The following is a 230,686-nucleotide window of genomic DNA, read 5'->3' as shown; positions in this document are numbered from 1 at the left end:
GATGATTGACCAGTTGATCCACCTCAACCGCCGCCCGGTCTGCACGCAGACGCCAGGCGTCGAGCAGGTCCTCGTTGAGATCGAGTTTGCCCTGGACTTCCTCAATGCTCGAACTGATGGCACCCAGCAAACCACCCTGCACCAGCGGTTCGGGGTGCGCCAGTGGTGTCGCGGCGGTGACCGCCGCCGGCACACCCGGCAGTGCGGCAGCCTCCAGTTCGTTGCTGCCCAGTATCAGCAGCGCCCCCAGTAGTATCGCGGTCTTGAACTTAAACAAACGCGGTGCTCCTGCAATTGGGTCTGTATGGAACTGATCGGAAAAGTGTAGGCAAGTTCGGTTTTGGGGTGAAATCAAGGGCCACCCCTCACCCCAGCCCTCTCCCCACAGGGGAGAGGGGGGAAAGGGAGCAGATCTCCATGGCTTTCCGGACCTAAGTTCGACTCGATTTTTCAGGTCGATGTAACTCGAAAGAACAGCTCCGTCAGTCCCCTCGCCCCTTGGGGAGAGGGTTAGGGTGAGGGGGTAGCTTTTGATCTTTGCGCGCGAGGCAAATATCAAATGCCTATCCCTCTATTTTTCCGCATAACCCAAACCCGGACACTGCGCTCCATCAATCAATCCACCGGAGTTGCAGCCATGCCCATTGCCTTGCTCGCGCTGACCCTCAGCGCCTTCGCCATCGGGACGACCGAGTTCGTCATCGTTGGCCTGTTACCTACCATCGGCGCCGACCTTGGCGTCAGCCTGCCGTCCGCCGGCCTGCTGGTCAGCCTCTACGCATTGGGCGTCGCCATTGGCGCCCCGGTGCTGACCGCCCTCACCGGCAAAGTCCCGCGCAAAATGCTGCTGTTGTCGTTGATGGTGTTGTTCACCCTCGGCAACCTGCTGGCCTGGAAAGCGCCGAGTTACGAATCGCTGATCATTGCACGGATCGTCACCGGCCTGGCCCATGGGGTGTTTTTCTCGATTGGCTCGACCATCGCCACCAGCCTCGTGCCGAAGGAAAAAGCCGCCAGCGCGATCGCCATCATGTTCACCGGCCTGACCGTCGCGCTGGTCACCGGCGTGCCACTGGGAACCTTTATCGGTCAACATTTCGGCTGGCGTGAAACCTTCCTCGCGGTGTCTGCACTGGGTGTGATCGCGTTCATCGGCAGCCTGCTTTACGTGCCGAAAAACATTGCCCACAGCAAACCGGCTTCACTGTTGCAGCAATTGCAGGTACTCAAGCAACCACGTCTGCTGCTGGTGTACGCCATGACAGCGGTCGGTTACGGCGGCTCGTTCATTGCCTTTACCTTCCTGGCACCGATTCTCCAGGACATATCCGGCTTCAGCGCCAGCACCGTCAGCCTGGTGCTGCTGGTCTACGGCATCTCGGTGGCCGTCGGTAACATCTGGGGCGGCAAACTGGCGGACAAACGCGGCCCAATCAGCGCCCTGAAAATCATCTTCGCCCTGCTCGCTGCCGTGTTGTTCGTACTGACCTTCACCGCCGGCAATCCATGGCTGGCCCTGGCCACCGTGCTGGTCTGGGGCGCGGTTGCGTTCGGCAATGTGCCGGGCCTGCAGGTTTACGTGGTGCGTCAGGCCGAACATCACACCCCGCATGCGGTGGACGTGGCGTCGGGCCTGAACATCGCCGCGTTCAACCTCGGCATCGCCGGTGGCGCTTGGGGCGGTGGCTTGATCGTTGCTCACATGGGCCTGATCCACACCGCGTGGATTGGCGGCCTGGTGGTGTTGATCGCGTTGGCACTGACCGTGTGGAGCGGTCGTCTTGATCGATTGGGTCCGGTGTATGCCGAACCTGCTGAAGGCTCGACCCGCATCGTCGCCGGGCATTGATAGATCAAAAGATCGCAGCCTTCGGCAGCTCCTACAGGTGTTCACATGCCCCTGTAGGAGCTGCCGCAGGCTGCGATCTTTGCTTTACCGTCCGTAGTCCCGTCGAAACTTTCTCGCCCGCCCCGCAGTCATCAAAAGACAGGGGCAGTCCGAAGACCATTAGACGGGAGGCGATATGGCGGCGATTCACATCGGTATTTCAGGCTGGCGCTACACGCCCTGGCGGGGGGATTTTTACCCGAAGGGGCTGATCCACAAGCGCGAATTGCAATTCGCCTCACGGGCGGTCAACAGCATTGAAATCAATGGATCGTTTTACGCCCTGCAACGGCCTGAACGCTACGCCCAGTGGTACACGGAAACCCCGACGGGCTTCGTCTTCAGCGTCAAAGCCCCACGTTTCATTACTCATATCAGGCGACTCCGGGACGTCCATAAACCCTTGGCGAATTTCTTTGCGTCCGGGGTGCTGGAACTCAAAGAAAAACTCGGCCCGATTCTCTGGCAATTTCCGCCCAACTTCAAATTCGATGCCGAGTTGTTCGAGACCTTTCTGGAGCAGTTGCCGCACAACACCGAAGAGGCCGCCGCCCTCGCCCGCCAGCATGATTCGCACGTGAACGGTCACGCCAGCATGAAGGCCTACGGAAAAAAGCCTTTGCGCCATGCCGTAGAAATCAGAAACGAGAGCTTCATCGACCCCGCCTTCATCCGACTGCTCAAACGCCACAATGCTGCGCTGGTGATCGCCGACACCGCCGGTAAATGGCCGTACCGCGAAGACCTCACCAGCGACTTCGTTTACCTGCGCCTGCACGGTGCCGAAGAGCTCTATGCCAGCGGTTACACCCCCGAGGCGCTGAAACGCTGGGGTGACCGGATAGAGGCCTGGTACCACGGCCAGCAACCGCCCGACCCGCAGCTGATCGCACCCCGGCAAAAGCCCAAGGCGCGCAAGTCCCGTGAGGTGTTTTGCTACTTCGACAACGACATCAAAGTCCGCGCGCCCTTCGATGCCCGCAGCTTGCTGGAGCGCTTTCATCTGGATAAAGACCTCGCCACCCGTCCCGGTGAACGGGCCGCCGAAGGAGTGCTGTCATGAGCATTTCCGAACCGGTCGGCACCACCGACGAACAGCAACCCATCATCACCTCCGTGCGCCGCTTCACCGTGCTGACGGTCAACACGCACAAGGGTTTCACCGCGCTCAACCGGCGTTTCATCCTGCCCGAATTGCGCGAAGCGGTGCGCAGCGTGTCCGCCGACGTGGTGTTTTTGCAGGAAGTCCACGGCACCCACGAGCATCATCCCCAGCGCTACAGCAATTGGCCGGTAATGCCGCAATACGAATTCCTCGCCGACACGCTGTGGCCGCAGTTCGCCTATGGACGCAATGCGGTCTATCCTGCTGGCGATCACGGCAATGCGCTGCTGTCTAAATTCCAGATCATTCGCCACGACAACCTCGACGTTTCCATCAGCGGTCACGAGAACCGCGGCATTCTGCATTGCGTGCTGCGCCTGCCCGGTGAGGGTCAGGAAGTGCATGCCATTTGCGTGCACCTGGGCCTTCGCGAAACCCACCGGACCGAACAACTCAAGTTGCTGGCCCGACGCCTCGAAGAACTGCCGAGCGATGCCCCGGTGATCGTTGCCGGTGACTTCAACGACTGGCGCCAGCGTGCCGACGCGCTGCTCACACCCTGTGGTTTGCGGGAGGTTTTCGCCGAACTCCACGGCAAACCGGCGCGCAGTTTTCCAGCGCGATTGCCAGCGTTGCGTCTTGACCGCATCTACGTGCGCAACCTCAAGGCCAATTATCCGCAAGTGCTGGCCGCGCGGCCCTGGTCACACCTTTCCGACCATGCACCGCTATCGGTGGAGATCGAGCTATGAGCAGCCCATCGATGGATAAAACCAACGTGGAGCACTTATCCACAACCCCGCCGATCCGTGAACCGGGCGTGGTTGACGTCGTATATGGCTGGCAAGGCAACAACCGCGTAGACCTGCTGGAAAACGGCGAAGCGTTTTTCCCTCGGGTGTTCGAGGCTATTCGTCTGGCCAAGACTGAAGTCCTGCTGGAAACCTTCATCCTGTTTGAGGACAAGGTGGGCAATGAGCTGCAGCAGATCCTGATCGAAGCCGCTCAACGCGGCGTGAGGATTACCGTCAGCCTCGATGGCTTTGGCTGTGGCGAGCTGAGCCCCGAGTTCCTCGGCGCCCTGAGCGTGGCCGGCGTGCGCATCCAGATTTTCGACCCTGCGCCCAAACATCTGGGCATCCGCACCAACTGGTTCCGCCGACTGCACCGCAAGATCGTGGTGGTCGACGGCACGATTGCGTTCATCGGCGGCATCAACTTTTCCGCCGACCATTTGGCTGACTTCGGCCCTGAGGCCAAACAGGATTACTCCGTTGAAGTGCAAGGTCCGGCGGTGGCCGACATTCATCACTTCGCCCTGCTGCAAAGCGGTCGCCCGGCTCGCGCCAAATACTGGTGGCAACGGCGCAGACAACGGCGCTCGGAACTGGCGTTCAGCGATCATGACGGCCAGGTTCGCCTGGTGTACCGCGACAACGGCGAGCATCCGACCGACATCGAAGAGGTTTACCGATTGGTGCTGCGCAGCGCCCAGCGCCGAGTCGTGATCGCCAATGCCTACTTCTTTCCGGGCTATCGCCTGCTGCGCGAGATCCGCAACGCCGCGCGCCGTGGCGTTGATGTGCGGCTGATCCTGCAAGGTCAGCCCGATATGCTGGTGGCCAAACTCGCCGCGCGCATGACCTATGACTACCTGCTCAAATCCGGCGTGCAGATTTACGAGTATTGCGACCGTCCGCTGCACGGCAAAGTCGCGCTGGTGGATGAGGATTGGAGCACAGTCGGTTCGAGCAACCTCGACCCGTTGAGCCTGTCCATGAACCTGGAAGCCAATGTGTTAATCCGCGATCGCGCCTTCAACCGCGACCTGTTCGAGCGCCTCGAAGACCTGAGTAACAACCATTGCAAGGCGATGTCCGCCGACAAAGCCCCGCGCGGACGGGTCTGGCACATGACCGTCGGCTTTCTGGTGTTTCACTTTCTGCGCCACTTCCCGGCCTGGGCCGGTTGGCTGCCGGCGCATCAACCGCGCCTGAAACCCTTCACCCATCCAGCCGGGAGCGACCACCATGAGCCGCGCTGACGCACATCCGGCGGTCCACGCCGACAGCCCGAGCAAATCTCGCTGGCGCCGCTGGAAACGGCCGCTGACGATGCTGTTCTTCCTGGCGCTGATCGTGCTGCTCACGATGCTCGCCCAGCGCATCGAATGGAACGAAGTGTTCGACACCCTGGCCGATTTCAAGGTGCGCACGCTGATCATCGCGTCCGGCCTGACCTTGCTGAGTTTTCTGGTCTATGCCTGTTTCGATCTGATCGGTCGTACCTACATTCGCCAGGACCTGACGTGGAAGCAGATCTTGCCAGTGGGGATTATCAGCTATGCCTTCAACCTCAACCTGAGTGCCTGGGTCGGTGGCATTGCCATGCGTTATCGCCTGTATTCGCGACTCGGGGTGAGCAAGGGCAACATCGCGAAAATTCTCGGGTTGAGCCTGGCGACCAACTGGTTCGGTTACATGGTGATTGCCGGTGCGGTGTTCAGCAGCGGGCTGGTGCGAATGCCGCCAGGCTGGAAGCTCAGTAGCGGCGCATTGCAAGCGGTGGGCGTGTTGCTGCTGCTGGTGAGCGCGGGGTATCTGGCGGCGTGTCAGTTTTCCAAGCGTCGGGAATGGGCGATACGCGGGGTAGAAATCAACCTGCCATCCCTGCGCATGGCGGTGCTGCAACTGGCCCTCGGGGCGCTGAATTGGTCGCTGATGGCGGCGGTGATTTTCACCCTGCTGCCGAGCAAGCTGGATTATCCGCTGGTGCTTGGGGTGTTGTTGATCAGCGCGATTGCCGGGGTCATCACGCACATTCCCGCCGGGCTCGGCGTATTGGAAGCGGTGTTCGTCGCGCTGCTGCAACATGAAGCGTCCCGAGGGAGCCTGGTCGGCGGATTGCTGGCTTATCGGGCGATCTATTTCATCCTGCCGCTACTGATTACCCTGGTGATGTACTTGATCGTGGAAGCCAAGGCCAAGTCATTGCGGATCGAGAAGACACCGAGGCATTAACAGTCCGTATTTTTACGATGACTGAATAATGCTCAACCGCTCGCCCACCACCATTTCGGTGATCCAGCCCACCAGGATCGAGGTGTACGCCTGTTGCGCAACAGGTTCGCTCAAGGCGTGGTCGGCTCCGTCGATAATCCGGTGGGTCAACGAGTGAGTCTGCTGACAGGCCGCGCGGTAACTCATGATGGTTGAGTGAGGCACATAGTCGTCAGTCTCTGATTCGACCAGCAGCACATCCCCGGTAAATTGCGAACAGGCATGCAGCGCACGATTGCTGTCGGCGCGGACTAACGTGCGGCGGTAATCACGTAAATCGAGCTTATCCAGGTCACGTTTGGGCGTGTGCCATTGATCATCGCGATACAGCGCCGGCACCCGCAGCGCCAGCCAACGCACCGGACGCAATGAGGTCAGGATCGAGGCCAGATAACCGCCATAACTGGTGCCGACCACGGCAATCGCCGATGTATCGAGCGCCGGGTGTGCGAGCAAGCGGTCATACGCCGCCAGCAAGTCGCGCAGGTTGTCTTCGCGCGTCACTCGACTCAGCGCAATACCTTTCCCGCCGGTGTGCCCGCGCAAGTCGAACGTCAGGCACACGCAACCCAAACCGGCGATGCCTTTGGCCCGCTCCAGGTCCCGCTCCTGACTGCCGCCCCAACCGTGCACAAAGAGCACGCCGGGGACTTTTGATTTGGGGCTGAGAAAAGTCCCGATCATCTGTTCATCGTCGATGTCGATTTGAATGGTTTCGCTTCTAGCCGTCATAGGATTTAACCGTTACGTACTTGAGAAGAAAGTCACTGTTTTGCGCCGGTCCGCGATACACCTCGATGGCGTCCGTCGGCAGCGGCTGGTCGATGTAGGTCTCGACCGAAGTCACGCGAATCGCGCGCATCCCGGGGTGTTTGACGAAGCTCTGCAAGGCGGCGACTTCGGCACTGCTGGCACCGCCCATCCGCCAGGACTGCTCGAGCACGCCACTGCGCTGTTTGCCGTTACTGTCCACACCTTGGGCGATGTCGTAGTTTCGCCGCGAGGCGTAGAAACCGGGATAAGCCTCATCCGCGGCACGGTCGAACACTTGCGCCTGCCGGATCGCCAGTTGAACATCGTCCGTCAGTTCCAATTCGAGCAAATCGTCGTAACTGCCCTGCACCACTAGTAGGTTAGACCCTCCATAAACCTGCTCGCCCTGACCGTCTTTGGTCAAGTATTGATCACCGCAATAACTCAGCACCTTGTCGCCGATAAAGCTCTGACCGACGCTGTGGGTGATCACTTGGTCCAGGTCCTGTTCCAGCACCACGCCTTCGGTGAACAGCGTTTTGGCATCGGGTCTGGCGAGGATGGCATCGAACTGGTCGAGGCTTTTGATCACTTCCTGACCGCGTCCGGCGCAGGCATGAATAGGCTTGATGCGGATCGGGCCGCTGTAGAGCAGATGCTCTGCCGCAGGACGCGCATCCTCCAGGGAAAACACGCTGAGGCCATCGAGCACAACGTTGCGCACACGTTCGGAAAACAAGGGTGCCCAGCCGTCCGGTGCGAAGGCGTGTCTGTTCAGCAACCCGTGACTGATGGCTTTGGTGCAGATGAAATCATGGTCGACGTAACCGCCCCACAAATCCTCCGGCCCTTTGACGCCTAATTGCCGCGCGGCAGCGACGCCAACAAGCGTCTGGGTCGGCAACAGATAAAGGTCTCGACCGTTGTGCAGTTCGGGGTCGTAACTGCCGCCGTATTTCAGCCCCAGAATCTGCGCCAGCCAACGCGCCAGCGCACGATTGGTTTCCACTTCGTGCAACGGAGCCTCGGGGCGCACGGAGTGAGCGACCACCAGTTTCTTGCGATTTGCTGGGGTCATGCGTCCCCCTTCAATTTGCGCTTGATGAATGTAGTTGAAGGGGTGCAGAGATCAGGCCAAGGGGGGCCGAAGAAAAACGTTTGTCAAATCAGCCAGTTGCGAAAAACATGATGGCACCGTGCCTGTTTTATTCTGCACGACAGGGGTTTCAACTCCGGCATTTTGCACGACTTGCGCTCAACCCTGACTCATTCCCACTCCGAACCGTGTCCGGTAATCACTTGGCGCCAACCCGGTGATCTTCTTGAATGTCGCTCGAAACGCACTCGGGTCCTGATAACCCACCGTCCAGGCAATGTGATCGATGGTGCCATTGGTGAACTCGAGCATTTCCCGAGCCTTGCCGACCCGCAGGTGCTGACAATACTCGGTGGGTTTGAGCCCGGTTGCCGCGCGAAATCGACGCAGGAAAGTGCGCTCTTCCAGCCCTGCCCGCTCGGCCATCATCGTCAGCGACACATCGGTCGCTCCGGTGCTTTGCAGCCAATGCTGGACCTTGAGAATCGAAGCATCGCCATGGCTGAGAATGGGCGAAAAATTGCTGCCGCATTCACTCGCGCTGTCGCTGTGTTCCACCACCAGAAACCGCGCGGTGCTGGTGGCGATGCTCGGCCCCAACAGACGGTTGACCAGACGCAAGCCCAGTTCGGACCAGGCCATCAGCCCGGCGGTGGTGATCAGATCGCCGTCGTCAACAATGGGTGTGTCGGCCTTGAGCTTGATCGCCGGATAACGCTCGGCGAAAGCGTTGGCCGAGGTCCAGTGGGTGGTGGCGCTACGACCGTCGAGCAGGCCGCTTTCGGCCAATAAAATCGATCCCACGCAAACCCCGCCGAGTGTCGCGCCATTCGCGTGTTGCTGGCGCATCCAGCGGATCAGCCCCTGCGGTGCCTGGCCTGGGGAAAAACCGGCGATCGATGGCGGGATCAACACCGCCACCAACGCGCCGTCAGGAGCGGGATGACTGTCGTAGACCCGCTCGGGCATCTGATCGCCATCGGTCTGCCAATGGCTGACCCGCAGCAATGGCAATTGCGCGGACTGATGCTCGCTGGCAATCCGGTTCGCCACCCCGAACAAGTCCGTCAACCCATGCACCGCCGCCATCTGCGCGCCGGGATAGATCAATACGCCCAGCTCGGCGATTGCCCTTTCTGCGTCCATTGTCAGTTTTCCCCCTTCTATTGTCGGTGCGGCCAATGCTCGGACGGCCTGCTAAACCCAATACTTCATTCCACACCCAACAAGCACTTCGAGGAAACAGTCATGGTCAAGCAAGCACTCATCGTAGTCGATATCCAAAACGACTACTTCCCCCTAGGCAAATGGCCGCTGGTCGGTGCCGACGCCGCCGCGGACAACGCCGTACGGTTGATCAAAGCCTTCCGCGATGCGGGTGATTCGGTGGTGCACATCCGCCACGAATTCACCTCCGACGAAGCGCCCTTCTTCACTCCGGGCTCCGAGGGCGCGAAGCTGCACCCCAAAGTCTTGAACCGTGCCGACGAGCCGGTCGTGCTTAAACACTTCGTCAACTCGTTCCGTGAAACCGAACTACAGTCAATCCTCGACGAACAAGGCATCAAGGAATTGGTTGTCGTCGGCAGCATGAGCCACATGTGCGTCGACGGCATTACCCGCGCCGCCGCGGATCTTGGCTACACCGTCACAGTGATCCACGACGCCTGTGCCTCCCGTGACCTGGAGTTCAACGGCCTCACCGTACCGGCAGCCCACGTGCATGCCGCCTTCATGTCAGCCCTGGGTTTTGCCTATGCCAGCGTTGTGTCCACTAACGACTTCCTGGCGGCTAGCCAATAAAACGCCTTACCCAACGCAAGCTCACTGGAGATGATCGACAGGGTGAAACCCGGAAAAAGCAAAAGGCCCGTAGCGTTGTAGCGCTACGGGCCTTTTTTATGCCGTTCGGGAAAGCAGAAGCTTAGAACGGAATATCGTCATCAAAGCTGTCGAAATCCGGAGCCGGCTGCGGAGCGGCCTGCTGTGGAGCTGGAGCCTGGCGCGACTGCTGCGGTGCCGACTGCTGAGGACGCGGAGCCTGTTGGCGTGGAGCCGGGGCGGACTGCTGGTAGTTATTGCCCCCGCCTTGCTGGTCGCCCTGCTGTGGACGGCCGCCCAGCAGCTGCATGGTGCCTTGCATGTCGACCACGATTTCGGTGGTGTAACGCTTGATACCGTCTTTTTCCCACTCGCGGGTCTGCAGCTTGCCTTCGATGTAAACCTGCGAACCTTTACGCAGGTACTCGCCGGCGATCTCGGCAACCTTGCCGAACATCGACACACGGTGCCATTCGGTCTTCTCGACCTTCTGACCGGTTTGCTTGTCTGTCCACTGTTCGCTGGTCGCCAGACTCAGGTTGGTCACGGCGTTACCGTTAGGCAAGTAGCGAACTTCGGGATCCTGGCCGCAAGTGCCGACCAATATGACTTTGTTAACCCCACGGGCCATAACGTTCTCCTAGGCTACGCACGCTGCCCCGGCCGGGTTGTTCACCAGGCGTTCAAGGGTGGTGCGATCCAATAGTTCTGTGTCCAATTTGATGTAAATCGCCGCTTCATCTGCGACGATCACTGCATCTGTTACCCCTATGACGGCCTTCAGGCGCTCGACCAGACCCGCTTCGCGGATCGCCTCGGGCGACAACGGCAAGCGCAGGCTCGTGACATAAGGTGGTTCGCGCATGGTAACAGCAAAGGCCAGCCAGAGGGCAGCCAGGCCGGCGCATCCGAGGAATACAACCGACAAACCGCCATGCTGGAAAAGCCAACCGCCGAGGATCCCGCCCAGCGCCGAACCGAGGAACTGGCTGGTGGAATAAACCCCCATCGCCGTGCCCTTGCCGCCTGCCGGTGAAACCTTGCTGATCAGCGATGGCAACGAAGCTTCCAGCAGATTGAACGCGGTAAAGAACACCACCGTCCCGATCACCAGAGCCCGCAGGCTATCGCCGAACTGCCAGAAGAATAGCTCAGTGAGCATCAGCGTCAGCACCGCGCCCAATAAAACTCGTTTCATTTTGCGTTTCTTCTCGCCGTAGATAATGAACGGGATCATGGCGAAGAAGGAGATCAACAGCGCTGTGAGGTAGACCCACCAGTGCTGCTCTTTAGGCAGCCCGGCTTTTTCGACCAGCGCCAAAGGCAACGCAACGAAGCTCGACATCAACATTGCGTGCAACACAAAAATGCCCAGGTCCAGACGCAGCAGGTCCGGGTGCTTGAGCGTCGGTATCAGCGCCTGGCGCGCAACACCTGACTCACGGTGCTGCAAGGGCCCGGTAGAGCGCGGCACCATGAACATTACGATCACGATGCCGAACAGCGCCATGCCGCCCGTAGCGAGGAACAACCCGGACAGGCCGAAGGCGCGGGTCAGCAACGGTCCTACAACCATCGCGACAGCGAACGACAGACCGATCGTCATGCCGATCATGGCCATGGCTTTGGTCCGATGCTGTTCGCGGGTCAGGTCTGACAGCAACGCCATCACGGCCGCCGAAATCGCCCCGGCGCCTTGCAGGATTCGTCCGGCGATCACGCCCCAGATCGAGTCGGCATTAGCCGCCAGCACGCTACCGAGGGCGAAGACGATCAGCCCCAGGTAAATCACCGGACGACGACCGATGCGGTCGGAAATGAAGCCGAAAGGAATTTGAAAGATCGCCTGGGTCAGGCCGTAAGCGCCAATCGCCAGCCCGATGAGGGCCGGGGTCGCTCCTGCCAGATCCATCCCATAGGTCGCCAGTACCGGCAACACCATGAACATGCCAAGCATACGGAAGGCGAACACCAGGGCCAGACCGCTTGCTGCGCGGGTCTCACTGCCACTCATGCGTTCGCTGTGGGGATCGTGCATGGAAAAACCTCATGTGAACCGGCGGCGATTCTACCAGTCCCATCGATTGACGGGGTATATCGCGACGCTTTGACGCGCTCTGCTGACAGAGTCTTCATGTAAGGCTGCAACCCGCTCATTTGATAGTGTGCATCCATCCAGTATTTGGCCGTATACTCCTACGTTTTCGACGCCCGCCGAGCGAGGCCACTTTGGACAAGATCCTGATTCGTGGGGCCCGAACCCACAACCTGAAGAACATCGACCTGACCCTGCCACGGGACAAACTGATCGTCATCACCGGCCTGTCCGGATCCGGCAAATCGTCCCTGGCGTTCGACACGCTGTATGCCGAAGGCCAGCGCCGTTACGTCGAATCGCTGTCGGCCTACGCCCGGCAGTTCCTGTCGATGATGGAAAAACCTGACGTCGACACCATCGAAGGTTTGTCGCCAGCCATTTCCATCGAACAGAAGTCGACCTCACACAACCCGCGTTCGACGGTCGGCACCATCACTGAAATCTACGATTACCTGCGTCTGCTTTACGCTCGCGTGGGTATTCCGCGCTGCCCGGATCACGACATTCCGCTGGAAGCCCAGACCGTCAGCCAGATGGTCGACCTGGTCCTGGCTCAACCGGAGGGTAGCAAGCTTATGCTGCTAGCGCCGGTGATCCGCGAGCGTAAAGGCGAGCACCTCTCGGTCTTCGAAGAACTCCGTGCCCAGGGTTTTGTGCGGGCCCGAGTCAACGGGAGGCTCTGCGAGCTGGACGAATTGCCGAAGCTGGATAAACAAAAGAAGCATTCGATCGATGTCGTGGTCGACCGCTTCAAGGTCCGCGCCGACCTGCAACAGCGCCTGGCCGAGTCGTTCGAGACCGCCTTGAAGCTGGCGGACGGCATTGCCCTGGTAGCGCCGATGGACGACGAGCCCGGCGAAGAGATCATCTTCTCCGCGCGTTTCGCCTGCCCGATTTGCGGCCACGCCATCAGCGAGCTGGAACCCAAGCTGTTCTCTTTCAACAACCCGGCCGGCGCTTGCCCGACCTGCGATGGCCTGGGCGTTAAGCAATTCTTCGACATCAAGCGATTGGTGAATGGCGAACTGACGCTGGCGGAAGGCGCGATTCGCGGTTGGGACCGGCGCAACGTCTATTATTTCCAGATGCTCGGGTCGCTGGCCTCACACTACAAATTCAGCCTGGAAGAACCGTTCAACGAACTGCCGGCCGATCAGCAGAAGTACATCCTGCACGGCAGCGGCTCGCAGAACGTCGACTTCAAATACCTGAACGACCGTGGTGACATCGTCAAACGCTCGCACCCGTTCGAAGGCATCGTGCCGAACCTGGAACGTCGCTACCGCGAAACCGAGTCAGCCTCGGTGCGCGAAGAGCTGGCCAAGTTCCTCAGCACCCAGCATTGCCCGGATTGTCGTGGCACGCGCCTGCGCCGAGAGGCGCGGCATGTGTGGGTTGGCGAGAAGACGCTGCCGGCGGTGACCAATCTGCCGATTGGGGACGCCTGCGAGTATTTCGGGCTTCTGAAACTCACCGGCCGCCGCGGCGAAATTGCCGACAAGATTCTCAAGGAAATCCGTGAGCGCCTGCAATTCCTGGTCAACGTTGGCCTCGATTATCTGTCGCTCGATCGCAGTGCGGACACGTTGTCTGGCGGTGAGGCTCAGCGTATTCGTCTAGCCAGTCAGATTGGCGCGGGCCTGGTAGGGGTTCTGTACATCCTCGACGAGCCGTCCATTGGTCTGCATCAGCGGGACAACGATCGGCTGCTTGGCACGCTCAAGCACCTGCGTGACATTGGCAACACGGTGATCGTGGTCGAGCACGACGAAGATGCGATTCGTCTGGCCGACTACGTGGTGGATATCGGACCCGGCGCGGGTGTACACGGCGGGCATATCGTTGCCGAAGGTACGCCGGCCGAGGTCATGGCTCATCCCGATTCGCTGACCGGCAAATATCTGTCGGGGCGGGTGAAGATTGCCGTTCCGGCCAAACGCACGCCCCGTAACAAGAAGTTGTCGCTGTCCCTCAAGGGCGCTCGCGGCAACAACTTGCGCGATGTCGATCTGGACATTCCAATTGGTCTGCTGACCTGCGTGACCGGCGTATCCGGCTCGGGCAAATCGACGCTGATTAACAACACGCTGTTTCCTTTGAGCGCCACGGCACTCAACGGTGCAACGACGCTCGAAGCGGCCGCTCACGACAGCATCAAAGGTCTGGAGCATCTGGATAAGGTTGTCGACATCGATCAGAGCCCGATCGGTCGCACGCCACGCTCCAACCCGGCGACCTACACAGGGCTGTTCACACCGATTCGCGAACTGTTCGCCGGTGTGCCGGAGTCGCGCTCCCGCGGTTATGGTCCTGGACGCTTCTCCTTCAACGTAAAGGGCGGACGTTGCGAAGCATGTCAGGGCGATGGCCTCATCAAGGTGGAAATGCACTTCCTGCCGGACATCTATGTCCCGTGCGACGTCTGCAAGAGCAAGCGCTACAACCGCGAGACTCTGGAGATCAAGTACAAGGGCAAGAGCATCCACGAAACCCTCGAGATGACGATCGAGGAGGCGCGAGTGTTCTTCGACGCGGTTCCGGCCCTGGCGCGCAAGCTTCAGACGTTGATGGATGTCGGCCTTTCGTACATCAAGCTCGGGCAGTCAGCGACCACGCTGTCGGGTGGTGAAGCCCAGCGGGTGAAGCTGTCCCGCGAACTGTCCAAACGCGATACCGGCAAGACGCTGTATATCCTCGATGAGCCAACAACCGGCCTGCACTTCGCGGACATTCAGCAACTGCTCGACGTGTTGCATCGCCTGCGCGACCACGGCAACACCGTGGTGGTGATCGAGCACAACCTGGACGTTATCAAGACGGCCGACTGGTTGGTGGACTTGGGGCCGGAAGGCGGTTCCAAGGGCGGCCAGATCATAGCTGTCGGTACGCCGGAAGAAGTGTCAGAGATGAAGCAGTCCCACACGGGCTTCTACCTCAAGCCGCTGCTGGCTCGCGACAAAGCCTGAATCAGGCCCACGAAAAAGCCCCTGTCACTTCATCGGTGACAGGGGCTTTTTTGTAGACGGCGGAATCAGAACTGCGATTGCAGGTAATTCTCCAAACCGATCAACTTGATCAGACCCAGCTGCTTCTCGAGCCAGTAGGTGTGATCTTCTTCGGTGTCGTGCAGCTGAATACGCAGCATCTCGCGACTGACGTAGTCTTTGTGAAGCTCGCAGAGCTTGATGCCCTTGCAGAGTGCGGCGCGGACTTTGTATTCCAGACGCAGGTCAGCGGCGAGCATGTCAGGCACTGTGGTGCCAACATCCACGTCGTCCGGACGCATGCGCGGAGTGCCCTCGAGCATGAGAATCCGGCGCATCAGGGCGTCAGCGTGCTGCGCCTCTTCTTCCATTTCGTGGTTAATACGTTCGTAGAGCTCGGTGAAACCCCAGTCCTCGTACATCCGCGAATGGATGAAATATTGATCACGCGCCGCCAGTTCGCCGGTCAGCAACGTGTTGAGGTAATCGATTACGTCTGGGTGGCCTTGCATCGCCCTACATCTCCCTGCTTGAAAGTCTGTAGTTTGAACCAAGCAGACTGTTTGGTCACTCTGCTTGCGCGATAAAAGCGAAGATATTCTGAGAAAAGTGGTTTAAATAACGCAAAAACCGCCCAAACGAGGGCGGTTCTGCTTCTCGTTTAGACTTCGTTAAGCTGTACGCCCAACGCCGTTGCGATTGCTTCTCCATACACCGGGTCGGCCCTGAAGAAATGCTGTAATTGACGATCAATCACGTCGCTGGAAACCCCGGCCATGGCGCCGGCAATGTTGTGCACCAGCAGGGCTTTCTGCTCATCACTCATCAGACGGAACAGCGCACCGGCGTGGCTGTAATAGTCGGTATCTTCGCGATGATCGTAACGATCAGCCGCGCCGCTCAGGGCCAACGCTGGCTCTGCATAGCGAGGCGCTTGTTTCGGCGACTCAACGTAGCTGTTCGGCTCGTAGTTGGGTGCCGCACCGCCATTGCTGCCAAATGCCATCGAACCATCGCGCTGATAGCTGTTCACCGGGCTGCGAGGCGCGTTCACCGGCAGTTGCTGATGGTTGGTGCCAATGCGGTAGCGGTGGGCATCGGCATAAGCGAACACGCGACCTTGGAGCATCCGATCCGGCGACAAACCGACACCCGGGACCATGTTGCTCGGACCGAACGCCGCTTGCTCGACCTCAGCAAAGTAATTCTGCGGGTTGCGGTTAAGCTCCAACTCGCCCACTTCGATCAGCGGAAACTCTTTCTGCGACCAGGTCTTGGTCACGTCAAAAGGGTTCTCGTAGTGCGCCGCGGCCTGTGCCTCGGTCATGATCTGGATGCACACGCGCCATTTCGGGAAATCACCACGCTCGATCGCGCCGAACAGATCACGCTGTGCATAATCCGGATCGGTACCGGCCAGGCGTGCCGCTTCTGCCGGTGCCAGATTTTTGATCCCTTGCCTGGTCTTGTAGTGCCACTTCACCCAATGACGCTCGCCATTGGCGCTGATCAGGCTGTATGTGTGGCTGCCGAAGCCGTGCATGTGACGGTAGCCATCAGGAATGCCGCGATCCGAGAACAGAATGGTGACCTGGTGCAGCGCCTCAGGCGAATGCGACCAAAAGTCCCACATCATTTGCGCGCTTTTCAGGTTGCTTTGCGGCAGACGTTTTTGGGTGTGAATAAAGTCCGGGAATTTCAAAGGATCGCGGATGAAGAATACCGGCGTGTTGTTGCCGACGATGTCCCAATTACCTTCTTCGGTGTAGAACTTCAGGGCAAAACCGCGAGGATCACGCTCGGTATCAGCCGAACCGCGCTCACCGCCTACGGTGGAAAACCGCAGGAAGGTCGGGGTTTGCTTGCCGACGGACTCGAACAGCTTGGCGCTGGTGTACTCAGTGATGTCACGTGTCACGGTGAACGTACCGTAAGCACCCGAGCCTTTGGCGTGTACACGACGCTCAGGGATGTTTTCACGGTTGAAGTGGGCAAGCTTCTCGATCAGGTGAAAGTCGTCAAGCAGCAGCGGGCCACGAGGGCCGGCGGAGCGGGAATTCTGGTTGTCGGCGACAGGAGCGCCACTGGCGGTGGTAAGTGTTTTATTTTGGCTCATGCGATCTCTTCCTCTGTCAGTCTTTCCAACTGCCGGCTAATCGGCTGAGAGGGAGTATTGATCATCAACATGACACCATCAAATTCATTAAATTGTGATAATCGATAGAAAATTACTAATGATGCAAATTTGCACCGCCGACTCGGTACTTTTCGAGCGCGCACAAAAAACCGGGCACTAGGCCCGGTTCTTCGTTTCAGACTGACGTCTTACTCAGCGGATACAGCTTCACCACCGGTAGCACGATCAACCAACTCGACGTACGCCATAGGCGCGTTGTCGCCAGTGCGGAAACCGCACTTGAGGATGCGCAGGTAGCCACCCTCACGGGTAGCGTAACGCTTGCCCAGGTCGTTGAAGAGCTTACCAACGATAGCTTTCGAACGAGTACGGTCGAAAGCCAGACGGCGGTTAGCCAGGCTGTCTGTCTTGGCCAAAGTGATCAGCGGCTCAGCAACGCGACGCAGTTCTTTAGCTTTCGGCAGTGTAGTTTTGATCAGCTCGTGCTCGAACAGCGACACTGCCATGTTTTGAAACATGGCCTTGCGGTGCGAGCTAGTGCGGCTCAGGTGACGACCACTTTTACGATGACGCATGGTTCATTCCTTACCAAACACGACGTTCGGTGATTACGACGATCAGGCAGTCGCCTTGTCGTCCTTCTTAAGACTTGCAGGCGGCCAGTTGTCGAGGCGCATGCCGAGGGACAGACCGCGGGAGGCCAGAACGTCCTTGATTTCAGTCAAGGATTTCTTGCCAAGGTTCGGAGTCTTCAACAGCTCTACTTCGGTACGCTGAATCAGGTCACCGATGTAGTAGATGTTTTCCGCCTTAAGGCAGTTAGCCGAACGTACAGTCAGTTCCAGATCGTCAACCGGGCGAAGCAGGATCGGATCGATCTCGTCTTCCTGCTCGACAACCACTGGCTCACTGTCACCTTTGAGATCGACGAACGCAGCCAACTGCTGTTGCAGAATGGTTGCAGCGCGGCGGATAGCCTCTTCAGGATCCAGGGTACCGTTGGTTTCCAGATCAATAACCAGCTTGTCCAGGTTAGTACGCTGCTCGACACGGGCGTTTTCCACCACGTATGCGATACGGCGAACCGGGCTGAACGAAGAGTCAAGCTGCAAGCGACCGATGCTGCGGCTTTCGTCTTCATCGCTCTGACGCGAGTCTGCCGGTTCATAACCACGACCACGAGCTACGGTGAGCTTCATGTTCAGGGCGCCGTTAGACGCCAGGTTAGCGATTACGTGATCGGGGTTAACGATCTCGACATCATGATCCAGCTGAATATCGGCAGCGGTAACCACCCCCGAACCCTTCTTCGACAAGGTCAGCGTAACTTCGTCACGACCGTGCAGCTTGATAGCCAGACCTTTAAGGTTCAACAGGATTTCAATTACGTCTTCCTGTACGCCTTCGATGGCGCTGTACTCATGGAGTACACCGTCAATCTCGGCCTCGACTACTGCACAGCCGGGCATTGAGGACAACAGGATGCGGCGCAGCGCGTTGCCCAGGGTGTGGCCGAAACCACGCTCGAGAGGCTCGAGAGTGATCTTGGCGCGGGTTGGACTGACAACCTGCACATCAATATGGCGGGGTGTCAGGAACTCATTTACCGAAATCTGCATGGATGCACCTATTTTCTAGCCCTTACTTGGAGTAGAGCTCGACAATCAGGCTTTCGTTGATGTCGGCGGACAGATCACTGCGAGCTGGAACGTTCTTGAAAACGCCCGACTTCTTCTCAGTGTCTACTTCTACCCATTCTACGCGGCCACGTTGGGCACACAGATCGAGAGCTTGGACAATGCGAAGTTGGTTCTTTGCTTTCTCGCGAATCGCGACCACGTCACCAGCACGAACCTGGTACGACGGCACGTTTACGGTCTGACCGTTAACGCTTACGGATTTGTGCGATACCAGCTGACGGGATTCGGCACGAGTAGAGCCAAAACCCATACGGTATACGACGTTGTCCAGACGGCATTCGAGCAGTTGCAACAGGTTTTCGCCAGTTGCGCCTTTCTTGCCAGCAGCTTCTTTGTAGTAGCCGCTGAATTGACGCTCGAGAACGCCGTAGATACGACGGACCTTCTGCTTTTCACGCAGTTGGGTGCCGTAATCGGACTGGCGACCGCGGCGTTGGCCGTGGATACCAGGTGCTGCTTCAATGTTGCACTTCGATTCGATCGCGCGCACGCCGCTCTTCAGAAAGAGATCGGTGCCTTCGCGACGAGCGAGTTTGCATTTTGGACCAATGTAACGAGCCATTCTTTACAATCTCCTGGATTACACGCGGCGCTTCTTCGGCGGACGGCACCCGTTGTGCGGGATTGGCGTCACGTCGGTGATGCTGGCGATCTTGTAGCCACAGCCGTTCAAAGCGCGGACTGCAGATTCACGACCTGGGCCTGGACCTTTGACGTTAACGTCGAGGTTTTTCAGACCGTATTCCAGCGCAGCTTGACCAGCACGTTCAGCAGCTACTTGAGCAGCAAACGGGGTGGACTTGCGGGAACCGCGGAAACCCGAACCACCGGAGGTAGCCCAAGAAAGCGCATTACCTTGACGGTCGGTGATGGTCACGATTGTGTTGTTAAAAGAAGCATGGATGTGGGCGATGCCATCAACCACTGTCTTTTTAACTTTTTTACGAGGACGAGCAGCAGGTTTTGCCATGATTAATTTCCTGTCGATTCGCTGGGGCGATTACTTGCGGATCGGCTTACGCGGACCTTTACGGGTACGCGCGTTAGTCTTGGTACGCTGACCGCGTACTGGAAGACCACGACGATGACGCAGACCGCGATAGCAACCGAGGTCCATCAAACGCTTGATTTTCATGTTGATTTCGCGACGCAGGTCACCTTCAGTGGTGAACTTCGCCACTTCGCCACGCAGCTGTTCAATCTGCTCGTCGCTCAGATCCTTGATCTTTGCGGCTGGGTTTACCCCAGTCACTGCACAAATTTTCTGCGCAGTAGTGCGACCAACACCATAGATGTAGGTCAGCGAGATAACAGTATGCTTGTTATCTGGAATGTTAACGCCTGCAATACGGGCCATTCAGTGGGACTCCAATTGACAGCTACCTACGCCCCGGAAGCCAAGAAATAGGGCGCGAGATAATATCGCTGTAATAACAAATAATCAACCCGGCAGCGCACTAGCTGCCGGGCTTGAAGCACAATCACACTCAGCCTTGGCGCTGTTTGTGACGCGGTTCCGCGCTGCAAATTACTCGAACAACACCTTCGCGGCGAATAATCTTGCAGTTACGGCACAGCTTTTTCACCGATGCACGAACTTTCATCACCAACTCCTCGAACCTTATGGGTACTCAGCGCAACATGCCGCTGCCGTAACCCTTCAGGTTGGCTTTCTTCATCAGGGATTCGTACTGGTGCGAAACGAGGTGCGATTGTACTTGGGACATGAAGTCCATCACAACCACGACGACGATCAGCAACGAGGTCCCGCCAAGGTAGAACGGTACGTTTGCCGCAACCACCAGGAACTGGGGCAACAGGCACACGGCCGTCATGTAAAGAGCACCGAACATGGTCAAGCGAGTCAGAACGCCATCAATGTAGCGCGCAGACTGCTCACCTGGACGGATGCCCGGAATAAAGGCACCGGACTTCTTCAGGTTTTCCGCTACGTCTTTCGGATTGAACATCAACGCCGTATAGAAGAAGCAGAAGAAAATAATCCCTGCACTAAACAGCAGAATATTCAACGGCTGACCAGGAGCGATCGACTGCGAGATGTCCTGCAACCAGCCCATACCTTCAGACTGGCCGAACCAGGCACCCAACGAAGCCGGGAACAGCAAAATGCTGCTCGCGAAAATGGCCGGAATAACGCCGGCCATGTTCACCTTCAGCGGCAAGTGGCTAGTCTGCGCAGCGAAGACCTTGCGGCCCTGCTGACGCTTGGCGTAGTGAACAGCAATACGACGCTGACCACGCTCAATGAACACCACGAAACCGATAATCGCTACTGCCAGCAAACCGATGGCAACCAGGGCGAAGATGTTGATATCACCCTGACGCGCAGACTCGAAAGACTGCCCGATCGCTCTCGGAAGACCGGCGACGATACCCGAAAAAATCAACATCGAGATACCGTTGCCAACACCACGCTCAGTAATCTGCTCACCCAGCCACATCATGAACATCGCACCAGCCACAAAAGTGGATACCGCGACGAAATGGAAGCCAAAGTCACCAGTGAACGCAACGCCCTGCCCTGCCAGACCAATGGACATGCCAATTGCCTGAACGAGAGCGAGAACGACAGTGCCGTAGCGGGTGTACTGGCTGATCTTGCGACGGCCAGCTTCACCTTCCTTCTTCAACTGTTCCAGCTGCGGGCTCACGGCGGTCATCAGCTGCATGATGATCGATGCCGAAATGTACGGCATGATCCCCAGTGCAAAGATGCTCATCCGTTCCAGCGCGCCGCCGGAAAACATGTTGAACAAGCTAAGAATGGTCCCCTCATTCTGTCGAAACAGGTCCGCGAGTCGGTCCGGGTTAATACCTGGAACCGGGATGTGTGCGCCTATTCGGTAGACGATAATCGCCAGGAACAGAAAACGCAGACGAGCCCAGAGTTCAGACATACCGCCTTTGCCGAGCGCAGAGAGAGCACCTTGCTTAGCCATTTATTCCTCGAACTTGCCGCCAGCTGCTTCGATAGCCGCACGCGCACCTTTGGTGGCGCCGATTCCCTTTCCGATGGTAACAGCGCGAGTAACTTCGCCGGACAGCATGATTTTCACACGCTGTACGTTGACGTTAATAACGTTGGCATCTTTCAGGGACTGCACGGTGACGATGTCGCCTTCCACTTTGGCCAGCTCGGACAGACGCACTTCTGCGCGGTCCATGGCTTTCAGGGAAACGAAACCGAATTTCGGCAGGCGACGATGCAGCGGCTGTTGACCGCCTTCAAAGCCTGGAGCAATGGTGCCACCGGAGCGGGAGGACTGACCTTTGTGGCCACGGCCACCGGTCTTGCCCAAACCACTACCGATACCACGGCCCGGACGATGCTTTTCGCGACGGGAACCCGGCGCTGGACTCAGATCATTGAGTTTCATCGATTAACCCTCGACACGCAGCATGTAGTAAGCCTTGTTGATCATCCCGCGATTCTCGGGAGTATCAAGTACTTCTACAGTGTGACCGATGCGACGCAGACCCAGACCCTTAACGCACAGTTTGTGGTTAGGGATGCGGCCGGTCATGCTTTTGATCAGCGTAACTTTAACGGTAGCCATGATCAGAAGATCTCCTTGACGCTTTTGCCACGCTTGGCGGCAATGGATTCAGGAGACTGCATAGCTTTCAAACCTTTGAAAGTGGCGTGAACCACGTTTACCGGGTTAGTCGAGCCATAGCACTTGGCCAGAACGTTCTGAACACCAGCAACTTCGAGGACAGCACGCATAGCGCCGCCAGCGATGATACCGGTACCTTCAGAAGCAGGCTGCATGTACACCTTCGAAGCGCCATGGGCGGACTTCATTGCGTACTGCAGAGTGGTGCCGTTCAGGTCAACTTGGATCATGTTGCGGCGAGCAGCTTCCATTGCCTTCTGGATCGCAGCAGGCACTTCACGCGACTTGCCACGGCCGAAGCCAACGCGCCCTTTACCATCACCAACCACGGTCAACGCGGTGAAAGTGAAGATACGGCCGCCTTTAACGGTTTTGGCTACGCGGTTAACTTGAACCAGCTTCTCAATGTAGCCTTCGTCGCGCTTTTGGTCGTTATTTGACATAACTTAGAACTCCAGCCCAGCTTCACGAGCAGCATCAGCCAGCGCCTTGACGCGACCGTGGTACTTGAAGCCAGAGCGGTCGAAAGCCACCTGCGAGACGCCAGCGGCTTTTGCACGCGTAGCGACCAGCTGGCCAACCTTAGTGGCCGCGTCGATGTTGCCAGTGGCGCCATCACGCAGTTCTTTATCCAAAGTCGAGGCACTTGCCAGGACTTTGTTGCCGTCGGCCGAAATGACCTGGGCGTAGATGTGCTGCGACGAGCGGAACACGCAGAGACGCACGACTTCGAGTTCGTGCATTTTCAGGCGTGCTTTGCGAGCGCGACGCAGTCGAGTAACTTTTTTGTCGGTCATTTGCTATGCCCTACTTCTTCTTGGCTTCTTTACGACGGACGACTTCGTCCGCGTAGCGCACACCTTTGCCTTTGTACGGCTCTGGTGGACGGAAGTCGCGGATCTCGGCGGCCACTTGACCTACCAGCTGCTTATCGATGCCCTTGATCAGGATATCGGTCTGGCTAGGAGTCTCAGCGGTGATGCCTTCCGGCAGTTCATAATCCACTGGGTGCGAGAAGCCAAGAGCCAGGTTCAGCACTGTGCCTTTTGCTTGCGCTTTGTAACCAACACCGACCAGCTGGAGCTTGCGCTCGAAGCCTTGGCTTACGCCTTGGACCATGTTGTTTACCAACGCACGAGTGGTACCAGCCATTGCGCGAGTTTGTTGATCGCCATTGCGAGCAGCGAAACGCAGCTCACCAGCTTCTTCAACAATCTCAACGGACGAATGGATGTTCAGTTCGAGAGTGCCCTTGGCACCCTTCACCGAAAGCTGTTGGCCTGCGAATTTTACTTCGACACCGGCTGGCAGCTTAACGGGGTTCTTAGCGACGCGTGACATGCTTATCCCCCCTTAGAACACAGTGCAAAGAACTTCGCCGCCGACACCGGCAGCGCGCGCAGCACGATCCGTCATCACACCTTTGTTGGTGGAGACGATAGACACACCGAGACCGCCACGAACTTTTGGCAGATCATCGACGGACTTGTACTGACGCAGGCCTGGACGGCTAACGCGCTTCACTTCCTCGATGACCGGACGGCCTTCGAAGTACTTCAGCTCGATGGACAGCAGTGGTTTGATTTCGCTGCTGATCTGATAACCCGCAATGTAACCTTCGTCCTTCAGGACTTTGGCAACAGCTACCTTCAACGTAGAAGATGGCATGCTTACGACGGACTTTTCAGCCATCTGGGCATTACGGATTCGAGTTAGCATGTCCGCTAACGGGTCCTGCATACTCATGGGCTAGACGCTCCTAATACAAAAAAATTAGCCTTGCGGCTACTACTTGTCGCCGAGTGCATCCGTGCGAAAAAAGCACGGGCTCAGGCGAGCCGGGTATTCTAGACACACCCCACAAATGAATCAAGCCCCAATAGGGGCTTGATTCAAGTTCAAGGTCACCAGTGGTCAGGATCTTGCGATTCGGACCACCGAGACTTTGATAGTGCTTACCAGCTGGCTTTAACCAGACCAGGTACGTCACCACGCATTGCAGCTTCACGCAATTTGTTACGGCCGAGGCCGAACTTGCGGTAAACGCCGTGTGGACGACCGGTCAGGCGGCAGCGGTTACGCATGCGCGAAGCGCTTGCGTCACGTGGCTGCTTCTGCAGAGCTACTGTAGCTTCCCAACGCGCTTCTGGACTTGCGTTCAGATCAACGATGATAGCTTTCAGTGCTGCACGCTTTTTGGCGTACTTGGCAACCGTGAGCTGACGCTTCAGCTCGCGGTTTTTCATGCTCATCTTGGCCATTTTCCTACTCCAATCAGTTGCGGAACGGGAATTTGAAAGCACGCAGCAGCGCGCGACCTTCATCATCGTTCTTGGCAGTGGTGGTCAGGGTAATGTCCAGACCGCGGAGAGCATCGATCTTGTCGTAGTCGATTTCCGGGAAGATGATCTGCTCTTTAACGCCCATGCTGTAGTTACCACGACCATCGAAGGACTTGGCATTCAGGCCGCGGAAGTCGCGGACCCGAGGCAGGGAGATCGACAGCAGACGATCCAGGAATTCGTACATACGCTCACGGCGCAGGGTCACTTTGACGCCGATCGGCCAACCTTCACGGACTTTAAAGCCAGCGATGGATTTCCGAGCGTAGGTCACAACGACTTTTTGGCCGGTGATCTTTTCCAGGTCAGCAACAGCGTGCTCGATGACTTTTTTGTCACCGATCGCTTCGCCCAGACCCATGTTCAGGGTGATTTTGGTAACGCGCGGAACTTCCATCACGTTCGAAAGCTTAAGTTCTTCCTTAAGCTTCGGTGCGATTTCCTTCCGGTAAATCTCTTTTAGTCGTGCCATGGTCTTCTACCTAGCAGTGTTCAAGCATCAACCGCTTTTTGGGTCGACTTGAAGACACGAATTTTCTTACCGTCTTCTACTTTGAAACCAACGCGATCAGCCTTGTTGGTTTCGCCGTTGAAAATGGCAACGTTGGAAGCGTGCAGTGGCGCTTCTTTCTCGACGATACCGCCTTGTACGCCCGACGCAGGGTTTGGCTTGGTATGACGCTTAACCAGGTTCAGACCACCAACGACCAGACGGTCGTCAGCGAGAACCTTAAGCACCTTACCGCGCTTACCTTTGTCTTTGCCGGCGATCACGATGATCTCGTCGTCACGACGAATCTTTTGCATGTCGGATCTCCTTACAGCACTTCTGGGGCGAGCGAGACGATCTTCATGAACTTCTCAGTACGAAGTTCACGGGTCACTGGCCCAAAGATACGGGTGCCGATCGGCTCTTGCTTGTTGTTCAGAAGAACAGCAGCGTTGCCATCAAAGCGGATAATGGAGCCATCAGCACGGCGAACGCCGTGGCGAGTGCGGACTACAACAGCAGTCATCACTTGGCCTTTTTTCACTTTACCGCGAGGAATTGCTTCCTTCACGGTAACTTTGATGATGTCACCGATACCAGCGTAACGACGATGGGAGCCACCCAGCACCTTGATGCACATAACGCGGCGAGCGCCGCTGTTATCGGCCACATCGAGCATGGATTGAGTCTGAATCATATAATTTCTCCGACCCCTAGTCCTTAGACTTCCACAGCGCGTTCGAGAACATCAACCAGCGCCCAAGACTTGGTCTTGGCCAAAGGACGAGTTTCACGAATAGTGACTTTGTCGCCGATGTGGCACTGATTGGTTTCGTCGTGCGCGTGCAGCTTAGTCGAACGCTTAACGTATTTACCGTAGATCGGGTGCTTAACGCGACGCTCGATCAGAACGGTGATGGTTTTGTCCATCTTGTCGCTGACAACACGGCCAGTCAGCGTACGGACAGTTTTTTCGGCTTCAGCCATGATTACTTACCTGCCTGCTGGTTAAGCACAGTCTTCACGCGAGCGATGTCACGTTTAACTTGCGAGAGCAGATGAGACTGCCCCAACTGGCCAGTTGCTTTCTGCATACGCAGATTGAACTGGTCGCGCAGCAGGCCGAGCAGTTGCTCGTTCAGCTGCTGTGCGGATTTTTCACGAAGTTCATTCGCTTTCATCACATCACCGTCCGTTTAACAAAGGAGGTGGCGAGTGGCAGCTTTGCAGCAGCCAGGGCGAAAGCCTCACGCGCCAGCTCTTCAGAAACACCCTCGATTTCATACAGGACTTTGCCTGGCTGAATCTGGGCAACCCAGTATTCGACGTTACCCTTACCTTTACCCATCCGAACTTCGAGTGGCTTTTTGGTTACAGGCTTGTCCGGGAATACACGGATCCAGATCTTGCCGCCACGTTTAACGTGACGGGTCAGTGCACGACGCGCTGACTCGATCTGACGAGCGGTGAGACGACCACGAGCAACAGACTTCAGCGCGAACTCGCCGAAGCTGACTTTGCTACCGCGCAATGCCAGGCCACGGTTGTGACCAGTCATTTGCTTGCGGAACTTCGTACGCTTTGGTTGCAACATTTGGCGTACCCCTTACTTAGCAGCTTTTTTACGAGGCGCTGGTGCTTGTGGTTTCAGCTCTTCTTGGCGACCACCAATTACTTCGCCTTTGAAGATCCAAACCTTTACACCGATCACACCATAAGTGGTGTGAGCTTCGTAGTTGGCATAGTCGATGTCGGCACGCAGGGTGTGCAGTGGCACACGACCTTCGCGATACCATTCAGTACGTGCGATTTCAGCACCGCCGAGACGACCGCTCACTTGGATTTTGATGCCTTTGGCACCAATGCGCATGGCGTTCTGAACAGCGCGCTTCATAGCGCGACGGAACATTACACGACGCTCCAGCTGCTGAGCTACGCTCTGCGCAACCAGCATACCGTCGAGTTCCGGCTTACGGATCTCTTCGATATTGATGTGCACAGGCACACCCATTTGCTTGGTCAGGTCCTGACGCAGTTTCTCAACATCTTCACCTTTCTTCCCGATAACGATACCTGGACGAGCGGTGTGGATGGTGATACGTGCAGTCTGAGCCGGACGATGGATATCGATACGGCTTACGGACGCGCTTTTTAGTTTGTCTTGGAGATACTCACGCACCTTCAGATCAGCGAACAAATAGTCCGCATAAGTCCGACCGTCTGCGTACCAGACGGAGGTGTGCTCCTTGACGATTCCCAGGCGAATGCCAATGGGATGTACTTTCTGACCCATCTCTTCGACTCCGTTACTTGTCAGCAACCTTGACAGTGATATGGCAAGACCGCTTGACGATGCGATCAGCACGGCCTTTGGCACGTGGCATGATTCGCTTCAGCGAACGCCCTTCGTTGACGAAAACGGTGCTGACTTTAAGGTCATCAACGTCTGCGCCTTCGTTATGCTCGGCGTTGGCTACGGCCGACTCCAGCACTTTCTTCATGATCTCGGCGGCTTTCTTACTGCTGAAAGCCAACAGGTTGAGCGCTTCGCCCACCTTCTTCCCGCGGATCTGGTCGGCGACCAAGCGGGCTTTCTGGGCGGAGATTCGAGCGCCCGACAACTTAGCGGCTACTTCCATCGTTCCTTACCCCTTAACGCTTGGCTTTCTTGTCTGCCACGTGCCCACGATATGTGCGGGTACCGGCAAACTCGCCCAGTTTGTGGCCGACCATGTCTTCGTTCACGAGAACTGGAACATGTTGACGACCGTTATGCACTGCAATGGTCAAACCGACCATTTGTGGCAGGATCATGGAACGGCGCGACCAGGTTTTAACTGGTTTGCGATCGTTCTTTTCCGCCGCCACTTCGATCTTCTTCAGTAGGTGAAGATCAATAAAAGGACCTTTTTTCAGAGAACGTGGCACTGTCGTATCCCTCTATTTACTTGCGACGACGGACGATCATTTTGTCGGTACGCTTATTACCACGAGTCTTCGCGCCCTTAGTCGGGAAGCCCCATGGCGATACCGGATGACGACCACCAGAGGTACGACCTTCACCACCACCATGTGGGTGGTCAACCGGGTTCATGGCAACACCACGAACGGTTGGGCGAACGCCACGCCAGCGTTTGGCACCAGCTTTACCCAGCGAACGCAGGCTGTGCTCGGAGTTCGAGACTTCACCCAGGGTCGCGCGGCATTCAGCCAGCACTTTACGCATCTCACCAGAACGCAGACGCAGGGTCACGTAGACACCTTCACGAGCGATCAGCTGAGCCGAAGCACCAGCGGAACGAGCGATTTGCGCGCCTTTACCTGGCTTCAATTCGATGCCGTGTACGGTGCTACCAACTGGAATGTTACGCAGTTGCAGAGCGTTGCCCGGCTTGATCGGCGCCAGAGCACCTGCGATCAGCTGGTCGCCAGCACTCACGCCTTTAGGGGCGATGATGTAGCGACGCTCGCCATCTGCGTACAGCAGCAGAGCGATGTGAGCAGTACGGTTTGGATCGTATTCAATACGCTCGACAGTGGCAGAGATGCCATCTTTGTCGTTGCGACGGAAATCGACCAGACGATAATGCTGCTTATGGCCACCACCGATGTGACGAGTGGTAATACGACCATTGTTGTTACGACCACCAGTCTTCGATTTTTTCTCGAGCAGCGGTGCGTGAGGAGCGCCTTTATGCAGCTCCTGGTTGACCACCTTGACCACAAAACGGCGGCCAGGGGAAGTCGGTTTGCATTTAACGATTGCCATGATGCACCCCTTCCTTACTCAGCACTGCTGCTGAAATCGAGATCTTGGCCTGGCTGAAGGGAGATAACTGCCTTCTTCCAGTCATTACGCTTGCCCAGACCGCGAGCAGTGCGCTTGCTCTTACCCAGAACATTCAGGGTAGTGACACGCTCTACTTTCACGCTGAACAGGCTTTCGACGGCCTTCTTGATTTCCAGCTTGGTTGCGTCAGTTGCAACCTTGAAAACGAACTGGCCTTTCTTGTCAGCCAGAACCGTAGCCTTCTCGGAAACGTGCGGGCCAAGCAGAACTTTAAATACGCGTTCCTGGTTCATCCCAGCAGCTCCTCGAATTTCTTCACGGCCGACACGGTGATCAACACCTTGTCGTATGCGATCAGACTAACTGGATCGGAACCTTGCACGTCACGTACATCAACGTGTGGCAGGTTGCGAGCAGCCAGGTACAGGTTCTGATCAACCACTTCAGACACGATCAAGACGTCAGTCAGGCCCATGCCGGTCAGTTTGTTCAGCAGATCTTTGGTCTTCGGTGCATCAACAGCGAAGTCCTGAACCACAACCAGACGATCAGTACGCACCAGCTCAGCAAGGATGGAACGCATTGCTGCGCGATACATCTTCTTGTTCAGCTTCTGGGTGTGATCCTGAGGACGAGCTGCGAAAGTGGTACCGCCGCCACGCCAGATTGGGCTACGGATAGTACCGGCACGAGCACGGCCAGTACCTTTCTGACGCCATGGGCGCTTACCGCCACCACGAACGTCGGAACGGGTCTTTTGCTGCTTGCTACCTTGACGGCCGCCGGCCATGTAGGCCACGACTGCTTGGTGAACCAGCGTCTCGTTGAATTCGCCGCCAAATGTCAGTTCGGAAACTTCGATCGCTTGAGCGTCATTTACATTTAATTGCATGTCAGCTTCCCCTTAACCGCGAGCCTTGGCTGCTGGACGTACAACCAAGTTGCCGCCAGTAGCGCCAGGAACAGCGCCCTTGACCAACAACAGATTGCGTTCAGCGTCCACGCGCACTACTTCGAGGGACTGCACGGTCACGCGCTCAGCGCCCATATGACCGGACATTTTTTTGCCCTTGAATACACGACCAGGAGTCTGGCACTGGCCGATAGAGCCTGGAACGCGGTGGGACACGGAGTTACCGTGGGTATTATCTTGCCCGCGGAAGTTCCAACGCTTGATCGTACCCTGGAAGCCTTTACCCTTGGACTGACCGGTTACATCAACCAGTTGACCAGCGGCGAAGATTTCAGCGTTGATCAGATCGCCGGCCTGGTACTCGCCTTCTTCAAGACGGAATTCCATTACGGTACGACCAGCGGCAACGTTCGCTTTAGCGAAGTGGCCAGCTTGAGCAGCTGTAACACGCGAAGCACGACGCTCGCCTACAGTGACTTGCACTGCACGATAGCCATCGGTTTCTTCAGTTTTGAACTGGGTGACGCGATTCGGCTCGATCTCAATGACCGTGACCGGAATGGAGACACCTTCTTCGGTGAAAATACGGGTCATACCGCATTTACGACCGACTACACCAATAGTCATGTTGTAAACCTCATGAGTGTACGGGGCTTTCACCCGCTATGGCCGCCCATTTCAGAGCGTTACACGACTAAGACCGAGTCTTAGCCGAGGCTGATCTGCACTTCCACACCGGCCGCAAGATCAAGCTTCATAAGCGCATCAACGGTTTTATCCGTTGGCTGGACGATGTCCAGAACGCGTTTATGAGTACGGATCTCGTACTGGTCACGCGCGTCTTTGTTGACGTGCGGGGAGACCAGAACGGTGAACCGCTCTTTACGGGTAGGCAGTGGAATTGGACCACGCACTTGAGCACCAGTACGTTTCGCGGTTTCCACGATTTCCTGGGTGGATTGGTCGATCAGGCGATGGTCAAAAGCCTTCAACCTGATACGGATTTGCTGATTTTGCATTGGATTTCAGACTCCGGCTGCTATTCCCACCGAGCGCAATACGCCCGTTAAAAGGAGGCGCAATTCTATAGACGGGCCAACTGAGTGTCAACCCAATAAAAAAGCCCCCGCAAGCGGGGGCTTTTTCATCAATCAACGCTTAGGCGATGATTTTGGCTACGACGCCAGCGCCGACGGTACGACCGCCTTCACGAATAGCGAAACGCAGACCATCTTCCATTGCGATGGTTTTGATCAGGGTGACAACCATTTTGATGTTGTCGCCTGGCATTACCATTTCAACGCCTTCCGGCAGTTCGCAGTTACCGGTCACGTCAGTGGTCCGGAAGTAGAACTGTGGACGGTAGCCTTTGAAGAACGGAGTGTGACGACCGCCTTCTTCTTTGCTCAGCACGTACACTTCAGCTTCGAAGGTAGTGTGCGGCTTGACCGAACCTGGCTTGACCAGAACCTGGCCACGCTCAACGTCGTCACGCTTGGTGCCGCGCAGCAGCACGCCGCAGTTCTCGCCAGCACGACCTTCGTCGAGCAGCTTACGGAACATTTCAACACCGGTGCAGGTGGTGACGGTAGTGTCACGCAGACCAACGATTTCCAGTGGATCCTGAACCTTGACGATACCGCGCTCGATACGACCAGTCACAACAGTACCGCGACCAGAGATCGAGAATACGTCTTCGATTGGCATCAGGAACGGCTTGTCGATAACACGAACTGGATCTGGGATGTAGCTGTCCAGAGTCTCAACCAGTTTACGAACGGCAGTGGTGCCCATTTCGTTGTCGTCTTGGCCGTTCAGAGCCATCAGAGCCGAACCGATGATGATCGGAGTGTCGTCACCTGGGAAGTCGTAAGTGCTCAGCAGATCGCGCACTTCCATCTCAACCAGTTCCAGCAGCTCAGCGTCGTCAACCATGTCAGCCTTGTTCAGGAAGACAACGATGTACGGAACGCCAACCTGACGGGACAGCAGGATGTGCTCACGGGTTTGTGGCATCGGACCATCAGCGGCCGAGCAAACCAGGATAGCGCCGTCCATCTGAGCAGCACCGGTGATCATGTTCTTCACATAGTCAGCGTGACCTGGGCAGTCAACGTGAGCGTAGTGACGGATCAGCGAGTTGTATTCAACGTGCGCGGTGTTGATGGTGATACCACGAGCCTTTTCTTCCGGAGCGCTGTCGATTTTGTCGAAAGCAACAACGGCGGAACCGAAAACTTCGGAGCAGACGCGAGTCAGAGCAGCGGTCAGCGTGGTTTTACCGTGGTCGACGTGACCGATGGTGCCAACGTTGACGTGCGGGAGGGTACGGTCAAATTTTTCTTTAGCCACGACAATTAACTCCTTGCCTAAAGGGCTGAATCAGCCTTGTTTTTTGGTGACAGCTTCGACGATGTGCGCCGGAGCCGTATCATATTTTTTGAATTCCATAGAGTAGCTTGCGCGACCCTGAGACATGGAACGGACGTCGGTCGCATAACCGAACATCTCACCCAGCGGAACTTCGGCACGAATTACTTTGCCGGAGACCGTGTCTTCCATACCCAAGATCATGCCGCGACGACGATTCAAGTCGCCCATCACGTCACCCATATAGTCTTCAGGCGTAACAACTTCTACCGCCATGATCGGCTCAAGCAACACACCGCCACCTTTGGTAGCCAGTTGCTTGGTAGCCATGGAAGCAGCCACCTTAAACGCCATCTCGTTGGAGTCGACGTCGTGGTAAGAACCATCAAAAACGGTCGCCTTCAGGCCGATCAGCGGATAGCCGGCCACAACGCCGTTCTTCATCTGCTCTTCGATACCCTTCTGGATAGCCGGGATGTATTCCTTAGGAACCACACCACCAACCACTTCGTTCACGAATTGCAGACCTTCCTGACCTTCGTCAGCAGGAGCAAAACGAATCCAGCAGTGACCGAACTGGCCACGACCGCCGGACTGGCGAACGAACTTGCCTTCGATTTCGCAATTCTTCGTGATCTTCTCACGATAGGAAACCTGAGGCTTACCGATGTTGGCTTCGACGTTGAACTCACGGCGCATCCGGTCAACCAGGATGTCCAGGTGCAACTCGCCCATGCCGGAGATGATCGTTTGACCAGTCTCTTCATCAGTCTTGACGCGGAAAGACGGGTCTTCCTGAGCAAGTTTGCCCAGAGCGATACCCATTTTTTCCTGGTCATCCTTGGTCTTAGGCTCTACGGCAACCGAAATAACCGGCTCCGGGAAGTCCATGCGAACCAGGATGATTGGCTTGTCAGCGGAGCACAGAGTGTCACCAGTGGTGACGTCCTTCATGCCGATCAAGGCCGCGATGTCACCAGCGCGCACTTCCTTGATTTCTTCACGGGTGTTTGCGTGCATTTGCACCATACGACCCACGCGCTCTTTCTTGCCTTTAACCGAGTTGATAACGCCGTCGCCGGAGCTCAACACGCCCGAGTAAACACGAGCAAAGGTCAAAGTACCCACGAATGGGTCGGTAGCGATCTTGAACGCCAGAGCCGAGAACGGCTCGCTGTCGTCTGCGTGACGCTCCATTTCGATAGTCTCGTCATCCGGGTCGGAACCCTTGATGGCAGGAATGTCGACTGGTGCCGGCAGGTAGTCGATAACGGCGTCGAGAACCAGGGGAACGCCCTTGTTCTTGAAAGAAGAACCGCAAACAGCCAGAACGATTTCGCCAGCGATAGTACGCTGACGCAGAGCGCCCTTGATTTCCGCGATGGTGAGTTCTTCACCTTCGAGGTACTTGTTCATCAGCTCTTCGCTGGCTTCGGCCGCAGCCTCTACCATGTTGCTGCGCCATTCTTCGGCCAGTTCCTGCAGTTCTGCAGGGATAGCTTCGCGACGTGGAGCCATGCCTTTGTCAGCATCGTCCCAGTAGACCGCTTCCATGTTGATCAGATCGATCTGACCCTGGAAGTTGTCTTCAGCACCGATAGCCAATTGGATCGGCACCGGGGTGTGACCCAGACGCTTTTTGATCTGATCGACTACACGCAGGAAGTTTGCACCTGCACGGTCCATCTTGTTTACGTAAACAAGACGTGGAACGCCGTATTTGTTGGCTTGACGCCATACGGTTTCCGACTGCGGCTCAACACCCGAAGTACCACAGAACACAACAACCGCGCCATCGAGTACGCGCAGGGAGCGCTCTACTTCAATGGTGAAGTCAACGTGGCCCGGGGTATCGATGATGTTGAAACGATACTTGTCGAACTGCTTGACAGAACCCGACCAGAAAGCCGTGGTTGCAGCGGAGGTGATAGTGATACCACGCTCCTGCTCCTGCACCATCCAGTCCATGGTCGCGGCGCCGTCATGCACCTCGCCCATTTTGTGGTTTACGCCAGTGTAAAAAAGGACGCGCTCGGTGGTGGTGGTTTTACCAGCATCCACGTGGGCAACGATACCGATGTTACGGTAGCGGTTAATCGGAGTAGTACGAGCCATAAAGCCCTCGCAAAATTAGTGACGCTAAAATTAGAAGCGGTAGTGCGAGAAAGCCTTGTTGGCTTCAGCCATACGGTGCACGTCTTCACGCTTCTTAACTGCAGCACCTTTACCTTCAGCAGCGTCCAACAGTTCGCCAGCCAAACGCAGAGCCATAGACTTCTCGCCGCGCTTACGGGCGAAGTCTACCAACCAGCGCATTGCCAGAGCGTTACGACGGGACGGACGAACTTCGACCGGAACCTGGTAAGTAGCACCGCCTACACGGCGCGACTTTACTTCGACCAGCGGAGCGATGGCGTCGAGAGCTTTCTCGAAGATTTCCAGGGGATCGCTGTTCTTGCGTTCTTTAACCTTGTCCAGCGCGCCATAAACGATACGCTCGGCAACGGCTTTCTTGCCGCTTTCCATTACGTGGTTCATGAACTTGGCCAGGATTTGGCTTCCGTATTTTGGATCGTCAAGCACTTCGCGCTTGGCTGCTACGCGTCTTCTTGGCATGGATAAGCCCTCAAACGGTCTTCAGGTTCGCTCGGAATCGGTGCCCTTACGGGACGCCTCCGACCTTACTCTTATCGACTCAGAAAAATAGAAAATCAGTTTTTACAAAAAGCCGCTACTACTTAGGCTTCTTGGTACCGTACTTCGAACGACCCTGGTTACGACCTTTAACGCCGGAAGTATCCAAAGAACCGCGTACGGTGTGGTAACGAACACCTGGCAAGTCTTTTACACGACCGCCGCGGATCAGTACCACGCTGTGCTCTTGCAGGTTGTGGCCTTCACCGCCGATGTACGAGGAAACCTCGAAACCGTTGGTCAGACGCACACGGCATACTTTACGCAGTGCCGAGTTAGGTTTTTTCGGCGTGGTGGTATACACACGGGTGCATACGCCACGACGTTGCGGGCAGTTCTGCAGCGCAGGCACGTCGGATTTCTCGACGATACGCTTACGCGGCTGACGTACCAGCTGGTTGATAGTTGCCATCTACTAGCTCCACTGTTGTCTTGCGACGCTATTGTCTTGCAAGAAAAGCAAAATGGCAGGAACGAATTCCCGCCAAATTTAGGGGTACAAGAGTCTAAAGAGGATCTTGTCCCCAGTCAAGGCAAGGCCCCGACCTCCCCGCTCATCCAACCTCGACAAATTGTCTCGATTCGATGAACGGAACGGCCGGGGCCTTACGCTCATTTATTGCAGAACTCAGTTACCGCTAGAGTTCAGCGCTTCGGTCAGTGCAGCTTCCACTTCACTGGCGCTTACGCGCAACGGTTTGTCTGCATCACGGCGGCGCTTGCGCTCGCTGTGATAAGCCAGACCGGTACCCGCCGGGATCAGACGACCCACGACCACGTTTTCTTTCAGGCCGCGCAGGTAATCGCGCTTGCCGGTTACCGCCGCTTCGGTCAGTACGCGAGTGGTTTCCTGGAAGGAAGCCGCCGAGATGAACGATTCGGTGGACAGCGACGCCTTGGTGATACCCAACAGCACGCGAGTGAACTTGGAAACGAATTTCTCGTCGCCAGCCAGACGCTCGTTCTCTACCAGAACGTGAGTCAATTCCATCTGGTCGCCCTTGATGAAACTGGAATCGCCGGATTCAGCGATTTCAACTTTACGCAGCATCTGGCGCAGGATGGTCTCGATGTGCTTGTCGTTGATCTTCACGCCTTGCAGACGATAAACGTCCTGGATCTCGTTCACGATGTACTTGGCCAGCGCACTCACACCCAGCAGACGCAGGATGTCGTGTGGATCGCTCGGGCCGTCGGAGATAACTTCGCCGCGGTTTACCTGTTCGCCTTCGAAGACGTTCAGGTGACGCCACTTCGGAATCAGCTCTTCGTACGGATCGCTACCGTCGTTCGGAGTAATGACCAGACGGCGTTTGCCCTTGGTCTCTTTACCGAACGCGATGGTGCCGCTGACTTCAGCCAAAATCGAGGCTTCTTTCGGACGACGAGCTTCGAACAAGTCGGCAACACGCGGCAGACCACCGGTGATGTCACGGGTTTTCGAAGTCTCTTGCGGAATACGAGCGATAACATCACCGATCGCGATTTTCGCACCATCCGCCACGCCGACCAGGGCGTTGGCAGGCAGGAAGTACTGAGCAATTACGTCGGTACCCGGCAGCAAGAGATCCTTGCCGTTGTCATCAACCATCTTCACAGCAGGACGGATATCTTTACCGGCAGCTGGACGGTCTTTGGCGTCGAGTACTTCAATGTTGGTCATACCGGTCAATTCGTCAGTCTGACGCTTGATCGTGATGCCTTCTTCCATGCCCACGTAGGTCACGGTACCTTTCATTTCGGTAACGATTGGGTGAGTGTGCGGATCCCACTTGGCCACGATTGCGCCAGCGTCGACCTTGTCACCCTCTTTAACCGAAATCACAGCACCGTACGGCAGCTTGTAACGCTCGCGCTCACGACCGAAGTCATCAGCGATTGCCAGCTCACCGGAACGGGACACAGCAACCAGGCAACCATCCACTCGCTCAACGTGTTTCAGGTTGTGCAGACGAACGGTACCGCCATTCTTCACCTGAACGCTGTCCGCAGCGGAGGTCCGGCTTGCCGCACCACCGATGTGGAACGTACGCATGGTCAACTGGGTACCCGGCTCACCGATGGACTGGGCAGCGATAACGCCGACCGCTTCACCGATGTTCACCTGGTGACCACGAGCCAAGTCACGGCCGTAGCACTTGGCGCAAATGCCGTAGCGGGTTTCGCAACTGATCGGCGAACGCACGATCACTTCGTCGATGCTGTTCAGCTCGATGAACTCAACCCACTTCTCGTCTACCAGCGTGCCGGCAGGAACGATGATTTCTTCCGTACCTGGCTTGAACACGTCACGGGCAATAACACGACCCAATACGCGCTCACCCAGCGGCTCAACAACGTCACCGCCTTCAATGTGCGGAGTCATTACCAGGCCATGTTCGGTGCCGCAATCGATCTCGGTTACTACCAGATCCTGCGCCACGTCTACCAGACGACGAGTCAGGTAACCGGAGTTCGCAGTTTTCAACGCGGTATCCGCCAAACCTTTACGAGCACCGTGAGTGGAGATGAAGTACTGAAGTACGCTCAAACCTTCACGGAAGTTCGCAGTAATCGGCGTTTCGATGATGGAACCGTCCGGCTTGGCCATCAGGCCACGCATACCGGCGAGCTGACGGATCTGCGCAGCAGAACCCCGTGCGCCCGAGTCGGCCATCATGTACATCGAGTTGAAGGATTCCTGGTCGACTTCGACGCCATGACGGTCGATGACTTTCTCTTTCGAGAGGTTGGCCATCATCGCCTTGGAAACTTCGTCGTTCGCCTTGGACCAAAGGTCGATCACTTTGTTGTACTTCTCGCCCTGGGTTACCAGGCCGGAGGCGTACTGACTTTCGATCTCTTTCACTTCGTCGGTAGCAGCACCGATGATGCGGGCTTTTTCGTCTGGGATAACGAAGTCGTTAACACCGATGGAAACGCCGGAAATGGTCGAATAGGCAAAACCGGTGTACATCAACTGGTCAGCGAAGATCACGGTCTCTTTCAAACCAACCACGCGGTAGCATTGGTTGATCAGCTTGGAGATCGCCTTTTTCTTCATCGGCTGGTTGACGACGTCGTACGACAGGCCAGGTGGAACAACCTGGAACAACAGCGCACGGCCGACGGTGGTGTCGACGATACGGGTGTTCTTGACGCTGCCACCATCACGATCGTTGACGGTTTCGTTGATCCGCACTTTGACTTTAGCGTGCAGTGCGGCTTCGCCGGCACGGAACACACGGTCAACTTCTTGCAGATCCGCGAACACACGACCTTCGCCCTTGGCGTTGATCGCTTCACGAGTCATGTAGTACAGACCCAATACAACGTCCTGCGACGGAACGATGATTGGCTCACCGTTGGCTGGCGACAGAATGTTGTTGGTCGACATCATCAACGCACGCGCTTCCAACTGGGCTTCCAGTGTCAGCGGTACGTGCACGGCCATTTGGTCGCCGTCGAAGTCGGCGTTGTACGCAGCACAGACCAGAGGGTGCAGCTGGATAGCCTTACCTTCGATCAGTACCGGTTCAAACGCCTGGATACCCAGACGGTGAAGGGTCGGTGCACGGTTGAGGAGAACCGGGTGTTCGCGAATGACTTCAGCGAGAACGTCCCAAACTTCCGGCAGCTCGCGCTCGACCATCTTCTTGGCAGCTTTGATGGTGGTAGCAAGACCACGCATTTCCAGCTTGCCGAAAATGAACGGCTTGAACAGCTCGAGAGCCATTTTCTTCGGCAGACCGCACTGGTGCAGACGCAGGGTTGGACCTACGGTAATTACCGAACGACCGGAGTAGTCAACACGCTTACCGAGCAAGTTCTGACGGAAACGACCTTGTTTACCCTTGATCATGTCAGCCAGGGATTTCAGAGGACGCTTGTTGGAACCTGTGATAGCGCGGCCACGACGACCGTTGTCGAGCAGTGCGTCAACGGCTTCCTGCAACATACGCTTTTCGTTGCGCACGATGATGTCCGGAGCGGACAGATCGAGCAGACGCTTCAAGCGGTTGTTGCGGTTGATCACTCGACGATACAGATCGTTGAGGTCGGAAGTCGCGAAGCGACCGCCATCCAGCGGGACCAGTGGACGCAGATCTGGCGGCAGAACCGGCAGAACGGTCAGCACCATCCATTCTGGAAGGTTGCCGGAACCCTGGAAGGCTTCCATCAACTTCAGACGCTTGGACAGCTTCTTGATTTTGGTTTCGGAGTTGGTTTGCGGAATTTCTTCACGCAGACGGCCAATCTCGTGTTCCAGATCGATAGCGTGCAGCAGTTCGCGGACAGCTTCGGCACCCATGCGGGCATCGAAATCGTCGCCGAACTCTTCCAGCGCTTCGAAGTACTGCTCGTCGTTGAGCAGCTGACCTTTTTCAAGGGTGGTCATGCCCGGATCGATAACGACATAGCTCTCGAAGTAGAGAACGCGTTCGATATCACGCAGGGTCATGTCCATCAGCAAGCCGATACGGGACGGCAGCGATTTCAGGAACCAGATGTGGGCAACCGGCGAGGCCAGCTCGATGTGCGCCATGCGCTCACGACGAACTTTTGCCAGCGCGACTTCAACGCCGCACTTCTCGCAAATCACGCCACGGTGCTTCAAGCGCTTGTACTTACCGCACAGGCACTCGTAATCCTTAACCGGGCCAAAGATCTTGGCGCAGAACAGGCCGTCACGCTCAGGTTTGAACGTACGGTAGTTAATGGTTTCCGGCTTTTTAACTTCACCGAACGACCACGAACGGATCATCTCAGGCGATGCCAATCCAATACGGATGGCGTCGAACTCTTCGACTTGACCCTGGTTTTTCAGCAAATTCAGTAGGTCTTTCAAGGCCTTTCCTCCTGGCGGAGCAGAGAGCGGGCAATCCTGCCCCGCTCTCGATTCGCGTCACGTGTTATTCGGTTTCCAGATCGATATCGATGCCGAGGGAACGAATTTCCTTGATCAACACGTTGAAGGACTCGGGCATGCCCGGCTCCATACGGTGATCGCCGTCCACGATGTTTTTGTACATCTTGGTCCGGCCGTTCACATCGTCCGACTTCACTGTGAGCATTTCTTGCAGAGTGTAAGCAGCACCGTATGCTTCCAGTGCCCAGACCTCCATCTCCCCGAAACGCTGACCACCGAACTGCGCCTTACCACCCAGCGGCTGCTGGGTAACCAGGCTGTACGAACCGGTAGAACGAGCGTGCATCTTGTCGTCTACCAAGTGGTTCAGCTTCAGCATGTACATGTAGCCAACAGTAACCGGGCGCTCGAACTTGTTGCCGGTACGGCCGTCAGTCAGCTGCATCTGGCCGCTTTCTGGCAGGTCTGCCAGTTTCAGCATGGCCTTGATTTCGCTTTCCTTGGCACCGTCGAACACTGGAGTGGCCATTGGAACGCCGCCACGCAGGTTCTTCGCCAGATCCAGGATTTCCTGGTCGGAGAAGCTATCCAGATCTTCGTTACGACCGCCGATCTGGTTGTAGATCTCGTCGAGGAATTTACGAAGCTCAGCGACTTTGCGCTGCTCTTCGATCATCCGGTTGATCTTCTCGCCCAAGCCTTTAGCCGCGAGGCCCAGGTGGGTTTCAAGGATCTGACCAACGTTCATACGCGAAGGTACGCCCAACGGGTTGAGGACGACGTCGACCGGGGTGCCATTGGCATCGTGCGGCATGTCTTCAACCGGCATGATCACGGAGACCACACCTTTGTTACCGTGACGACCGGCCATCTTGTCGCCCGGCTGGATGCGGCGACGGATTGCCAGGTAAACCTTGACGATTTTCAGCACGCCTGGAGCCAGGTCATCGCCCTGCTGCAGTTTGCGCTTCTTGTCTTCGAACTTGTCGTCCAGCAGACGGCGGCGATCAACGATATAGGCCTGAGCCTTCTCGAGCTGCTCGTTCAGAGCATCTTCAGCCATGCGCAGTTTGAACCACTGACCATGCTCAAGACCGTCGAGAACTTCGTCGGTGATTTCCTGACCTTTCTTCAGACCGGCGCCGCCTTCGGCTTTGTGGCCGACCAGAGCGGAACGCAGACGTTCGAAAGTAGCGCCTTCAACGATACGGAACTCTTCGTTCAGGTCCTTGCGGATCTCGTCGAGCTGAGTCTTCTCGATCGACAGTGCACGAGCATCACGCTCAACGCCGTCGCGGGTGAAGACCTGTACGTCGATGACGGTCCCCTTGGTGCCGGTAGGCACGCGCAGGGAGGTGTCTTTAACGTCGCTGGCTTTTTCACCGAAGATGGCACGCAGCAGTTTTTCTTCCGGAGTCAGCTGGGTCTCGCCTTTCGGAGTGACCTTACCTACCAGAATGTCGCCTGCGCCAACTTCAGCACCTACGTAAACGATACCGGCTTCGTCCAGCTTGTTCAGTGCAGCTTCACCCACGTTCGGGATGTCTGCAGTGATTTCTTCTGGCCCAAGCTTGGTGTCACGTGCCACACAGGTCAGTTCCTGAATGTGGATCGTGGTAAAGCGGTCTTCTTGAACAACTCGTTCCGACAGGCAGATGGAGTCTTCGAAGTTGTAACCGTTCCAGGCCATGAACGCGATGCGCATGTTCTGACCCAGCGCCAGTTCACCCATGTCGGTGGACGGGCCGTCAGCCATGATGTCGCTACGCTGAACCCGATCACCTTTACGCACCAGCGGACGCTGGTTGATGCAGGTGTTCTGGTTGGAGCGGGTGTATTTGGTCAGGTTGTAGATGTCGACACCAGCTTCACCGGTTTCAACTTCATCATCAGCAACACGAACCACGATACGGCTGGCATCAACGGAGTCGATCACGCCGCCACGACGAGCCACGACGCAAACGCCGGAGTCACGGGCTACGTTACGCTCCATGCCGGTACCGACCAGCGGCTTGTCAGCACGCAGGGTTGGTACAGCTTGACGCTGCATGTTCGAACCCATCAACGCACGGTTGGCGTCGTCGTGCTCGAGGAACGGGATCAGCGACGCTGCAACCGAAACTACCTGCTTCGGAGAAACGTCCATCAAGGTGACGTCTTCCGGCGCCTTGACGGTGAACTCGTTCAAGTGACGAACAGCTACCAGCTCGTCGATCAGCATCTTCTTGTCGTTCATCGTGGCCGAAGCCTGAGCGATCACGTGATCAGCTTCTTCGATGGCGGACAGGAACACGATCTCGTCGGTGACCAAAGCGTCTTTCACCACACGGTACGGGCTCTCGAGGAAGCCGTACTGGTTGGTGCGCGCATAAGCAGCCAGGGAGTTGATCAGACCGATGTTCGGACCTTCCGGCGTTTCAATCGGGCATACACGACCGTAGTGAGTCGGGTGTACGTCACGCACTTCAAAGCCAGCACGCTCACGAGTCAAACCGCCAGGGCCGAGTGCAGACACACGACGCTTGTGGGTGATCTCGGACAGCGGGTTGTTCTGGTCCATGAACTGGGAAAGCTGGCTGGAACCGAAGAACTCTTTCACCGCCGCAGCCACTGGCTTGGCGTTGATCAGGTCTTGCGGCATCAGGCCTTCGCTTTCAGCCATCGACAAACGCTCTTTGACCGCACGCTCAACACGTACCAGGCCGACGCGGAACTGGTTCTCGGCCATTTCGCCGACGCAGCGAACACGACGGTTACCCAGGTGGTCGATGTCATCGACGATGCCTTTACCGTTACGGATGTCGACCAGAGTCTTCAGAACCGCAACGATGTCTTCTTTGCACAACACGCCCGAACCTTCGATCTCGGTGCGACCGATACGACGGTTGAACTTCATCCGGCCGACCGCAGACAGGTCATAGCGCTCAGGGCTGAAGAACAGGTTGTTGAACAGAGTCTCGGCAGCGTCTTTGGTTGGCGGCTCGCCTGGACGCATCATGCGATAGATCTCGACCAGCGCTTCCAATTGGTTGCTGGTGGAATCGATCTTTAGCGTGTCGGAGACGAACGGACCGCAGTCGATATCGTTGGTGTACAGAGTTTCGATGCGAACAACCTGGGACTTGGCGATTTTCGCCAGGATCTCGGTGTTCAGCTCGGTGTTGCACTCTGCCAGGATTTCGCCGGTTGCCGGATGCACGATGACCTTGGCGGTAGTGCGACCCAAGACGTAGTCCAGAGGCACTTGCAGCTCTTTGATCCCGGCCTTTTCCAGCTGGTTGATGTGACGAGCAGTGATACGACGACCTTGCTCGACAATAACCTTGCCTTTGTCATCCAGGATATCCAGGACAGCAATTTCACCACGCAGGCGCTGAGGCACCAGTTCCAAGCTGAGGTTTTCACCCTGCACGTGGAAAACGTTGGTGGTGTAGAACGCGTCGAGCACTTCTTCAGTGGTATAGCCGAGCGCGCGCAGCAGTACCGATGCAGGCAGCTTGCGACGACGGTCGATACGCACGAATACGCAGTCTTTCGGGTCGAACTCGAAGTCCAGCCACGAACCGCGGTAAGGAATGATGCGCGCGGAGTACAACAGTTTGCCGGAGCTGTGCGTCTTGCCACGGTCGTGGTCAAAGAACACGCCCGGGGAACGGTGCAGCTGGGAAACGATTACACGCTCGGTACCGTTGATTACGAAGGTACCGTTCTCAGTCATCAGGGGGATTTCACCCATGTAGACTTCTTGCTCTTTGATGTCCTTGATCGCTTTGTTCGACGATTCTTTGTCGAAAATGATCAGGCGCACTTTTACCCGCAAAGGTACGGCGTAAGTTACACCGCGCAATACGCATTCTTTGACATCAAATGCCGGTTCGCCCAGGCGATAACCGACGTACTCCAGCGCAGCATTGCCGGAGTAGCTGATGATCGGGAAAACGGATTTGAAGGCCGCATGCAGGCCCACGTCGCGGAACTGATCTTTAGTCGCTCCCGCTTGCAAGAATTCACGATACGAATCCAGCTGGATGGCCAGGAGGTACGGCACATCCATGACGTCCGGCAACTTGCTAAAGTCCTTGCGGATACGTTTTTTCTCAGTATATGAGTAAGCCATCAGCGTTCCCCAGCTTGGTCACCTGCTTGTTTGGCCCCTCCCGACGGGAGCAGCCAGAAAATCGTGCAAACCCCATGGTTTGCGCCACCGCATTGGGTGGTTACAGCTCGTTATCAACACCGACCCAGTCGGCTGCCAATAACGGAAAAAGGCCGGTGGCAAGAGCCACCAGCCATCAGCCTTTCGCTTAACGCTCGGGCTGGAGACGCAAAGTCGATGCTTACTTCAGCTCGACTTTAGCGCCTGCTTCTTCCAGAGTGGCTTTGGCTTTGTCAGCTGCGTCTTTCGAAACAGCTTCCAGAACCATGCCAGGAGCGCCGTCAACTACAGCCTTGGCTTCTTTCAAGCCCAGACCGGTCAGTTCACGTACTGCCTTGATCACGTTAACTTTCTTCTCGCCAGCTTCCAGCAGCATGACGTTGAATTCAGTTTGTTCTTCAACAACGGCAGCGACAGCAGCTGGACCAGCGGAAGCAGCGGCAGCGGAAACGCCGAACTTCTCTTCCATGGCCTTGATCAGCTCAACGATTTCCAGAACGGATTTTTCGCCGATTGCTTCGATGATTTGGTCGTTAGTCAGAGACATGACTATAAATTCCTGTATTGGGGTGACAGCCTACGCGGCCATCGAAATAAACAATAAACGCTGAAAGGAGTCGCTCAGCCTTAGGCTGCGGCAGCTTCTTTCTGGTCGCGAAGAGCCGCCAGAGTACGAGCCAATTTGCTGGTTGCGCCTTGAATCACGCTCATCAGCTGGGAAATTGCTTCGTCACGGGTCGGCAGGCTTGCCAGTACGTCGATCTGATTAGCTGCGAGGAACTTGCCCTCGAACGCAGCTGCCTTGATCTCGAACTTATCCTGACCTTTTGCGAACTCTTTGAAGATACGGGCAGCAGCGCCCGGATGTTCTTTGGAGAATGCAATCAAGGTCGGGCCGGTGAACACGTCGTTGAGCACGTCATATTGAGTGCCAGCAACGGCGCGCTTGAGCAGGGTGTTACGTACAACACGTACGTATACGCCAGCTTCACGAGCCTCTTTACGGAGTCCGGTCATAGCGCCTACTGTTACGCCACGGGCATCAGCCACGACAGCGGACAGAGCAACTTGGGCAGCCTTGTTGACTTCAGCGACGATGGCCTTCTTGTCTTCAAGTTTAATTGCCACGGGAAAAACTCCTGCTTGTTACCGTTTCATCCAACCGAGGCCAGATGTCGTTTTGGTGTCTGATTCGGTAAGGAACCGGGAGCACCATCTGCGTAGGCTTGAGGTTTAAGACTTGCGTCGCCTACGGTCTTGGATAGCCCCCGCCAGGCAGGGACCCCAATCTTTCAATTGGCGCAATCGCTTGCGCCAACCTGTGTCTTACGCGTCGAGCGAGCCTTGGTCGATGACCAGACCTGGACCCATGGTGGTGCTCAGGGTAACGCGCTTGACGTAAATACCTTTCGAGGAAGCTGGCTTGATACGCTTCAGATCAGCGATCAGGGCTTCAACGTTTTCCTTCAGCTTGACGGCGTCGAAACCGACCTTGCCAACGGAGGTGTGGATGATGCCGTTTTTGTCGGTGCGATAACGAACCTGACCAGCCTTGGCGTTTTTAACCGCGGTAGCTACGTCTGGGGTTACGGTGCCGACTTTAGGGTTAGGCATCAGGCCGCGTGGACCCAGGATCTGACCCAACTGACCCACAACGCGCATGGCATCCGGGGATGCGATAACTACGTCATAGTTCAGGTCGCCGCCTTTCATTTCGGCAGCCAGATCATCCATACCTACACGGTCAGCGCCGGCAGCCAAAGCGGCCTCAGCAGCTGGACCCTGGGTGAACACAGCAACGCGAACAGTCTTGCCAGTGCCGTGTGGCAGCACAGTAGCGCTACGAACGACCTGGTCGGATTTACGCGGGTCAACACCCAGGTTTACAGCAACGTCGAACGACTCGCTGAACTTGACAGTCGACAGCTCAGCCAGCAGAGCAGCAGCGTCTACAAAGTTGTAGGACTTGCCTGCTTCGATTTTGCCGGCGATAGCCTTTTGACGCTTGGTCAACTTAGCCATTACACACCCTCCACGTTAAGGCCCATGCTACGAGCAGAACCGGCGATAGTACGCACGGCTGCGTCCATATCAGCTGCAGTCAGATCCGCGTTTTTGGTTTTCGCGATTTCTTCCAGCTGAGCACGGGTCACAGTGCCAACCTTAACGGTGTTCGGACGAGCGGAACCGCTAGTCAGACCAGCAGCCTTCTTCAGCAGAACCGAAGCAGGGGTGGACTTGGTTTCGAAAGTGAAGCTACGGTCGCTATAGACAGTGATGATCACTGGAGTCGGCAGACCTGGTTCAATACCCTGAGTACGGGCGTTGAAAGCCTTGCAGAATTCCATGATGTTCACGCCGTGCTGACCCAGTGCAGGACCAACAGGTGGGCTTGGGTTAGCCTGAGCGGCTTTCACTTGCAGCTTGATGTAAGCGGTAATCTTCTTGGCCATGAGGCACTCCAATTACGGGTTCGAACGCCTCGAAAGGCTCCCCGGTTACTTGCGCGTTTATCCCAGTGACGACAAAACCCCACAGCCTAGGGCTGCGGGGTTGGGATGCTTGCTCAGCTAGACCTTTTCGACCTGGCTGAACTCTAACTCTACCGGAGTAGAGCGACCGAAAATGAGCACCGCCACTTGGATCCGGCTCTTTTCGTAGTTAACCTCTTCGACCGTGCCAGTAAAATCGGCAAACGGTCCGTCGTTGACACGTACCGACTCACCCGGCTCGAACAACGTCTTCGGCTTCGGTTTGTCGCTACCATCAGCAACGCGACGCAGAATCGCTTCTGCCTCTTTATCTGTGATTGGCGCAGGCTTATCAGCGGTACCGCCAATGAAACCCATCACCCGAGGAGTATCCTTGACCAAGTGCCAAGTACCCTCATTCATATCCATCTGAACCAGCACATAACCTGGGAAGAACTTGCGCTCGCTTTTGCGTTTCTGGCCATTACGCATTTCAACCACTTCTTCAGTGGGAACCAGAATTTCGCCGAAGCCATCTTCCATGCCAGCCAGCTTTACGCGCTCTACTAACGAGCGCATGACATGCTTCTCGTAACCGGAGTAAGCATGCACAACGTACCAACGCTTAGCCACGGGACACCCTTAGCCGACAATCAAGGAAACAAGCCAGCCGAGCAGGGAATCAAGCCCCCACAACAGCAACGCCATAACCAGAACAACAGCCACAACAATCAACGTGGTCTGCGTGGTTTCTTGGCGAGTTGGCCATACGACTTTACGAATCTCGGTGCGAGCTTCCTTAACCAGTACAAAGAAAGACTTGCCCTTGACTGTCTGCAGGCCTACAAAGGCAGCTACAGCAGCAATGACAAGCAAAGCAAGTACGCGGTACAGGATCGGCGAAGCAGAGTAATACTGATTGCCAACAACGCCAACAACCACCAAAGCGACTACTACTAGCCACTTGAGCAGATCGAAGCGAGAGCCTTGAGCTTCAGCTTTAGGAGTCATCTATGAAGATCCTGTGAAAAGAAAGCCAGACACACCAAGTGAATCTGGCAGGTCAGGAGGGAATCGAACCCCCAACCTACGGTTTTGGAGACCGTCGCTCTGCCAATTGAGCTACTGACCTAAAACAAAATCAGGCCGACCATTATGCCGACCCGAAAAAGACATTACAACAACTTACTCGATAACCTTAGCCACAACACCAGCGCCGACGGTACGACCGCCTTCACGGATGGCGAAACGCAGACCATCTTCCATTGCGATGGTTTTGATCAGAGTGACGGTCATTTGGACGTTATCACCCGGCATCACCATTTCAACACCTTCTGGCAGCTCGCAGTTACCAGTCACATCAGTAGTACGGAAGTAGAACTGTGGACGGTAGCCTTTGAAGAATGGCGTATGACGACCACCTTCTTCCTTGCTCAGAACGTAAACCTCAGCAGTGAACTTGGTATGCGGCTTGACGGTGCCTGGCTTGACCAAAACCTGGCCACGCTCGACATCGTCACGCTTGGTACCACGCAGCAAAACGCCGCAGTTCTCGCCAGCACGACCTTCGTCGAGCAGCTTGCGGAACATTTCAACACCTGTGCAGGTAGTTTTGACAGTGTCACGAAGACCAACAATCTCAACTTCTTCCTGAATGCGGACAATGCCACGCTCAACACGACCAGTCACAACAGTACCGCGACCGGAGATCGAGAACACGTCCTCGATCGGCATCAGGAACGGCTTATCAATAGCGCGCTCAGGCTGCGGAATGTAGCTATCCAGAGTCTCGACCAACTTCTTGACGGCAGTGGTACCCATCTCGTTATCGTCTTGACCGTTCAGCGCCATCAGCGCCGAACCGATGATGATCGGAGTGTCATCACCTGGGAAATCGTAAGTGCTCAGCAAATCGCGCACTTCCATCTCAACCAACTCCAGCAACTCAGCGTCATCAACCATGTCAGCCTTGTTCAGGAAGACAACGATGTACGGAACGCCAACCTGACGGGACAGCAAGATGTGCTCACGGGTTTGCGGCATCGGACCATCAGCGGCCGAGCAAACCAGAATCGCACCATCCATCTGCGCAGCACCGGTGATCATGTTTTTTACGTAATCGGCGTGACCAGGACAGTCAACGTGTGCGTAGTGACGCACGGCCGAATCGTACTCAACGTGAGCGGTGTTGATGGTAATGCCACGAGCTTTTTCTTCAGGGGCGCTATCGATCTTGTCGAAGTCGACCTTTGCCGAACCGAAAACCTCGGAGCAGACACGGGTCAAGGCAGCAGTCAGAGTGGTTTTACCGTGATCGACGTGACCAATGGTACCAACGTTGACGTGCGGCTTATTACGTTCGAACTTTTCCTTAGCCATCGAAATCACCCCTAGCAGAAGAATTAAGCAGGTCAAACAAGCCATTAAAACAAAGGCAGATATTTTCATATCTGCCTTGTTATATGGAGCTCTTGAGCGGATTTGAACCGCTGACCTCACCCTTACCAAGGGTGTGCTCTACCAACTGAGCTACAAGAGCGTAACACTTTGCAGGATCTGCAAACTTGGAGCGGGTAGCGGGAATCGAACCCGCATCATCAGCTTGGAAGGCTGAGGTTCTACCACTAAACTATACCCGCGGAGCTTGCAGCTCTCGCTAAAAATGGTGGAGGGGGAAGGATTCGAACCTTCGAAGTCGTAGACGTCAGATTTACAGTCTGATCCCTTTGGCCGCTCGGGAACCCCTCCTAAGCGAGCCGGCATTCTATATCATGCCAGCCTTCTGTCAAGCATTTTCTCATTAAAAACCTGAGGTTAGCTGCGTTGACATCGCTCCGCACCGTTAACCGTTAAAGGTCTTCACTGCGAAGCGGGCGCCATTCTATGCAAACTATTCGGCGGGTGCAACCCCCTCGCACGGCATTATTTTATGTTTTAACTCATTGAATTCTCTAGAAAGGTTTTTCAGCTGCGAGTCATCCAACCAACGTCGGCTTTCTGGTGCCACTCGCACCCAGTAACCAGAAGAATCGGCAGGAGCCTTCAGCAAGGACTCGAACTTGATTTCCATACCGCTCAATCGCCGCTCGACCGCCTGAACCGCTTCCTGACGAGCAAAACCACCCAGATAGAGACAACCATCGCCTGCCTGGGCAGGCTTTCCTTTATCACGAGCCGCGTCAGTCGTCTCACTCAACAAGCGAATATCCTGCTGCGAACCCCGATACAAACTCAAAGGGGTGACATCCTTTGCACGCAGAGGAGCCTCTTGTTGGTGCCAGATGTAATAAAAGACATTGAGAACAAGCAGCAGCAGAAACAACCAACGCATAGAAACCTCAGGACAAGGGGCATGCCATAGCCAAGCCTACAAACACCAGATCGGGAACCACCCTGGCCTCAGGCACGATTTCGGAAACCAGGTCTGCATCTCCTCCAGTGAGGAACACAGCAAAATCATCCCCCCAATAGCTACGCGCCAACTCTAGCTGTGTCAGGACAAAGCCTCTCAGCATCAACGAGCATCCCCGCTCGACTGCTTCGACAGTTGTACGACCAGGAATGAGACTTTCCAAGGCGCGCTCGGCTGCTAGATCACCATAACGAATTCTACGGGTATGGGTACGCAACTGGTTTCGCATCAGCGGCATGCCCGGGCATATAAATCCTCCGAGATGCTCGCCATCCCCGGCAATGAAGTCCGCAGTAACAGCGGTACCAAAATCAAGCACAAGGCACGCGCCCGAGGCCAGATGAAACCCCCCAAGCATCGCCAACCAACGGTCGAGCCCCAACCGCTCGAACTCCTCATAGCCATTACGAAGCCCGGACATTTCGCGGGACGGCGCAGCACATACCACCGACACACCAAAAGCCTCTGTCAGTAGAGAAATCAGTGCATTGGTTTCTTCGGCGGTCCTGACACTGACCAGCCTACAAAACTTGAGAGCGAGCCCCTTGAGCGCTCTCAGGCTCTCAAGCAAAGCGAGATCTGAATCAACGACGCCCTCACCAACCACCCGCCGAACATCTGCATGGAGCACACGCCACTTGATGAAACTGTTTCCGCAGTCGAGCTCAAGAATCATCACGCAACCTCAGACTGAGCTCACCACCACTAAAGACTTTTTCCACACCACCCACCTTCAAGCGCAGAGCACCCTGACTATCAATACCCAGCACTTCGCCATCTATTTGGTTAACACCTGCAATCAACGACACGGCCCGACCCTGCCAGAGATGATTTTGCTCCCACTCTGCCTGGATAGCTGAAAATCCGTCGACTTGATGACGACACAGATACTCCTGGAGCATCGCGCCCAACTCCCCCACCAAGTGATTTCGATCAAACACCTTACCCGACTCGAGCCGCATGGACGTCCACTGCTGATCTACCTCATCGGTAATCTGCATGTTCACATTAATTCCCACACCCAGCACAACGTGACACACATCGGCAGGATCCCCCACCAGCTCGAGCAATATCCCGGCAATCTTTTTCTGACCGACCAGAACATCGTTTGGCCACTTCAATCCAGCCCCCGAAACACCAAGCTTTCGCAAGGCCTGCATGACGGCGAGCCCAACAACAAGACTCAAGCCTTCCAGCTGACGCATTCCACCTTCAATACGCAGCACGAGGCTGTAATAGATGTTTTCCGCAAATGGGCTCACCCACTTTCGTCCACGCCGTCCGCGACCTGCTGTTTGCCGCTCAGCAAGCACCAGAAATGGTGCAGCCTGACCTCGGTCTATGGCACGCAGTGCCTCGGCATTAGTGGAGTCGATTGAATCGAAAACCAGGATGGGCCAATCACAAGAAGGTGCATGCCCTCTTATCTCGACAGAATCAAGCAGCGTCAATGGCGCAGCCAGTTGATAGCCGCGCCCCCGCACCTTATGGATGGATAGCCCCAGATCAGCCTCTAAATGCTGAAGCTGCTTCCAAACGGCACTACGACTGACACCCAAGGCAACGCCCAGAGCCTGACCCGAATGGAATCGGCCATCTTTAAGAAGCTTTAACAACGTCAGCATGCAAGTCTCGCCTCACAATGAGGCCCGCATGATAGCCATGCCCCGCGCCATTGCATAGAAACTCGACAGGTCAGCTTTCCTGCGGACAAAACAAAACCCCTACCTGCATACGCAGATAGGGGTTTCGGAATTTAATCTTGACGATGACCTACTCTCACATGGGGAAACCCCACACTACCATCGGCGATGCATCGTTTCACTGCTGAGTTCGGGATGGGATCAGGTGGTTCCAATGCTCTATGGTCGTCAAGAAATTCGGTAGCCAGGTCGTGGGCCTTTGCAGGTTCACGTTCCAGCGAATGGGTATGCAATAGATTTGTGTGTTGGTGTTGCTGCGAACTTTCGGTTCATTGCGTCTTCACACACCGCAATCTGGTGCTCTTTCGAGTCAACAAATTGCTTGGGTGTTATATGGTCAAGCCTCACGGGCAATTAGTATTGGTTAGCTCAACGCCTCACAGCGCTTACACACCCAACCTATCAACGTCGTAGTCTTCGACGGCCCTTCAGGGGACTCAAGGTCCCAGTGAGATCTCATCTTGAGGCTAGTTTCCCGCTTAGATGCTTTCAGCGGTTATCTATTCCGAACATAGCTACCCGGCAATGCCACTGGCGTGACAACCGGAACACCAGAGGTTCGTCCACTCCGGTCCTCTCGTACTAGGAGCAGCCCCTCTCAAATCTCAAACGTCCACGGCAGATAGGGACCGAACTGTCTCACGACGTTCTAAACCCAGCTCGCGTACCACTTTAAATGGCGAACAGCCATACCCTTGGGACCGGCTTCAGCCCCAGGATGTGATGAGCCGACATCGAGGTGCCAAACACCGCCGTCGATATGAACTCTTGGGCGGTATCAGCCTGTTATCCCCGGAGTACCTTTTATCCGTTGAGCGATGGCCCTTCCATACAGAACCACCGGATCACTAAGACCTACTTTCGTACCTGCTCGACGTGTCTGTCTCGCAGTCAAGCGCGCTTTTGCCTTTATACTCTACGACCGATTTCCGACCGGTCTGAGCGCACCTTCGTACTCCTCCGTTACTCTTTAGGAGGAGACCGCCCCAGTCAAACTACCCACCATACACTGTCCTCGATCCGGATAACGGACCTGAGTTAGAACCTCAAAGTTGCCAGGGTGGTATTTCAAGGTTGGCTCCACGCGAACTGGCGTCCACGCTTCAAAGCCTCCCACCTATCCTACACAAGCAAATTCAAAGTCCAGTGCAAAGCTATAGTAAAGGTTCACGGGGTCTTTCCGTCTAGCCGCGGATACACTGCATCTTCACAGCGATTTCAATTTCACTGAGTCTCGGGTGGAGACAGCGCCGCCATCGTTACGCCATTCGTGCAGGTCGGAACTTACCCGACAAGGAATTTCGCTACCTTAGGACCGTTATAGTTACGGCCGCCGTTTACCGGGGCTTCGATCAAGAGCTTCGCGTTAGCTAACCCCATCAATTAACCTTCCGGCACCGGGCAGGCGTCACACCCTATACGTCCACTTTCGTGTTTGCAGAGTGCTGTGTTTTTAATAAACAGTCGCAGCGGCCTGGTATCTTCGACCGGCATGGGCTTACGCAGTAAATGCTTCACCCTCACCGGCGCACCTTCTCCCGAAGTTACGGTGCCATTTTGCCTAGTTCCTTCACCCGAGTTCTCTCAAGCGCCTTGGTATTCTCTACCCAACCACCTGTGTCGGTTTGGGGTACGGTTCCTGGTTACCTGAAGCTTAGAAGCTTTTCTTGGAAGCATGGCATCAACCACTTCGTCACCCAAAGGGTAACTCGTCATCAGCTCTCGGCCTTAGAATCCCGGATTTACCTAAGATTCCAGCCTACCACCTTAAACTTGGACAACCAACGCCAAGCTGGCCTAGCCTTCTCCGTCCCTCCATCGCAATAACCAGAAGTACAGGAATATTAACCTGTTTTCCATCGACTACGCTTTTCAGCCTCGCCTTAGGGACCGACTAACCCTGCGTCGATTAACGTTGCGCAGGAAACCTTGGTCTTTCGGCGTGGGTGTTTTTCACACCCATTGTCGTTACTCATGTCAGCATTCGCACTTCTGATACCTCCAGCAAGCTTCTCAACTCACCTTCACAGGCTTACAGAACGCTCCTCTACCGCATCACCTAAGTGATACCCGTAGCTTCGGTGTATGGTTTGAGCCCCGTTACATCTTCCGCGCAGGCCGACTCGACTAGTGAGCTATTACGCTTTCTTTAAAGGGTGGCTGCTTCTAAGCCAACCTCCTAGCTGTCTAAGCCTTCCCACATCGTTTCCCACTTAACCATAACTTTGGGACCTTAGCTGACGGTCTGGGTTGTTTCCCTTTTCACGACGGACGTTAGCACCCGCCGTGTGTCTCCCATGCTCGGCACTTGTAGGTATTCGGAGTTTGCATCGGTTTGGTAAGTCGGGATGACCCCCTAGCCGAAACAGTGCTCTACCCCCTACAGTGATACATGAGGCGCTACCTAAATAGCTTTCGAGGAGAACCAGCTATCTCCGAGCTTGATTAGCCTTTCACTCCGATCCACAGGTCATCCGCTAACTTTTCAACGGTAGTCGGTTCGGTCCTCCAGTTAGTGTTACCCAACCTTCAACCTGCCCATGGATAGATCGCCCGGTTTCGGGTCTATTCCCAGCGACTAGACGCCCTATTAAGACTCGCTTTCGCTACGCCTCCCCTATTCGGTTAAGCTCGCCACTGAAAATAAGTCGCTGACCCATTATACAAAAGGTACGCAGTCACCCAACAAAGTGGGCTCCCACTGCTTGTACGCATACGGTTTCAGGATCTATTTCACTCCCCTCTCCGGGGTTCTTTTCGCCTTTCCCTCACGGTACTAGTTCACTATCGGTCAGTCAGTAGTATTTAGCCTTGGAGGATGGTCCCCCCATATTCAGACAAAGTTTCTCGTGCTCCGTCCTACTCGATTTCATGGCCAAGAGATTTTCGCGTACAGGGCTATCACCCACTATGGCCGCACTTTCCAGAGCGTTCCGCTAATCTCAAAGCCACTTAAGGGCTAGTCCCCGTTCGCTCGCCACTACTAAGGGAATCTCGGTTGATTTCTTTTCCTCAGGGTACTTAGATGTTTCAGTTCCCCTGGTTCGCCTCTTAAGCCTATGTATTCAGCTTAAGATAACCATCTTATGATGGCTGGGTTCCCCCATTCAGACATCTCCGGATCACAGTCTGTTTGCCGACTCCCCGAAGCTTTTCGCAGGCTACCACGTCTTTCATCGCCTCTGACTGCCAAGGCATCCACCGTATGCGCTTCTTCACTTGACCATATAACCCCAAGCAATCTGGTTATACTGTGAAGACGACATTCGCCGAAAATTCGCAATTTAACTCACAAATTTTACCTTAGCCTGATCCGTTACCAGTGAAAGTAACGTTCAGTCTATCTTTCTATCACATACCCAAATTTTTAAAGAACGATCTAGCCAAAGACTAGAAATCAACATTCACCATCATCACGATGGAATGCTCATTTCTAAGCTTTCAACAACAGAAGCAGTAGTGGTGGAGCCAAACGGGATCGAACCGTTGACCTCCTGCGTGCAAGGCAGGCGCTCTCCCAGCTGAGCTATGGCCCCGTATTGCTACAGGTTCCCACACAAAAATTGGTGGGTCTGGGCAGATTCGAACTGCCGACCTCACCCTTATCAGGGGTGCGCTCTAACCAACTGAGCTACAGACCCAATTTCGGGCTGCTTCTTATCGTCTTCTTCAATGAATCAAGCAATTCGTGTGGGAACTTATGGAGCAGCTGATGTCGTCGATTAAGGAGGTGATCCAGCCGCAGGTTCCCCTACGGCTACCTTGTTACGACTTCACCCCAGTCATGAATCACACCGTGGTAACCGTCCCCCCGAAGGTTAGACTAGCTACTTCTGGTGCAACCCACTCCCATGGTGTGACGGGCGGTGTGTACAAGGCCCGGGAACGTATTCACCGCGACATTCTGATTCGCGATTACTAGCGATTCCGACTTCACGCAGTCGAGTTGCAGACTGCGATCCGGACTACGATCGGTTTTCTGGGATTAGCTCCACCTCGCGGCTTGGCAACCCTCTGTACCGACCATTGTAGCACGTGTGTAGCCCAGGCCGTAAGGGCCATGATGACTTGACGTCATCCCCACCTTCCTCCGGTTTGTCACCGGCAGTCTCCTTAGAGTGCCCACCATGACGTGCTGGTAACTAAGGACAAGGGTTGCGCTCGTTACGGGACTTAACCCAACATCTCACGACACGAGCTGACGACAGCCATGCAGCACCTGTCTCAATGTTCCCGAAGGCACCGATCCATCTCTGGAAAGTTCATTGGATGTCAAGGCCTGGTAAGGTTCTTCGCGTTGCTTCGAATTAAACCACATGCTCCACCGCTTGTGCGGGCCCCCGTCAATTCATTTGAGTTTTAACCTTGCGGCCGTACTCCCCAGGCGGTCAACTTAATGCGTTAGCTGCGCCACTAAGAGCTCAAGGCTCCCAACGGCTAGTTGACATCGTTTACGGCGTGGACTACCAGGGTATCTAATCCTGTTTGCTCCCCACGCTTTCGCACCTCAGTGTCAGTATCAGTCCAGGTGGTCGCCTTCGCCACTGGTGTTCCTTCCTATATCTACGCATTTCACCGCTACACAGGAAATTCCACCACCCTCTACCATACTCTAGCTCGACAGTTTTGAATGCAGTTCCCAGGTTGAGCCCGGGGATTTCACATCCAACTTAACGAACCACCTACGCGCGCTTTACGCCCAGTAATTCCGATTAACGCTTGCACCCTCTGTATTACCGCGGCTGCTGGCACAGAGTTAGCCGGTGCTTATTCTGTCGGTAACGTCAAAACACTTACGTATTAGGTAAATGCCCTTCCTCCCAACTTAAAGTGCTTTACAATCCGAAGACCTTCTTCACACACGCGGCATGGCTGGATCAGGCTTTCGCCCATTGTCCAATATTCCCCACTGCTGCCTCCCGTAGGAGTCTGGACCGTGTCTCAGTTCCAGTGTGACTGATCATCCTCTCAGACCAGTTACGGATCGTCGCCTTGGTGAGCCATTACCTCACCAACTAGCTAATCCGACCTAGGCTCATCTGATAGCGCAAGGCCCGAAGGTCCCCTGCTTTCTCCCGTAGGACGTATGCGGTATTAGCGTCCGTTTCCGAGCGTTATCCCCCACTACCAGGCAGATTCCTAGGCATTACTCACCCGTCCGCCGCTCGCCACCAGGTACAAGTACCCGTGCTGCCGCTCGACTTGCATGTGTTAGGCCTGCCGCCAGCGTTCAATCTGAGCCATGATCAAACTCTTCAGTTCAAACATCTTTGGGTTTTTAAGAAACCCTAAACTTGGCTCAGCAATCGTTGGTTACATCTTTGATTTCTCGCGGAGTAACTTGTGATGCTGATAATCTTGTTGACTATCAGTCTGACCCCACAAGCACCCACACGAATTGCTTGATTCAGTTGTTAAAGAGCGGTTGGTTAAGAGCTTTCGTCTCAACCGAGGCGCGCATTCTACAGCAGCCTCTGTTGCTGTCAAGCGGTTATTTTCAGAAGTTTTCAAAGTTTCCTTTGTAACTTCAACCACTTGCGCTTTCGATCTCTCGTTAGCGGGAGGCGAATTCTACAGCGTTACTCGCTGCTGTCAACACCTCTTTTACACCGCTTTCGACCGAGAAGATCGAATCGTCAATTAGGCGAAAACACACTGCCTGACCGACTCCTTCTGGCTTCGATGAACTGAAGCGTAACCGCTGTCGAAAACTGCGTAACTCATTGTTTGCAAAGGAGTTTTTCGTTTCGACTGCGCCGGAAGTGGGGCGAATTATAGACTTCCAGAATCTTCCGTCAACCCCTTATTTCAGCTTTATTCGGACTTGAGCGTAATACGCGCAAATGCCTTCTTGCCGGCCTGGCAAACATGGGTCGCGCCCAGTGCGTATATAAAGGTGCGATCGACAACCTCGCCATCAATACGCACACCCCCGGAACCCAGAAGGTCGCGCGCGACAGCCGAGTTCTTCACCAGACCAGCCTTATTAAGGACAGCCGCGATTGGCATATCTTCGGTCGCAGTCAATTCGATCTCTGGTAGATCGTCCGGCAGCTCGCCTTCCTTCATACGGTTGCCCGCCGCACGGTGAGCATTGGCCGCAGCCTCTTCACCATGAAAACGCGCAACGATCTCTTCGGCCAGCTTGATCTTGATATCACGCGGATTGGCACCCGCCTCGACATCGGAACGGAACGCATTGATCTCATCCATGGAGCGGAAGCTGAGCAATTCGAAGTAGCGCCACATCAGCGCATCCGGGATGGAAACCAGCTTGCTGTACATCACACCCGGCGCTTCCTGAATACCCACGTAGTTGCCCAAGGACTTGGACATCTTCTTCACACCATCCAGACCTTCAAGCAACGGCATGGTCAGAATGCACTGAGCCTCTTGACCATATCCACGCTGCAGCTCACGCCCCATCAACAGGTTGAACTTCTGATCGGTACCGCCCAGCTCGACATCCGCACGCAAAGCGACCGAGTCATAACCCTGAACCAGCGGATAGAGGAACTCGTGAATGGCGATTGGCTGATTGGTGGTGTAGCGCTTGTCGAAGTCGTCACGCTCGAGCATGCGAGCCACAGTGTACTGGGAGGTCAGGCGAATGAAGTCAGCCGGCCCCATCTGATCCATCCAGGTGGAGTTGAACGCTACTTCAGTTTTCGCCGGATCAAGAATCTTGAAGACCTGAGTCTTGTAGGTCTCGGCATTCTCGAGAACCTGCTCACGGGTAAGCGGAGGACGTGTTGCACTCTTGCCGCTCGGATCACCGATCATCCCGGTGAAGTCACCTATAAGGAAGATGACCTGGTGACCCAGCTCCTGGAACTGACGCAGCTTATTAATAAGCACGGTATGACCCAGGTGCAAATCCGGCGCGGTCGGATCGAAGCCTGCCTTAATACGTAGCGGCTGGCCACGCTTGAGCTTTTCGATCAGCTCGGACTCGACCAACAGTTCTTCCGCACCACGTTTGATCAGCGCTAGCTGCTCTTCAACCGACTTCATAACAGACCCGCAAGGCTCGAATTCAAAGGGAACCAACCATACAAGATCGCGCGTCAATTACAAGTTCTGCCCGGCGCACGGACGCCAATCCACAAACGGAGGGTTCGCGGACTTGCTTCAGAGATGATTTGGTTATATTTTATACAGTTATTTCATCTTCATCATGTCATTCATCTTTTCCAATTCATCTTTTTTCAAAGTCAAAAATTACCTATGACCAAAGAATCGTCTAAAGCGCCGCCGCTTTACCCGAAGACCCACCTGCTCGCAGCAAGTGGCATCGCCGCCCTTCTAAGCCTGGCGCTTCTGGTATTCCCTTCCAGTGATGTTGAAGCCAAAAAGACGACCCTGAGTCTTGAACTGGAAAGTCCTGCTGAACAACTGACACAAGATCAAGACGCTGCCGAAGCGGTCCAGGCCACAAATGAGCCAGCAGCTTCCCCTTTCGCGCAGATCGAAAACAGCACCGAAGAGCCCCAGGAAACCGCTCAGGCCGCACCGGCGCCCGCACCCACGCCCGCCCCTGTGATCGAAGAAAAAAAATCTCCAAACCATAGGGAAGTGATCGTTTCTAAAGGCGATACGCTCTCCACACTGTTCGAGAAAGTCGGCCTTCCAGCAACTTCGGTGCATGAAGTGCTGGCCAGCGACAAACAGGCCAAGCAGTTCAGCCAACTCAAACATGGCCAGAAACTTGAATTCGAACTGAGCCCCGATGGCCAGCTGACCAACTTGCACAGCAAGGTCAGCGACGTCGAAAGCATCACCCTGACCAAGAATGACAAGGGTTATGCATTCAACCGCATTACCGCCAAGCCTACCGTGCGCTCCGCCTACGTTCATGGCGTGATCAACAGCTCGCTGTCGCAGTCCGCAGCACGTGCCGGCCTGTCCCACAGCCTGACCATGGACATGGCCAGCGTGTTTGGCTATGACGTCGACTTCGCCCAGGATATTCGCCAGGGTGACGAGTTCGATGTCATCTACGAACAGAAAGTCGTCAACGGCAAGGCTGTCGGCAATGGCCCGATCCTTTCCGCGCGTTTCACCAACCGCGGCAAGACCTACACCGCCGTGCGTTACACCAATAAACAAGGCAACAGCAGCTACTACACCGCTGACGGCAACAGCATGCGCAAGGCGTTTATCCGTACCCCGGTGGACTTCGCCCGCATCAGTTCGAAATTCTCCATGGGCCGCAAGCACCCAATCCTGAACAAGATCCGCGCCCACAAAGGCGTCGACTATGCAGCGCCGCGTGGCACCCCAATCAAGGCAGCCGGTGACGGCAAAGTGTTGTTGGCCGGACGCCGCGGTGGCTACGGCAACACCGTGATCATCCAGCACGGCAATACCTACCGCACGCTGTACGGCCACATGCAGGGCTTTGCCAAAGGCGTGCAAACCGGCGGCACCGTCAAGCAGGGCCAGGTGATTGGCTACATTGGCACCACCGGGCTCTCCACAGGGCCGCACTTGCACTACGAGTTCCAGGTCAATGGCGTGCACGTCGACCCACTGGGTCAGAAGCTGCCGATGGCCGATCCGATCGCCAAAGCCGAACGCGCACGTTTCCTCGCGCAGAGTCAGCCGCTGATGGCGCGCATGGATCAAGAGAAAGCCACCATGCTGGCTTCGAGCAAGCGCTAAGCCATGGCTCTCTATATAGGTGTGATGTCCGGGACCAGCCTCGATGGCCTGGATATTGCGCTGGTCGAGCTAGCCCCGGCGATCAAGCTGATCGCCACGCATTACATTCCCATGCCTGACTCCCTGCGCATCGAGCTGCTTGGCTTGTGCGCCAGCGGCCCGGACGAGATTGCCCGCTCCGCCATTGCCCAGCAGAACTGGGTGAAGCTGGCAGCACGGGGCATTCACACCCTCCTTGATCAACAAAACCTGAAACCCGAAGACATTCGTGCAATCGGCAGCCACGGCCAGACCATTCGCCACGAACCCGCGCGTGGCTTCACGGTGCAAATCGGCAACCCTGCCCTACTGACGGAGTTGACCGGCATCACCGTGGTCAGCGACTTCCGCAGCCGCGATGTGGCCGCCGGAGGGCAAGGCGCGCCACTGGTTCCAGCCTTTCACGAAGCGTTGTTCGAAGAACAGCCTGGCAATCGTGCGGTATTGAACGTTGGCGGTTTCAGCAACCTCAGCCTGATCGAGCCCGGCAAACCGGTAGCCGGTTTCGACTGTGGCCCGGGCAATGTTCTGCAGGATGCGTGGATTCACCAGCAACGCGGCGACAACTTTGATCGCGACGGCCAATGGGCTGCCAGCGGCAAGGTCGAACCGACTCTTTTGAAAGAATTGCTCAGTGATCCGTTCTTCGTGACCAAAGGCCCGAAAAGCACCGGCCGCGAAGTATTCAACCTGCCATGGCTGACACAGCACCTGGCACAGTTGCCGACCTTCGCCACCGAAGACGTGCAGGCAACCCTGCTCGAACTGACTGCCCTGACCATCGTCGAATCACTGCAAAGCGCCCAAACAGACACGCAGGAACTGCTTGTCTGCGGCGGCGGCGCGCACAACACCACACTGATGAACCGCTTGGCCAGCTTGCTGCCGAACGCCAAGGTCAGCAGCACCGCGGCTTACGGTGTAGACCCGGACTGGGTCGAAGCCATGGCCTTCGCCTGGCTGGCCCATTGCTGCCTTGAAGGCATAGCCGCCAATCGTCCGAGCGTCACCGGCGCCCGTGGCCTGCGCGTACTCGGCGCCATTTACCCTGCCTGACTGGCCATGCCGAATCTCGGACAGCAAAATGCCGCAGAGCCCTGAGGCCATGCGGCGCTTGGTGATGCGGTGAATTGCGATCAGATCGAGAACGAAGAGCCGCAGCCACACGTGGTGCTGGCGTTCGGATTCTTGATCACGAAGCGCGAACCTTCCAGACCTTCCTGATAATCCACCTCGGCACCTGCCAGGTATTGGAAACTCATCGGGTCGACCACCAGACTCACACCTTCGCGTTCGACAATAGTGTCGTCATCGGCCACTTCTTCATCGAAGGTGAAGCCGTACTGAAAACCTGAACAACCGCCGCCCGTAACGAATACGCGCAGCTTCAAGCGATCATTCCCCTCTTCATCGACCAGGCTCTTCACCTTGTGCGCGGCACCGTGGGTGAATTGCAAAGCCGTGGGGGTGAAGGATTCGACGCTCATGCTAACTATCTCCCGGCGTTACGCCGCCATAATGCGTGATGACGCGCATTATCCGCTTCTCCTAGAAAATCGGTCAACTATTGTTACGGTATATCAATCAACACATTTGCCCGCCCGAAATGCAAAAAGGCCCGTCAGACGGGCCTTTTTGCTGAGCGGGATAAACCTTACGGCAGCATACCTGCGTGGGACAGACCCAAGCGCTCATCCAGACCGAACAGAATGTTCAGGTTCTGCACCGCCTGACCCGACGCGCCTTTGACCAAGTTATCGATCACCGACAACACCACCACCAGATCACCATCCTGTGGACGATGCACGGCAATACGGCAAACGTTGGCACCGCGCACGCTTCGGGTTTCCGGATGACTGCCGGCCGGCATGACATCGACGAACGGTTCGTTGGCATAGCGCTTTTCAAACAGCGCCTGCAGATCCACCGAGCGATCCACGACGGTCGCGTAGAGCGTCGAGTGGATGCCTCGAATCATGGGTGTCAGGTGCGGAACGAAGGTCAGACCGACGTCCTTGCCCGCTGCGCGACGCAGACCCTGGCGAATTTCTGGCAAGTGACGGTGCCCTTTGACGGCGTAAGCCTTCATGCTTTCCGACGTCTCGGAGTACAGCGAACCTACGGAAGCCCCACGACCGGCGCCACTGACGCCGGATTTGCAATCAGCGATCAAGCGAGTGGTATCGGCCAGACCTGCTTCAAGCAATGGCAGGAAACCCAATTGCGTAGCGGTCGGGTAGCAACCCGGCACAGCGATCAGGCGGGCCTGTTTGATCTGCTCGCGATTGACTTCCGGCAAGCCATAGACCGCCTCTTCCAGCAGTTCCGGTGCGCCGTGAGGTTGACCGTACCACTTGGCCCATTCATCGGCGTCCTGCAGACGGAAGTCCGCCGACAGGTCGATGACCTTGGTGCCGGCAGCCAGCAACTCGCCGGCCAGGGCATGGGCAACACCGTGAGGCGTAGCGAAGAACACCACGTCACAAGCGCCCAGCGTCTTGATGTCCGGAACGCTGAACGCCAAGCCATCGTAATGACCGCGCAGGTTCGGATACATATCAGCCACGGCCAGACCGGCCTCGGATCGGGAAGTGATGACTGCCACTTCAGCTTGCGGGTGCTGCGCCAACAGACGCAGCAGTTCGACACCGGTGTAACCCGTGCCGCCGACGATACCGACCTTGACCATAAACCTGCCCTCAACGAACCCACTGGAAAGCCGTCGATAATAGGGGCCGCGCAGCTCTGCGACAACCGTCAAGGTGACGTGCGGGCGCTCTACCCTCTACTATCTTCGCTACCGTGAACCTGGGAATAACTAAAAATGCTTTATTTGTGGCTCAAAGCGCTTCACATCGTCAGCATGGTCTGCTGGTTTGCCGCCCTGTTTTACCTGCCACGCCTCTTCGTCTATCACGCCCAAAGCGAAGACACCGTCAGCAAAGAGCGTTTCTGCATCATGGAGCGCAAACTCTACCGCGGCATCATGGGCCCGGCGATGATCGCCACCCTGATTTTCGGCATTGCACTGATCGCCTTGAACCCCAGCATATTTAGTCAAGGAGCCTGGATTCACGCGAAGTTGACGCTTGTAGTGATCCTGATCGGCTACCACCACATGTGCGGAGCACAGGTAAAACGTTTTGCCCGTGGCGAAAACACCCGCAGCCATGTCTTTTATCGCTGGTTCAATGAAGTGCCGGTTCTGATATTGCTGGCTATCGTAATTCTGGTCGTCGTTCGACCGTTCTAAATTCAATAAGCCGCAACTTACCGGGGTACTTCCAATGTCGCTGCCCGCCCTGCTCGAACAACGTTTGCGCCTGCCTGTCGTGGCAGCGCCGATGTTCCTGATCTCCAACCCTCAACTGGTGCTCGCCTGCTGCCGTAATGGCGTGGTGGGCAGCTTCCCCGCGCTGAACCAGCGCGAGAGCAGTGGCTTCAAGGCCTGGCTGGAAGAGATCGAAGCAGGGTTGGCAACACTGGAGAATCCGGCGCCTTATGCGGTGAACCTGATCGTCCACAACAGCAACCCGCGGCTGCAAGCGGATCTGGAGATCTGTATCGAGCACAAAGTGCCGATCGTGATCACCAGCCTCGGCGCCGTAAAAGAACTGGTCGATGCAGTGCACAGCTATGGCGGTCTGGTATTCCATGACGTGACGACTCGTCGCCATGCAGAGAAAGCCGCCGAGGCCGGGGTCGACGGCTTGATCGCCGTGGCAGCGGGCGCCGGTGGGCACGCCGGGACCTGGAGCCCGTTCTCGCTGATTGCCGAGATACGCCAATTCTTCGACAAGACCCTACTGCTGGCCGGTTGCCTGAACCACGGCCACGAAATTCTCGCTGCACAATTGCTCGGTGCGGATCTGGCCTACTTCGGTACGCGATTTATCGGCACCACCGAAAGTCATGCGTCTGACGCCTATAAAGAGATGCTGCTGACTTCCAGAGCGGCGGACATCGTCCATACTCCAGCGGTGTCGGGGGTACCGGCGAGCTTTATGCGTCAGAGCCTTGAGGCTGCGGGTTTCGACATGGCAGCGCTGCAAGGCAAGGGTGAGGTGAACTTCGGCTCCAAACTCAAGCCTATCAGCGATGAAGCCAAAGCCTGGAAGACCGTCTGGTCCGCAGGCCAGGGAGTCGGCGAAATCGATGACCTGCCGAGTGTTGATCAACTGGTCGCTCGCCTTGATGCCGAGTACCGCAAAGCACTGGAGCTGGCGGCAGCGCTGCCCAAACGCTGGCCACGCTGACAGTAAAACTTGGCCAGTCCATTCCGGCTGGCCTTACACTCCACGCGCAATACTCCCTAAAACACTCGCGACAAGGATGCCTCGCAATGAGCGAAAACCGTTTCAAGATCGTATTCGACGGCGCTCTGCTGCCAGGTGTTGACGTCACCACCGCCAAGTTCAACCTCGCCGAGTTGTTCAAAAGCGATGTGGCTGCCATCGAGCGGCTGTTCAGTGGCAAGCCGGTAGCACTCAAACGCGACCTGTCACAGACCGATGCTCAGACTTATCTCCAGGCGCTGACCAAAACCGGTATCGATGCCCGGATCGAATCCGAACCTTCGATCGAGCTGAACCTATCTGACGTTCATGAACACGCGCCGGCCGTCGCAGCAGACCCCGAATCGCCTTATGCACCACCCCGGGCTACCGTCGGCGAAGCCTTGCCTGAATTTTCCACACCCAAGCCGTTCAGCTTCGAAGGTCGCATCGGCCGCGTGCGTTACCTGGCCTGGACGATGTCCCTGACGCTGGTGACCCTTGGTGTTGGCGCTGTGCTTGCTGTTTTCGGCTTGGCCCTCATCAGTTCGGACTCGAGCGCCGGCCTGATTCTCGGTGGCTTGCTGGCCTTTGTTCTCTTCGTGGCGCTCGCGTTCGTCAGCATTCAGTTCAGTGTCCAGCGTCTGCACGATATCGGCTGGTCTGGCTGGCTTTGGCTGCTGACCCTCGTGCCGTTCGTGGGCAGCATCTTTCCGTTCGTGATGATGATTGCGCCGGGTAATAACACCGCCAATCAATACGGTGCGCCACCACCACCCAACAGCACCGCGGTCAAGGTACTGTCTTCGCTGTGGCTGGTGTTTATCGCGATCCTGTTCATCGGCGGGCTGGCCGGTGGTCTTACTGCCATTCAAAGCGAATACGAAAGCGCCACCCAGAGCAGCTATGAAAGTGACTCCGTGACCACCGAAGAGATCGAAGATGAGACCGCTGTGGAAGCAGAGCCGGCGCCAAATTCAGCCGACGATGCAGCCGAAGAAGCCCAGCCCCCTGTAGACTCTGCGAAAGAATGAACAGCGCTCCCCGCCCGTGACACCTGCGTCGCCGGCGCGGAGCTGTTGCGATGGAGAAATGCATGACCCGTTACGCTCTGATCACTGGCGCTTCCAGCGGCATCGGCCTGGCGATGGCCGAAGCGCTGGCCCGGCGCGGCCGCAGCCTGATTCTGGTGGCCCGGCAGCGTGATCAGCTGGAAAGCATTGCGATTGAACTGACTCAACGTTTTGGCGTGGAAGTGTTGTTCCGAGCCTGTGACCTTGGCGAGCCGCTACGGCTGTCCGGATTTCTGCTGGAGCTGGAGGAAGGTGACCGACAGATCGATTTGCTGGTCAACTGCGCCGGCATCGGCACTTGCGGCCCTTTCCTGGCTCAGGACTGGATGACCGAGCAGGACCTGATCGAAGTGAACATCCTCGCGCTCACTCGCCTGTGTCACGCGATCGGCAACAGTATGGCGCTGCAGGGCGGCGGGCAGATTTTGAATGTCGCCTCGGTGGCGGCGTTCCATCCCGGCCCTTGGATGAGCACTTACTACGCCAGCAAGGCTTATGTGCTGCACTTTTCCGAAGGGTTGCGCGTGGAACTGAAAAAATGCGCGGTCAAGGTGTCGGTGCTCTGCCCCGGCCCTACCCGCACGGCGTTTTTCCGCACCGCACAATTGGACGCTGGCAAACTGGTCGACAGCAAAATGCTGATGAGCCCCGAGGAAGTCGCGCTTTATACCGTGCGGGCTCTGGAGAAAAATCGCGCCATCATCATTCCGGGTCGACGCAACCGCTGGCGCGCCTTCCTGCCGCGGCTCGGCTCACGCTGGCTGACCCGGACAATCGCAGGCATGGTCAACAAGGCTTACTGCCCGCGCTGATCGACCCTCAAGGTAAAAGGCTGGGCTCGGGCATAACCCATGGTTAAACTCAGGCCAGCCCAAACAACGGAGAAACAGCTGTGGATACTCTGTTCAGCAAGATCATCAGCCGGGAAATCCCGGCGAAGATCATTTACGAGGACGACCAGGTACTGGCCTTCCACGACATCGCCCCACAGGCACCGGTGCATTTTCTGGTGATCCCGAAAAAAGCGGTGCGCACGCTTAATGACCTGACCGAGGACGACAAGACACTGGCTGGGCACATTCTGTTCACCGCCCAGCGTCTGGCCCTGGAATTGGGCTGCGAAGAGGGCTTTCGCGTGGTCATGAACTGCAATCCACTGGGTGGGCAGACCGTCTATCACATTCATATGCACGTGCTGGGTCAGCGCCAGATGCATTGGCCGCCGGGCTGATTCATTACCCGCTCTTGTAGGAGCACAGCTTGCTGGCGATGGCGTCATTGAAATCGCCATCGCCAGCAAGCTGTGCTCCTACAGAAGAAGCCTGCGTCACAATGACCCAACGCAAACCTTCGCTGGCCGATTGGGTTAAACTGGCCGCCGAGATTCTTCCCGGAGGTCAGCATGACTACTCAACGTCACTACTCGCCGATTGACCGTCTTCTGCTGCAAGCCGATGCCGCGATACGTACCTTGCTGCCCTTCAGTGGCCAGCCGTACCGTCCTTCGCCCGCTATCGTGCAGCCAGATGCGCAAATGAGCGACGAAGACTCCCGGCACGTCGCCGGCCTGATGCGCATCAACCATACCGGCGAAGTCTGTGCCCAGGCGCTGTATCAGGGGCAGGCCCTGACCGCCAAGCTGCCGCAAGTGCGTGCCGCTATGGAACATGCCGCCGAAGAAGAAATCGACCACCTGGTCTGGTGTGAACAACGCATAAAACAGTTAGGCAGCCACACCAGCATTCTCAATCCACTGTTCTACGGCATGTCGTTCGGGATCGGCGCGGTAGCAGGGTTGATCAGCGATAAAATCAGCCTGGGTTTCGTTGCTGCCACCGAGCATCAGGTCTGCAAACACCTGAACGAACACCTCGAGCAACTGCCGGCCGAGGACGAAAAGTCCCGGGCGATCCTCGAGCAGATGCGCATTGATGAAGAACACCACGCCGAAAGCGCGCTGGAGGCTGGGGGTTTCCGCTTCCCGGCACCGGTGAAGTTCGGCATGAGCCTGATGGCCAAGGTCATGACCAAGAGTACTTATCGGATCTGATCCCCAAATCCCGGGCACAAAAAAGGGCGCTTTTCAGCGCCCTTTCTTTTTGCTACCAGGAATCAGCTCGGCATGTTGCGCGCGTAGAAGATTTCCAGCATTTCATGCTTCACGCGGTCAGTCACCTGAGCACGCTGCTCAGAGGACAGGCTGCTGGTGGCGTCGCCGAACAGGTAGTTATCCAGTTCGAAGTCCTTCAGCAGCATTTTGGTGTGGAACAGGTTTTCCTGGTACACGTTCACGTCTGTCATCTGGTACGCGTCGCGGGTGTCTTCGGAAAGGTAGTTCTGAATCGAGTTGATCTCGTGATCGATGAAGTGCTTCTTGCCTTCTACGTCACGGGTGAAGCCGCGCACGCGATAATCCACGGTCACGATGTCCGAATCGAACTGGTGAATCAGGAAGTTGAGTGCCTTAAGCGGTGAAATGACGCCACAGGTCGACACGTCAATGTCCACACGGAAGGTCGCGATGCCATCGTCCGGATGAATTTCCGGGTAGGTGTGCACCGTGATGTGGCTCTTGTCGAGGTGGGCCAGGATAATTTCAGGCAGCGGGCCCGGGGACTCTTCGATCTGGCTGTCGGTCGGGGTCACCGGCTCTTCAGAGATCAGAATCGTGACGCTGGCGCCCTGCGGTTCATAGTCCTGACTGGCGATGTTCAGGATGTTGGCACCAATGATATCGACAACTTCTGTGAGGATCTGCGTCAGGCGCTTGGCGTTGTACTCTTTATTGATGTACTCGACGTAAGCCTGTTGGTCTTGCGGGGTTTGCGCGTAGCAGATGTCATAAATGTTGAAGCTCAAGGTCTTTGTCAGGTTATTGAACCCATGGAGCTTGAGTTTGCTTTTCACCGTTAAAGCTCTCTATGTATTGCGGCCCGGCCGCGTGATCAAGCATGCCTGCGCCATTTTTTTCAGGGTAGTGGCCCGTCAACCGACAGGCCGCACACCCGAACAGACACCAGCTTTAGATCGCCAGAGTCTGCGCTGCTTTTATGATAGTTGAATGTCGATTCAACCGAGTTCGATGATCTCGTAGTCATGGGTAATGGCCACACCAGCTGCGCCGAGCATGATCGACGCCGAGCAATACTTCTCGGCAGACAGCTCGATGGCGCGTTTGACCTGGGCTTCTTTCAGCCCGCGGCCCTTGACCACGAAGTGCATGTGGATCTTGGTGAAAACCTTCGGATCTTCGGTGGCGCGCTCGGCTTCGAGGAAGGCTTCGCAGCTTTCAACGGCCTGACGGGACTTCTTGAGGATACTGACCACGTCGAAATTGCTGCAACCGCCAACACCCAGCAAGAGCATTTCCATCGGCCGGACACCCAGGTTGCGACCGCCGGCATCAGGCGGACCGTCCATGACCACGACATGACCGCTGCCGGATTCACCGAGGAACATGGCTTCGCCAGCCCATTGGATGCGTGCCTTCATCGCCAAGACTCCACTGTATAAAAAAGGGTCGCCAGCTTAGCACAGGGCCCTGGATTGACGGTGTCTCGCCTTCCTAGGACGCAAGCCAATACGCTGTAGGTAAATTCTCGAATATTGAAGGAAGTGTCTGCTAAGCTGGCGCCAATTCGCTGGCGCATAGCCAGCTATGTAGCAACCTCAGCTATTCATAAAAAAACCAAACATACCGTGCAGTCTTTTCGGGATACAACCATGGTTGCTATTACCCCAACACCCAAAATCAAGAACCTCGACAAGCTGCTGATGCACTGTCAGCGCCGTCGCTATGCGGCCAAGAGCAACATCATTTGTGCCGGCGACCGCTCGGACACGCTGTTCTTCATTATCAAAGGGTCGGTCACCATCCTGATCGAGGATGACGACGGCCGCGAAATGATCATCGCTTATCTGAACTCCGGGGACTTTATCGGCGAGTTGGGCCTGTTCGAACAGGCCGGCCTGGAACAGGAACGCAGCGCCTGGGTACGCGCCAAGATCGAATGCGACGTCGCGGAGATCAGCTACGCGAAATTCCGCGAGCTGTCCCAGCAGGATCCGGACATTCTTTACGTGCTCAGCGGACAAATCGCACAGCGTCTGCGCAACACCACGCGCAAAGTCGGTGATCTGGCGTTCTTCGACGTCACCGGTCGCGTTGCGCGCTGCCTGCTGGAACTCTGTAAACAGCCGGATGCGATGACTCACCCGGACGGCATGCAGATCAAGGTGACCCGTCAGGAGATCGGGCGGATTGTCGGTTGTTCACGTGAGATGGTCGGTCGCGTACTCAAGGATCTGGAAGAGCGCAACCTGGTGGACGTCAAAGGCAAGACCATGGTGGTCTTCGGTACGCGCTAAGCCCTGAACATGTCTGCCAGCAACTGGCGGTACAACGTGTCGAGTCGTTCCAACGCATCAGGTGCTGCATATTTTTCATACAGGGCGATGTGGCTCTCGGCGCGCACTCGCTGCTCCAGGCCACAGGCTTCATTGAAACGGTTGACCGCCGCAACCATCGACTCACGCTCGTTTTCGAGCAACAAAGCACCGTGCACCAACCCTACCGGACGCGTACCGCCCTTGCTCTGACGCCAGCGCTGCGCGGTGCCAACCATCTTGCGCCCATCGAGGTTAACGTTGAATCGGCCATCGCAAAACGCGCCATCAACTTCGCCCAGGGACGAAACGCCGCCCAACTCATCAAGCAGTTGACAAATCGGGTCGCAGAGTCGGCGATAAGCGGTTTCGATCCGGTTCTGGTCACCCTCGCTACGCGGTGGCGCGTAGACCAGCGCGATATTGATGGTTGAGGCCGATTGCGGCACCGGTTCACCGCCGGTTTCACGCAATAACACCGGCCAACCCGCCGCAGCCGACACCTCGCATGCGGCCTCGAACCCAGGCAGACGATTCAAACGTCGCGGCATGACCAGCGCCCGATCACTGGGTTGCCAAAACAGCAGACCAAACTCCGAATCGCCGGTGCACACATGGGCCAACAGATCCTGTTCGGCGAGCAGGCCGGCTTCAACGGTCAAGGCGATGGGCTGGGTCATGGCAGTAGGCATCCTTTGTGTGGGGTATAAAAAAGCCGGCATCGCCGGCTTCTTCATTAAGTCACGTTCAGTCGAGTGTAGAACCGCTCACCGCGATACCACGCTCAGGAAAGAACAGACGCTGCAGTTCGGTGCCCGGACTTTCGGCGCGCATGAACGCTTCGCCAACCAGGAACGCGTACACATCACTGATTTCCATCAGCTCAACATCGGCCCGGTTGAGAATGCCACTCTCGGTGATCACCAAGCGATCACGCGGTATACGTGGCAACAGGTCGAGGGTGGTTTCCAGACTGACTTCGAAGGTATGCAGGTTGCGGTTGTTGACGCCCACCAGCGGAGTGTCGAGGGTTTTCAAGGCCCGCTCCAACTCGTCGCCGTCGTGGACTTCGACCAGCACATCGAGGCCGACGCCTTTGGCCACGGCCGCCAGCTCAGCCATTTTCACGTCGTCCAGTGCGGAGACGATCAGCAGCACGCAGTCGGCGCCCAACGCTCGGGCTTCAATGATCTGGTACGGATCGATCATGAAGTCCTTGCGGATCACCGGCAGTTTGCATGCCGCCCGCGCCTGTTGCAGATACGCATCGGCGCCCTGGAAGTAATCGATATCGGTGAGCACCGACAAACAGGTCGCGCCGCCCTTCTCGTAACTCTTGGCGATGTCGGCGGGAACGAAGTTCTCGCGGATCACGCCTTTGCTGGGTGAAGCTTTCTTGATTTCTGCAATGACCGCTGGCTGCTTGAGCTTGGCCTGAGCCAACAATGCCTTGGCAAAACCACGGGGTGCATCGGCCGCCTTGGCCAGACTTTCCAGCTCCGCCAGGCTTACGCGAGCGCTACGCTCGGCGACTTCCTGGACTTTGCGGGCCAGAATGTTTTCCAGAACCGTCGGTACACTCATCCCTCATTCTCCACTTTGAATACCGCGGTAAATGCACCCAACTCCTCCAGTTTTTCCCGAGCGAGGCCTGTGTGCAGCGCATCGTGCGCCAGGGCAACGCCTTCTTTCAAACTGCTGGCATGGTCGGCGGCGTACAGCGCGGCACCGGCATTGAGCATAATCATTTCCGCTGCTTTCTGACCGTTCTCGGTCTTGCGCTTGCCCAGGGCATCGCGAATCAGCTCCAGGGAGGCCGCCGGGCTATCCACCGCCAGACCGTGCAGGCTCTGGCTCTTCATGCCCAAGTCTTCTGGTTCGACCCAGTACTCAGTGATCTGGTCATCCTTCAATTCCGCCACAAAGGTAGGCGCCGCCAGACTGAATTCGTCCAGGCCATCCTTCGAGTGCACCACCAGCACGTGTTTGCTGCCCAGACGCTGCAAGACTTCAGCCAACGGCCGGCACAACGCCTGATTGAAGACGCCCACCACCTGATGTTTCACGCCAGCCGGATTCGTAAGCGGGCCGAGCATGTTGAACAAGGTGCGCAAGCCCAGCTCCCGGCGCGGGCCGGCGGCGTGCTTCATGGCACTGTGGTGGGTCTGGGCGAACATGAAACCGATGCCGACGTTATCGATGCAGCGTGCCACCTGAACCGGCGTCAGGTTCAGGTAGATACCGGCCGCCTCCAGCAGGTCGGCGCTGCCGCTTTTGCCCGATACCGCACGGTTACCGTGCTTGGCGACGGTGCAACCCGCCGCCGCGACCACGAACGAGGAAGCGGTCGAGACGTTGAAGATATTGGCACCGTCACCACCGGTACCGACCACATCGACGACGCCATCGAGGGTCTTGAGTTCGACCTTGTCCGCCAGCTCGCGCATGACCGACACGGCGCCGACGATCTCGTCGATGCTTTCGCTCTTCATGCGCATGGCCATCATGAACGCGCCGATCTGCGCATCCGTGCATTGACCGGTCATGATTTCGCGCATCACATCGCGCATCTCATCGGTGCTGAGGTCGAGCTGTTCGACGATACGGCTCAGGGCTGTCTTGATATTCATGAAAAGTCCTTAGCGCGTGCCGCCGGTTTGTTTGAGGAAATTGGCGAACAGCTCGTGGCCCTGTTCGGTGAGGATCGACTCAGGGTGAAACTGGACGCCCTCGATGTTCAGAGTCTTGTGGCGCAGGCCCATGATCTCGTCGACCGAGCCGTCTTCAAGCTGGGTCCAGGCGGTCAGCTCAAGGCAATCGGGCAGGGTTTCGCGTTTGACGATCAGTGAATGATAGCGGGTGACCGTCAGCGGATGGTTCAGGCCTTCGAAAACGCCCTTGTCCTCGTGGAACACCGGGCTGGTCTTGCCGTGCATGACCTGCCGGGCGCGAACCACATCGCCACCAAAGGCCTGGCCGATGGACTGATGGCCCAGGCAGACGCCGAGAATCGGCAGTTTTCCGGCGAAATGTTTGATCGCTTCAATCGAGATGCCGGCTTCAGTCGGGGTGCAAGGACCGGGGGAGACGACGATCCGCTCAGGGTTGAGGGCTTCGATTTCGGCGATGGTGAGCTCATCGTTGCGCACGACTTTGACCTGGGAGCCGAGCTCACCAAGGTACTGCACAACGTTGTAGGTAAAAGAGTCGTAGTTATCGATCATCAGCAACATGGCGTTATGAACCTCTTGAATTCACTGACTTTAATACAGCCTTCGAATGATTTACCCGCAGCGTCCTGCGCTTTGTCGGTCGCTGGAATCGCGCAGCAAAGCGGTATGTCTTACGGGCAAAGAAGGCAAAGCGGTAAAGATCCGGCCGGGCCGGCAGAAGGATTCAGGCGCGCCAACGCCAACGGGCGTGTGCCTTGATGACTTGATCCAGAAGTTTGCTGACGATCAACACGGGGAAGGTCTCATTTATACGTCTCGGCACAGTAACTTAGCTGGGCAGAGCGTGCAATATGGCGCGATCGAAGCGCGTGAAACAATCGACGGGTTCGCGCCGAACGGCAACTGACTCTATATTTCTGGCACCCTCGTTTCGTTCACTAAAACAATAAACAAACGGACTTGCTCATGATCAGACAGACGTTGTTTGTACCGCTTGCCGGCTGCTTGCTCGCGATGGCCTGCACCCAGGCGATTGCGGCGCCCAACCCTTATTCGAATTTCATCGTTTTTGGCGACAGCCTCAATGATGCGGGGCAGTTCACTGACACGGGTGGCCCTCCCGGTTCTACCCTGCGCTTCACCAACCGGACCGGCCCTGTTTACCAGGATGGCAGCGGCGAAGTCTATTCCGCCAACTCGACGCAACTGCTGGGTGGAAGGCTCGGCTTTTCCCAGGACGAGACGGCCGCTTCGACCTCGGCCGCGCGTGCCACCCAGGGCCTGCCGGACGGCAATAACTGGGCGGTTGGCGGTTACCGCACCGACCAGATTCTCGACTCGATCACCACCGCATCCGCCACGGGTGAACGCAGCCGTTTGGGTTATCTGCCGACAAACGACTTCCGCGCCGATCCGAACGCGCTGTATTACCTCTCCGGGGGCGGCAACGATTTTCTTCAGGGACGTGTTCAAAGTGGCGCTCAGGCGAATGCCGCTGCCGATCGACTGGCCAACAGCGTCCAGGTTCTGCAAACCGCCGGCGCCCGCTACATTATGGTCTGGCTGCTGCCCGACCTGGGTCTGACGCCGGCCATCAATGGTACGCCGCTACAAACAGCCACCTCACAATTGAGCAGTGCGTTCAACCGGCAGCTGGTCACCCGTCTCGCTGGGATCGATGCCGAAATCATCCCGCTGAATATTCCGTTGCTGTTGCAGGAAACCTTCGCCGATCCGGGGCGATTCGGTTTTGCTACTGGCCAGAACCTGACGGCGACCTGCTTCAGTGGTAACAGCTGCACCGAAAACGCTACGTATGGCATCAACAGTGCCACCCCGGACCCCAGCAAGCTGATTTACAACGATGGGGTTCATCCGACCGAAGCCGGGCAAAAACTGATTTCCGACTACGCCTACTCGTTACTGGCTGCGCCGTGGGAGCTGACATTGCTGCCGGAAATGGCCCACGCCACCTTGCGTGCACACCAGGATGAGTTGCGCAGCCAATGGCAATCGGACTGGGAGAACTGGCAGGCGGTCGGCCAATGGCGCGCCATTGTCGCCGGCGGCGGTCAGCATCTGGATGTCGATAGCCAAAGCAGCGGCGCCAGCGCTGATGGCAGCGGTTACAACTTGAACATCGGTGGCAGCTATCGCCTCAATGAAGCCTGGCGTGTGGGTGTGGCGGCGGGCTTCTATCGTCAGAATCTGGAGGCAGGCAGTAACGATTCGGACTACAAACTCAACAGCTACCTGGCCACCGCTTTTGCCCAGTTCCAGCAGAACCGTTGGTGGGCTGACGCCGCGTTGACCGGCGGCAAGCTGGATTACGACAACCTCAAACGCAAATTCGACCTGGGCGCCGCCGAAGGTGCGGAAAAAGGCGATACCGATGGCCATCTCTGGGCCTTCAGCACGCGCGTTGGCTACGACATTGCGCAACCCGGCAGCGCGTGGCACCTGTCGCCGTTCATCAGCGCCGATTACGCGAAAGTGGAAGTCGACGGCTACTCGGAAAACAGCAATCGTTCCACGGCGCTGACCTTTGATGACCAGAAACGCGATTCAAAACGCCTCGGCGCCGGGCTGCAGGGCAAATACCAAATCACTGCACAGACTCAAGTGTTCGGCGAATATGCCTACGAGCGTGAGTATGAAGATGACGTGCAGAAGGTGAACATCGCCCTCAACAGCCTGCCGTCCCTCGACTTCAAGCTGGATGGCTATACACCGCAAAGCCATTTGAATCGCGTGAGCCTGGGAGTCAGCCACAAGTTGACGGCCGATCTGGCGCTGCGTGGTGGGTATACGTTCCGCAAGGATGATGACTTTACCCAGCAAGGGCTTACCGTTGGGGTTGCGCTGGATTTCTGATCCGGCAAACAGCAGACACAAAAAAACGCGGAGCCCTTACAGGTGCCGCGTTTTTGGTAGCGAGGTCTTTGTGGGAACTCAGCTTGCCGGGGTTTGCTCGGCAAGCGCCACCGCACGGAACATCGCGCGGCGCTTGTTCAGGGTTTCTTCCCATTCCAGTGCCGGCACCGAGTCGGCAACGATGCCGCCACCGGCCTGCACGTGCAGTTCGCCGTTCTTGATCACTGCGGTGCGGATTGCAATCGCAGTGTCCATGTTGCCGTTCCAGGCGAAGTAGCCGACGGCGCCGCCGTAGACGCCACGCTTGACCGGTTCCAGTTCGTCGATGATTTCCATCGCGCGGATTTTCGGTGCGCCAGACAAGGTGCCCGCCGGCAGAATCGCGCGCAGTGCGTCCATCGCCGTCAGCCCGGCCTTCAGTTGACCGGTGACGTTGGAAACGATGTGCATCACGTTGGAATAGCGCTCGATGACCATCTTCTCGGTAAGTTTTACCGAACCGATTTCCGAGACCCGACCCGTGTCGTTACGGCCCAGGTCGATCAGCATCAAGTGCTCGGCAATTTCCTTGTGGTCGGACAGCAGGTCTTTTTCCAGCGCCAGGTCAGCCTCTTCGTTGGCGCCCCGAGGTCGGGTGCCGGCAATCGGGCGCACGGTGATCAGGTTGTCTTCGACCCGTACCAGCACTTCAGGCGAACTGCCAACGACGTGGAAGTCGCCGAAGTTGAAGAAGTACATATAAGGCGTCGGGTTGAAGCAACGCAGCGCCCGGTACAGATCAATCGGCGCAGCCTTGAAGTCGATCGACATGCGCTGGGACGGCACGACCTGCATGCAGTCACCGGCCAGGATGTATTCCTTGATGGTATCGACGGCTTTTTCGTAATCGTCCTGGGTGAAGCTCGAACGAAAGACCGGATCAGCAGACTGTTGCTTGCTGAAGTCCAGGCCACGGCGCGGGGTGATCGGTTGACGGAGTTTTTCCAGCAGCTCTTCCAGTCGTGCCTGACCTTGTTCGAAAGCATCTGCCTGCGATGGATCGGCCAGAACAATTGCGTGCATCTTGCCGGCGAGGTTGTCGAACACCACCACCGCGTCGGAAACCATCAGCAGAATGTCCGGCACGCCCAATGGATCCGGGTTCGGGCACTTGCCGAGACGCTTTTCTACATACCGCACGCAGTCGTAACCGAAATAACCCACCAGACCGCCATTGAAGCGCGGCAGACCAGGGATGGTCGGCACGTTGTAGCGGGCTTTGAATTCCTCGACGAAGGCCAGCGGATCTTCAGCCTCATGGCTTTCGATCTCGACGCCATCGTGGGTCACGCTGACGTGATGGTCATGAACCCGCAGCACCGTGCGGCACGGCAGGCCGATGATCGAGTAACGGCCCCACTTTTCCCCGCCCTGCACCGATTCCAGCAGGTAGGAGTTGGGCTCATCGGCCAGTTTCAGGTAGATCGACAGCGGCGTGTCGAAGTCGGCCAGGGTTTCGCAGGCAAGCGGGATGCGGTTGTAGCCGGCAGCGGCCAAATGCAGGAATTCTTCGCGGATCATGGGGTAGCCTCGTGGCTTGAGGGTCTAACAGTCAGGTATGCAAACGCGCCGGTAGGCCGGCCAGGAACAAGTCAGGCGCGCCAACGCCAGCGGGCCAGGGCCTTGATGACTTTCATCCAGAGTTTGCGAGTGACCACCACGATGGCGTTTCCAGAAGGGGGTTGAACAGCGTTGGGCAACGTTATCTCAGCGGCCGGATCCAGGCAACCGCGAATTAACTTGCGCAGATCGTCGATCACCAGCGCCGGCGACTCTTCGGCAATCGGCCGGCCGTGGTTATAGCCGTAACTGAGCGCCACGCATTTGACCCCCGCCGCTTTCGCCGCCTGCACATCGCTGCGCGAATCGCCGACGAACAAGGATTGCGACGCCGGGATGTTGGTCATTTTCATCACGAAAAACAGCGCTGCCGGGTCCGGCTTTTTCTGTGGCAGGGTATCTCCGCCGATGATCAAGCGAAAATAACGACCGATTTTCATCTGATCCAGCAACGGCGCGACGAAACGCTCCGGCTTGTTGGTGATCAGCGCCATCTCGACACCCTGCTTGTGCAGCCATTTCAGGGTGTCGCGCACGCCGGGGTAAACCACCGTCAGCGCGTGACCGTCCTCATAAAAGCCGTTGAACAACTCCAGGGCATGCTCGGCTTCGACCTCATCGACACCCTCGGCGTCGATGTGGTTGGCCAAGGCCCGGCGCACCAGCACGTGCACGCCGTTGCCCACCCACTCACGCACCGATGCGATGCCAGCAGGTTGACGCCCGAGCTTGAGCAGCATGTTATCCACCGCCGCTGCGAGGTCGGGGACCGAATCGATCAGCGTGCCATCCAGATCGAACATCACCAGCCGCGGCAGAGACCCCGGGAACAGCTGCTCAAAGCCACTCATGGGCGGGCCAGCGCCAGTTCGGAACGCATCTTTTCAATCACCTCTTGGTAGTTCGGTGCATTGAAGATCGCCGAGCCGGCGACGAAGGTGTCGGCGCCAGCAGCGGCGATTTCACGAATGTTGTTTACGTTCACGCCGCCGTCGATTTCCAGGCGGATGTCACGGCCGGACGCATCGATCAGCGCCCGCGCTTCACGCAGCTTGTCGAGGGTGCCGGGGATGAACTTCTGCCCGCCGAAGCCCGGGTTGACGCTCATCAGCAGGATCATGTCGACCTTGTCCATCACGTACTTGAGCACGTCCAGCGGGGTCGCCGGGTTGAACACCAGGCCCGACTTGCAGCCACCTTCGCGGATCAGTTGCAGGGAACGGTCGACGTGCTGCGTGGCTTCCGGGTGGAAGGTGATGTACGTCGCGCCGGCCTCAATAAAGTCACCAACGATGCGGTCCACCGGGCTGACCATCAGGTGCGCGTCGATCGGCGCAGTCACGCCGTACTTGCGCAGTGCGGCGCAGACCATCGGGCCGATGGTCAGGTTCGGCACGTAATGGTTGTCCATGACATCGAAGTGCACGAAGTCGGCGCCAGCGGCCAGGACGTTGTCCACTTCTTCACCCAGGCGGGCGAAGTCGGCGGAGAGAATCGACGGAGCAATTACGAAGGGCTGCATGACGCACCTTTTTTGAGCAAAATCACGATGGCGCGCATTGTATACCGCATGCTTTGACCCGCGCACCGTGACGCGATAATCAGTACGCCGCTCGGTAAATCTTCTCGATATCGACGGCACTCAATTTGCGCGGATTGTTGCGCATCAGACGCTCAATCCCCGCTGCTTCCACGGCCATCGCCGGGATGGCGTCCTCGGGAACGCCGAAGCTGTGCAGGCCCGCCGGGATTTCAACCGCCGCGCACAACTCGGTCATCGCCTCCACGGCTTTGTCGGCCGCGTCGTTGGCGCTCAGATGAGCGGTCTTCACGCCCATGGCCTCGGCAATATCCTGCATGCGCTCCACGCAGGCCATTTTGTTCCAGGTCATGACATACGGCAGCAGCAAGGCATTGCTGACGCCGTGGGCAATGTTGAACCGTCCGCCCAGCGGATACGCCAATGCATGCACCGCCCCGACCCCGGCATTACCAAACGCCATACCGGCCATCAGGCTGGCGGTGGCCATGTCTTCGCGGGCCTGGAGGTTGGACGGATTGGCGTAGGCCTTGGGCAGCGCCTTGGCGATGAGCTTGATGGCGCCGATGGCCAGCGCGTCGGTAATCGGTGAGGCGTTCAGCGACAGATAGGACTCGATGGCGTGCACCAGTGCATCGACGCCACTGGCGGCAGTGACACTGCGCGGACAGGTCAGGGTCATTTGTGGACTGACCAGCGCCACGTCCGGTAATAGATAGTCGCTGACGATGCCTTTCTTCAGCTGCGCAACCTTGTCGGAGAGAATCGCCACGTTGGTGACTTCCGAGCCGGTGCCGGCGGTGGTCGGAATGGCGATCAGCGGCGGGCCTTTGCGCGGCACCTGATCGATGCCGAACAGATCCTCCAGCGCCCCGTGATAACCGGCGTAGGCCGCGACACTTTTGGCGATGTCGATGGCACTGCCGCCGCCCAGGCCGATCAATCCGTCGTGCCCGCCCTCGCGGTAGACCCGCATGCAGTCTTCGACGATGGCGATTTCCGGGTCTGGCAGCACACGGTCGAAAATTTCGTAGGTTCGGTCGCCCAGCTGCGCCAGCGCCAGCTCGACCGTGCCGGACTTGACCAGTGCGGCATCGGTGACGATCAGCGGGTTGTCGATGTCCAGGCGTGTCAGTTCAGCCGCCAGTTGCTCGATGGCACCTGCGCCGGTGATCAGTTTGTGAGCGATTTTGAAAGAGGAAAGACTCATGTGCGCAGCCTCTTATAGATAGGGGAGCTGGGCACAAGAGTAGCTGGGGATTTGGGATTGTCTGTTATTCAGGTGGTGAATGGGACGCGGAGCGTCCCGGGCTGCATTCCCACGCGGAGCGTGGGAACGATCAGCTCGCCACTAAACCTGGGCAGTACGCAGTTTCTCGCTGCGGCCACGCAACCATTCCAGCGTCAGCAACAGGATCACCGAGAACGCGATCAGCAGCGTTGCAGCAGCGGCAATGGTCGGGCTGAGGTTTTCGCGGATGCCGCTGAACATCTGCCGTGGCAATGTCGCTTGTTCAGGTCCGGCGAGAAACAGCGTCACCACCACTTCATCGAACGAGGTCGCAAAGGCGAACAGCGCACCGGAAATCACACCGGGAGCAATCAGCGGCAACGTCACCCGACGGAACGCCGTCAGTGGCGAAGCACCAAGGCTCGCCGCAGCGCGCACCAGATTCTGGTTGAACCCCTGCAAGGTCGCCGAGACCGTGATGATCACAAACGGCACGCCCAGCACGGCGTGTACGACGATCAGCGAGATATAGCTATTGCCAAATCCCAGTGGGGCAAAGGTCAGGTAACTGGCCACACCAATGATCACCACCGGTACCACCATCGGCGAAATCACCAGCGCCATTACCAGCGCCTTGCCGGGGAAGTCGCCCCGCGTCAGGCCGATTGCCGCCAGCGTACCGAAGATCATCGCCAAAACAGTCGCCGCCGGAGCAACGATGATGCTGTTCTTCAGCGAGCGCATCCACTCGGCCGAAGCGAAGAAGTCCTGGTACCAGTGCAGCGAAAAGCCTTGCAGCGGGTACACCAGAAAACTCCCGGAGTTGAACGACAGCGGGATGATCACCAGCACCGGCAGAATAAGGAACAACAAAATCAAGCCGCAGAGAATCCGCAAGCTGTAGAACCACACCCGCTCAATGGGCGACATATAAGGACTCAGCATTTCGTTCTCCCCTTAGCTCAGGCGCAGGCGACTGGCGCCCACCAGCCAGCTGTAAATCAGATAAAGCACCACGGTCGCCAACAGCAGCAGCCCACCGAGCGCGGTCGCCATGCCCCAGTTGATGCTGGTGTTGGTGTAGAAGGCGACGAAGTAACTGACCATCTGATCGTTCGGGCTGCCCAGCAATGCCGGGGTGATGTAGTAGCCGATGGCGAGGATGAACACCAACAGGCAACCGGCGCCGACACCGGCATAGGTCTGCGGGAAGTACACCCGCCAGAAACTGGCGAACGGGTGGCAGCCGAGGGAAATCGCGGCGCGCATGTAGGTGGGCGAAATGCCTTTCATCACGCTGTAGATCGGCAGAATCATGAACGGCAGCAGGATGTGCACCATGGAGATGTAAACCCCGGTGCGGTTGAACACCAGCTCCAGCGGTTTATCGATGATGCCCATGGCCATCAGACCGCTGTTGATCAGTCCGCCCGATTGCAGCAACACGATCCACGCGGCGACCCGCACTAGGATCGAGGTCCAGAACGGCAGCAGCACCAGAATCATCAGCAGGTTGCTTTGCCGCGATGGCAGGTTCGCCAGCAGGTAGGCCAACGGATACGCCAGCAACAGGCAGATCACGGTGATGATCAACCCCATCCAGAAGGTCCGGGCGAAGATGTCGAGGTAGATCGCCTGATCGGGCGTGGCCGGGGCGATTTCGCCGAGGTCGTCGATACGGTGATCGACCGCCGCCAGCAAGTAATAAGGCGTGATGCTGCTGGTGTTGCGGCGCACGGCTTGCCAGTAGGCCGGGTCGCCCCAGCGCTCGTCGAGACCTTCCAGCGCTTCTTTATAGGAGGCTGGTTCGGTGGCGAACGGTAAGGCACGTGCAGTTTTGGTCAGCAGGCTGCGGTAGCCAGCCAACTCCATGTTCAAGCGCTTGGACAGGTCGCCCAAGGTCTGATTCTTGCGGGCCTCAGCGAGGTCTTCGCTGGCCGCCTTGTAAACCGGTTCAGCGGGCAGGCCTCGGCCATCCCAACTGGCGATAGCCGTTACGGTGCGCGGCATGCCGCCGACCACTTCCGGGTTACCGACGCTTTTGTAGAGCAGCGCCACGATTGGCACCAGAAACACCAGCAACAGAAACAACACCAATGGCGCAATCAAAGCCTGGGCTTTCCAGCGGTTGATCCGCTCGGCGTGCTTGAGCCGCTGCTTCAAGGTGGGGTCGGTGCCCGCGTTCAGGGGAATGGCGGTGGCCATGGCGTACTCCGGAAATCTTTGATCGTTACAGAGGCGGTAAACGCCGCCTCGAACTTTTGGTACTGATCGTTCCCACGCTCTGCGTGGGAACGCATCCAGTGACGCTCTGCGTCACAGGGACGCGGAGCGTCCCGGGCGGCATTCCCACGCAGACGGTTCGACGCCTCGACGTGGGAACGATCATCCGGTGAACTGTCGCCCTGTGTGACGTGGTTACTTCGCAGCCCAGGAATTGAAGCGCTGTTCCAGTTGCTCGCCGTTGTCAGCCCAGAAGCTGACGTCGATCTGCACCTGGTTGGCGATGTTTTCCGGGGTGGTCGGCATGTCTTTCAGGACATCCTTGGCCAGCAACGGTACGGCCTGGATATTGGCCGGGCCGTAGGCGATGTTTTCCGAATAGGTCTTCTGCTGCTGCGGCTGTACCGAGAACGCGATGAATTTCTTCGCCGCTTCAGCACGCGCCTTGTCCAGACCTTTTGGAATGGCCCATGCGTCGAAGTCGTAGATACCGCCGTTCCACACGACTTTCAGGTTGCTTTCTTTCTGCACGGCAGCGATCCGGCCGTTGTAGGCCGAGCTCATGACCACGTCACCGGAAGCGAGGTACTGCGGCGGTTGCGCGCCGGCTTCCCACCACTGGATGCTTGGCTTGAGTTCATCGAGCTTCTTGAACGCGCGATCCTGACCATCCTTGCCGGCCAGCACCTTGTAGACGTCTTTCGGCGCAACGCCGTCGGCCATCAGAGCGAATTCGAGGGTGTACTTGGCGCCTTTACGCAGGCCACGTTTGCCCGGGAATTTCTTGGTGTCCCAGAAATCCACCCAGCTGGTCGGTGCGCTTTTCAGCTTGTCGGCGTTGTAGGCCAACACGGTCGACCACACGAAGAAGCCCACGCCGCATGGCTGGATGGCGCCTTTGACGTAGTCTTCGGACTTGCCGAACAACTTCGGATCAAGCTGCTCGAACATGTCTTCGTCGCAACCACGGGACAGTTCTGGCGATTCAACTTCCACCAGGTCCCAGGACACGCTCTTGGTGTCGACCATGGCTTTGACCTTGGCCATCTCGCCGTTGTACTCGCCCGCCACGATCTTGCCGTTGCCTGCCGCTTCCCACGGTGCATAGAAGGCTTTGACCTGCGCGGCCTTGTTCGCCCCGCCAAAGGACACCACGGTCAGGTCCGGGCCCGCCGCCATTGCGTGTGCCGCGCCGATCATGCCCATGACCAAAGCGGTGAATTTCAGGGATCTCAACATTTATTGTTCTCTCCACGTGCAGGGTTGGTGTTGGTGTAGCAGGGGGCGATCAGTTCGCCTCTAGAAGCGGGTCGAGCGCGCGAACGTGTTCGACCTGCCAGCCAAGCGGTACCACGTCGCCGACAGCCAGCGCGGGATCGAGCTCGGCAATCGGTTGTTTCACAAAGAAATCGGTCTTGCCGCAGACTTCCAGGCGAACCCGGACGTGGTCGCCCAGATAGATGAATTCCGCCACCCTCCCCGAGAAGCGATTGACGCAGGACTCGCTCGAACCATTGAGGCTCACGCGTTCCGGGCGAATCGACAGCGTGACGGGCTCGCCGGTCTTGCCGACGTTGACGGCCAGGGCTTCAACCTTTTCACCGCGACCGAGCTCAACCACGCAGCGGTCGCCGGTGTGGCTGTGCAAGCGGCCGTTGAGACGATTGTTCTCGCCGATGAAGTTGGCGACGAAGGTGTTTTTCGGTTCTTCATAGAGGCTGCGCGGTGGAGCGATCTGCTGGATCTCGCCCTGGTGGAACACTGCCACACGGTCGGACATGGTCAGGGCTTCGCCCTGGTCGTGGGTCACATAGACCACGGTCACGCCGAGGCGCTGGTGCAGATGCTTGATCTCCATCTGCATGTGTTCGCGCAGTTGTTTGTCCAGTGCGCCGAGGGGTTCGTCCATCAGCACCAGTTGCGGTTCGAACACCAATGCACGGGCCAGGGCCACACGCTGTTGCTGACCGCCAGACAGTTGCGCCGGGTAGCGCTGGGCGAACGCATCGAGCTGGACCATGCTCAGGACTTTCTTGACCTTGTCGCTGACGTCGCTCTTGTTCAAGCCACGCACGGTCAGCGGGAAGGCGAGGTTCTCGGCCACCGTCATGTGCGGAAACAAGGCGTAGTTCTGGAACACCATGCCGATGTCGCGCTTGTGCGGCGGCACGTTGTTGATGGAGCGCCCGGCCAGCAGGATTTCGCCAGCGGTCGGGGTTTCGAAACCGGCGAGCATCATCAGGCTGGTGGTCTTGCCGGAGCCGGACGGCCCGAGCAAGGTGAGGAATTCGCCTTTGCGAATCTCCAGGTTGAGGTCTTTGACGATCAGGTTCTCGCCGTCGTAGCTTTTTTGCACTCCACGAAAGCTGACCAGAATATCGCTGGCCCCTGCGTTTGAATCGACCTGGCTCATACCCACACCTTTGTTGTGATGACTGCTGTGGACTAAGCCTAGTGGACACGGCTGACCACGCAAATCGGGGCGCAGGAGAGAATGGCCTCAGCCGGATGGAAGGCTGGGGGTAGGGATTGCCCTACAAGGATGGCGGGGATGGATAGGGGCAGTGTTAAGTGCGAAGCGACGAGCCGCAGGAACGGGCTAAAGCGGTTTTTCAGGCATGTCGCAAATGGACATGCCACTGGTTTCTGTAGGAGCGAGGCTTGCCCGCGAAGCTTTTGGCACCAGTGAGGACGCCTTCGCGGGCAAGTCGGGTCGCCGCACCGCTCGCTCCTACAGGGACTCCATGCAGTGTCAGAGGAGTTTATGTTCCATCGCGTACTTCACCAGTTCCGCCAGGGAGGTGATGTTGAGTTTCTGCATCAGCCGCGCTTTGTGGGTGCTGATGGTTTTGCTGCTCAAGGCCAGTTGCTGGGCGATGTCGTTGACGTTGGCGCCCTGGGCCAGGCGTTCGAACACCGAGAACTCGCGCTCAGACAGCAACGAGTGCAGCGGACGCGAATCGGTCAGGCCGACTTCGAAGACCATGCGGTCGGCCAGGTCCGGGTCGATGTAGCGCCCACCCGCCGCGACCTTGCGGATCGCCGTCAGTAGCAGCGCCGGATCACTGTCCTTGGTCGCGTATCCGGCGGCGCCGACCTTCAACGCGCGGGCGGCCATTTGCGCTTCGTCGTGCATCGACAACACCAGAATCGCCGGCGGATTGTTCAGCGCGCGAATCCGCGGAATCGCCTCCAGGCCGTTAACCCCGGGCATGGAGATGTCCAGCAAGACCACTTCGCAGGGAACATGGCGCAAGGTCTCGAGCAACTGCTCGCCATTGCTCGCCTCCCCCACCACCAGCAAGTCCTTGGCCAGGCCGATCAACTGCTTGATGCCTTCGCGGACGATGGTGTGGTCTTCGGCTACCAGTACACGGATCACTCGCTTCTCCTCAGTTATAGCGTTGAAGCCGAAAAGATCGCAGCCTGCGGCAGCTCCTACAGGAGTACGCGTTCGGCGTAGGAGCTGCCGCAGGCTGCGATCTTTAATCAATCCAGAGGCACTCGCACTTCTAACGTCGTGCCTTCACCCGGTTCACTTTCAAGCGACAACTGCCCGCCCATGATTAGCACTCGCTCGCGCATGCCGACCACCCCGAAGGATGTTGACCTACCAGTGGCAGGGACAAATCCTACGCCATCATCGCTGACGGTCAGACACAACTCGTCGCCTTCCAGCACCAATGTCAGTTCGACAGTATGCGCTTGGGCATGGCGCATGACATTGGTCAGCGCTTCCTGAAGGATCCGGAACAGGCCAATCGCCTTGGCATCACTGAGCACCGGCAGATTCTCCGGCACCTGCACCAGACACGGAATCTGCGTGCGCGCCTCGAATCGGCGGGCCTGCCACTCGATGGCCGAGGCGATCCCGGCGTCGAGAATCGGCGGCCGCAGCGCCGTCGCCACATCCCGTACCAGCTGGAATAGCTGAGCGATCAAGCGCTTCATGCTGTTCAAACGTTCGTTCAGACCGGGGTCGAGCTGGGCGTAGGCCAGTTCGCACATGGAGGTTTCAAGCTTGAGCACGGTCAACATCTGACCCAGTTCGTCGTGGACTTCCCGGGCGATGCGGGCCTTTTCCTCTTCCCGCACGCTCTCCAGGTGAGCGGACAACTCACGCAACTGCTCGCGAGAGCCGGCCAATTCCAGTTCGATGCGTTTGCTTTCGCTGATGTCCCAGACGATCCCGTCCCAGACATAGGCGCCGTCTTTGAGTCGGCGGGTTATCGCCTTGATCTCGGCCCAGCGCTGTTCGCCGGAACGGGTGAGAATCCGCCCCTGCCACGACCAGTCGCTGTCGGTATCCAGCGCATGGTCCTGGGTTTGGTGATAACTGGCCTTGTCGTCTGGATGCACCAGGCTGCGCAGGCCTTTGTCGCGATGGGCCAGGGTGGCCGGTGAGTAACCCACCAGGCTCTCGCTGCCTTCACTGATGTAGGCAAAGTCGATCTGCCCTGTCACCGGGGCCCGTTCCAGACGAAAGACCAGTCCTGGAACGTTGGCGGCGATCCCTTGCAACCGGGCCTCGCTCTCCTGCAACGCGGCCAGGGCGCGACGGCGCTCGGTGACGTCGTTGAGGTAGACCACCAGGTATTCGCCGTCGCGAAACCGCAAAAAACTCAGCGAAACATCCACCGGCAGATTGCTGCCATCCGCCCGCACGCAGTTGGTTTCGAAACTTTGCGGGCCTTCCTCGCTGGCCCGGGCGCGCTTCCACAGGTTCAGCCAGCGATCCATGTGCAAGCCGGGCTCGAAGTCGATCAACGGCCGATCAATGATCCCGCCCGCCGGATAACCCAGCATGGTTTCGGCCGCGCGATTGGCGTATCGCACATGGCTGTCCCAATTGACCCAAAGGATGCCGACGGTGCTCTGGTCGATGGAAAACTGTGTGAGCCGCAAGGCTTCTTCACTGGCGGCACGCAGGGCAATGTCTTCGCGCGCTGCCAGCAAACGATGCTCAAGACTGTGCTGCTGTCGACGCTGCCAGAACACGATGGCCATGCTGCTCAACATCAACACCGCCAACAACAAACAGAGGTTTTGCCAGAAACCCGGGGACTCGGTCAGCCGCGGGTACTTGGGTTGCAGCCATTGATTGTGCAGTTGCTCCAGGTCCTTGGCCGGAATCGCCCGCAACGCGCTTTCGACGATGCCAGCCAGTTCCGGCCAGTCCCGGCGCGTGGCCACCCGCAACAGTTGCGGCAGGCCGATGTCACCCACCACCACCAGCCCGGCGAACTCCGGTTCGGCGGACAGACGTCCCAGCTGCGCTTCGTCGACCACGGCGTAACTGGCCTGCTGACTCAATAACAGTTGCAGTGCCTGGCGTTCGATCGGGACGCCTTGAAGGTTCAGGTGCGGGTAATTGCTGCGCAGGTAATCGGCGGTGGCGCCGGGCATGCGCACGGCGACGCGGGTCTGGCTCTCGAGTTTTTCCAGCTCGACCACGCCGGTGCTTTTCTGGTCGCTGACCACCAGTTGCGGCACCCGCATATACGGGTCGGAAAACTGCCAGAGCCGCAGGCCAGCGGGGGTTTGGGTCAACCCCGGAGCGATGTCGATTTCACCTTCGCGCGCGGCAGTTTCCAGTTGCGCCAGGTCGGGAAAATTACGCCAGCTCAGCTCGACCTTGAGGGACTTGGCCAGCCATTTCATCAGCTCGACGTTAACCCCGGACAGGCGCTGCAAGCGGCGATCGTATTGGGCATAGGGCACTTGCAACACCACCCCGACGCGCAATTCGCCATGCTGCGCCAGCCATTGCTGCTGGTCCGCGGACAATGGCGCGACGTGCACCGGCGGCGCTGGAGCCGCCCAGCCCATCAAGGGAAACCACAAACAGCCGATAACCCACAGGCAGCGAAAACGCATCATCGAAATCTCACACACTGACAAATACTGACCAACCCATTAGGCTGCCGGAATAACTTCTGGCCTGGAATATCCGATGCCCCCTGTTTACCGCCTGGCACTGCCAGCATTGTGCCTGTCGCTGATCCTGCCTTGCGCCTTTTCCGTCGAGGCCGCCGACCCGGCACCTGCCGCGACGCAAATACCCGCCGAAGCAAAACCGGTCGAGCGCCAGCCGCTGCTTGAGCGTAGTCAGGAAGATGCGACTGCACTTGAGCGCCAGATCCCTGCTCAGGAACAGCAGCAACTGCAAGCGGGTAGCGATACGTTTCTGGCCTTGTGGAAACCGGCCAATACCGCCGAGCCCAAAGGCGCGGTGATTATCATCCCTGGCGCTGGCGAAAGCGTTGACTGGCCGCAAGCAATAGGTCCATTGCGACGTAAATTGCCGGACGCCGAGTGGAGCAGCCTGAGTATCACCTTGCCGGACGTGCAAAGCGATGCCATTGCGCCACGTATCGTAGAAGTGGCGCCCACGCCAAAAGCCCCTGACACCGGCAGCAAAGACTCGACCACCGCAGCGCCCGTCGAACAAGCCGCGGGCGGTGAAGCGGAGGTAGCGGACAAGGCGATCGCCGAAACCACTGAGGAACAGGCCAAAGTCGACGCCGAACGAATTTTCTCTCGCATCGACGCCGCCATTGCCTACGCCGAACAGCAAAGCGCTCGCCGCATTGTCGTATTGGGCCATGGCACCGGCGCTTACTGGGCGGCGCGTTATCTGAGCGAGAAGCAGCCCCCACAAGTGGAGAAGTTTGTGATGGTTGCCGCTCAGATGCCGGTGAAAGCCAAACCAGAGCTGGCCGAACTGACACCGACCCTGAAGCTGCCCACCGCAGACATCTTCTATATGGATAAGCCGCTGGATCGCAACCTGGCGCTGGAACGCTTGCAGGCCAGCAAACGGGTGAAAACTTCGGGGTTCAGTCAGGTCTCGCTCAAGGCTTTACCTGGAAACACGAAGGCAGAGCAAGAGCAACTGGTGCGCCGGGTGCGCGGCTGGTTGAATCCGCAGTCAGCGACAGACTGATCAACCGAGTCGCCCCCTTCGCGGGCAAGCCTCGCTCCCACAGAATTTGAGTCGTACGCAATTTTTGCTAGCGACATAAAACCTGTGGGAGCGAGCGGTGCGGCGATCCGACTTGCCCGCGAAGGCGGACTCAAAGGCAACACTAATCTTTCTTGCTAGCGAAAATCCCGCCGCTCACGAATCAGTGTGTAGGCGCTATGCAGTTCGCGAGTCTTGTCAGTGGCTTCGCGAACCTGCAACGCCGTCGCACCGCTGCCGGCAATCTTGTCTGGGTGATGGCGACTCAGCAGGCGTCGATAAGCGCGCTTGATCTGCGCCGGCTCGCTGGTCGCCGACACGCCCAAAAGACACAACGCATCTTGGTAGGTGATAGCGCTGCTGACCTGCGGATGCTTGTGCTGTTCATAATCGGCCGCCAGCGCCTGCACTTGTTGCCGTGTCCAGCCCAGCCATTTGCCCCACTGCGTAATCAGCGCTCGTTCAGCGCTACCGGCGCGGCCATCAGCCCAGATCATCCGCCAACAGGCGCGCAAGACGCCCTCGGCCGCATAGGGTTGAGCACTCAAGCGGCGCAGATAACCGCGCAACCGATCATCTCCCGACTTGCCGCGATTGAACGCGGCAATTGCCCGGCGCTGGGCCGACTCGTTCATTTCCAGCGAACGCATTTCCTTACGGGCCTGCTGGATGTGGCCCTCCACCACCCGTCCATCGCTCTTGGCCAGTCGTCCCAACAACACAAACAGCAGTTCATCATTGCGCAGCACCGAGCGGCCACCGAGCTTTTCTCGCAAATGCGCCCAGCTCTGTAAGTGCAAGTGCCGGTCCAGTACCTGCCCCAACAAGGCGCCCAGCATGGCCCCCGGAATGCTGGCTATGACAAAGCCTGCTCCGGCTCCAATCAGAGTCCCTGGCCACAGCATGTCAGCGTCTCGCTTCTAACAGAGTTTCGACTTCAGCCAGACGCTCGTGAGTGCCGACATCCACCCAATGTCCATTCAAGTGCTCGCCGGTGACTTGTCCATCGGCCATGGCCTTGCGCAGCAGCGGTGCAAGCTTGAACGCCCCGGCGGTACAACCTTCGAAGAGCTGCGGGTGCAGCACCGCGATGCCGCTGTAGGTCAGGGTTGCGATGTCCGGCTGACCGTCGTGTACTTGCCCGTCGATCAGACTGAAATCCCCGGCCGGGTGATGGGCTGGGTTGTCCGCCAGCACCAAATGCGCCAGCCCGGTGATGGGTTGGTGCAATACGCTGAAGTCGTAGTCGGTCCAGATGTCACCGTTGACCACCACAAAGGCCTTGTCTCCCAACAACGGCAACGCGCGGAAAATCCCGCCTCCGGTTTCCAGTGGCTCACCTTCCGGCGAATATTGAATACGTACGCCGTATTGAGAGCCATCACCGAGGTAGTTTTCGATCTGCTGGCCGAGCCAGGCGTGGTTGATCACCACCTCGGTAAACCCCGCCACCGCTAAGGCCTTCAAGTGATACTCGATCAACGGTATACCGCCAGCGCGAACCAGCGGTTTCGGCGTGGTCAGGGTCAGCGGGCGCATACGCTCGCCCTTGCCTGCAGCCAGAATCATCGCCTTCATGCATTCGCTCCAGCGCGCAAACTGGCCAACAATACATCCAGTTCAACCAACTCAGGACGACGGGCGATCACTGCGTCTATATAAGCAAAAAAGCGCGGCACATCGCCCAAGTAACGCGGCTTGCCGTCACGGTGGCAGATGCGGGCGAAGATGCCGATCACTTTCAGGTGACGCTGCACGCCCATCAGGTCGCTGGCACGCAGGAAATCTTCGAAGTCAGGCTGAACCGGAATGCCAAGCGCACCCGCTTGCTGCCAGTAAGCTTCCAGCCAGCCGTACACGCGCTCTTCAGGCCAGCTGAGGAACGCATCCTTGAACAGACAGGTCACGTCGTAGGTCACCGGGCCATAGACCGCGTCCTGGAAATCCAGCACACCGGGATTCGGCTCGCTGAGCATCAGGTTGCGCGGCATGTAGTCGCGGTGCACCAGCACCTTTGGCTGCGCCAGGGCGCTGTCGATCAACAGATCAGTCACGTTCTGCCAGAGCATTTGCTGAGCCGAGTCGAATTCGATACCCAACTCGCGCTTTACGTACCACTCCGGGAACAATTCCAGCTCGCGACGCAGCAATGCCACGTCATAACTTGGCAGCGGTGCAACCATCGGCAACTGCTGAAAAGCCAGCAGTGCTTGCAGGGCATCCTTGAACAAATCGTCGGCATTTTCGCTGTCGATCACGTCCAGGTAAGTCTTGTTGCCCAGGTCATTGAGCAAAAGAAAACCACGTTCGAGGTCTTCGGCATAAATTTTCGGAACATTTATTCCGGATTTCGCCAGCAAAAAAGCGATATCCACGAAGGGTTTGCAGTTTTCCTGGGGGGGTGGCGCGTCCATCACGACGAAGCTTCTGCCCTCGCCTTCCCAGCGGAAATAACGTCGAAAACTCGCATCGCTACTGGCCGCGGTCAACGTGGCCGGGGGTACGGAGCCCCAACCCTGCTCTGCAAAGAGGACAGCCAATTGTTCATCGAGCCAAACTTTCAGGTGTTGCAAACGTACATCTTGGTCAGGCATTGCAAGGGTCTCCGACGGCGCTAGCCGTCAAGCGGGTCATGCTTTATTATCCAGCATCTTTTTCAGACCATCGAGAGGCGTGCGGCCCACACCGCGGGCAGATGGCACGCAGGAAGCCCGGACTAATAAGATGGCATTGAAATCCCCCGCGTTTCGTAAAAAATTTCCGTTGTTGGTGACCGGCAGTCTGCTGGCCCTGCAACCTCTAGCCACTTCGTTCGTGGTCGCCGCGGAACAGTATGACTGCTCAGTCTCTGCTTCGGGTGCCTGGAACTGTGCGCCAAAATCTCCAGCAGCTGCGCTGCCACCGCGTCCCGTCCATGACGGCAGTGCGGCGGTAAGCACGAGCGGCGAGACTCCGGCTGACAGCGGTTACAGTCAAGACACCGGCGCCAAGCCTGTGCTGGTGACCGAATCCAAGGGCCGCGGCCTGAAGTCGCGTAGCGAAGACTACAGCCACCTCGACTGGGTTCCGCGCGAGAAGCTCACTGCAGCGCAATTGGCCGAAACCGGTCCTTACTGCTCTGGTTCCTATATCGAACCGATTCGTCCTGGCATGAATGACAAGACGAATAAAAGTGACGCTCCGACCTTTCTCGGCGCCAAAGCCTCTCGCTATAAGCAGGATGAGCAGATCGCGACCCTGGCCGGTGACGTGGTCATGCGTCAGGGCAGCATGCAGGTCGAAGCCGACGAAGCGAACCTCTACCAGGCCGAGAGCCGTGGTGAACTGAGCGGCAACGTCCGTGTTCGCGACAACGGCGCACTGATCGTGGGCGACCACGCCGACGTGCAGCTCGACACCGGTGAAGCCAAGGTCGACAACGCCGAATACGTCATGCACAAATCCCGTATCCGCGGCAACGCGCTGTACGCCAAGCGTGCCGAGAACGCGATCATCCGCCTCAAGGATGGTACGTACACCACGTGCGAACCGAACAGCAACGCCTGGCAGCTCAAGGGCAACAACATCACCTTGAACCCGGCCACCGGCTTCGGTACCGCGACCAACGTGACACTGCGGGTCAAGGACATTCCGGTTCTGTACACGCCGTACATCTATTTCCCGATCGATGACCGTCGCCAGTCCGGCTTCCTGCCGCCGACCATCGGCACCGGCAGCGATACCGGCTTCTTGCTGGTCACACCGTATTACTTCAACCTGGCACCGAACTACGATGCCACGTTGTACCCGCGCTACATGGCCAAGCACGGGCTGTTGATGGAAGGCGAGTTCCGTTACCTGACCCCGTCCAGCGAAGGTCAGTTCGGCGCCGCGTACCTCAACGACGAAGACACCGATCGCAAGCTGCAGACCGACTACGAAAAAAACCGGTACATGTACAACTGGCAGCACAAGGGTGGTCTCGACTCGCGCGTCTTCACGCAAGTCGACTACACCAAGATCAGCGATCCTTACTACTTCCAGGATCTGCAAACTGATCAGATCGGTGTGAAAAGTTCCGATTACGTGAACCAGCAGGGCTCTGTGAGCTATCGCGGCGACAGCTACACCGCTCGCCTCAACGCCCAGGCCTATCAGCTGGCGACCGTATCGAACATCACACCGTACGACCGCTTGCCGCAGATCACTTTCAACGGTCAGCTGCCTACGCACCCGGGCGGTCTGAATTTCGATTACGAAACAGAACTCGTGCGCTTTGATCGTGACCTGGAAAATGGTCAGTTCTCCGATGAAGACGGCAACCTGTCGCCTCGCCTGGACACCAACGTGACCGGCCTTGCTCGGGCCAACGGCGACCGTATGAACCTCAAGCCAGGTGTCAGCCTGCCGTTGGACTGGACTTATGGTTTCCTGAAGCCATCGCTCAAATACCAGTACACGCAGTACCAACTGGACCTGGACAGTATCGGTAAAAGCCAGATTGCAGCGCAGAGCGCGGAGCAGGACAAACTCAGCGGTACTTTCGGCACCAATCAGAGCCGTGGCGTTCCAATCGCCAGTATCGACAGCGGCCTGTATTTCGATCGCAACACCCAATGGTTCGGCAAGAATTATCGCCAGACCCTCGAACCGCGCCTGTTCTACCTGTACGTGCCTGAAACGGATCAGGAAGACATTCCGGTATTCGACACCAGCGAATACACCTTCAACTACGCGTCGCTGTTCCGTGACAACCGCTTCTCCGGCTCCGACCGCGTCGGCGACGAGAACAAACTGTCTCTGGGCATCACCAACCGCTGGATCGAAGACAATGGCTTCGAACGTCAACGCATCAGCGTCGGCCAAGCCATGTACTTCAAGGATCGTGAAGTTCAGTTGCCGGGTATTGATGCAAAAACCCGCCAGGACGCGCAGGCTAATGTCTCGCCCTATGCGCTGGAATACGAATACCGCTGGAACCGCGATTGGCGCACCACGGCCGATTACAACTGGGACCCGGACAGCCGCAGCCCTCGCTCGGGCAGCGCGATGTTCCACTACCAGCCTGAAGACAACCCGAACAAGGTCATCAACGCCGGCTATCGCTATCGTAATGACCAGGTCCGTTACGACCAGAACACCGGTCAATGGACGGTGGGCGGCGGTGACTACGGCACCCCTGGCCAGCCTGGCTTCGTGAAGGACTACTACAAAATCAAACAGCACGACTTCTCGGTGATCTGGCCGATCGTGCCGCAATGGAACGCCATCAGCCGCTGGCAGTATGACTACAACCGCAACCGTACCCTGGAAGCCTTCGGTGGTTTCGAGTACGACAACTGCTGCTGGAAACTGCGCCTGATCAACCGTTACTGGGTTTCTTATGACGAATTCAGTCAGGAAGCCCCGCAAAACGAAAAAGGCGACCACGGCATCTTCCTACAAATTGTTCTGAAGGGACTCGGCGGCCTCACCGGCGCCAAAGTAGAGAGCTTCCTCGACAAAGGCATCCAAGGTTATCGTGAACGTGAAGACCAAGCTTTCTGATTGTCTGCGCCCGCTGATGCTGGGCGCGCTGTTCCTGGGTACCGCGGCGAACGCCGCGGTGCAGTCCATCGATAAAGTGGTGGCCATTGTCGACAACGACGTGGTCATGCAGAGCCAACTGGACCAACGCGTTCATGAAGTTCAGCAAACCATCGCCAAGCGCGGTGCTGCCGTACCACCGGCCAACGTGCTGGATCAGCAGGTACTTGAACGTCTGATCGTCGAAAACCTGCAACTGCAGATCGGCGAACGTTCCGGTATCCGCATTACCGATGAAGAGCTGAACCAGGCTGTCGGCACCATTGCCCAGCGCAACAACATGTCCGTGGATCAATTCCGCGCCGCCCTGACTCGCGATGGTCTGTCTTATGAAGACGCCCGCGACCAGATTCGCCGCGAAATGGTCATCAGCCGTGTGCGTCAGCGTCGTGTGGCCGAGCGTATCCAGGTTTCCGAACAGGAAGTGAAGAACTTCCTGGCTTCCGACCTTGGCAAAATGCAGTTGTCCGAAGAGTTCCGCCTGGCCAACATCCTGATTCCTACGCCGGAAAGCGCCAACTCCGACGCCATTCAGAATGCCGCCAAACAAGCCGACGCGGTTTACCAGCAGCTCAAGCAAGGCGCTGACTTCGGTCAGTTGGCAATCGCCAAATCCGCCAGCGAAACCGCACTGGAAGGTGGCGACATGGGCTGGCGTAAAGCCGGTCAGCTGCCACCTCCGTTCGATCGCATGCTGAGCACCATGGCTGTCGGCGACATTACCCAGCCAATGCGCACGCCGGGCGGCTTCATCATCCTGAAGATCCTCGACAAGCGTGGCGGTGAGACCCAGACGCGTGACGAAGTGCACGTGCGTCACATCCTGGTCAAACCGAGCCCGATCCGCGACGAGGCTAAAACCAAGGCTTTGGTTGAGTCACTCTATACCCGTATCGAAGCGGGCGAAGATTTCGGCGAGCTGGCGAAAAGCTTCTCGGAAGATCCGGGTTCCGCCCTCAACGGTGGCGACCTGAACTGGATCGACCCGAATGCATTGGTGCCTGAATTCCGCGAAGTGATGGCCAAGACCCCGCAAGGTCAGCTGTCCAAGCCGTTCCAGACTCAATATGGCTGGCACGTTCTGGAAGTCCTTGGCCGTCGCGCCACTGACAGCACCACCCAGGCCCGTGAGCAGCAAGCGATGACCGTACTGCGTAACCGCAAATACGACGAAGAGCTGCAAACCTGGCTGCGTCAGATCCGTGACGAAGCGTACGTAGAGATCAAACTACCTGGTGCAGACCAGGCAGCGCAGTGAAACCCAAGCGTTTCGCGCTGACACCCGGCGAACCGGCCGGCATAGGTCCTGACCTGTGCCTGCTGCTCGCCTCGCAAGCCCAGCCACACCCCCTGATTGCCATTACCAGCCGCGACCTGCTCCTTGAGCGGGCCGCGCAGCTGGGCGTGGTTGTCGATTTGCTGCCGGTAACCCCGGACAGCTGGCCGGATGTACCCGCGCCAGCCAACAGCCTGTATGTCTGGGATACACCGCTCAACGCCAAGGTCACCGCAGGGCAACTGGACAAGGCCAACGCGGCTTTTGTCCTGGAAACCCTGACCCGAGCTGGCCAAGGCTGCCTGGACGGGCATTTTGCCGGCATGATCACGGCCCCTGTGCACAAGGGCGTGATCAATGAATCCGGGATCGCCTTTTCCGGGCACACAGAATTTCTCGCCGACCTGACCCATACCGCACAAGTTGTGATGATGCTCGCCACTCGCGGATTGCGCGTGGCGCTGGTCACCACTCACCTGCCTCTTCGCGAGATTGCCGATGCGATCACACCGGAGCGACTGGAACGGGTCACGCGAATTCTGCACGCCGATCTACAAGAAAAATTCGGCATCGCCCGGCCACGCATCCTCGTGTGTGGGCTTAACCCACATGCCGGCGAAGGCGGACACCTGGGCCATGAAGAAATTGACATTATCGAACCTACATTAGAGCGCCTGCGCGGCGAAGGAATGGACCTTCGTGGCCCCCTGCCCGCCGACACTCTGTTTACCCCCAAATATCTGGAGCACTGCGATGCGGTGCTGGCGATGTACCACGACCAGGGCCTGCCGGTGCTGAAGTACAAAGGCTTCGGCGCGGCAGTCAACGTGACCCTCGGTTTGCCGATCATCCGCACATCGGTCGACCACGGCACCGCCCTGGACCTGGCCGGTAGCGGCAAAATCGATACCGGCAGCCTGCAAGTCGCCCTGGAAACCGCCTACCAGATGGCCGAGACCCGTTTATGACCGAGCACTACCAACACCGGGCGCGCAAGCGCTTCGGCCAGAACTTCCTGCACGATGCCGGCGTTATCGACCGCATCCTGCGCGCCATCCACGCCAAGCCCGAAGACCGTCTGCTGGAAATCGGCCCTGGCCAGGGTGCGCTGACCCAAGGCCTGCTAAACAGCGGTGCCCAGCTGGACGTAGTGGAACTGGACAAGGATCTGATCCCGATCCTCAATCAGCAATTTGCTGGCAAGAGCAATTTCAACCTGCATCAGGGCGATGCACTGAAGTTTGACTTCAACAGCCTGAACGCTGCGCCGAACAGCCTGCGGGTGGTCGGCAACCTGCCGTACAACATCTCTACGCCGCTGATTTTTCACCTGCTGCATAACGCCAGCCTGATCCGCGACATGCACTTCATGCTGCAAAAAGAAGTGGTCGAGCGCCTGGCAGCAGGTCCTGGTGGTGGTGACTGGGGTCGCCTGTCGATCATGGTTCAGTATCACTGCCGGGTTGAACATTTGTTCAACGTTGGCCCGGGCGCGTTCAATCCGCCGCCGAAAGTCGATTCGGCCATCGTGCGCCTGGTGCCCCACGCAGTATTGCCGCACCCGGCCAAGGATCACAAGCTGCTCGAACGCGTCGTGCGCGAAGCCTTTAACCAGCGCCGCAAGACCCTGCGCAATACCCTCAAACTGCTGCTGAGCAACGCTGAAATCGAAGCCGCCGGCGTCGATGGCAGTCTGCGCCCCGAGCAACTTGATCTGGCCGCCTTCGTGCGCCTGGCCGACAAGCTCAGCGAGCAAGTCCTACAAAAACCTGCAGACATCTGACAGGCCAGAAGCGTTATCGGGTAGGACACCAGCCCCCATGTCTGGTTTACTACCCGATACTTGGCCTAGACTGAGTTCCATCAGCTACGCCCCGCGTTCCGCTACGATTTTAAGGCCTCTTGCATGTCCGATCCTCGTTATCAGGTCGACGTCAGCGTCGTCACCCGCTATCTGGCAGAACAATCGCAACCCGAGCAAAACCGCTTTGCCTTCGCCTACACCATCACCGTGCACAACAATGGCGAGCTACCGGCCAAACTGCTGTCGCGGCACTGGGTGATCACCGACGGTGACGGGCATGTCGAAGAAGTTCGCGGTGCGGGCGTTGTTGGCCAGCAGCCGTTGATCGACGCGGGCGAAAGCCACACCTACAGCAGCGGCACCGTCATGACCTCCAAGGTCGGCACGATGCAGGGCACTTATGAAATGGTTGCCGACGACGGCAAACACTTCGACGCCATCATTGCCCCATTCCGTCTGGCGGTGCCCGGAGCCCTGCACTGATATGGCAACGTATGCTGTCGGCGATCTGCAAGGCTGCCTTCAAGCACTGCAATGCCTGCTCAAGCAAGTCGCATTCGACCCGACACGGGATCGTCTGTGGCTGGTAGGTGACCTGGTCAACCGCGGCCCGCAGTCCCTGGAAACCTTGCGTTTCCTCTATAGCATCCGCGAATCGCTGGTGTGCGTGCTCGGCAACCATGACTTGCACTTGCTGGCCGCCGGGCAAAACATCGAGCGCCTGAAGAAGGCCGACACCCTGCTCGAGATTCTCGCAGCGCCCGATTGCGCGGAATTGCTGGAGTGGCTGCGTCAGCAAAAGCTCATGCACTACGACGAACAGCGCGAAGTTGCTCTGGTCCATGCCGGCATACCGCCCCAGTGGTCGCTGCGCAAGGCCTTGAAATGTGCCGCCGAAGTCGAGACTGCACTGCGCGACGACAACCTGCTCCCGGCCTACCTCGATGGCATGTACGGCAACGATCCGGCGAAATGGGACAACGACCTCAAAGGCGTGACACGCCTGCGGGTGATCACCAACTATTTCACCCGCATGCGGTTTTGTACCGCCGAGGGCAAGCTAGACCTCAAAAGCAAGGAAGGTCTCGACAATGCGCCACCGGGTTACAAACCCTGGTTCCAGCACAAGGAACGCAAGACCAAGGGCCTGAAGATCATCTTCGGCCATTGGGCCGCGCTGGAAGGCCGGTGCAACGAACCGGGCATCTCGGCCCTCGATACCGGCTGTGTCTGGGGTGGCGCCCTGACCCTGATGAATGTCGACAGCGGTGAGCGCCTGTCCTGTAAATGCGACGAGCACGGCCTTGCCTTGCCGCCAGTCACCCCACTTAGTCCCGAACCATCGTCAGCCAGCGCCCCGCGCTAGACTGCGCTTTCAGCCGAGCCATAGGAGCCCGCCATGAGCGAATTCAAACGTATCCCCCCGGAACAGGCCCAAGCCCTGCGCGAACAAGGCGCGGTGGTAGTCGATGTCCGCGACCCTGCGACCTTTGCTGCGCTGCACATCAGTGGCTCCAAGCATCTGGACAACCATTCGCTGCACGCTTTCATCCAGGGTGCCGACCTCGACGCGCCGACCGTGGTCGTCTGCTATCACGGCAATTCCAGCCAGGGCGCCGCCGCGTACCTGATCAGCCAAGGCTTCTCCGACGTCTACAGCATGGATGGCGGTTTTGAGTTGTGGCGTACGACTTATCCTTCGGAAACGGCGCAAGGCACTTCCGAATAATTTTTTTGTAACGTGCAAGCCCCGGCCCCCGCGGGCTCGCGCGGTGGCAGACGAACGGTCTGCCACAACTAATTACGTATCTCGCCTTTACCTGCCGAATTCCCAACTATCCTTAAGCGCAGGCCATCCAAAACAGGGGAGAGCCGGTACACCGGCGCGCGGGTCATCGGGAGTAGCTTTCGGAGTAGTCAGCTCCGAAGGAGTTCTGGGGGGTAAACAGCGACTGCATATTCGGTCGCTGCCAGCATCGACTGAGTGATCCGGCGTCGGCTCCACGTATCGAGCGAGGTGACGTCATGAGTATCTTTAGCCACTTCCAACAACGCTTCGAGTCCACACGCCAGGAAGAACTCTCGCTGCAAGAGTATCTTGAACTGTGCAAAAGCGACCGCAGCGCCTACGCTTCCTCCGCCGAGCGTCTGTTGCTGGCCATCGGTGAACCGGAGCTTCTCGACACCTCGGCCAACTCGAGACTGTCGCGAATCTTTTCCAACAAGGTCATCCGCCGCTATCCGGCCTTTGAAGACTTCCACGGGATGGAAGAATGCATTGACCAGATCGTGTCGTATTTCCGCCATGCCGCTCAGGGCCTGGAAGAGAAGAAACAGATTCTCTACTTGCTCGGTCCTGTGGGTGGCGGTAAATCGTCCCTGGCCGAAAAGCTGAAACAGCTTATCGAGAAGGTGCCTTTCTACGCGATCAAAGGCTCGCCGGTATTCGAATCGCCCCTGGGTCTGTTCAACGCCACCGAAGATGGCGCGATCCTCGAGGAAGACTTCGGCATTCCACGGCGGTACCTCAACACCATCATGTCGCCATGGGCTACCAAGCGCCTGGCCGAATTCGGCGGCGACATCAGCCAGTTCCGCGTGGTGAAGCTCTATCCGTCGATCCTCAACCAGATCGCCGTGGCCAAAACCGAGCCTGGAGACGAAAACAACCAGGATATCTCGGCACTGGTAGGCAAGGTCGATATCCGCAAACTCGAAGAATTCCCGCAGAACGACGCCGACGCCTACAGCTACTCGGGCGCACTGTGCCGCGCCAACCAGGGCCTGATGGAGTTCGTCGAAATGTTCAAGGCACCGATCAAGGTGCTGCACCCACTGCTGACCGCCACCCAGGAAGGCAACTACAACAGTACCGAAGGTCTGGGGGCGATTCCGTTTACCGGGATCCTGCTGGCCCACTCCAACGAATCGGAATGGCACACCTTCCGCAACAACAAGAACAACGAAGCCTTCATCGACCGGATCTACATCGTCAAAGTGCCGTACTGCCTACGGGTCAGCGACGAAGTGAAGATCTACGACAAGCTCTTGTTCAACAGCTCCCTGGCCAAGGCTCACTGCGCGCCTGACACCCTGAAAATGCTCGCCCAGTTCACCGTACTCTCGCGCCTCAAAGAGCCGGAAAACTCCAACATCTACTCCAAGATGCGTGTGTATGACGGCGAAAACCTCAAGGACACCGATCCGAAGGCCAAGTCGATCCAGGAATACCGCGACAACGCCGGTGTCGACGAAGGCATGAACGGCCTGTCGACCCGTTTCGCGTTCAAGATTCTGTCGAAAGTGTTCAACTTCGATCCGCACGAAATCGCCGCCAACCCGGTGCATTTGCTCTACGTGCTGGAACAACAGATCGAGCAGGAACAATTCCAGGCCGAAACCCGCGAACGCTATCTGCGCTTCCTCAAAGAGTACCTGGCACCGCGTTATATCGAATTCATCGGCAAGGAGATCCAGACTGCCTATCTCGAGTCTTACAGCGAGTATGGCCAGAACATCTTCGATCGCTATGTGCTGTACGCCGACTTCTGGATCCAGGACCAGGAATACCGCGACCCGGAAACCGGCGAGATCCTCAACCGCGTAGCGCTGAACGAAGAACTGGAGAAAATCGAAAAACCGGCCGGCATCAGCAATCCGAAGGATTTCCGCAACGAAATCGTCAACTTCGTACTGCGCGCCCGGGCCAATAACAACGGCAAGAACCCGACCTGGCTCAGCTACGAAAAACTGCGGGTGGTCATCGAGAAGAAAATGTTCTCCAACACCGAGGACCTCCTGCCAGTCATCAGCTTCAATGCCAAGGCCAGCAAAGAGGACCAGCAGAAGCACAACGACTTCGTCACACGGATGGTCGAGCGGGGTTACACCGACAAACAGGTACGACTGCTGTCCGAGTGGTATCTGCGGGTCAGAAAATCACAATAACCCGTTGCCGGTCAGACCGGTTGTCGTCAGCCAGAGGCCTGTGTGCGCATTTTCTGTTACACAGACCTCTGGAAGGTGTTCGAAAGTCGGTAGCGAGGTTCAGTCAGCGTCCAAAAGCGCTTGGGGGAGCGTGAACATCCCTTGGCACGGTCGATGCTGCATAACCGCTCGCCCCTTTCAGGACAGCTTCTAAGGAGCAGTCATGAGCTATGTGATCGACCGACGTCTCAATGGCAAGAACAAGAGCACGGTGAACCGTCAGCGGTTTCTGCGGCGTTACCGTGATCACATCAAAAAGGCTGTCGAAGAGGCGGTCAGTCGGCGCTCCATTACCGATATGGAACACGGCGAACAGATCAGCATCCCCGGCCGCGACATTGACGAGCCGGTGCTTCACCACGGTCGAGGTGGCAAGCAGACCGTCGTGCATCCGGGCAATAAGGAATTCACCAGCGGCGAGCACATTGCCCGCCCGCCCGGAGGTGGCGGCGGCAGAGGCCCCGGCAAGGCCGGCAACTCGGGCGAAGGGATGGACGAATTCGTCTTCCAGATCACCCAGGAAGAATTCCTCGAATTCATGTTCGAGGACCTTGAGCTACCCAACCTGGTCAAGCGCAACCTGACCGGCACCGACACCTTCAAAACCGTTCGTGCCGGGATCAGTAACGAGGGCAATCCGTCACGGATCAACATCATCCGCACCTTGCGCTCGGCCCATGCACGGCGAATCGCCCTGTCTGGCAGCAGCCGGGCAAAATTACGCGAGGCCAAAGAGGAACTGCTGCGACTCAAGCGAGATGAGCCTGACAACTTCGGCGATATTCAAGAAATCGAAGCAGAAATCGAAAAACTCAGTGCGCGCATTCATCGCGTACCGTTCCTCGATACCTTCGACCTCAAGTACAACCTGCTCATCAAGCAACCCAACCCCAGTTCCAAGGCAGTAATGTTTTGCTTGATGGACGTGTCCGGTTCCATGACCCAGGCGACCAAGGATATCGCCAAGCGCTTCTTTATCCTGTTGTACCTGTTTCTCAAGCGTAACTACGACAAGATCGACGTCGTATTCATCCGCCACCACACCAGTGCCCGGGAAGTGGATGAAGAGGAGTTTTTCTACTCTCGCGAAACCGGCGGCACCATCGTTTCCAGCGCCTTGAAACTGATGCAGGAGATCATGGCCGAACGCTATCCGAGCAACGAGTGGAACATCTATGCCGCCCAGGCCTCCGACGGCGATAACTGGAACGACGATTCGCCGATCTGCCGCGACATTCTGATCAACCAGATCATGCCGTTCGTGCAGTACTACACTTACGTTGAGATCACCCCGCGCGAACACCAGGCCCTGTGGTTCGAGTACGAACGCATCGCCGAAGCCTTCTCTGACACTTTTGCCCAGCAGCAACTGGTCTCGGCCGGGGATATCTATCCGGTCTTCCGTGAACTCTTCCAGCGCAGGTTAGTGACATGACCGCCAAAGAGCAGAAGCGCCAACCCATCTCCACCGGCTCCGAATGGACGTTCGAGCTGATCCAGGCCTACGACAAAGAAATCAGTCGCCTGGCGGCTCGTTATGCCCTGGATACCTACCCCAACCAGATCGAAGTGATTACCGCCGAGCAGATGATGGACGCCTACGCCTCCGTCGGCATGCCGCTGGGTTATCACCATTGGTCGTACGGCAAACACTTCCTCAGCACCGAAAAATCATACACGCGCGGCCAGATGGGGCTGGCGTACGAGATCGTGATCAACTCGGACCCGTGCATCGCCTATTTGATGGAAGAAAACACCATCTGCATGCAGGCGTTGGTCGTCGCCCATGCCTGCTACGGGCATAACAGCTTTTTCAAAGGCAACTACCTGTTCCGCACCTGGACTGACGCCAGTTCGATCATCGATTACCTGGTCTTCGCCAAGCAGTACATCATGCAGTGCGAAGAGCGCCACGGTATCGACGCGGTCGAGGACCTGCTGGATTCCTGCCACGCCTTGATGAACTACGGGGTCGACCGCTACAAACGCCCGTATCCGATTTCCGCCGAAGAAGAACGCCGTCGGCAAAAGGATCGGGAAGAGCATTTGCAGAAACAGATCAACGATCTTTGGCGGACCATTCCAAAAGGTGCGGACAAGTACAGCGACAAGGACAACGCGCGCTTCCCCGCCGAACCTCAGGAAAACATCCTTTACTTCATCGAAAAACACGCGCCCTTGCTGGAGCCATGGCAACGGGAAATTGTGCGGATCGTGCGCAAGATCGCCCAGTATTTTTATCCACAGCGTCAGACGCAGGTGATGAACGAAGGGTGGGCCACGTTCTGGCACTACACCCTGATGAACGACTTGTACGACGAAGGCCTGGTAACCGACGGCTTCATGATGGAGTTTCTGACGTCCCACACCAGCGTGGTCTACCAACCCGGCTTCGACAGCCCCTACTACAACGGCATCAACCCCTACACCCTGGGTTTTGCCATGTACCGGGACATCCGCCGCATGTGTGAACACCCTACCGAAGAGGACTATCGTTGGTTCCCTGAGATTGCCGGCACCGACTGGCTGTCGAGCATCAAGTTCGCCATGAGCAGCTTCAAGGATGAAAGCTTCATCCTGCAGTACTTGTCACCCCAGGTGATCCGCGACCTGAAATTGTTCAGCATTCTCGATGATGACCAGAAGGACGATTTGTTGGTCCCAGCCATTCATGACGAAGGCGGCTACCGCATCATCCGTGAAACCCTGGCGGCGCAGTACAACCTCGGCAATCGTGAACCCAACGTGCAGATCTACAGCATCGATCGGCGCGGCGACCGCTCTCTAACCCTGCGTCACCAGCAACATGACCGCAAACCGCTGGGCGAGTCCACCGAGGAAGTGCTCAAACACCTGCATCGCCTCTGGGGCTTCGACATTCACCTGGAAACCCTGCAAGGGGATCAGGTAATGAAAACCCATCATGTTCCGCCCAGAAGTGAACACGAAGGGGATTACGGCAGGCTGGACCTGGCTGTCATCCATCTTTGATCCTGTTTCTGCCTCCGGAAGTTCGACGCAAAGGTTATTCTGTCGAGCTAACGGAGGTTTTTTATGCAGATTTATAAAGTTGGCGGTGCGGTACGCGATCGCCTGCTGGGCAAGCCTGTCACCGACATCGATTGGGTCGTGGTTGGCGCCACCACTGAAGAAATGCTCGCCAAGGGCTTTCGCCCTGTGGGTGCGGACTTCCCGGTTTTTCTTCACCCCAAAAGCGGTGAGGAATACGCTCTCGCCCGGACCGAACGCAAAAGCGGACGCGGTTACGGCGGCTTTACCTTTCACGCCAGCCCCGACGTCACCCTCGAAGAAGACCTGATCCGTCGTGACCTGACAATCAATGCCATGGCAGAAGACGATCAGCAGAACCTGACCGATCCATACCATGGCCAACAGGATCTCGAGGATCGCCTCCTGCGCCACGTTTCCCCCGCATTCGCCGAAGATCCTCTCAGGGTTCTGCGCGTTGCCCGCTTCGCTGCTCGTTATGCGGGGCTCGGTTTCACCGTCGCACCTGAGACATTGGAGCTGATGCGTCAACTCAGTGAGTCAGGTGAACTGGAAGCCTTGACCGCGGAACGAAGCTGGAAAGAAATCTCTCGCGCCCTGATGGAAGACCAGCCCCAGGTGTTTGTTGAGGTGCTTCGCGAGTGTGGTGCGCTCAAAGTGCTGATGCCGGAACTCGACGCGCTGTTCGGCGTACCGCAACCGGAAGTCCATCACCCGGAAATCGACACGGGCGTGCACACCCTGAGCGTGCTGGAGCAAGCGGCACTGCACAAACAACCACTCACCGTGCGCTGGGCCTGCTTGCTGCATGACCTGGGCAAGGGACTGACGCCCGAGGAGGAGTGGCCCCGGCACATTGCCCACGAGCACAAGGGCCTGAAACTGATCAGGGCAGTCAACGAACGCTTCAAGGCGCCGAGGGACTGTCAGGAGCTGGCTCTGCTGGTCGGCGAATATCACACCCACGGCCATCGCGCCCTGGAGCTGAAGCCGTCGACCTTGCTGGAGTTGCTGCAAAGTTTTGACGTTTACCGTCGACCGCAGCGGTTCGAGGAGTTTATCGCGGCGTGCGAGATGGACGCGCGTGGACGCAAAGGGCTGGAACAGCGAAGTTATCCACAGGCGAATTACTTGCGTGGGGCGGCGAATGCCGCTCGGACCGTGGCCGTTCAGCCGTTACTGGAGAAAGGATACAAAGGGCCGGAGCTGGGTGAGGCGATCAAGCGTGAACGGCTCAAGGCGTTGAAGGCTTACAAAGAGGCGGCGCCTGTTTGAACAGCTTCGCGGGCAAGTCGGATCGCCGCACCGCTCGCCCCTACAGGTCCGCATTGTTCTGTAGGGGCGAGCGGTGCGGCGATCCGACTTGCCCGCGAAGGGGTCAAAGCAGATTTGAAGGGGTCAATTGCTCACCGCGCCACTCGAATGCCACCGGCGCCAACACCTGATCAATCTGCGCTTCACTCCACAACGTCGCAAAGCTTTTGCCTACCCCCGGATGCACGCGATCCGGTGCAATCAGCGACAACGGCCACAGCACGAAGGCATTTTTCAGAATTTCTGCTCGCGGCAGGATCAAGCCATCAAAGTTGCCCACCAGATCGCCGAACAGCAGCACGTCGATATCCAGCGGCAAACCCTTGCGGTCCGGTGCATAACGGCCGTTGTCCGCCTCGATGAATTTCAACCGGCGATCCAACTCCATCAGCGGTAAATCGGTAAAAGCCGACACCACAAAATTGAAGAACGGCCCACTCTTGATCCCCACCGGCTGGCTTTCGAACACCGCCGAGCAGCGTATATCCACCAGGAAACCTGCCAAGGCTTCCATACCAGCCTGCAAATGGGATTCACGCTCGATATTGCTACCAAGCCCGAGATACACCTGAGTCAGCGACATCCGCGCTCGATCTCCACGCCCACACCACCCGTGGCAGCCGGGATGGCACCTGGCTTGGTCAGCTTGAGGCGCATCCAGGTGATCTTGAATTCGCTCATCAGCACTTCAGCAAGACGTTCGGCGAAGGTCTCGACCAGCTGGAACTGCGCCTGCTCGGCAAAAGCCTGGATGCGCGACGAAACGCTCGCGTAATCGAGCGCCAGCGTCAGGTCATCACCGGCGGCGGCTGGGCGATTGTCCCAGGCGAAACTCAGATCAAGACGCAAGCACTGTCGGATGCCTCGCTCCCAGTCATAGGCACCAATCACGGTGTCGACTTCCAGGCCCTCGATAAACACTCTGTCCAAGCACTTTTCTCCGCTGCACGACAAGGGCGCAATGCGCCGTTAGAATCAGGGCGTCCTCGCCCGGAATAGTTAGCATGTTTTGGTTATTGGCGATCCTCGCCTACCTGCTCGGCTCTCTGTCCTTCGCCATTTTGCTCAGCCGCCTGACCGGTAACCCCGATCCGCGAATGAGTGGCTCGGGCAATGCCGGCGCCACCAACATGTTGCGCCTGGCCGGCAAGAAACTCGCTGTCCTGACCTTGCTCGGCGACCTCTGCAAAGGCCTGCTGCCGGTGCTGATCGCAGGCATCGCGGGCCTTTCGCTACAAGGACAAGCCTGGATCGGCGTCTGCGCCGTCATCGGCCACCTGTTCCCGCTGTACTTTCGCTTTCGCGGTGGCAAGGGTGTCGCCACCGCTGCCGGAATGTTGCTGGGCCTCTACCCGCCTGCTGCACTGCTGGCGGCCTGCGCCTGGCTGCTGACGTTCTACCTGACCCGCACCAGCTCACTGGCCGCATTGATCGCCACACCGCTGACCCTGCCGCTGCTTGCCTGGCAAGAACCGGCGGCACTGCTGCCCATGAGCGCACTCACGGGACTGATCGTCTGGCGCCATCGCGGCAATCTACGCGACCTGTTTGCCGGGCGCGAACGGCATTTTTAAATACCGCTCATCACAGTGCCGACAATTGCTCCATCGGCCAACGCGCCTGCACGCTGATCGCCAGGCTTTCGTGCTGACCGGCCTGCAAGCGCTGGCAGCCGGCAAACGCGATCATCGCGCCGTTGTCGGTGCAGAACTCCGGTCGGGCATAAAACACATCACCCTTCATGTCGCCGAGCATTTTTTCCAGCGAAGTGCGCAGTGCCTTGTTGGCGCTGACGCCGCCAGCGATCACCAGACGCTTCATACCGGCCTGTTTCAAGGCACGCTTACACTTGATGGTCAAAGTCTCCACCACGGCCTGCTGGAACGCCAGCGAGATGTCGCAACGGGCTTGCTCGCTGTCGTCCCCGGCGCTGACGCTCTGCTGCCAAGTGTTCAGGGCGAAGGTTTTCAAGCCACTGAAGCTGAAAGCCAGGCCCGGGCGGTCGCACATCGGACGCGGAAAGGTGAAACGCCCTGCAACCCCTTGCTCCGCCAAGCGCGCGATTTCCGGGCCACCCGGATAATTGAGGCCCATCATCTTCGCGGTCTTGTCAAAAGCCTCACCGGCGGCATCGTCGAGGGTCTCGCCCAAGAGCGTGTATTGACCGATCCCGTCGACCTGAACCAGCTGCGTATGACCGCCCGACACCAACAAAGCGACGAACGGGAATTCCGGCGGTTGCGTCTCCAGCATGGGCGCCAGCAAGTGACCTTCCATGTGGTGCACACCCAGCGCCGGAATGCCCCAGGCGAAGGCCAGCGCCTGAGCGCAGGAGGCGCCCACCAGCAAGGCACCGACGAGGCCAGGGCCCGCGGTATAAGCGATGGCGTCGATCTCGGTCGGCACACAGTCAGCTTCGGCCAACACCTGACGAATCAAGGGCAGCATGCGTTTGACGTGGTCACGCGAAGCCAGCTCCGGCACTACCCCGCCATAGGCACGGTGCAGGTCGATCTGGCTGAACAGCGCGTCGGCCAGCAGGCCGCGTTCACTGTCATATAATGCGACACCGGTTTCGTCGCAGGAGGTTTCTAATCCCAGTACTAGCATGGGTTTGCGCCTTGTTTAGGCTGAATTCGAAGGCGCGCATAATAGTCGCCACGTGATGCCCCGACCAGCGGTTTTCGATCAGAGGCTTTGCATTCCGAGCGATGAGGGGTTAACATCCGCAACCCTTAAAAACCGACGTCTTCAAGTGCTCTTTTGCCACGAGGATGTTGACCCCGGTAATGAATGAAGGTAGCTCTGGATGCCAGCCGTCAAAGTAAAAGAGAACGAACCCTTCGACGTAGCTCTGCGTCGTTTCAAGCGCTCCTGCGAAAAAGCCGGTGTACTGGCTGAAGTTCGTAGCCGCGAATTCTACGAGAAGCCGACTTCTGAGCGTAAGCGCAAAGCAGCAGCCGCTGTTAAGCGTCACGCCAAGAAAGTTCAGCGCGAACAGCGCCGCGCCGTTCGTCTGTACTAATACACAGACGTTCGTAGCAAGCTTCTGCCAAGCCCGGCCCTCAGCCGGGCTAATGGCATTTGCGGACAACGCTTGATGCTTCACCGTCAAAGCCGCACACGCGACCGAGACAAATCTGCTTCACAGCGTCAGACCTGGCTCTTTTGCCAGCGGTGCACGTCTTTTCTGACGAGCCTTCCAAGGCTACTGACGAGCACACCCACTGATTCCTCTCACGACGATCAGCCCAAGGTACCTTCTTGCGTGCCAGCTTATGAGCTATCCGAGGCCATCGACAGGCCGCAGCCGGATTCAGCGCAACACTTTCAAATAGTCGAATACTGATTGGTACTAACGTCAGTGGATTTTCGGCAGATACACTTCCCGACAGCGATTACGCAGACGACACCGGTCGAGCCGCACATTTTGCGCGCCTCAAACAACGAACCGCGTTCGGCCGCTCTTCGTTTTGGGTCCATTTCAGCGCAGATGACGAGAACGCCATGGCCGGGCTAATTCCCCAGAGCTTCATTGACGACCTTCTGAACCGCACCGACATCGTCGATGTGGTCAGCTCGCGCCTGCAGATGAAAAAGGCTGGCAAGAATTACACCGCCTGCTGCCCGTTTCACAAAGAGAAAACCCCCTCCTTCAGCGTCAGCCCCGACAAGCAGTTCTATTATTGCTTTGGCTGCGGCGCTGGTGGCAACGCCCTCGGTTTCATGATGGACCACGACAACCTGGATTTCGTCCAGGCTGTCGAAGAACTGGCCAAAGCCGCTGGCATGGAAATCCCCCGCGAAGAAAGCGGACGGCCGCACAAACCGCGGCAGCCAACCGATTCGCCGCTCTACCCGCTGCTCACCGCCGCCGCCGACTTTTACCGCCAGGCCCTGAAAAGCCATCCGTCGCGCAAAGCGGCTGTGGATTATTTGAAAGGACGCGGGCTGACCGGTGAAATCGCCCGAGACTTCGGCCTCGGGTTTGCCCCGCCCGGCTGGGACAACCTGTTCAAGCACTTGAGCAGCGATACCCTGCAACAGAAAGCCATGATCGATGCCGGCCTGCTGATCGAGAACGCCGAAACCGGCAAACGCTATGACCGCTTCCGCGATCGCGTGATGTTCCCGATCCGTGACAGCCGCGGACGAATCATCGCTTTCGGCGGCCGGGTTTTGGGCGACGACAAGCCGAAATACCTGAACTCACCGGAAACCCCGGTATTCCATAAGGGCCAGGAACTCTACGGCCTTTATGAAGCACGCAAGAACAACCGCAACCTCGACGAAATCATCGTTGTCGAAGGCTACATGGATGTTATCGCCCTCGCACAGCAAGGCCTGCGCAATGCTGTCGCGACCTTGGGCACCGCCACCAGCGAAGAGCACTTGAAGCGGCTGTTTCGCGTCGTGCCCAACGTGCTGTTCTGTTTCGACGGAGATCAGGCAGGTCGAAATGCCGCCTGGCGGGCATTGGAGGCGGCACTGCCGAGCCTGCAGGATGGGCGGCGCGCACGTTTTCTGTTCCTGCCCGAAGGCGAAGACCCGGACACGCTGGTCCGCTCCGAAGGCACTGACGCTTTCCGCGCACGGATCAACCAGCACGCCCAACCATTGGCGGATTATTTTTTTCAACAGCTGACCGAAGAATCGGACCCACGCTCGCTCGAAGGCAAGGCCCACATGGCCACCCTCGCCGCACCGCTGATCGACAAAGTCCCGGGCGCCAACCTGCGCATCCTGATGCGTCAGCGCCTGACCGAAATTACCGGACTAAGCGGTGAAGCCGTGAGCCAGCTTGTGCACAGCGCGCCCCAGGAAGCGCCACCGGCTTACGATCCCGGCATCGATTACGACGCCATGCCGGATTACAGCGACTACCATCAGCCGCAGGCACAAGAGATGTATGCGCCGCAGCAGGAATGGACGCCGAAGAAACCCGGTGCGGGCGGCAAGAAGTGGGACAAGAAACCGTGGGACAAGAACGGTAAACGCGGTGGCGATCGCGACCAACACAGCGCCCCACGCACACCGATTGCAGTCGAAGCTCCAACACTGATAGCGCTGCGCACCCTCATTCATCATCCGGAGCTGGCGGGCAAGGTAGAAACCGCCGATCACTTCGCGAATGAGAGCAACACGTACGCGCAACTGCTGGTAGCCCTCATCGGGGCCGTGCAGAAAAATCCTAAGCTAAACTCTATCCAGCTAATGGCGCGCTGGCATGGCACTGAACAGGGGCGCCTGCTTAAGGCTTTAGCGGAAAAGGAGTGGCTGATTGACGGCGACAACCTTGAACAACAGTTTTTAGACACCATTACTAGGTTATCGGCAAGTCAACACACGGATAGCCTGGAAGTACTTATCAGAAAAGCAAGGCAGCCAGGATTGACTGCGGAGGAAGCAATTCAGATCGCAAATCAGATGCGCGACCTATTAAAACGCAATATGGCTGTATCAGACCCGACCTCAACTGGCGCGTGAGGTCATAGCTCAGGTATAATCCTCGGCTTGTTTTTTGCCCGCCAAGACCTTCAGTGGATAGGGTGTTATGTCCGGAAAAGCGCAACAGCAGTCTCGTATCAAAGAGTTGATCACACTTGGTCGTGAGCAGGGTTACCTGACTTACGCGGAGGTCAACGACCACCTGCCGGAGGATATTTCAGATCCGGAACAGGTGGAAGACATCATCCGCATGATCAATGACATGGGGATCAACGTATTCGAGGTTGCGCCAGATAAGGATTCCCTTATGCTGGCCGACGCCGATACCGACGAAGCCGCGGCCGAAGAGGCAGCAGCAGCGTTGGCAGCGGTCGAGACCGACATTGGTCGCACCACCGACCCAGTGCGCATGTATATGCGTGAAATGGGTACGGTAGAGCTCCTCACACGTGAAGGCGAAATCGAAATCGCCAAACGTATTGAAGAGGGCATCCGTGAAGTGATGGGCGCAATCGCGCACTTCCCTGGCACGGTTGACCATATTCTCTCCGAGTACACTCGCGTCACCACCGAAGGTGGCCGCCTGTCCGACGTCCTGAGCGGTTATATCGACCCGGACGACGGCATTGCGCCGCCTGCAGCGGAAGTGCCACCGCCTGTCGATCCGAAAGCCGTGAAAGCGGACGACGACACCGACGACGATGACGCCGAAGCGACTGATGACGAAGAAGAAGCCGAAAGCGGCCCGGATCCGGTCATCGCTGCACAGCGCTTTGGTGCTGTCTCCGATCAGATGGAAGTCACCCGCAAGGCGCTGAAAAAGCACGGTCGTGGCAACAAGCTGGCAATTGCCGAGCTGGTGCTCCTGGCTGAGCTGTTCATGCCGATCAAACTGGTTCCGAAGCAATTCGAAGGCCTGGTCGAGCGTGTCCGCAGTGCCCTGGATCGTCTGCGTCAGCAAGAGCGCGCGATCATGCAACTTTGCGTTCGTGATGCTCGTATGCCGCGTGCCGACTTCCTGCGCCAGTTCCCGGGCAATGAAGTCGACGAAAGCTGGACCGACGCACTGGCCAAAGGCAAAAGCAAATACGCCGAAGCCATAAGTCGCCTGCAACCGGACATCATTCGTTGCCAGCAAAAGCTGACCGCGCTGGAAACCGAAACCGGTTTGACGATCGCCGAGATCAAGGACATCAACCGTCGCATGTCGATCGGTGAGGCCAAGGCCCGCCGCGCGAAGAAAGAGATGGTAGAAGCGAACTTGCGTCTGGTGATCTCCATCGCCAAGAAGTACACCAACCGTGGTCTGCAATTCCTCGATCTGATCCAGGAAGGCAATATCGGTTTGATGAAAGCGGTAGACAAGTTCGAATACCGCCGCGGCTACAAATTCTCGACTTATGCCACCTGGTGGATCCGTCAGGCGATCACTCGCTCGATCGCCGACCAGGCGCGCACCATCCGTATTCCGGTGCACATGATCGAGACGATCAACAAGCTCAACCGCATTTCCCGCCAGATGTTGCAGGAAATGGGTCGCGAACCGACCCCGGAAGAGCTGGGCGAACGCATGGAAATGCCTGAGGACAAAATCCGCAAGGTATTGAAGATCGCTAAAGAGCCGATCTCCATGGAAACCCCGATCGGTGATGACGAAGACTCCCATTTGGGTGACTTCATCGAAGACTCGACCATGCAGTCGCCAATCGATGTCGCTACCGTTGAGAGCCTTAAAGAAGCGACTCGCGAAGTTCTGTCCGGCCTCACTGCCCGTGAAGCCAAGGTTCTGCGCATGCGCTTCGGTATCGACATGAATACCGACCACACCCTCGAGGAGGTTGGTAAGCAGTTCGACGTGACCCGTGAACGGATTCGTCAGATCGAAGCCAAGGCGTTGCGCAAGCTGCGCCACCCGACGAGAAGCGAGCATTTGCGCTCCTTCCTCGACGAGTAACAACTAAACCCCCGGCCCAGGCCGGGGGTTTTGCTTTTTGCAGATTAAATCCCCCGCGCTTCGCTCCCGCCGAATTGCCCGTCTACACTCGAACCATTCCCCCGAGCCATAACGAGACCGTTATGCCCAGACTGCCGACCGTGCTTTTTTTGCTGTCGCTATTGACCTGGACCGCAACGGCTGGCGCGCTGACTCTTACCGACGAAGAACGTAGCTGGCTGGCGGCACACCCGGATTTACGCCTGGGTGTCGATGCGTCATGGCCTCCCTTCGAGTTTCGCGACGATCAGGGCCGCTATCAGGGCCTTGCGGCAGACTATATCGACCTGATTCGCCAACGCCTGGCCATCAAGCTGACGCCCATCGAGCCCGTTAGCTGGACAGTCGTCCTGGAACAGGCCAAACAAGCCAAACTGGACTTGTTGCCGGGCATCATGTCGACCCCCGAGCGCCAGACTTACCTGTCATTCACCCGCCCCTACCTGGACTTTCCGATTGTCATCCTTGCCCATGTCGGAGGCCCCCAACCACGCAACCTCGAAGACCTGTATGGCCTGAAAATCGCCGTGGTGGAAAACTACGCCCCCCACGAGCTGTTGCGCACCCATAATCCCGACCTGAATCTGGTGGCGATGCCCAATGTCAGCTCAGCGCTGCAAGCGCTGGCAACCGATGAAGTGGACGCAGTGGTAGGCGATCTCGCCTCCAGCGTCTGGAGCCTGCGTCAGCTCAAGCTCGAGGGGCTCTACGTCAGCGGTGAAACGCCCTATCGCTATCAACTGGCGATGGGCGTGCCTCGGGACAACAAAATGCTGGTCGGCATTCTGGATAAAGTCCTGGCCGACATGACCCCGGAGGAAATCAATGCCATTCAGGAGCACTGGGTCGGTAACGTCCTCGATCATCGAACCTTCTGGACCGATCTGCTGGTTTACGGTCTACCGGGAATGCTGGCGCTGATCATCGTGCTGGCGGTGGTTATCCGGATCAACCGCCGACTGAGTTCAGAAATTGCCCGCCGGGTCGATCTTGAACAAGAACTGCGCAGTAGCGAATACCACTACCGCGGGCTGGTGGAGAGCCTTTCGGCCATCGCCTGGGAAGCGCGGATCAGCGATTTCACCTACAGCTATGTGTCGCCCCATGCCGAGGATCTACTCGGTTACCCCCTGTCTCATTGGCTGATTCCGGGCTTCTGGCGCAACATTATTCACCCGGCCGACCTGACCCGCGCCCAGACCTTCTGCGATCACGAAGTACTGGCAGGGCGCGATCACAGCCTCGATTACCGGGTCATCACCGCCGATGGCCGCTGCATTTGGGTACGCGATATCGTCAGCCTGATTGAGCATGGCCATGAACCGGTGTTGCGCGGGCTGATGATCGACATCAGCGAAGCCAAGCGCACCGAAGAGGCGTTGCGCCTGTCGGAACAGAAGTTCGCCTCGGTGTTCCAGCAATGCCCGGACATTCTGGTCATCGCGCGGCTCTCCGACGGCTGCCTGCTGGAGGTCAACGAAGCGTTCGAAGAACAGATCGGCCTCAAGGCCGAAGACGTCATCGGCCAGACGGCCACCGACCTGAACATCTGGGGCATACCCGGCGTCGGACCGGGTTTGTTGCAGCGGTTGCAGGCCGGCAGCATCCGTAACCTGGAGATGCCCTTTCGCCGCAACAATGACCAAGTGTTTACCGGCCTGATCTCCGCGGAACCGTTCGACCTCGATACAACCCCTGCGCTGGTAGTGGTCGTGCGGGACATCAGCCAGCTCAAGGAAACCCAGAGACAACTGCAGACCTCCGAAGAGAAGTTCGCCAAGGCCTTCCATGCCTCCCCCGACGGCTTGCTATTGTCCCGGCAGAGCGACGGTTTACTGCTTGAGGTCAACGAGGGTTTCAGTCGCATTACCGGTTTCAACAGCGCGATGTCCGTGGATCGCTCCGCCCTCGAGCTGGGAATCTGGGTCAATCTCAATGAACGCAAACAAATGCTCGATCTGCTGCACCGGGACGGTTTCGTCCGCGACTTCGGTTGCCATATACGCCGCAGCGACGGGCAGATCCGCCTCTGCGAGGTGTCCAGCCGTCCGCTGCCGATCGGCGATGAAGACTGCATGCTGACCATCGCCCGGGACATCACCGAGCGACACCTGATGCAGGAGAAACTGCAACAGGCCGCCACGGTATTCGAGAGCACCGCCGAGGGTGTATTGATCACCGACACTCAACAGCACATCAGCGCGGTCAATCGTGCGTTTACCGAAATCACCGGTTACAGCGAGAACGAAGCATTGGGCCACACCCCTCGCCTGCTCGCCTCGGGCCTGCATGACAGCGCGTTTTATGCCGCCATGTGGCATCAACTGACTGCCGAAGGTCATTGGCAGGGCGAAATTTCCAACCGGCGCAAGAATGGCGAGCTCTACCCAAGCTGGCTGACCATCAGTGCGGTGCGCAACCGGGACAAATTCGTCACCCACTTTGTCGCGGTGTTCGCGGACATTTCCAGCCTCAAACACGCCCAGGCCAAGCTCGATTATCAGGCACACCACGACCCGCTGACCGGCCTGCCGAATCGCACGCTGTTCGAGAGCCGATTGCTGACCGCACTCAACAACCAGCAAGAAAACGGCGGCCAGGGCGCGGTGCTGTTCCTGGACCTGGACCGTTTCAAACACATCAACGACAGCCTCGGTCACCCGGTCGGCGACCTGCTGCTCAAGGGCATTGCCGTGCGCCTCAAGGAACAGTTGCGCGACATCGACACCGTGGCGCGACTGGGCGGCGACGAATTCATCATCCTGCTGCCCGGGCTGCAGCAATCCAGTGACGCCGACAACATCGCGACCAAGTTGCTCAATTGCTTCGGCGCACCGTTCCAGGCCGGCGTACATGAGTTTTTTATCAGCGCCAGTATCGGCACCAGCCTGTATCCCAAGGATGGCTGCGACGTTGCCACGCTGGTCAAGAACGCCGATGCGGCGATGTACCGCTCCAAGGCCAAGGGTCGCAACCGGGTCGAAAGCTACACCCGCGATCTCACCGCTCAAGCCAGCGAGCGAGTGGCACTGGAACATGAACTGCGACGCGCTATCGAGCGCAATGAGCTGCACCTCCATTATCAACCGAAGATCAGCCTGGTCGACCATCGCCTGGTCGGCGCAGAAGCGCTCATTCGCTGGCGCCACCCGACCTTCGGCGATGTGCCGCCGGAACACTTCATTCCGCTGGCCGAAGAAAACGGCATGATCCTGCAAATCGGCGATTGGGTTCTCGAAACCGCCTGCCGGCAGATGTTCGAGTGGAATCAGGCTTACGAACCCGTCGGCCCGCTGTCGGTCAACCTCGCGGGAGCTCAGTTGCGTCAGCCGAACCTGCTCGGACGGATCGAACAATTGCTCAAGGACAACCGCCTCAAACCCGGTTTCCTGCAACTGGAAATTACCGAAAACTTCATCATGAGCCAGGCTGAAGAAGCGCTGGCAGTGCTGCACCAACTCAAACACCTGGGCGTGCAACTGGCCATCGACGACTTTGGCACCGGGTACTCGTCCTTGAGTTACCTCAAACGCCTGCCGTTGGACATTCTCAAGATCGACCAGTCTTTCGTCCGCGGCCTGCCGGATGATCCCCACGACGCAGCCATCGTTCGCGCCATCATCGCCCTGGGCCGCAGTATGCAATTCACCATCATTGCCGAGGGCGTCGAAACCCTCGCGCAGCAGCAATTCCTCGCTGCCGAAGGCTGTGAACAGATCCAGGGCTACATCGTCAGCCTGCCCTTGCCACCGGACGAATTTGCCGCGACGTTTCTTCGTATAGCCATTTCAGACTTTTCGGATAGCACAGCGCAGAAACCGTCGCTATAATCCGCGGCCTACTGAGGGCCTATAGCTCAGTTGGTTAGAGCAGAGGACTCATAATCCTTTGGTCCACGGTTCAAGTCCGTGTGGGCCCACCAAACAAATCAAAGGCTTACGTCATTGAGACGTAGGCCTTTTTTGTTGCCTGTAGTTTTTCGTACCTATATGAAGTCTGTAAGACAGGCCTGCCACCTGCCAGGGCGCAGATCCCGCCGTGCTGGGCTACGAGCAGACAGACCAGTGGCAAATTAGTAGCGCCTGCTACGCTGATCATCACAACAGTTGGGCTTGCCGTCACTCATGCCCACTTCACATTCCTGCGTACTAATAGGCAACGCCAAGGGGAATCCTGATGAGTTGGCTGACAGCACTCCAGTATGGGCTCCCAGGCCTTTCCGGCGTCATGTTGATACTGTCATTCAGGATCATCCAAACCGAGCAGCGAAGAACGACACCCCGGCAATCAATGCTCCGGCACACAATAATATTCATGGCTTTCGCGTTCGCTCTTCTGGTCGCGAACATATTTATTCAAATCATTGAGAACCAGAAGGAAGCCGCTGTGCGCCAGACGGGCGCCGTTGAGCGCCAGACGGACATCATTCAGCGCCAGGCGGACGCAGAATGCGCAGGTGCCTTGAAGGCGCTGCGGTCAACTATCGAAGGCAAGGTACGGTATGAGTTCAATGAGCCGAATCCAGACCACAGCCAATTACAAGCAACCATCACCGCCTTAGTAGAACAATCCGAAGCGTCGCTGGTCGCTTGTAGGGTGTTGCATTGACAGTGCCTAACCAGCGGTTTAAATCGGTCGCTTCGCTCACTTGGGCGGCCTCGCGCCAGTTAGCATAAGCGGTATCAATGTCTGCAAAGGGCCGTGTGTGCCCGTTCGCCAAGGGAAGGATGCAGGCCCTTGTCGTTTCTGATTGGGGTAACAGCGGGGATACGCTGGGCAGCAGACAGATGGGGGCGGGGAGGTGTCTACGAAATTGGGGGTGATTCTGTACACCGGCGTTCGTCGCGAGATGCACAAAACCCCAGTGACCAATGGGCTTCTAGATGCACGATATTAAGGGGATTTTTTACCATTCGGGGCAAGACTGCCGTCTATCATTGCTTCCTGATGCGCCGAGATATCATCAGCATCTTTAGCGCAGAACTGGAGGTCCCTAGTCAGAGAGTTTTCAAGCACTCCATATTTATAAACCTGCCCCCCAGTCATGCTCTGCACGAGATATTGTTCGTTAAGCTCATAAAACTCACCTAAGCAAATCCAGGTACACATCGGAAAGCAGCAAGAACGCTGAGGTAAATAAAAAGCCGGATACCTATTGGCACTTTGACAGCCAAAGTCCAAGCGATATCTATGACCTTTGGAGGTGGTTTTCGCCACCAAAACAACCCCACAGTTCAAATTACCGATGACGACTAAATACTTGTCCTTCATCTGGCCATCTGAAAACTTGAAATCCTTGTGGAATATGATCGTCCCTGGAGTCACATCAATTCCTTAGCTTGGAAAGGACGAAATCTCTGTCACGAACAGAGTCAAGCATAAACTCGTAGTCTTGTTTCTTTAGAGACATCAAGTACGGAATCTGAGCTTGCTTTCGGCGCTCGACCTCGAAAATCTGGTGCCACGGCAAATTCTCTAGATGGGTTTCTTCCACCATCTGCTCCGCGTCGGCATCCCTGAATTCAGCTGAAAGCTCGCGTAGCAGGCGAAGCTCACGCTTGGAAAAATGTGTCGGATTGAACTCGCTTAAGGCATTGACGGTTAACATCTCTCCCTTGGCCGTTTTTTTCCATCTGAATGCGCAGTTTCCTTGCCAATCAACACCCGGCTGCTCAAGCTCATTGAACAGCTCTTTAGGTACAGGTCCCATCTTCCAGGCGAAGTATTCGAGCCCCGTGACAGGTCGTCCTGTATCCCGGAAATGAGTAAAATCTAGGAAATACAGAAGCTTAAATAGCTTCACCTTTCCCAGTTTTTTCGTAGTCTGTGCGAAAAATTTTACTGACTCGATCAGTTTTTCGCGTTCGTGCTCAATAATCATGCCCGTAGCATAGCCTTAACGGCCAGTGAGAGCCAGGCAGCCTTGGGTCGTGTACGCCCGGTCGCCGATCCTGATTCCCCATGGTTAAACCAGTCTGGGAAACACTCAACATGCGCCGATTTTCCCTTTGCAGGGGCGCTTGCAAAATACCTGCTAAAGCGGAGTCATCACCATGCCTACCATCATCGTCGTTAGCCAAGAAGACCTACAGGACCAGCCCGAGCTGTTCGATCCTGCACCTGGGCCTGCGCCAGAACAAATGGAGTTGTTCACTGAGCCGGGAGTGCCGACCTCGCAGGATGCGCCAGGACACGCTCATTAGGAGCCCTGTGTGAGTTGCATAACCCAGGCAGGGAACGTTGCGCCAGCGCGATTGTGCGCGGTCGATTTTTGTGTTTGAGGGGTCTGGTCACACCGATCAGCTCAAGCGCGACATGGAATGCAGCAGCGACTGGGTATAATTGTACCGTTAGAGCAGCTCGTCGCACCGACTGCGCAATTACCCACCCACCCTCAGGCCAGGGCAGATGAACTAGGCTTCCTGCACCATTCCTCAAGGACGACTGCCATGCCCGATAACTCAGACAGCAAGATCGCCACGGCGGACGCCCTGACCTTGCTCCTGCACAACCAGCACGCCCTGGGTGCAGCGATAGAAGAGATCACTGCATGGCTGTCAGAGAACGGAGTAGGGAGTGTTGCCGCTAATGCGATGTCGGCGATGAATACGCTGGACACCAACGCTCAAGGCATCACAGACGCCATCATGCGGCTTCGGCAGTTGTAGGCATCATCAAACGCCCTCTTCCTCTTGCATGAGCAAATCCCGATTTAATGCGAGAAAAAATGGGACTCTGTGGATAGTGGAAGGTTGCGTCCCGCTGACCAACCGTTTGCATCCGACTTGGCCAGCAGACGCCGTAGTGACGACTGACAGAGAACGGCTAGAAGCCGACATTCCGTCATTCAAAATCTGCCACCGTAAATTGTGCGAATTTAAGCTCCTCCTCCGCACTACTACAGCTCAGCTCGACGTTGCGCTAGGCTTCTCACTCCAGCCGCTGGCTCGACTGAATGCGGTTGAGATAACCGTCGATTATAACTCCAGCAGCATCACGGAGTGGTAAGCAGGCCAGCCGACTAGAGCCACGTCTTCAAAATCCAATTTGACCCGGTCGAAGACAGCAACGTGGCGACAGTGCCACGAAATTACTACCCTGGGGTCGTACGGCTATGAAAGCTACTACCTGAATGTCGTGGCCGGGCCGACCCACCATTGGTATTTAAAGAACGATCTGGCCCATGAATGGCTGACCACACAGGGGCAAGGACAGCCACATGCGGTGCTGGAACGCTGGTTCGTCCGACCCACCAATACGAACCCAACGTCGTCCTCCATGAGCGGCATTCCTCCTTTGATCAACGGCGGTATGTTGTCATCGCCGGTCGTACTTCGCCCAGCTACAACCCGTCGACCGGGGAGGTGAGGTGTGATGGTATTCTTACTGCATTATTGTGCTCTCACCTTCAAGGAGCCGGAGAACCTCGCCAGCTTCTGGAAGTGGCTGCGGCTCCCGCCCCCCCCAAATTGACGAATCGAGATGCCGCCAGGCATTGCCTGGTGGCTCAAACGCTACGGAAAATTCCAACACACATGGCCATCAAAAAATCAGAGCTGTATTCATCCCTTTGGGCCTCCTGCGACGAGTTGCGCGGGGGTATGGACGCCAGCCAATACAAGGACTACGTCCTGGTACTGCTGTTTATCAAGTACGTCAGCGATAAGTACGCCGGTGAGTTTTACGCGCCTATCACCATTCCAGAAGGCGCCAGCTTTGCCGATATGATCGCACTCAAGGGCAAGAGCGACATCGGTGACCAGATCAACAAAAAGATCATTGCTCCGTTAGCCGCGGCCAACAAACTCTCCGACCTGCCCGACTTTAACGACACGAGCAAGCTTGGCACCGACAAGGAAATGGTCCAGCGTCTGACCAATCTGATCGCCATCTTCGAAAACCCGGCACTGGACTTCTCGAGAAATCGTGCCGAACACGACGACATCCTCGGGGATGCCTACGAATTCCTGATGAAACATTTTGCCGTGGACTCGGGCAAGAGCAAGGGCCAGTTCTACACTCCTGCCGAAGTTAGCCGGGTGATCGCCAGCGTCATCGGCATCGGTGCCGCACAAACCAGCAGCGATACCAGCGTATACGACCCGACCTGCGGCTCGGGCTCGCTACTGCTCAAGGTCGCTGACGCAGCCAGCACGCCGATCACATTATATGGCCAGGAAAAGGACTCGGCGACCAGCAGTCTGGCACGCATGAACATGATTCTGCACAACAATCCCACTGCCGTGATCGCCCAAGGCAATACTTTGACCAGCCCGGCCTTTACGATCAAGGCGATCAATCAAGACTTGCTTAAGCAGTTCGATTACGTCGTAGCCAATCCACCGTTCTCGGACAAGCGCTGGAGCACTGGGCTAGATCCGCTTCACGATCCTTTCAATCGCTTCGAGACTTTCGGTGTACCGCCAGCCAAGCAGGGTGACTACGCCTACTTGCTGCATATCGTCCGTTCGCTGAAAAGTGACGGCAAAGCCGCCTGCATTTTGCCCCATGGGGTGCTGTTTCGCGGCAATGCCGAGGCCGAGATCCGTCGTAACCTAATCCGTCACGGTTATATCAAGGGCATCATCGGCTTGCCGGCCAACCTGTTTTACGGCACCGGTATCCCGGCCTGCATCATGGTCATTGATAAGCAACACGCAGCGTCGCGCAAGGGCATCTTCATGCTCGACGCCAGCGCAGGCTTCATCAAGGACGGCCCCAAAAACCGCCTGCGTGAGCAAGACGTCCACAAAATCGTCGACGCTTTCACTCGCCAAGACAACAGCGAGCCGCGCTATGGTCGTATGGTGGACTTCAACGAGATCGAGAAGCACGATTACAACCTCAACCTGCCACGCTATATCGACAGCGCTGAAGCTGAAGACAAACAGGACATCGAAGGCCATCTCAAGGGTGGCATTCCGGCCGCTGATATCGAGGCACTGGCCGGTTACTGGGCGGTATGCCCGCAACTGAAGGCTGCACTGTTCACCGTCAATCGCCCCGGCTACTTCGACCTCGCCGTGGACAAGGCCGATATCAAGGCCAGCATCTATGAGCACTCACAATTCGCCGACTTTATCTCTGGCATGGCCACGCATTTCAGCGATTGGCGAAACCCGACAGCAAAAAGGCTTAAGTCGCTGCAACCGGGTTTCCATCCCAAGCAGTTGATCCATGAGCTTGCCGAAGGCCTGTTGCAGCACTACCAAGGTAAGCCGCTGATCGACGCCTATGACGTTTACCAGCACCTGATGGATTACTGGGCCGAAGTGATGCAGGACGACGCCTACCTGATCGCCGCCGATGGCTGGAAGGCCGAGACGTACCGCGTCATCGAGAAAGACAAAAAAGGCAAGGAAAAGGACAAGGGCTGGACCTGTGACCTTCTGCCCAAAGCATTGGTCGTCGCCCGTTACTTCGCTGTCCAACAAGCAACTATCGACCAAACCAGCACCGACTTGGAAGCGGCCAGCGCCGCCCTGACTGAGCTGGAGGAAGAGCACAGTGGCGAGGAAGGCGTATTTGCAGACTTCGAAAAAATCAACGCAGCTGCAGTAAAGGAACGCATCAAGGACATCGGGAAGGATGCGACTGCCGAGGAACTAACCGTACTCAAGCAGTGGCTGACATTGACCGCCAAGGAAGCTGAATTGAAAAAGCAGCTCAAGGAGCTGGAGGCTGAGTTGGATGATAAGGTCTATGCCAAATATCCGCTGCCCGAACCGGATATCAATCGCCTGACTGAAGCGGAAATCAAGCAATTGGCCGTTGACGACAAATGGCTGGCTTCCCTGCAGGCCGCTATCGGCGGCGAGATTGATCGTGTGAGTCAGAGCTTGACCAAGCGAGTGAACGAACTGGCCGAGCGCTATGAAACCCCGTTACCGCAGCTGACTCAGCGCGTCAGTGACCTGGAAACTAAGGTGGTGGCACATCTGCAGAAAATGGGGTTTGTATGGAGCTGAATCCGGGGTACAAAAAGACTGACGTGGGAATGGTTCCTGAGGATTGGAGCACCCCTAGCCTTGGCCAACTCATCCACTCAGTGGAGTATGGCTCATCTGCCAAGTCACGTCCCGATGGCGATATTCCCGTTCTTCGAATGGGTAACTTACAGAATGGGGCAATCGATTGGCGTGACCTCGTGTTTACGAATGATGCAGCAGAGATTAAAAAGTATCTGCTAAGTGCTGGCGATGTGCTGTTCAATCGCACAAATACTATTGATCTTGTTGGAAAAACGGCAATCTATAAAGGGGAGCGACCAGCAGTTTTCGCCGGTTATCTAATTCGAATTAATGAAAACAAATCTTTATTAGACTCACGGTTTCTCAACTATGTCTTGAATGCCTATTTTTCCAAAAAATACAGTCTTAAAATACTGAGTGTCGCCGTTGGGCAAGCCAATATTAACGGGCAAAAACTAAAGACCTATCCGCTACCTCTTCCTCCAACGCTAACCGAACAACAAGCCATTGCTGAAGTTTTGAGTGAAACGGACTCATTGATCGATTCGCTGGAACAACTGCTGATCAAAAAACGCCAAATCAAACAAGGTGCAATGCAAGGTTTGCTAACTGGAGCGATGCGACTTCCAGGATTCGAAAGTAGCTCGAAATATAAGAAAACAGAGCTTGGTTTAGTGCCGATTGACTGGAATGTTATTCCCCTCAGACAGGTAGCTCAATGTCTGATAGGTCTGACCTATAGTCCCGATGACGTTCGTTCGTCTGGCACATTAGTCCTGCGCTCATCAAATGTTCAAAATGGAGTTCTCTCTTATGACGATAATGTATTCGTCGAGATGGAGTTGCCATCACGTGTTATTACGAAGAAAGGCGATATTCTGGTATGCGTACGTAATGGAAGTCGGCAACTTATAGGTAAGTGCGCGGTGATTGACGATTTCGGGGCTGGCATGGCGTTCGGAGCATTCATGGCTGTCCTGCGCAGTGCAGAAAGCGCAATCGTGTTCCAGTTATTTCAGTCAAGTTTTTTGAAGCGTCAAATTAGCGATGGTATGGGGGCGACAATTAACCAGATAACTAACAGAGATATGGCGGGTTATAAGGTTATTTGGCCATCCTTGGAAGCGGAACGAAATGCTATCGCCACTACGCTCTCCGAAATGGACGATGAAATTATTGCTATTGAAACAAAACTCCAAAAAGCCCGCCATCTAAAACAAGGCATGATGCAGGAACTTCTAACCGGAAGGATTCGATTGGTATGAGTGAACACCAGCAGCGGGAATGGACGGCCGTGTGGCGCGACGAGCAGCCGGGGTCATCCGACATGTTGGCCCAACGAAAAACGGACACTGGGAAGTGCTGAAATGACCGATCTTGGAAAAGCTGAACGCGTGACGCAGAACCGTGTAGCCAAACTCTTTGTCCAGGAGCTGGGTTATCAGCATCTTGGCGACTGGGCGGATCGGCCCAACAACAGCAATATCGAAACGATTTTGCTCGAAGCCTATCTAAACGGTGCTGGCTACAGCTCAGCGCAGATCAGTGCGGCGCTGTACAAGCTGAACCTTGAAGCCAACCACCCCGGTCGCAGCCTGTACGGGAATAATCAGGCCGTTTACCAGTTGCTGCGCTACGGCGTGCCAGTCAAGACCGAGGCCGGGAAGCTGACCGAGACGGTGCACCTGATTAACTGGGATGAGCCGCTGAAAAACGATTTCTCCGTTGCCGAGGAAGTCACCCTCAAGGGCAAATTGGAGCGGCGGCCGGATATCGTGCTCTACGTTAACGGTCTCGCCATCGGTGTGCTGGAACTGAAGAACAGCCGCATCAGTATTGGCGACGGTATCCGCCAGAGCCTGTCCAACCAGTCGGCGGAATTCAATGAATGGTTCTTCAGTACGGTGCAGTTCGTCTTTGCCGGCAATGACTCGGAAGGGTTACGCTATGGCACCACCGGTACCCAGGAAAAGTACTTCCTGACCTGGAAGGAAGACGAGGCCGACAACAGCCGCTACAAGCTAGACAAATACCTCCTGAAAATATGCGATAAAGCCCGGTTGATTGAGCTGATGCATGACTTCGTGCTGTTCGATGGCGGCATCAAGAAGCTGCCGCGGGTGCACCAGTACTTCGGCATCAAAGCCGCGCAAGAGCATGTGAAAAAGCGTCAGGGCGGCATCATCTGGCACACCCAGGGCGCTGGCAAAAGCATCCTGATGGTGCTACTGGCCAAGTGGATTCTGGAGAACAACCCGCACGCCCGCGTAGCGATCATCACCGACCGTGACGAGCTGGATAAGCAGATCGAGCGGGTGTTCAACGATGCCGGCGAAGCCATCTGCCGGACCGGCAGTGGTCAGGAGCTGATGCGTCAGCTCAGCCAGCCAAGTCCGCGCCTACTGTGCTCGTTGGTGCACAAGTTTGGTGGCTCTAGCAAAGGTAAAGATGACAAGGCCTTCGAGGCCTTTATCAAAGAGCTGCAGAGCCAGCCCAGCTCGACTTTGGGCGAAGTGTTTGTATTTGTTGACGAGTGCCATCGGACCCAGGGCGGCCGACTCAACCGGGTGATGCAGGCACTGATGCCCAATGCGGTGTTCATCGGCTTTACCGGCACGCCGCTGCTAAAGGAGGACAAGGCCACCAGCCTGGAAGTCTTCGGTGGGTACATTCACACCTACAAGTTCAGCGAAGCGGTAGAAGATGGCGTGGTGCTCGACCTGCTCTACGAGGCCCGAGACATCGATGCCAGGTTAGGGTCATCGGAGAAGATCGACCAGTGGTTCGAGAACAGCACCAAGGCGTTGAATAAATGGCAGAAGGACGAGCTGAAGCAGAAGTGGGGCACCATGCAGAATGTGCTCAGCTCCAAGTCCCGCATGAATCGTGTGGTGGTGGACATCATCTTCGACTTCAGCAGCAAGCCGCGTCTGTCCAGCCAACGCGGTAACGCTATTCTGGTGGCGTCCAGCATTTACGAAGCCTGCAAGTACTTCACGCTGTTCCAGGATTCGATGTTCAAGGGCAAGTGCGCTGTTATCACGTCTTACAACCCGCAGGCCAAGGATGTCACCCTAGAAGAGACCGGCGCCAATACCGAAACCGACAAGCAGTTCATCTACAACACCTACACAAACCTTCTGGAAAAAGTGCAGGTCAAGCCAGGCATGTCCAAGACCGAGGCCTATGAAGAGCGCGCTAAGGCGTTGTTCATCAAGGAACCCGCCAACATGAAGCTACTGGTGGTCGTGGACAAACTGCTCACCGGCTTCGATGCCCCGCCTTGCAGTTACTTGTATATCGACAAGTCGATGCAGGACCATGGCCTGTTCCAGGCCGTTTGCCGGACCAACCGCCTGGATGGCGAGGACAAGGAGTTTGGCTACATCGTCGACTACAAGGACCTGTTCAAGAGTGTCGAAAATGCGATCAAGGTCTACACCTCTGAACTGGATCACAGTGCCGGGGGTGCCGACCCAGAAGTGTTGTTGCAGGATCGTCTGAAGCAGGGCAAGGATCGGCTGGATGACGCCCTGGAGGCGTTGGCGCTGTTGTGCGAGCCGGTTGCTCCACCAAAGGACGAGCTGGCGCATATTCATTACTTCTGCGGCAACACCGAAATACCAGACGATTTGCAGAATCGCGAACCCCAACGCGTGGCGCTCTACAGGGCCGTGGTGGTGTTGTTGCGTGCCTATGCGAATTTGGCGGATGAGATGGAATCGGCAGGTTACACCTCGGCGCAGATTGAAGAGATCACCCGCAAGCTTGATCGCTATCTGGCGCTGCGCGAGATCATCCGTAAAGCTAGTGGCGAGACACTCGACATCAAGCCGTTCGAAGCGGACATGCGGCATCTGATTGATACATACATCGAGACCAGCGAACCGCGCAAAATCTCGCCCTTCGACAACATAGGGCTGTTGGACCTGATCGTGAAGAGCGGCATCGCCGAGGCGATTGACAATAAGCTGCCCGAGATGAAAGGAAATCAGGGCGCGATTGCCGAAACCATCGAGAACAACGTTCGTAGCAAGATCATCAAAGAAAACCCGACCGACCCGGCCTTCTTCGCGAAAATGTCGACCCTACTCGATGAAATCATCAAACTGCGCAAAGAGAAGGCCATCGAGTATGAGGAGTATCTCAAGCGCATCGGCGAGCTTGCTACCAAAGTGCATGCCGGCAAGGCTGAGCACACACCGGCCACGCTCAATACCCCTGGCAAGCTGGCGCTGTACAACAACCTTCAGCCGCTAAACACGGTAGCCGAGCCGCCAACACCCTATGGCCCGTCCACGGTAGACGCGATGCTGGAGCTGGCACTGATGCTCGACAGCGCTGTGAAGCAGGCGCGGCCGGATGGCTGGCGTGGCGTTCAGGCCAAGGAAATGGTAGTCAAAAAGGCCATGCACAAGGTATTGAATAGCGTGGAAGAGGTCGAGCGTCTGTTTCCTATAATCGTCACCCACCAGGAATATTGATGGCCGAGCATATTGACCTCGGCGACATCCGTGTCGAGGTTCAGAGAAAGAACAACAAGCACGCGCACCTTTATGTTTATCCGCCCGAGGGGCGGGTACACATCTCTGCGCCTCTACACATGGGGATGGACGCCTTGCGCGCATTCGCGATTTCCAAGCTGAGCTGGATCAAGGCGCAGCAGCGGCAGATGCGCGCCCAAATCCGTGAGCCAGAGCGTGAGTACCTGAACCGTGAAAGCCATCAGGTGTGGGGCAAGCGTTACTTGTTGGAGGTGGTTGAGGCCGATGCTGCGCCGGTTGTTGAGCTGAAACATTCCACCCTGGTATTACAGATACGGCCAGGCAGCAGCGAAGCACGCCGCCAACAGTTGCTGGAAAGTTGGTATCGCGAACAGCTCCGGGAGAAGCTGCCGACATTGCTGGGCAAATGGCAGCCTCAGATGGGAGTAGAGGCCAGGCGCATCTTCGTGCTTCGGATGAAAACCCTCTGGGGCAGCTGTAACCCGACATCCGGCAATATTCGGCTGAACAGCGAACTGGCGAAGAAGCCGTCGGAATGCCTGGAATACATTCTGGTGCACGAGCTGGCTCACCTGATTGAGCCGACACACAACGCCCGGTTTTTAGCATTGCTGGATAGATTTGTACCGCATTGGCGACAGACCAAGGATGAGCTGAATCGCTTGCCGGTTCGCCATGAGAGTTGGGATCACTGATGTGCGCGTAGCGGTGACATGCGGTCCTTCAGTACCTAAGTAGGCGTGCACAACGCGGCGCAGATGAGCAGTGATGACCTCAGGGGTAGAGAATGAAAGCACTGTCGCTGTCTCGCTGCTCATCGGGCAATCAAGGCAGCAGGCCGCTAAGGTGACCGCTCTTGGCCGATGTCTGCCCTTGGCCAAAGGCAGCAATGGGTCCAGGCTGTGTGAAAACGTTTTGGAGCAGGTCTGGCAGTCAGGACTGGAACGAAAATCGCGTTCCTACGAGAATTTCCGGCCTGCTAATTAACCAAACGCTGACAGATTTTACGTAGCAACGCAGACTTCAAAACGGTACATGCGTTTTCACACAGCCTGGGTCGTTCTCTGCCGGTCGCCCATGCGCAGCGGGGGCTCTGCTGTGCCTGGCGGCTTCAACCGCAGCTGCGCCAAACGGCAGCGCCGCAGCCGGCTGATGAACTCGCTGTATGAGCCAGGCTGTTCATCGTGTTCTGCGCACCATGCACCATTTGGTGTTGGCCGCAGAGTCGAAGCAAGTCTGTGTTTTGTAAAAAGCGAGCATCGATTTGTCTTTCATTTCTCGACCCGCTGTAGCACTCAACAGGTACGGTATAGGCACAAAAACCTCAATCCACCACAAAACCCTCTGAAAAGCCGCATTCTTGCGCCGCATACCTAGGGATTAGCAATCCCCTGTTTTAGCTTTTCAGCACCGATGCCCCGGTGACATTGAATTCGTCAAAAAGCTTCTGTTTTGCCCCTTCCGTGACCCTTGTTTAACCTTTGATCCTGCTGCGGTGCCGCACCCAGGGCGTTCGGCCTTCCATACGGTAACTCGGGGAACTTTTTAATTGTGTCCCAATTGTCCCAAATTTCACTTAAGTAAACTCCGTTCAGTTATAAGCCTAATCAACAGATCCACGTAAGTCTCGTTGTCCCACTTCGCGGCTTCTACTAACGCTGCTTGCTCAGGCGTCAGCCACAGATAGAGCGATTGCCATCCGGCGAGTCTCCTATCCCGGCGCAGGTTGCACATACGCCGGGCATCTTTACCGCGAGCCTTGGGCAGTGGCGATGCCAAGAGCCAATCACCAGACAGCAACATCTGCTCAAGCTGCGCCGGGGAATCGACGCAATGCGCAGTGCTCTTCCTAACCAGTAATTTCGTTTTCATTTCACAGCCCTCACATCCACCGTCAGAGTTAAAAACCATAAATTTATGGATTTGGCGGTTTGGCGGTTTGGCGGTTTGGCGGTTTGGCGGTTTGGCAGTTTGGCAGTTTGGCAGTTTGGCAGTTTGGCAGTTTGGCAGTTTTGAAACCGAAAAACGGTATATTCCCCCTAGAGATTTCCTTCATACGCGGGGGAAAGTACAAAAACCGTAAGTAAAACCGCCAAACCGCCAAACCCGTATTTTTACCGCCGGTGAAGGACAATCTCATTGACGACCTCCGCTGTGAGCCTCACCCCCTCAAACCCGGTGGTGTGCGTCCACTTATCTAATGTTTTTACCTTTCTCTCCTCTTTTTTAATGCCGGGGAACCTTTCCAGTTCCTCACTAAAATTGTTTTTACCTAAAGCTAGATACCCACTGCTTTTTGCCCAGAATGTATACGCATAATAAATACCCATCGCGTCCGCCCGTTCACCAGACAGCGGCACAAAGGCTTCGGGGTCGCGTTCGCAACACTCATTGATAAACTGCCGGATACGATCCTGCTGCTTGCGATAGTCGTCACAGGCTTTTAATACAGCGTCGGGCGGGTTCAACCCCATCGCGTACCATTGGGCCGCGCCCAGTACGATCCACGTCAGAATCCCTGCATCCTCAGATTTCAACCGTTCGGCCAGATGGTTATCACGGACGTAATGGGCAAACCCTTGGGTGACTTCGACAGCCGTGCCAAATATGGTATTGAAAGGGATAAGCAGCACGCGCCGCCACATGCCGCGATCCCGCCCGGTAATCGTGGGTTTGAAGTTGGTCAGCAACTGGATCTTATGGGTCGGCGTGAACTGGAACAGATTACTGTGCATAAAGCGCCCGCACAGGGTGTCACCACCCGTGGCCTGTTTTACAAACCCTTCGCGCAGCCTGCCGTTTTCGTCCGACTCATGCGCGGTGACCATGCGTTTGCCACGAAGGTCGGCAATTTCCACCGGGTGTTTGTCCTGCCGATTACCCACCAGCAGCCCCGGCGCCGCCGTACCTGCATAAGAGTCGAGCACACGGGCGACGGCTTCCTGTAATACTGACTTGCCGTTGCAGCCGTCACCCTGAAAGATGGCGAACACGTGCTCTATCGTTACACCAGTGGCGCCATATCCGAACCAGCGTTGCATGAATTTCGCTACAGGCTGGCTTTCCGCGCCCGCTTCACCAGTAATCTCGGCTAAGGCTTTTTTAAATAATGGCGCTTCGGCTTTTGGATCGTAATGGAGTGGGATGCAATGGGTAATCAGGTCACCCTTTTTATGCTCGCGCAACTCACAGGTGCGCAGATCGATGGTGCCATTTTGCACATTCAATAGATAAGGATTGCTGTCCAGCTTGGAGGCTGGTATTTCCACCATCGACATAAGCAAACTAAACGCCGCGCTGAGGCGACCGATGTTTTCAGATTCCTTACTCCATTTGCGCAACGCGGCGGCAATCTCCGCGTACTTCTTCCGTTCTTCGTCACTGTCGTAAGGCCGCTGTTCCCAGGTATCAGCCTCGGCTTTAATCAGCCGCGACAGTTCGAGGGTTTGTAGATAGGACGCGGCTTTATCGTGATACCAGTGCGTGCCGGTCCAGATATGCGGTTGACCGGATGCGGACAGGACATTGTTGCCCAGCTCCCGCATCAGCCGTTCGGCGTTAGCCAAGTCGGTAGTCAGGTGATTCGCCTTGGACGCATTCACGTCTTTGGATTCCACCTTACCGGTTTGCTGTGTGTACCTTGCTAAGAGCGCAAGCATAAAATCATTGGTTTTGCGCTTTTCGCAATGCCCATGCAGGCAATGAATATGGGCCTCCTTATACCCGCCCGTATATTTCTGATAATAGACTGTCGAGCTGTCATCGGTAGCGCTGCTGTGTTCATGGGCGAACGGGCATTCGATATTGAATTTGCCGCCGCCCTGATCGCCGCGCACCATGTTCAATTCATACAATATGCGCAGGGTCGGATCATCGGTCTTGGCAGTTTCCAGTGGCGATTTCATGGACGCCTTTGGCTTTGTTGCGGGCGCTGGCGCGAGCATCAGCATGGCGTCAACATCCACCGGCTTACCTGTGAAGCGGAACGCCTGAGCCCCCTGCACCGGCGTATAGAGAGGCTGTTCGCCTTTATAGACCGATGTGTCGAACTTCACCGCATCATCGCCAAGCTTGCGCTCAAGCTCTGCCTGTACGGCCTTACAGACCGCTATACCATCTTCCCGGTCGGTTGCCTTGGTCTGCATCAGCACCACACGGCAACGCGGCGCCTCGCGGGTATGGCTGGCCGTGGTGTAGGCGAAGCCCTTATAACGCTTCAGATACCCCAGCACCTCAAGGAACATCTCCGGGCTACTGAAGCCGTCAAAGTCAAATGGGGCGTACCAGCGCGGCTCGGCGAGATGCTTCTGCCGCCATGCTGCTTCACCTACCCATTCCTCTGGTTTGCTATGGCACCCTACAGCCATCGGCGCGCAGATAAAGGTTTCGCCCTTCTCCGCGCTCTCATGGGCTTTGTTTAATACGTCATCAGTGAATTCGTCAAAGTTGGCGCTTTCGCACTGCACGGGCTTGTTGTCGAACTTGTTTTTACCAAGCGAAACCTTGATGGTGTTTTCTACTTCTATACCCTGAGTCATAATTGTGTTGCTCCTACTTTCTCCTAATGGCGGCGTTGAAGTTGAAACCCTCGGTAATGCCTTCTGATCGAGGGTTTTTTATTTATGCGCTTCGTAATAAGCCAGCCAATCGACGACGGTCACGATTACATAACTCCAAGCAGGTTTTGCTTGGCTTCCCGCCTTGCTTCATTTTCGAGACGCTCAAGTTCAGTGACGGGAATGCGGCGCACGCCGCCTAACATCAGATAAGCAATCACACCTTTATCCATTAGCAAATAAGCCTTCGTGCGACCCATGCAGGTAGCCACGCAAAACTGGTTAACGGACATCAGCACGGGCTTGGGGTTTGGCAACTTCGTGGCAGTCATTTTGGTATACCTCAGTAAAACTTCGCTAACACGAGAACACGTCCACACATATACTCCCGCTCCTATATGTCGGCAAACTTCGAGGTCTGGATCTGGTGCGGATAACTATGGGAAATGACCGTTCATCTCGATACAACGTAATCGCGTAGTAATCATAGGAAATTCTTGCTTGATAACTCACCAAACGAAAAAAATCTGCTAGGGATGGTGGCGTCCGTAGCAGATTTTGTCGATTTTTGCCGACCTTTGCCGCCTGTCTGATTCAGGCGTGAAGTTGCACTACTTTGGCTGTTTCACCACTGGCGAGCCCATCCAGATAGCGCGCCCATTTATCCAGATCCTGACGTTTTTCCGGCAAATATGAGTACCGGTCGTAGTGCCGCATTTGCACACCAGACCGACCATGCGACAGCAGCCACGCTCGGCGCTCTTGATTGACACCGAGGCTCGCCAGATGGCTTTCGACGGTGACGCGCACGTTGCGCCAGCTAAAACGGCGGGTGGTGCCTGCTGCTGATAAGGCATCACCCATTTCCCCAAAGATCCCCAACGCCACGCCGGGGGTGATCGCCATCGTGCCGCGCAGCGAGAATGGACCGGGGGCTTTACCGTCGCTTTTCAGCGCCAGCAGCGGCGCCATGATCTCGCTCAGGCGCTCGGTCATCGGTAATAGATGGATACGTGACAGTGCACCCCCGCCACCTTTCAGGTCCGTCAATTGCATCACTGCCCCATGCTCGCCATCGTCGTACAGGTCGGCCCACGTCACACGACAGAGCATTTCGACACGCTGCCCGGCCAGATACACCATGCTCTTGGCAATGGCGCGACGGCGCTCTGGCAGAGCCTCAAGAGCCAGCAGCACCGCCTTCAGTTCGGCCTTATCCAGCGACCATGTTTCGGCGCGGTCGGCACCCTCAATCGCTTTGGTGCCCAGTACCGGATTCGCGCTCAGGCCGTACACGGCGGCGCCTGCATCCTGCTGTGAATCGTTGTCGGCGGTCAGGCCGAAGGCGAACGCGGCGGCCAGATAGGAACGCAATTTGGCGGTCTGCCTGAGTTTGCCGTTGCTGGCGTTGGCCGGGGTCAAGCGTGAACCCCTACCCTTGAGGGCAGGCGCGCGGGTCCGACAATGGCGCAGGATACTGGTGATGTCGCCCGGTTCGATTTCCTTCGCTGGCTTGATCACCAACGCGGGAAATGGAGTCAGCACGTTCAACGCCAACGCGCCGCGCACTTCCCGGACGCTGCCCTTGTTCCTGCGTCGCATGTCGTCGGTGTAGCCGTCCAGCAACTGGGCGAAGGTGCCTTGCCGGGCTCGTGCTTCTTCTGCCCGCTTGAGCACATCCAGTTGGGCTGCCGCCACGGTCAGCCGTGCTTCTTCTGCCATCGCTTCCAGCTTGGCGTGCTGGTGAAGGTCGGTGATTCCAGAGCGGTATAGCAGAGAGAGCCTGTCGCCCTCGGCGCGGGCTTCGGCCAACCCCTCTTCATTGATACGGAGCTGCCGCTGTAAGCCGTTCAAGCTGTACCGAAAGAAGTAGGCGATGCTGCCATGCGGTGAAGCGCGCACACGCAGCCTGCCTTCACCCCGGCTGCCGTCTTCGGTTTCCCACACGTCGAAGCCCAGCAGCTTGGCTTTCCTGCTCACCGCCTTGATGGTTTCGGTGGTGAAAATGAGCTTGGCTTTCTTGGCTTTGGTGCTCATGGCCGTTGCTCCCATGTCTGTAAAAACCTGTATAGGCCTCGGTCACTGGGATACATCAGCGTACGAAAGCGGACAGGTACAATTAAAGGATAGACCCGGCCATTTGATTTCATTAGATTTTAAAACACTAGCGGACACGGCTGAACGGCATATTTTCTGACTCATAATCCTTTGGTCCACGGTTCAAGTCCGTGTGGGCCCACCATACTCAAAGCCGCGCATTGCGCGGCTTTCGTCAGACATCATGATTGACGTGGATATCATCTTTCATTAGATTTTACCCATCGAAGCGACTGACCGGATGAGATTGAGCGCTTCCCAGCGGCGAAAGCCGTAACCGCGCAAGGTGGTTCGTAAGTGGTGTCCGGATCTGCTTTACCGAATCGAAGAAGACGCCTATGGCGTCTTTTTTCGTTTCTACCCCTAGCGTTTGGTCGAGCTCGGTTGCCGCAAGTAGACCTTACCGCACAACAACATAAAGCCCATCTTTCCCAGCAGCCTCGGCGGCTGCTTGGTTTGGTGATAAGCACTCTCAATCACCAAATTGAGATCCTGCGGCTTTTCCTTGGCGGCCCGACGTATTTCAAAGAACACGTGGTAAGGCCCGGCCGGGTCCTGAATCGTCATAGAGTAGGCCCAATTGCGCCGCGTCGCAGTTTCACTGACCTTGGAATGGGGATGGTTCAATCCCCGGATCACCGCCGGCAGCCCCAATGACAGCCGATAACGGATTGCACAGAAGGTGCGCGGTCGTCCGGCACCGTCGAGAATGATCGACTCCACGGCCGGGTGCGTCGCCGCGTCATAACTTTGGCTGAAACAGTGACTTGAAAAAGTGACATGAACGCGCAAATCACGCTTGGCCAACTGGCTCGCAATCGTGAAATTGAACGGTTCAAGGTGAGCAAAATCGTAGGTCCGATCGCCAATGGTCAGCGCTGGAAAATAGGCGGTCACTTCGGTCTCCATTCCGCCAACCTCGAACCAAGGCCCGACGCCATGAGAAAGAATCAATGATCGACAAGAGACCGGCGCCGTGTATGTCAGACGCTTCCGAAAATGATGCTCATCACTCATCCTGAAATAGATTTACATCTGATTTCAGGACACGACTGACCAAACAAGAAAGCCGCGCAATGCGCGGCTTTCGTGTATCTGACGTTTAACTTTGCTTGCTGAAGGTGTCGAAATATCGGATGACGCCCGAGAACCCAGGAGTAAAACCATGATCAAAACAAATCCGTCCGAACCCTCAGAACTGAAACCATCGGTCTCACGTCTTTCATCTGTGATTGACGATGTCGTGAAAGCGCTGACACGGTGACCTGCTCGGACGGCGACGAAATCTGAAGAGTAGCGGCAGCTCGCCATGAATACGCCCCGATTTATCGGGGCTTCTATCCTCAGCTTAAGAAGCAACACTTAACGCTGGAATAGCCTGCACGGGCCGCATCCGCTCAAGCATTTCACCCGTCAACACGACCTCATACGTATCCGCCGCCCTACCCCATTGCTCCACGATGACCATGCCGTCTACCAGCGCTCCTGCCAATCCGGTAATCGTATCGGCCAATGCCTCCACGATCGTTTGAGTCCGGAGCCACACGCGGTCAGTTATCTCTTTCAGCTCAGCCGTTATGCGGTCAGACGACGCGGGATCCGTATCGGGGTAGGCAATATTGCGCAGCAAGTGCCGTAACTCCCTTATTTTTGCGTAGTCCTGTTCTGCCCCCAGCTCTCCTTTCAGGAGGGTTGCCGCTTTCGACTTATCGACGCGTTTTTCGGCCGAATGTATTGAAGGTAATGTCTGCCCCATAGCGCCAGCAAGGAGGACCATCATCCGGGCTTCCAAATGCTCCTTCATCGCGTCTATCGACGAAATGGATCGCACCAAGGTGATGGAAGCGCCCCCTTGATGCCTTAAGTCCATGGTCACTGTCAGGGTCACGCCGCCCGTTGCAAACCCCAGGGCTCGGGCCATGACGTAGTGCCCCATTTCGTGATGTGCAATCTGCAATGCATGGTCCCGTATAGCGGGAGGCATCTTGTTCGTCATTTCCATCGCCTCGCATCCCTCGATTTCGCATTCGACTACGAGTAACTGTTGCTGTCCATCCTATCGTCCTGTTGATGGCGTAACGCTCAGCTATCGCTATGGGAAGGACAGACGGGTCAGTTCGCTCAGCCAAAAAAGCCGCGCAATTGCGCGGCTTTTTCGTACCTGCGTTTCAGCCTTTACTTCGGCAACGCGTACGCAATCACGTAGTCACCACGATCCGTCGACTGACGCGCACCGCCAACGGTGAGCAGGATGTACTGCTTGCCGGTTTTTGGCGAAACGTAAGTCATCGGGCCGGACTGGCTGCCGACGGGCAAGCGGGATTTCCAGATTTCGTTGCCGCTGCCGGTATCGAAGGCGCGCAGGTAAAAGTCCTGGGTGCCGGCGAAGAACAGCAGACCCGACTGGGTGGCCAGGGAAGCGCCGAGGGTCGGCATGCCGATCGGGATCGGCAGGTGCATGCGGATGCCCAGCGGGCCGGTGTCTTGCACGGTACCGACCGGAACCTGCCAGACCAGTTTGTGGGTCTTGAGGTCGATGGCGGACATCGTACCGAACGGTGGCTTCTGGCACGGAATGCCCGCCGCCGAGAGGAAACGTTCGCGCATCGCACCGAACGGTGTGCCTTCCTGCGGCACGACGCCCATTTCGATACCACTGGCCCCGGCGGCGATTTTGTTGCGCGGGATCATGTAGTTGGCCAGGCCCAGGCGCATGTCGTTGACGAACATGTAATGGGTATTCGGATCAACCGAGACGCTGCCCCAGTTCATGCCGCCCAATGAACCCGGGAACTGCAAGGCGCGGTCCATGCCCGGCGGGGTGTAGACACCTTCGTGGCGCATGCCTTTGAACTGGATGCGGCACATCAATTGATCGAACGGTGTCGCGCCCCACATGTCGGACTCGGTCAGTGTCTTATTGCCGATTGACGGCATGTCCACCGAGAACGGCTGGGTCGGCGAGTAACGTTCGCCGGGCACGTTGCCCTGAGGCACCGGGCGCTCTTCGACCCGCGCGATCGGCACACCGGTTTCACGGTTGAGCAGGAAGATCTCGCCCTGCTTGGTGACTTGCGCCAAGGCCGGCTGCATTCCGCCCTTGTCGTCAGGTACGTCGTACAGCAGCGGTTGTGCAGGCAGGTCGAAGTCCCACAGATCATGGTGAGTGGTCTGGAAGTGCCAACGCACCTGACCGGTCTTCACGTCGATAGCGACGATGGATGAGTTCCACTTGTCGTCGAACTCCGTACGTTGACCGCCGAAGAAGTCGGGGGTGGCGTTGCCGGTTGGCAGGTAAACCAGACCGAGTTTGGCGTCGTAGGACATGGCCGACCAGACATTCGGTGTGCCACGGGTATAGGTCTCACCGGCCGGCGGACGTTTGGTGGTGTTCGGGTTACCCGGATCCCACACCCAGACCAGTTCACCACTGCGCACGTCGTAGGCGCGGACCACACCTGGCGGTTCGCCGGTGGAATAGTTATCGGCCACGCGACCGCCGACGATTACCACGTCACCTGCGACCAATGGGGTCGAGGTTTGTTGGTAGTAGCCGGGTTTCACTTCGCCCATATCGGTTGTCAGGTCGACGGTGCCTTTATTGCCAAACTCTTCGCAGGGTTTGCCGGTTTCAGCATTGATCGCGATCAGACGCGCATCGCCGGTCGGCAGAAACAGACGTTTCGTACAGGCCGTTGGCTGGTTGTCCGAGGACGCAGGGGTTTCGGAATACCCGAGACCCCGGCAGCGTTGCCAGTTTGGCGCGGTGCCTTGCGGGTCGAACTTCCAGCGCTGGGCGCCGGTGTCGGCATCGAGGGCGAAGACTTTGCCATAAGCGGTGCAGGTGTAGACCGTGTCGCCGATTTGCAACGGTGTGTTCTGATCTTCGGCTCCGGCGCCCGTACTTTGCGGGATGTCGCCGGTGCGGAAGGTCCAGGCGACTTGCAACTTGTCGATATTGCCCTTGTTGATCTGGTCCAGCGCGGCAAAACGGTTGCCAGCGGTGGTGTTGCCCCAATGGGCCCAGTCTTTCTGTTCGGTGCCCGGTGCGACCGGTGTTACCGCAGGTTCACTGCTGGCCTTGACCACATGGGTCGGCACGAACATGTAGGCGAGCGTTGCGACGACACCAACGCCCAGAATGCCGGCCAGACCGTAAGCGCCACGGCCCGCGGTCGCGCCCGAAGCTCGCACCAGCGTCGGATAGACCAGCGCGACAACCAGGCCAATCACAGCAAACGTCAGCACCCGCGAGACCAGCGGCCAGTATTCGAAACCGGTGTCCCACACCGCCCAGATCGCAGTAAGGATCAGCGCCAAGCCATACAGCCACGCACCTTGCGGCTTACGACGGGCGATCATCAACCCGGAAACCAGCATCGCCAGGCCCATCAGCAGGAAGTACCCGCTGCCGCCGAGCGAAACCAGATAGCCGCCACCACCGGCCAGGCCGAGCCCGATCAATGCAATCAGGACACCCAGCCCCAACAGCAACCATTTGCCGCCGCCGGCAGCCCCAGAATTATTCATGTCGGAAATTTTCCCCATTTGTGACAAGCGCGGAATAATGTACTACCTAGTTACTTATGGCAATTTGTCGCAGGTAAAAATGTCCTGAACGGTACTGTAGGCTAGATCAAACATCCGCGGTGCGAGATGTGCCTGTAACATGCCAACCCATTGATCTGTGCCGCTGGAGACGACCTTTGCCTGACACTCGCCCACCCGTTCTTGACGAAATCGACCGCCAATTGATCGCTGCCCTGCAAATCAATGCCCGCGAGAGCGTAGCCATGCTCGCGCGACAACTGGGCATCGCTCGCACCACCGTCACTTCGCGATTGGCCCGGCTGGAAAAGGCCAAAGTGATCACCGGTTACGGCGTGCGTTTGGGTCAACGCGTAGTAGATGGCGGCTTGCAGGCGTACGTCGGGATCACGGTGCAACCGCGCTCGGGCAAGGAAGTGCTGCGACGTCTCAGCGCGATGGCTCAGGTTCAGCAGTTGTGCGCGGTCAGTGGCGAATTTGATTACGTGGCGTGGTTACGCACCGATTCACCTGAGCAGCTGGATCAGTTGCTCGATCAGATTGGCAGCGTGGATGGCGTGGAGAAGACCACGACCTCGATCATTCTCAGCAGCAAGATTGATCGCGGCCAACCGGTTTAATCCAATTTGTTCGTCACACTCGTCAGATTGCAGTATTAACAAGCAAAACGACGACACATTGCGTCTTATTAACGTGTTCTACGCTCTCTAGAATGGCTGCCATCTTTTCCTATACTCAGACGCGCATCCCGCGTCAGGTCGCCAGCAAGGTCAGCCATGAACAAGAACAATCGCCATCCTGCAGACGGTAAAAAACCAGTCACCATTTTCGGGCCGGACTTTCCCTTCGCCTTCGACGACTGGATCGAGCACCCGGCTGGCCTGGGCAGCATCCCTGCGCACAATCATGGCGCCGAGGTAGCGATTGTCGGTGCCGGCATCGCCGGTCTGGTGGCGGCCTACGAATTGATGAAACTGGGCCTCAAACCTGTCGTCTACGAAGCCTCGAAAATGGGCGGCCGTCTGCGCTCCCAGGCATTCAACGGCGCTGAAGGCATCATCGCCGAGCTCGGCGGCATGCGCTTCCCGGTGTCGTCCACCGCGTTTTATCACTACGTCGACAAGCTGGGCCTGCAAACAAAACCTTTCCCGAACCCGCTGACACCTGCCTCGGGCAGCACGGTGATCGACCTCGAAGGCCAGACCCATTACGCACAGAAACTGGCGGATCTTCCTGCACTGTTCCAGGAAGTGGCCGACGCCTGGGCCGATGCGCTGGAAGCCGGTTCGCAGTTCTCTGACATCCAGCAAGCGATCCGCGACCGCGATGTACCCCGCCTCAAAGAGCTGTGGAACACCCTCGTTCCGCTGTGGGACGACCGCACGTTCTATGACTTCGTTGCCACTTCCAAAGCCTTCGCCAAGCTCTCGTTCCATCACCGCGAAGTGTTTGGACAGGTCGGTTTCGGTACCGGCGGCTGGGACTCGGACTTCCCTAACTCGATGCTGGAAATCTTCCGTGTGGTCATGACCAACTGCGACGATCACCAGCACCTGGTGGTCGGCGGCGTAGAACAAGTGCCGCTGGGCATCTGGCGCCATGTGCCGGAGCGTTGCGTGCATTGGCCTGAAGGCACCAGTCTCAGCTCGTTGCACAGCGGCGCACCGCGTTCCGGTGTGAAAAAAATCGCCCACGCACCGGACGGCCGTTTTACGGTCACTGACAACTACGGCGACACACGGGAATATGCGGCGGTACTGACCACCTGCCAGAGCTGGCTGCTGACCACCCAGATCGAATGCGACGAAACCCTGTTCTCGCAGAAGATGTGGATGGCCCTCGACCGCACCCGCTACATGCAATCGTCGAAAACCTTCGTGATGGTCGACCGGCCATTCTGGAAGGACAAGGACCCGGAAACCGGCCGCGACCTGATGAGCATGACCCTCACCGATCGCCTGACCCGTGGCACCTACCTGTTCGACAACGGCGACGACAAGCCCGGCGTGATTTGCCTGTCGTACTCGTGGATGAGCGACGCACTGAAAATGCTCCCGCACCCAGTGGAAAAGCGCGTGAAGCTGGCACTGGATGCGTTGAAAAAGATCTACCCGAAAGTCGACATCGCCGCGCGGATCATCGGCGATCCGATCACCGTGTCCTGGGAAGCCGACCCGCATTTCCTCGGTGCTTTCAAAGGCGCCCTGCCCGGCCACTACCGCTACAACCAGCGCATGTACGCGCACTTCATGCAGGCCGACATGCCGGCCGAGCAGCGCGGAATTTTCATCGCCGGCGACGATGTTTCGTGGACGCCAGCCTGGGTCGAAGGGGCGGTTCAGACCTCGCTCAATGCGGTGTGGGGCATCATGAAACACTTCGGCGGTGAAACTCACGCCGAGAACCCGGGTCCAGGAGATGTGTTCAACGAGATCGGTCCGATCGCCTTGCCCGAGTAAGAGGAATCCGAAATGCGCGTAGCCCTTTACCAATGTCCACCGCTGCCCCTGGAGGTTGCTGGCAACCTGCAACGCCTGCACCAATTGGCGCTGGAAGCCAAAGGTGCAGACTTGCTGGTGCTGCCAGAGATGTTCCTGACCGGCTACAACATCGGCCTCGACGCGGTCAGCGTGCTGGCGGAGGTGCACAACGGTGAGTCGGCGCAACAGATCGCGCGCATTGCCAAGACAGCCGGGATCGCCATTTTGTATGGCTACCCCGAGCGCGCCGAGGACGGGCAGATCTACAACGCCGTGCAGTTGATCGATGCCAATGGTGAGCGCTTGTGCAACTACCGCAAGACTCACCTGTTCGGCGACCTCGATCACTCGATGTTCAGCGCCGGGCCGGATGAGTTCCCGCTGGTTGAACTCAATGGCTGGAAACTCGGCTTCCTGATCTGCTACGACCTGGAATTCCCGGAAAACGCCCGACGCCTGGCCCTGGCCGGCGCCGAGCTGATTCTGGTGCCGACGGCGAACATGATTCCCTACGACTTCATCGCCGACGTCACCGTCCGCGCCCGGGCTTTCGAAAACCAGTGCTATGTGGCTTACGCCAACTATTGCGGCAACGAAGGCGAGATCCAGTATTGCGGCCAGAGCAGCATCGCCGCACCGGATGGCAGCCGCATCGCCCAGGCCGGCCTCGATGAAGCACTGATTGTCGGCGAGCTGGATCGTCAGTTGATGGTCGACTCCCGCGCGGCCAATCGCTACTTGCTCGATCGCCGTCCCGAGCTTTATGGCGAGCTGAACAAGCGCTGATCCGCTAGCATTAGCGCTTCTCTGTTCTGGAAGTGCTCATGCCTGCGCTGAATCACCCTCGCCCCCACACCGAAACCCTGGCCAACGGTCTGCGGGTGACGTTGCGTCATGTGCCCGATTTGAAGCGCAGTGCTGCTGCGTTGCGAGTCGCTGCTGGCAGCCATGACGTGCCGCTGGCATGGCCCGGGCTGGCGCACTTTCTCGAACACCTGCTGTTTCTCGGTACGGAGCGCTTTCCCGCTGGCCTTGGGCTGATGGCCTACGTCCAGGGTCATGGCGGTCAGGTGAATGCCAAGACCAGCGAACGCACCACGGACTACTTTTTCGAGTTACCGCCTCAGGCGTTTATCGGGGGACTGGAGCGCCTGTCGGACATGCTCGCTCATCCGCGTATGACTCCGGACGATCAGCGGCGGGAACGAGAAGTGCTGCATGCAGAATTTGTCGCATGGTCTCGGGATGCCACGGCTCAGCAGCAGTTCGCATTGTTCGACGGGCTTTCGGCCGCTCACCCGCTTCGGGCGTTTCATGCCGGAAACCGCTACAGCCTGCCGGTCCCGCAACCTGAGTTCCAACAAGCCTTGCAGGATTTCTACCAACAGTTTTATCAGACCGGGCAGATGACCTTGAGCCTGACCGGGCCGCAGAGCCTCGATGAGTTGAAGGTGATGACCCACGCATTCGCTGCCGCCATTACCGAGGGCAAAACAGTCCCGCAACACCCCCCGGCGCCGCTGATGGAAACTTCGGACACTGGTTATCAACAGACTGGAGTGCGTCGACTGGATCTGCTGTTTGCCTTCGAAGCGTTGCCCGATTCATCGCCCGAAGCGCTGGCGTTCCTGTGCCATTGGTTGAACGCCACGAAACCCGGTGGTCTGCTGGCGCAATTGCGCGAACGCGGGCTGGCTGACAGCCTGAGAGCCGCGCCGCTGTATCAATTCGCCGGTCAGGCTTTGTTGCACATCGAATTCACGGTGCCTGCCAAGTCGACTCCCACCGGAATCCGCGAGCGGCTACTGGATTGGCTTGGATTCTTTGCCTCGCAGCAACCCTGGACCGGGTTACGCGAAGAATACGCCGCCCTGCTGCAACGCCAGCGGCACGTCAGCGGCGCCCTGCAACTGGCCCGAATGGACAGCGAACAGCGTGAAACAGGGTTATCTGAATCGGGCGTTGCAGCCCTCAAGGAAATACTGAAACAAATCGGCGCTGTGGATAACTTCACCGGCCAATGGCAACTGCCAACACCCAATCCGTTTTTGCGCGCCGAGGCTCCGGCCCCGAGTGCCGGACTGATCCGCGGCCAGACCAGCAAACATCGAGGCCTGCGGACCTTTGCCCAGGATCGTTCACGAGGCCGTCGCGAACGTTCGCCCATGCAGTTCAGTCAGGCGTTGCCGGATAACAGTGCCGAAGGTGCCGTTTACCTGCGCTGGCGTCTTGACTCGGCACCGCGTAGCCACCTTCAGGCGAGTCTGGAAAACCACCTTCAGTCATTGCGTGAAGACGCTCGTCAGGCAGGCGTGGATTTTTCCTTCAGCGCATCAGGCAATGAATGGCTACTGAAAATGACCGGGCTACAGGAGCCGATGCCGACCGTCCTCGAACATGCGCTGAAAGAACTGACAAAACCTGATGACGGTTTCTCACAAGAGCCGACGAGCGTTGCGTTGATGCCGATTCGACAGCTGCTTAAAGCGCTGCCCGATCATTGCCTTGTGCGCACCGCCGACTCGGACAACTTGACGCAGCTTTGGTCGAGCGCGCGCTGGGATGGTCTGGCGACCGGCCTGTCTGCCCAGACACAAGCGGCGATGGGACTTGCCTTGAGTCGAGTGCCGGGCACTGCGGACAATCAACTGACGCAGCCCTCCCCGATAAGCGCGCAGCGCCTCTGGAGCGCTGTCGATACCGGGTCCAGCGACCACGCGTTGCTGCTCTTCTGCCCGACCGCAACCGCGGACCTCGCTGACGAAGCCGCCTGGCGCTTGCTGGCTCACCTCTGCCAGACGCCGTTTTACCAGCGTCTGCGGGTCGAACTGCAGCTCGGTTATGCGGTGTTCAGCGCCCTGCGGCAGGTCCATGGGCAGACCGGGTTGCTATTCGGCGTGCAATCGCCCAGCGTCGCCCCTCTGGATCTGCTGGAACACATCGAACATTTCCTGAGCGATTTGGCCGGGATGATCGACGACATCGATGACGTGACCTTCATCGACCAGCGCCAGGCACTGGCCGATCAATTCGATCACGCGGCGCTACCCGATGCGCAGGCTGCCGAACTGCTCTGGCAAAGCAAACTGGCTGGCCGCTCGTCGGATTATCTGGTGCTTCTGCCTCAGGCAATTCTGATGATCGACCGTGAAATGTTACGGGACGCAGCACATCGCCTGAATCAGGCAGAAGGCGGTTGGCGCTGCCTGGCCAGCGGACCTTGCCCTGGATCGCCTTGGCAAGCGGCAAAATGATCATTACCGGCGCTGCAATTAGCTTTCTCAAAGATTCCCGGCCAATCACCCGGTAATTTTGAGTAACATAGCCACCTAACTATCTGAACATCTCCGGCTGGAGGTGGACTATATGTATAGATCTCAACTGTCCCATCACCTGAAGGAGCGCTTCTATGTCCTGGTCCAAACCTGCTTACACCGACCTGCGTATCGGCTTTGAAGTCACCATGTACTTCGCAAGCCGCTAATCTTTTTGCAGTGCAGTGCAACGCCTCGGCTCGCCGAGGCGTTTTTATTTTCAGTTTTCGAATGATGGAGCGGCCATGTTTGTCCAGATTCTAGGTTCCGCCGCCGGCGGTGGTTTCCCCCAGTGGAACTGCAACTGCGTGAACTGCGCCGGTTTTCGCGATGGCAGCCTGAACGCCAAGGCGCGGACCCAGTCGTCCATCGCAATTTCCGATAACGGCGTGAATTGGGTGTTGTGCAACGCATCGCCGGACATCCGCGCCCAGCTCCAGAGCTTCGCCCCGATGCAACCGGGCCGCGCCCTGCGCGATACCGGCATCAACGCGATCATCCTGATGGACAGCCAGATCGACCACACCACCGGTCTGCTCAGCCTGCGCGAAGGTTGCCCGCACCAGGTCTGGTGCACCGACATGGTCCATGAAGACCTGAGCACCGGTTTCCCGCTGTTCACCATGCTGACCCACTGGAACGGCGGGCTGACCTGGAACCGCATCGAACTCGACCGCAGCTTCACCATCCCGGCCTGTTCGAGCCTGCGCTTCACCCCCTTGCCGCTGCGCAGCGCCGCGCCGCCGTACTCGCCGCACCGCTTCGACCCACACCCGGGCGACAACATCGGCCTGATCGTCGAAGACCTCAACACCGGTGGCAAACTGTTCTACGCACCGGGCCTGGGCAAGGTCGACGCACCGCTGCTGGAGATCATGGCCGGCAGCGATTGCCTGCTGGTGGACGGCACGATGTGGGATGACGACGAAATGCAGCGTCGTGGCGTCGGCACTCGCACCGGTCGGGAAATGGGCCACCTGGCGCAGAACGGCCCCGGCGGCATGCTGGAAGTGCTGGAACAACTGCCCAAGCAGCGCAAAGTGCTTATCCACATCAACAACACCAACCCGATTCTTGATGAGGATTCGCCTGAGCGTGCAGAACTGGCTCGGCGCAACGTTGAAGTGGCCTACGACGGCATGAGTATTGTGCTGTAGGGATTTGTTCGCACAGTTCCCGGAGAACCGAAATGACTGACACAGCAATGACCCCCGCCGAATTCGAAGCGGCCCTGCGAGCCAAGGGCGCCTACTACCACATCCATCACCCGTATCACGTGGCGATGTATGAAGGCCGGGCAACGCGCGAACAGATCCAGGGCTGGGTTGCCAACCGTTTTTATTATCAGGTGAACATTCCACTCAAGGACGCAGCGATCCTCGCCAACTGCCCGGACCGCGAAATTCGTCGTGAGTGGATTCAGCGCTTGCTCGACCATGACGGTGCCCCCGGCGAAGACGGCGGCATCGAAGCCTGGCTGCGCCTGGGTCAGGCCGTCGGCCTCGACCCGGATCAGCTGCGCTCTCAGGAATTGGTATTGCCCGGCGTGCGTTTTGCCGTGGACGCCTACGTCAACTTCGCCCGCCGGGCCAGTTGGCAAGAAGCCGCCAGCAGCTCACTCACCGAACTGTTCGCACCGCAGATCCACCAGTCGCGCCTGGACAGCTGGCCTCAGCATTACCCGTGGATCGATCCGGCCGGTTACGAGTATTTCCGCACGCGTCTGGGTCAGGCTCGCCGCGATGTGGAACATGGCCTGGCGATCACTTTGCAGCACTACACGACGCGGGTCGGCCAAGAGCGCATGCTGGAAATTCTCCAGTTCAAACTCGACATTCTTTGGAGCATGCTCGATGCCATGAGCATGGCCTACGAATTGAATCGCCCGCCGTACCACAGCGTGACCGAGCAACGGGTTTGGCATAAAGGAATCACCTTATGAGTTTCGATCGCAGCAAGACCCCGTCCTGGCGTCAGGGCTACCGCTACCAGTACGAACCGGCGCAGAAAGGCCACGTGCTGCTCTACCCGGAAGGCATGATCAAACTCAACGAGAGCGCTGCGCTGATCGGCGGCTTGATCGACGGCGAGCGTGATGTCGCGGCGATCATCGCCGAACTGGACGCGCAGTTCCCCGGTGTGCCCGAGCTCGGTGACGACATCGAGCAATTCATGGAGGTCGCCCGTGCTCAGCACTGGATCGAACTTGCCTGACGCCCTGTCAGTCAAGTTGCCGCCAAAACCCGAAATCGGCCTGCCGCTGTGGCTACTGGCCGAGCTGACGTATCGCTGCCCGCTGCAATGCCCTTACTGCTCCAATCCGCTGGACTTCGCCGAGCAAGGTAAAGAACTGAGCACCGAGCAGTGGTTCAAGGTCTTCCGCGAAGCGCGGGAGATGGGCGCAGCCCAGTTGGGCTTTTCCGGCGGCGAACCGCTGGTGCGCCAGGACCTCGCCGAACTGATCGCCGAGGCGCGCAAGCTGGGTTTCTACACCAATCTGATCACCTCAGGCATCGGCCTGACCGAGCAGAAAATCAGCGACTTCAAGAAGGCCGGCCTGGACCACATTCAGATCAGCTTCCAGGCCAGCGACGAGCAAGTGAACAACTTGCTGGCCGGCTCGAAAAAGGCCTTCGCCCAGAAGCTGGAAATGGCTCGCGCGGTGAAAGCCCACGGTTATCCGATGGTGCTGAATTTCGTGACCCATCGGCACAACATCGACAAGATCGACCGGATCATTGAGTTGTGCATCGCCCTTGAGGCGGACTTTGTGGAACTCGCCACTTGCCAGTTTTACGGTTGGGCGCAGCTCAATCGGGTCGGTCTGTTACCGACCAAGGAACAACTGGTCCGCGCCGAACGCATCACCAACGAATACCGCGAAAAACTTGCAGCCGAAGGGCATCCGTGCAAACTGATTTTCGTCACCCCTGACTATTACGAAGAGCGCCCGAAAGCCTGCATGAACGGCTGGGGCAGCATCTTTCTTACCGTCACGCCGGACGGAACCGCCCTGCCCTGTCACGGTGCCCGACAGATGCCGGTGCAGTTTCCCAACGTGCGCGACCACAGCATGCAGCACATCTGGTACGACTCGTTCGGCTTCAACCGCTTCCGCGGTTACGACTGGATGCCCGAGCCGTGCCGCTCCTGCGACGAGAAAGAAAAAGACTTCGGCGGCTGTCGCTGCCAGGCGTTCATGCTCACGGGCGACGCGAGCAATGCCGACCCGGTGTGCAGCAAGTCGGAACATCACGGCGTGATCCTCAAGGCTCGCGAAGAAGCCGAGCACGCGACCCAGTCCATCGAACAACTGGCCTTTCGCAATGAACGAAATTCACGACTCATCGCTAAAAGTTGAACCCTTCAGCGCTGCCAGGGCTGTCGCGGCCGGCATCGACTTCGCCGAGTTGCAAGTCAGCCAAAATGGCTTGTTCTGGAACGAGTACCGACCCGAGGATGCCGCCTGCCGGATCTGGCATTGGCGTGACGGCCAGGCGCATTGCCTGACGCCAGCGGGCTTCAGTGCACGCAGTCGCGTGTACGAATATGGCGGTGGAGCGTTTTGTCTGACCGATGACGGGATCGTGTTCGTCAACGAGGCGGACCAACAGCTGTATCGGCAGTCGCTGGCAGGCGAGACGCCTGAGTTGCTGAGCTTAGGCGAATGCCGATACGGCGATCTTCAGTTCGCTGATGGGCAGGTATTGGCGGTTGAAGAAAACCGCGATCGGCATCGTCTGGTGGCTATTGATGTGGCTGATGGCGTACGTCATCTGCTGGCCGAAGGCGCCGACTTCTATGCCGCGCCGACGTTGAGTCCCGACGCACAACGACTGGCGTGGATCGAGTGGAGTCGTCCGGATCAACCATGGACCGCGACTCGCCTGATGGTTGCCAAACGCCAGAACGATGGCCGTTTTGCTCTACCGCGTTGCATGGCGGGCGAAGACGCTCAGGAATCGCTGCAACAACCGAGGTTCGATGCAAGTAGCCGCCTGTTTTGCCTGACTGATCGCGGCGGCTACTGGCAGCCTTGGGTGGAATCGGCAGACGGCCTTCGCCCGCTGCCGAGTGCCGCAGCCGATCATGGGCCAGCGCCCTGGCAGCTGGGTGGCAGCACCTGGTTGCCGCTGAGCGAAGGCCGCTATCTGGCGAGCTGGACCGAAGACGGGTTTGGCAAATTGGGGCTTTGCGGTGACTCCTGCGAAGACTTCACTGGCGATTACAGCCGGTTCCGCCATCTCGCACTGGATGAGCGGTTCATTTACTGCATCGCTGCTTCGCCAGTCAGTTCGTCGGCAGTCATTGCCATCGACCGCCAAACCCGGCAGGTCAAAACATTGGCTGGCGGAATTGCACCGTTGCCCGCCGAGCAGATCAGCGTCCCGCAAACCCTGCGCTACCCGAGCGGCTCAGGCGAGGCACACGGCTTTTTCTATCCCGCGATGACCGGTGAGGAAAATCCACCTCTGGTGGTGTTTATCCACGGTGGCCCGACTTCGGCCTGCTACCCCATGCTCGATCCGCGCATCCAGTATTGGTCGCAACGCGGCTTCGCTGTGGCCGACCTCAACTACCGCGGCAGCAGTGGCTATGGCCGGGCTTATCGACAAGCGCTGCACTTGAGCTGGGGCGAAGTGGATGTGGAGGATGCCTGCGCAGTTGTCGCTCATCTTGCCGAACGAGGACTGATCGACGGCAACAAGGCATTTATTCGCGGCGGCAGTGCCGGCGGCTACACCACACTGTGTGCGCTGGCCTTTCACACAGTCTTCCGCGCCGGCGCCAGCCTGTATGGCGTTAGTGATCCGGCGGCACTGGGCCGGACGACCCACAAGTTCGAAGGCGATTATCTGGATTGGCTGATCGGCGACCCGGTGCAGGATGCCGAACGCTACGCTGCACGAACACCGCTGCTGCATGCGGACAACATCAGTGTGCCGGTGATTTTCTTTCAGGGTGAGCTGGACGCTGTGGTGGTTGCGCAACAGACCCGCGACATGGTCACGGCGTTGCAGGACAACTGCATTCTGGTTGAAGCGCATTACTACGCTGACGAGCGTCACGGTTTTCGAAAGGCTGGCAATCAGGCTCATGCGCTGGAGCAGGAGTGGTTGTTTTATTGCCGGGTGATGGCGCTGGCGGACTGAGATCGCAGCGTTCCATTCGCGGGCAAGCCTTGCTCCTACAGGGATAAACACCGTACCTGTAGGAGCAAGGCTTGCCCGCGAAAGCGATCTATCTGACGCCGCGAAACTCAGCGCTTGGCGATGATGTACACCGCATGCACGATCCCGGGGATGTAACCGCACAACGTCAGCAGAATATTCAGCCAGAACGCGCCGGCGAAACCGACTTGCAGAAACACACCCAGTGGCGGCAACAGAATGGCGATGATGATGCGAATAAAGTCCATGGGGTCAGCTCCTGATTGAAGTTGGCTCGTGTGAGCCCTACAGCTAATCGACCTGTACCGTCCGTCAGGGTTCAGTGCGGTTCTTCAGGCCAGTATCTCAAGACCGTGTTTCTGAACGATGCTCAGCAACTTCAGCGCCATGCCGCTGGGGTGCTTGTCTCCCGCTTCCCATTTTTTAACCGTCGAAGCGCTGGTGTTCAGGTAACGCGCGAACACCGGTTGGCTGACATTGTTGCGCTCGCGCAGCGCTTTGATCTGCTCAGCGGGGATCGCATCTGGAACCGTTGCAAGACACGACTCATCGAATTCGCGCATGGTTGCCTTGCTGATTGCACCGATGGCAAACATGGCACTGGCCGACTCGTGTATCGATTCAAATACTTCACTTTTGAATTTTTTACTCATGGGGTATCTCCACAAACTCCTTAGTGTCCAGCAAGTGCTGGACTTGCATCTCGGTCAATGCGCCATAGACCTTGGCTAAACCGCGCAATTCTGTCAGCTCCGCAAAATTGATATTGCTCCGATCCTTCTTTGCAAACAGCAACTGATAAATCCAGTAATGCCCACCCCTTGCCAGAACAATCGATCGATGGCGATTGGCATTCAAGCGCTTCTTCCAGACCCCGCCGCCGAGATTGTCCGCCTGGCCATTGAGCATCTCGGTGAATGCCTCCCGAAGCTCATCATCACCGCCCCAGGCCTTTCCAGCCTGCATCGCAAAACGCTTTGTCTTGAATAACCTTGGCGGCATCGGCATCCCTTCTAGAAACATACCACTCAGTGGTATAGAACTCAAAGCCAGTTCCACAACAATGTTGTTTCGCTGGCACCGGCATTCCTTGCCGGTCCTTTTAAAAAGCCATTGATCCCGCTACGGCTCAAGCACTGAAATGCATTTAGCAAAACGCAGAGACAAAAAAACGCCCCACGCCAAAAGAATCAGGCATGGGGCGATGCGTTATACCGCGAGACGGTTCGGGAATTCGTGTAGGGCGGGTCTGATCAGACGGCAATTCCTTTGCGGCACTGCAGTTGCGCAGTGCGCACGCGGGAGAAGGCGCGGGTCAGGCGCAGGAGCATTTCGTCGATATTGGCTTTGCTGACGGTCAGGGCCGGGGTAAAGCGCAGGCAATCGGGCTGCGGAGCGCTGAGCAGCAGCCTTCGCACAACGCCGCTTTGACGAGGGCGTCAGCCGATCGTCGGACAAGGTAAGACCCCAGAACAGTCCTTGCCCGCGCAACTCGCCGTGACCATAGCGGTGGGATAAACGCTGCAGACCTTCGCGCAGGTGCTGACCGGTTTCCCCTACATGATCGAGAAACCCCTTGTCCTGCACGCTGGCGAGCATGGCAAGCCCCGCAGCCGTCATCAGCGCATTGCCATGATGCGTACCCGTCACTTCGCCGAGCCGGGGTTGCACGGCGTGATGCTGTACGAAGACGAGCTGACCCTGGTCATCCAGGCGGATCACCCGTTGCGGGAATTCAGAAAGTCTCGATGAGTCAGGCCGCCGAATTGCCAATGTTGCTACTGGGTGAAGAGTTTCAAGTACGGCAGATCTGGCAGGCGCAACTGGCCAATCTGGGACGACGTCCGCAGGTACAGGCAGAACTGAACAACATGCCGGGGATACTCGACAGTTTGCCGCACACGCGACTGGCGACGGTGCTGCCGGGACGCTCGCGATGGGCACACGGCAACAAGGAACTATTGTGGAAACCACTGAGCGAGCCGAGGGTGCCGCTGAAAGTCGGATTGGTGTGTCGGGATGTGCAGCGACAACAGGCCTCGCTGGCCTTGTTGCGTGCGCTGCTGGAAGAAGTGATGAATGGCTCGGAGAGGCGTTTTAGCAGCCCGGCAACGCTAGATGAAATGAGCTGAGCACTTTTCCGCAGGAAAAAGAAAACCCCGCCGAAGCGGGGCTTTGCAGACTGTTTCCCTGACATCCATTTCACTCCGCCGTCCTGGCAGAATCCTACGTGTCCGTGTTGTTGCTTTGCGCTTCCTGCGCGACGTCCATGTGAAGTAGATTAGCTGTGGATCCAATCTTCGCCTATGGGAGAACAGCAGCACGTCGTGTAAGAAAATGCTTACAAGACGTTACCTTGTCAGAACTGCCCTGCGTCCAGCAGGAACAACGACTCGCTGCCGGCCTTCACCGACGCGCTCAATGAGTGAATACGCGGCAGCAAGCGTGCGAAATAGAACCGCGCCGTGCCCAGCTTGCTCGCGTAGAAATCGTCCTGCGCTTCTTTGCCAAAAGCAGCCTTGGCCATCAGCGCCCACATGTACGCGTAAGCCACATAACCGAATGCTTGCAGATATTCGACCGAGGCAGCGCCGATTTCGTTCGGGTTGTTTTTCGCCCGGTCCAGCAACCAGGCGGTCAGTTCGTCGAGGGTGGTCACCGCATCATTCAGCGGCTTGGTGAATTCCACCAGGTCAGCGCTGGCGGTCGCGGTGAAATGACGGATCTCGTCCGCGAACAGGTTGTAGAACGCCCCGCCGGTGCCGACGATCTTGCGTCCGACCAGGTCCAGCGCCTGAATGCCGTTGGTGCCTTCGTAGATCTGGGTGATGCGCACATCGCGCACCAATTGCTCCTGGCCCCACTCACGGATGTAACCGTGACCACCGAAAATCTGCTGGCCGTGCACCGTGGTTTCCAGGCCGAGGTCAGTCAGGAACGCCTTGGCCACCGGCGTCAGCAACGCGACCAACTCTTCCGCGCGTTTGCGGGTCGTGGCGTCTTCGCTGAACTTGGCGGTGTCCAGTTGCATGGCCACGTAGGTCGAGAAGGCACGACCGCCTTCGTTCGAGGCTTTCATGGTCAGCAACATGCGCCGCACGTCCGGGTGGACGATGATCGGGTCAGCGGCCTTGTCCTTGTTCTGTGCGCCGGTCGGCGAACGGCTTTGCAGGCGATCGCGGGCGTATTCGATGGCGTTCTGGTACGAGCGTTCGCCGGTGGCGAGGCCCTGGATACCCACCCCCAGACGCTCGTAGTTCATCATGGTGAACATCGCGGCCAAACCTTTGTTTGGCTCGCCGACCAGGTAACCCACGGCCTCGTCGAAGTTCATCACGCAGGTCGCGGACGCCTGGATGCCCATCTTGTGTTCGATCGAACCGCAGTTCGCAGGATTACGCGCGCCCAGGCTGCCGTCGGCATTGACCATGAACTTGGGCACCAGGAACAGCGAAATGCCTTTTGGGCCTGCGGGTGCGTCCGGCAGCTTGGCCAGCACCAGATGGATGATGTTCTCGGTCAGGTCGTGTTCACCGCCGGTGATGAAGATCTTGGTGCCGCTGACTTTGTAGGAACCGTCGGCCTGAGGTTCGGCCTTGGTCCGGATGATCCCCAAGTCTGTACCGGCGTGCGGCTCGGTCAGGCACATGGAACCGGCCCAGACACCGGCGTACATATTCGGCAGGTACGCGGCTTTCAGTGCTTCGCTGGCGTGGGCGTTGATCGACAGGCAGGCGCCCGCGGTCAGCATCGGATACAGACCAAACGACAGGCTGGCGGAGTTGACCATTTCTTCGACCTGCGCCGAAACAGCCTTGGGCATGCCCATGCCGCCGTAGGTCGGATCGCCACCGACACCGACCCACCCGCCTTCAGCGTAAGTCTGGTAAGCCTGTGGGAAACCGGTCGGCGTGGTGACGGCACCGTCCGCCCAATGGCAACCTTCTTCATCAGCAGCACGGCTCAGGGGCGCGATGCTTTTGCTGGTGACCTTGCCGGCTTCTTCGAGAATGGCTTCGACCGTTTCAGTATCGACAGTCTCGGCCAACGCAGGCAGTTCGGCCCAGAGTTTGGCGACCTCGAACACTTCATTGAGGACGAAGCGCATATCGCGCAGGGGCGCTTTGTAGTCAGCCATGGCAAACCTCGCAGGATCTAAACAGGTGATTCGTAGGAGTGAAGCTTTCGTTGGGTTCGAGTGTAACCCAACAACTTTTACGACACATAGGGTCAGCACATGACCGTTTTGTTATTTTTAGTCACTGGAAATCCGACCATTAAAGAAGCCCGCAACTAGGCGGGCTCTTTTACGGCGGTTTGAAAAGCTACAGCGCGAACAACTCCGCAGGCAGCTTCATCAAGCAATCGCTGCCCGCCTCGATAGCCGCACGATGAGCAGCCGTGCGTGGCAGCAAACGTTTGAAGTAAAACTCGCTGGTTGCCAGTTTTGCCTGGCAGTAATCGGCATCGCCACTGCCCGAATCGAGCTGTGCCTGAGCGACCAGCGCCATGCGCAGCCACAGATAGCCAAGGATGATGTAACCGCTGTACATCAGGTAATCCACCGAAGCTGCGCCGACTTCATCCGGATTTTTCATCGCGGCCATGCCGACCTTGGTGGTCACCTCTCCCCACTGCTGATTCAGGTCGTTGAGCTGCGCCACGTAGCTGGCGAGTTGCGGATGCCCGGCGTTTGCCGCACAGAACGTGTGGACGATTTTGGTGAAGCCGCGCAGCAGTTTCCCTTGGCTGCCGAGGACTTTTCTTCCAAGTAAGTCCAGCGCCTGAATGCCGTTGGTGCCTTCATAGATCGGTGCGATCCGACAATCACGAACCAATTGCTCCATGCCCCACTCGCGGATGAATCCGTGACCACCAAACACCTGCATGCCATGGTTGGTCACTTCCAGTCCGGTATCGGTCATGAAGGCTTTGCAGATCGGCGTGAGGAACGCCAGCAGGTCTTCGGCCTCCTGACGCGCCGTTTCATCCGGGCTCAGATGCGCCACGTCCAGCAACTGCGCGGTGAAGTAAGTCAGCGCCCGATTGCCTTCGTTGAAGGCCTTCATGGTCAGCAACATCCTGCGCACATCAGGATGAACAATGATCGGATCGGCGGCTTTTTCCGGCGCTTTCGGGCCGGTCAGCGAGCGCATCTGCAGACGGTCGTTGGCGTACTTGATCGCGCCCTGAAAGCTCGCCTCCCCCAGACACAAACCCTGCATGCCGGTGCCCAGCCGCGCATGGTTCATCATGGTGAACATGCAGTTCAGGCCCTTGTTCGGCTCACCGATCAAGAAGCCCTTGGCACCATCAAAGTTCAGGACGCAGGTGGCTGAAGCCTTGATGCCCATTTTGTGCTCGATCGAGCCGCATGAAACGCCGTTGCGCTCTCCTGCCTCACCCTCGTCATTGGGTAGGAATTTAGGAACGATAAACAACGAAATGCCCTTGGTGCCGGCTGGAGCGTCCGGCAGTTTCGCCAGCACCAGGTGAATAATGTTGTCGCTCATGTCGTGCTCGCCGGCGGAGATGAAGATCTTGCTGCCGGAGATCGCGTAACTGCCATCGGCCGCGGGCACCGCGCGGGTTTTGATGATGCCCAGGTCGGTGCCGCAATGGGCTTCGGTCAGGCACATGGTGCCGGTCCATTGGCCGGCGGTGAGTTTGCTCAGGTACGTCTGTTTTTGCTCTTCAGTGCCATGGGCGTGGATTGCCGACATCGCGCCGTGGGTCAGGCCGGGGTACATGCCCCAGGAGGTGTTGCTGGAGCCAACCATTTCGCTGATGACCAGCCCCAGTGAACTCGGCAAACCCTGGCCACCGTAAACCGGATCAGCCGCCAGGCCATGCCAGCCGCCTTCAACGTATTGTGCGAATGCCTGCTTGAAGCCTGTAGGCGTCGTGACCACGCCATTGTCGAAATGGCAGCCTTCTTCGTCGCCGCTGCGGTTCAGCGGTGCGAGAACGTTCTCACAGAATTTTGCACCTTCTTCGAGGATCGCATTGATCATGTCCGGGCTGGCATCGGTGGCTCCCAGCGCGGCGTAGTTACTGTGAAAATCGAAGACGTGGTCGATCAAAAAGCGCATGTCGCGCAGGGGAGCTTTGTACTCAGGCATGGTCATTTCTCCGGCAGCAGATTCCCCAAACCTACTGCCGCGCACCCGCCCTCACAATCACAGTCCAGACGCTGAATGCGTCATCATCACTCATTCATTGGCGGCGTCCATGCGCACCGCGCCACGACGGTTCTGACCGAACGCCACCACACAGTTCCGCCCCGCTCCCTTGGCGCTGTAGAGCGCCTCGTCAGCGGACTTGAGCACTTTTTCGGGGGTACGCTGCTCCAGTCGTTCGGCGACACCAATACTGACGGTGACCGACACACTTGAGGCGCTCGAACCCGCCCGGCGCTGGCGACCTTGCTGGTCGTCCTGGGGGCGGCTGTCCTGATTGCGCAGTTGAATGTTGTAGGTGGCGATGGACTCGCGGATGACTTCCAGGTGCGGCATGCACTCTTCGAGGGTCTTGCCCGCGAACACCAGGGCGAATTCCTCACCGCCGTAGCGATATGCCCTACCGCCTCCGCTGATTTTCGACAACTTGCTGGCGACAAGTCGCAGTACCTGGTCGCCGACATCGTGGCCGTGAGTGTCGTTGAATTTCTTGAAGTGATCGACGTCGCTCATCGCCAGTACGTAATTGCGCCCCAACCGCTGCATCCGCTCGTTCAAGGCGCGGCGGCCCGGCAGACCGGTAAGCTCATCGCGGAAGGCCATTTGATAGGCCTCATGGGCGACCGCTGCGGCAATCATCAACATCACCTGACTGCACATGATGTTCAGGGTGAACGGCAGGATGAACGTTTTCGGCAACATCCAGAACAACCCGAGCAAGCCCACCCATTGGGCAGCATGCAAAGGTCTCGGATTGCGCCAGTATTGCCAGGCCAGTAATACAAACGAGGCGATGAACACTGGATAAGACAACTGGATCAAGCTCATCCAGGCGCCATGCAAGGCTGGCCAGCGGATCTCCGACAGCCACATCAACAGCGCCTGTGGGTAACTTTGTTCCAGCCCCAACGCTACGCTACCGAAGGCCATCAATACCGCGAAGCGCGCCACCATGTCCTGGAACAGGTGGGTGCGCTCCTGCCAAGCGGCGAACAAGCCAAAGAGCAGCGGCAGCAACAGGCAGCACAGATGGAAGACCACCGCGGCGTCTTCACGGACTTTGCCATTGTCGCGGTAGTAATCAGTCTGGGTGTCGAGCAGGAAGTAGGCGATGTACACCGTGACCATCAGAAACAGCTCACGCTGACGTCGGTAAACCGCGCAGTAAGCACCGCCGAGCAACAACACCAGCGTTGGCAGTACGTTGAACAGCGAGGTGAAAAAGACGTTCAGATCCTTCACGTACGCAGCCGCAAGCCCCGCCAGCAAAAGCACTAATGACGGCAGGAAATGGCTGAAACGTACAGCGGAAGAACGCGGCAAGGGTAAAGCTCCGACCCGGCAAACAAAGATGGCATTGTGCCTGCTCTTCGAGCGGCATGTCACATCGCCATCCTCTTTAACGGCAGCAAAGGCGTTCTGCTTAGCGTTTTAGTCAGGAATATTTACGCGTTGATATCGCGCACAAAAAAGCCGCTGCTCCCGAGGAAGCAGCGGCTTTATGAAGTGACAGCGTGGGACTTAGTAACCCAGCGCGAAGTCTTCTTCTTTCATGTCCATCAGGTTGTTGGCGCCCGACAGCATGGTGACAACATGAGTGCGAGTACGCGGCAGGATGCGCTGGAAGTAGAAGCGCGCAGTCTGCAGCTTGGCGGTGTAGAACGCCTCTTCGGTGGTACCGGCAGCCAGTTTCTCGGCAGCCAGACGCGCCATGTCAGCCCAGAAGTAAGCCAGGCAGGCGTAACCGGAGTACATCAGGTAGTCCACCGACGCCGCGCCGACTTCTTCGCGGTCTTTCATGGCAGCCATACCGACCTTCATGGTCAGCTCGCCCCACTCTTTGTTCAGCGCAGCCAATGGCTCGACGAACTCTTTGACCGCTTCGTTGCCTTCGTTGGTCTGGCAGAACTTGTGGACGATTTTGGTGAAGCCTTTCAGAGCCTCGCCTTGAGTCATCAGCACTTTACGGCCCAGCAGGTCGAGTGCCTGGATACCGGTGGTACCTTCGTACAACATCGAAATGCGGCTGTCGCGAACGTTCTGCTCCATGCCCCACTCGGCGATGAAGCCGTGGCCGCCATAGATTTGTACGCCGTGGTTGGCAGACTCGAAGCCGACTTCAGTCATGAAGGCTTTGGCGATTGGCGTCATGAACGCCAGCAATGCGTCGGCTTTCTTCTTCTCTTCTTCGTCCACGCCGTACTTGACGATGTCGACTTGCTTGGCGGTGAAGTAAACCATCGCACGGTTGCCTTCGGCGAAGGCCTTCATGGTCAACAGCATGCGACGTACGTCGGGGTGCACGATGATCGGGTCAGCGGCTTTTTCTGGCGCTTTCGGGCCGGTCAGCGAGCGCATTTGCAGACGATCGCGAGCGTATTTCAGGCCGCCCTGGAATCCGATCTCGGCATGAGCCAGACCTTGCAGTGCAGTACCCAGACGTGCGGTGTTCATGAAGGTGAACATGCAGTTCAGGCCTTTGTTCGCCGGGCCGATGAGGAAACCGGTGGCCGCGTCGAAGTTCATTACGCAGGTGGCGTTACCGTGGATGCCCATCTTGTGTTCCAGGGAACCACAGGTCACAGCGTTACGAGCGCCGATCGAACCGTCTGCGTTCGGCATGAACTTGGGAACGATGAACAGCGAAATGCCTTTGGTGCCAGCCGGTGCATCCGGCAGGCGTGCCAGCACGATGTGGACGATGTTGTCGGCCATGTCGTGTTCGCCGGCCGAGATGAAGATCTTGGTGCCGGATACTTTGTAGGAACCGTCGGCCTGAGGTTCAGCCTTGGTGCGCAGCATGCCCAGGTCGGTGCCACAGTGCGGTTCGGTCAGGCACATGGTGCCGGTCCATTCGCCGGAGACCAGTTTGGTCAGGTAAGCCTCTTGCTGCTCAGGCGTGCCGTGCTCGGAAATGGTGTTCATCGCGCCATGGGACAGGCCTGGGTACATGCCCCACGACCAGTTGGCTTCGCCAACCATTTCGCTGACAGCCAGACCCAGAGACTCCGGCAGGCCTTGGCCGCCATGTTCTACGTCGTGGGCCAGGCTTGGCCAGCCGCCTTCTACGAATTGCTTGTAGGCTTCTTTGAAGCCAGTCGGGGTTTTAACGCCGGACTCGCTCCAGGTACAGCCTTCGGTGTCACCCACGCGGTTCAGCGGAGCCAGCACCTGCTCACAAAACTTGGCGCCTTCTTCGAGAATGGCGTCAACCATGTCCGGAGTTGCGTCCGAGCAAGCCGGAAGGCTCTGATAGTGCGCTTCGTAGCCGAGCAGTTCGTCACGAACGAAGCGAATATCACGCAAGGGGGCCTTGTAGTCAGGCATAGCGATAAACCTCTGCTGATGTAACCGGGAATGAACGACCGTGTTGATTTGTTGTGACGGTCAAACAGTTGTTTGAAACATACGTTTACGACCAAATCTTGTCAAGCGCCGATCTTTTGCCATTCGTCATCACACCACGCAAATGCCAGACACACGGCGACATAACACCGATGACCGAGCAACGCGCCGTGTACGAAAGAGTAGTTGAGGGAGAAGAACTTACGCACGAAAACGCGGCGAAGGGTCGCGGCGTTGAAGGTGTGGTTTCAGCGAGGGATCAGGCGAAGGTATCAATCAGCGTACCGAGCACTTCGTCGGATGCCTTGGCGACTTTGACACCCAGCTCAACCTGAAATTTGCCCTGAGACATCTCGACCATGTTACTGGCCAGGTCAGACTGCTGACTGCGATCTACCGAACGCAGACGATCAACCTGAGCCTCTGAAGACTGGCTGGTCACCGAACGCTCGATCGTAGTGTTGGCGATCTGGCCAGAGGCTTGATCGACACGGTTCTGCCCTGTCTGAATAGTGCTCAGACCGGCATAAAAAGCGGTGCTTCCTGAGATTTCCATGGGAGAACTCGTCCTTGCAAAGGATCAACAGCGGCCATTGAACCAGACCCACCACTAAAAGGCCCGACAAAAACAATAATGGCACAGTGCCTTGTCATAGTTAAAACCCCAGCCAAAAAACTTCAGTCCAGCAAATCCAGTTGAAGATGCTCGGCCACCGCCTCGGCGGTCACCAACTTGAGTTTCGGCACCCGCCCCAGGCACGGTGCCGGGATTCGCTCAGCGAGGGTCGCAAGGTTTTCTTCCAGACGCGAAGTCTTCGCGTCGATGATATTGGCCACCCACCCCGCCAACTGCAAACCGTCCTGAGCAATTGCCTCGGCCGTCAACAGCGCATGGTTGATGCAACCCAGGCGCACGCCCACCACCAGGATCACCGGCAGATCCAGGGCCATCGCCAGGTCCGACAGATTGTCCTGATCCGCCAAAGGCACCCGCCAGCCTCCAGCACCTTCGATCAAGGTGAAATCCGCCTGCATATCGAGGATCTCCTGCATGGGCGCCAACAATGATTGCACCGTCAACACCACACCGGCCTCCCGTGCCGCCAGATGCGGAGCGATGGCGGGTTCGAAAGCCACAGGGTTGACCTGTGCATAAGTCAAAGGCACCGAGCACTCCGCCAGCAACGCCAATGCATCGGCGTTGCGCAAGCCCTTGGGCGTCACATCGCAACCAGAGGCGACCGGCTTGCCCGCCGCCGTACTCAATCCCGCCGACCGCGCGGCATGCAGCAAGCCTGCGGCAACCGTGGTCTTGCCGATATCGGTGTCCGTACCGGTGATGAAATACGCTGCGCTCATTAGGGTTTCTCCAAAACCGCGTACACCACTTGATAAGTCGCCGGCAGACCTTCGGCCTGACGAAATTGCTCATAGGCCTCGATCAAGCCGAGGATCCGCGCCCTGCCAGTCAAACCGCCTGGCCGACCGGGGTTCAGGTTGTGCGCGCCCAGTGCCTTGAGTTCATGGGTCAGGCTGCGCACATCCGGGTAATGCAACACGTGCGGCCGGTTTTCCAGGCTCGCGACGCTCAAACCGCTGGCCGCGCACAGCTGCTGATAAACCCCGAACTCGCGGAAGCGGTTGACGTGCACCATGCCGTCCACCTGACGCCAGCTGTCACGCAGCTCAAACAACGTGCCCACGCACAGACTAGCAAACGCGAAAATTCCGCCCGGTTTCAGCACCCGATGCGCCTCACTGAGCACTGAGGCGAAGTCTGCACACCACTGCACTGCCAGGCTGGAGAAGATCAAATCGCAGGTTGAATCCTGCAACGGCAACCGCTCGGCATCGCCTGCAATGAAATGCGTTGCACCGCCCAATGGCCGGGCGTGATTGAGCATGCCCTCGGCGATGTCCAATGCCAGTCCGTTGCTGGCAGGAAATCGCTCGCCCAATGCACGGCTGAAATGCCCGGTGCCGCAGCCCAGGTCCAGCCAACGACCCGGCACAAAGTCTTCCGGCAAACGGCTCATTAATTGGCTGCCGACATCACGCTGCAATTCGGCCACGCTGTCATAGCTCGCCGCCGCGCGGGAAAAGGATGCCGCCACCTGGCGTTTGTCGGGCAAGCCGCCGGGCAGGTTGGGAAGGGATAAATCAGTCATCACCAAACTCATGCAAAAAGGCCTGAATCGCCCCCGCCACACCGTGGGGGTCTTCCAGCAGAAACGCGTGGCTGGCCTGTTCAATCAGACCGATTTCGACATCCGGCAACAACGTCAGCAGGTGCCCTGCCGCTTCGGCCGGAACCAGTCCGTCGAGGCCGGCGAACAAATGTAATTGCGGACCGCGGAATGCTTGCAATGCCTCGCGAGTATCCAATTGTGCGAGCAACTCCAGGCCGCTCATCAGCACATCAGGCGACGTGTGTGGCGCGCCACCGAGCAACAGCCGCGACAACCCGCGTGGATCTTCAGCGCCCTGGGCACAGAGCAGCGAAAAGCGTTTCAACGTCATGCGCGGATCGGTGTTGCAACCCGCCAGAAACGCATCGAAGGTCTCACCGGGCATCGCGGTCGGCCATTGCTCATGGGCGACAAAAGAAGGATTGCTCGCCAGGGTCAGCAAGCCGCAGCAACGATCGCCGCGCCGGGCCGCCAACTCGCAAGCGAGCATGCCGCCCAGGGACCAGCCACCGAGCCAGACATCCTGTGGCACCGTCGAATCGAGTTCATCGAGCCATTCTTCAAGCGTGCTCGACACCAACTCTGGCAACGGTTCGATCTCGACCTGCAGGTGTTCATCCAGCCCCTGTAACGCGGCGGCCAAAGGTTCCAGCGGCGAAATTCCGAGGCCCCAGCCAGGCAGCAGAATCAAACGATTACGCATGGCTTGGCTCCGGTCCCAGTTGTTGAAAACAATCGGCCAGTCCATTTAACAATAGCTGCACCTGAGCCTCGCTGTGCGCGGCGGTCAGGGTCACACGCAGACGGGCGCTGCCGGCGGGCACGGTCGGTGGACGGATCGCCGTCACCATCAGACCGCGCTCGCGCAACATCTGCGACAGTCGAACCGCACGCCCGGCATCGCCGATCATGATCGGCTGGATCGGCGTGAAGCTGTCCATCAACTCCAGGCCGATCTGCTCGGCACCGTGGCGGAATTGGCGGATCAGCGTTTTCAAATGTTCACGTCGCCAGTGTTCGCTACGCAGCAGCTCAAGGCTTTTCAGCGTCGCGCAGGCCAGCGCCGGTGGCTGGCTGGTGGTGTAAATGTAGGGACGGGCGAACTGGATCAGGCTCTCGATCAGTTCCTCGCTGCCAGCCACAAACGCCCCGGCCGTACCGAACGCCTTGCCGAGGGTGCCGACCAATACCGGCACGTCTTCCTGACTCAGGCCGAAATGCTCGACGATCCCGCCGCCATTGGCACCCAGCGGACCAAACCCGTGAGCGTCATCGACCATCAACCATGCACCTTTGGCTTTTGCCTCCCGAGCCAGCGCCGGCAGGTCGGCGATGTCGCCGTCCATGCTGAACACGCCATCGGTGACGACCAGGGTGTTGCCGGTCGCCTTCTCGAGACGCTTGGCCAGACTCGCCGCGTCGTTGTGCAGATAGCGATTGAAGCGCGCACCGGACAACAGCCCCGCATCCAGCAGTGACGCGTGATTGAGCCGGTCTTCCAGCACTGTATCGCCCTGCCCCACCAACGCAGTGACTGCGCCGAGGTTGGCCATGTAACCGGTGGTGAACAACAGCGCGCGCGGGCGACCGGTGAAATCGGCCAAGGCCTCTTCCAGCGCGTGATGCGGGCTGCTGTGGCCGATGACCAAGTGCGACGCCCCGCCGCCGACGCCCCAACGGGTTGCCCCGGCGCGCCAGGCTTCGATTACTTGCGGGTGATTGGCCAAGCCCAGGTAGTCGTTGTTACAGAACGCCAGCAACGGCTGACCATCGACCACCACTTCCGGGCCTTGAGGGCTTTCGAGCAATGGGCGATGGCGATAAAGATTTTCGGCACGACGGGCAGCAAGGCGTGCGGCGAGATCGAAAGACATGCAGGCCTCACGGGTCAGAATTCAAAAACGATGTTGCAGAACCTGTGGGAGCGAGCCTGCTCGGGAAGAGGCCACAAAATTCAACATCTATGTTGAATATCAAATCGCTTTCGCGAGCAGGCTCGCTCCCACAATGTTTTGCATTCCTTCAGAAGGATCGGTGGAGGCTTCAAACAGCAGCGTTATAGAACTGCTCGCTGCTCTTCTGCTCAACCAGCGCTTGTTCGATCGCGGCCTGATGGACTTCGTCAGCGTGCTCTTCGCGCGCTTCCGGCAGGATGCCCAGGCGAGAGAACAGTTGCATGTCCTTGTCGGCCTGCGGGTTGGCGGTGGTCAGCAATTTATCGCCGTAGAAAATCGAGTTGGCACCGGCGAAGAACGCCAGGGCCTGCATCTGCTCGTTCATCGCTTCGCGGCCGGCGGACAGGCGCACGTGGGATTGCGGCATCAGGATGCGGGCGACAGCGAGCATGCGGATGAAGTCGAACGGGTCGATATCGTCGGCGTTTTCCAGCGGCGTACCGGCGACTTTCACCAGCATGTTGATCGGCACCGACTCAGGATGCTCTGGCAGGTTGGCCAACTGGATCAGCAGATTGGCGCGGTCATCAAGCGACTCGCCCATGCCAAGGATCCCGCCGGAGCAGATCTTCATTCCCGAGTCACGCACGTAGGCCAGGGTTTGCAGGCGCTCGCTGTAAGTACGGGTGGTGATGATGCTGCCGTAGAACTCAGGCGACGTATCGAGGTTGTGGTTGTAGTAGTCGAGACCCGCCTGAGCCAGGGCGACGGTCTGGTCCTGATCGAGACGACCCAGCGTCATGCAGGTTTCCAGGCCCATGGCTTTCACGCCTTTGACCATTTCCAGCACGTACGGCATGTCTTTGGCCGACGGGTGCTTCCACGCCGCGCCCATGCAGAAACGGGTCGAACCGATGGCCTTGGCGCGAGCGGCCTCTTCGAGGACCTTCTGCACTTCCATCAGCTTTTCTTTTTCCAGGCCGGTGTTGTAGTGACCGGACTGCGGGCAATATTTGCAATCTTCCGGGCAGGCGCCGGTTTTGATCGACAGCAGCGTCGACACCTGGACCCGATTAGCGTCGAAATGTGCGCGGTGCACCGTCTGCGCCTGGAACAACAGGTCGTTGAATGGCTGAACGAAGAGTGCTTTGACTTCGGCCAAAGACCAGTCATGACGCAGGGTTGCAGTGGTGCTGGCGCTCATGGGCGTTTCCTTTGTTTTATGCTTGGCAAGCGGCTGGGGAATGGAATACCCACAGACGCGACACGGATGTTTGGCATATTTAAGGAAGACTCATGCGCTGTCAACCACGATACGATGGACCGGTTTACATCTGGTTAAAAAATAAACAATTTTGCTTGCTCTGCGCAGAAGCGGCCGATGAAAGTACGCCGATCTGCATGGCCTGTGAAATGGAGCTGCCCTGGCTTGGCGATCAATGCCAAACCTGCGCTCTGCCGTTGCCCGCCGCTGGCCTGACCTGCGGCCAATGCCTGAAACAACCGCCCGCCTTCGAGCGGGTTGCCGCGCCATGGACTTACAGCTTTCCGGTGGACACGTTGATCATGCGCTTCAAACATTCTGCGAAGTGGCCGTTTGGTCGCCTGCTCGCCGAACTTCTCGCGCAATTCCTGCAAAATCGCTTCGATGAGGATCTAGAGCGGCCCGACGCTCTGGTCCCGGTGCCGCTGGCCGCCAGGCGCCTGCGTGAACGGGGTTTCAATCAGGCCGCGATGCTGGCCCGCTGGCTCAGCGCCAGCCTCGACATTCCTTGTGATGAAACGCTGCTGTTGAGGATTCAGGACACCCGCGCGCAACAGGAGCTGAATGCCGACGCCCGCAAAAAAAACCTGCGCAATGCCTTCACTCTTGCGCCCGATATGTCCATCAAGGGTCGACATTTGGCAGTGGTCGACGACGTGCTCACCACCGGCGCTACAGCCCAGGCCCTCGCTCGGCTGTTGATGGACGCCGGCGCCGCGCGGGTGGACGTCTATTGCCTGGCCCGCACACCCAAACCCGGCGATGCGCCCTGACTTGACTCCCGGGCCCCAAGCCGCCAACGTCCTTCCCATCGCCACCGCCTAAAGCGTCTTGTCATGTCCTTGCCTACGTTGTTGTCCCAGCACATTGTCCGTCGCCCGCAGCGCATTGCGTTGCTGCAACACATTGCCGAACAGGGCTCGATCACCCGCGCTGCCAAAAGCGCGGGCCTGAGTTACAAAGCGGCCTGGGACGCCATCGATGAGTTGAACAACCTCGCGCAAAAGCCGTTGGTGGAGCGCAGTGTCGGCGGCAAGGGCGGCGGCGGCGCCAAACTCTCCAGCGAAGGCGAGCGCGTATTGCGCCTGTATCAAAAGCTGCAAGCCTTGCAGACTCAGGTGCTGGAAGCCGCCGAAGATGCCAGCGATCTGGACCTGCTCGGTCGGCTGATGCTCAGAACCAGCGCGCGCAATCAATTGCATGGCAAGGTCGTGGCGATCGATAACCAAGGGCACAACGACCGGATTCGTCTCGAATTGGCCGAAGGCTTGAGCATCGATGCACAGATTACTCACGACAGCACCTTGCGTCTGGAACTCGAAACCGGCACCGAAGTGGTCGCACTGATCAAGGCCGGTTGGCTTGAGTTGCTGGGCAACGATCAAGTGGCAACACCCGGCAATAATTGCCTGAAGGGCATCATCGAGGAAATTCTCGACGCCGAAGACGGCCCCAGCGAAGTGCGCATCGGCCTGCCCAATGGCCAGACCCTCTGCGCGCTGGCCGAACCGCTGCACTTGACAACCCTCGGCCTCGCCGCCGATAAACCGGTGCGGGTGCAATTCGCGCCGTCCAACGTTTTGCTCGGTACACCGCTCTGAAACACAAGCGTCATTAACGCTCATTAAGGTGACTGCAAAAACCCGCAGGGAGCCTGATGTGAGCCTATTAGAAGACAACCAATCCACCGACCTCGAGAAAATGGTCGGTCTCAGCCGTCGTGGCTTCATCAGCGCTGGCGCCCTTTGCGGTGCCGCGATGTTCCTGGGCGGCAACCTGCTGAGCCGCAGCGTGCTGGCTGCGAGTGTCAGCGCCGGCTCCAGCAAACTGTTGGGTTTTGACAGTATTCCCGCCGCCACCAGCGACGCCATCAGCCTGCCGCCAGGTTACAAATCTTCGGTGTTGATCAGCTGGGGCCAGCCCCTGCAGAAGAACGGCCCGGCGTTCGACCCGAGTGGCAACGGCTCGGCCGAGCATCAGGAAATCCAGTTCGGCGACAACAATGACGGCATGAGCCTGTTCGAATTCCCCGGTGACAAAGACCGGGCGCTGATGGCGATCAACAACGAATACACCAACTATCGCTACCTCTACGCCCACGGCGGCATGCCGCAGTCGGCTGCTGACGTGCGCAAGGCGTTGGCCTGTGAAGGCGTGTCGGTGATCGAAGTACAGCGCAAGAGTGGCCAGTGGCAGTTCGTCCAGGGTTCGCGTTACAACCGGCGCATCCACGGCAACGCGCCGATCAGCCTGAGCGGCCCGGCCGCCGGCCACGCGCTGCTGAAAACCAGTGTCGACCCACACGGCAAGAAGGTCCTTGGCACCTTCCAGAACTGCGCCAACGGCAAAACGCCTTGGGGCACGTATCTGACCTGTGAAGAAAACTTCACCGACTGCTTCGGCAGCAGCAATGCCGAGCAAAAGTTCGACGCCGCGCAGAAACGCTACGGCGCGGTGGCGACCAGCAAAGAGATCAACTGGCACCCGCACGACGAGCGCTTCGACCTGGCCAAAAACCCCAACGAACTCAACCGTCACGGCTGGGTGGTGGAAATCGACCCGTTCGACCCGCAATCGACGCCGGTCAAACGCACCGCGCTGGGTCGTTTCAAACATGAAAACGCCGCCCTTGCCGAAACCGATGACGGTCACGCCGTGGTGTACATGGGCGACGATGAGCGCGGCGAGTTCATCTACAAATTCGTCAGCCGCGACAAGATCAACCATAAAAACCCCAAGGCCAACCGCGACCTGCTGGACCACGGCATTTTGTACGTGGCGCGCTTCGATGCGGGCGATGGCAATGCCGATCATCCGAAAGGCCAGGGCGAATGGATCGAACTGACCCACGGTAAAAACGGCATCGACGCCAGCAGCGGTTTCGCCGATCAGGCCGAAGTGCTGATTCACGCACGCCTCGCCGCCAGTGTGGTGAAAGCTACGCGCATGGACCGCCCGGAATGGATCGTCGTCAGCCCCAAGGATGGCCAGGTTTATTGCACGCTGACCAACAACGCCAAGCGTGGCGAGGATGGCCAGCCGGTGGGCGGACCCAACCCGCGCGAGAAAAACGTCTATGGGCAGATTCTGCGCTGGCGCACCGACCGTGACGATCACGGCGCCAAAAGCTTTTCCTGGGACCTGTTTGTGGTCGCCGGCAACCCGGGCGTCCACGCCGGCACGCCGAAGGGCGGTTCGTCGAACATCACGCCACAGAACATGTTCAACAGTCCGGATGGTTTGGGGTTCGACAAAGCTGGGCGCCTATGGATTCTCACCGATGGGGACTCGAGCAATGCCGGTGATTTCGCGGGCATGGGCAACAATCAGATGCTCTGCGCTGATCCGGTAACCGGGGAGATTCGGCGCTTCATGGTCGGGCCGGTGGGCTGTGAGGTGACGGGAATCAGCTTCTCGCCAGACCAGAAGACCTTGTTTGTCGGGATTCAGCATCCGGGGGAGAACGGTGGGTCGACGTTCCCTGAGCATCTGCCAAATGGCAAGCCGCGGTCTTCGGTGATGGCGATTTCCCGGGAAGATGGCGGGATCGTCGGCGCCTGACAGGGCCGCAGTAAATGATCGTTCCCACGCTCTGCGTGGGAATGCCTCACCGGACGCTCCGCGTCCGCTTCTGGGGGACGCGGAGCGTCCCCGGCTGCATTCCCACGCAGAGCGTGGGAACGATCCCCCTAAAGAAGGCCCGTCTGCGCTACCATGCTTGGCCGGACGCGGCAGCCTGCCGCGCGCAGGAGTCAGCATGGCCCACCCGTTTGCAACCCTCACCCCAGACCTCGTGCTCGATGCCGTCGAAAGCATCGGCTTTCTCAGCGACGCGCGCATTCTGGCGCTCAACAGCTACGAGAACCGTGTCTATCAGGTCGGCATCGAAGACTCCGAGCCGCTGATCGCCAAGTTCTACCGCCCGCAGCGCTGGACCAACGAAGCGATTCTCGAAGAGCACCAATTCACCTTCGAACTCGCCGAGTGCGACGTGCCGGTGGTCGCGCCGATGATTCACAACGGTGCCAGCCTGCACGAACACAACGGTTTCCGATTCACCCTGTTCCCCCGCCGTGGTGGCCGTGCGCCAGAGCCCGGCAATCTCGATCAGCTGTATCGCCTGGGGCAACTGCTCGGTCGCCTGCACGCCGTCGGCGCTACAAAGCCGTTCGAACACCGCGAAGCGCTGGGCGTGAATAACTTCGGTCATAACTCGCTGACGACATTACTCGAAGGCAATTTCATACCGCGCAGTTTGCTGCCAGCCTACGAGTCGGTGGCCCGCGACCTGCTCAAGCGTGTGGAAGAGGTCTACAACGTTACACCGCACAAGAACATCCGCATGCACGGCGACTGCCACCCCGGCAACATGATGTGCCGCGACGAGATGTTCCATATCGTCGACCTCGACGACTGCCGCATGGGCCCCGCGGTGCAGGACATCTGGATGATGCTCGCCGGTGATCGTCAGGAATGTCTCGGTCAGTTGTCGGAATTGATGGACGGCTACGGTGAGTTCCACGACTTCGATCCGCGGGAACTGGCGTTGATCGAACCGCTGCGCGCCTTGCGCCTGATGCACTACAGCGCCTGGCTCGCCCGCCGCTGGGAAGACCCGGCATTCCCACACAGTTTTCCGTGGTTCGGCACGGAACGGTATTGGGGCGATCAGGTGTTGGCATTGCGCGAACAACTGGCTGCACTCAACGAAGAACCATTAAAACTTTTCTGACACACACTGAAACCCTGTGGGAGCGAGCCTGCTCGCGAATACGGCGGCACATTCAGCACATCAGTGACTGACCAACCGCTTTCGCGAGCAGGCTCGCTCCCACAGGTGTTGTGTTCACAATTGCCCAACCTATTCAGGTAGGACATTCGAAGACAAATCTCCTTACAATCTCCTCTTTGTTAGCTGCCTAAGCAAGGATTCTGCATGCAAGCTGCCAACCCGCGTCGCGGGTACATCCTGGGCCTGAGTGCCTACATCATCTGGGGACTTTTCCCGCTCTACTTCAAAGCCATCGCCAGCGTGCCTGCCGTGGAGATCATCATCCACCGCGTGCTCTGGTCCGCGCTGTTCGGCGCTTTGCTGCTGATGGTGTGGAAACATCCGGGTTGGTGGCGCGAGTTGCGTGACAACCCGAAACGCCTGGCGATCCTGGCCCTGAGCGGCACGCTGATCGCGGCCAACTGGCTGACCTACGTCTGGTCGGTGAACAACGGGCGCATGCTCGAAGCCAGCCTCGGTTACTACATCAACCCGCTGGTGAACGTGCTCTTGGGCATGTTGATCCTTGGCGAACGACTGCGACGCATGCAATGGCTGGCGGTAGGCCTGGCGACGGTCGGCGTCGCGCAACAGGTTTGGCAAGTCGGCAGCCTGCCGTGGGTGTCCCTGGTGCTGGCGCTAACCTTCGGTTTCTACGGACTGATCCGCAAGCAGGCACCGGTCAAAGCGTTACCTGGACTGGTGGTGGAAACCTGGATGCTGGTGCCGATTGCCGTCGCGTGGTTGCTGTTCAACCCCACCGCGAGCAGCGCTCAAGCCGAATTCTGGACCACGTCCGAAGCCTGGTGGCTGGTGGCCGCCGGTCCAGTGACGCTGGTGCCGCTGGTGTGTTTTAACGCCGCTGCACGGCATTTGCCCTACACGACGTTGGGATTCCTCCAGTACCTGGCGCCGACGCTGGTGCTGTTGCAGGCCGTTCTGCTGTTTGGCGAACATTTGTCGTCCAGCACACTGGTAGCGTTCATCTTTATCTGGGCAGGCTTGGCGGTTTACAGCGTCGACGCCTGGGTCAGCCTGCGCCGCCGCCGCTGATCAAAAAACACACAAACCTCTGCAGGCCACGATTCCCGTGGCCTGCACCGATCATTCCCAAGGTTATCCACAGCGTGATCCCCGGCGTTTGTGCGCAAGTCCCTGAAACTGCTGGTTTTTTGATCAGATTCTGAAGAGTCCCGGCCGACGTGGCCTGGCGGGCTGTCTCTACAGGTTATCCACAGGCAGGTGCACGTATAACTTGGATAACCTTTTCAGGGTTCACTGCGCAGTACCAATTCGACCATCAAATCGTCCGCCAGGGTTTCCAGTCGCGATTGCAGCACGTCCAGGGACAGCGTCAGCGGCACGGCGAGAATCGCTTCAGCGTGGAACAGAGGCTCGCTGCTCATCGGCGCCGGACGTACTTCGGTCACCAGACGCTCCAGGTTCACCCCCTGCTCACTCAGCAGACGCGTGATGTCGCGAACGATCCCCGGGCGGTCATTGCCCACCAATTCCATGGCAATCGGTTTCCAGGTGCACGATTGCTCGATGCCGCTTTCGGCAATCAGCACGCGAATGCCATGGGCGGACAACGCCTGTAGGGCATCCACCAGTTCATCGTAGGCCTCGGCCGGCACGCCCACACGAAGAATCCCGGCGAACTGCCCGGCCATGCGCGACATGCGACTTTCCAGCCAGTTACCGCCGTGTTCGGCAATGCACTGGGCGATGCGCTCGACCTGCCCTGGCTTGTCTGGAGCGAATACAGTGAGTACGAGGTGGTCCATGGCGCAGCCCTCTGGTCATGACTTTTGTTATAGAAGACCAAGTATAGGCAAGGGGCGGGAATCGGCTCGGTGCCTCGGAAAACCAAAGCTGCATAGCAGTGAATGGAAGATTATGTGTACAAGTTTTTATATTTAACTGGAACAATCCAATAGTTTTTTGAGAACATCCCGTTCCCCGACGTGACCGCAATGCGTCATGGGGTCGCAGTACGACGTAATTAGTCTAATTTTCACAACCGCAATTCATCATGTAGTATGCCGCAGCGCGCACTACATAACGTTGGATCGATGTCTGCCCAGGCGCAGTCGCAGCCCTGAAAGCCCTATCAGCAAGGCCTTGAAGCCGTTGATCGGTTCCGTCCCAGCCGCCCGAAATGGCATGTACTGGTGGAAGGGGTTTGTGGTTTAAATGCCAAAGGCTTCATTGTTAAATTGAAGAGCTGAAAAGCGAAATAGCTGAGCAGAGTGAGGCAAGCAATGACTGAACACGTTCAAGTCGGTGGCCTGCAGGTCGCCAAAGTCCTGTTCGACTTCGTAAACAACGAAGCCATTCCCGGTACCGGCCTCACCGCCGATAAGTTCTGGGCCGGTGCCGACAAGGTCATTCATGACCTGGCACCGAAGAACAAAGCCCTACTCGCCAAACGCGATGATATCCAGGCTCGTATCGGTGGCTGGCACCAATCCCGTGCCGGGCAACCACACGACGCCGTGGCCTATAAAGCCTTCTTGCAAGACATCGGTTATCTGCTGCCAGAAGCGGCTGATTTCCAGGCAACGACGCAAAACGTCGATGACGAAATCGCCCGCATGGCCGGTCCACAGCTCGTGGTTCCGGTGATGAACGCCCGCTTCGCGCTCAATGCCTCGAACGCCCGCTGGGGTTCGCTGTATGACGCGCTCTACGGCACCGACGCCATCAGCGAGGCTGACGGCGCGGAAAAAGGCAAAGGCTACAACAAGGTTCGCGGTGACAAGGTCATCGCCTTCGCCCGTGCCTTCCTCGATGAAGCGGCGCCATTGGCTGCCGGCACTCACGTCGATTCCACCGCCTACAAGATCGTTGACGGAAAACTGGTGGTCGCCCTTAAAGGCGGCAGCAACACCGGCCTGCGCGACGATGTCCAGCTGATCGGTTTCCACGGCGATGCAGCTGCACCGACCGCGATCCTGCTGAAGAACAACGGCCTGCACTTCGAAATCCAGGTCGACGCCAGCACCCCGGTCGGCCAGACCGACGCTGCCGGTGTCAAAGACATCCTGATGGAAGCCGCGCTGACCACCATCATGGACTGCGAAGACTCGGTCGCCGCCGTCGATGCCGATGACAAAGTGGTGATCTACCGCAATTGGCTCGGCCTGATGAAGGGCGATCTGTCGGAAGAAGTCTCCAAGGGCGGTCAGACCTTTACCCGCACCATGAATGCCGACCGCACTTATACCGGTGTCGACGGTAAAGAACTGAGCCTGCATGGTCGTTCGTTGTTGTTCGTGCGCAATGTCGGTCATCTGATGACCATCGACGCGATCCTCGACAAAGATGGCAACGAAGTGCCGGAAGGCATTCTCGACGGCCTGGTCACCAGCCTGGCGGCGATCCACAGCCTCAACGGCAATAACACGCGCAAGAACAGCCGTACTGGCTCGGTCTATATCGTAAAGCCAAAGATGCACGGCCCGGAAGAAGCGGCGTTCACCAACGAGCTGTTCGGTCGCATCGAAGACGTGCTCGGCCTGCCGCGCAACACGCTGAAAGTCGGGATCATGGACGAGGAGCGCCGTACCACGATCAACCTCAAGGCCTGCATCAAGGCCGCCAGCGAGCGTGTAGTGTTCATCAACACCGGTTTCCTCGACCGTACCGGCGATGAAATCCACACCTCCATGGAAGCCGGCCCGATGGTGCGCAAGGCGGACATGAAGGCTGAGAAGTGGATCGGCGCCTACGAGAACTGGAACGTCGATATCGGTTTGAGTACCGGCCTGCAAGGTCGCGCCCAGATCGGTAAAGGCATGTGGGCGATGCCGGACCTGATGGCCGCGATGCTCGAACAGAAAATCGCTCACCCGCTGGCCGGTGCCAACACCGCTTGGGTTCCATCGCCGACCGCTGCTGCGCTGCACGCGCTGCACTACCACAAGGTCGACGTGTTCGCCCGCCAGGCCGAACTGGCCAAACGTGCGCGCGCTTCGGTGGATGACATCCTGACCATCCCGTTGGCCGTCAATCCAGACTGGACTGCTGAGCAGATCAAGAACGAACTGGACAACAACGCCCAGGGCATTCTCGGTTACGTGGTGCGCTGGATTGACCAGGGCGTCGGTTGCTCGAAAGTGCCGGACATCAATGACATCGGTCTGATGGAAGACCGTGCGACGCTGCGGATTTCCAGCCAGCACATCGCCAACTGGCTGCGTCACGGCATCGTCACCGAAGATCAGGTCTTGGAAAGCCTCAAGCGCATGGCGCCAGTGGTTGACCGTCAGAACGCCAACGACGCGCTGTATCGTCCGCTGGCACCGAACTTCGACAGCAACATCGCCTTCCAGGCGGCGGTCGAACTGGTGGTCGAAGGCACGAAGCAGCCGAACGGCTACACCGAGCCGGTACTGCACCGTCGTCGCCGCGAGTTCAAGGCTGCCAATGGCCTGTAACTAAACGCTGACAGCCGTACAAAAAAAGCCCTGATCGAAAGATCAGGGCTTTTTTGTTTGTGGGTTAGATCGTTCCCACGCTCTGCGTGGGAATGCCTCCACGGACGCTCCGCGTTCGGCACTGAATGGGACGCGGAGCGTCCCGGGCTGCATTCCCACGCAGAGCGTGGGAACGATCATTGGTTCCTACACATCCATTCCCAACTCATGCTTGACCAGCGCCAACAGCTTGCCGGTATCGACAGGTTTGAGCAGGAAGTCGACCACGCTCAAATGCATCGCAGCGATCGCATCTTTCACGTCGGCGTCACCGGAAACAATGATGATCGGCATTGCCGCCCGAACCGACTCACGCACCTGGCGGATCAGGTCCAGGCCATCGACATTCCTCATCCGCAGATCCGTAATGACCAGGCCGATCGATGGCGTCGTCTCCAACATCTTGAGTGCAGTTTCACCACTGGCAGCGGTCATGGAGCGCACCCCGTCCAGCGCCAGAATCTCCGACAGCAGCTCACGCGCGTCTTTATCGTCGTCGACGATCAGTACTCGCTGTGGCGGCAGGTCAGGTTCCAGCATGACGTCACTCAGGGCCTTGCGCTCGGCGTCACTCAAAATATCGTGGTCGGACATGGCTTTCTCTGCGTTTCCAATTCAATTGCTATCACTTCCGTGTGACATCACCCAGTAAACCTTCAGGGTGCACTTCGTCGGAAAGTTTTCCTATAGCCAATGTAGGAGGTTTTTCCCACAGTTGCGTCGGACTTTTCCCAAATACCGACAGCTTCACTGCCTACCTAGACTTACGTCCAATGGGCACCCTGCACGCAGAGGCCGACCATGAGTGAGTCATCCGACAACCACAATTCAAAAAAAGACTGCGGTAATCGTTATGAGTAAAGCGGACGCCTTCACACAGGCAGGGAAAACCGCGGTGTTGCAGAACATCCAGGGCACTTTGCAATTCCTTCAGCGCTTCCCGCCCTTCAATCAAATGGAACACGCCCACCTGGCGTACCTGGTCGAGCAGTGTCAGCTGCGTTTTTATGCCCCCGGCGAGTGCATCATCAAGCCCGCCGACGGTCCGGTTGAACATTTCTACATCGTCAAACAAGGCCGAGTCGTGGGTGAACGTCCCCACACGGCCAAGGGCGGGACCGAAACCACCTTCGAAATCACCACCGGCGAGTGCTTCCCCCTCGCCGCGTTGCTGGGGGAGCGTGCAACCCGCACCGAACACCTCGCGGCCGAAGACACCTTTTGCCTACAGCTGAACAAGCTGGCGTTCATCAAACTGTTCGCACTTTCCAACGCGTTTCGCGACTTTTCCCTACGCGGCGTGAGCAGCCTGCTGGATCAGGTTAACCAGCAAGTCCAGCAAAAAGCCGTGGAAACCCTCGGCACCCAGTACTCGCTCAATACCCGACTGGGCGAATTGGCCATGCGTCATCCGGTGACCTGCAGCCCGGCCACGCCGCTGCGTGAAGCCGTGACCCGGATGCACGAGCAGCAGGTCGGCAGCATTGTGGTGGTCGACGAACATAAAGCGCCGCTGGGGATTTTCACCCTGCGCGACCTGCGCCATGTGGTGGCCGACGGCACCAACGACTTCAACGAAGCCATCGAACGGCACATGACCCAGGCGCCGTTTTTCCTGTCGCCGGACCACAGCGCCTTCGATGCGGCGATTGCCATGACCGAGCGGCACATCGCCCACGTCTGCCTGGTAAAGGATCATCGCCTCTGCGGCGTGGTCTCGGAACGTGATTTGTTTTCCCTGCAACGGGTCGACCTGGTGCATCTGGCGCGGACCCTCCGCAGCGCCCAGCGCGTAGAAAACCTGGTTTCGATGCGCGGCGAGATCGGTCAACTGGTGGAGCGCATGCTGGCCCACGGCGCCTCTTCAACCCAGATCACGCACATCATCACCCTGCTCAACGACCACACCGTGTGCCGGGTGATCGAACTGACACTCGCCGAGAAAGGCGACCCAGGTGTGCCGTTCAGCTGGCTGTGCTTTGGTAGCGAAGGTCGTCGCGAACAGACGCTGCACACCGATCAGGACAACGGCATTCTGTTCGAAGCCCGGGACGCGGCCCATGCCGCCGAGATTCGCGGCAAATTGCTGCCCATTGCCCAGCAGATCAACCAGAGCCTGGCGCTCTGCGGTTTCACCCTGTGCAAGGGCAATATCATGGCCGGCAACCCCGAGTTGTGTCTGTCCCGGGCCGAATGGTCGCGACGTTTTGCGGCGTTTATCCGCGAAGCAACGCCGGAGAACCTGCTGGGTTCGAGCATTTATTTCGACTTGCGGGTGGTTTGGGGTGACGAGCAAGGCTGCGAGCAGCTGCGTCGGGGAATTCTCGATCAGGTGAATGACAACCGGCTATTCCAACGGATGATGGCCGAGAACGCCCTGCGCAACCGTCCGCCCGTAGGACGTTTCCGTGAGTTCGTACTGGCCCGCAAGAATGGCGAGAAAGCCACCCTGGACTTGAAAGTCCAAGGGTTGACCCCTTTTGTGGACGGTGCCCGACTGCTCGCGTTGGCCCATGGGATCGAGGCGAACAACACGCTGGAGCGCTTTCGCCAACTGGTAGCCAAAGAAGTCATCGAACGGCTGGACGGTGCGGCGTACGAAGAGGCCTATCACTTCATCCAGCAAGCCCGCATGCAGCAACATCAGCTACAGACCCGGGAGAACTTGCCCTACTCCAACCGGGTGGATCCGGACAGCCTCAATCATCTGGATCGACGGATCCTGCGTGAATCCCTGCGCCAGGCACAACGCCTGCAAAGCAGCCTGGCCCTGCGGTATCAGCTATGAGCCTGTTTTCATGGCTGCGCCCGGCAGGTCCGAGCCTTCCCGGCGAACTTCAACAACGTCTGCAACGCTTGCCCTTGGCGGCAGAGTTCGGCGAATGCAGCCTGCGCGAACAGCGCTGGGTGGTACTCGACCTGGAAACCACCGGGCTGAACCTGAACAAGGATCGGGTGTTGTCCATCGGCGCGGTAGTGATCGAGGACGGCGCGATCGATTTCAGCCAGCAGTTCGAACGCACGTTGCAATGCGCCGACATGAAGTTGGCTCCGAGCGTGTTGATCCATGGCCTGGGGCCGAGTGCGATTGCCGCCGGCAGCGATCCGGCTCAGGCCCTGGTCGAATTCATGGAGTTCGTCGGCGACAGTCCGGTGCTGGCGTTTCATGCGCCGTTCGATCAGCACATGCTCGGGCGGGCGCTGAAAGACCATCTGGGCTACAAGTTGCAGCATCCGTTTCTGGATGTGGCAGACATCGCGCCGCTGCTTTGCCCTCAGGCGCACATTCGCGATGCCGGGCTGGATGAGTGGATCGACTGGTTCAAACTGGAAGTGTTCGAGCGCCACAATGCCAGTGCCGATGCGTTGGCCACCGCTGAGCTGGCGTTGATTTTGTTCAGCCGGGCGCGGCAATTGCAGATTCATAGCCCTTTGAATTTGCAGCAGCGGATGAATCAGTGGAAGCGGCGGCAGCGAGCGCCTTCCTTTTAGATACGCTGCGCCTGTTCCGGCCCCTTCGCGGGCAAGCCTCGCTCCCACAGGTATTGTGTCGTTTGCGAAATTGGCGAACGACACAATACCTGTGGGAGCGAGGCTTGCCCGCGAAGAACGATGACGCGGTCCAACTGACACCCCGTCAAAAACACCCGACCAGCGCCAATTGCTTACCTCCCCCGCCTCTGCCACAATCGCGAACAATTCTCGTTAGTTAACACTTCCCAATCGGTGATGCTGCGTGTCGTCAGTCCAAAGCCCTCAAAGTGAGCTCGTTGGTGCGTTGTATCGCGACCATCGCGGTTGGCTATTGGCTTGGCTGCGACGCAACGTGGCCTGTCCGCAACGAGCCGAAGACCTGAGTCAGGACACGTTCGTGCGCTTGCTGGGTCGTGAAGAGCTGAAGGCGCCGCGTGAGCCACGCGCGTTTCTGGTGGCGATTGCCAAGGGTCTGCTGTTCGACTATTTCCGCCGTGCCGCGCTGGAGCAGGCCTACCTCACGGAACTGATGCTGATCCCTGAAGGTGAACAACCGTCAGTGGAGGAACAGCAACTGATCCTCGAAGACCTCAAAGCCATCGACCGTCTGCTCGGCAAGCTTTCAAGCAAGGCCCGGGCGGCGTTTCTCTATAACCGCCTCGACGGCCTCGGCCATGCCGAAATCGCCGAGCGCCTGGGTGTGTCAGTGCCGCGAGTTCGTCAGTACCTGGCCCAGGGCATTCGTCAGTGCTACATCGCTTTGTACGGTGAGCCAGTATGAGTCCGGTCAGCTCCAAACCCGTCTCGGCGCAGGTGCTGGATGCCGCGATTGCCTGGCAATTGTCCCTGGACTCCAGCAACCCGGTGGAGCGCGAAGAGTTCGCCAAATGGCATGCCGCCCACGAAGAACATGCGCGGGCATGGCGCCAACTGGGCATGCTCGACCAGCGCTTCAGCGTTGCCAGCGGCCCGGCACGCACCGCGTTACTGCAATCGCGGGAGAGCATCCGCCGTCGAGTGCGCAAACTCGGCAGCGGCGTGGCCAGCATCGTCGCGGTGATCGGGTTGGCGCTGTTCGCCGGTGATCGTTATCTGCCGATCGACTATTGGCTGGCCGACCAGCGCACCGCCACCGGTGAGCAACGCACCCTGCGCCTGACCGACGGCACGCTGATCAACCTCAATACTCACAGTGCCGTGGACGTGCGTTTCGATGAAACGCAGCGACTGATCATCCTCCAGGAAGGGGAAATCCTTGTCGAAACCGGCCATGGTGACGCCCGGCCGTTTATCGTCGAAACCCGCGAAGGCAGCCTGCGCGCACTGGGGACAAGGTTCCTGGTCAAACGCGAAGAAGAAGGCACGCGCCTGAGCGTGCTGAAATCGGCAGTGGCGGCTCATCCCGAGTCGAGTCCTGAAGAACAGATTTTGCGTGAAGGCCAGCAAGTCCTGATGCGCAGCAATGGCCTCGGGCCGATCGTTGCGCTCAACCTTGGCGCCGATGCCTGGACCCGCGGCATGCTGGTGGTGGACAACACGCGATTGGAAGACCTGGTCCATGAACTCAGTCGCTATCGACGCGGGCATTTGGGTGTTGCACCCGAGATTGCCGACCTGCGAATCACCGGCAGCTTCCCGCTGCATGACACCGACAAGGCGCTGAGCGCGCTATTGCCGACCCTGCCGGTGCAGATCGAACAGCACACGCCGTGGTGGGTGACGGTCGTGGCGAAGACAGACGCTAAATGATCGTTCCCACGCTCTGCGTGGGAATGCAGCCCGTGACGCTCCGCGTCACATGCCGAAGCGGACGCAGAGCGTCCATTGAGGCATTCCCACGCAGAGCGTGGGAACGATCCGGATAAAGATTTTACTGAATCGAAATTATTTTCAATCAGCCCTATCACTTTTGAATTCTCGTTCGGCACCTAGGCAATTGAGAAACATTTCCATTCAGGAGCCGCCGTATGTCCCGTTCGCTAGACACCTTGTTGCGCCCCAGTTTGCTGGCAGTCGCCATTGCCCTTTGCTTCCCTCTGGCCAGCAGTCAGCTGATCGCCGCTGAACAGGCGTCCAGCGTTCGCGCCTACAACCTGCCGGCCGCGCCATTGGCCAGCACCCTGAACCAGATCGCCAGCCAGGCGGGCCTGGCGCTGTCGTTGAATCCTTCACTGGCGGCGGGCAAGACCTCTGCACCGGTCAAAGGCCAGTTCGACGCAACCGGCGCGCTGCGCGAAGCCTTGCGCGGCACCGGTCTGCAACTGGAACAGAGCAGCGCTGGCACTTACAGCTTGGTGGCCGTGCCCGAAGGTGTGATGGCCCTGCCGGAAACCGCCGTCATTGGCGTAGAAAATACCGAAAGTGCCTGGGGCCCGGTGGAAGGTTATTTGGCCACCCGCACCGCCGCCGGTACCAAGACCGATACCGCGCTGGTCGAAGCACCGCGCTCGATTTCAGTCGCCACCCGCGAGCAAATGGACGACCGCAGCGTGCATAGCCTCGATGACGCGGTGCGTTACATGCCCGGCATCGTCGCCAGCAGCTACGGCAGCGACACCCGTGCCGACTGGTTGCGCGTGCGCGGTTTCGAACCGACTCAATTCCTCGACGGCCTACCGCTACCAAAAGGCGTGTACGCCAACCCGAAACAGGAAACCTGGAACCTGGACCGCCTCGCCCTGCTGCGCGGCCCGGCCTCATCGGTTTACGGCCAGACCCCGCCAGGCGGCTTGCTCGACATGGTCAGCCGTCGCCCCAGCGCTGAGTCGAGCAACGAAATCCAGGTGCAATATGGCAGTGACAACCATCGCCAGATCAACTTCGCCAGCACCGGCAAGATCGACGACGAAGGCCAGTTCCTCTACGGTCTGAGCGGTGTGGTGCGCGACAGCGGCACGCAGATCGACCACGTCGACAACAAGCGCTACAACATCGCGCCGAGCCTGACCTGGAACATCGACGAAGACACCCGGTTCACCCTGCTCACCCAGTTCACCCGCGACGATACCGGCATCACCAGCCAGTTCCTGCCGGTGCAGGGCACCAAAATCCACTCGCCCCTCGGCAAGATCTCCCACCACAAGAATCTGGGCGACCCGGACTGGGAATTCTACGACCGCACCTACTACGCGCTGGGCTACGCCTTTGAACATCGTTTGAACGATGTCTGGCAGTTCAAGCAGAACCTGCGTTACACAAAATCGGACCTGTCCTTCCAGGTCCTCACCCCCGGCGCCTATCCGTTCACCCAGGTCGATGCCGAGGGCAACGTGGGTCGTTCGAGCACCAGTGTCGACGAGGACATCAGCCAGTTCGCCGTGGACAACAACTTCCAGGGCGACTTCGCGACCGGCGACATCCGTCACACCCTGTTGATCGGCCTCGATCACCAGCGCACCAACACCCACTACACCTCGATCTTCGGCGACGGTCTGACCACCAACGTCAACAACCCGATCTATGGCCAGCCCATCGTTCGTCCGCCACGCTCGGCGGCTTTCTACGATTACGACCAGAAGACCTACCAGACCGGTCTTTACGTCCAGGACCAGATGGCCCTCGACCAATGGCGCCTGACGTTGGGGGGTCGTGAAGACTGGGTTCACACCAGCACCAAGTTCTTCAACAAGGGCGATGCCACCAACACCGAACGGGACAAGAACTTCAGCGGCAACGCGGCGATCAGCTACGTGTTCGACTCGGGCTTCGTGCCCTACTTGTCCTACGCCGAGTCGTTCCAACCGACCAGCAACGCCACGGCATCACCGACCGATTCGTTCAAGCCGACTGAAGGCAAGCAGTGGGAACTGGGCATCAAGTACCAACCTCCTGGCAGCAGCACCCTGCTGACCGCTGCGGTCTACGACCTGACCCAGAAAAACGTCTCCGTCACCACGACCAACTCGAACGGCGTTTCGATCACCAGCCAGACCGGTGAAGTGAAAGTCAAAGGTCTGGAACTGGAAGCCGTCTCCGACGTGACCGAGAACCTCAAGGTCATCGCCGCTTACACCCTGGCCAAATCCGAAGTGCAGAAAGGCGATTTCAAAGGCAATCGCCTGCAACTGATGCCCAACCAACAGGCTTCGCTGTGGGCCGACTACACCTGGCACAACGGCGTACTGGATGGTTTCGGCATCGGCACCGGCGCTCGTTACACCGGCAATACCTACGGCGACCAAGGCAATACCTCGCTCGGCAAGGCTGACGCCTACACCGTGTTCGACGCCGCCGTTCATTACGACCTGGGCCGTCTGGATAACAGCCTGAAAGGCGCCTCTCTGGCACTCAACGCCACCAACCTGTTGGACAAGGATTACATCTCCACCTGTGACAGCTTTTATTGCTACTACGGCGACCAACGCAGCGTCGTCGCCAGTGCAACTTACAAGTGGTAATCGCCTGACCTGACACGCCCAAGACCCGAGCCGTCCGAAATGGACGGCTTTGGTATTTCTGAAGGCTATGAAATGAAAAGTAAAACAATCCGCCGCTGCTCCTACGTTCACACCTGGACCAGCCTGATCTGCACGGTCTTTCTGCTGATGCTCGCGCTGACCGGCTTGCCGCTGATCTTCCACCACGAGATCGACCACCTGCTGGGCGATGCCGCTGAATTGAAGCCAATGCCGGCGAACACCCCGCTGCTGAATTTGCAGCAGTTGGTGCAGGCGGCTGAACAGCATCGTCCTGGCGAAGTCATGCAGTATTTCGGCTTTGACGAAGAAGAACCCAACGCCGCGATTGCGATCATGGCGGCCACCGCCGGCACTGAACCGAACTCGTCTCACACCTTCATGCTCGACGCTCGCACCGGTGAAGCGCTGGAGATGCCGTCAGCCAACGGCGGCTTCATGATGATCATGTTGCGCCTGCACGTGGACATGTTCGCCGGCCTGCCGGGCAAGTTGCTGCTGGCGTTCATGGGCATTCTGTTCGTGGTGGCAATTGTTTCCGGGACGGTGCTGTACCTGCCGTTCATGCGCCGTTTGAATTTCGCCACCGTGCGCCAGGACAAATCCACCCGCCTGCGCTGGCTCGATCTGCACAACTTGATCGGCGTGGTGACCTTGACCTGGGCCTTGGTGGTCGGCGTCACCGGCGTCATCAGTGCCTGCGCCGACCTGCTGATCGCTGCGTGGCGCAACGACAGTCTGAGCGCGATGATCGCGCCGTACCGCGACGCGCCGCCCCTGACACAACTGGCGCCCGCGACCCGTTTGCTCGACATCGCCAAGGAAGTCGCACCGGGCATGCAGCCGGACTTTATCGCCTTCCCCGGCACACGATTCTCCAGCGAACACCATTACGCGGTGTTCATGAAAGGCAGCACCCACCTGACCTCGCACCTGCTGACACCGGTGCTGATCGACGCCAACACCCTGCAAGTCACCGCCGTGGCCGAACGGCCGTGGTACATGGACGCCATGGGCATGTCACAACCGCTGCACTTCGGTGATTACGGCGGCATGCCGATGAAGATCCTCTGGGCGACGCTGGATGGGCTGACCATCATTGTCCTGGGCAGCGGGATTTATCTGTGGGTGGTGCGGCGCAAGGCGGCGAAACCGGTGCTGGAAAAAGTGGAGCAAACGGCATGAAGCCGAGGCAGTCGAACTTCTGGAAAGTCTTCGCCACCCCGACGGTGATCGCGCTGCTGAGTGCCGCCGGGTTGTTTGCTGCACTGCTGGGGGATGGCGTTTGGGATGGTTTGAGTTGGCTCGGGTTGGGCATTCCTGCCGTCATCGGCATTCGAGGGCTGGTGCGGCGCCGCTGAGTAGTCTTAGCGGAGCATTTGCCGCACGCCCAACAGAATGATCACGCTGCCACAGACCGAATCGATCCAGCGCTTCTGTTTCCTGTACACGTCGGCGACACGCCGATGCGACAGCGCCAGAGCGACAAAGCCGTACCAGAGCGAGGCAACAATCGCGACAACTGCGAGCATCGCCGCAAAGGTTTCGATGCTGACGTGGGGAGGGGCTGCTGCAGAAAAAATGGCGGCATAGAACGCGATCGATTTCGGGTTGGCAATGTTGGTCGCAACTCCCTGCAGGAACGCTTTGCGGCGTGTCACGGTGAGCGCGCCGGGTGCACTGTTCAGGCCGGCGCCGCGCAACACGATCAGCCGGGCGCCGAACCAGATCAGGTAGGCAGCGCCGAGGAACTTGATGACGACTGCCAACCATGGCAGCAGCGTAAACACCATGCCAATCCCCAGAATCGCGCAGGTCGCCCAAAACAGATTCACCACCACGATGCCGGCGACCAGCATGAACGCTTCGGTGATCGTCGATGACGCCGCTTTGTGCGCTACGGCGACAAAGTTTGGTCCGGGGATGACCACCCCGGCGCAGTACACCGAAAAGACCGCCAGCACCGCTGCCCAATTAACCATAAGTCTCTACCTTGTCCGTGAGTGGATCGTGTCCCGGGCTACCGCCCCGCGACGAGCTTGGCGCTGACGCCATAAATGGCCGTCACTGCCTGCACCTGCAGGCGGATCGAGTCGAGCAAATCAATGTCTTGAGTATCACGCAAAGTGCGAAGCACCATGCTGCTGGCCTGGAAAGCACTTTCGATGATGCGGTGACTGTTGGATCGAGCCATGGCGGGATCCACAGATCCTTCGGCATTGACTGTCAGCATAGTGCGCAATGACATTTCCTGGGTCAGAAGCAGGGCATCGATGCGCGCCAGGCAGCGTTGCAGTGCCGGATCATTGAACTGGCGCGGAGCCTGGCGGGGATCAACGGTGGTGTGGAGCGCCTTGGTCATTGAAAACAATCGGTCAGTCATCCCGCACAACAGCGAAGCAAACCATAGGGTGACGATGACATTGCCCGACTCGCCAGCGCCTAGCGCCCGGACCGGCAAACAGTGCAACGTCGGGACGCCACTCAGGGCAATGCAGGGGCGGTTGATGAATCCGTCGCCGAGGCTCGTTTGCAGGACGCCCGGTGAGCGGTCGGCGATCAAGAAAATCGCCGTCTCGCCAGGCTCGGTTTCAGCGACCAGGATATAGCGGCCAGCCTCGCGTGCATCCTCGATCTGCAATTGCCCGGCATTGATTGCCCAACCCGGATGACCTGATAGCTGGCTGGCCTGCGCCGCCCCGCCACCCGAAATTGCTGACAACAAGGCAGCCTCACCTTCCCACCTGACCTCGGCGCTGTCCGGCTCGCCGGACATGTCTTGTATGCAGCCGAGCAGATGAGCGAGTGCCGAGCCTGTACGCTTGCGCGCCAAGGCCCTGATGCGCAGGCTCGCCTGAGTGACTTCGGGCCAATCGTTGAGGACCGGTAACGGCCTGTCGACGCCACCAGCGACCCGCAAGTGACGCGCCAGGGCGACGTTCGTATCCGCCTGAGTTCGAACCCGGCGCAGGGCAGCGCTATCGAATGCCTCAGACATGGCCTCACGGCTCAAAAAGTAGTTCTTCACTGAACTTGTCGCTCATTCCATTAAAAGTTTGATGCTACGTAAGTGACTGCAGCGAGGCAAAGACGATTAACTTCTTTGCTCATGCATTAACCGCCACTGATCCCGTCGCGCGACGGCTCTGCCTCGGGTCTTCAGGCAAGATGCGTGACGGCCACACCGCGAAAGGCGCCAGCCAGAATGCGCAGGCTCTCGCGGGTATGCGCGTCCATCCACCGGGAGTACATGACCATTTCCACGGTCGGTAGCGGTGGCAGTCCGAACAGCTCGCCGACATCGATCAATCGTGATGCCGCCAACCGCGTCGGCAACGGCGCGACGCCGATACCCGCCGCCGCCGCGTACAACGCCGTGGACACACCGCCGCCGATAAACGCATCGGACCACTGAATACCTTCCTGGGCCAGCAAACGGATCGCGGTGCCGCGTATGCCGCAGGCGTCATCGACGGTCACCAGCGGCATCGGATCACCGCGCGTTCGCATCGACAGATCAGCGAACCAGCCGTAACGATCTTCGAAGAGACTCTCGGCATCTCGCCGATGTCTTTCGTTGCGCACGATGGCGACGTCGACCTCCTCGCGATCGAACTCCGCCAGCAAGTCATGCGACGCCCCGACCCGCACGCTGATGTCTAGCGTTGGATCGTAGGACTTGATTTTCTCCAGCACCCGCGGCAGTTCCGGGCCGGCCACGTCGCGCCAGACTTCCAGCGCCGACTTCAGCGGGCTGGCGGCGACTCCGCGCTGACTCTCGGCCAGATCGTCGGCAATAAAGGCCCGCACCCACTGCGCATACGGGATAGACCCCAGGGCTGGCAATGTCAGCAACAGGTGCTCGAGCGGTTCGAAGCGCCCCCATTGCTGCGCCAGCGCCGTAAACTCCGCGTCCAGCCGATCCTCGTGGAATGCCCGTTGCAGCACGGATGCCTCCACCTGCGGCGAACACGCCAGGTAGTACGCGGCGCGCATCTCGGCTAGGAGCAACGGCAGCAAGTCGGCTTCGAAATCCAGCTGCCGGCCCTCGTGCTGTTCACGCAAAAACTCGATCTGCGCCGGGGTGGCGAACAGCGCCTGATGGCGGACACGATCAGCGCGGGAAAACGGTCGGGCGCGGAACGGCAAGCCGCCACGGCTATACAGAATAAGTTCTGGCTCCTGGCCACTGCTGAGATAACGCAACCCGTCCTCAGTGCGCACAAAACGACCGCCGCGACCTTTGGTGAGCGCCGCCAGCGTGTCCATTGATGCCAGACCAAAGCCCTCGATACCGACGACCGCTCCTGCCCGTATCGCCGCCAGGCTGGACGGCAGCGGGTAAACACTGGCAATCAGCGACGCCTCGTCTGCCGACACTGGCTCGCGCTGCCCGGTGTGGCCAACGGTGACGAACAGCCGGTCGACATCGACCTGAGTCTGCGCACTGCCATACAGTCGGTAACCCCGTGTGCCGTGCAGAGGGAAGACGTCGATGGCTTGCTCTTGCAACAAACGCAGACGCACGTTGAGCGGCAACTGATTGGTGATCGCCGCGTAGGCCCAGTGAAGGTATTCGCCAAGCAAACGGCGTGGCAGGAAGTCTGTCGGCTCGACCGGCCGCCCGGCGTCGGGCGACACCTGGCCATCCTCACTCAGGCGCAATCGACGCTCCACGCACCAAGTGTAAAAGTCCGGTCCGCTGCGACCGGCGGCGCCGATGGCCGCCCGGTCCGGAAACACCGACAGCTGACAGGCAATGGTATTGAGCAGCAGGTAGTCTGGCTGGTCGCTGCGGTGCAAACCACTGCCCGGTCGATCAGGCTCGAAGATGGTCACCTCGATAAGTCGTGGCGCCAGGCGTGGCGCCAGCGCCAGCAATCGCTCCAGAATGCCCAACCCGCGCGAGCCAAGACCGACGATACCGATGCGCAAGGGAATGGCGCCACCGGACGTTGTTTCAGGCGTCACCATCGGCTTGTCTCCGCGAAGAAGCCATCGATGGGCACCACCGTTCCCTGTTTGCGGGCCTGGTCATACACATGTTTACCCAGCGCCAGGTCGAGGATGCCCATTCCGAACGGCGAAAAGATCCGCGCGCGATCATCAGGCAACGTCACTTCGCCGAGGATCAATTGCGCCAGGGTGCCGGTCACGAAGGCGCGATCACCGGACAGTTGTTCGGCAAGGTGTGGTGAGGTAGCGGCCTTGAGACAATGCTCCACGTCGTCGAACACATTGTTCGCCGCCAGAATCGATTCGGGCGCCAGATCGCGCAGGGAAATGTTCAGCACCACTTGCCGCGACTCAAAACGCCAGTGGGCAGGTACATACGGGCTGCCGCCATTGGTGGCGAACACGACGATATCGGCCCGCAGTGCTTCTTCCAGTTCGGTGTCGATGAACGCCGGCAAACCACTGCTGTGCAGGACATGCTCCTGGAAGGCCACGGAGTAATCGCGGAACGTATCGTGGATGCCTACCCGGTCAAAATTCCACTCATCGGCAATAAACGTATCGAAGATATTGCGCGCAATGATCCCTGCACCGATGAAGCTGATGCTGCGGGCGTTGCGCGATTGTCGGTTGCACCAGTAGGCGCCCAATACGGCCGACGCGGCAGTACGCGCAGCGCTGATCAGCGAAGCCTCCAGACAAGCAAAGGGATAACCCGTTTGCTGATCGTTGAGAATCAGTGCCGCCGAAGCGCGTGGAATGCCTTTGGCGATATTCGAGGGGAAACTGGAGATCCATTTGATCCCCGCAACGTTTATGTCCCCCGCCACCGACGCCGGCAAGGCAATGATGCGATTGGCCGGTGCCTGGGGAAACCGCAGGAAGTAACTGTCCGGGTTAATGGTCTGGCCATGATGGTGCGCCAGGTACGCGGCCTCGACGCTGCGCAGGGCTAAACGCGGTTGTTCCTCGAGGATGTTGCGGATGACGCGCCCGGAGACTACGGAAAATTCAAACATAGGCCACCTCCAGAGCTTCGGGATTGCTCGAAGGGAGGAAGGTCGCGCCAGTGGCCAGCAATGAACCGCTCAATGGCCGGGTGCCAAACCGTTCTTTGACCCAGGCATCGTCGTAGACGCTGTCCAGATAACGCTCGCCCATGTCCGGAGAAATCGCGACGATGACCGCATTCGCCTGTAATTGCTGACGGCACGCATAAACCGCCGCCAGGACGGTACCGGTGGAACCTCCTGCCAGCACTCCATTGGTTCGCGCCAGATAACGGCACATGGCGACGGTGTCCGCTTCGGAAACCATCTGGAAAGCGTCGATACCTTCTTTACTGAAGATCTCCGGCCGACGACTGGTGCCCAGCCCCGGTATATGGCGTTTGCCCGGTTCGCCGCCAAACGTCACGGAGCCGACGCTGTCGACCGCGACAATTCGGGTCGTGGGACGGTTAGCGCGGAAATATTGAACACACCCCATCAAGGTGCCGGTGGTGCCGGCGCCCACGAACAGGTAATCGATATGCTCGAATTGCTCGGCGATCGATCGGGCGGTGGTGTGAGCGTGCGCGCGTGGATTTTCCGGGTTGGCGTACTGATTGAGCCAGAGGTAGCGCGCGTCCTTGCTCGATAGATCCTTGATGTATTGAATCCGCGACCCGAGGAAACCTCCGTTCTCATCGCGGGTGTCGATGACAACAACCTCGGCACCATAGGCCTTCATCAGCTTGATGTTCTGTGCGGTGGTGTTCGGGTCGACCACGCAGCGGAAGCGGTAGCCGCGCTGTGCGCAAATCAGACTCAGGGCGACCCCGAGACTCCCGGAGGAAGACTCGATCAATACACTGTCGTGGGCAATGCCGCCTCTTCGTTCCTGATCGGCAATCAGCCACTGAGCGGTTTTCATCTTGACCGAGCCCGCCGGGTTCAACCCTTCGAGCTTCAGATGCAGAGAACTGAAGTGCAGATTCTTGAGCGTGACAAAATTCTTGTCGTTGATGACATCAGCAATGGTGCCCATAAAGAAAGTCCCTTTTACCGGCAGATTTAAGTTGAGCGCGCTGCATGCGTCGTTCAAAAGTAAACACACCGGTCCAAGGCAACAATGCGCCTGGAGGAAGAACTGGATTGCCGTTGCGGAAGAACTGGCCTGCGCAACGACAACCCGTGACGTCGCGTTGCAAAGATTGGAGGTCAGTCGTTGCTTCGACGCGCGGGTCGATGACGGCCAGGACGGGCGCGCGCTGGCCCGAATCGCGGCTTTAGCGGATCTAACGAAAACAACCCGTGAATCAGCGTCGCCAACACCTCGCCCTCCCGCTGATCCTCACGCAACCCCAACGACCGGCTCATTCCACCACCCCAATATCAAACGCCAACGGCTTGGCCGACTTCTGCCCAATCCCATACCAGTCCAGCTTGCGGGTCAGCACCATAAACACGCCCAACAACCCGAACAACAGCAGCGAACCCATCAGCAACGCGTAATCCTCTGCACTGAGCAAGCCATAGAGCAAGCCATACAACGCCGCCAATCCCGCCGAAAAACTCAAGCCGTGGCGCACGCTGCGCAACACATGGCAGACATAAAAACCGATCAACAACACACAGCCGCTGGCCGACAACAGGTACGCCAGGGAAAACCCGATGTGCTCGGACAGCGACAGCAACAACAGATAGAAAAACGCCAGGGCCACGCCCACCAGAGCGTATTGCACCGGGTGTACCGCCAGGCTTTTCAGCACTTCGAAGAGAAAGAAACTGGCGAAGGTCAGGACGATAAACAGCAACGCATATTTGATGGCCCGATCGCTTTTCAGGTACTGATCCACCGGGTCGATGAAGCTCACGCCGAAACTACGGCCGGTGTAGGCTTCGCAACCGCCGCCAGACACGCAGCTGCTCAAGGCCTCTTGCAGGTTGGTCGAGAAAAACGAGGTCTGCCAATGGGCGGTGAAGCCCTGATCGCTCACTTCACGCTGGGCCGGCAGGTAATTGCCGATGAAACTCGGATGCGGCCAATTGGCGGCCAGCGAAACCTTGCTGGTCTTGCCCACCGGCAGGATCTGTAACTGACCAGTGCCTTGCAAACGCAGGTCAAAACCGAAGGCCAGTTCCGTGGCTTGTTTCGTGTCGAGCGCCGGCAAGGTTACATGCACGCCCTCCCCCAACCAGCCCACCTGGCTACCGGGGACGAAGTCGAGTTTCTGGCCATTGAGCTCGAGCTTCAGGGCATTTTCGATGCCACGAATATCGCTGATCCCGACCGCCAAAAACGGCTGGTCGAACTGGTAATCGACGAAGTCGTCCTTGATACCCAATTGAGCCGGTACCGAGAAATGCCCGCTAATGCGGTTGTCCGCATGAAACAGCCGTGCCTCATAAATGCCCCGAGAACGCAGTTCAGTCTGGACGTCGCCGTCGAGTTCGAAGCGCTCCGGGAGGAAATACAAACGGCCGCGTTCTTCACCCACGTCCTGATAACGCTCGTTGGTTTTCTCGTTGAGCTTCCAGGTGCGCACCACTTTGCGATACGGCACCACCATCAATGGCCCGCTCAGTTGCTGGCTGTAGCTGGAGCTGCGGGCGATGTCTTCGATGACGCCGTCGCGCAGTTGCTGACGGTCCTGGATGATGCCGTTGATCATCAGCAACGGGATGAGCAATAGCAGAATCAGAAGGGCAATTGCCCCGAGTTTAATGGTCAGGCTGCGGTTCATGGGACTCTCCCTGTTTGGATGGGGAGAGTCTGGGATGGGTGTGTGGGGAATTTATGGGAGAACTGTGGAGAGTGTGTGGAGACTGACGCTAAGGCAGGTGCAATACGACTCTTGATCGTTCCCACGCTCTGCGTGGGAATGCCTCAATGGACGCTCTGCGTCCGCTCTTGGGACGCGGAGCGTCCCGGGCTGCATTCCCACGCAGAGCGTGGGAACGATCACACGGGGAAGCGCAAACCCACTTCAACGCCACCATCGACATTCCCGATGCTCATCACCCCACCATGCAGCTTCACCACCTCCTCAACAAAGTTAAGCCCCAACCCCGTGCTTTTGCGCCCGCTGTCCGGTCGTGGCAGCGAGTAAAACCGCTCACTCAACCTCGGCAGCGCATAGTCGGGAATCGCCTCAGCCTGGTTGAAAAACCTGAACTCGATCTGCTCCCCAATACGCTCAGCGCTGAATCGCAGCAAGCCCTGAGCCGGGGTGAAATCCAAAGCATTCTCCAGCAGATTCCCCAGAGCCTGACGCAACAGAAACGGTTCGCCGAGCAGGTTCAAATCTGCCGTAATCCGTTGTTCTATGCGCAACTGTTTGCCTTCGATGCGCGCCGCCTGGGCGTTTAGTAATTCATCTATCAACTTCGCCAGCGGTACCGTCACCCGCTCCTCCAGCCCTTGACGCTGTTCAACTTGAGCCAGGTTCAACAGCCGTTCGATCAACTGCTGCATCCGTACACTTTCGCTGTCGATGTTGCTGACAAAACGCTGTTGCTGAGCCAGCGGCATCTCGCCTTGCAGCAATTCCGCCGCGCCGCGAATCGCCGCCAGCGGGCTTTTCAGTTCGTGGGTCAATGTATGCACGTAACGCTCGACGTAGGCTTTGCCTTCGAGTTGCGTACGCATCTGCTCCACCGCTGTCGCCAGTTGTTCCAGTTCGCCGCCACGATAGTGCGGAACCTCGACCCTGCGGCCCTCACTCACCGCTTCGGCGTACACCGTCAACCGCCGTAATGCAGCGCTCAGCCACCAGGACAACAACGCGCCGAACAGCAGACCAAGGCCGATCAACCCGGCGCCGTAGGCAAGCAATCGCCGCTCAGTGCGATCAACGTAAGGCTGCAACGAGCTGTTGGGTTTGGCGACGGTGACCACGCCGATGATCTGGCCGTTGTCGCGAATCGGGGCGCCGACGTGCATCACCGAGGAGTTCGGATCGTTCGGATCGCTGCGGCTGGAACGCGCACCGTATTCGCCACGCAGGGTGAGTAAAACGTCGTTCCAGCGCGAGTAGTCCTGGCCCACCGCGACGCCACTGGAATCCAGAACGACAATGCCCTTGGCATCGGTGACGTAGATGCGGTGGTTGACCTGGTTCTTCGGCAATCCCCAGATGCTCGCCTTCGGTTGCCGTTCGCCATAAGCCTTGAGCAGTTCGGGCCAGCGGTTCTGATTCAGGGTGCCGGCCTTGAAGTCGTCGCGCAGGATTTCGGCCATCAGGTTGGCGGTGTCGACCAGCGTTTCTTCGGTGGACTGGCGCACGCCGGGACGGATTTCTTCCATCACGGTGTTCAGCACAAAGTAGCCGGTCAGGCCGATAAACAGCACGTAGACCAGAAAAATCCGGATCCCCAGAGGCATCAGCTACGCCCCGGGCTGTAGCTGTAACCGAGGCCGCGATGGGTCTGGATCGGTTCTGCGTCGACTTTCACCAGGCGCAGTTTGGCGCGCACGCTCTTGATGTGGCTGTCGATACTGCGTTCGTAACCGGCATCAGCGGCGACACCCAGCGCATCGAGCAATTGCTCGCGGCTGAAGACGCGTTCGGGTTGGTCCAACAGGCATTGCAGCAGGCGGAACTCATGGCGGGTCAGGGTTAGAGGCTGACCGCGATAGCTGATCTGCACTCGCTCGCTGTCAATGCGAAACACCGCCGATGACACCTCGGCGGTCGCTCGCGGCGCCATGCGTTTGAGAATCGCCCGGACCCGCGCCGCCACCTCCCGCGGGCTGAACGGCTTGACCACATAATCGTCGGCACCGATTTCCAGGCCCACAACGCGATCGATTTCAGCATCACGGGCGCTGAGGAAAATCACCGGCACTTCGCTGAAACGCCGCAATTGCTTGCAGGTCTCAAAGCCGCTGATGTCCGGCAGACCAATGTCGAGAATGATCAGGTCGGCCGGGGTCTGGCGCTGATGCTCCAGCGCCGCCGCGCCAAGGCTCAACCAGGTGGTGGTGAAGCCCTCGCCCTGCAACGCGAAAGTCAGGGTGTCGGCAATCGCCACTTCGTCTTCGACAATCAGGATATGGGGCATGGCGTCCGAGCCCGGCAGTTAAGTGGGCGAACGGTGCCCCAAGGCTCACGTCACGTCAATGAGACCACTTGAAATCAGCAGTCGGGTTTATCCGCCGTAAAGCGCCGTGCCGGGTTCACCGCCGCGCCGAATTCGCGCAAGGCTTTGGCACCGATCAACAAAGGGTAGTTGAAGCTGCTGCGGTCGGTGAGGTTGACCTCCACGGTGCGCTTGACGTTGCCCAGGCACAGTTCCAGATCGACCACCGGACGCTTGGTGGGTTCGACCGCTTCGTTGTCATCCTCGTCTTCTTCGGAGCGGGTCTTGATCTTGCTGATCCGCGCGACCTTGTGTTCGTAGACCTTGTTGCTCGCGCCTTTGGTGCCGAGGCGAAAGCGCACCCACTCGTCGCCATCGCGGGTGAAGGTTTCGATGTCTTTGGCCGACAGCGACGCCGTCAGGGCACCGGTGTCCATTTTGGCCTTGAGGACTTCGCCGCCGATTTCCGGCAGCGCGATGTATTCGTAGCGCCCGTACAGCGTCGGCTCAGCGGCCAGGACCGGCAGGGCCACGAGGGAAAGCAGTGCAAGGAGAGATTTCACGTATTGGGCTTCCTTGAGAAGTGGACCGCGGGATTTTAGACCCTTATCGAGTAGATCGTTCCCACGCTCTGCGTGGGAATGCAGCCAGGGACGCTCCGCGTCCCAAAGCGGACGCAGAGCGTCCATTGAGGCATTCCCACGCAGAGCGTGGGAACGATCGGTGTAGGAAGGTTAACGGTTCAAAAGTGAAACATTCGTCGTACCGAATTGGCCTTCGCCTGAAGTTGCCTGTCATGGCGCGACCAAATGCATTCGACGCGTTGCGCGCCGAATGCCGCTGAATCAACTACCGGTGCCTGCGCCCCAGATCCCGCCCAGGTTTTCCAGCAATGAACCGCCGACGCCCTGTTGACCGAGGTATTGCAGAAGCACCGGGGCAAACTGGCCGATCATGCCGCTGTCCATGCCCAATGCGCTGAAAGCGTTATTCAGATCGTTGGTGTTCTTCACGTTGCCCAAGGCGTTATCCAGACCTGCCGCTTTACCGGACGAGCCGAGCAAGCCGCTGAGGGCGCCCAGCTCACCACCGCCGGACAATTTGTCGATCCCCGGTACGCTTTTGGCCAACGCTGAGTAGTCGGTCGAACTCAATTGATTCTTCGCCAGGCCGAGCATCGCCCCGGTGCCGCCAACGGCTTGTTGTGGCGTCACGTTCAATTGGCTGAGCGCACTCAGCAGACCGGCCGTCTGCGAGGTCGGCGCGGCGGCGGCGTTATCGCCCTTCATGCCGGAGATGGCATTGGCCGCATCGTTCAGGTTGAACTGAGCAAAGACCGGGCTGGCCGCCAGACTCATCAGGGAAGCCAGTGCAAAACCGCGTGAAATCTTCATCCAGACATCCTCTTGTGCCATGAAAACCGCCCGGCAATGGGCGGCGAAAAACTGCGCGTTGGACTGGCATATCAGGGGATCGTTCCCAGGCCCTGCGGGATCACACTCGTCAAAAAAAGATTTTCCCGGCGCTGCATCCAGTCTGGCCCCGCCCGCGTATATCAAGCACGGACAGACATTCCTGGCCGATTCCCTCCACGAGGATCATCACCATGAAACGCACTTCGATCAAAACGCCGTTGATTGTCAGCCTGCTGACCCTGGCCTTGGGCGGCGGGTTCGCCCTGAACACCGTGCAAGCGGCAGACACGAGCCATGCTGTCATCGTCGGCGGCCAGAGCATGATGCCGAGCAAAGACATCATCGATAACGCCGTGAACTCCGCCGACCACACCACCCTGGTCGCCGCCGTGAAAGCCGCAGGCCTGGTGGATACCCTCAAGGGCAAAGGCCCGTTCACCGTGTTCGCCCCGGTCAACTCAGCCTTCGCCGCCCTGCCCGCCGGCACTGTCGACACCCTGCTCAAACCCGCCAACAAGGCGACCCTGACTCACGTCCTCACCTACCACGTCGTCGCCGGGAAACTCGACATGATCACCCTGGCCGAGAAGATCAAGGCCGGTGGTGGCAAGGCCGAACTGACCACCGTCGCGGGCGGCAAGCTGTGGGTGATGATGAACGGCCCGCACAACATCACGATCAAGGATGAAAAAGGTGATACCGCCGACATCACCACCTATGACGTGTACCAGTCCAACGGCGTGATTCAGGTCATCGACAAAGTGCTGATGCCAAAAAGCTAAGGGCTGCCGCCGACCCCGGCCATCGGGGTCGGCGGTTTTCCGAGGTGGCCACCCGTGAATGGAACATCCGCGCACCGTGAACTAACCTCTGCCTGCAACCGGCACCTCACGCAGCCCACCTCGATTGCCTGGAGAACTGCCATTCCCACCGTCGATGCCGATCAGCTCAGGCAGCTTCTGGCCCAGTGTTCACTGGGCGACCGCCGCGCTTTCGAGACGCTTTACCGCAGCGTCGGCCCTCGGCTGCATGGCGTAGCGCTGCGTTTCATGGGGCGACCGGATCTGGCTGAAGAAGTGCTGCAGGAAAGCTTCGTGCGCATCTGGAACAACGCCTCGCGCTATGAGGCGCATCTGTCGGCACCGCTGACCTGGATGATCAACATCACCCGTCATCAGGCCATCGATCAGTTGCGCAAGCACCGCGACCGTCCGTTGACCGACCTTGAAGAACAGGCGCTGGAGGATGAAAGTCCTTCGGCCCACGAACAGCTCAGCAGTGCCCGTGAGGCCAGCGCCTTGAGCCGGTGCCTGGAAAGCCTGGAAGGCATGCAGCGTCAATCGATCACTGTGGCTTATTTTCAGGGGTTGTCGTGTTCCGAACTGGCCGAACATTTGGCTGCGCCGCTGGGTTCGGTGAAATCCTGGATCCGCCGCGGTATGGAGCGACTGCGCAGGTGCCTTGAATCATGAACTATCAAACCCCGACACTGCGCCGCGCCCTCGCCGCCGATTACGCCATTGGCTTGATGCCTTCTGCCGCTCGTCGGCGTTTCGAACAGTTGTTGCTGGAAGACGCGGCGCTTCGCGCGGAGTTGGCTCAATGGCAAGAAAGCCTCGCGAGCCTGACCGAGGCCCTGCCGGAGCAACCGGTGCCAGAGCATGTGTGGCAAGGCATCACCGCGCGGATCGAACCGCAGCATCTGCATGTGCCAGAGAAGCGTTCATTCTGGAACTGGATGCGGGTGACGGCGGCGGTGTGTTCGCTGGTGGTGGTCGTGTTCCTGAGCGTGCTCTACAACCGCGACAGTGCACGATACAGCGCCACGCTGCTGACGGCCGACGCGCAGCCTGCGCTGAAGGTTGAAGCGCATGAGGATTATTTGAAAGTCGAGCCGTTGACTCTGGCAGCGGTTGATCCGGGCCGTAGTCTGGAGTTGTGGGCGATTCCGGCGGATGGCAAGCCGATTTCACTTGGTGTGATTCCGGTGGGCGGCAAGGGGCGCGTAGAGTTGAGCGATGCGCAGAAGACGTTGATCGGCAAGCCGATTGCGTTGGCGGTGAGTCTTGAGCCGAAGGGTGGTTCGCCGACGGGGCAACCGACAGGACCGGTGTTGTATCAAGGGGCGTTGGCGGCGTTGTAAACCACCCCTCACCCTAGCCCTCTCCCAGAGGTAGAGGGGACTGACCGAGTTGTTCTTAGAGCTACATCGACCTGAAATTTCTGAGTCGAACTCAGGTTTGAAAAGCATAGAGATCGGCTCCCTTTCCCCCTCTCCCCGCTGGGGAGAGGGTTGGGGTGAGGGGTGGATTTCGAATACGACAAACCTCTCGATCTGCCAACATCAAAAACACAAAAAAGGCGACCCGAAGGTCGCCTTTGTTTTGCGTGAAGCCTTACGCCGCGCTGAACAACTTGTGCGGATCAATCACAAACTTCTTCGGCACGCCCGCATCGAACTCGCCATAACCACGTGGCGCGTCATCCAGGCTGATGACTTCCACACCCACGATGTCGGCAATGTGAATGCGGTCCCACATGATCGCCTGCATCAGCTGGCGGTTGTACTTCATCACTGGCGTCTGGCCGGTGTGGAAGCTGTGGGATTTGGCCCAGCCCAGACCGAAGCGGATGCTCAGGCTGCCCATTTTTGCGGCGGCATCGACTGCACCTGGATCTTCGGTCACGTACAGGCCCGGGATACCGATTTTGCCAGCCACACGCACCACGCCCATCAGCGAGTTGAGCACAGTGGCCGGAGCCTCGTGCTTCACGCCGTCATGGCCGTGACCGCGCGCTTCGAAGCCTACGGCGTCGACGGCGCAATCCACTTCAGGCTCGCCCAGCAGTGCAGCGATCTGTTCGTGCAGCGGGGTATCCAGGGACAGGTCGGCGATTTCGAAACCCTGAGCCTTGGCGTGTGCCAGGCGGACGGTGTTGACGTCACCGATGATCACCACTGCCGCGCCCAACAGGCGAGCGGAGGCGGCGGCCGCCAGACCGACCGGGCCGGCACCGGCAATGTACACGGTGCTGCCTGGGCCAACGCCGGCCGTCACTGCGCCGTGGTAACCGGTCGGCAGGATGTCGGAGAGGCAGGTCAGGTCACGGATTTTTTCCATGGCCTTATCACGGTCAGGGAGTTTCAGCAGGTTGAAGTCGGCATACGGCACCAAGGCGTATTCAGCCTGGCCACCGGTCCAGTCGCCCATGTCGACATAACCGTAAGCACCGCCCGGACGCGCCGGGTTAACGCTCAGGCAAACACCGGTGTGCATTTCCTTGCAGGAACGGCAGCGCCCGCAAGCGACGTTGAACGGCACCGACACCAGGTCGCCGATCTGCAGGTTTTCGACGTCGCGGCCCTTCTCGATCACTTCACCGGTGATCTCGTGGCCCAGTACCAGGCCGGTTTGAGCAGTAGTACGGCCACGCACCATGTGCTGATCCGAACCACAGATGTTGGTAGAAACTACGCGCAGGATGACAGCGTGTTCGATCTTCCTGCCGCGCGGGTCCTGCATTTTGGGATAGTCGATTTTCTGTACTTCGACTTGGCCATGGCCGAGATACACGACACCACGATTACCAGACATGCTTTCACCTCGCTGTTGTTTTTATGTAGCGGTCGCGTCGCCATGGATCGGCGGCGCGTTGATTGCTCGGGTTGTTGCCTGTGTGTTTTTGCGTTGTTTGTTATACCGCCATCGCGAGCAGGCTCACTCCCACAGTTGAACTTTGGTGTGACCGAGATCTGTGGGCAGACACAAATCCCCCTGTGGGAGTGAGCCTGCTCGCGATAGCGATCTAAAGAACGACGGTGCGATTGGCGTTGAGGAAAACCCGTCGTTCAATGTGATACCCAACCGCCCGGGCCAACGTCAGCCCTTCGATATCACGCCCCTTGGCGATCAAGTCTTCGGGGTAATGACTGTGGTCCACGGCCTCTACGCCCTGGGCGATGATCGGGCCTTCGTCCAGGTCGTTGTTGATGTAATGCGCCGTCGCGCCGACCAGTTTCACGCCCTTGTTGTAGGCCTGGTGATAGGGCTTGGCGCCCTTGAAACCCGGCAGCAGGGAGTGATGGATGTTGATCGCCTTGCCGTCGAGTTTGCGGCACAGCTCTGGCGAGAGGACTTGCATGTAACGGGCAAGGATCACCAGTTCGGCGCCGGACTCTTCAATCACCTGCCAGACCTGACGCTCCTGCGTCGGTTTGTCGTTCGGGTCCAGCGGGAAGTGGTAGTACGGAATCTGGTGCCAGTCCGCCAACGGTTTGAGGTCCGGGTGGTTGGAAACCACGGCGGCCACGTCCATCGACAACTGGCCGATGCGCTGGCGGTAGAGCAAATCGTTGAGGCAGTGATCGGCCTTGGAAACCATGATCACCACTTTTGGCCGGTAGTTCGGCGCCGTGAGCTCGAAGATCATGCCGAAGGCTTGGCCGCGCTCTTCCAGGCCTGCGCGGAAGGCTTGTTCGTCGAAGCCATCAGGCTGGCGGAATTCCACACGAATGAAGAAACGGCCCGAGAGCCGGTCATCGAAGGAATGGTGCTCGGTGACGTAGCAGCCCTGCTCGAACAAAAAGCGGGTCACCGCGTCCACGGTGCCGAGAACGCTTGGGCAGTCGGCGGTCAGAATCCATGTGTCTGGGGCGCGGCTCATAGTGCGGTGACTCCTGTTGATCGTTCCCACGCTCTGCGTGGGAATGCCGCCATGGACGCTCAGCGTCCGCTCTTGGGACGCGGAGCGTCCCGGGATGCATTCCCACGCAGACGGTTCGACGCCTCGACGTGGGAACGATCATCCGTGTCAGGCTTGGACGCTGAGGCCGTATTCAGCCGCAGCATCCTGCAACCACAACCACCAATAATCCGAGAAGCTGCGGCGAATCAGCAGTTCCCAAGTGTCTTCGGCGGTGTGGCGGATCACCAGCTGCGACTTGGCAAACACCGTGCCGACTGCCTTGCCCACCGGGAAGCTGTTGGGGTGCACGTCGTAGCTGGTGGACTTCATCAGTACCTGGCGCACGTTCGGGCCGCTCAGTTCGAGGAGCTGCTGGCCGCCGCTGACGTTGGTGATCGCGATATGCAGATCGCCCAGCGCTTCGCGCAGTTTTTGCTCGGCGGCGAATTCTTCGCCGGTCGGCACGATCAGCAGCCATTCATCCGGCCCCATCCATTGCAGACTGGTTTCGCCTTTGACGACGACGGTCAGCGCACCCGGCAATTCGATACCGAGGGCCTTGTGCACACCAGCGGCGAAGGCGGCATCGTGGCCATCGCCACGAAGGGTCAGGTGGCCGAGGAGTTTTTTCTCACGCACGATCACGCCGGCGCTTTTGCGGCCCTTGCCCACCAGGCTTGGCAGGCCTGCGTGATGCAGCGACGACTCGGCCTTGGCCCCAGTGGTTGGGCGTTGTTGGTAAACATTGGCTGCGGTCATAAAGCACCTTTCTTTTGTTGATCGTTCCCACGCTCTGCGTGGGAATGCCGCCATGGACGCTCTGCGTCCGCTCTTGGGACGCGGAGCGTCCCGGGATGCATTCCCACGCAGAGCGTGGGAACGATCGACTACACGTTCTGGCGATCACCCTTTGGATCGAAGAACACCGAAGAAACGATTTCCGCCTCGATCACGCTGCCATCGGCCAGTGGTGCGAACACGCGCTCACCGATGCGCTTCAAGCCGCCCTTCACCACACCCATGGCAAACGAATAGCCGAGGGAGTTGTGCAGGTAGCTGGACGTCACGTGACCGACCATCGTCATCGGAATCGCTTGCTTGGTGTTGAACACCAATTGCGCGCCTTCCGGCAGCCATTTGGTCGAATCGATCGGCTTCAGGCCAACCAACTGTTTGCGTTGATCACGCACGCAGTCTTCACGGTTCATGCCACGCTGGCCGATCCATGAGAACGGTTTAGTGCGACCGACGCACCAGCCCATGTTCAGGTCATCCGGCGTCATCGAGCCGTCGGTATCTTGCCCGACGATGATGAAGCCCTTCTCGGCCCGCAGAACGTGCATGGTTTCAGTGCCATATGGCGTCAGGTTGTACTGCTTGCCAGCATCAACAATTTTTTCCAGCACGCCCATCGCATAGTCGGCTTGCACGTTGACTTCGTACGACAGCTCACCGGTAAACGAAATCCGGAACACCCGCGCCGGCACACCGCCGACCAGGCCTTCTTTCCAGGTCATGAACGGGAACGCTTCGTTGGTCAGATCGATGTCGGTGACTTCGCTGAGCAGCTTGCGGCTGTTCGGCCCGGACAAGGTCATGGTTGCCCAGTGATCCGTCACGGACGTGAAGTACACCTTCAGCTCTGGCCATTCGGTCTGGGAGTAGATTTCCAGCCATTGCAGCACGCGTGCCGCGCCGCCCGTGGTGGTGGTCATGACGAAATGGTTGTCGGCGAGGCAGGCTGTTACGCCGTCGTCGAAGACCATGCCGTCTTCTTTGCACATCAGGCCATAACGCGCCTTGCCCACGTCGAGCTTGGTCCAGGCATTGGTGTAGATGCGGTTGAGGAACTCACGCGCATCCGGGCCCTGAATGTCGATCTTGCCCAAGGTCGACGCGTCCAGCAGGCCGACGCTGTCGCGCACGGCTTTGCATTCGCGTTTCACGGCGGTATGCAGGTCTTCACCGGCTTTCGGGAAGTACCAAGGACGTTTCCACTGGCCGACGTCTTCGAACTCGGCACCGTTCTTCACGTGCCAGTGATGCAGCGCGGTGAAGCGAACCGGCTCGAAGATGTGCCCACAGTGACGACCGGCTACGGCGCCGAAGGTCACCGGCGTGTAGTTCGGGCGGAACATGGTGGTGCCCATCTGCGGGATGGTCACGTTCAGCGAACGGGCGGCGATGGCCAGACCGTTGACGTTGCCGAGCTTGCCCTGGTCAGTACCAAAACCCAGTGCGGTGTAGCGTTTGACGTGTTCGACCGACTCGAAGCCTTCGCGGGTCGCCAGTTCGATGGCGGCAGCGGTGACGTCGTTCTGCAGGTCGACGAATTGCTTCGGCGCACGTGCGGTGTTCTTTTCATGCGGCACCTGGAACAGCGCCAAAGTAGGCTCTTCCAGACGACTCAGGGCTTTCGGCAAGGTGCCTTCGACCACGCTGAAACCGGCTTCGCTGGCTGCACGAGCGCCGCCTTCAAAGCCATCGGCCAGGGAATCACCAAGACCGTAGACGCCGTTGATGCCACCCACGCACACGCGCTTCTGCGGTGCTTCGCCCGGTACGAAACCGAGGATGTCTTCACGCCAGATCGGCTTGCCGCCCAGGTGCGAAGCCAAGTGAACCACCGGGCTGTAACCGCCGGAACTGGCAACCAGGTCGCATTCGAGCCACTCACCAGGACTGGTCACGGTGTGCGCTTTGACATCGATCGCGGCAACGCGAGCGGCGGTCACGTGCTTGCTGCCACGCGTCTCGATCACGGCGCTGCCGGTCAGGATGCGGATGCCTTTGGCGCGCGCTTCTTCAACCAGCGCACCGCGCGGATTGCTGCGGGCATCGGCGATGGCCACGACTTGCAGGCTGGCGTCGAGCCAATCCAGAGCAACGCGGTAAGCGTGGTCGTTGTTGGTCGACAGCACGAGTTTTTTGCCCGGTGCCACGCCGTAACGACGCACGTAAGTCGACACAGCGCCGGCGAGCATGTTGCCCGGCACGTCGTTGTTGCCGTAAACCAGTGGACGCTCGTGAGCGCCGGTCGCCAGCACCACACGTTTGGCGCGAACACGGTGGATGCGCTGACGCACCTGGCCAATCGGTGCGCGGTCGCCGAGGTGATCGGTCAGTCGCTCGTGAATGGTCAGGAAGTTATGGTCGTGGTAGCCGTTAACCGTGGCGCGCGGCAACAGCAGCACGTCCGGGGTGTCTTTGAGTTCAGCGATGACGCTGGCGACCCACTCGTTGGCAGGCTTGCCGTCGAGGCTTTCGCGGGAATCGAGCAGGCTGCCGCCGAACTCTTCCTGCTCATCAGCCAGGATTACGCGAGCACCGCTTCGAGCTGCTGCCAGTGCGGCGGCCAGGCCAGCAGGACCACCGCCGACGATCAGCACGTCGCAGTGCTGGTTCATGTAGTCGTAGGTGTCCGGATCGTTCTCGGTCGGCGAACGGCCAAGACCGGCTGCCTTACGAATGTACTTCTCGTAAGTCATCCAGAACGATTGCGGGTACATGAAGGTTTTGTAGTAGAAGCCCGGCGGCATCAGCTTGCCGCCGACCTTGCCGAGAATCCCCATCATGTCGTTGTTCACGCTCGGCCAGCCGTTGGTGCTGGTGGCGACCAAACCTTGATACAGCGCTTGTTGCGTGGCGCGTACGTTCGGGATCTGCGTGGCTTCGGTCGCGCCGATTTGCAGCACGGCGTTCGGCTCTTCAGCACCGGCGGCAAAGATGCCGCGCGGACGGGAATACTTGAAGCTGCGACCGATGATGTCGACACCGTTGGCCAGCAAGGCGGCGGCCAGGGAATCGCCTTCAAAGCCTTTGTAGCTCTGGCCGTTGAAGGTGAAGCTCAGCACTTTGTTGCGGTCGATCCGTCCGCCGTTGGACAGGCGATTGATCTGGCTCATACCTTCTCTCCCAGAGCCGTCGTGGCCGCTTTCGGGCTATCGGTCTTGTCGGTGAACTGCGGCTTGGTGCCGATCTTGTAAGTCTCGAGAATCTCGTAGGTCACGGTGTCACGGGTGGCGTTGAAATACTGACGGCAACCGGCGACGTGATCCCACAGCTCGTGGTGCAGACCGCGAGGGTTATCGCGGAAGAACATGTAGTCGCCCCACTCCTCGTCGGTGCAGTTGGTCGGATCCAGTGGACGCGGGATGTGCGCCTGGCCGGATGCGTGGAATTCCTCTTCGGAGCGCAGTTCGCCGCAGTGAGGACAGAAGATATGCAACATGGGGATTTCTCCTGTTAGTGGGCAACCGCAGCAGCGCCGTGTTCGTCGATCAACGCACCGTTATGGAAACGGTCGATGGAGAAAGGTGCGGCCAATGGGTGCATTTCACCCTTGGCCAGGCTTGCGGCAAATACGTTGCCCGAGCCAGGTGTTGCCTTGAAGCCACCGGTGCCCCAACCGCAGTTGAAGAACATGTTTGGCACCGGTGTTTTCGAAATGATCGGGCACGCATCCGGCGTGGTGTCGACGATGCCGCCCCACTGACGGTTCATGCGTACGCGGGACAACACCGGGAACATCTCGACGATGGCCTGAATGGTGTGCTCGATCACCGGGTACGAACCACGCTGGCCGTAGCCGTTGTAGCCGTCGATACCGGCGCCGATCACCAGGTCACCCTTGTCGGACTGGCTGATGTAACCGTGTACGGCGTTGGACATGATCACGCTGTCGATAATCGGCTTGATCGGCTCGGACACCAGCGCTTGCAGCGGGTGGGATTCGATCGGCAGACGGAAACCGGCGAGTTTGGCCATGTGCCCGGAGTTACCGGCGGTCACTACACCGACGCGTTTGGCGCCGATGAAGCCTTTGTTGGTTTCAACGCCGATGCACACGCCGTTTTCCTTGCGGAAACCGATCACTTCGGTCTGTTGAATCAAATCCACGCCCAGTGCGTCGGCGGCACGGGCAAAGCCCCACGCCACGGCGTCGTGACGGGCCACGCCGCCGCGACGCTGGACGGTTGCGCCCATCACCGGGTAGCGCGTGTTCTTCGAGCAGTCGAGGTACGGAATCTCGTCGGCCACTTGTTTGGCGTCGAGCAGTTCACCGTCCACGCCGTTGAGGCGGTTGGCGCTGACCCGACGCTCGGAATCACGAATGTCCTGCAGGGTGTGGCACAGGTTGTAAACGCCACGCTGGGAGAACATCACGTTGTAGTTCAGGTCCTGGGACAGGCCTTCCCACAGTTTCATCGCGTGTTCGTACAAGTGCGCCGACTCGTCCCACAGGTAGTTGGAGCGAACGATGGTGGTGTTGCGCGCGGTGTTACCGCCGCCCAGCCAGCCTTTCTCGACCACGGCCACGTTGGTGATGCCGTGTTCCTTGGCCAGGTAATAGGCGGTCGCCAGACCATGCCCGCCACCGCCGACGATGACCACGTCGTAGACCTTTTTAGGGGTCGGCGTGCGCCACATTTTCTGCCAGTTTTCGTGATGGCTGAGGGAGTGTTTGAAGAGGCCGAAGCCCGAGTAGCGTTGCATAGTCATTTACTCCAAAACCGCGCTCAGCGATAAACCGGGAAGTCCGCGCACAGGGCCGAAACTTGCTGGGCGACATTGGCCTCGACATCGGCGTCGCCGAGGTTATCGAGGATGTCGCAGATCCAGCCGGCCAGCGTGACGCACTGGGTAACCTTGAAGCCGCGAGTGGTCACCGCCGGGGTGCCGATGCGCAGGCCGGAGGTCACGAACGGCGACTGTGGATCGTTCGGGACAGCGTTCTTGTTCACGGTGATGTGGGCACGACCCAGTGCTGCATCCGCCTCTTTGCCGGTGAGGCCCTGACGGATCAGGCTGACCAGGAACAGGTGGTTATCGGTGCCGCCGGACACTACATCGTAGCCGCGTTTGATAAATACGCCGGCCATGGCCTGGGCGTTATCGATCACTTGTTGTTGATAGGCCTTGAAACCTGGCTCCAGCGCTTCCTTGAAGCACACCGCCTTACCGGCGATCACGTGCATCAACGGGCCGCCCTGGGCACCCGGGAACACTGCCGCGTTGAGCTTCTTCTCGATTTCTTCGTTGGACTTGCACAGGATCAGGCCGCCACGCGGACCACGCAGGGTCTTGTGGGTGGTGGTGGTCACAACGTCGGCGTAAGGCAGCGGGTTCGGGTACAGGCCGGCAGCGACCAGACCGGCAACGTGGGCCATATCGACGAACAGCAGCGCACCGACTTTGTCGGCGATCTGACGGAAGCGCGGGAAGTCGAGGGTCTTGGAATAGGCCGAGAAGCCAGCGACGATCATCTTCGGCTTGCACTCGACGGCCAGGCGCTCGACTTCGTCGTAGTCGATCAGCCCGGTTTTGGTGTCGATGCCGTACTGCACGGCGTTGTACAGCTTGCCCGAGGACGACACTTTGGCGCCGTGGGTCAGGTGACCGCCATGGGCCAGGCTCATGCCGAGGATGGTGTCGCCGGCTTGCAGCAGGGCCAGGTACACGGCGCTGTTGGCCGAGGAGCCGGAGTGCGGCTGCACGTTGGCGTAGTCGGCACCGAACAGTTGCTTGGCGCGTTCGATGGCCAGCGCTTCAACCTTGTCGACGTGCTCGCAGCCACCGTAGTAGCGCTTGCCCGGATAGCCTTCGGCGTATTTGTTGGTCAGGCCACTGCCTTGCGCTTCCATGACGCGTTTGCTGGTGTAGTTCTCGGACGCGATCAGCTCGATGTGATCTTCCTGGCGTTGCTCCTCGGCATTCATCGCCGCCAGCAGTGCATCGTCGTAACCCTGGATCTGGTCTTGCTTGCTGAACATCGCGTCTCTCCCAGCGGCATCTATGCGCCATTCGTCTCGGTAAGGCACTGGCGTTTCGGCAGTGCCCTTTGGATGCGATGGTATGACCGGCGCAGACAGGCCAAATGCCTACGGACGCCACGCAAAGGTGCGTTTACGACATGGACTGGTGCACAGGGGTAAATGAGCTCAACCAGACAACCGCGCCAATCCTTCGCGCAGGGCCAGCAACAGCAGGAAATGCGCGGGATAGAGCGCGTACGCCCAGCGACGCATCGGCGGTGGAGGGTTGAGCCGACCGGCATGGCGCAACAAAAACAGGCCGGCCAGTGGCGCGATCAGACAAGTGGCGATGCCCAGGATGGCTTCACTGCTGTGAAACTGCGCGGCGGAATACAGCACTGGCCATTGATTGGCAGCCAGACAGACCCATCCAGGCAACAGGCTGAAGTACCAGGGACGCCTGATCACCAGCAACATTGCCAGCGGTAACAGGACGCCGAAGAAGCCGAACATCAGTCGCTCCGGGAACAGCGCCGCCAGTAGCAAGACGCCTGCCGCCAACAGTCGCGCTTGCAGGGTTCGGTCCTGCCAGCCACGGGCCACCAGCAATCCCAGCGCCAACGTGGGCAGCACGTTCAAGGTGTCGGGATCAGGAATGTACATCCGGTAGGGAATTTCGCTGATGGCGCTAAACAGCAGCAACCAACCCAAATAACGCCACTGGCCGGCGGTCGTCACCGCGCGGGCCCGCGCCAGGTTTGCGGCCATCGCCAGACAGAACCACGGGAACGCCAACCGACCCGGCACATACAGCAGATCGACGGAATAACCGACATATCGCAGGTGATCGAGCACCATGCTCAACAGCGCCAGCCACTTGAGCAGATCCAGTGCCCCATCCCTTTGCGTCATGTGCATAATTGCCCGGCGTCTTTGTATTTTTCTGACAGCATCATCGCGTGTGCTCCCCGGACGATCTTCGGTAAAGTGCGCACCATCATTGACCACGATGCTCTTCACCATAAGAGTCTCGACCACGGAAGCCGGCCATGACCGATAAGAGCCAACAATTCGCCAGCGACAACTATTCCGGCATCTGCCCTGAAGCCTGGGCTGCCATGGAACAGGCCAACCACGGCCACCAACGCGCCTATGGCGACGACGAGTGGACCGCACGCGCGTCCGACGATTTCCGCAAACTGTTCGAAACCGACTGCGAAGTATTCTTCGCCTTCAACGGCACCGCCGCCAACTCCTTGGCCCTGTCGTCGCTGTGCCAGAGTTACCACAGCGTGATCTGCTCGGAAACCGCCCACGTCGAAACCGACGAATGCGGCGCACCGGAATTCTTTTCCAACGGTTCCAAGCTGCTGATCGCCCGCACTGAAAACGGCAAGCTGACCCCGGAATCGATCCGCGAAATCGCGCTCAAGCGCCAGGACATCCACTACCCGAAACCGCGCGTAGTCACCCTGACCCAGGCCACCGAAGTCGGCAGCGTCTACACCCCGGAAGAAATCCGCGCCATCAGCGCCACCTGCAAAGAACTGGGCCTGAACCTGCACATGGACGGCGCCCGTTTCTCGAACGCCTGTGCGTTCCTCGGCTGCTCACCGGCCGATCTGACGTGGAAGGCCGGCGTCGACGTGTTGTGCTTCGGCGGCACCAAAAACGGCATGGCAGTCGGGGAAGCGATTTTGTTCTTCAACCACAAACTCGCCGAAGACTTCGACTACCGCTGCAAACAGGCTGGGCAACTGGCCTCGAAGATGCGTTTCCTCTCGGCACCCTGGGTCGGGATTCTGGAAAACGACGCCTGGCTCAAATACGCCAAACACGCCAACCACTGCGCGCAGTTGCTGGCTGAACTGGTGAGCGATATTCCAGGCGTGGAACTGATGTTCCCGGTGCAGGCCAACGGTGTGTTCCTGCAACTGTCGGAACCGGCCATCGCTGCATTGACGGCCAAAGGCTGGCGCTTCTACACCTTCATCGGCAACGGCGGCGCACGCTTCATGTGCTCGTGGGACACCGAAGAAGAACGCGTACGGGAATTGGCGGCGGATATTCGCGAAGTCATGTCCCGGTAATCCCCGCCGGCCTACTGATCGTTCCCACGCTCTGCGTGGGAATGCAGCCCGTGACGCTCTGCGTCACAACGGTACTCGGCATTGCACCAGCGGTGAGGCAGGAACGCGGAGCGTCCCGAGAGGCATTCCCACGCAGAGCGTGGGAACGATCATAAGTGGCGAGTCGTAATTTCCCACTGACTCCTCAGCGCTGTCCGCTAGCACCAATACATCACCCCGCTCACTCTAGTCATTCCCCAGCAAAGGAATGCACTCATGGGCCGAAGTCGTTACACCATCACCGAACCCGACAAACCTCACTTCCTCACCTGCACCCTCATGGAATGGCTGCCGCTGTTCATCCGCCCTTACATCGTCGACCACCTGCTCAATTGCTGGCGTTATCAGCAAAACCACCAGGGCCTGAAGCTGTATGGCTATGTCGTCCTGGAGAACCATCTGCATTTTGTCGCGCAGGCTCCAGATCTAAGCAAATGCCTCAGCCAATTCAAATCCTTCACTGCCCGGCAAATCATCGATGACTTACACAGCAAAGGCGCCGAGCGCGCATTGCAGCGCCTGCGTTTCAGCAAACGCGCGCACAAGCAAGATCGGGTGTATCAGCTGTGGCAGGAAGGTTCGCACGCGGAGATGGTGTACAGCGAAACGGTGATGCGCCAGAAGCTCGATTACATCCATTACAACCCGGTGAAGCGCGGGTATGTGGACTTGCCGGAGCACTGGCGTTACTCAAGTGCGAGAAATTATGCAGGGTTGGAAGGCCTGATCGATATTCAGCGCTGGTATTAAGGCTCCCGGCGCTCTCCAACCTGATCGTTCCCACGCTCCGCGCTCATCGTTCTACATAACTCTGTTTTCAAGTATTTTTGAAACTCGAAGAAATGGAGAACGAAGATTGAATTGGGCACAGGACGAAATGAAAACCGCCGACTTGGGTGATGGCCGTTTAAATGCCAGGCTCGCCAGCTTTTTAGGACGCCTAGCCGATCATCCCGGCAACAGCATCCCGACCGCTTGTCGAGGGCTGGCAGAAACCACGGCGGCCTATCGATTTCTTGATAATGAGAAAGTCACGTTCCAGAAGGTGTTGCGGCCCCATCAGGACGCGACCCTGCAACGGATGCAAAGCAGTCCCGTGGTGCTGTTGGCGCAAGACACGACCGAGATGGACAAATGGGTCAATCTCGGTCCCAAAGGGATGGGCACGATCAAGGCGCAGAAGAAGTTTTCTCGACGTCTGCACCCAACCATTGCCTTTACCCCCGAACGTATTTGTCTGGGCGTCGTCGATGCTCAGTGGTGGAGCCGCGATAAACCGAGCCCCCGCCATGAGCGCCGAGATAAAGGGATTGATGAGAAAGAGAGTCAGCGCTGGATTGACAGTTATCAAACCAGTTGCGCGATTCAGGGGCAGCTACCGCAGACCCTGGTGGTCAACCTCGCCGATGCTGAGGGCGATCTGTACGAATGGTTTGTTGATCATCAAGAGTTCAGTCCAGACACCCGGGCCCAATGGATCGTGCGGGCGGCTCAAGACAGGCGCTTGCTGGGGGCTGACAACGGGAAGTTGTGGTCGGCACTGGATCAGGCACCGTCCTTGGGAACACTCAAGGTTGAAGTCAAAGCTCGTCCCCAGCGCCCCGCCCGACTGGCTGATGTCACCTTGCGCGCGGCAACCGTGACCCTGCGTGCCCCCGACAGGCCGGGTTATAAATTGCCCAGCGTCTCGATCAATGCTGTGTTGGCCCGTGAAGAAAACGCCATAGACGGTGTTGAACCTCTGGAGTGGCTGCTGCTGACCAGTCTGCCGGTCACTAGCCTGGAGCAGGCGAGCACCGTGGTTGAGTGGTACGGGGTACGCTGGTCTATCGAAGTGTTTTTCAATGTGCTGAAGAATGGTTGTCAGGTCAGTCGATTGCAGCTGGAGACCGAGGAACGGTTGTTGCCCTGCATTGGTTTGTACCTGATCACGACCTGGCGTGTGCTGTACAGCCTGATGCTGGGACGTGCTTGTCCCGATCTAAGCTGCGAGATGGTGTTTGAGGCTTCGGAGTGGAAAGCAGCCTATATCGTGGTCAAACGGTGCCAACCGCCCACTGCGCCCCCTTCTTTAGGAGAAATGGTTTTACTGGTCACGAGCCTGGGAGGCTACTTGGGGCGTAAAAATGACGGACCTCCCGGCCCCAAGGCCATGTGGATAGGGATGCAACGAATACGTGAGTTTGTTATCGCATTAGACGCCCAGCGTGCGCTCATCGAGAGTTGTGTAGAACGATGAGCGCTCCGCGTGGGAATGCATCTCGGGACACTCCGCGTTCCAGCCTCACCGCCTACGTGGAGCCGAACACCGTTGTGACGCAGAGCGTCACGGGCTGCATTCCCACGTGGAGCGTGGGAACGATCAGGTGCAGCGAGTTGGTCTACATTGACTGGCGAGCTGCTTCAATCCGCTCAGATAAAAACAATAAGGAGCGCACCCATGTCATTGAAAGGCAAAACCCTGTTCATTACTGGCGCCAGCCGCGGGATTGGTCGTGAGATAGCGCTGCGCGCCGCGCGGGATGGGGCCAACGTTGTGATTGCCGCTAAAAGCGCCGCGCCGCACCCCAAGTTGCCGGGCACTATTTTCAGCGTGGCGAAAGAAGTCGAAGCCGCGGGTGGCAAGGCGCTGGCCTTGCAGGTGGATGTGCGTGATGAAGTCGCTGTGCGGGAAGCATTGGCCCAGGCCAACGAACATTTCGGCGGTATTGATGCGCTTATCAACAATGCCGGGGCGATCAAGTTGACGGGGGTTCAACACATCGAACTCAAGCGCTTCGACCTGATGCACCAGATCAACACCCGCGCCGTGCTCCTGTGCAGCCAGGCCGCCCTGCCCTATCTGAAGAAAAGCGCCGGACATATCCTGAGCATTTCCCCGCCCCTGAATCTGGCGAGCAAATGGTTCGCGCAGTACAGCCCCTACACCGTGACCAAATACGGCATGAGCATGCTGACGCTGGGGATGAGCGAGGAATTTGCCGGTTACGGCATCAGCGTTAATTCGTTGTGGCCGCAGACGATGATTGCAACCGCGGCTATCGAGTTTCAACTAGGGTCGCGGGAGTCCTTCAAACACGCACGAACGCCGGCGATCATGGCGGATGCTGCTTACGCGATTCTGACCAGCAGCGGCCGCAGCATTACCGGTCGGTTGCTGATTGATGAGGAAATTTTGGGGGAAAACGGGGTGACGGATTTTGAGGGGTATCGGTTTGCGCCTGACTCAACCGATACGCTGATGCCGGATCTGTTTGTCGACTGAGTAAAACAAGCCCATCCCGATCTCGGAATGGGCTCGGTGTTGCTTAAAACTCGATACGCACGTCACCCTTCGGCACGCTGCAGCACGAAAGGATGAACCCTTCCGCTTCGTCTTCCTCAGTGATCCCGCCGTTATGCTCCATCTCAACCTCCCCGCCCAGCTTCATCACTTTGCACGTCCCACAAATCCCCATCCCGCAAGCCTTCGGAATCAACAGGCCCAGCTTGGCCGCTGCCGCATGCACGGTTTCACCCGGTGCAACGCGAATGCTCTTGCCGGACGCGGTGAATTCCACCTGATGCAGGTCCGCCACGTCGATGTCTGGTGCGTCTGCTGCGATTTCGGCTTGTTCCACCGCATCGGCACGAGCTTCCGCTGGCGTAGCACCGAACGATTCCTCGTGATAACGCGACATGTCGAAGCCGACCGCTTCGAGCATGCGCTTGACCGCGTTCATGTACGGGGTCGGACCGCAGCAGAAAACTTCCCGTTCAAGGAAGTCCGGTGCCATCAGCTCCAGCATCTTATGGTTCAGGTAACCGCGATAACCGGCCCACGGCTCGCCCAGACCATGCTTCTCGCAGATCAGGTGCAGGCTGAAGTTATCGATCCGCGACGCCATGTGTTCCAGCTCGCGGTGGTAAATGATGTCTTTCGGCGAACGGGCGCTGTGGATAAACACCATGTCGACGTTGCCGTTGGTGTCGTAGAACCAGCGAGCCATCGACATGACCGGCGTGATACCAACGCCACCGCTGAGGTACAGCACCTTCGGCGCAGTGAAGTCCATGGCGTTGAACAGCCCGACCGGCCCGTGCACGGCCAGCTCCTGGCCTTCATGCAGGGTGTCGTGCAGCCAGTTGGAGACCTTGCCACCCGGTACGCGCTTGATCGTCACCGAAAAGCTGTACGGCACCGATGGCGAGCTGGAAATGGTGTAGGAGCGCATGATCGGCACGCCTTCGATTTCCAGCTCCAGGGTGACAAACTGCCCCGGTTTAAAGAAGAACAAAATCGGCTGGTCGGCCATAAAGCAGAAGGTGCGCACATCCCAGGTTTCCTGGATGACTTTGACGCAACGGACGATGTGTCGACCATTGGCCCAGGTCTGGGTGGTTACCGGATTCAGGAAGCTGTTGGACATGCTGTTCTCCACCGCCGATGGTCGGCCTTATGTTGGCGATTCTGCGTATAGCGCGAACCACCCATTTACCTATCTGCGACATTCACATACTTATCGCGACCAGCCCTTAACTACCGGGGGTTGCGCGTCGGGAACAGATTGGGCCATGTCGCCCATGGATAAGGTTCCGGGCAACGGCGGCCCCACACTCGCTCCATACCAAGACACAATCTTTACACCTTGCGTAGCAACCCGTGGCCGGTGTGGCGGGTTTGGGTGGAGCAGGTTCGGATGCATGAAGTTCTGAGCCAAGGCGCCGCGACGACTCATAGCTAGCTATGGGGAGGAGCGGCAACGCAGGATCAGGACTTCAGGCGCCGAACTTGCCCACCCAAACCCGCCACACCGGCCACCAAGCCACTTTCGCGGCCACGCAGATGGCCTTGAGGAAACACACGATGGACGTCACCGCAAAAATCAGCCTGGGCGATCCGCTGGAACCCGCACGCAAGGCCACCGCGCAGATGCTGCAAGAGCGCGAACGCACTTTCTCGCTGCCGCAGCCGTTTTACTCTGACGAGCGGCTGTTTGATATCGACATGCAGGAAATCTTCCAGAAAGAGTGGTTGATCGCCGGCATGGCCTGCGAAATCCCGACCAAGGGCAACTACCTGACCCTGCAAGTCGGCAAGAACCCGATCATCGTGATTCGCGGCGCCGAAGGCGTGGTGCATGCGTTCCACAACGTCTGCCGTCACCGAGGTTCGCGGCTGTGCACCAGCGAAAAAGGCAAAGTCGCCAAACTGGTTTGCCACTACCACCAGTGGACTTACGAACTGGACGGTCGCCTGCTGTTCGCCGGCACCGAGATGGGCGCCGACTTCGACATGAAGCAGTACGGCCTCAAGCCGGTGAACGTGAAGACCGCCGGCGGCTACATCTTCATCAGCCTGTCAGAGAATCCGCCGGCCATCGATGACTTCCTGTCGACGCTGAACCATTACATGGAACCGTACGACATGGAGAACACCAAGGTGGCGATCCAGACCACCTTGTTCGAAAAAGCCAACTGGAAACTGGTGCTGGAAAACAACCGCGAGTGCTACCACTGCAACGCTTCGCACCCGGAATTGCTGAAAACCCTGCTGGAATGGGACGACGTTACCGACCCGCGCGCCGACCAGGCCTTCAAAGACCACGTCGCTGCCTCCGCCGCTGCCTGGGAAGCCGAGAAGATCCCTTACGCCCACGCCAGCTTCGGCCTGCGTAACCGCATCGTGCGTATGCCGCTGCTCAAGGGCACCGTGTCGATGACCCTGGACGGCAAACAGGGCTGCGCCAAACTCATGGGCCGCATCAAGAACCCGGACCTGGGCTCGATGCGCATCCTGCACCTGCCGCACTCGTGGAACCACTGCATGGGCGACCACATCATCGTGTTCACCGTGTGGCCGATCAGCGCGCAGGAAACCATGGTCACCACCAAGTGGATCGTGCACAAGGATGCGGTCGAAGGCGTGGATTACGACGTGGAACGCATGCGCAAGGTGTGGGATGCGACCAACGACCAGGACCGTCGCCTGGCCGAAGAGAACCAGCGCGGCATCAACTCCACCGCTTACCAGCCAGGGCCTTATTCCAAGACCTATGAGTTTGGCGTGGTGAACTTTGTGGATTGGTACAGCGAGCGTTTGCTGAACAACCTGGGGGCTGAGCCTGCGCCGTACCTCAAAGGCGTTCCGGTTCAGGGCTGACACCACCCGCCTGATCATTCCCACGCTCTGCGTGGGAATGCCTCCTGTGACGCTCTGCGTCACGCTGTTAAGGGACGCGGAGCGTCCCGGGCTGCATTCCCACGCAGAGCGTGGGAACGATCACTGGGCTGCCGACGACCACCGCACGCTGCCATCCTCACCAATAAACGTCTCTTCGATGTTCTCACCCACCAACCGCACTTTCACATAACCATTCAGCACCCGGTCCGGGTACGCCTCATCGCCTGCATTCTTGGTTTCCGACCACAACACTCGCGAATGCCCGTCCAGTTCGCTGGCATTGCCGTATGGAATCGCCCCATGCCCGGCACAGCGCGCATGCAAGCCGCCCTGAGCGGCGTAGCAGATGCCATTGTGCAAATGCCCCCAGTACCAGTAATCCGGCTCACGCCCCAAGGCATCGCACACTGGTTGATACAGCGCCGTCTTGTTGTGCCCGGAAATGTCAAAGCCCTGATGATGACTGAGCACCATGATTTTCTTGCGCTGAGGCAGACCTTTCATCCAGTCGATCTGCTCCTTGTTCAGCGCACCATCCATGTACAGGTTAATCGGATCCGAGGCATAAGCCGTGTCGAGCCCGATCACCAGCCAGTCGTCGTTGTACAACGCAAAATAGCTCGTGCCCTGCTGCGCCGGGAAGCGCTTGGCCAGTTCCTTGAAGTAACCATGGGCGCCGCTGTACATCTCATGATTGGAATTGAGGGTGAACGAGCCGTGCTTGCCCATGGGCCAGCCGACCATGTCGACGTCTTCCTGGGAATGGGTGCCGGCGTAATACACGTCCCCCAGGTGAATGGTGAAATCGGCCTGGGCCAGTTGCATCTGGTTGGCCACCGACACCGCCGGGGCATGGCTGTCGAACGGTCCGGTGCCCCAGTCGCCGGCAATGGCCAGGGTCACGTCACTGTCCATGCGCATCAGCGCCGGGTTGGTGGCGAAGGGCGCGTGATGCCGCAGGTTCTCGATCCATTTGAGCAGTGCCTCGCTCCACAACAGATCCAGCAGCTCCCATTTGCGACAACCGAGCAGACTACCGTCCTTGAGCACCCGGGTTTGCAGCTCGTCTTCCGATTGCGGCAAGGGACTCGCGTTGCCGATGTGCAAGATCGACAGGCCGTGGGCCAACTCCCACGGCACGCTCGGCTGATCGTCCGGCAAGTCGCCGTGTTTGAGCGCGTAGTGCGCCTGATCATGGCCCCGCTGCAGCAGCGCGACGATGGCCTCGAACTCCTCCGGTTCAAGCTCGCTGACGAGCTTCTTCCAGGACATTTCCAGTCGCGTGAACAACCCGTGCAGGCGAACCTTGACCTTGTCGTATTCATGTTCCCAATGAGTGACGAGTGACATGTCGGTATTCCTCCATCCGTAGTGGGATCACAGGGTTTTCATGAACTCGATGAGCGCCCGTTTATCGAGTTCCGACAGCTGCGTGCCATACAGGTGGCCACTGTTGTGGTTACCCTCAAGGCGCGTGTCGTATTTGAAGTCCGCCGAGGCTTTCATTTGCTCGCCACTGGTGACGAAGCCGACCTTCTGCGGGTCGTACACATCGGAGCCGGTGAAGAACACCAGCGGCCTCTGTTCCGGCGGTTGCAGCAAATCCCACAGGGTCGGCACCGAACCATTGTGCAAGTACGGCGCCCGCAACCAGACGCCGTCGGTGGGCGTGTTGCTGTAGCTCTGGGTCTTGCGGTAGGCGCCAAAGTCGAACGGCACTTTCTTGAAGCCGTGGAAAGCCGTCACCAAACCTGTGGTGAACGAGTTCAGCCGATGCGGATCGGTGCCCAGTTCCTCAATGTTGGTGGTGACCTGACCGGTGTCGGTGCGGCCGAAATCATGGCAACCGGCGCAGTTGTTTTCCCAGACCGGCTTGCCCCTGGCGACCTTGGCCTGATCCAGCGCGAACGGCCAGGCCGGCGGTTTGTGGCCCAGCAGCCAATCGGTCACCCGGTTGAAACTGGCCGGCAATACTGACTCCGGCGTCGCGCCCACGGCCATGGCCGCCGCGTAGTTGCGCTCGTGGATGTCGTTGTTGTTGCCATCCCAGTGCAGGTACAGCGACTCTCGGGGTTTCTGGTTCCAGACTTGCGGCAAGTCGACGGTGCCGATGGTCGAGTCATCCGGGAAGCCGAACACCACCATTTTCGTCGGGTTGAAGGTGTCGGTGCGCCCCGGCCCTTGAGGTGCGCGCAGTTGCTGCCAGGCATAGGCCTGTTTCTGCTTGATCAGCGCGCTCGTGGCCATCGGGATGATCAAATAGCGGTTGTACAACCGCTCGAAAAACCCGAGCTGGAACTTGCTGTTGATCGCGGTCATCACCGCGTCGGTGGTGAATTTCGGGTCGCTGGCGCAATCGTAGGCGAACCACTGGAAAGCCTGCAGTTGCAGGGTATTGGCCGGCGCGGTGGCCACCGGGGTGGCGACGTCGCTGGCATTGGCCCGATAGGAGCCGGTGTGGCACAAAGCACAGTTCGGCTCCACGGTTGGGTAGCCAATTTGACGCTTGGCCATGCCGATGGGCAGGTCCTTGCCGTTCTCGTAGAGAAAACCGAATACTTCATAGCCGCCCGGCTTGGGCATTTTCTCCGGGCACATCTGCGGTAATACGGCGAACAGGTAATAGGGAATCCGCGCTTCGATACCGAGGCCGATGGCGGCGTATTTGTAGTGATCTTCGTCAGAAGCGTATTGCTCTGCCGGCACGACCCGCAGCATCTGATACCAGGTTTCGTAGCCGATAAACCCCAGCGCCAGTACCACGATCAGCGTGGCGACCTTGAAGCTGTGCCGCTGCCAGCGTCGCGCCCAAGCTGCGCGCCACTCACGCCAGCCGTCGCGAAGCAACGCCAAGGGCCGATTGGCCGGTGTGCTGCCCAGGTACAGTAAAACCCCGAGGATCAGGAACATGCTCAGATCGCCCATCAGCATTGGCACGAACACCTGGGCCTGGTTGCTGGTGTTGATCAGGTAAATCCAGAACGCCACGGCAACCAATCGCGACAACACGCACAGCCACGAATGCACGACGTATCGCGGTGCGTTGAAACCTGACGGCATGTAGAACAGGCTGATCCCCACCAGCAGCATGCCGGCATTTTCAAGCCACGGATCGGAGAGTTGCGGTGGCATGCCGAGCATCGAGGTCAACAACCCTGGGGCGAAAAGCGCCGGGATCGCAAAGACCATGTTCATCACGATGCCTAGCCAGATGAAGCGTTGAAACCAGCGGATGTAACTGTCCATTTTGTAATCCCCAGATCATTCCCACGCTCCGCGTGGGAATGCATCCCGTGACGCTCTGCGTCACAACAGCGGACGCGGAGCGTCCAATGGCGGCATTCCCACGCAGAGCGTGGGAACGATCAGCGCTAGCCGAGAGCTGTTTTCTCAAGGTGTTGCAGGATGATCGGGTACACATCGACCACCGCGTCCTTGCCAAACATGCAGTCGATATGGCCGTACCCCGGCACCACATGCCGGCTATAGCGCTCCGGACCATGGACCCCGCACACGCGCTCATAGGTCTTGAGCGTGCTTTCCGGCAGGTAGCACTGGTTGTCTGCGCCGCTGATAAAGCAGATCGGCATGCTCAGCCGGTCGAAGTGCGGCATGTACACGTCCTCGCCCTTGAAGTCCACCAGATGCCCTTTGCGCACGATCAGCGCCAGATGCTCAAAGGTGTGCATGTTCGACTCGCCGAACAGCTCGTGCAGGTTGTCGTGCAGGGTTTCGTTGAGGGTGTCGTGGCGATACAACGATGCGTACATGAAGGTAATGCGATGGCACACCGGGTTGGTGCAGTAACCCTGTGCCTCGATCCGGGCATAGCCGTTGAGGGCTTTGTCATAGAGTTTGTTGAACCAGTTTTCCTTGTTGTCGGCGTACGCCGTGAGGGATTTGATGCCAATGGCGTCAAGCATGCCTGGCAGGTGCAAACCGGCCTTGAGCCCGGTCGCCGTGGCAACAACGGCATCTGCCGCGATCTGCGAGCAGACCACCGAACGTACGCCCTGCAACCCGGCCAGCAACGACATGAAGAAGGTCGTCGCGCCGTAGCAGTGCACCACGCATTGCACGTCCGCGGCCTCGGTCGCTTGCCGGATCTGCTCGATGGCAGCCTTGAAGTCGTACTGGGCGATCTGATCGCCGTTCCATTCCTTCTTGCTCGCCGGCAGCAGGATGCTCACCCGCAAATCCAGCAGCCAGACGTCGTACTCGTGCTTGCACAAGTACTCCAGCAGGTTGGTCTGGATGGTGTCGGTGGAGAAAATATTCGAGCCCACGCCCAACCCATGAACCAACATCACCGGCCCTTTGCTGCCGCCCTGAAAACGGGTCAGGCGCAGTTCGACGTTGTCTTCGGTCTCGAAGAAGTGCACCACTGGCGGCGGCGCATCCAGCGGCCGTTTGAGCCGTGGCGGTGCGTCGGGATTGAAGTAGATGTCGCCAGCGAACACGCCGCCGTAGCTCTCCCAGAGAATCCCGGCGAAGAACTTGCCGAACCGTGCCAGGCCTTCGATGCGTTCGCGCTCGTTGCGGGCGTTGAGCACCTTCATGGTGGTCATTTGCTTGGCGAAATCAGTCGGGTGGATGTGCATCACCCCGGTGCCAATCACCTCGCCGGTCTTGTCCGGCCCGCGATAAAGTGTCACGTAAAGTGTGCTGGTGTCGTGCCAGATGTTCAGCACGCCGTTGTCTTCGGGCACGGTTTTGAACGCACTGAAGAAATAGTCGCTGCCGTCCTCGGCGGTCAGTTTCATGTCGTACTTCATGTGGCGAACGCCGACCTGTTCCTGATACTGCTCGAACAGGTTGAACACGCCATTGCTGGCGGTCAGCGGCTGCGGTGACAGGCTTGGTGCGTTGACCGTGCCGACCAGCGTGGCCGCATGTGCCGGTTCCTTGATCATGCGATTGAGGTCGTTGGCGGTGATGGTCAGGGTGAAGTCGATGGGCGAGTTGTCCGCCTCACCGCGTTTGGCCGCTGCTACGTAGACCTTCAGATCAGTGCTCTGGGCCGCCGTAAAGGCCCGGGAGAAGTAGCCTTTCATGGTTTCGGTGAATTGCACGCCAAGAGTCGGTGGCGCCACTTGTTTGCGCGGCGCCGAGGGCAGCGTGTAGTCAATCTTCCAACCGCGATCGTCTGCCAGCAGGCCCATGTTGCGCTCGCTCACCGCCGAAATGGTCAGCAGCGGGTTGACCGCCAGAGACGTCGGAATCACCGCGCCGTCGGTCACGTACAAACCGGCATACACGTCAGTCCCGCTGGCCCCGCTGAACACCTGGCCTTTGTGGTTGACCACGCCCTGCCCCGCGTCCTCGCCCATGACGCAGCCGCCCAGCGGGTGAACCGAAACGATGCTGTGCTTGAGCAGCTTGGTCCAGATCGGGTTCTCGACCCAGATGCCGCCCAGCGCCTTGGTGCTCAGGTGCAGCCGTTCGTTGCCGATCTTCACGTTTTCCTGCTCGCCGACGCCCGGCCAGTCGATGCGCAGCTGATCCTTGCTGTCCAACACCATCCGGCCCTTGCCGTCGTCGTGGCTCATGATCAGGTACGTCTGCATGTTGTGCAGCGCGCCGTAATACGGGCCACGAAGGAAGCTTTCGGCTTCGCGCTCCTTGTACTTCAACTTGCCGGTAAAACTGTCGTCAGTGGGTTTGCCGATCAGCTCGGCGAACCCGGCCATGCTCGGTACCATCGGCCGGCCGAGGGCGCCGGGGATCGAGCCTTCTTCGATGACCATGCGGCTACGCCAGTCGCCTTCGGTGCGCATGTCGATGACCGAGGTGATGCACGGCCCGACCGGGTGCAGTTCCTTGGCCGGATGGGCACCAAAACCGATGCCGTTGATCGGTTGCTCGCAGTTGTGGCCGAAGCCGAGGATGTCACCGTTGCCGCTCATGTTTTCACCGAGCTGGCCGGACATCGACACGCCTTTATCTCGGGAGCGCAGGAGGATTTCGGTGGACCCCAGGGTGCCGGCGGAGACCACCACGATATCGGCTTTGACGAACAGCGTCGGCGCAGAAAACTTCTCGCGACCGCTGTCCAGGTACTGGAAGTGCACGATCCAGCCATCGCCGTCGCGCTCCAGATGACGCACTTCGGCCTGGCAGAAAATTTCCGCGCCGTGATTCCAGGCGTCCGGCAGGTAGTTCATCAGCGTGGTGTTTTTGGCCTTGTTGTTACAGCCCGACACGCAGTCGCCGCAGTGATTGCAAGGCAGTTGCTCGACGCCGACGTGGTTGAGGTTGTTCGGCAGCTTGTCGAAGGTCACGTTGATCGGCGGCTTGTAGAAATGCGCGCCTTGCTTGAGGTAATCCGCCGACTTCTTGTTGGCTTCGAGTTTCGGCAACACCGGTGAGGTGCTGGGGTACGGCGTGGGCTTGAGCATTTCCCGAGCCCGGGCGTAACCGTCCTTGAGCAAGGTGTCACGATGTTTGCGCACCTCCAACGGCCAGCGCGGGTCGTCAAACACGCCAGGCTCCGGCTCAAGGGCGACGTTGGCATTGATCAGCGAGGTGCCGCCCAGGCCACAACCGACCACCACGTTCTGCTGGGCGTTGACGTGCAGGTCGAACAACCCGGTGCGTGAGCCGATGTGGCCATCCGGGTCATGCACCTGCAACTCTTCGGTCGCCGCCAGCATCGTGTTCGGGTACTCGCCGGGTTGCATCTCCCGGCCACGCTCAAGCAGGCAGACCCGCTTTCCGGCGCGGGACAGGCGCGACGCAGCGATCCCGCCGCCGTAACCCGAGCCAATGACGATCACGTCGTAATGTTCCTTGATGTCGCTGATGGGCGTTGCGATCCGTGTCATGGGTCTATTCCTCTCTCAGGCAGGTGGGGCAACTCTGCGGTTGCCTGCAATCGATGGGCGAACGAACACCTGGCCACTGAGTAAACTCAGCGGCAGCACGCTGGTGCCGTTGGAAAGCTCAGGCGCTATAGACGAGCGCGCTGATTGGTGGCGTGCCGGTGAATACGTTTGCGCAACAAAGCCGCCGGCGTGGGCACGCAGGTTGCGCAGAGAATGGGGGGCGAGCGATGTGGCTGGCTATCCATCACGCGTTCTCCCTGAACCAGATGTGGATAAGTGACGGCTGTCCTTGTGCCCTGAGAGTGAAGACAGCGGACAGTTCGAAGTCAAGGATCGTCCTAGAACTGTATGAAATCTGATCTATTCCATTCAGGCCTATAAGGGGCGTGGCTTACAGGGTTTGGCGAACAAGTTATCCACACCTCCACCCACAGCTAATGGGGACAAGTGTGGGTTTGGTGAAAACTTTCTCCACAGAAACCGAAGAAAATCCGTGACTTATCCAGAAGCAGGGTTTTCAAGAGCGATTGGTTGTTTTTTGATCGAAAGCCTGTAGGGCACGGATTACATGGCTTTCAGAGGATGGCGAACACCTTATCCACAGAAGCGCCAACAGACTTTGGGGGCAACTTTGATGGGTCTGTGGAAAACCGTTGGAGGCCGCGCTAAATCGGGGTTTGCGCGAGGTTTATCAATCTAAAACGATGATTTGATCGTTTTTTGATCACCCGCCTTATAAGCCCGTTTTATATGGCCTGTAGCGGACAGCGAACATCTTATCCACAGATGCGCTAACAGAGATTGGGGGCAAGTATTGGCTCGCGTGCAAAGTTATCCCGTGGAAAAAGCGTGAAAAAACCGTAAGTTAGGCTGGTTGTTTTTTGTACGAAGGGTTGCAGGGCTTGATTTGTATGGGGTGTAGCGAGCGGCGAACATGTTATCCACAGAAGCGCTAACAGGGATTGTGGGTAAATTCGATCCAACGACCAAAAAACCCAAATGACTGAAACTGGGTTAGCGCTTTTCGGGAAATAACACATCTTGGATACACCGTCATGTCACGAATTGGTTACGGACGTTTTGGGGCCGCAGTCGTTACTAGACAAATCACACCAATATAAAGGCTGATACCCGAGACTCCAGATATCGTTCCGAGTACAAACGATACAATCACAAAAATACCCATGAACGAGGCAAATAAAAGAAGGAGATTTGATACGAAAAAAATAGATAGTTTTATGCCAAACGAGTTTGACTTTAGTTTAGCTGTTACAAACATTCCAAGCCCCGAGAACACGATGGCCAAAAAGCCCAAGACTTGTAGAGCTACCGTATAAATTATTACTGCAGGCAATCCCCTCGTATCAGAAAGGTCATCCAGGTTCTCTGGAACGCCAACTCCCGCAGACAACAAGCAGAACCAGGCACCAATGAACAATAAAATTGCAATCAACAGACGTTGATACTGGCGCATGGATAGTATCCTTCCAAAGAATTTGGAATTGGCCGCCAGTGCATGCACGACCAAATCACATAATAACAATGCCGATAGATTTTCAGGCCATGACATTTAGTCACAAGCTTTTATGCTAGCACACATACTCAAGACTAACGCTCAATGAAGATCAAAGCTGTGCCTTGAATTGCAATCTCATACGGTTTGGCATTCAAATATTTCTCTACTGCAGCAAGTACGCTGGTCGCATTCTCACCCACTGAACTCCGAAACGTACTTGGATTCGCATCATAGATATCATTGTAAGCTCTTGCACCACCTTGAAATATCAATTTACCGCTGTCTTGCTTAATTATAGTGCCTTCGATCTTTAGCGTGATATTACCGAGCCAAGATGCAGTCATCCAAGAGTCCGATGAGGTATTGTAAGGCACCTTGTCCAAGGCAATTACAGTTCGTCCAACAGGCGCAGTAACTAAAGCGTTTTCCAGCATGGGAATTGATGTTCTAGATAGGTTTAGACCTAGGCTATTGATGTTGGTATCGGCAGCAGCTCCGTTTCCATAGAGAAAATGACCAAGTGCGGCAACTGGAGTTAGCGCGCCGCCAGAAAGGCCGGTAGACTCGGGAACAGAACCCGCTTTGAAGTTACGTGACGTAAAATTCAATGCTTGAGCCGGTGACATATTAGGATTCAAGCAAATATAGTTATCAGCAAAGGGGATCGCTTGCATGTCACGCACAATGGAAGTGACAATGCCTACAGCAACCCCATTTCTAATAGAAGCCTGTTGTTCATTAGTGATCTTTATGATCATTTCACGCCACATACCTTGGCTGTAGAGTTCGTTCCGTTCTTGTTGCTGAGCAATAAAAACCATTGCTGGGTTAGGCGCCGGCCAAGCTCCGCCGGCTGCCATCGGGCTATAGCCAAACGCGGTTGCAGTAACCTTCAGAGGAGGAAGTACGATTCCATTATTCATCTGTTATTTCCTACGAAATTATAAAATTTTGCGCAGCAGGTGCTGCATGTAATTCGCTCGTAGGCGATCGTTCGAGGCTCGGGGCCTTCACATGATTCAACGTGCCACATCGGGAACATTTGATCTGGAACTCGGTACACTCACCGACTCTGGCTAAAAGCCGGCTACAATTACCACATCTGCATTCTTTCAACATTTGCAAAGCCTTTTGCTTGAGTGACCTTCCTCATAGTTGAGCGCCGAACACCGGAGAGTCACACAAAATACTGCTGCTTAGATCTCACCCTGTAACAGCGGACGAAAAAAATATATCTCAACGAAAACAATTGAACAAGACCACGACTATTTAGTTGAGCGGACTACTCCTGAGCCTTGTAGGACGTCCTAAGATTTAATTAAACGGCGACAAGTCCTGCCAAAACTGCAGCAACCTACTGATATATAACCAAGACTATTCGAATAAATCTGAATAAAACGCGCGAGCACTGCAACCGATAAACGCTTCAAGTCCTCCCCCAACGGGAAAAGCCTTACACCAATAATAAAATGAGCTGACAAATAATATTCTTTTTGCCCACAAAAAAAATCCAATCTGATTTTAGATCCTGTTGAAACAAGACCGGCCCGAGTCGATATCCAGATTCAATTCAAAATCATTGAATGCACGCCACCCGAGCAAAAGCGAAGGCACGTACTGCCCCAGCAACAACGACGGAGGGATCGTAAAATCCGGATAATATTTGTAGCTGATCAATTGGATACGTCCCGACAGGCTCAATTCACCTTTGAAGGTTTGGGAACGCGGCTTATCGGTGACATGAATGGGTGAGTTGCCCGGCGAGGCCGACGTCAGGTAATCGACATTGCCGGTGTCAATAATCGCCGGCGTCGCCCGACGATCCAGGCGTGCGGCAATGGTCAGTCTTTGATTGATGTCGATACGCGCATAGGTAATTCGCGAATCGCATCGCGCGGGAGGTTCGGCGTTAAGCTCTAGAGTCTTTTTCGTGACCTTTAAACGCCCCAACTTACCGATCAGATCAAGCCCTAATAAGTTATCCCGATCACTGACGAACACCAGGACATTCCTGAATTCACTCCCGCCTATCTTTAAAGACTCAAAGATCCCAAGTTTGGCAGACAGGTCGCGCTCACCATAAAACGTGCTGTAGCCGTATTGAGAGTCGGTTAATAACGTGATCCCCATCAGCTTCGCGGTTTCGTCGTTGACCCGGGTTTGCGGTGCGCCGGTGTCCAGAATAAATCGTGACGAGACACCATTGGCCGCTTTGACATCGACGTAGGGCAGCACCTCGTCAGTGACGTGATCGTCACTGGGGTAGGGTTGAATCGCCAGCACTTCGTGCCGCTGGGTTCTTTCTACCGAAAAATCGCCGACCGCCCGCAGAGTCGCGATGGACTCAGTGCCAAACATGGAAAACAGTGCGTTTAGCTCGGGGTCATTCGCGATGGCCTGAGCATGGCGACGCTTGATCGCCAGATAGTATTCGGGAAGTTGGTTCGCGGCTTTGGCCTCGAACATTCGGGCGAGAACGGACACTGAACAATTGAGGTTTTTTTCAGCGTCCAACACGTTGTCGCATTGCTGCCTCATCTGCGCTAGGGAGGCTTTTTTTCCCTGTTCAGACTCTATCCATTTATAGAAATCCGGAGCTGCCTGCCGGGTGTCGGCCATCGAACTTGTAGCTGCACACATACAAAATGCAAACAGCATCAGAGACGACTTTAAATTCACGCCACCGATCAGACATGTCTCACGCCGACTGACCGTTTTCATGTTCAACCCATTCTTGAAAACGAGTTTTATGAACTAACGCTGCTGCAATCCCGCCCAGCTCATACAAAGCCAGCTCATAGAAAAATGTAGCCCATCAGGGCCTATACATCAGATAAGCCTCACCCGTAACCCGAATCATCGGATGCGGTGTGATCTGGCAAGTATCGACAATCCGGAAGCCATGCCGCTCGTAAAACCGACGAGCGCCTGTGTTCACCGCGTAGTCGATCAGGCTCAAGCCATTGAGCCCAAGCTGGTTGGCACGGTCGTAGGCGTAGGCGAGGAATTGCTTGCCCAGCCCCTGATTTCGCCAGCCTTCATGAAGCGCCAGGCTGGAAATATAGAGGGTGTCGGGGATTTCCATCGTGGCATAGGGCGCCAGGACCTGATCGGTCACGGGGGCCGCCAGCGGATCGTGACGCATCACGTAGCTGTGCATCATGCCGATTACATTTCCCTCGGCCTCGGCAATGAGGCAGTTCTGCCAGGAAAAATCCACGCCTTCACGTGCATAGCGACTGGCACCGACATCCAATAGGTCCTGACCAGGCTGCGCCAGTTGGCTCCAGATGTAGTCCGCAGCGCCTTCTGATGAAATCTGAAACAAACGAGCAATCTCCCGCGCATCCGCGCGCAGGGCCGAACGAAATTCAACTGCCATTTACCTGCCCCCACAGGACCGCTAGCGGACCACGCCTTCTTCGATCAACAACTTGAGAATCGCTTCAGCCCCAGCCTCCGCACTCAACCCTTTAAGCACCTGCCCACCCCCGCCACTGGCCTTGGCCGTCGCGGCTTTCATCCGGTCCGCGCCGCTCTTGGCCTTGATCACCTTCAAGCGTTTCGGCCGTGGCTTGGCCGGTTGTAACGTGGCAACGGCCAGCAATTCATCATCAACCACTTCAACTTCGTCAGCCTGCAACACACCGCGCCGGGCCGGGCCGTAGGCGCTCTGCCGAGGTTTCGGTGCGGCGTTATCCACCGTCGCGAGAAACGGCAGGCGCACTTTCAAACGACGGCGTTGACCACGTGGCAGGGCTTGCAGCACCAGTGCCGAACCGCCATCGATGGATTCAACTTGAGCCAGCCCTACGACGAGCGGCCAGCCCAGATTTTCCGCCAGTAGAAACGGCAACATGCCCGAGCCTTCGCCGGTTTCCGCCTGGCTGCCGGTCAGCACGACCTGGGCTCCGGCGTCACGCAAATACGCCGTCAATGCCGGCAATGCATCGGCGCCTGAAGGTTGTTCAAGCACATGCAACTGGTCCAGGCCCATGCCCAGATACGCGCGCAATGCAGGTTCTGCGACGTCGCCGGCATGCAGCACTTGCAGGTTATCCCCAGCCAGTTGCAGACCCAGTTCCACTGCTCGCGCATCCTGCTCCGCGCGACGTGGCCGACCGGAAGTCGGGTGGGCGCCGATGGACACCAGGCTGATGATTTTCGTGCTCATAACCCTTTCCTTTCCTTAAGCCGCATCGCGCTTGGCTTCATTGCGGTAAGCCTCTACCGCATCGATCAAGGCTTGAAGAATCTCGGCGCTCTCGCCGATCACCGACAGGTCGGCCCGTTTGATCATGTCGCAACCAGGATCGAGATTGATTGCCACCACCTTGTCGCAGGCACCGATGCCTTGCAGATGCTGGATTGCCCCGGAAATCCCCACCGCCACGTAAACCCGTGCGGTGACCCAGGTACCGGACGCACCAACCTGACGGTCGCGCGCCATGAAGCCATCGTCCACTGCCACACGGGACGCGCCTTCGGTAGCGCCCAGCGCTTCGGCCGTCCTGTGGAAAAGTCCCCAGTCCTTGACCCCGTTGCCGCCGGAGAAGATGAATTCGGCTTCGGCCATCGGAATCGCCGCCGGATCCACTGCCACCGCGCCCAAATCCTCGATGCGCGAGAGACTGCGGGCAACCGTTGTGGATAACTCCACCGGCAAGGCTTCGTGACGGGTTTCGCTGACCGGTTCGGCGCATTCGACGGCGGCAAGAATCAAGCGAGCGACCGGGCGCGCAAGGTCTTGCAAACCAGCACCGGCGCGGCCGATGCACTCCTGATCCTTGACCTGCCAGACTCGCGTGGCCGGGCGCTCGCCCAGTGCTGCGGCAAAGCGTCGACCCAGTTCACCACCGCCACTGCGGCTGTCCGGCAGCAACCAGTGGCGCGGGCTGAACTGGTTATCCACAGCCCGCAGGCCCTGGACTCTTTGTTCCGGTGCATAACCGCTGAATTCGTCGCCATCCAGCACCAGCAAGCGATCGACGCCAGCGGAGGCAAAAGCGTTTTCTTTGTGTTCGCCGAAGACCACGGCCAACACCGCGCCGTCCTGGCCGGCCAACTGATGAGCCAGACCTAGCAAGTCGCGGTCGTGGCTGCTCAAGCGGCCGCCGACCATGTCCGGCACCACGCTGATGTAAAACGCAGGTGCAGGCACTTGATGCAGCGGCAATTGCACTTCAACCGCGGCCGAGCGTTTGCTCGCACCGCCCTGTTGAGCGCCGCTGCGGTCGATCCGTTTGATGCCGTTGGGACCGATAAAACCGATGCCGTGGGGATTCTTGCGGATGACGCCATTAGGCCCCATCCAGCTGTGCTGCGCCGGTTGCATGGCCGCGTGCAGCGGGTGCAGGCGGTTGCGGGCGATCCATTCGGCGCGTGGGTCGCGGCGGATAATGTCGCTCATCAGTGGGCCTCCGCAGGTTCACGTTGGGCCGGTTTGGTCGGCTTACTTGGCGCAGCGTCTTCGAGCAACGCGTCCGCCACCAGTTCGGCGATGTCCTTGATCAGCGGCCGGGGTTCGACCACGCCTTCGAGCATCGCGGTGCATTGTGGACAACCCACGGCCACCAGTTCGGCGCCGGTTTCGCGGATGTCTTCCATGCGCATGTCGGGGATCCGCTGCTTGCCTGGAATGTCGGTAATCGGCGCACCGCCGCCACCGCCGCAGCAGCGCGAGCGGAAACCGGAGCGTTGCATTTCCTTGATCTCGATCCCGAGGGCGCGCAGTACTTCACGCGGTGCCTCGTATTCGCCGTTGTAGCGGCCGAGGTAGCATGGGTCGTGATAGGTCACGCTGCTGCCTTTGTGCTGGCCGAGGTTCAGGGCGCCAGCGCCGATGATTTCGGCCATGTAGGTGCTGTGGTGCTGAACGAGGTAGTTGCCGTCGAAGGCACCGTACTCGTTTTTCAGCACGTGGAAGCTGTGCGGGTCGCAGGTGACGATGCGGTTGAAGTTGTACTTGGCCAGGGTCTGGATGTTGCGTTTGGCCAACAACTGGAAAGTCGCTTCATCGCCCAGCCGTCGGGCCACGTCACCACTATCACGCTCTTCAAGGCCGAGCACCGCGAAGTCGACCTTGGCCGCTTTCAGCACTTTGACGAAGGCGCGCAAGGTGCGCTGGTTGCGCATGTCGAAGGCACCGTCGCCGACCCAGAACAGCACGTCGACCGATTTCTTCTCGCTGAGCAGGTTCAGGTTCAAATCCGCCGCCCAGTTCATCCGCCCGCCCGGCGCGAAACCACCAGGGTTGTCGGTGGCGATCAGGTTCTCGAGGACTTCGGCGCCCTTGTTCGGGGTCGCGCCTTTTTCCAGAGTTAGATGGCGACGCATGTCGACGATGGCGTCGACGTGCTCGATCATCATCGGGCATTCCTCGACGCAGGCACGGCAAGTGGTGCAGGACCACAGGGTTTCAGCGTCCACCAGACCGTTGACGATCGGTTGATGCGGATTGCCGGCGTGTTCGCCGATGGCTTTGCCTGGATACGGACTACCGGCGAACTTGGCGTCGGTGCCACCGGCGAGGCCGACCACCATGTCTTGAATCAGTTTTTTCGGGTTCAGTGGCTGGCCAGCGGCGAACGCCGGGCACGCGGCTTCGCACTTACCGCACTGCACGCAGGCATCGAAGCCGAGCAGTTGGTTCCAGGTGAAATCCTTGGGTTTTTCTACACCCAGTGGCGCGGTCGGATCGTTCAGGTCCAGCGGTTTCAAACCGGTGGAACGGCCGCCACCAAAACGTTCGGCGCGACGGTGCCAGGCCAGGTGCAGGGCACCGGCGAAGGCGTGCTTCATTGGCCCGCCCCAGGTCATGCCGAAGAACAATTCCGACACGCCCCAGAGCACGCCAACGCCGAGGATCGCCGCCACCACCCAGCCGCCGAAGTTTTCCGGGAGGATGCCGGCGACCGGCAAGGTCAACAGGAAAAAGCTCGCCGAGAACGCCAACAGGCTTTTCGGCAGGCGCATCCACGGCCCTTTGGACAGGCGAGCCGGTGGGTTGCGACGACGCAGAAACATGAAAATCGCACCGACGAACATCACCGCCGAAGCAATCAGCAGGGCAACACCGAGAAGGCGACTCTGCAGGCCGAAACCGTGAACCAGTATCGCCAGCACCATCGACGCCACCGCGCCACCCGCCGTAGCGACGTGAGTGTTGGCGATGTATTTGTCCCGCGCGACGACATGGTGCAAGTCGACCATGTAGCGCTTGGGCATAGCGAACAGGCCACCGATCAGGTCGACTTTCGAAGCCCGGCCTCGGCGCCACATAGCCACCCGTCGCAACGCGCCCAGGACAGCGAGTCCGGTGGCTGCGAACAACAGGATTGGAAGAAGGGTGTTCAACATGGTGGAGCTCCCAAAGACCGCGGGGTCTTGCAGGCCTAACTACCTGGATGCCTTGCTCGATTCCTTGTAGGAGCGAGGCTTGCCCGCGAATGCGATGGATCAGCCGACATCAATGTTGAATGTCAGGACGCCTTCGCGGGCAAGCCTCGCTCCTACAAGGGTTATCCACAAGCTCTTAGAAATCCTTGCACAACCGCAGGGCGTCGTAGATCGCCGCGTGGGTGTTGCGCTGCGCCACGCAGTCGCCAATGCGGAACAGCAAGTAGCCGTCGCCCGCCTGGCTCAGCGAAGGTTGCGGCTTGATCGCGAACAAGGCTTCGATGTCCATCTGGCCTTTGTTGCGCGAGCCTTCCTTCAGGGCGTAGTAGATTTCTTCGTCCGGACGCACGCCGTTTTCGACGACCACCTGATCCACCACCCGCTCCTCTTTGGCGCCGGTGTATTCGTTTTCCAGCACCGCCACCAGCTTGTCGCCTTCGCGGTAGACCTTCTCCAGCATCATGTCCCCGGTCATGATCACTTCTTTGGGGTACATGCTGCGGTAGTACGTCGGGAACGAGGTGCCGCCAATCGCCACGCCCGGCTTGATGTCGTCGGTGACGATCTCGACCTGGCTGCCCTTGTCGGCGAGGAAGTCGGCGGTCGACATCCCGGTGAATTCGCAAATGGTGTCGTAGACCAGCACGTTCTTGCCCGGTGCAACCTTGCCATCAAGGATGTCCCAGCTGCTGACCACCAGGCCTTCAGCCGCGCCCCAAT

Annotated in this window: 205 protein-coding genes, 7 tRNA genes, 3 rRNA genes and 2 pseudogenes (2 of these 217 cut by a window edge); 75 read left to right on the top strand and 142 right to left on the bottom strand. The window is 58.0% G+C overall.

All coding sequences use genetic code 11. The annotated features are described in order from the left end of the window. Window positions 1-277, bottom strand: the 5' portion of a protein-coding gene (locus ACYZT5_RS28010) for a mechanosensitive ion channel family protein (RefSeq protein WP_462048274.1). The gene continues 1,853 nt to the left of window position 1, outside the view; the window shows 277 of its 2,130 coding nt (coding positions 1-277); the start codon lies at window positions 275-277; the stop codon falls past the left edge of the window. A 360-nt stretch (window positions 278-637) separates the two neighbouring features. Here ACYZT5_RS28010 and ACYZT5_RS28005 point away from each other — a divergent pair, with 360 nt between their 5' ends. From ACYZT5_RS28005 to ACYZT5_RS27985, 5 genes are all read left to right on the top strand, one after another. Further along, complete coding sequence (locus tag ACYZT5_RS28005; protein ID WP_462048273.1) at window positions 638-1,849, top strand: MFS transporter; 1,212 nt, start codon at window positions 638-640, stop codon at window positions 1,847-1,849. A 175-nt stretch (window positions 1,850-2,024) separates the two neighbouring features. Continuing rightward, the gene (locus tag ACYZT5_RS28000) at window positions 2,025-2,951 is read left to right on the top strand and encodes a DUF72 domain-containing protein (protein WP_462048272.1); all 927 of its coding nucleotides are present in this window, start codon (window positions 2,025-2,027) and stop codon (window positions 2,949-2,951) included. Further along, window positions 2,948-3,745, top strand: coding sequence for an endonuclease/exonuclease/phosphatase family protein (locus ACYZT5_RS27995; protein ID WP_462048271.1), 798 nt, complete (start codon window positions 2,948-2,950; stop codon window positions 3,743-3,745). Before ACYZT5_RS28000 ends, ACYZT5_RS27995 begins: the two co-directional genes overlap by 4 nt. Continuing rightward, window positions 3,742-5,037: a cardiolipin synthase ClsB gene (gene clsB, locus ACYZT5_RS27990; protein ID WP_462048270.1), complete on the top strand. Its 1,296-nt coding sequence runs from the start codon at window positions 3,742-3,744 to the stop codon at window positions 5,035-5,037. The genes ACYZT5_RS27995 and clsB overlap by 4 nt, the downstream gene beginning before the upstream one ends. Beyond that, window positions 5,024-6,013 (top strand): lysylphosphatidylglycerol synthase domain-containing protein, encoded by a 990-nt coding sequence (locus tag ACYZT5_RS27985; protein ID WP_462048269.1) that lies wholly within the window; start codon window positions 5,024-5,026, stop codon window positions 6,011-6,013. The genes clsB and ACYZT5_RS27985 overlap by 14 nt, the downstream gene beginning before the upstream one ends. A 12-nt stretch (window positions 6,014-6,025) precedes the next feature. Here ACYZT5_RS27985 and ACYZT5_RS27980 read toward each other — a convergent pair whose 3' ends face one another. From ACYZT5_RS27980 to ACYZT5_RS27970, 3 genes are all read right to left on the bottom strand, one after another. Further along, window positions 6,026-6,784, bottom strand: a complete 759-nt coding sequence (locus ACYZT5_RS27980) for an alpha/beta hydrolase family protein (RefSeq protein WP_462048268.1) — start codon at window positions 6,782-6,784, stop codon at window positions 6,026-6,028. Next, a complete protein-coding gene (locus tag ACYZT5_RS27975) occupies window positions 6,774-7,883 on the bottom strand; it encodes a DUF3182 family protein (RefSeq protein ID WP_462048267.1) in 1,110 nt (369 codons plus the stop codon). The genes ACYZT5_RS27980 and ACYZT5_RS27975 overlap by 11 nt, the downstream gene beginning before the upstream one ends. 177 nt (window positions 7,884-8,060) lie before the next feature. After that, a complete protein-coding gene (locus ACYZT5_RS27970) occupies window positions 8,061-9,047 on the bottom strand; it encodes a GlxA family transcriptional regulator (protein WP_462048266.1) in 987 nt (328 codons plus the stop codon). 102 nt (window positions 9,048-9,149) lie between these two features. Here ACYZT5_RS27970 and ACYZT5_RS27965 point away from each other — a divergent pair, with 102 nt between their 5' ends. Next, entirely contained in the window at window positions 9,150-9,704 is a 555-nt protein-coding gene (locus tag ACYZT5_RS27965; protein WP_462048265.1) for a cysteine hydrolase family protein, read from the top strand. A 121-nt stretch (window positions 9,705-9,825) separates the two neighbouring features. Here ACYZT5_RS27965 and ACYZT5_RS27960 read toward each other — a convergent pair whose 3' ends face one another. Next, window positions 9,826-10,353 (bottom strand): single-stranded DNA-binding protein, encoded by a 528-nt coding sequence (locus ACYZT5_RS27960; protein WP_016969466.1) that lies wholly within the window; start codon window positions 10,351-10,353, stop codon window positions 9,826-9,828. A 9-nt stretch (window positions 10,354-10,362) separates the two neighbouring features. Next, window positions 10,363-11,760, bottom strand: a complete 1,398-nt coding sequence (locus ACYZT5_RS27955) for an MFS transporter (protein ID WP_462048264.1) — start codon at window positions 11,758-11,760, stop codon at window positions 10,363-10,365. Window positions 11,761-11,951: 191 nt separating this feature from the next. On the opposite strand from ACYZT5_RS27955, the gene uvrA reads away from it, so the two are divergent. Beyond that, a complete protein-coding gene (gene uvrA / locus ACYZT5_RS27950; protein ID WP_462048263.1) occupies window positions 11,952-14,786 on the top strand; it encodes an excinuclease ABC subunit UvrA in 2,835 nt (944 codons plus the stop codon). 65 nt (window positions 14,787-14,851) lie between these two features. Here uvrA and bfr read toward each other — a convergent pair whose 3' ends face one another. The 56 genes from bfr to tyrS form a co-directional block, all read right to left on the bottom strand. Next, window positions 14,852-15,316, bottom strand: a complete 465-nt coding sequence (gene bfr, locus ACYZT5_RS27945; RefSeq protein ID WP_462048262.1) for a bacterioferritin — start codon at window positions 15,314-15,316, stop codon at window positions 14,852-14,854. A gap of 149 nt (window positions 15,317-15,465) precedes the next feature. Then, the gene (locus ACYZT5_RS27940) at window positions 15,466-16,920 is read right to left on the bottom strand and encodes a catalase (RefSeq protein ID WP_462048261.1); all 1,455 of its coding nucleotides are present in this window, start codon (window positions 16,918-16,920) and stop codon (window positions 15,466-15,468) included. Window positions 16,921-17,129: 209 nt separating this feature from the next. After that, a complete protein-coding gene (rplQ, locus tag ACYZT5_RS27935) occupies window positions 17,130-17,516 on the bottom strand; it encodes a 50S ribosomal protein L17 (protein ID WP_007943777.1) in 387 nt (128 codons plus the stop codon). A 42-nt stretch (window positions 17,517-17,558) separates the two neighbouring features. Further along, complete coding sequence (locus ACYZT5_RS27930) at window positions 17,559-18,560, bottom strand: DNA-directed RNA polymerase subunit alpha (protein ID WP_003186012.1); 1,002 nt, start codon at window positions 18,558-18,560, stop codon at window positions 17,559-17,561. Between the two features lie 22 nt (window positions 18,561-18,582). Further along, window positions 18,583-19,203, bottom strand: coding sequence for a 30S ribosomal protein S4 (rpsD, locus tag ACYZT5_RS27925; RefSeq protein ID WP_003210056.1), 621 nt, complete (start codon window positions 19,201-19,203; stop codon window positions 18,583-18,585). 18 nt (window positions 19,204-19,221) lie between these two features. Then, window positions 19,222-19,611 carry a 30S ribosomal protein S11 gene (gene rpsK / locus ACYZT5_RS27920; protein WP_002555466.1) on the bottom strand — a complete coding sequence of 130 codons (390 nt, stop codon included), beginning with the start codon at window positions 19,609-19,611 and terminating at the stop codon, window positions 19,222-19,224. A gap of 30 nt (window positions 19,612-19,641) precedes the next feature. Then, on the bottom strand, window positions 19,642-19,998 hold the full coding sequence (gene rpsM / locus ACYZT5_RS27915) for a 30S ribosomal protein S13 (RefSeq protein WP_003186020.1): 357 nt from the start codon (window positions 19,996-19,998) through the stop codon (window positions 19,642-19,644). Between the two features lie 130 nt (window positions 19,999-20,128). Next, window positions 20,129-20,245 (bottom strand): 50S ribosomal protein L36, encoded by a 117-nt coding sequence (gene rpmJ, locus ACYZT5_RS27910; RefSeq protein ID WP_002555468.1) that lies wholly within the window; start codon window positions 20,243-20,245, stop codon window positions 20,129-20,131. 27 nt (window positions 20,246-20,272) lie between these two features. Continuing rightward, complete coding sequence (gene secY, locus ACYZT5_RS27905) at window positions 20,273-21,601, bottom strand: preprotein translocase subunit SecY (protein WP_003228718.1); 1,329 nt, start codon at window positions 21,599-21,601, stop codon at window positions 20,273-20,275. Then, window positions 21,602-22,039, bottom strand: coding sequence for a 50S ribosomal protein L15 (gene rplO / locus ACYZT5_RS27900; RefSeq protein ID WP_007896782.1), 438 nt, complete (start codon window positions 22,037-22,039; stop codon window positions 21,602-21,604). A gap of 3 nt (window positions 22,040-22,042) precedes the next feature. Further along, window positions 22,043-22,219, bottom strand: a complete 177-nt coding sequence (gene rpmD / locus ACYZT5_RS27895; protein WP_003186033.1) for a 50S ribosomal protein L30 — start codon at window positions 22,217-22,219, stop codon at window positions 22,043-22,045. A 2-nt stretch (window positions 22,220-22,221) separates the two neighbouring features. Beyond that, a complete protein-coding gene (rpsE, locus tag ACYZT5_RS27890; protein ID WP_003186035.1) occupies window positions 22,222-22,722 on the bottom strand; it encodes a 30S ribosomal protein S5 in 501 nt (166 codons plus the stop codon). 3 nt (window positions 22,723-22,725) lie between these two features. Then, window positions 22,726-23,076, bottom strand: coding sequence for a 50S ribosomal protein L18 (rplR, locus tag ACYZT5_RS27885; RefSeq protein WP_003186037.1), 351 nt, complete (start codon window positions 23,074-23,076; stop codon window positions 22,726-22,728). Between the two features lie 10 nt (window positions 23,077-23,086). Beyond that, window positions 23,087-23,620: a 50S ribosomal protein L6 gene (rplF, locus tag ACYZT5_RS27880; RefSeq protein WP_003176412.1), complete on the bottom strand. Its 534-nt coding sequence runs from the start codon at window positions 23,618-23,620 to the stop codon at window positions 23,087-23,089. Between the two features lie 12 nt (window positions 23,621-23,632). Next, window positions 23,633-24,025 (bottom strand): 30S ribosomal protein S8, encoded by a 393-nt coding sequence (rpsH, locus tag ACYZT5_RS27875; protein ID WP_003186040.1) that lies wholly within the window; start codon window positions 24,023-24,025, stop codon window positions 23,633-23,635. 209 nt (window positions 24,026-24,234) lie between these two features. Next, window positions 24,235-24,540 carry a 30S ribosomal protein S14 gene (rpsN, locus tag ACYZT5_RS27870; RefSeq protein ID WP_003176414.1) on the bottom strand — a complete coding sequence of 102 codons (306 nt, stop codon included), beginning with the start codon at window positions 24,538-24,540 and terminating at the stop codon, window positions 24,235-24,237. Window positions 24,541-24,553: 13 nt separating this feature from the next. Beyond that, window positions 24,554-25,093, bottom strand: coding sequence for a 50S ribosomal protein L5 (gene rplE, locus ACYZT5_RS27865; RefSeq protein WP_003210069.1), 540 nt, complete (start codon window positions 25,091-25,093; stop codon window positions 24,554-24,556). Window positions 25,094-25,113: 20 nt separating this feature from the next. Beyond that, window positions 25,114-25,428 (bottom strand): 50S ribosomal protein L24, encoded by a 315-nt coding sequence (gene rplX, locus ACYZT5_RS27860; RefSeq protein ID WP_033059465.1) that lies wholly within the window; start codon window positions 25,426-25,428, stop codon window positions 25,114-25,116. Window positions 25,429-25,439: 11 nt separating this feature from the next. Beyond that, window positions 25,440-25,808 carry a 50S ribosomal protein L14 gene (gene rplN, locus ACYZT5_RS27855; RefSeq protein WP_002555479.1) on the bottom strand — a complete coding sequence of 123 codons (369 nt, stop codon included), beginning with the start codon at window positions 25,806-25,808 and terminating at the stop codon, window positions 25,440-25,442. Between the two features lie 23 nt (window positions 25,809-25,831). Further along, window positions 25,832-26,098, bottom strand: a complete 267-nt coding sequence (gene rpsQ / locus ACYZT5_RS27850; RefSeq protein ID WP_003176419.1) for a 30S ribosomal protein S17 — start codon at window positions 26,096-26,098, stop codon at window positions 25,832-25,834. Between the two features lie 2 nt (window positions 26,099-26,100). Then, the gene (rpmC, locus tag ACYZT5_RS27845; RefSeq protein WP_002555481.1) at window positions 26,101-26,292 is read right to left on the bottom strand and encodes a 50S ribosomal protein L29; all 192 of its coding nucleotides are present in this window, start codon (window positions 26,290-26,292) and stop codon (window positions 26,101-26,103) included. Beyond that, a complete protein-coding gene (gene rplP, locus ACYZT5_RS27840) occupies window positions 26,292-26,705 on the bottom strand; it encodes a 50S ribosomal protein L16 (protein WP_003186052.1) in 414 nt (137 codons plus the stop codon). The genes rpmC and rplP overlap by 1 nt, the downstream gene beginning before the upstream one ends. Before the next feature lie 12 nt (window positions 26,706-26,717). Continuing rightward, entirely contained in the window at window positions 26,718-27,404 is a 687-nt protein-coding gene (gene rpsC, locus ACYZT5_RS27835) for a 30S ribosomal protein S3 (protein WP_003176422.1), read from the bottom strand. A 13-nt stretch (window positions 27,405-27,417) separates the two neighbouring features. Next, window positions 27,418-27,750, bottom strand: coding sequence for a 50S ribosomal protein L22 (gene rplV, locus ACYZT5_RS27830; protein ID WP_003103908.1), 333 nt, complete (start codon window positions 27,748-27,750; stop codon window positions 27,418-27,420). Between the two features lie 13 nt (window positions 27,751-27,763). Next, on the bottom strand, window positions 27,764-28,039 hold the full coding sequence (gene rpsS, locus ACYZT5_RS27825) for a 30S ribosomal protein S19 (protein ID WP_002555486.1): 276 nt from the start codon (window positions 28,037-28,039) through the stop codon (window positions 27,764-27,766). A gap of 16 nt (window positions 28,040-28,055) precedes the next feature. Beyond that, a complete protein-coding gene (gene rplB, locus ACYZT5_RS27820) occupies window positions 28,056-28,880 on the bottom strand; it encodes a 50S ribosomal protein L2 (RefSeq protein ID WP_003176423.1) in 825 nt (274 codons plus the stop codon). A gap of 14 nt (window positions 28,881-28,894) precedes the next feature. Next, window positions 28,895-29,194, bottom strand: coding sequence for a 50S ribosomal protein L23 (gene rplW, locus ACYZT5_RS27815; protein WP_002555488.1), 300 nt, complete (start codon window positions 29,192-29,194; stop codon window positions 28,895-28,897). Continuing rightward, window positions 29,191-29,793 carry a 50S ribosomal protein L4 gene (gene rplD / locus ACYZT5_RS27810; RefSeq protein ID WP_007896707.1) on the bottom strand — a complete coding sequence of 201 codons (603 nt, stop codon included), beginning with the start codon at window positions 29,791-29,793 and terminating at the stop codon, window positions 29,191-29,193. Before rplD ends, rplW begins: the two co-directional genes overlap by 4 nt. Before the next feature lie 12 nt (window positions 29,794-29,805). Next, window positions 29,806-30,441, bottom strand: coding sequence for a 50S ribosomal protein L3 (rplC, locus tag ACYZT5_RS27805; RefSeq protein ID WP_003186059.1), 636 nt, complete (start codon window positions 30,439-30,441; stop codon window positions 29,806-29,808). An 80-nt stretch (window positions 30,442-30,521) separates the two neighbouring features. Then, window positions 30,522-30,833, bottom strand: a complete 312-nt coding sequence (gene rpsJ, locus ACYZT5_RS27800; protein WP_003186070.1) for a 30S ribosomal protein S10 — start codon at window positions 30,831-30,833, stop codon at window positions 30,522-30,524. Window positions 30,834-30,972: 139 nt separating this feature from the next. Next, on the bottom strand, window positions 30,973-32,166 hold the full coding sequence (gene tuf, locus ACYZT5_RS27795) for an elongation factor Tu (RefSeq protein WP_008145495.1): 1,194 nt from the start codon (window positions 32,164-32,166) through the stop codon (window positions 30,973-30,975). Window positions 32,167-32,196: 30 nt separating this feature from the next. Next, window positions 32,197-34,299: an elongation factor G gene (gene fusA, locus ACYZT5_RS27790; protein ID WP_462048260.1), complete on the bottom strand. Its 2,103-nt coding sequence runs from the start codon at window positions 34,297-34,299 to the stop codon at window positions 32,197-32,199. 30 nt (window positions 34,300-34,329) lie between these two features. Then, the gene (gene rpsG / locus ACYZT5_RS27785; protein WP_010490886.1) at window positions 34,330-34,800 is read right to left on the bottom strand and encodes a 30S ribosomal protein S7; all 471 of its coding nucleotides are present in this window, start codon (window positions 34,798-34,800) and stop codon (window positions 34,330-34,332) included. 118 nt (window positions 34,801-34,918) lie between these two features. After that, complete coding sequence (rpsL, locus tag ACYZT5_RS27780; protein ID WP_002555494.1) at window positions 34,919-35,290, bottom strand: 30S ribosomal protein S12; 372 nt, start codon at window positions 35,288-35,290, stop codon at window positions 34,919-34,921. Window positions 35,291-35,506: 216 nt separating this feature from the next. Further along, complete coding sequence (rpoC, locus tag ACYZT5_RS27775) at window positions 35,507-39,706, bottom strand: DNA-directed RNA polymerase subunit beta' (RefSeq protein WP_007896632.1); 4,200 nt, start codon at window positions 39,704-39,706, stop codon at window positions 35,507-35,509. 64 nt (window positions 39,707-39,770) lie between these two features. Continuing rightward, window positions 39,771-43,844, bottom strand: coding sequence for a DNA-directed RNA polymerase subunit beta (gene rpoB, locus ACYZT5_RS27770; RefSeq protein ID WP_462002933.1), 4,074 nt, complete (start codon window positions 43,842-43,844; stop codon window positions 39,771-39,773). Between the two features lie 220 nt (window positions 43,845-44,064). Continuing rightward, window positions 44,065-44,430, bottom strand: a complete 366-nt coding sequence (gene rplL / locus ACYZT5_RS27765) for a 50S ribosomal protein L7/L12 (protein WP_010467258.1) — start codon at window positions 44,428-44,430, stop codon at window positions 44,065-44,067. An 80-nt stretch (window positions 44,431-44,510) separates the two neighbouring features. Further along, window positions 44,511-45,011: a 50S ribosomal protein L10 gene (rplJ, locus tag ACYZT5_RS27760; protein WP_010467255.1), complete on the bottom strand. Its 501-nt coding sequence runs from the start codon at window positions 45,009-45,011 to the stop codon at window positions 44,511-44,513. 198 nt (window positions 45,012-45,209) lie between these two features. Continuing rightward, complete coding sequence (rplA, locus tag ACYZT5_RS27755) at window positions 45,210-45,905, bottom strand: 50S ribosomal protein L1 (RefSeq protein ID WP_007896626.1); 696 nt, start codon at window positions 45,903-45,905, stop codon at window positions 45,210-45,212. Further along, window positions 45,905-46,336: a 50S ribosomal protein L11 gene (gene rplK, locus ACYZT5_RS27750; RefSeq protein ID WP_003210097.1), complete on the bottom strand. Its 432-nt coding sequence runs from the start codon at window positions 46,334-46,336 to the stop codon at window positions 45,905-45,907. The genes rplA and rplK overlap by 1 nt, the downstream gene beginning before the upstream one ends. Before the next feature lie 117 nt (window positions 46,337-46,453). Continuing rightward, window positions 46,454-46,987: a transcription termination/antitermination protein NusG gene (nusG, locus tag ACYZT5_RS27745; protein ID WP_007896622.1), complete on the bottom strand. Its 534-nt coding sequence runs from the start codon at window positions 46,985-46,987 to the stop codon at window positions 46,454-46,456. A 9-nt stretch (window positions 46,988-46,996) separates the two neighbouring features. After that, the gene (gene secE, locus ACYZT5_RS27740; RefSeq protein ID WP_007896620.1) at window positions 46,997-47,365 is read right to left on the bottom strand and encodes a preprotein translocase subunit SecE; all 369 of its coding nucleotides are present in this window, start codon (window positions 47,363-47,365) and stop codon (window positions 46,997-46,999) included. Window positions 47,366-47,410: 45 nt separating this feature from the next. Next, window positions 47,411-47,486: transfer RNA gene (locus tag ACYZT5_RS27735), tRNA-Trp, on the bottom strand. A gap of 53 nt (window positions 47,487-47,539) precedes the next feature. After that, window positions 47,540-48,733, bottom strand: a complete 1,194-nt coding sequence (tuf, locus tag ACYZT5_RS27730; protein ID WP_007896619.1) for an elongation factor Tu — start codon at window positions 48,731-48,733, stop codon at window positions 47,540-47,542. An 84-nt stretch (window positions 48,734-48,817) separates the two neighbouring features. Next, window positions 48,818-48,893 (bottom strand) — tRNA-Thr (locus ACYZT5_RS27725). Between the two features lie 26 nt (window positions 48,894-48,919). Next, a tRNA-Gly gene (locus tag ACYZT5_RS27720) sits at window positions 48,920-48,993 on the bottom strand. 24 nt (window positions 48,994-49,017) lie between these two features. Further along, window positions 49,018-49,102, bottom strand: a tRNA-Tyr gene (locus ACYZT5_RS27715). A 142-nt stretch (window positions 49,103-49,244) separates the two neighbouring features. After that, window positions 49,245-49,685 carry a hypothetical protein gene (locus ACYZT5_RS27710; RefSeq protein WP_462048259.1) on the bottom strand — a complete coding sequence of 147 codons (441 nt, stop codon included), beginning with the start codon at window positions 49,683-49,685 and terminating at the stop codon, window positions 49,245-49,247. Window positions 49,686-49,692: 7 nt separating this feature from the next. Beyond that, window positions 49,693-50,442, bottom strand: a complete 750-nt coding sequence (locus ACYZT5_RS27705) for a pantothenate kinase (protein WP_462048258.1) — start codon at window positions 50,440-50,442, stop codon at window positions 49,693-49,695. Next, entirely contained in the window at window positions 50,432-51,391 is a 960-nt protein-coding gene (birA, locus tag ACYZT5_RS27700; RefSeq protein ID WP_462048257.1) for a bifunctional biotin--[acetyl-CoA-carboxylase] ligase/biotin operon repressor BirA, read from the bottom strand. The genes ACYZT5_RS27705 and birA overlap by 11 nt, the downstream gene beginning before the upstream one ends. 135 nt (window positions 51,392-51,526) lie before the next feature. Beyond that, window positions 51,527-51,642 (bottom strand): 5S ribosomal RNA (rrf, locus tag ACYZT5_RS27695). Window positions 51,643-51,802: 160 nt separating this feature from the next. Next, window positions 51,803-54,694, bottom strand: a 23S ribosomal RNA gene (locus tag ACYZT5_RS27690). 235 nt (window positions 54,695-54,929) lie between these two features. Further along, window positions 54,930-55,005, bottom strand: a tRNA-Ala gene (locus tag ACYZT5_RS27685). A 28-nt stretch (window positions 55,006-55,033) separates the two neighbouring features. Continuing rightward, a tRNA-Ile gene (locus tag ACYZT5_RS27680) sits at window positions 55,034-55,110 on the bottom strand. A gap of 82 nt (window positions 55,111-55,192) precedes the next feature. Beyond that, a 16S ribosomal RNA gene (locus ACYZT5_RS27675) occupies window positions 55,193-56,731 on the bottom strand. The 16S, 23S and 5S rRNA genes sit together here with 2 tRNA genes alongside, the layout of an rRNA operon. A 552-nt stretch (window positions 56,732-57,283) precedes the next feature. Then, a complete protein-coding gene (gene tyrS / locus ACYZT5_RS27670) occupies window positions 57,284-58,483 on the bottom strand; it encodes a tyrosine--tRNA ligase (RefSeq protein WP_462048256.1) in 1,200 nt (399 codons plus the stop codon). 213 nt (window positions 58,484-58,696) lie between these two features. Between tyrS and ACYZT5_RS27665 the strand changes: the two genes are divergently transcribed. Together ACYZT5_RS27665 and ACYZT5_RS27660 are read left to right on the top strand one after the other, a co-directional pair. After that, window positions 58,697-60,133 (top strand): peptidoglycan DD-metalloendopeptidase family protein, encoded by a 1,437-nt coding sequence (locus ACYZT5_RS27665; protein WP_462048255.1) that lies wholly within the window; start codon window positions 58,697-58,699, stop codon window positions 60,131-60,133. Between the two features lie 3 nt (window positions 60,134-60,136). Next, entirely contained in the window at window positions 60,137-61,228 is a 1,092-nt protein-coding gene (locus tag ACYZT5_RS27660) for an anhydro-N-acetylmuramic acid kinase (RefSeq protein ID WP_462048254.1), read from the top strand. An 80-nt stretch (window positions 61,229-61,308) separates the two neighbouring features. Here ACYZT5_RS27660 and erpA read toward each other — a convergent pair whose 3' ends face one another. Next, window positions 61,309-61,659: an iron-sulfur cluster insertion protein ErpA gene (gene erpA, locus ACYZT5_RS27655; RefSeq protein WP_007947969.1), complete on the bottom strand. Its 351-nt coding sequence runs from the start codon at window positions 61,657-61,659 to the stop codon at window positions 61,309-61,311. A gap of 167 nt (window positions 61,660-61,826) precedes the next feature. Beyond that, complete coding sequence (argC, locus tag ACYZT5_RS27650) at window positions 61,827-62,861, bottom strand: N-acetyl-gamma-glutamyl-phosphate reductase (protein WP_046045401.1); 1,035 nt, start codon at window positions 62,859-62,861, stop codon at window positions 61,827-61,829. 135 nt (window positions 62,862-62,996) lie between these two features. On the opposite strand from argC, the gene hemJ reads away from it, so the two are divergent. The 6 genes from hemJ to coq7 all read left to right on the top strand — a co-directional run bounded on the left by hemJ (window position 62,997) and on the right by coq7 (window position 67,569). Then, window positions 62,997-63,425, top strand: coding sequence for a protoporphyrinogen oxidase HemJ (hemJ, locus tag ACYZT5_RS27645; RefSeq protein ID WP_462048253.1), 429 nt, complete (start codon window positions 62,997-62,999; stop codon window positions 63,423-63,425). A gap of 34 nt (window positions 63,426-63,459) precedes the next feature. Then, window positions 63,460-64,428: an NAD(P)H-dependent flavin oxidoreductase gene (locus ACYZT5_RS27640; protein ID WP_462048252.1), complete on the top strand. Its 969-nt coding sequence runs from the start codon at window positions 63,460-63,462 to the stop codon at window positions 64,426-64,428. Window positions 64,429-64,514: 86 nt separating this feature from the next. Further along, the gene (locus ACYZT5_RS27635; RefSeq protein ID WP_462048251.1) at window positions 64,515-65,480 is read left to right on the top strand and encodes a DUF805 domain-containing protein; all 966 of its coding nucleotides are present in this window, start codon (window positions 64,515-64,517) and stop codon (window positions 65,478-65,480) included. A 62-nt stretch (window positions 65,481-65,542) separates the two neighbouring features. After that, a complete protein-coding gene (locus ACYZT5_RS27630; RefSeq protein ID WP_046052341.1) occupies window positions 65,543-66,331 on the top strand; it encodes an SDR family NAD(P)-dependent oxidoreductase in 789 nt (262 codons plus the stop codon). Window positions 66,332-66,411: 80 nt separating this feature from the next. Next, complete coding sequence (locus tag ACYZT5_RS27625) at window positions 66,412-66,750, top strand: histidine triad nucleotide-binding protein (RefSeq protein WP_462048250.1); 339 nt, start codon at window positions 66,412-66,414, stop codon at window positions 66,748-66,750. Window positions 66,751-66,921: 171 nt separating this feature from the next. Further along, window positions 66,922-67,569 (top strand): 2-polyprenyl-3-methyl-6-methoxy-1,4-benzoquinone monooxygenase, encoded by a 648-nt coding sequence (coq7, locus tag ACYZT5_RS27620; protein ID WP_462048249.1) that lies wholly within the window; start codon window positions 66,922-66,924, stop codon window positions 67,567-67,569. Window positions 67,570-67,631: 62 nt separating this feature from the next. On the opposite strand, the gene speD is transcribed toward coq7, so the two are convergent. Both speD and ACYZT5_RS27610 read right to left on the bottom strand, forming a co-directional pair. Continuing rightward, window positions 67,632-68,426, bottom strand: a complete 795-nt coding sequence (gene speD, locus ACYZT5_RS27615; RefSeq protein WP_462048248.1) for an adenosylmethionine decarboxylase — start codon at window positions 68,424-68,426, stop codon at window positions 67,632-67,634. Window positions 68,427-68,588: 162 nt separating this feature from the next. Next, complete coding sequence (locus ACYZT5_RS27610) at window positions 68,589-69,011, bottom strand: OsmC family protein (protein WP_007941657.1); 423 nt, start codon at window positions 69,009-69,011, stop codon at window positions 68,589-68,591. A 231-nt stretch (window positions 69,012-69,242) separates the two neighbouring features. Between ACYZT5_RS27610 and crp the strand changes: the two genes are divergently transcribed. Further along, window positions 69,243-69,887: a cAMP-activated global transcriptional regulator CRP gene (gene crp / locus ACYZT5_RS27605; protein WP_462048247.1), complete on the top strand. Its 645-nt coding sequence runs from the start codon at window positions 69,243-69,245 to the stop codon at window positions 69,885-69,887. Here crp and ACYZT5_RS27600 read toward each other — a convergent pair. The 4 genes from ACYZT5_RS27600 to ACYZT5_RS27585 form a co-directional block, all read right to left on the bottom strand. Beyond that, window positions 69,884-70,585 (bottom strand): lipoate--protein ligase family protein, encoded by a 702-nt coding sequence (locus ACYZT5_RS27600; protein WP_462048246.1) that lies wholly within the window; start codon window positions 70,583-70,585, stop codon window positions 69,884-69,886. The two genes, crp and ACYZT5_RS27600, sit on opposite strands and share 4 nt — an antisense overlap. 67 nt (window positions 70,586-70,652) lie before the next feature. Next, a complete protein-coding gene (gene trpC / locus ACYZT5_RS27595) occupies window positions 70,653-71,489 on the bottom strand; it encodes an indole-3-glycerol phosphate synthase TrpC (RefSeq protein ID WP_462048245.1) in 837 nt (278 codons plus the stop codon). After that, window positions 71,486-72,535, bottom strand: a complete 1,050-nt coding sequence (gene trpD / locus ACYZT5_RS27590; protein WP_462048244.1) for an anthranilate phosphoribosyltransferase — start codon at window positions 72,533-72,535, stop codon at window positions 71,486-71,488. Before trpD ends, trpC begins: the two co-directional genes overlap by 4 nt. Window positions 72,536-72,544: 9 nt before the next feature. Beyond that, window positions 72,545-73,138 carry an aminodeoxychorismate/anthranilate synthase component II gene (locus ACYZT5_RS27585; RefSeq protein WP_157713839.1) on the bottom strand — a complete coding sequence of 198 codons (594 nt, stop codon included), beginning with the start codon at window positions 73,136-73,138 and terminating at the stop codon, window positions 72,545-72,547. A gap of 46 nt (window positions 73,139-73,184) precedes the next feature. On the opposite strand from ACYZT5_RS27585, the gene ACYZT5_RS27580 reads away from it, so the two are divergent. Together ACYZT5_RS27580 and estP are read left to right on the top strand one after the other, a co-directional pair. Continuing rightward, window positions 73,185-73,484, top strand: a complete 300-nt coding sequence (locus ACYZT5_RS27580; protein WP_462048243.1) for a hypothetical protein — start codon at window positions 73,185-73,187, stop codon at window positions 73,482-73,484. Window positions 73,485-73,543: 59 nt separating this feature from the next. Then, a complete protein-coding gene (estP, locus tag ACYZT5_RS27575; protein WP_462048242.1) occupies window positions 73,544-75,451 on the top strand; it encodes an esterase EstP in 1,908 nt (635 codons plus the stop codon). Between the two features lie 78 nt (window positions 75,452-75,529). Here estP and trpE read toward each other — a convergent pair whose 3' ends face one another. The 10 genes from trpE to ACYZT5_RS27525 form a co-directional block, all read right to left on the bottom strand. Beyond that, window positions 75,530-77,011, bottom strand: a complete 1,482-nt coding sequence (gene trpE / locus ACYZT5_RS27570; RefSeq protein WP_462048241.1) for an anthranilate synthase component I — start codon at window positions 77,009-77,011, stop codon at window positions 75,530-75,532. A 71-nt stretch (window positions 77,012-77,082) separates the two neighbouring features. After that, window positions 77,083-77,901: a phosphoglycolate phosphatase gene (locus ACYZT5_RS27565; protein ID WP_462048240.1), complete on the bottom strand. Its 819-nt coding sequence runs from the start codon at window positions 77,899-77,901 to the stop codon at window positions 77,083-77,085. Then, window positions 77,898-78,572, bottom strand: a complete 675-nt coding sequence (rpe, locus tag ACYZT5_RS27560; RefSeq protein WP_008035979.1) for a ribulose-phosphate 3-epimerase — start codon at window positions 78,570-78,572, stop codon at window positions 77,898-77,900. Before rpe ends, ACYZT5_RS27565 begins: the two co-directional genes overlap by 4 nt. 79 nt (window positions 78,573-78,651) lie before the next feature. Then, a complete protein-coding gene (locus ACYZT5_RS27555; protein WP_462048239.1) occupies window positions 78,652-79,800 on the bottom strand; it encodes an iron-containing alcohol dehydrogenase in 1,149 nt (382 codons plus the stop codon). Between the two features lie 141 nt (window positions 79,801-79,941). Beyond that, complete coding sequence (locus tag ACYZT5_RS27550; RefSeq protein ID WP_462048238.1) at window positions 79,942-80,766, bottom strand: ABC transporter permease; 825 nt, start codon at window positions 80,764-80,766, stop codon at window positions 79,942-79,944. A gap of 12 nt (window positions 80,767-80,778) precedes the next feature. After that, window positions 80,779-82,026, bottom strand: coding sequence for an ABC transporter permease (locus ACYZT5_RS27545; protein WP_462048237.1), 1,248 nt, complete (start codon window positions 82,024-82,026; stop codon window positions 80,779-80,781). 213 nt (window positions 82,027-82,239) lie between these two features. After that, window positions 82,240-83,283 (bottom strand): ABC transporter substrate-binding protein, encoded by a 1,044-nt coding sequence (locus ACYZT5_RS27540; RefSeq protein ID WP_140674599.1) that lies wholly within the window; start codon window positions 83,281-83,283, stop codon window positions 82,240-82,242. A 49-nt stretch (window positions 83,284-83,332) separates the two neighbouring features. Then, the gene (locus ACYZT5_RS27535) at window positions 83,333-84,457 is read right to left on the bottom strand and encodes an ABC transporter ATP-binding protein (protein ID WP_462048236.1); all 1,125 of its coding nucleotides are present in this window, start codon (window positions 84,455-84,457) and stop codon (window positions 83,333-83,335) included. Between the two features lie 339 nt (window positions 84,458-84,796). Then, the gene (locus ACYZT5_RS27530) at window positions 84,797-85,426 is read right to left on the bottom strand and encodes a response regulator (protein ID WP_003210977.1); all 630 of its coding nucleotides are present in this window, start codon (window positions 85,424-85,426) and stop codon (window positions 84,797-84,799) included. A 107-nt stretch (window positions 85,427-85,533) separates the two neighbouring features. Beyond that, complete coding sequence (locus ACYZT5_RS27525; RefSeq protein ID WP_462048235.1) at window positions 85,534-87,924, bottom strand: PAS domain-containing sensor histidine kinase; 2,391 nt, start codon at window positions 87,922-87,924, stop codon at window positions 85,534-85,536. 73 nt (window positions 87,925-87,997) lie between these two features. On the opposite strand from ACYZT5_RS27525, the gene ACYZT5_RS27520 reads away from it, so the two are divergent. Beyond that, on the top strand, window positions 87,998-88,990 hold the full coding sequence (locus ACYZT5_RS27520; RefSeq protein ID WP_462048234.1) for an alpha/beta hydrolase family protein: 993 nt from the start codon (window positions 87,998-88,000) through the stop codon (window positions 88,988-88,990). A gap of 155 nt (window positions 88,991-89,145) precedes the next feature. On the opposite strand, the gene ACYZT5_RS27515 is transcribed toward ACYZT5_RS27520, so the two are convergent. From ACYZT5_RS27515 to ACYZT5_RS27505, 3 genes are read right to left on the bottom strand one after another with little or no spacing between them, the layout of a single operon-like run. Then, window positions 89,146-89,913: a TerB family tellurite resistance protein gene (locus ACYZT5_RS27515; protein WP_462048233.1), complete on the bottom strand. Its 768-nt coding sequence runs from the start codon at window positions 89,911-89,913 to the stop codon at window positions 89,146-89,148. A 1-nt stretch (window position 89,914) separates the two neighbouring features. Continuing rightward, window positions 89,915-90,586, bottom strand: coding sequence for an N-acetylmuramate alpha-1-phosphate uridylyltransferase MurU (murU, locus tag ACYZT5_RS27510; RefSeq protein WP_462048232.1), 672 nt, complete (start codon window positions 90,584-90,586; stop codon window positions 89,915-89,917). Further along, window positions 90,583-91,602 carry an aminoglycoside phosphotransferase family protein gene (locus ACYZT5_RS27505; protein ID WP_462048231.1) on the bottom strand — a complete coding sequence of 340 codons (1,020 nt, stop codon included), beginning with the start codon at window positions 91,600-91,602 and terminating at the stop codon, window positions 90,583-90,585. The genes murU and ACYZT5_RS27505 overlap by 4 nt, the downstream gene beginning before the upstream one ends. A 130-nt stretch (window positions 91,603-91,732) precedes the next feature. Between ACYZT5_RS27505 and ACYZT5_RS27500 the strand changes: the two genes are divergently transcribed. The 11 genes from ACYZT5_RS27500 to ACYZT5_RS27450 all read left to right on the top strand — a co-directional run bounded on the left by ACYZT5_RS27500 (window position 91,733) and on the right by ACYZT5_RS27450 (window position 105,924). Then, a complete protein-coding gene (locus tag ACYZT5_RS27500; RefSeq protein ID WP_462048230.1) occupies window positions 91,733-94,534 on the top strand; it encodes an LPS-assembly protein LptD in 2,802 nt (933 codons plus the stop codon). Then, the gene (surA, locus tag ACYZT5_RS27495) at window positions 94,515-95,831 is read left to right on the top strand and encodes a peptidylprolyl isomerase SurA (protein ID WP_462048229.1); all 1,317 of its coding nucleotides are present in this window, start codon (window positions 94,515-94,517) and stop codon (window positions 95,829-95,831) included. Before ACYZT5_RS27500 ends, surA begins: the two co-directional genes overlap by 20 nt. After that, window positions 95,828-96,817, top strand: coding sequence for a 4-hydroxythreonine-4-phosphate dehydrogenase PdxA (gene pdxA / locus ACYZT5_RS27490; RefSeq protein WP_462048228.1), 990 nt, complete (start codon window positions 95,828-95,830; stop codon window positions 96,815-96,817). The genes surA and pdxA overlap by 4 nt, the downstream gene beginning before the upstream one ends. Then, window positions 96,814-97,632: a 16S rRNA (adenine(1518)-N(6)/adenine(1519)-N(6))-dimethyltransferase RsmA gene (gene rsmA, locus ACYZT5_RS27485; protein ID WP_462048227.1), complete on the top strand. Its 819-nt coding sequence runs from the start codon at window positions 96,814-96,816 to the stop codon at window positions 97,630-97,632. The genes pdxA and rsmA overlap by 4 nt, the downstream gene beginning before the upstream one ends. A gap of 123 nt (window positions 97,633-97,755) precedes the next feature. After that, window positions 97,756-98,136: a Co2+/Mg2+ efflux protein ApaG gene (gene apaG / locus ACYZT5_RS27480; protein WP_123368659.1), complete on the top strand. Its 381-nt coding sequence runs from the start codon at window positions 97,756-97,758 to the stop codon at window positions 98,134-98,136. Window position 98,137: 1 nt separating this feature from the next. After that, entirely contained in the window at window positions 98,138-99,019 is an 882-nt protein-coding gene (locus ACYZT5_RS27475) for a symmetrical bis(5'-nucleosyl)-tetraphosphatase (RefSeq protein ID WP_462048226.1), read from the top strand. 33 nt (window positions 99,020-99,052) lie between these two features. Further along, a complete protein-coding gene (gene glpE, locus ACYZT5_RS27470) occupies window positions 99,053-99,382 on the top strand; it encodes a thiosulfate sulfurtransferase GlpE (RefSeq protein ID WP_008027054.1) in 330 nt (109 codons plus the stop codon). Between the two features lie 296 nt (window positions 99,383-99,678). Continuing rightward, window positions 99,679-101,601, top strand: coding sequence for a PrkA family serine protein kinase (locus tag ACYZT5_RS27465; protein ID WP_462048225.1), 1,923 nt, complete (start codon window positions 99,679-99,681; stop codon window positions 101,599-101,601). A 202-nt stretch (window positions 101,602-101,803) separates the two neighbouring features. Further along, window positions 101,804-103,075 carry a YeaH/YhbH family protein gene (locus tag ACYZT5_RS27460; RefSeq protein ID WP_010467159.1) on the top strand — a complete coding sequence of 424 codons (1,272 nt, stop codon included), beginning with the start codon at window positions 101,804-101,806 and terminating at the stop codon, window positions 103,073-103,075. Continuing rightward, window positions 103,072-104,631, top strand: coding sequence for a SpoVR family protein (locus ACYZT5_RS27455; protein ID WP_462048224.1), 1,560 nt, complete (start codon window positions 103,072-103,074; stop codon window positions 104,629-104,631). The genes ACYZT5_RS27460 and ACYZT5_RS27455 overlap by 4 nt, the downstream gene beginning before the upstream one ends. A gap of 63 nt (window positions 104,632-104,694) precedes the next feature. Continuing rightward, the gene (locus tag ACYZT5_RS27450) at window positions 104,695-105,924 is read left to right on the top strand and encodes a multifunctional CCA addition/repair protein (protein ID WP_462048223.1); all 1,230 of its coding nucleotides are present in this window, start codon (window positions 104,695-104,697) and stop codon (window positions 105,922-105,924) included. A gap of 103 nt (window positions 105,925-106,027) precedes the next feature. On the opposite strand, the gene folK is transcribed toward ACYZT5_RS27450, so the two are convergent. Then, window positions 106,028-106,546 (bottom strand): 2-amino-4-hydroxy-6-hydroxymethyldihydropteridine diphosphokinase, encoded by a 519-nt coding sequence (gene folK, locus ACYZT5_RS27445; RefSeq protein WP_462048222.1) that lies wholly within the window; start codon window positions 106,544-106,546, stop codon window positions 106,028-106,030. Beyond that, complete coding sequence (folB, locus tag ACYZT5_RS27440; RefSeq protein WP_030129997.1) at window positions 106,537-106,893, bottom strand: dihydroneopterin aldolase; 357 nt, start codon at window positions 106,891-106,893, stop codon at window positions 106,537-106,539. Before folB ends, folK begins: the two co-directional genes overlap by 10 nt. A gap of 74 nt (window positions 106,894-106,967) precedes the next feature. On the opposite strand from folB, the gene plsY reads away from it, so the two are divergent. Next, entirely contained in the window at window positions 106,968-107,537 is a 570-nt protein-coding gene (plsY, locus tag ACYZT5_RS27435; RefSeq protein WP_462048221.1) for a glycerol-3-phosphate 1-O-acyltransferase PlsY, read from the top strand. A 10-nt stretch (window positions 107,538-107,547) separates the two neighbouring features. Here the strand turns inward: plsY and tsaD are convergent, their stop codons facing one another. Continuing rightward, window positions 107,548-108,573, bottom strand: coding sequence for a tRNA (adenosine(37)-N6)-threonylcarbamoyltransferase complex transferase subunit TsaD (gene tsaD / locus ACYZT5_RS27430; RefSeq protein WP_027926719.1), 1,026 nt, complete (start codon window positions 108,571-108,573; stop codon window positions 107,548-107,550). A 199-nt stretch (window positions 108,574-108,772) separates the two neighbouring features. Here tsaD and rpsU point away from each other — a divergent pair, with 199 nt between their 5' ends. The 6 genes from rpsU (at window position 108,773) to ACYZT5_RS27400 (ending at window position 118,012) form a co-directional block, all read left to right on the top strand. Continuing rightward, entirely contained in the window at window positions 108,773-108,988 is a 216-nt protein-coding gene (rpsU, locus tag ACYZT5_RS27425; RefSeq protein ID WP_002551877.1) for a 30S ribosomal protein S21, read from the top strand. A gap of 482 nt (window positions 108,989-109,470) precedes the next feature. Next, window positions 109,471-111,450 carry a DNA primase gene (gene dnaG, locus ACYZT5_RS27420; RefSeq protein ID WP_462048220.1) on the top strand — a complete coding sequence of 660 codons (1,980 nt, stop codon included), beginning with the start codon at window positions 109,471-109,473 and terminating at the stop codon, window positions 111,448-111,450. Between the two features lie 67 nt (window positions 111,451-111,517). Then, a complete protein-coding gene (rpoD, locus tag ACYZT5_RS27415; protein WP_462048219.1) occupies window positions 111,518-113,365 on the top strand; it encodes an RNA polymerase sigma factor RpoD in 1,848 nt (615 codons plus the stop codon). Between the two features lie 122 nt (window positions 113,366-113,487). Next, entirely contained in the window at window positions 113,488-117,234 is a 3,747-nt protein-coding gene (locus ACYZT5_RS27410) for a bifunctional diguanylate cyclase/phosphodiesterase (protein ID WP_462048218.1), read from the top strand. Between the two features lie 15 nt (window positions 117,235-117,249). After that, window positions 117,250-117,326: transfer RNA gene (locus ACYZT5_RS27405), tRNA-Ile, on the top strand. Window positions 117,327-117,580: 254 nt separating this feature from the next. Then, window positions 117,581-118,012, top strand: coding sequence for a hypothetical protein (locus ACYZT5_RS27400; RefSeq protein ID WP_462048217.1), 432 nt, complete (start codon window positions 117,581-117,583; stop codon window positions 118,010-118,012). A 285-nt stretch (window positions 118,013-118,297) separates the two neighbouring features. Here ACYZT5_RS27400 and ACYZT5_RS27395 read toward each other — a convergent pair whose 3' ends face one another. Next, entirely contained in the window at window positions 118,298-118,729 is a 432-nt protein-coding gene (locus ACYZT5_RS27395; RefSeq protein WP_462048216.1) for a hypothetical protein, read from the bottom strand. Window position 118,730: 1 nt separating this feature from the next. Beyond that, complete coding sequence (locus ACYZT5_RS27390; RefSeq protein WP_462048215.1) at window positions 118,731-119,285, bottom strand: Panacea domain-containing protein; 555 nt, start codon at window positions 119,283-119,285, stop codon at window positions 118,731-118,733. Window positions 119,286-119,853: 568 nt separating this feature from the next. On the opposite strand from ACYZT5_RS27390, the gene ACYZT5_RS27385 reads away from it, so the two are divergent. From ACYZT5_RS27385 to ACYZT5_RS27360, 6 genes are all read left to right on the top strand, one after another. Further along, the gene (locus ACYZT5_RS27385) at window positions 119,854-120,072 is read left to right on the top strand and encodes a hypothetical protein (RefSeq protein ID WP_462048214.1); all 219 of its coding nucleotides are present in this window, start codon (window positions 119,854-119,856) and stop codon (window positions 120,070-120,072) included. 469 nt (window positions 120,073-120,541) lie between these two features. Beyond that, window positions 120,542-120,772 (top strand): hypothetical protein, encoded by a 231-nt coding sequence (locus tag ACYZT5_RS27380; RefSeq protein ID WP_462052321.1) that lies wholly within the window; start codon window positions 120,542-120,544, stop codon window positions 120,770-120,772. Between the two features lie 233 nt (window positions 120,773-121,005). After that, window positions 121,006-123,372 carry an N-6 DNA methylase gene (locus ACYZT5_RS27375; RefSeq protein ID WP_462048213.1) on the top strand — a complete coding sequence of 789 codons (2,367 nt, stop codon included), beginning with the start codon at window positions 121,006-121,008 and terminating at the stop codon, window positions 123,370-123,372. After that, window positions 123,363-124,640: a restriction endonuclease subunit S gene (locus tag ACYZT5_RS27370; protein ID WP_462048212.1), complete on the top strand. Its 1,278-nt coding sequence runs from the start codon at window positions 123,363-123,365 to the stop codon at window positions 124,638-124,640. The genes ACYZT5_RS27375 and ACYZT5_RS27370 overlap by 10 nt, the downstream gene beginning before the upstream one ends. 102 nt (window positions 124,641-124,742) lie before the next feature. Then, on the top strand, window positions 124,743-127,859 hold the full coding sequence (locus tag ACYZT5_RS27365; protein ID WP_462048211.1) for a type I restriction endonuclease subunit R: 3,117 nt from the start codon (window positions 124,743-124,745) through the stop codon (window positions 127,857-127,859). Beyond that, window positions 127,859-128,575: a M48 family metallopeptidase gene (locus ACYZT5_RS27360; RefSeq protein ID WP_462048210.1), complete on the top strand. Its 717-nt coding sequence runs from the start codon at window positions 127,859-127,861 to the stop codon at window positions 128,573-128,575. Before ACYZT5_RS27365 ends, ACYZT5_RS27360 begins: the two co-directional genes overlap by 1 nt. An 877-nt stretch (window positions 128,576-129,452) precedes the next feature. Here ACYZT5_RS27360 and ACYZT5_RS27355 read toward each other — a convergent pair. The 7 genes from ACYZT5_RS27355 to ACYZT5_RS27325 all read right to left on the bottom strand — a co-directional run bounded on the left by ACYZT5_RS27355 (window position 129,453) and on the right by ACYZT5_RS27325 (window position 139,063). Beyond that, window positions 129,453-129,752, bottom strand: a complete 300-nt coding sequence (locus ACYZT5_RS27355; RefSeq protein ID WP_462048209.1) for a hypothetical protein — start codon at window positions 129,750-129,752, stop codon at window positions 129,453-129,455. A gap of 242 nt (window positions 129,753-129,994) precedes the next feature. Next, on the bottom strand, window positions 129,995-132,418 hold the full coding sequence (locus tag ACYZT5_RS27350) for a DNA primase family protein (protein ID WP_462048208.1): 2,424 nt from the start codon (window positions 132,416-132,418) through the stop codon (window positions 129,995-129,997). 125 nt (window positions 132,419-132,543) lie between these two features. Next, a complete protein-coding gene (locus ACYZT5_RS27345; protein ID WP_462048207.1) occupies window positions 132,544-132,768 on the bottom strand; it encodes a hypothetical protein in 225 nt (74 codons plus the stop codon). Window positions 132,769-133,030: 262 nt separating this feature from the next. Further along, window positions 133,031-134,473, bottom strand: coding sequence for an integrase (locus ACYZT5_RS27340; RefSeq protein ID WP_462048206.1), 1,443 nt, complete (start codon window positions 134,471-134,473; stop codon window positions 133,031-133,033). Window positions 134,474-134,896: 423 nt separating this feature from the next. Continuing rightward, entirely contained in the window at window positions 134,897-135,442 is a 546-nt protein-coding gene (locus ACYZT5_RS27335; protein ID WP_462048205.1) for a hypothetical protein, read from the bottom strand. Between the two features lie 439 nt (window positions 135,443-135,881). Further along, window positions 135,882-136,529, bottom strand: a complete 648-nt coding sequence (locus ACYZT5_RS27330; protein WP_462048204.1) for a peptidase M41 — start codon at window positions 136,527-136,529, stop codon at window positions 135,882-135,884. Window positions 136,530-136,708: 179 nt separating this feature from the next. Then, window positions 136,709-139,063 carry a glucose/quinate/shikimate family membrane-bound PQQ-dependent dehydrogenase gene (locus ACYZT5_RS27325; RefSeq protein ID WP_462048203.1) on the bottom strand — a complete coding sequence of 785 codons (2,355 nt, stop codon included), beginning with the start codon at window positions 139,061-139,063 and terminating at the stop codon, window positions 136,709-136,711. A gap of 176 nt (window positions 139,064-139,239) precedes the next feature. Between ACYZT5_RS27325 and ACYZT5_RS27320 the strand changes: the two genes are divergently transcribed. The 10 genes from ACYZT5_RS27320 (at window position 139,240) to ACYZT5_RS27275 (ending at window position 150,028) form a co-directional block, all read left to right on the top strand. Next, the gene (locus ACYZT5_RS27320) at window positions 139,240-139,701 is read left to right on the top strand and encodes an Lrp/AsnC family transcriptional regulator (RefSeq protein WP_007980298.1); all 462 of its coding nucleotides are present in this window, start codon (window positions 139,240-139,242) and stop codon (window positions 139,699-139,701) included. A gap of 156 nt (window positions 139,702-139,857) precedes the next feature. Further along, entirely contained in the window at window positions 139,858-141,540 is a 1,683-nt protein-coding gene (locus ACYZT5_RS27315) for a flavin monoamine oxidase family protein (RefSeq protein WP_462048202.1), read from the top strand. Between the two features lie 12 nt (window positions 141,541-141,552). Further along, window positions 141,553-142,347, top strand: coding sequence for a carbon-nitrogen hydrolase family protein (locus ACYZT5_RS27310; protein ID WP_462048201.1), 795 nt, complete (start codon window positions 141,553-141,555; stop codon window positions 142,345-142,347). Between the two features lie 38 nt (window positions 142,348-142,385). Continuing rightward, on the top strand, window positions 142,386-144,815 hold the full coding sequence (gene pqqF, locus ACYZT5_RS27305) for a pyrroloquinoline quinone biosynthesis protein PqqF (protein WP_462048200.1): 2,430 nt from the start codon (window positions 142,386-142,388) through the stop codon (window positions 144,813-144,815). Between the two features lie 155 nt (window positions 144,816-144,970). Further along, the gene (gene pqqA, locus ACYZT5_RS27300) at window positions 144,971-145,045 is read left to right on the top strand and encodes a pyrroloquinoline quinone precursor peptide PqqA (protein WP_009045898.1); all 75 of its coding nucleotides are present in this window, start codon (window positions 144,971-144,973) and stop codon (window positions 145,043-145,045) included. Between the two features lie 75 nt (window positions 145,046-145,120). After that, complete coding sequence (pqqB, locus tag ACYZT5_RS27295; RefSeq protein ID WP_462048199.1) at window positions 145,121-146,032, top strand: pyrroloquinoline quinone biosynthesis protein PqqB; 912 nt, start codon at window positions 145,121-145,123, stop codon at window positions 146,030-146,032. A gap of 32 nt (window positions 146,033-146,064) precedes the next feature. After that, window positions 146,065-146,817, top strand: a complete 753-nt coding sequence (pqqC, locus tag ACYZT5_RS27290; RefSeq protein ID WP_462048198.1) for a pyrroloquinoline-quinone synthase PqqC — start codon at window positions 146,065-146,067, stop codon at window positions 146,815-146,817. Next, window positions 146,814-147,089: a pyrroloquinoline quinone biosynthesis peptide chaperone PqqD gene (gene pqqD / locus ACYZT5_RS27285; protein WP_462048197.1), complete on the top strand. Its 276-nt coding sequence runs from the start codon at window positions 146,814-146,816 to the stop codon at window positions 147,087-147,089. The genes pqqC and pqqD overlap by 4 nt, the downstream gene beginning before the upstream one ends. Window positions 147,090-147,093: 4 nt before the next feature. After that, the gene (pqqE, locus tag ACYZT5_RS27280) at window positions 147,094-148,236 is read left to right on the top strand and encodes a pyrroloquinoline quinone biosynthesis protein PqqE (protein WP_462052320.1); all 1,143 of its coding nucleotides are present in this window, start codon (window positions 147,094-147,096) and stop codon (window positions 148,234-148,236) included. After that, window positions 148,202-150,028: a S9 family peptidase gene (locus ACYZT5_RS27275; RefSeq protein WP_462048196.1), complete on the top strand. Its 1,827-nt coding sequence runs from the start codon at window positions 148,202-148,204 to the stop codon at window positions 150,026-150,028. Before pqqE ends, ACYZT5_RS27275 begins: the two co-directional genes overlap by 35 nt. A gap of 107 nt (window positions 150,029-150,135) precedes the next feature. Here the strand turns inward: ACYZT5_RS27275 and ACYZT5_RS27270 are convergent, their stop codons facing one another. From ACYZT5_RS27270 to ACYZT5_RS27255, 4 genes and pseudogenes are all read right to left on the bottom strand, one after another. Then, window positions 150,136-150,294 carry a YqaE/Pmp3 family membrane protein gene (locus ACYZT5_RS27270; RefSeq protein ID WP_007904205.1) on the bottom strand — a complete coding sequence of 53 codons (159 nt, stop codon included), beginning with the start codon at window positions 150,292-150,294 and terminating at the stop codon, window positions 150,136-150,138. A gap of 84 nt (window positions 150,295-150,378) precedes the next feature. Next, window positions 150,379-150,699, bottom strand: a complete 321-nt coding sequence (locus ACYZT5_RS27265) for a helix-turn-helix domain-containing protein (protein ID WP_462048195.1) — start codon at window positions 150,697-150,699, stop codon at window positions 150,379-150,381. After that, entirely contained in the window at window positions 150,692-151,048 is a 357-nt protein-coding gene (locus tag ACYZT5_RS27260) for a type II toxin-antitoxin system RelE/ParE family toxin (RefSeq protein ID WP_462052319.1), read from the bottom strand. The genes ACYZT5_RS27265 and ACYZT5_RS27260 overlap by 8 nt, the downstream gene beginning before the upstream one ends. 251 nt (window positions 151,049-151,299) lie before the next feature. Then, window positions 151,300-151,702: pseudogene (locus ACYZT5_RS27255) on the bottom strand (aminotransferase class III-fold pyridoxal phosphate-dependent enzyme); the annotation flags it as partial. Here ACYZT5_RS27255 and ACYZT5_RS27250 point away from each other — a divergent pair. Further along, window positions 151,703-152,178: pseudogene (locus tag ACYZT5_RS27250) on the top strand (LysR family transcriptional regulator substrate-binding protein); the annotation flags it as partial. A gap of 227 nt (window positions 152,179-152,405) precedes the next feature. Here the strand turns inward: ACYZT5_RS27250 and ACYZT5_RS27245 are convergent. The 10 genes from ACYZT5_RS27245 to bioB all read right to left on the bottom strand — a co-directional run bounded on the left by ACYZT5_RS27245 (window position 152,406) and on the right by bioB (window position 164,858). Further along, on the bottom strand, window positions 152,406-154,184 hold the full coding sequence (locus ACYZT5_RS27245) for an acyl-CoA dehydrogenase C-terminal domain-containing protein (protein ID WP_462048194.1): 1,779 nt from the start codon (window positions 154,182-154,184) through the stop codon (window positions 152,406-152,408). 187 nt (window positions 154,185-154,371) lie between these two features. Next, window positions 154,372-156,168 (bottom strand): acyl-CoA dehydrogenase C-terminal domain-containing protein, encoded by a 1,797-nt coding sequence (locus ACYZT5_RS27240; RefSeq protein WP_462048193.1) that lies wholly within the window; start codon window positions 156,166-156,168, stop codon window positions 154,372-154,374. 90 nt (window positions 156,169-156,258) lie between these two features. After that, window positions 156,259-157,548, bottom strand: coding sequence for a GGDEF domain-containing protein (locus ACYZT5_RS27235; protein WP_462048192.1), 1,290 nt, complete (start codon window positions 157,546-157,548; stop codon window positions 156,259-156,261). A 198-nt stretch (window positions 157,549-157,746) separates the two neighbouring features. Continuing rightward, window positions 157,747-159,552, bottom strand: a complete 1,806-nt coding sequence (locus ACYZT5_RS27230; RefSeq protein WP_462048191.1) for a phenylacyl-CoA dehydrogenase — start codon at window positions 159,550-159,552, stop codon at window positions 157,747-157,749. A 277-nt stretch (window positions 159,553-159,829) separates the two neighbouring features. Further along, window positions 159,830-160,126, bottom strand: a complete 297-nt coding sequence (locus ACYZT5_RS27225) for a pyrroloquinoline quinone biosynthesis protein PqqE (RefSeq protein ID WP_462048190.1) — start codon at window positions 160,124-160,126, stop codon at window positions 159,830-159,832. A gap of 122 nt (window positions 160,127-160,248) precedes the next feature. After that, window positions 160,249-160,929 carry a dethiobiotin synthase gene (gene bioD, locus ACYZT5_RS27220; protein ID WP_462048189.1) on the bottom strand — a complete coding sequence of 227 codons (681 nt, stop codon included), beginning with the start codon at window positions 160,927-160,929 and terminating at the stop codon, window positions 160,249-160,251. Beyond that, window positions 160,929-161,738: a malonyl-ACP O-methyltransferase BioC gene (gene bioC, locus ACYZT5_RS27215; protein ID WP_462048188.1), complete on the bottom strand. Its 810-nt coding sequence runs from the start codon at window positions 161,736-161,738 to the stop codon at window positions 160,929-160,931. The genes bioD and bioC overlap by 1 nt, the downstream gene beginning before the upstream one ends. Further along, complete coding sequence (locus tag ACYZT5_RS27210) at window positions 161,731-162,462, bottom strand: alpha/beta fold hydrolase (protein ID WP_462048187.1); 732 nt, start codon at window positions 162,460-162,462, stop codon at window positions 161,731-161,733. The genes bioC and ACYZT5_RS27210 overlap by 8 nt, the downstream gene beginning before the upstream one ends. Next, the gene (gene bioF, locus ACYZT5_RS27205; protein WP_462048186.1) at window positions 162,455-163,633 is read right to left on the bottom strand and encodes an 8-amino-7-oxononanoate synthase; all 1,179 of its coding nucleotides are present in this window, start codon (window positions 163,631-163,633) and stop codon (window positions 162,455-162,457) included. The genes ACYZT5_RS27210 and bioF overlap by 8 nt, the downstream gene beginning before the upstream one ends. A gap of 169 nt (window positions 163,634-163,802) precedes the next feature. Then, the gene (bioB, locus tag ACYZT5_RS27200; protein ID WP_461966722.1) at window positions 163,803-164,858 is read right to left on the bottom strand and encodes a biotin synthase BioB; all 1,056 of its coding nucleotides are present in this window, start codon (window positions 164,856-164,858) and stop codon (window positions 163,803-163,805) included. 92 nt (window positions 164,859-164,950) lie between these two features. Here bioB and ACYZT5_RS27195 point away from each other — a divergent pair, with 92 nt between their 5' ends. From ACYZT5_RS27195 to rarD, 5 genes are all read left to right on the top strand, one after another. Then, window positions 164,951-165,691: a ComF family protein gene (locus tag ACYZT5_RS27195; RefSeq protein WP_462048185.1), complete on the top strand. Its 741-nt coding sequence runs from the start codon at window positions 164,951-164,953 to the stop codon at window positions 165,689-165,691. Between the two features lie 63 nt (window positions 165,692-165,754). Continuing rightward, window positions 165,755-166,519 carry a TOBE domain-containing protein gene (locus tag ACYZT5_RS27190; protein ID WP_462048184.1) on the top strand — a complete coding sequence of 255 codons (765 nt, stop codon included), beginning with the start codon at window positions 165,755-165,757 and terminating at the stop codon, window positions 166,517-166,519. A gap of 58 nt (window positions 166,520-166,577) precedes the next feature. After that, window positions 166,578-168,479: a PhoX family protein gene (locus ACYZT5_RS27185; RefSeq protein ID WP_462048183.1), complete on the top strand. Its 1,902-nt coding sequence runs from the start codon at window positions 166,578-166,580 to the stop codon at window positions 168,477-168,479. 196 nt (window positions 168,480-168,675) lie between these two features. After that, the gene (locus ACYZT5_RS27180; protein ID WP_462048182.1) at window positions 168,676-169,650 is read left to right on the top strand and encodes a serine/threonine protein kinase; all 975 of its coding nucleotides are present in this window, start codon (window positions 168,676-168,678) and stop codon (window positions 169,648-169,650) included. Window positions 169,651-169,854: 204 nt separating this feature from the next. Next, complete coding sequence (gene rarD / locus ACYZT5_RS27175; RefSeq protein ID WP_462048181.1) at window positions 169,855-170,742, top strand: EamA family transporter RarD; 888 nt, start codon at window positions 169,855-169,857, stop codon at window positions 170,740-170,742. 215 nt (window positions 170,743-170,957) lie between these two features. Here the strand turns inward: rarD and ACYZT5_RS27170 are convergent, their stop codons facing one another. Continuing rightward, on the bottom strand, window positions 170,958-171,476 hold the full coding sequence (locus tag ACYZT5_RS27170) for a glycine cleavage system transcriptional repressor (protein ID WP_007947710.1): 519 nt from the start codon (window positions 171,474-171,476) through the stop codon (window positions 170,958-170,960). A gap of 477 nt (window positions 171,477-171,953) precedes the next feature. Between ACYZT5_RS27170 and ACYZT5_RS27165 the strand changes: the two genes are divergently transcribed. After that, window positions 171,954-174,131, top strand: a complete 2,178-nt coding sequence (locus ACYZT5_RS27165) for a malate synthase G (RefSeq protein WP_462048180.1) — start codon at window positions 171,954-171,956, stop codon at window positions 174,129-174,131. 186 nt (window positions 174,132-174,317) lie between these two features. On the opposite strand, the gene ACYZT5_RS27160 is transcribed toward ACYZT5_RS27165, so the two are convergent. Next, the gene (locus ACYZT5_RS27160) at window positions 174,318-174,764 is read right to left on the bottom strand and encodes a response regulator (protein WP_462048179.1); all 447 of its coding nucleotides are present in this window, start codon (window positions 174,762-174,764) and stop codon (window positions 174,318-174,320) included. Between the two features lie 259 nt (window positions 174,765-175,023). Here ACYZT5_RS27160 and ACYZT5_RS27155 point away from each other — a divergent pair, with 259 nt between their 5' ends. The 7 genes from ACYZT5_RS27155 (at window position 175,024) to ACYZT5_RS27125 (ending at window position 183,420) form a co-directional block, all read left to right on the top strand. Further along, complete coding sequence (locus ACYZT5_RS27155) at window positions 175,024-176,958, top strand: putative nucleotidyltransferase substrate binding domain-containing protein (protein WP_462048178.1); 1,935 nt, start codon at window positions 175,024-175,026, stop codon at window positions 176,956-176,958. Beyond that, window positions 176,955-177,662 carry a 3'-5' exonuclease gene (locus ACYZT5_RS27150; RefSeq protein WP_462048177.1) on the top strand — a complete coding sequence of 236 codons (708 nt, stop codon included), beginning with the start codon at window positions 176,955-176,957 and terminating at the stop codon, window positions 177,660-177,662. Before ACYZT5_RS27155 ends, ACYZT5_RS27150 begins: the two co-directional genes overlap by 4 nt. Before the next feature lie 244 nt (window positions 177,663-177,906). Next, window positions 177,907-178,425 (top strand): RNA polymerase sigma factor, encoded by a 519-nt coding sequence (locus ACYZT5_RS27145; protein ID WP_462048176.1) that lies wholly within the window; start codon window positions 177,907-177,909, stop codon window positions 178,423-178,425. Next, the gene (locus ACYZT5_RS27140) at window positions 178,422-179,393 is read left to right on the top strand and encodes a FecR domain-containing protein (RefSeq protein WP_462048175.1); all 972 of its coding nucleotides are present in this window, start codon (window positions 178,422-178,424) and stop codon (window positions 179,391-179,393) included. The genes ACYZT5_RS27145 and ACYZT5_RS27140 overlap by 4 nt, the downstream gene beginning before the upstream one ends. Before the next feature lie 218 nt (window positions 179,394-179,611). Beyond that, window positions 179,612-182,041 carry a TonB-dependent siderophore receptor gene (locus ACYZT5_RS27135; RefSeq protein ID WP_462048174.1) on the top strand — a complete coding sequence of 810 codons (2,430 nt, stop codon included), beginning with the start codon at window positions 179,612-179,614 and terminating at the stop codon, window positions 182,039-182,041. 72 nt (window positions 182,042-182,113) lie between these two features. Next, window positions 182,114-183,244 carry a PepSY-associated TM helix domain-containing protein gene (locus ACYZT5_RS27130; protein ID WP_462048173.1) on the top strand — a complete coding sequence of 377 codons (1,131 nt, stop codon included), beginning with the start codon at window positions 182,114-182,116 and terminating at the stop codon, window positions 183,242-183,244. After that, window positions 183,241-183,420 (top strand): hypothetical protein, encoded by a 180-nt coding sequence (locus ACYZT5_RS27125; protein WP_462048172.1) that lies wholly within the window; start codon window positions 183,241-183,243, stop codon window positions 183,418-183,420. The genes ACYZT5_RS27130 and ACYZT5_RS27125 overlap by 4 nt, the downstream gene beginning before the upstream one ends. Before the next feature lie 6 nt (window positions 183,421-183,426). Here the strand turns inward: ACYZT5_RS27125 and ACYZT5_RS27120 are convergent, their stop codons facing one another. From ACYZT5_RS27120 to ACYZT5_RS27075, 10 genes are all read right to left on the bottom strand, one after another. Next, window positions 183,427-184,041, bottom strand: coding sequence for a LysE family transporter (locus ACYZT5_RS27120; protein ID WP_462048171.1), 615 nt, complete (start codon window positions 184,039-184,041; stop codon window positions 183,427-183,429). Between the two features lie 38 nt (window positions 184,042-184,079). Continuing rightward, the gene (locus tag ACYZT5_RS27115; protein WP_462048170.1) at window positions 184,080-185,057 is read right to left on the bottom strand and encodes a hypothetical protein; all 978 of its coding nucleotides are present in this window, start codon (window positions 185,055-185,057) and stop codon (window positions 184,080-184,082) included. A gap of 161 nt (window positions 185,058-185,218) precedes the next feature. Then, the gene (locus ACYZT5_RS27110) at window positions 185,219-187,033 is read right to left on the bottom strand and encodes an FAD/NAD(P)-binding protein (RefSeq protein WP_462048169.1); all 1,815 of its coding nucleotides are present in this window, start codon (window positions 187,031-187,033) and stop codon (window positions 185,219-185,221) included. Further along, window positions 187,027-188,034, bottom strand: a complete 1,008-nt coding sequence (sbnB, locus tag ACYZT5_RS27105; RefSeq protein WP_462048168.1) for a 2,3-diaminopropionate biosynthesis protein SbnB — start codon at window positions 188,032-188,034, stop codon at window positions 187,027-187,029. Before sbnB ends, ACYZT5_RS27110 begins: the two co-directional genes overlap by 7 nt. Then, complete coding sequence (gene sbnA / locus ACYZT5_RS27100) at window positions 188,027-189,043, bottom strand: 2,3-diaminopropionate biosynthesis protein SbnA (RefSeq protein ID WP_462048167.1); 1,017 nt, start codon at window positions 189,041-189,043, stop codon at window positions 188,027-188,029. The genes sbnB and sbnA overlap by 8 nt, the downstream gene beginning before the upstream one ends. Window positions 189,044-189,371: 328 nt before the next feature. Continuing rightward, window positions 189,372-190,742, bottom strand: a complete 1,371-nt coding sequence (gene creD / locus ACYZT5_RS27095; protein WP_462048166.1) for a cell envelope integrity protein CreD — start codon at window positions 190,740-190,742, stop codon at window positions 189,372-189,374. A 218-nt stretch (window positions 190,743-190,960) separates the two neighbouring features. Beyond that, complete coding sequence (gene creC, locus ACYZT5_RS27090; RefSeq protein WP_462048165.1) at window positions 190,961-192,382, bottom strand: two-component system sensor histidine kinase CreC; 1,422 nt, start codon at window positions 192,380-192,382, stop codon at window positions 190,961-190,963. Further along, window positions 192,382-193,062: a two-component system response regulator CreB gene (gene creB, locus ACYZT5_RS27085; protein WP_462048164.1), complete on the bottom strand. Its 681-nt coding sequence runs from the start codon at window positions 193,060-193,062 to the stop codon at window positions 192,382-192,384. The genes creC and creB overlap by 1 nt, the downstream gene beginning before the upstream one ends. A gap of 74 nt (window positions 193,063-193,136) precedes the next feature. Continuing rightward, window positions 193,137-193,643 (bottom strand): retropepsin-like aspartic peptidase RloA2, encoded by a 507-nt coding sequence (gene rloA2, locus ACYZT5_RS27080; protein ID WP_462048163.1) that lies wholly within the window; start codon window positions 193,641-193,643, stop codon window positions 193,137-193,139. 282 nt (window positions 193,644-193,925) lie between these two features. Beyond that, window positions 193,926-194,474: a DUF2780 domain-containing protein gene (locus ACYZT5_RS27075; RefSeq protein WP_462048162.1), complete on the bottom strand. Its 549-nt coding sequence runs from the start codon at window positions 194,472-194,474 to the stop codon at window positions 193,926-193,928. 212 nt (window positions 194,475-194,686) lie between these two features. On the opposite strand from ACYZT5_RS27075, the gene ACYZT5_RS27070 reads away from it, so the two are divergent. Genes ACYZT5_RS27070 through ACYZT5_RS27060 form a run of 3 tightly spaced genes read left to right on the top strand, consistent with a single transcriptional unit; the run spans window position 194,687 to window position 196,638 of the window. Beyond that, on the top strand, window positions 194,687-195,277 hold the full coding sequence (locus ACYZT5_RS27070) for a fasciclin domain-containing protein (protein ID WP_462048161.1): 591 nt from the start codon (window positions 194,687-194,689) through the stop codon (window positions 195,275-195,277). 54 nt (window positions 195,278-195,331) lie between these two features. Further along, window positions 195,332-195,967 (top strand): RNA polymerase sigma factor, encoded by a 636-nt coding sequence (locus tag ACYZT5_RS27065; protein ID WP_462048160.1) that lies wholly within the window; start codon window positions 195,332-195,334, stop codon window positions 195,965-195,967. Continuing rightward, window positions 195,964-196,638 (top strand): anti-sigma factor, encoded by a 675-nt coding sequence (locus ACYZT5_RS27060; protein WP_462048159.1) that lies wholly within the window; start codon window positions 195,964-195,966, stop codon window positions 196,636-196,638. Before ACYZT5_RS27065 ends, ACYZT5_RS27060 begins: the two co-directional genes overlap by 4 nt. Window positions 196,639-196,891: 253 nt before the next feature. Here the strand turns inward: ACYZT5_RS27060 and fdhA are convergent, their stop codons facing one another. From fdhA to ACYZT5_RS27020, 8 genes are all read right to left on the bottom strand, one after another. After that, window positions 196,892-198,091 (bottom strand): formaldehyde dehydrogenase, glutathione-independent, encoded by a 1,200-nt coding sequence (fdhA, locus tag ACYZT5_RS27055; protein ID WP_462048158.1) that lies wholly within the window; start codon window positions 198,089-198,091, stop codon window positions 196,892-196,894. Between the two features lie 211 nt (window positions 198,092-198,302). Further along, complete coding sequence (gene purU, locus ACYZT5_RS27050; protein ID WP_462048157.1) at window positions 198,303-199,160, bottom strand: formyltetrahydrofolate deformylase; 858 nt, start codon at window positions 199,158-199,160, stop codon at window positions 198,303-198,305. 147 nt (window positions 199,161-199,307) lie between these two features. After that, on the bottom strand, window positions 199,308-199,940 hold the full coding sequence (locus ACYZT5_RS27045; protein WP_462048156.1) for a sarcosine oxidase subunit gamma: 633 nt from the start codon (window positions 199,938-199,940) through the stop codon (window positions 199,308-199,310). A gap of 128 nt (window positions 199,941-200,068) precedes the next feature. Next, window positions 200,069-203,086: a sarcosine oxidase subunit alpha gene (locus ACYZT5_RS27040; RefSeq protein WP_462048155.1), complete on the bottom strand. Its 3,018-nt coding sequence runs from the start codon at window positions 203,084-203,086 to the stop codon at window positions 200,069-200,071. Beyond that, entirely contained in the window at window positions 203,083-203,412 is a 330-nt protein-coding gene (locus tag ACYZT5_RS27035; protein WP_046045315.1) for a sarcosine oxidase subunit delta, read from the bottom strand. Before ACYZT5_RS27035 ends, ACYZT5_RS27040 begins: the two co-directional genes overlap by 4 nt. 14 nt (window positions 203,413-203,426) lie before the next feature. Continuing rightward, window positions 203,427-204,677, bottom strand: coding sequence for a sarcosine oxidase subunit beta (locus ACYZT5_RS27030; protein WP_007947735.1), 1,251 nt, complete (start codon window positions 204,675-204,677; stop codon window positions 203,427-203,429). Window positions 204,678-204,700: 23 nt separating this feature from the next. Further along, complete coding sequence (gene glyA, locus ACYZT5_RS27025; RefSeq protein ID WP_033053962.1) at window positions 204,701-205,954, bottom strand: serine hydroxymethyltransferase; 1,254 nt, start codon at window positions 205,952-205,954, stop codon at window positions 204,701-204,703. A 168-nt stretch (window positions 205,955-206,122) separates the two neighbouring features. Beyond that, window positions 206,123-206,854, bottom strand: coding sequence for a TraX family protein (locus ACYZT5_RS27020; RefSeq protein ID WP_462048154.1), 732 nt, complete (start codon window positions 206,852-206,854; stop codon window positions 206,123-206,125). Between the two features lie 131 nt (window positions 206,855-206,985). Between ACYZT5_RS27020 and ACYZT5_RS27015 the strand changes: the two genes are divergently transcribed. From ACYZT5_RS27015 to ACYZT5_RS27000, 4 genes are all read left to right on the top strand, one after another. After that, window positions 206,986-208,026 carry a threonine aldolase family protein gene (locus tag ACYZT5_RS27015; protein WP_149416473.1) on the top strand — a complete coding sequence of 347 codons (1,041 nt, stop codon included), beginning with the start codon at window positions 206,986-206,988 and terminating at the stop codon, window positions 208,024-208,026. A 255-nt stretch (window positions 208,027-208,281) separates the two neighbouring features. Continuing rightward, window positions 208,282-208,815: an REP-associated tyrosine transposase gene (locus ACYZT5_RS27010; protein ID WP_462048153.1), complete on the top strand. Its 534-nt coding sequence runs from the start codon at window positions 208,282-208,284 to the stop codon at window positions 208,813-208,815. A 127-nt stretch (window positions 208,816-208,942) separates the two neighbouring features. Further along, the gene (locus tag ACYZT5_RS27005; RefSeq protein ID WP_462047420.1) at window positions 208,943-210,304 is read left to right on the top strand and encodes an IS4 family transposase; all 1,362 of its coding nucleotides are present in this window, start codon (window positions 208,943-208,945) and stop codon (window positions 210,302-210,304) included. A gap of 201 nt (window positions 210,305-210,505) precedes the next feature. Next, window positions 210,506-211,330 (top strand): SDR family oxidoreductase, encoded by an 825-nt coding sequence (locus tag ACYZT5_RS27000; RefSeq protein ID WP_462048152.1) that lies wholly within the window; start codon window positions 210,506-210,508, stop codon window positions 211,328-211,330. A gap of 43 nt (window positions 211,331-211,373) precedes the next feature. On the opposite strand, the gene gbcB is transcribed toward ACYZT5_RS27000, so the two are convergent. Then, window positions 211,374-212,474: a glycine-betaine demethylase subunit GbcB gene (gbcB, locus tag ACYZT5_RS26995; protein ID WP_462048151.1), complete on the bottom strand. Its 1,101-nt coding sequence runs from the start codon at window positions 212,472-212,474 to the stop codon at window positions 211,374-211,376. A gap of 437 nt (window positions 212,475-212,911) precedes the next feature. Between gbcB and gbcA the strand changes: the two genes are divergently transcribed. Beyond that, window positions 212,912-214,207 carry a glycine-betaine demethylase subunit GbcA gene (gene gbcA, locus ACYZT5_RS26990; RefSeq protein ID WP_462052318.1) on the top strand — a complete coding sequence of 432 codons (1,296 nt, stop codon included), beginning with the start codon at window positions 212,912-212,914 and terminating at the stop codon, window positions 214,205-214,207. A 120-nt stretch (window positions 214,208-214,327) separates the two neighbouring features. On the opposite strand, the gene ACYZT5_RS26985 is transcribed toward gbcA, so the two are convergent. From ACYZT5_RS26985 to dgcA, 12 genes are all read right to left on the bottom strand, one after another. Next, window positions 214,328-215,578 carry a metallophosphoesterase family protein gene (locus ACYZT5_RS26985; protein WP_462048150.1) on the bottom strand — a complete coding sequence of 417 codons (1,251 nt, stop codon included), beginning with the start codon at window positions 215,576-215,578 and terminating at the stop codon, window positions 214,328-214,330. 27 nt (window positions 215,579-215,605) lie between these two features. Next, window positions 215,606-217,474, bottom strand: coding sequence for a c-type cytochrome (locus tag ACYZT5_RS26980; protein WP_462048149.1), 1,869 nt, complete (start codon window positions 217,472-217,474; stop codon window positions 215,606-215,608). 125 nt (window positions 217,475-217,599) lie between these two features. Continuing rightward, window positions 217,600-221,052: an alpha/beta fold hydrolase gene (locus tag ACYZT5_RS26975; RefSeq protein WP_462048148.1), complete on the bottom strand. Its 3,453-nt coding sequence runs from the start codon at window positions 221,050-221,052 to the stop codon at window positions 217,600-217,602. Between the two features lie 1,069 nt (window positions 221,053-222,121). Further along, window positions 222,122-222,526, bottom strand: a complete 405-nt coding sequence (locus ACYZT5_RS26970; protein WP_462048147.1) for a hypothetical protein — start codon at window positions 222,524-222,526, stop codon at window positions 222,122-222,124. 134 nt (window positions 222,527-222,660) lie between these two features. Next, entirely contained in the window at window positions 222,661-223,491 is an 831-nt protein-coding gene (locus ACYZT5_RS26965) for a lipid II-degrading bacteriocin (RefSeq protein ID WP_462048146.1), read from the bottom strand. A gap of 10 nt (window positions 223,492-223,501) precedes the next feature. Then, entirely contained in the window at window positions 223,502-223,693 is a 192-nt protein-coding gene (locus ACYZT5_RS26960) for a Com family DNA-binding transcriptional regulator (protein WP_462048145.1), read from the bottom strand. Between the two features lie 396 nt (window positions 223,694-224,089). After that, window positions 224,090-225,289: a retropepsin-like aspartic protease gene (locus tag ACYZT5_RS26955; protein ID WP_462048144.1), complete on the bottom strand. Its 1,200-nt coding sequence runs from the start codon at window positions 225,287-225,289 to the stop codon at window positions 224,090-224,092. 94 nt (window positions 225,290-225,383) lie between these two features. Further along, on the bottom strand, window positions 225,384-225,950 hold the full coding sequence (locus tag ACYZT5_RS26950; RefSeq protein ID WP_462048143.1) for a GNAT family N-acetyltransferase: 567 nt from the start codon (window positions 225,948-225,950) through the stop codon (window positions 225,384-225,386). A 21-nt stretch (window positions 225,951-225,971) separates the two neighbouring features. Beyond that, a complete protein-coding gene (etfB, locus tag ACYZT5_RS26945) occupies window positions 225,972-226,742 on the bottom strand; it encodes an electron transfer flavoprotein subunit beta (RefSeq protein WP_462048142.1) in 771 nt (256 codons plus the stop codon). Window positions 226,743-226,757: 15 nt separating this feature from the next. Further along, window positions 226,758-227,978: an electron transfer flavoprotein subunit alpha gene (gene etfA, locus ACYZT5_RS26940; protein ID WP_462048141.1), complete on the bottom strand. Its 1,221-nt coding sequence runs from the start codon at window positions 227,976-227,978 to the stop codon at window positions 226,758-226,760. After that, a complete protein-coding gene (gene dgcB, locus ACYZT5_RS26935; protein WP_462048140.1) occupies window positions 227,978-229,927 on the bottom strand; it encodes a dimethylglycine demethylation protein DgcB in 1,950 nt (649 codons plus the stop codon). Before dgcB ends, etfA begins: the two co-directional genes overlap by 1 nt. Window positions 229,928-230,102: 175 nt before the next feature. Continuing rightward, window positions 230,103-230,686, bottom strand: the end of a protein-coding gene (gene dgcA, locus ACYZT5_RS26930; RefSeq protein WP_309675375.1) for a dimethylglycine demethylation protein DgcA. Its footprint extends 1,477 nt past the window's final position; the window shows 584 of its 2,061 coding nt (coding positions 1,478-2,061); its start codon lies off the right edge, out of view — the gene reads right to left on this strand; it ends in the stop codon at window positions 230,103-230,105.

Source organism: Pseudomonas sp. LB3P14, assembly GCF_054898045.1.
This window is presented reverse-complemented; position numbering and strand designations above follow the sequence as displayed.

Excerpts from the sequence above, each read along its gene's own strand:
- rplW (WP_002555488.1), bottom strand. The coding sequence starts at position 29,194 with ATGAACCAGGAACGCGTATTTAAAGTTCTGCTTGGCCCGCACGTTTCC.
- ACYZT5_RS27040 (WP_462048155.1), bottom strand. The coding sequence starts at position 203,086 with ATGAGCCAGATCAATCGCCTGTCCAACGGCGGACGGATCGACCGCAAC.
- ACYZT5_RS27060 (WP_462048159.1), top strand. The coding sequence starts at position 195,964 with ATGAACTATCAAACCCCGACACTGCGCCGCGCCCTCGCCGCCGATTAC.
- rpsD (WP_003210056.1), bottom strand. The coding sequence starts at position 19,203 with ATGGCTCGTTACATTGGTCCAAAATGCAAACTCGCTCGTCGCGAAGGC.
- tsaD (WP_027926719.1), bottom strand. The coding sequence starts at position 108,573 with ATGCTAGTACTGGGATTAGAAACCTCCTGCGACGAAACCGGTGTCGCA.
- clsB (WP_462048270.1), top strand. The coding sequence starts at position 3,742 with ATGAGCAGCCCATCGATGGATAAAACCAACGTGGAGCACTTATCCACA.
- rpsL (WP_002555494.1), bottom strand. The coding sequence starts at position 35,290 with ATGGCAACTATCAACCAGCTGGTACGTCAGCCGCGTAAGCGTATCGTC.
- ACYZT5_RS28000 (WP_462048272.1), top strand. The coding sequence starts at position 2,025 with ATGGCGGCGATTCACATCGGTATTTCAGGCTGGCGCTACACGCCCTGG.
- sbnA (WP_462048167.1), bottom strand. The coding sequence starts at position 189,043 with ATGGGCACCATTGCTGATGTCATCAACGACAAGAATTTTGTCACGCTC.
- ACYZT5_RS27180 (WP_462048182.1), top strand. The coding sequence starts at position 168,676 with ATGGCCCACCCGTTTGCAACCCTCACCCCAGACCTCGTGCTCGATGCC.
- ACYZT5_RS27665 (WP_462048255.1), top strand. The coding sequence starts at position 58,697 with ATGACCAAAGAATCGTCTAAAGCGCCGCCGCTTTACCCGAAGACCCAC.
- ACYZT5_RS27960 (WP_016969466.1), bottom strand. The coding sequence starts at position 10,353 with ATGGCCCGTGGGGTTAACAAAGTCATATTGGTCGGCACTTGCGGCCAG.
- ACYZT5_RS27520 (WP_462048234.1), top strand. The coding sequence starts at position 87,998 with ATGCCCCCTGTTTACCGCCTGGCACTGCCAGCATTGTGCCTGTCGCTG.
- rpsU (WP_002551877.1), top strand. The coding sequence starts at position 108,773 with ATGCCAGCCGTCAAAGTAAAAGAGAACGAACCCTTCGACGTAGCTCTG.
- ACYZT5_RS27460 (WP_010467159.1), top strand. The coding sequence starts at position 101,804 with ATGAGCTATGTGATCGACCGACGTCTCAATGGCAAGAACAAGAGCACG.
- hemJ (WP_462048253.1), top strand. The coding sequence starts at position 62,997 with ATGCTTTATTTGTGGCTCAAAGCGCTTCACATCGTCAGCATGGTCTGC.
- murU (WP_462048232.1), bottom strand. The coding sequence starts at position 90,586 with ATGAAGGCGATGATTCTGGCTGCAGGCAAGGGCGAGCGTATGCGCCCG.
- ACYZT5_RS27140 (WP_462048175.1), top strand. The coding sequence starts at position 178,422 with ATGAGTCCGGTCAGCTCCAAACCCGTCTCGGCGCAGGTGCTGGATGCC.
- ACYZT5_RS27585 (WP_157713839.1), bottom strand. The coding sequence starts at position 73,138 with ATGTTGCTGATGATCGATAACTACGACTCTTTTACCTACAACGTTGTG.
- ACYZT5_RS27545 (WP_462048237.1), bottom strand. The coding sequence starts at position 82,026 with ATGGCCACCGCCATTCCCCTGAACGCGGGCACCGACCCCACCTTGAAG.
- ACYZT5_RS27160 (WP_462048179.1), bottom strand. The coding sequence starts at position 174,764 with ATGTCCGACCACGATATTTTGAGTGACGCCGAGCGCAAGGCCCTGAGT.
- rplV (WP_003103908.1), bottom strand. The coding sequence starts at position 27,750 with ATGGAAGTAGCCGCTAAGTTGTCGGGCGCTCGAATCTCCGCCCAGAAA.
- ACYZT5_RS27515 (WP_462048233.1), bottom strand. The coding sequence starts at position 89,913 with ATGCTGTGGCCAGGGACTCTGATTGGAGCCGGAGCAGGCTTTGTCATA.
- etfA (WP_462048141.1), bottom strand. The coding sequence starts at position 227,978 with ATGAGCGACATTATCCGCCGCGACCCACGCGCCGAATGGATCGCCCGC.
- ACYZT5_RS27075 (WP_462048162.1), bottom strand. The coding sequence starts at position 194,474 with ATGAAGATTTCACGCGGTTTTGCACTGGCTTCCCTGATGAGTCTGGCG.
- ACYZT5_RS27555 (WP_462048239.1), bottom strand. The coding sequence starts at position 79,800 with ATGAGTCTTTCCTCTTTCAAAATCGCTCACAAACTGATCACCGGCGCA.
- ACYZT5_RS27940 (WP_462048261.1), bottom strand. The coding sequence starts at position 16,920 with ATGAGCCAAAATAAAACACTTACCACCGCCAGTGGCGCTCCTGTCGCC.
- rplK (WP_003210097.1), bottom strand. The coding sequence starts at position 46,336 with ATGGCCAAGAAGATTACCGCTTACATCAAGCTGCAAGTGAAAGCCGCT.
- rplQ (WP_007943777.1), bottom strand. The coding sequence starts at position 17,516 with ATGCGTCATCGTAAAAGTGGTCGTCACCTGAGCCGCACTAGCTCGCAC.
- rpoB (WP_462002933.1), bottom strand. The coding sequence starts at position 43,844 with ATGGCTTACTCATATACTGAGAAAAAACGTATCCGCAAGGACTTTAGC.
- sbnB (WP_462048168.1), bottom strand. The coding sequence starts at position 188,034 with ATGTTTGAATTTTCCGTAGTCTCCGGGCGCGTCATCCGCAACATCCTC.
- rpsK (WP_002555466.1), bottom strand. The coding sequence starts at position 19,611 with ATGGCAAAACCTGCTGCTCGTCCTCGTAAAAAAGTTAAAAAGACAGTG.
- rplB (WP_003176423.1), bottom strand. The coding sequence starts at position 28,880 with ATGGCAATCGTTAAATGCAAACCGACTTCCCCTGGCCGCCGTTTTGTG.
- bioF (WP_462048186.1), bottom strand. The coding sequence starts at position 163,633 with ATGTCTTTCGATCTCGCCGCACGCCTTGCTGCCCGTCGTGCCGAAAAT.
- ACYZT5_RS27035 (WP_046045315.1), bottom strand. The coding sequence starts at position 203,412 with ATGTTGCATATCTTCTGTCCTCACTGCGGCGAACTGCGCTCCGAAGAG.
- ACYZT5_RS27240 (WP_462048193.1), bottom strand. The coding sequence starts at position 156,168 with ATGCCTGAGTACAAAGCTCCCCTGCGCGACATGCGCTTTTTGATCGAC.
- ACYZT5_RS27230 (WP_462048191.1), bottom strand. The coding sequence starts at position 159,552 with ATGCCTGACTACAAGGCCCCCTTGCGTGATATTCGCTTCGTTCGTGAC.
- rplD (WP_007896707.1), bottom strand. The coding sequence starts at position 29,793 with ATGCAATTAAATGTAAATGACGCTCAAGCGATCGAAGTTTCCGAACTG.
- ACYZT5_RS27410 (WP_462048218.1), top strand. The coding sequence starts at position 113,488 with ATGCCCAGACTGCCGACCGTGCTTTTTTTGCTGTCGCTATTGACCTGG.
- ACYZT5_RS27315 (WP_462048202.1), top strand. The coding sequence starts at position 139,858 with ATGAACAAGAACAATCGCCATCCTGCAGACGGTAAAAAACCAGTCACC.
- ACYZT5_RS27120 (WP_462048171.1), bottom strand. The coding sequence starts at position 184,041 with ATGGTTAATTGGGCAGCGGTGCTGGCGGTCTTTTCGGTGTACTGCGCC.
- ACYZT5_RS27045 (WP_462048156.1), bottom strand. The coding sequence starts at position 199,940 with ATGACCGCAGCCAATGTTTACCAACAACGCCCAACCACTGGGGCCAAG.
- ACYZT5_RS27930 (WP_003186012.1), bottom strand. The coding sequence starts at position 18,560 with ATGCAGATTTCGGTAAATGAGTTCCTGACACCCCGCCATATTGATGTG.
- rpe (WP_008035979.1), bottom strand. The coding sequence starts at position 78,572 with ATGCAGCCCTTCGTAATTGCTCCGTCGATTCTCTCCGCCGACTTCGCC.
- ACYZT5_RS27980 (WP_462048268.1), bottom strand. The coding sequence starts at position 6,784 with ATGACGGCTAGAAGCGAAACCATTCAAATCGACATCGACGATGAACAG.
- ACYZT5_RS27385 (WP_462048214.1), top strand. The coding sequence starts at position 119,854 with ATGCCCGATAACTCAGACAGCAAGATCGCCACGGCGGACGCCCTGACC.
- ACYZT5_RS27030 (WP_007947735.1), bottom strand. The coding sequence starts at position 204,677 with ATGCAACGCTACTCGGGCTTCGGCCTCTTCAAACACTCCCTCAGCCAT.
- rpsG (WP_010490886.1), bottom strand. The coding sequence starts at position 34,800 with ATGCCAAGAAGACGCGTAGCAGCCAAGCGCGAAGTGCTTGACGATCCA.
- rplL (WP_010467258.1), bottom strand. The coding sequence starts at position 44,430 with ATGTCTCTGACTAACGACCAAATCATCGAAGCAATCGGCGAAAAATCC.
- ACYZT5_RS27020 (WP_462048154.1), bottom strand. The coding sequence starts at position 206,854 with ATGCACATGACGCAAAGGGATGGGGCACTGGATCTGCTCAAGTGGCTG.
- ACYZT5_RS27310 (WP_462048201.1), top strand. The coding sequence starts at position 141,553 with ATGCGCGTAGCCCTTTACCAATGTCCACCGCTGCCCCTGGAGGTTGCT.
- ACYZT5_RS27975 (WP_462048267.1), bottom strand. The coding sequence starts at position 7,883 with ATGACCCCAGCAAATCGCAAGAAACTGGTGGTCGCTCACTCCGTGCGC.
- ACYZT5_RS27370 (WP_462048212.1), top strand. The coding sequence starts at position 123,363 with ATGGAGCTGAATCCGGGGTACAAAAAGACTGACGTGGGAATGGTTCCT.
- ACYZT5_RS27130 (WP_462048173.1), top strand. The coding sequence starts at position 182,114 with ATGAAAAGTAAAACAATCCGCCGCTGCTCCTACGTTCACACCTGGACC.
- ACYZT5_RS27355 (WP_462048209.1), bottom strand. The coding sequence starts at position 129,752 with ATGAAAACGAAATTACTGGTTAGGAAGAGCACTGCGCATTGCGTCGAT.
- pqqC (WP_462048198.1), top strand. The coding sequence starts at position 146,065 with ATGACTGACACAGCAATGACCCCCGCCGAATTCGAAGCGGCCCTGCGA.
- ACYZT5_RS27660 (WP_462048254.1), top strand. The coding sequence starts at position 60,137 with ATGGCTCTCTATATAGGTGTGATGTCCGGGACCAGCCTCGATGGCCTG.
- gbcB (WP_462048151.1), bottom strand. The coding sequence starts at position 212,474 with ATGTCCAACAGCTTCCTGAATCCGGTAACCACCCAGACCTGGGCCAAT.
- rplN (WP_002555479.1), bottom strand. The coding sequence starts at position 25,808 with ATGATTCAGACTCAATCCATGCTCGATGTGGCCGATAACAGCGGCGCT.
- rplO (WP_007896782.1), bottom strand. The coding sequence starts at position 22,039 with ATGAAACTCAATGATCTGAGTCCAGCGCCGGGTTCCCGTCGCGAAAAG.
- rpsH (WP_003186040.1), bottom strand. The coding sequence starts at position 24,025 with ATGAGTATGCAGGACCCGTTAGCGGACATGCTAACTCGAATCCGTAAT.
- ACYZT5_RS27225 (WP_462048190.1), bottom strand. The coding sequence starts at position 160,126 with ATGGAAATCTCAGGAAGCACCGCTTTTTATGCCGGTCTGAGCACTATT.
- tuf (WP_007896619.1), bottom strand. The coding sequence starts at position 48,733 with ATGGCTAAGGAAAAGTTCGAACGTAATAAGCCGCACGTCAACGTTGGT.
- ACYZT5_RS27640 (WP_462048252.1), top strand. The coding sequence starts at position 63,460 with ATGTCGCTGCCCGCCCTGCTCGAACAACGTTTGCGCCTGCCTGTCGTG.
- birA (WP_462048257.1), bottom strand. The coding sequence starts at position 51,391 with ATGCTGACGTTGTTAAAGCTTCTTAAAGATGGCCGATTCCATTCGGGT.
- ACYZT5_RS27565 (WP_462048240.1), bottom strand. The coding sequence starts at position 77,901 with ATGAGTGGCTTTGAGCAGCTGTTCCCGGGGTCTCTGCCGCGGCTGGTG.
- plsY (WP_462048221.1), top strand. The coding sequence starts at position 106,968 with ATGTTTTGGTTATTGGCGATCCTCGCCTACCTGCTCGGCTCTCTGTCC.
- erpA (WP_007947969.1), bottom strand. The coding sequence starts at position 61,659 with ATGAGCGTCGAATCCTTCACCCCCACGGCTTTGCAATTCACCCACGGT.
- ACYZT5_RS27475 (WP_462048226.1), top strand. The coding sequence starts at position 98,138 with ATGGCAACGTATGCTGTCGGCGATCTGCAAGGCTGCCTTCAAGCACTG.
- ACYZT5_RS27245 (WP_462048194.1), bottom strand. The coding sequence starts at position 154,184 with ATGGCTGACTACAAAGCGCCCCTGCGCGATATGCGCTTCGTCCTCAAT.
- ACYZT5_RS26985 (WP_462048150.1), bottom strand. The coding sequence starts at position 215,578 with ATGTCACTCGTCACTCATTGGGAACATGAATACGACAAGGTCAAGGTT.
- creC (WP_462048165.1), bottom strand. The coding sequence starts at position 192,382 with ATGCCTCTGGGGATCCGGATTTTTCTGGTCTACGTGCTGTTTATCGGC.
- dnaG (WP_462048220.1), top strand. The coding sequence starts at position 109,471 with ATGGCCGGGCTAATTCCCCAGAGCTTCATTGACGACCTTCTGAACCGC.
- ACYZT5_RS27340 (WP_462048206.1), bottom strand. The coding sequence starts at position 134,473 with ATGAGCACCAAAGCCAAGAAAGCCAAGCTCATTTTCACCACCGAAACC.
- ACYZT5_RS27465 (WP_462048225.1), top strand. The coding sequence starts at position 99,679 with ATGAGTATCTTTAGCCACTTCCAACAACGCTTCGAGTCCACACGCCAG.
- rpoD (WP_462048219.1), top strand. The coding sequence starts at position 111,518 with ATGTCCGGAAAAGCGCAACAGCAGTCTCGTATCAAAGAGTTGATCACA.
- pqqB (WP_462048199.1), top strand. The coding sequence starts at position 145,121 with ATGTTTGTCCAGATTCTAGGTTCCGCCGCCGGCGGTGGTTTCCCCCAG.
- rpsJ (WP_003186070.1), bottom strand. The coding sequence starts at position 30,833 with ATGCAAAATCAGCAAATCCGTATCAGGTTGAAGGCTTTTGACCATCGC.
- rplC (WP_003186059.1), bottom strand. The coding sequence starts at position 30,441 with ATGACTATTGGTGTAGTCGGTCGTAAATGCGGTATGACCCGTATTTTC.
- rplA (WP_007896626.1), bottom strand. The coding sequence starts at position 45,905 with ATGGCTAAGTTGACCAAGCGTCAAAAGGCTATCGCCGGCAAAATCGAA.
- fdhA (WP_462048158.1), bottom strand. The coding sequence starts at position 198,091 with ATGTCTGGTAATCGTGGTGTCGTGTATCTCGGCCATGGCCAAGTCGAA.
- glyA (WP_033053962.1), bottom strand. The coding sequence starts at position 205,954 with ATGTTCAGCAAGCAAGACCAGATCCAGGGTTACGACGATGCACTGCTG.
- ACYZT5_RS27350 (WP_462048208.1), bottom strand. The coding sequence starts at position 132,418 with ATGACTCAGGGTATAGAAGTAGAAAACACCATCAAGGTTTCGCTTGGT.
- rpsE (WP_003186035.1), bottom strand. The coding sequence starts at position 22,722 with ATGTCAAATAACGACCAAAAGCGCGACGAAGGCTACATTGAGAAGCTG.
- ACYZT5_RS28005 (WP_462048273.1), top strand. The coding sequence starts at position 638 with ATGCCCATTGCCTTGCTCGCGCTGACCCTCAGCGCCTTCGCCATCGGG.
- ACYZT5_RS27135 (WP_462048174.1), top strand. The coding sequence starts at position 179,612 with ATGTCCCGTTCGCTAGACACCTTGTTGCGCCCCAGTTTGCTGGCAGTC.
- ACYZT5_RS27170 (WP_007947710.1), bottom strand. The coding sequence starts at position 171,476 with ATGGACCACCTCGTACTCACTGTATTCGCTCCAGACAAGCCAGGGCAG.
- bfr (WP_462048262.1), bottom strand. The coding sequence starts at position 15,316 with ATGCAAGGCCACCCAGACGTAATCGATTACCTCAACACGTTGCTGACC.
- apaG (WP_123368659.1), top strand. The coding sequence starts at position 97,756 with ATGTCCGATCCTCGTTATCAGGTCGACGTCAGCGTCGTCACCCGCTAT.
- ACYZT5_RS27270 (WP_007904205.1), bottom strand. The coding sequence starts at position 150,294 with ATGGACTTTATTCGCATCATCATCGCCATTCTGTTGCCGCCACTGGGT.
- ACYZT5_RS27450 (WP_462048223.1), top strand. The coding sequence starts at position 104,695 with ATGCAGATTTATAAAGTTGGCGGTGCGGTACGCGATCGCCTGCTGGGC.
- coq7 (WP_462048249.1), top strand. The coding sequence starts at position 66,922 with ATGACTACTCAACGTCACTACTCGCCGATTGACCGTCTTCTGCTGCAA.
- bioB (WP_461966722.1), bottom strand. The coding sequence starts at position 164,858 with ATGAGCGCCAGCACCACTGCAACCCTGCGTCATGACTGGTCTTTGGCC.
- ACYZT5_RS27985 (WP_462048269.1), top strand. The coding sequence starts at position 5,024 with ATGAGCCGCGCTGACGCACATCCGGCGGTCCACGCCGACAGCCCGAGC.
- ACYZT5_RS27015 (WP_149416473.1), top strand. The coding sequence starts at position 206,986 with ATGACCGATAAGAGCCAACAATTCGCCAGCGACAACTATTCCGGCATC.
- rsmA (WP_462048227.1), top strand. The coding sequence starts at position 96,814 with ATGACCGAGCACTACCAACACCGGGCGCGCAAGCGCTTCGGCCAGAAC.
- secY (WP_003228718.1), bottom strand. The coding sequence starts at position 21,601 with ATGGCTAAGCAAGGTGCTCTCTCTGCGCTCGGCAAAGGCGGTATGTCT.
- bioC (WP_462048188.1), bottom strand. The coding sequence starts at position 161,738 with ATGACTGATTTATCCCTTCCCAACCTGCCCGGCGGCTTGCCCGACAAA.
- ACYZT5_RS27070 (WP_462048161.1), top strand. The coding sequence starts at position 194,687 with ATGAAACGCACTTCGATCAAAACGCCGTTGATTGTCAGCCTGCTGACC.
- rpmC (WP_002555481.1), bottom strand. The coding sequence starts at position 26,292 with ATGAAAGCGAATGAACTTCGTGAAAAATCCGCACAGCAGCTGAACGAG.
- ACYZT5_RS27190 (WP_462048184.1), top strand. The coding sequence starts at position 165,755 with ATGTCCTTGCCTACGTTGTTGTCCCAGCACATTGTCCGTCGCCCGCAG.
- tyrS (WP_462048256.1), bottom strand. The coding sequence starts at position 58,483 with ATGAAGTCGGTTGAAGAGCAGCTAGCGCTGATCAAACGTGGTGCGGAA.
- creB (WP_462048164.1), bottom strand. The coding sequence starts at position 193,062 with ATGCCCCATATCCTGATTGTCGAAGACGAAGTGGCGATTGCCGACACC.
- rplP (WP_003186052.1), bottom strand. The coding sequence starts at position 26,705 with ATGTTGCAACCAAAGCGTACGAAGTTCCGCAAGCAAATGACTGGTCAC.
- rpmJ (WP_002555468.1), bottom strand. The coding sequence starts at position 20,245 with ATGAAAGTTCGTGCATCGGTGAAAAAGCTGTGCCGTAACTGCAAGATT.
- ACYZT5_RS27705 (WP_462048258.1), bottom strand. The coding sequence starts at position 50,442 with ATGATTCTTGAGCTCGACTGCGGAAACAGTTTCATCAAGTGGCGTGTG.
- ACYZT5_RS27600 (WP_462048246.1), bottom strand. The coding sequence starts at position 70,585 with ATGACCCAGCCCATCGCCTTGACCGTTGAAGCCGGCCTGCTCGCCGAA.
- etfB (WP_462048142.1), bottom strand. The coding sequence starts at position 226,742 with ATGAGCACGAAAATCATCAGCCTGGTGTCCATCGGCGCCCACCCGACT.
- argC (WP_046045401.1), bottom strand. The coding sequence starts at position 62,861 with ATGGTCAAGGTCGGTATCGTCGGCGGCACGGGTTACACCGGTGTCGAA.
- rpmD (WP_003186033.1), bottom strand. The coding sequence starts at position 22,219 with ATGGCTACCGTTAAAGTTACGCTGATCAAAAGCATGACCGGCCGCATC.
- ACYZT5_RS27525 (WP_462048235.1), bottom strand. The coding sequence starts at position 87,924 with ATGATGCGTTTTCGCTGCCTGTGGGTTATCGGCTGTTTGTGGTTTCCC.
- rplX (WP_033059465.1), bottom strand. The coding sequence starts at position 25,428 with ATGCAAAAGATTCGTCGTGACGACGAGATCATCGTGATCGCCGGCAAA.
- ACYZT5_RS27325 (WP_462048203.1), bottom strand. The coding sequence starts at position 139,063 with ATGAATAATTCTGGGGCTGCCGGCGGCGGCAAATGGTTGCTGTTGGGG.
- ACYZT5_RS27110 (WP_462048169.1), bottom strand. The coding sequence starts at position 187,033 with ATGGTGACGCCTGAAACAACGTCCGGTGGCGCCATTCCCTTGCGCATC.
- dgcB (WP_462048140.1), bottom strand. The coding sequence starts at position 229,927 with ATGTTGAACACCCTTCTTCCAATCCTGTTGTTCGCAGCCACCGGACTC.
- ACYZT5_RS27375 (WP_462048213.1), top strand. The coding sequence starts at position 121,006 with ATGGACGCCAGCCAATACAAGGACTACGTCCTGGTACTGCTGTTTATC.
- glpE (WP_008027054.1), top strand. The coding sequence starts at position 99,053 with ATGAGCGAATTCAAACGTATCCCCCCGGAACAGGCCCAAGCCCTGCGC.
- ACYZT5_RS27455 (WP_462048224.1), top strand. The coding sequence starts at position 103,072 with ATGACCGCCAAAGAGCAGAAGCGCCAACCCATCTCCACCGGCTCCGAA.
- ACYZT5_RS27365 (WP_462048211.1), top strand. The coding sequence starts at position 124,743 with ATGACCGATCTTGGAAAAGCTGAACGCGTGACGCAGAACCGTGTAGCC.
- rpsN (WP_003176414.1), bottom strand. The coding sequence starts at position 24,540 with ATGGCCAAGATGAGCATGAAAAACCGCGAGCTGAAGCGTCAGCTCACG.
- ACYZT5_RS27360 (WP_462048210.1), top strand. The coding sequence starts at position 127,859 with ATGGCCGAGCATATTGACCTCGGCGACATCCGTGTCGAGGTTCAGAGA.
- crp (WP_462048247.1), top strand. The coding sequence starts at position 69,243 with ATGGTTGCTATTACCCCAACACCCAAAATCAAGAACCTCGACAAGCTG.
- ACYZT5_RS27000 (WP_462048152.1), top strand. The coding sequence starts at position 210,506 with ATGTCATTGAAAGGCAAAACCCTGTTCATTACTGGCGCCAGCCGCGGG.
- rpsC (WP_003176422.1), bottom strand. The coding sequence starts at position 27,404 with ATGGGTCAGAAAGTACATCCCATTGGCATTCGCCTGGGAATCGTCAAG.
- ACYZT5_RS27125 (WP_462048172.1), top strand. The coding sequence starts at position 183,241 with ATGAAGCCGAGGCAGTCGAACTTCTGGAAAGTCTTCGCCACCCCGACG.
- ACYZT5_RS27710 (WP_462048259.1), bottom strand. The coding sequence starts at position 49,685 with ATGCGTTGGTTGTTTCTGCTGCTGCTTGTTCTCAATGTCTTTTATTAC.
- ACYZT5_RS27635 (WP_462048251.1), top strand. The coding sequence starts at position 64,515 with ATGAGCGAAAACCGTTTCAAGATCGTATTCGACGGCGCTCTGCTGCCA.
- ACYZT5_RS27995 (WP_462048271.1), top strand. The coding sequence starts at position 2,948 with ATGAGCATTTCCGAACCGGTCGGCACCACCGACGAACAGCAACCCATC.
- rplF (WP_003176412.1), bottom strand. The coding sequence starts at position 23,620 with ATGTCACGCGTCGCTAAGAACCCCGTTAAGCTGCCAGCCGGTGTCGAA.
- ACYZT5_RS27390 (WP_462048215.1), bottom strand. The coding sequence starts at position 119,285 with ATGATTATTGAGCACGAACGCGAAAAACTGATCGAGTCAGTAAAATTT.
- rpsQ (WP_003176419.1), bottom strand. The coding sequence starts at position 26,098 with ATGGCTGAAGCCGAAAAAACTGTCCGTACGCTGACTGGCCGTGTTGTC.
- trpD (WP_462048244.1), bottom strand. The coding sequence starts at position 72,535 with ATGAATATCAAGACAGCCCTGAGCCGTATCGTCGAACAGCTCGACCTC.
- ACYZT5_RS27400 (WP_462048217.1), top strand. The coding sequence starts at position 117,581 with ATGAGTTGGCTGACAGCACTCCAGTATGGGCTCCCAGGCCTTTCCGGC.
- purU (WP_462048157.1), bottom strand. The coding sequence starts at position 199,160 with ATGAGCCGCGCCCCAGACACATGGATTCTGACCGCCGACTGCCCAAGC.
- ACYZT5_RS27540 (WP_140674599.1), bottom strand. The coding sequence starts at position 83,283 with ATGTTGAGATCCCTGAAATTCACCGCTTTGGTCATGGGCATGATCGGC.
- trpE (WP_462048241.1), bottom strand. The coding sequence starts at position 77,011 with ATGATCCGCGAAGAATTCCTGCATTTGGCCGCTGCCGGCTACAACCGC.
- ACYZT5_RS27955 (WP_462048264.1), bottom strand. The coding sequence starts at position 11,760 with ATGCACGATCCCCACAGCGAACGCATGAGTGGCAGTGAGACCCGCGCA.
- gbcA (WP_462052318.1), top strand. The coding sequence starts at position 212,912 with ATGGACGTCACCGCAAAAATCAGCCTGGGCGATCCGCTGGAACCCGCA.
- fusA (WP_462048260.1), bottom strand. The coding sequence starts at position 34,299 with ATGGCTCGTACTACTCCGATTAACCGCTACCGTAACATCGGTATCGTT.
- ACYZT5_RS27580 (WP_462048243.1), top strand. The coding sequence starts at position 73,185 with ATGATTTACCCGCAGCGTCCTGCGCTTTGTCGGTCGCTGGAATCGCGC.
- ACYZT5_RS27970 (WP_462048266.1), bottom strand. The coding sequence starts at position 9,047 with ATGGACGCAGAAAGGGCAATCGCCGAGCTGGGCGTATTGATCTATCCC.
- ACYZT5_RS27535 (WP_462048236.1), bottom strand. The coding sequence starts at position 84,457 with ATGAGCCAGGTCGATTCAAACGCAGGGGCCAGCGATATTCTGGTCAGC.
- ACYZT5_RS27005 (WP_462047420.1), top strand. The coding sequence starts at position 208,943 with ATGAAAACCGCCGACTTGGGTGATGGCCGTTTAAATGCCAGGCTCGCC.
- ACYZT5_RS26950 (WP_462048143.1), bottom strand. The coding sequence starts at position 225,950 with ATGGCAGTTGAATTTCGTTCGGCCCTGCGCGCGGATGCGCGGGAGATT.
- ACYZT5_RS27010 (WP_462048153.1), top strand. The coding sequence starts at position 208,282 with ATGGGCCGAAGTCGTTACACCATCACCGAACCCGACAAACCTCACTTC.
- ACYZT5_RS27195 (WP_462048185.1), top strand. The coding sequence starts at position 164,951 with ATGCGCTGTCAACCACGATACGATGGACCGGTTTACATCTGGTTAAAA.
- rpsM (WP_003186020.1), bottom strand. The coding sequence starts at position 19,998 with ATGGCCCGTATTGCAGGCGTTAACATTCCAGATAACAAGCATACTGTT.
- ACYZT5_RS27505 (WP_462048231.1), bottom strand. The coding sequence starts at position 91,602 with ATGCCTGACCAAGATGTACGTTTGCAACACCTGAAAGTTTGGCTCGAT.
- ACYZT5_RS27330 (WP_462048204.1), bottom strand. The coding sequence starts at position 136,529 with ATGACGAACAAGATGCCTCCCGCTATACGGGACCATGCATTGCAGATT.
- rplR (WP_003186037.1), bottom strand. The coding sequence starts at position 23,076 with ATGACCGACAAAAAAGTTACTCGACTGCGTCGCGCTCGCAAAGCACGC.
- ACYZT5_RS26965 (WP_462048146.1), bottom strand. The coding sequence starts at position 223,491 with ATGAATAATGGAATCGTACTTCCTCCTCTGAAGGTTACTGCAACCGCG.
- ACYZT5_RS27630 (WP_046052341.1), top strand. The coding sequence starts at position 65,543 with ATGACCCGTTACGCTCTGATCACTGGCGCTTCCAGCGGCATCGGCCTG.
- ACYZT5_RS27550 (WP_462048238.1), bottom strand. The coding sequence starts at position 80,766 with ATGCTGAGTCCTTATATGTCGCCCATTGAGCGGGTGTGGTTCTACAGC.
- ACYZT5_RS27275 (WP_462048196.1), top strand. The coding sequence starts at position 148,202 with ATGAACGAAATTCACGACTCATCGCTAAAAGTTGAACCCTTCAGCGCT.
- ACYZT5_RS27155 (WP_462048178.1), top strand. The coding sequence starts at position 175,024 with ATGAGTAAAGCGGACGCCTTCACACAGGCAGGGAAAACCGCGGTGTTG.
- ACYZT5_RS27335 (WP_462048205.1), bottom strand. The coding sequence starts at position 135,442 with ATGGAGACCGAAGTGACCGCCTATTTTCCAGCGCTGACCATTGGCGAT.
- pqqD (WP_462048197.1), top strand. The coding sequence starts at position 146,814 with ATGAGTTTCGATCGCAGCAAGACCCCGTCCTGGCGTCAGGGCTACCGC.
- ACYZT5_RS27260 (WP_462052319.1), bottom strand. The coding sequence starts at position 151,048 with ATGCCGCCAAGGTTATTCAAGACAAAGCGTTTTGCGATGCAGGCTGGA.
- bioD (WP_462048189.1), bottom strand. The coding sequence starts at position 160,929 with ATGAGCGCAGCGTATTTCATCACCGGTACGGACACCGATATCGGCAAG.
- creD (WP_462048166.1), bottom strand. The coding sequence starts at position 190,742 with ATGAACCGCAGCCTGACCATTAAACTCGGGGCAATTGCCCTTCTGATT.
- ACYZT5_RS26975 (WP_462048148.1), bottom strand. The coding sequence starts at position 221,052 with ATGACACGGATCGCAACGCCCATCAGCGACATCAAGGAACATTACGAC.
- trpC (WP_462048245.1), bottom strand. The coding sequence starts at position 71,489 with ATGAGTGTACCGACGGTTCTGGAAAACATTCTGGCCCGCAAAGTCCAG.
- rplE (WP_003210069.1), bottom strand. The coding sequence starts at position 25,093 with ATGGCACGACTAAAAGAGATTTACCGGAAGGAAATCGCACCGAAGCTT.
- ACYZT5_RS26970 (WP_462048147.1), bottom strand. The coding sequence starts at position 222,526 with ATGCGCCAGTATCAACGTCTGTTGATTGCAATTTTATTGTTCATTGGT.
- ACYZT5_RS26955 (WP_462048144.1), bottom strand. The coding sequence starts at position 225,289 with ATGAAAACGGTCAGTCGGCGTGAGACATGTCTGATCGGTGGCGTGAAT.
- pqqF (WP_462048200.1), top strand. The coding sequence starts at position 142,386 with ATGCCTGCGCTGAATCACCCTCGCCCCCACACCGAAACCCTGGCCAAC.
- ACYZT5_RS27610 (WP_007941657.1), bottom strand. The coding sequence starts at position 69,011 with ATGAAGGCACGCATCCAATGGGCTGGCGAAGCCATGTTCCTCGGTGAA.
- ACYZT5_RS27150 (WP_462048177.1), top strand. The coding sequence starts at position 176,955 with ATGAGCCTGTTTTCATGGCTGCGCCCGGCAGGTCCGAGCCTTCCCGGC.
- folK (WP_462048222.1), bottom strand. The coding sequence starts at position 106,546 with ATGTCGCTGACTCAGGTGTATCTCGGGCTTGGTAGCAATATCGAGCGT.
- ACYZT5_RS26980 (WP_462048149.1), bottom strand. The coding sequence starts at position 217,474 with ATGGACAGTTACATCCGCTGGTTTCAACGCTTCATCTGGCTAGGCATC.
- rarD (WP_462048181.1), top strand. The coding sequence starts at position 169,855 with ATGCAAGCTGCCAACCCGCGTCGCGGGTACATCCTGGGCCTGAGTGCC.
- ACYZT5_RS27500 (WP_462048230.1), top strand. The coding sequence starts at position 91,733 with ATGGCATTGAAATCCCCCGCGTTTCGTAAAAAATTTCCGTTGTTGGTG.
- ACYZT5_RS27115 (WP_462048170.1), bottom strand. The coding sequence starts at position 185,057 with ATGTCTGAGGCATTCGATAGCGCTGCCCTGCGCCGGGTTCGAACTCAG.
- secE (WP_007896620.1), bottom strand. The coding sequence starts at position 47,365 with ATGACTCCTAAAGCTGAAGCTCAAGGCTCTCGCTTCGATCTGCTCAAG.
- ACYZT5_RS27165 (WP_462048180.1), top strand. The coding sequence starts at position 171,954 with ATGACTGAACACGTTCAAGTCGGTGGCCTGCAGGTCGCCAAAGTCCTG.
- estP (WP_462048242.1), top strand. The coding sequence starts at position 73,544 with ATGATCAGACAGACGTTGTTTGTACCGCTTGCCGGCTGCTTGCTCGCG.
- ACYZT5_RS27265 (WP_462048195.1), bottom strand. The coding sequence starts at position 150,699 with ATGAGTAAAAAATTCAAAAGTGAAGTATTTGAATCGATACACGAGTCG.
- ACYZT5_RS27345 (WP_462048207.1), bottom strand. The coding sequence starts at position 132,768 with ATGACTGCCACGAAGTTGCCAAACCCCAAGCCCGTGCTGATGTCCGTT.
- ACYZT5_RS27210 (WP_462048187.1), bottom strand. The coding sequence starts at position 162,462 with ATGCGTAATCGTTTGATTCTGCTGCCTGGCTGGGGCCTCGGAATTTCG.
- ACYZT5_RS27965 (WP_462048265.1), top strand. The coding sequence starts at position 9,150 with ATGGTCAAGCAAGCACTCATCGTAGTCGATATCCAAAACGACTACTTC.